Annotated in this window: 204 protein-coding genes, 2 tRNA genes and 3 pseudogenes (2 of these 209 cut by a window edge); 126 read left to right on the plus strand and 83 right to left on the minus strand. The window is 72.4% G+C overall.

All coding sequences use genetic code 11. The annotated features are described in order from the left end of the window. A protein-coding gene (locus ACZ5CZ_RS04385; protein ID WP_468939030.1) for an ATP-binding protein crosses the window boundary here: on the minus strand, positions 1-1,703 show its 5' portion. Its footprint begins 775 nt before the window's first position; the window shows 1,703 of its 2,478 coding nt (coding positions 1-1,703); it begins with the start codon at positions 1,701-1,703; its stop codon lies beyond the left edge, outside the window. Positions 1,704-1,854: 151 nt separating this feature from the next. Continuing rightward, the gene (locus ACZ5CZ_RS04390) at positions 1,855-2,592 is read right to left on the minus strand and encodes a Crp/Fnr family transcriptional regulator (RefSeq protein ID WP_450787294.1); all 738 of its coding nucleotides are present in this window, start codon (positions 2,590-2,592) and stop codon (positions 1,855-1,857) included. Between the two features lie 105 nt (positions 2,593-2,697). On the opposite strand from ACZ5CZ_RS04390, the gene ACZ5CZ_RS04395 reads away from it, so the two are divergent. Together ACZ5CZ_RS04395 and ACZ5CZ_RS04400 are read left to right on the plus strand one after the other, a co-directional pair. After that, positions 2,698-3,432, plus strand: coding sequence for a hypothetical protein (locus tag ACZ5CZ_RS04395; RefSeq protein ID WP_385848123.1), 735 nt, complete (start codon positions 2,698-2,700; stop codon positions 3,430-3,432). Between the two features lie 10 nt (positions 3,433-3,442). Beyond that, positions 3,443-3,865, plus strand: coding sequence for a hypothetical protein (locus ACZ5CZ_RS04400; RefSeq protein ID WP_468939035.1), 423 nt, complete (start codon positions 3,443-3,445; stop codon positions 3,863-3,865). Here ACZ5CZ_RS04400 and ACZ5CZ_RS04405 read toward each other — a convergent pair. From ACZ5CZ_RS04405 to ACZ5CZ_RS04425, 5 genes are all read right to left on the minus strand, one after another. After that, the gene (locus tag ACZ5CZ_RS04405) at positions 3,862-5,010 is read right to left on the minus strand and encodes a serine hydrolase domain-containing protein (RefSeq protein ID WP_468939038.1); all 1,149 of its coding nucleotides are present in this window, start codon (positions 5,008-5,010) and stop codon (positions 3,862-3,864) included. The genes ACZ5CZ_RS04400 and ACZ5CZ_RS04405 overlap by 4 nt on opposite strands. A gap of 93 nt (positions 5,011-5,103) precedes the next feature. After that, entirely contained in the window at positions 5,104-6,867 is a 1,764-nt protein-coding gene (locus tag ACZ5CZ_RS04410; RefSeq protein ID WP_468939041.1) for a TIGR03767 family metallophosphoesterase, read from the minus strand. Between the two features lie 226 nt (positions 6,868-7,093). Beyond that, positions 7,094-7,558, minus strand: coding sequence for an NUDIX hydrolase (locus ACZ5CZ_RS04415; protein ID WP_385848127.1), 465 nt, complete (start codon positions 7,556-7,558; stop codon positions 7,094-7,096). Positions 7,559-7,567: 9 nt separating this feature from the next. Further along, positions 7,568-8,497, minus strand: a complete 930-nt coding sequence (locus tag ACZ5CZ_RS04420) for a pyridoxamine 5'-phosphate oxidase family protein (protein ID WP_468939044.1) — start codon at positions 8,495-8,497, stop codon at positions 7,568-7,570. Positions 8,498-8,499: 2 nt separating this feature from the next. Then, complete coding sequence (locus ACZ5CZ_RS04425; protein WP_468939046.1) at positions 8,500-8,946, minus strand: VOC family protein; 447 nt, start codon at positions 8,944-8,946, stop codon at positions 8,500-8,502. A gap of 135 nt (positions 8,947-9,081) precedes the next feature. On the opposite strand from ACZ5CZ_RS04425, the gene ACZ5CZ_RS04430 reads away from it, so the two are divergent. Next, on the plus strand, positions 9,082-9,627 hold the full coding sequence (locus tag ACZ5CZ_RS04430; protein WP_468939048.1) for a CGNR zinc finger domain-containing protein: 546 nt from the start codon (positions 9,082-9,084) through the stop codon (positions 9,625-9,627). A gap of 325 nt (positions 9,628-9,952) precedes the next feature. Continuing rightward, positions 9,953-10,972, plus strand: a complete 1,020-nt coding sequence (locus ACZ5CZ_RS04435) for an aspartate-semialdehyde dehydrogenase (protein ID WP_385848131.1) — start codon at positions 9,953-9,955, stop codon at positions 10,970-10,972. Positions 10,973-11,050: 78 nt separating this feature from the next. Here ACZ5CZ_RS04435 and argG read toward each other — a convergent pair whose 3' ends face one another. Beyond that, positions 11,051-12,505 (minus strand): argininosuccinate synthase, encoded by a 1,455-nt coding sequence (argG, locus tag ACZ5CZ_RS04440; RefSeq protein ID WP_468939052.1) that lies wholly within the window; start codon positions 12,503-12,505, stop codon positions 11,051-11,053. A gap of 69 nt (positions 12,506-12,574) precedes the next feature. Next, a complete protein-coding gene (locus ACZ5CZ_RS04445) occupies positions 12,575-13,057 on the minus strand; it encodes a DUF1203 domain-containing protein (RefSeq protein WP_385848133.1) in 483 nt (160 codons plus the stop codon). A gap of 112 nt (positions 13,058-13,169) precedes the next feature. Here ACZ5CZ_RS04445 and pepN point away from each other — a divergent pair, with 112 nt between their 5' ends. After that, on the plus strand, positions 13,170-15,734 hold the full coding sequence (gene pepN / locus ACZ5CZ_RS04450) for an aminopeptidase N (RefSeq protein ID WP_385848134.1): 2,565 nt from the start codon (positions 13,170-13,172) through the stop codon (positions 15,732-15,734). 56 nt (positions 15,735-15,790) lie between these two features. On the opposite strand, the gene ACZ5CZ_RS04455 is transcribed toward pepN, so the two are convergent. Further along, positions 15,791-16,297 carry a DinB family protein gene (locus tag ACZ5CZ_RS04455; protein WP_468939056.1) on the minus strand — a complete coding sequence of 169 codons (507 nt, stop codon included), beginning with the start codon at positions 16,295-16,297 and terminating at the stop codon, positions 15,791-15,793. Between the two features lie 148 nt (positions 16,298-16,445). Beyond that, positions 16,446-16,865 carry an ATP-binding protein gene (locus ACZ5CZ_RS04460; RefSeq protein WP_385848136.1) on the minus strand — a complete coding sequence of 140 codons (420 nt, stop codon included), beginning with the start codon at positions 16,863-16,865 and terminating at the stop codon, positions 16,446-16,448. Positions 16,866-17,013: 148 nt separating this feature from the next. Between ACZ5CZ_RS04460 and ACZ5CZ_RS04465 the strand changes: the two genes are divergently transcribed. Next, entirely contained in the window at positions 17,014-17,556 is a 543-nt protein-coding gene (locus ACZ5CZ_RS04465; protein ID WP_385848137.1) for a GntR family transcriptional regulator, read from the plus strand. Next, entirely contained in the window at positions 17,553-18,332 is a 780-nt protein-coding gene (locus ACZ5CZ_RS04470; protein ID WP_468939059.1) for a GntR family transcriptional regulator, read from the plus strand. Before ACZ5CZ_RS04465 ends, ACZ5CZ_RS04470 begins: the two co-directional genes overlap by 4 nt. Here the strand turns inward: ACZ5CZ_RS04470 and ACZ5CZ_RS04475 are convergent. The 3 genes from ACZ5CZ_RS04475 to ACZ5CZ_RS04485 form a co-directional block, all read right to left on the minus strand. Beyond that, the gene (locus ACZ5CZ_RS04475; RefSeq protein ID WP_468939061.1) at positions 18,319-19,230 is read right to left on the minus strand and encodes a LysR family transcriptional regulator; all 912 of its coding nucleotides are present in this window, start codon (positions 19,228-19,230) and stop codon (positions 18,319-18,321) included. The two genes, ACZ5CZ_RS04470 and ACZ5CZ_RS04475, sit on opposite strands and share 14 nt — an antisense overlap. 17 nt (positions 19,231-19,247) lie before the next feature. Beyond that, positions 19,248-20,168 (minus strand): DMT family transporter, encoded by a 921-nt coding sequence (locus ACZ5CZ_RS04480; protein WP_468939064.1) that lies wholly within the window; start codon positions 20,166-20,168, stop codon positions 19,248-19,250. An 89-nt stretch (positions 20,169-20,257) separates the two neighbouring features. Beyond that, a complete protein-coding gene (locus ACZ5CZ_RS04485; protein WP_468939067.1) occupies positions 20,258-21,724 on the minus strand; it encodes an FAD-dependent monooxygenase in 1,467 nt (488 codons plus the stop codon). A gap of 130 nt (positions 21,725-21,854) precedes the next feature. Here ACZ5CZ_RS04485 and ACZ5CZ_RS04490 point away from each other — a divergent pair, with 130 nt between their 5' ends. Next, positions 21,855-22,457, plus strand: a complete 603-nt coding sequence (locus tag ACZ5CZ_RS04490; RefSeq protein WP_468939069.1) for a TetR/AcrR family transcriptional regulator — start codon at positions 21,855-21,857, stop codon at positions 22,455-22,457. A 178-nt stretch (positions 22,458-22,635) separates the two neighbouring features. On the opposite strand, the gene ACZ5CZ_RS04495 is transcribed toward ACZ5CZ_RS04490, so the two are convergent. Genes ACZ5CZ_RS04495 through ACZ5CZ_RS04505 form a run of 3 tightly spaced genes read right to left on the minus strand, consistent with a single transcriptional unit; the run spans position 22,636 to position 25,418 of the window. Then, complete coding sequence (locus ACZ5CZ_RS04495; RefSeq protein WP_385848143.1) at positions 22,636-22,917, minus strand: hypothetical protein; 282 nt, start codon at positions 22,915-22,917, stop codon at positions 22,636-22,638. Between the two features lie 47 nt (positions 22,918-22,964). Beyond that, positions 22,965-25,160 (minus strand): 4-alpha-glucanotransferase, encoded by a 2,196-nt coding sequence (gene malQ, locus ACZ5CZ_RS04500; RefSeq protein ID WP_468939073.1) that lies wholly within the window; start codon positions 25,158-25,160, stop codon positions 22,965-22,967. Then, the gene (locus tag ACZ5CZ_RS04505; RefSeq protein ID WP_468939076.1) at positions 25,161-25,418 is read right to left on the minus strand and encodes a hypothetical protein; all 258 of its coding nucleotides are present in this window, start codon (positions 25,416-25,418) and stop codon (positions 25,161-25,163) included. Between the two features lie 190 nt (positions 25,419-25,608). Here ACZ5CZ_RS04505 and ACZ5CZ_RS04510 point away from each other — a divergent pair, with 190 nt between their 5' ends. The 3 genes from ACZ5CZ_RS04510 to ACZ5CZ_RS04520 are packed head-to-tail and all read left to right on the plus strand — an operon-like array spanning position 25,609 to position 28,204. Continuing rightward, positions 25,609-26,142: a PadR family transcriptional regulator gene (locus ACZ5CZ_RS04510; protein ID WP_468939079.1), complete on the plus strand. Its 534-nt coding sequence runs from the start codon at positions 25,609-25,611 to the stop codon at positions 26,140-26,142. Continuing rightward, on the plus strand, positions 26,139-26,834 hold the full coding sequence (locus ACZ5CZ_RS04515; protein WP_468939081.1) for an ABC transporter ATP-binding protein: 696 nt from the start codon (positions 26,139-26,141) through the stop codon (positions 26,832-26,834). Before ACZ5CZ_RS04510 ends, ACZ5CZ_RS04515 begins: the two co-directional genes overlap by 4 nt. Then, on the plus strand, positions 26,831-28,204 hold the full coding sequence (locus tag ACZ5CZ_RS04520; protein ID WP_468939084.1) for an FtsX-like permease family protein: 1,374 nt from the start codon (positions 26,831-26,833) through the stop codon (positions 28,202-28,204). Before ACZ5CZ_RS04515 ends, ACZ5CZ_RS04520 begins: the two co-directional genes overlap by 4 nt. A 119-nt stretch (positions 28,205-28,323) precedes the next feature. On the opposite strand, the gene ACZ5CZ_RS04525 is transcribed toward ACZ5CZ_RS04520, so the two are convergent. After that, positions 28,324-28,860: an HNH endonuclease gene (locus ACZ5CZ_RS04525; protein WP_385848149.1), complete on the minus strand. Its 537-nt coding sequence runs from the start codon at positions 28,858-28,860 to the stop codon at positions 28,324-28,326. Positions 28,861-29,176: 316 nt separating this feature from the next. Between ACZ5CZ_RS04525 and ACZ5CZ_RS04530 the strand changes: the two genes are divergently transcribed. Further along, entirely contained in the window at positions 29,177-30,280 is a 1,104-nt protein-coding gene (locus tag ACZ5CZ_RS04530) for a mechanosensitive ion channel family protein (protein ID WP_385848150.1), read from the plus strand. Here the strand turns inward: ACZ5CZ_RS04530 and ACZ5CZ_RS04535 are convergent. Continuing rightward, positions 30,246-30,860, minus strand: coding sequence for a hypothetical protein (locus tag ACZ5CZ_RS04535; protein WP_468939088.1), 615 nt, complete (start codon positions 30,858-30,860; stop codon positions 30,246-30,248). The genes ACZ5CZ_RS04530 and ACZ5CZ_RS04535 overlap by 35 nt on opposite strands. Positions 30,861-31,009: 149 nt before the next feature. On the opposite strand from ACZ5CZ_RS04535, the gene ACZ5CZ_RS04540 reads away from it, so the two are divergent. The 12 genes from ACZ5CZ_RS04540 to ACZ5CZ_RS04595 all read left to right on the plus strand — a co-directional run bounded on the left by ACZ5CZ_RS04540 (position 31,010) and on the right by ACZ5CZ_RS04595 (position 46,950). Further along, the gene (locus tag ACZ5CZ_RS04540; protein ID WP_385848152.1) at positions 31,010-32,230 is read left to right on the plus strand and encodes an ROK family transcriptional regulator; all 1,221 of its coding nucleotides are present in this window, start codon (positions 31,010-31,012) and stop codon (positions 32,228-32,230) included. 48 nt (positions 32,231-32,278) lie between these two features. Beyond that, entirely contained in the window at positions 32,279-33,625 is a 1,347-nt protein-coding gene (locus ACZ5CZ_RS04545) for an ABC transporter substrate-binding protein (RefSeq protein ID WP_468939092.1), read from the plus strand. 3 nt (positions 33,626-33,628) lie between these two features. After that, a complete protein-coding gene (locus tag ACZ5CZ_RS04550; RefSeq protein WP_468939095.1) occupies positions 33,629-34,570 on the plus strand; it encodes a carbohydrate ABC transporter permease in 942 nt (313 codons plus the stop codon). A gap of 3 nt (positions 34,571-34,573) precedes the next feature. Next, a complete protein-coding gene (locus ACZ5CZ_RS04555; RefSeq protein WP_385848157.1) occupies positions 34,574-35,413 on the plus strand; it encodes a carbohydrate ABC transporter permease in 840 nt (279 codons plus the stop codon). Between the two features lie 7 nt (positions 35,414-35,420). Beyond that, on the plus strand, positions 35,421-36,686 hold the full coding sequence (locus ACZ5CZ_RS04560) for a 6-phospho-beta-glucosidase (protein WP_468939099.1): 1,266 nt from the start codon (positions 35,421-35,423) through the stop codon (positions 36,684-36,686). After that, the gene (locus tag ACZ5CZ_RS04565; protein WP_468939102.1) at positions 36,677-37,654 is read left to right on the plus strand and encodes an N-acetylglucosamine kinase; all 978 of its coding nucleotides are present in this window, start codon (positions 36,677-36,679) and stop codon (positions 37,652-37,654) included. Before ACZ5CZ_RS04560 ends, ACZ5CZ_RS04565 begins: the two co-directional genes overlap by 10 nt. A gap of 318 nt (positions 37,655-37,972) precedes the next feature. Further along, positions 37,973-39,403: a hypothetical protein gene (locus ACZ5CZ_RS04570; RefSeq protein ID WP_468939105.1), complete on the plus strand. Its 1,431-nt coding sequence runs from the start codon at positions 37,973-37,975 to the stop codon at positions 39,401-39,403. A 14-nt stretch (positions 39,404-39,417) separates the two neighbouring features. Beyond that, a complete protein-coding gene (locus ACZ5CZ_RS04575) occupies positions 39,418-40,449 on the plus strand; it encodes a glutamate ABC transporter substrate-binding protein (protein WP_468939108.1) in 1,032 nt (343 codons plus the stop codon). A 52-nt stretch (positions 40,450-40,501) separates the two neighbouring features. Then, positions 40,502-41,779 (plus strand): hypothetical protein, encoded by a 1,278-nt coding sequence (locus tag ACZ5CZ_RS04580; RefSeq protein WP_385847457.1) that lies wholly within the window; start codon positions 40,502-40,504, stop codon positions 41,777-41,779. Further along, entirely contained in the window at positions 41,776-44,238 is a 2,463-nt protein-coding gene (locus ACZ5CZ_RS04585; protein WP_468939113.1) for a serine/threonine-protein kinase, read from the plus strand. The genes ACZ5CZ_RS04580 and ACZ5CZ_RS04585 overlap by 4 nt, the downstream gene beginning before the upstream one ends. A 3-nt stretch (positions 44,239-44,241) precedes the next feature. Beyond that, the gene (locus ACZ5CZ_RS04590) at positions 44,242-45,516 is read left to right on the plus strand and encodes a PP2C family serine/threonine-protein phosphatase (RefSeq protein WP_468939116.1); all 1,275 of its coding nucleotides are present in this window, start codon (positions 44,242-44,244) and stop codon (positions 45,514-45,516) included. Between the two features lie 90 nt (positions 45,517-45,606). After that, a complete protein-coding gene (locus ACZ5CZ_RS04595) occupies positions 45,607-46,950 on the plus strand; it encodes a vWA domain-containing protein (protein ID WP_385847461.1) in 1,344 nt (447 codons plus the stop codon). A 113-nt stretch (positions 46,951-47,063) separates the two neighbouring features. Here the strand turns inward: ACZ5CZ_RS04595 and ACZ5CZ_RS04600 are convergent, their stop codons facing one another. Then, on the minus strand, positions 47,064-47,294 hold the full coding sequence (locus ACZ5CZ_RS04600) for a hypothetical protein (protein WP_468939627.1): 231 nt from the start codon (positions 47,292-47,294) through the stop codon (positions 47,064-47,066). Between ACZ5CZ_RS04600 and ACZ5CZ_RS04605 the strand changes: the two genes are divergently transcribed. After that, the gene (locus tag ACZ5CZ_RS04605; protein ID WP_468939600.1) at positions 47,209-48,717 is read left to right on the plus strand and encodes an FHA domain-containing protein; all 1,509 of its coding nucleotides are present in this window, start codon (positions 47,209-47,211) and stop codon (positions 48,715-48,717) included. The genes ACZ5CZ_RS04600 and ACZ5CZ_RS04605 overlap by 86 nt on opposite strands. A gap of 19 nt (positions 48,718-48,736) precedes the next feature. Here the strand turns inward: ACZ5CZ_RS04605 and ACZ5CZ_RS04610 are convergent, their stop codons facing one another. Continuing rightward, positions 48,737-49,714 carry a methyltransferase domain-containing protein gene (locus tag ACZ5CZ_RS04610; RefSeq protein ID WP_468939120.1) on the minus strand — a complete coding sequence of 326 codons (978 nt, stop codon included), beginning with the start codon at positions 49,712-49,714 and terminating at the stop codon, positions 48,737-48,739. 79 nt (positions 49,715-49,793) lie between these two features. On the opposite strand from ACZ5CZ_RS04610, the gene ACZ5CZ_RS04615 reads away from it, so the two are divergent. Beyond that, positions 49,794-50,198: a globin gene (locus ACZ5CZ_RS04615; protein ID WP_385847465.1), complete on the plus strand. Its 405-nt coding sequence runs from the start codon at positions 49,794-49,796 to the stop codon at positions 50,196-50,198. A gap of 246 nt (positions 50,199-50,444) precedes the next feature. Here ACZ5CZ_RS04615 and ACZ5CZ_RS04620 read toward each other — a convergent pair whose 3' ends face one another. Genes ACZ5CZ_RS04620 through ettA form a run of 3 tightly spaced genes read right to left on the minus strand, consistent with a single transcriptional unit; the run spans position 50,445 to position 53,206 of the window. After that, the gene (locus ACZ5CZ_RS04620; RefSeq protein ID WP_385847466.1) at positions 50,445-51,122 is read right to left on the minus strand and encodes a DUF8185 domain-containing protein; all 678 of its coding nucleotides are present in this window, start codon (positions 51,120-51,122) and stop codon (positions 50,445-50,447) included. Then, positions 51,119-51,535: an acyl-CoA thioesterase gene (locus ACZ5CZ_RS04625; RefSeq protein WP_385847467.1), complete on the minus strand. Its 417-nt coding sequence runs from the start codon at positions 51,533-51,535 to the stop codon at positions 51,119-51,121. The genes ACZ5CZ_RS04620 and ACZ5CZ_RS04625 overlap by 4 nt, the downstream gene beginning before the upstream one ends. Before the next feature lie 6 nt (positions 51,536-51,541). Continuing rightward, on the minus strand, positions 51,542-53,206 hold the full coding sequence (ettA, locus tag ACZ5CZ_RS04630) for an energy-dependent translational throttle protein EttA (RefSeq protein ID WP_385847468.1): 1,665 nt from the start codon (positions 53,204-53,206) through the stop codon (positions 51,542-51,544). Between the two features lie 243 nt (positions 53,207-53,449). On the opposite strand from ettA, the gene ACZ5CZ_RS04635 reads away from it, so the two are divergent. Both ACZ5CZ_RS04635 and ACZ5CZ_RS04640 read left to right on the plus strand, forming a co-directional pair. After that, positions 53,450-53,983 carry an HAD domain-containing protein gene (locus ACZ5CZ_RS04635; RefSeq protein WP_468939125.1) on the plus strand — a complete coding sequence of 178 codons (534 nt, stop codon included), beginning with the start codon at positions 53,450-53,452 and terminating at the stop codon, positions 53,981-53,983. A 15-nt stretch (positions 53,984-53,998) separates the two neighbouring features. Continuing rightward, positions 53,999-54,871 (plus strand): hypothetical protein, encoded by an 873-nt coding sequence (locus tag ACZ5CZ_RS04640; protein ID WP_468939128.1) that lies wholly within the window; start codon positions 53,999-54,001, stop codon positions 54,869-54,871. 17 nt (positions 54,872-54,888) lie between these two features. Here the strand turns inward: ACZ5CZ_RS04640 and ACZ5CZ_RS04645 are convergent, their stop codons facing one another. The 4 genes from ACZ5CZ_RS04645 to ACZ5CZ_RS04660 form a co-directional block, all read right to left on the minus strand. Then, positions 54,889-56,244, minus strand: a complete 1,356-nt coding sequence (locus ACZ5CZ_RS04645) for a Cys-Gln thioester bond-forming surface protein (RefSeq protein ID WP_385847541.1) — start codon at positions 56,242-56,244, stop codon at positions 54,889-54,891. A 344-nt stretch (positions 56,245-56,588) separates the two neighbouring features. Then, complete coding sequence (locus tag ACZ5CZ_RS04650; RefSeq protein ID WP_468939131.1) at positions 56,589-57,059, minus strand: single-stranded DNA-binding protein; 471 nt, start codon at positions 57,057-57,059, stop codon at positions 56,589-56,591. Positions 57,060-57,416: 357 nt separating this feature from the next. Then, on the minus strand, positions 57,417-59,897 hold the full coding sequence (locus tag ACZ5CZ_RS04655; protein WP_468939134.1) for a YfjP family GTPase: 2,481 nt from the start codon (positions 59,895-59,897) through the stop codon (positions 57,417-57,419). Positions 59,898-59,900: 3 nt separating this feature from the next. Further along, positions 59,901-61,508, minus strand: a complete 1,608-nt coding sequence (locus tag ACZ5CZ_RS04660) for a dynamin family protein (protein ID WP_468939137.1) — start codon at positions 61,506-61,508, stop codon at positions 59,901-59,903. A 275-nt stretch (positions 61,509-61,783) separates the two neighbouring features. Here ACZ5CZ_RS04660 and ACZ5CZ_RS04665 point away from each other — a divergent pair. Beyond that, positions 61,784-61,856: transfer RNA gene (locus ACZ5CZ_RS04665), tRNA-Arg, on the plus strand. A gap of 179 nt (positions 61,857-62,035) precedes the next feature. Here the strand turns inward: ACZ5CZ_RS04665 and ACZ5CZ_RS04670 are convergent. Both ACZ5CZ_RS04670 and ACZ5CZ_RS04675 read right to left on the minus strand, forming a co-directional pair. Next, positions 62,036-62,176: an integrase gene (locus ACZ5CZ_RS04670; RefSeq protein ID WP_385847477.1), complete on the minus strand. Its 141-nt coding sequence runs from the start codon at positions 62,174-62,176 to the stop codon at positions 62,036-62,038. Positions 62,177-62,287: 111 nt separating this feature from the next. Continuing rightward, a complete protein-coding gene (locus tag ACZ5CZ_RS04675; protein WP_468939142.1) occupies positions 62,288-62,494 on the minus strand; it encodes a hypothetical protein in 207 nt (68 codons plus the stop codon). 342 nt (positions 62,495-62,836) lie between these two features. Between ACZ5CZ_RS04675 and ACZ5CZ_RS04680 the strand changes: the two genes are divergently transcribed. Both ACZ5CZ_RS04680 and ACZ5CZ_RS04685 read left to right on the plus strand, forming a co-directional pair. Further along, on the plus strand, positions 62,837-64,720 hold the full coding sequence (locus ACZ5CZ_RS04680) for a serine/threonine-protein kinase (protein ID WP_468939145.1): 1,884 nt from the start codon (positions 62,837-62,839) through the stop codon (positions 64,718-64,720). A 62-nt stretch (positions 64,721-64,782) separates the two neighbouring features. Further along, a pseudogene (locus ACZ5CZ_RS04685) lies at positions 64,783-64,881 on the plus strand (GntR family transcriptional regulator); the annotation flags it as partial. 344 nt (positions 64,882-65,225) lie between these two features. Here ACZ5CZ_RS04685 and ACZ5CZ_RS04690 read toward each other — a convergent pair. Then, entirely contained in the window at positions 65,226-65,351 is a 126-nt protein-coding gene (locus ACZ5CZ_RS04690; RefSeq protein ID WP_468939148.1) for a hypothetical protein, read from the minus strand. A gap of 594 nt (positions 65,352-65,945) precedes the next feature. Between ACZ5CZ_RS04690 and ACZ5CZ_RS04695 the strand changes: the two genes are divergently transcribed. The 8 genes from ACZ5CZ_RS04695 (at position 65,946) to ACZ5CZ_RS04730 (ending at position 73,177) form a co-directional block, all read left to right on the plus strand. After that, on the plus strand, positions 65,946-67,190 hold the full coding sequence (locus tag ACZ5CZ_RS04695; protein WP_385847482.1) for a cytochrome P450: 1,245 nt from the start codon (positions 65,946-65,948) through the stop codon (positions 67,188-67,190). 33 nt (positions 67,191-67,223) lie between these two features. Continuing rightward, positions 67,224-68,909: an AMP-binding protein gene (locus ACZ5CZ_RS04700; RefSeq protein ID WP_385847484.1), complete on the plus strand. Its 1,686-nt coding sequence runs from the start codon at positions 67,224-67,226 to the stop codon at positions 68,907-68,909. Positions 68,910-68,991: 82 nt separating this feature from the next. After that, a complete protein-coding gene (locus tag ACZ5CZ_RS04705; protein ID WP_385847486.1) occupies positions 68,992-69,849 on the plus strand; it encodes a ferritin-like domain-containing protein in 858 nt (285 codons plus the stop codon). Further along, positions 69,849-70,397 (plus strand): PaaI family thioesterase, encoded by a 549-nt coding sequence (locus ACZ5CZ_RS04710; RefSeq protein ID WP_385847487.1) that lies wholly within the window; start codon positions 69,849-69,851, stop codon positions 70,395-70,397. The genes ACZ5CZ_RS04705 and ACZ5CZ_RS04710 overlap by 1 nt, the downstream gene beginning before the upstream one ends. A 2-nt stretch (positions 70,398-70,399) precedes the next feature. After that, positions 70,400-70,687 (plus strand): acyl carrier protein, encoded by a 288-nt coding sequence (locus ACZ5CZ_RS04715; protein ID WP_385847489.1) that lies wholly within the window; start codon positions 70,400-70,402, stop codon positions 70,685-70,687. Continuing rightward, entirely contained in the window at positions 70,684-71,604 is a 921-nt protein-coding gene (locus ACZ5CZ_RS04720) for an SAM-dependent methyltransferase (protein ID WP_385847491.1), read from the plus strand. The genes ACZ5CZ_RS04715 and ACZ5CZ_RS04720 overlap by 4 nt, the downstream gene beginning before the upstream one ends. Beyond that, a complete protein-coding gene (locus ACZ5CZ_RS04725; RefSeq protein ID WP_385847493.1) occupies positions 71,601-72,452 on the plus strand; it encodes an acyl-ACP desaturase in 852 nt (283 codons plus the stop codon). Before ACZ5CZ_RS04720 ends, ACZ5CZ_RS04725 begins: the two co-directional genes overlap by 4 nt. Continuing rightward, a complete protein-coding gene (locus ACZ5CZ_RS04730) occupies positions 72,449-73,177 on the plus strand; it encodes a 4'-phosphopantetheinyl transferase family protein (protein WP_468939157.1) in 729 nt (242 codons plus the stop codon). Before ACZ5CZ_RS04725 ends, ACZ5CZ_RS04730 begins: the two co-directional genes overlap by 4 nt. 223 nt (positions 73,178-73,400) lie before the next feature. Here ACZ5CZ_RS04730 and ACZ5CZ_RS04735 read toward each other — a convergent pair whose 3' ends face one another. Together ACZ5CZ_RS04735 and ACZ5CZ_RS04740 are read right to left on the minus strand one after the other, a co-directional pair. Beyond that, positions 73,401-73,787 (minus strand): MaoC family dehydratase, encoded by a 387-nt coding sequence (locus tag ACZ5CZ_RS04735; RefSeq protein WP_385847495.1) that lies wholly within the window; start codon positions 73,785-73,787, stop codon positions 73,401-73,403. Then, positions 73,784-74,326: a PaaI family thioesterase gene (locus ACZ5CZ_RS04740; protein ID WP_450787201.1), complete on the minus strand. Its 543-nt coding sequence runs from the start codon at positions 74,324-74,326 to the stop codon at positions 73,784-73,786. Before ACZ5CZ_RS04740 ends, ACZ5CZ_RS04735 begins: the two co-directional genes overlap by 4 nt. A 211-nt stretch (positions 74,327-74,537) precedes the next feature. On the opposite strand from ACZ5CZ_RS04740, the gene ACZ5CZ_RS04745 reads away from it, so the two are divergent. After that, the gene (locus ACZ5CZ_RS04745; RefSeq protein WP_385847542.1) at positions 74,538-75,539 is read left to right on the plus strand and encodes a beta-ketoacyl-ACP synthase 3; all 1,002 of its coding nucleotides are present in this window, start codon (positions 74,538-74,540) and stop codon (positions 75,537-75,539) included. Positions 75,540-75,730: 191 nt separating this feature from the next. Here the strand turns inward: ACZ5CZ_RS04745 and ACZ5CZ_RS04750 are convergent, their stop codons facing one another. Beyond that, on the minus strand, positions 75,731-76,219 hold the full coding sequence (locus tag ACZ5CZ_RS04750) for a helix-turn-helix domain-containing protein (protein ID WP_468939161.1): 489 nt from the start codon (positions 76,217-76,219) through the stop codon (positions 75,731-75,733). Positions 76,220-76,569: 350 nt separating this feature from the next. Here ACZ5CZ_RS04750 and ACZ5CZ_RS04755 point away from each other — a divergent pair, with 350 nt between their 5' ends. The 13 genes from ACZ5CZ_RS04755 (at position 76,570) to ACZ5CZ_RS04815 (ending at position 90,107) form a co-directional block, all read left to right on the plus strand. Further along, a complete protein-coding gene (locus ACZ5CZ_RS04755; protein ID WP_385847501.1) occupies positions 76,570-77,001 on the plus strand; it encodes a LuxR C-terminal-related transcriptional regulator in 432 nt (143 codons plus the stop codon). Positions 77,002-77,092: 91 nt separating this feature from the next. Then, a complete protein-coding gene (locus ACZ5CZ_RS04760; RefSeq protein ID WP_468939165.1) occupies positions 77,093-77,635 on the plus strand; it encodes a ParH-like protein in 543 nt (180 codons plus the stop codon). Then, the gene (locus ACZ5CZ_RS04765) at positions 77,632-78,948 is read left to right on the plus strand and encodes an MAB_1171c family putative transporter (RefSeq protein ID WP_468939168.1); all 1,317 of its coding nucleotides are present in this window, start codon (positions 77,632-77,634) and stop codon (positions 78,946-78,948) included. The genes ACZ5CZ_RS04760 and ACZ5CZ_RS04765 overlap by 4 nt, the downstream gene beginning before the upstream one ends. A 110-nt stretch (positions 78,949-79,058) precedes the next feature. Next, the gene (locus ACZ5CZ_RS04770; RefSeq protein WP_468939171.1) at positions 79,059-80,333 is read left to right on the plus strand and encodes an MFS transporter; all 1,275 of its coding nucleotides are present in this window, start codon (positions 79,059-79,061) and stop codon (positions 80,331-80,333) included. A 216-nt stretch (positions 80,334-80,549) separates the two neighbouring features. Then, positions 80,550-81,791, plus strand: coding sequence for an ATP-grasp domain-containing protein (locus tag ACZ5CZ_RS04775; protein ID WP_468939174.1), 1,242 nt, complete (start codon positions 80,550-80,552; stop codon positions 81,789-81,791). A 103-nt stretch (positions 81,792-81,894) separates the two neighbouring features. Continuing rightward, positions 81,895-83,001, plus strand: a complete 1,107-nt coding sequence (locus tag ACZ5CZ_RS04780; protein ID WP_468939177.1) for a DUF1611 domain-containing protein — start codon at positions 81,895-81,897, stop codon at positions 82,999-83,001. A 61-nt stretch (positions 83,002-83,062) separates the two neighbouring features. Continuing rightward, positions 83,063-84,379 carry an ATP-grasp domain-containing protein gene (locus ACZ5CZ_RS04785; protein ID WP_468939180.1) on the plus strand — a complete coding sequence of 439 codons (1,317 nt, stop codon included), beginning with the start codon at positions 83,063-83,065 and terminating at the stop codon, positions 84,377-84,379. Continuing rightward, complete coding sequence (locus tag ACZ5CZ_RS04790; RefSeq protein WP_468939183.1) at positions 84,363-85,574, plus strand: NAD(P)-dependent malic enzyme; 1,212 nt, start codon at positions 84,363-84,365, stop codon at positions 85,572-85,574. The genes ACZ5CZ_RS04785 and ACZ5CZ_RS04790 overlap by 17 nt, the downstream gene beginning before the upstream one ends. Positions 85,575-85,642: 68 nt before the next feature. Beyond that, positions 85,643-86,398, plus strand: coding sequence for an iron-containing redox enzyme family protein (locus ACZ5CZ_RS04795; protein ID WP_385847509.1), 756 nt, complete (start codon positions 85,643-85,645; stop codon positions 86,396-86,398). 72 nt (positions 86,399-86,470) lie between these two features. After that, on the plus strand, positions 86,471-87,838 hold the full coding sequence (gene aroA, locus ACZ5CZ_RS04800; RefSeq protein WP_385847510.1) for a 3-phosphoshikimate 1-carboxyvinyltransferase: 1,368 nt from the start codon (positions 86,471-86,473) through the stop codon (positions 87,836-87,838). Positions 87,839-87,890: 52 nt separating this feature from the next. Further along, positions 87,891-88,772: a phytanoyl-CoA dioxygenase family protein gene (locus ACZ5CZ_RS04805; protein ID WP_385847511.1), complete on the plus strand. Its 882-nt coding sequence runs from the start codon at positions 87,891-87,893 to the stop codon at positions 88,770-88,772. A 25-nt stretch (positions 88,773-88,797) separates the two neighbouring features. After that, on the plus strand, positions 88,798-89,649 hold the full coding sequence (locus ACZ5CZ_RS04810; RefSeq protein ID WP_385847512.1) for a PhzF family phenazine biosynthesis protein: 852 nt from the start codon (positions 88,798-88,800) through the stop codon (positions 89,647-89,649). Between the two features lie 152 nt (positions 89,650-89,801). Beyond that, positions 89,802-90,107 (plus strand): chaplin, encoded by a 306-nt coding sequence (locus tag ACZ5CZ_RS04815; protein WP_385847513.1) that lies wholly within the window; start codon positions 89,802-89,804, stop codon positions 90,105-90,107. A gap of 67 nt (positions 90,108-90,174) precedes the next feature. Here ACZ5CZ_RS04815 and ACZ5CZ_RS04820 read toward each other — a convergent pair whose 3' ends face one another. The 8 genes from ACZ5CZ_RS04820 to ACZ5CZ_RS04855 all read right to left on the minus strand — a co-directional run bounded on the left by ACZ5CZ_RS04820 (position 90,175) and on the right by ACZ5CZ_RS04855 (position 95,434). After that, positions 90,175-91,041: a tyrosinase family protein gene (locus tag ACZ5CZ_RS04820; RefSeq protein ID WP_468939190.1), complete on the minus strand. Its 867-nt coding sequence runs from the start codon at positions 91,039-91,041 to the stop codon at positions 90,175-90,177. Further along, the gene (locus ACZ5CZ_RS04825; protein WP_468939192.1) at positions 91,025-91,501 is read right to left on the minus strand and encodes a tyrosinase family oxidase copper chaperone; all 477 of its coding nucleotides are present in this window, start codon (positions 91,499-91,501) and stop codon (positions 91,025-91,027) included. Before ACZ5CZ_RS04825 ends, ACZ5CZ_RS04820 begins: the two co-directional genes overlap by 17 nt. 122 nt (positions 91,502-91,623) lie before the next feature. After that, positions 91,624-92,139 (minus strand): hypothetical protein, encoded by a 516-nt coding sequence (locus tag ACZ5CZ_RS04830; RefSeq protein WP_385847516.1) that lies wholly within the window; start codon positions 92,137-92,139, stop codon positions 91,624-91,626. Between the two features lie 112 nt (positions 92,140-92,251). Then, positions 92,252-92,836 (minus strand): vitamin K epoxide reductase family protein, encoded by a 585-nt coding sequence (locus ACZ5CZ_RS04835; RefSeq protein WP_385847517.1) that lies wholly within the window; start codon positions 92,834-92,836, stop codon positions 92,252-92,254. Beyond that, the gene (locus tag ACZ5CZ_RS04840; protein ID WP_468939197.1) at positions 92,836-93,327 is read right to left on the minus strand and encodes a DUF5949 family protein; all 492 of its coding nucleotides are present in this window, start codon (positions 93,325-93,327) and stop codon (positions 92,836-92,838) included. Before ACZ5CZ_RS04840 ends, ACZ5CZ_RS04835 begins: the two co-directional genes overlap by 1 nt. 156 nt (positions 93,328-93,483) lie before the next feature. Continuing rightward, positions 93,484-93,774 (minus strand): hypothetical protein, encoded by a 291-nt coding sequence (locus ACZ5CZ_RS04845; RefSeq protein WP_385847519.1) that lies wholly within the window; start codon positions 93,772-93,774, stop codon positions 93,484-93,486. A gap of 241 nt (positions 93,775-94,015) precedes the next feature. Beyond that, positions 94,016-95,011 (minus strand): hypothetical protein, encoded by a 996-nt coding sequence (locus ACZ5CZ_RS04850; RefSeq protein WP_468939201.1) that lies wholly within the window; start codon positions 95,009-95,011, stop codon positions 94,016-94,018. A gap of 183 nt (positions 95,012-95,194) precedes the next feature. Beyond that, positions 95,195-95,434 (minus strand): chaplin, encoded by a 240-nt coding sequence (locus ACZ5CZ_RS04855; RefSeq protein ID WP_385847521.1) that lies wholly within the window; start codon positions 95,432-95,434, stop codon positions 95,195-95,197. A 217-nt stretch (positions 95,435-95,651) separates the two neighbouring features. Between ACZ5CZ_RS04855 and ACZ5CZ_RS04860 the strand changes: the two genes are divergently transcribed. The 9 genes from ACZ5CZ_RS04860 (at position 95,652) to ACZ5CZ_RS04900 (ending at position 106,207) form a co-directional block, all read left to right on the plus strand. Then, entirely contained in the window at positions 95,652-96,740 is a 1,089-nt protein-coding gene (locus ACZ5CZ_RS04860) for a DUF3344 domain-containing protein (protein WP_468939205.1), read from the plus strand. Positions 96,741-96,794: 54 nt separating this feature from the next. Next, positions 96,795-98,003: a glycosyltransferase gene (locus tag ACZ5CZ_RS04865; RefSeq protein ID WP_468939208.1), complete on the plus strand. Its 1,209-nt coding sequence runs from the start codon at positions 96,795-96,797 to the stop codon at positions 98,001-98,003. Continuing rightward, positions 98,000-99,421, plus strand: coding sequence for an exopolysaccharide biosynthesis polyprenyl glycosylphosphotransferase (locus tag ACZ5CZ_RS04870; protein WP_468939210.1), 1,422 nt, complete (start codon positions 98,000-98,002; stop codon positions 99,419-99,421). The genes ACZ5CZ_RS04865 and ACZ5CZ_RS04870 overlap by 4 nt, the downstream gene beginning before the upstream one ends. A 3-nt stretch (positions 99,422-99,424) precedes the next feature. Then, entirely contained in the window at positions 99,425-100,759 is a 1,335-nt protein-coding gene (locus tag ACZ5CZ_RS04875; protein ID WP_468939215.1) for an O-antigen ligase family protein, read from the plus strand. Continuing rightward, entirely contained in the window at positions 100,756-102,513 is a 1,758-nt protein-coding gene (gene murJ / locus ACZ5CZ_RS04880) for a murein biosynthesis integral membrane protein MurJ (protein ID WP_468939218.1), read from the plus strand. Before ACZ5CZ_RS04875 ends, murJ begins: the two co-directional genes overlap by 4 nt. Positions 102,514-102,574: 61 nt before the next feature. Further along, positions 102,575-103,267 (plus strand): polysaccharide deacetylase family protein, encoded by a 693-nt coding sequence (locus ACZ5CZ_RS04885; RefSeq protein ID WP_385847543.1) that lies wholly within the window; start codon positions 102,575-102,577, stop codon positions 103,265-103,267. After that, positions 103,264-104,439, plus strand: coding sequence for a glycosyltransferase (locus ACZ5CZ_RS04890; protein ID WP_468939220.1), 1,176 nt, complete (start codon positions 103,264-103,266; stop codon positions 104,437-104,439). Before ACZ5CZ_RS04885 ends, ACZ5CZ_RS04890 begins: the two co-directional genes overlap by 4 nt. Further along, positions 104,436-105,098 (plus strand): YveK family protein, encoded by a 663-nt coding sequence (locus tag ACZ5CZ_RS04895; protein ID WP_468939222.1) that lies wholly within the window; start codon positions 104,436-104,438, stop codon positions 105,096-105,098. The genes ACZ5CZ_RS04890 and ACZ5CZ_RS04895 overlap by 4 nt, the downstream gene beginning before the upstream one ends. After that, on the plus strand, positions 105,095-106,207 hold the full coding sequence (locus ACZ5CZ_RS04900; RefSeq protein WP_385847530.1) for a GNAT family N-acetyltransferase: 1,113 nt from the start codon (positions 105,095-105,097) through the stop codon (positions 106,205-106,207). Before ACZ5CZ_RS04895 ends, ACZ5CZ_RS04900 begins: the two co-directional genes overlap by 4 nt. Before the next feature lie 41 nt (positions 106,208-106,248). Here the strand turns inward: ACZ5CZ_RS04900 and ACZ5CZ_RS04905 are convergent, their stop codons facing one another. Further along, the gene (locus tag ACZ5CZ_RS04905) at positions 106,249-107,460 is read right to left on the minus strand and encodes a glycoside hydrolase family 26 protein (protein ID WP_468939226.1); all 1,212 of its coding nucleotides are present in this window, start codon (positions 107,458-107,460) and stop codon (positions 106,249-106,251) included. Between the two features lie 144 nt (positions 107,461-107,604). On the opposite strand from ACZ5CZ_RS04905, the gene ACZ5CZ_RS04910 reads away from it, so the two are divergent. Both ACZ5CZ_RS04910 and ACZ5CZ_RS04915 read left to right on the plus strand, forming a co-directional pair. After that, a complete protein-coding gene (locus ACZ5CZ_RS04910; RefSeq protein WP_468939229.1) occupies positions 107,605-108,951 on the plus strand; it encodes a carboxylate--amine ligase in 1,347 nt (448 codons plus the stop codon). Then, the gene (locus tag ACZ5CZ_RS04915; RefSeq protein ID WP_385847534.1) at positions 108,951-110,210 is read left to right on the plus strand and encodes an FAD-dependent oxidoreductase; all 1,260 of its coding nucleotides are present in this window, start codon (positions 108,951-108,953) and stop codon (positions 110,208-110,210) included. Before ACZ5CZ_RS04910 ends, ACZ5CZ_RS04915 begins: the two co-directional genes overlap by 1 nt. A gap of 42 nt (positions 110,211-110,252) precedes the next feature. On the opposite strand, the gene ACZ5CZ_RS04920 is transcribed toward ACZ5CZ_RS04915, so the two are convergent. The 3 genes from ACZ5CZ_RS04920 to ACZ5CZ_RS04930 form a co-directional block, all read right to left on the minus strand. Beyond that, on the minus strand, positions 110,253-111,191 hold the full coding sequence (locus tag ACZ5CZ_RS04920; protein ID WP_468939232.1) for a chaplin family protein: 939 nt from the start codon (positions 111,189-111,191) through the stop codon (positions 110,253-110,255). Between the two features lie 123 nt (positions 111,192-111,314). Continuing rightward, positions 111,315-111,542, minus strand: coding sequence for a chaplin ChpD (gene chpD / locus ACZ5CZ_RS04925; RefSeq protein ID WP_385847544.1), 228 nt, complete (start codon positions 111,540-111,542; stop codon positions 111,315-111,317). Between the two features lie 288 nt (positions 111,543-111,830). Further along, complete coding sequence (locus ACZ5CZ_RS04930; RefSeq protein WP_385847537.1) at positions 111,831-112,241, minus strand: rodlin; 411 nt, start codon at positions 112,239-112,241, stop codon at positions 111,831-111,833. Positions 112,242-112,442: 201 nt separating this feature from the next. Here ACZ5CZ_RS04930 and ACZ5CZ_RS04935 point away from each other — a divergent pair, with 201 nt between their 5' ends. Continuing rightward, a complete protein-coding gene (locus ACZ5CZ_RS04935) occupies positions 112,443-112,853 on the plus strand; it encodes a rodlin (protein WP_387053864.1) in 411 nt (136 codons plus the stop codon). A 209-nt stretch (positions 112,854-113,062) separates the two neighbouring features. Further along, on the plus strand, positions 113,063-113,470 hold the full coding sequence (locus tag ACZ5CZ_RS04940) for a rodlin (protein WP_385843847.1): 408 nt from the start codon (positions 113,063-113,065) through the stop codon (positions 113,468-113,470). 77 nt (positions 113,471-113,547) lie between these two features. On the opposite strand, the gene ACZ5CZ_RS04945 is transcribed toward ACZ5CZ_RS04940, so the two are convergent. The 8 genes from ACZ5CZ_RS04945 to iolC all read right to left on the minus strand — a co-directional run bounded on the left by ACZ5CZ_RS04945 (position 113,548) and on the right by iolC (position 125,122). Then, the gene (locus tag ACZ5CZ_RS04945) at positions 113,548-114,402 is read right to left on the minus strand and encodes an ABC transporter permease (RefSeq protein ID WP_385843846.1); all 855 of its coding nucleotides are present in this window, start codon (positions 114,400-114,402) and stop codon (positions 113,548-113,550) included. Further along, complete coding sequence (locus tag ACZ5CZ_RS04950) at positions 114,399-117,044, minus strand: alpha/beta fold hydrolase (RefSeq protein WP_468939238.1); 2,646 nt, start codon at positions 117,042-117,044, stop codon at positions 114,399-114,401. Before ACZ5CZ_RS04950 ends, ACZ5CZ_RS04945 begins: the two co-directional genes overlap by 4 nt. 111 nt (positions 117,045-117,155) lie before the next feature. Further along, positions 117,156-118,568 carry an APC family permease gene (locus tag ACZ5CZ_RS04955; protein WP_385843843.1) on the minus strand — a complete coding sequence of 471 codons (1,413 nt, stop codon included), beginning with the start codon at positions 118,566-118,568 and terminating at the stop codon, positions 117,156-117,158. 386 nt (positions 118,569-118,954) lie between these two features. Continuing rightward, positions 118,955-120,457: a CoA-acylating methylmalonate-semialdehyde dehydrogenase gene (gene mmsA, locus ACZ5CZ_RS04960; RefSeq protein ID WP_468939241.1), complete on the minus strand. Its 1,503-nt coding sequence runs from the start codon at positions 120,455-120,457 to the stop codon at positions 118,955-118,957. Positions 120,458-120,473: 16 nt separating this feature from the next. Further along, positions 120,474-122,351, minus strand: coding sequence for a 3D-(3,5/4)-trihydroxycyclohexane-1,2-dione acylhydrolase (decyclizing) (gene iolD / locus ACZ5CZ_RS04965; protein ID WP_385843841.1), 1,878 nt, complete (start codon positions 122,349-122,351; stop codon positions 120,474-120,476). Further along, the gene (gene iolB / locus ACZ5CZ_RS04970; RefSeq protein ID WP_385843839.1) at positions 122,348-123,184 is read right to left on the minus strand and encodes a 5-deoxy-glucuronate isomerase; all 837 of its coding nucleotides are present in this window, start codon (positions 123,182-123,184) and stop codon (positions 122,348-122,350) included. Before iolB ends, iolD begins: the two co-directional genes overlap by 4 nt. A 7-nt stretch (positions 123,185-123,191) precedes the next feature. Further along, positions 123,192-124,070, minus strand: a complete 879-nt coding sequence (locus ACZ5CZ_RS04975; protein WP_468939604.1) for a Cgl0159 family (beta/alpha)8-fold protein — start codon at positions 124,068-124,070, stop codon at positions 123,192-123,194. Between the two features lie 101 nt (positions 124,071-124,171). Further along, complete coding sequence (iolC, locus tag ACZ5CZ_RS04980) at positions 124,172-125,122, minus strand: 5-dehydro-2-deoxygluconokinase (RefSeq protein ID WP_385843837.1); 951 nt, start codon at positions 125,120-125,122, stop codon at positions 124,172-124,174. Between the two features lie 283 nt (positions 125,123-125,405). Here iolC and ACZ5CZ_RS04985 point away from each other — a divergent pair, with 283 nt between their 5' ends. Further along, complete coding sequence (locus tag ACZ5CZ_RS04985) at positions 125,406-125,600, plus strand: helix-turn-helix transcriptional regulator (RefSeq protein WP_385843835.1); 195 nt, start codon at positions 125,406-125,408, stop codon at positions 125,598-125,600. Between the two features lie 68 nt (positions 125,601-125,668). Continuing rightward, on the plus strand, positions 125,669-126,244 hold the full coding sequence (locus tag ACZ5CZ_RS04990; protein ID WP_385843834.1) for a GNAT family N-acetyltransferase: 576 nt from the start codon (positions 125,669-125,671) through the stop codon (positions 126,242-126,244). On the opposite strand, the gene ACZ5CZ_RS04995 is transcribed toward ACZ5CZ_RS04990, so the two are convergent. Together ACZ5CZ_RS04995 and ACZ5CZ_RS05000 are read right to left on the minus strand one after the other, a co-directional pair. After that, positions 126,241-127,290, minus strand: coding sequence for a zinc-dependent alcohol dehydrogenase family protein (locus tag ACZ5CZ_RS04995; RefSeq protein ID WP_468939247.1), 1,050 nt, complete (start codon positions 127,288-127,290; stop codon positions 126,241-126,243). The genes ACZ5CZ_RS04990 and ACZ5CZ_RS04995 overlap by 4 nt on opposite strands. A gap of 36 nt (positions 127,291-127,326) precedes the next feature. Further along, complete coding sequence (locus ACZ5CZ_RS05000; RefSeq protein WP_468939250.1) at positions 127,327-129,600, minus strand: MMPL family transporter; 2,274 nt, start codon at positions 129,598-129,600, stop codon at positions 127,327-127,329. A 166-nt stretch (positions 129,601-129,766) separates the two neighbouring features. Here ACZ5CZ_RS05000 and ACZ5CZ_RS05005 point away from each other — a divergent pair, with 166 nt between their 5' ends. The 3 genes from ACZ5CZ_RS05005 to ACZ5CZ_RS05015 all read left to right on the plus strand — a co-directional run bounded on the left by ACZ5CZ_RS05005 (position 129,767) and on the right by ACZ5CZ_RS05015 (position 133,137). Beyond that, on the plus strand, positions 129,767-130,465 hold the full coding sequence (locus ACZ5CZ_RS05005) for a TetR/AcrR family transcriptional regulator (RefSeq protein ID WP_385843831.1): 699 nt from the start codon (positions 129,767-129,769) through the stop codon (positions 130,463-130,465). Between the two features lie 73 nt (positions 130,466-130,538). Beyond that, the gene (locus tag ACZ5CZ_RS05010) at positions 130,539-130,778 is read left to right on the plus strand and encodes a heavy-metal-associated domain-containing protein (RefSeq protein WP_468939253.1); all 240 of its coding nucleotides are present in this window, start codon (positions 130,539-130,541) and stop codon (positions 130,776-130,778) included. A gap of 97 nt (positions 130,779-130,875) precedes the next feature. Further along, entirely contained in the window at positions 130,876-133,137 is a 2,262-nt protein-coding gene (locus tag ACZ5CZ_RS05015) for a heavy metal translocating P-type ATPase (RefSeq protein ID WP_468939256.1), read from the plus strand. 673 nt (positions 133,138-133,810) lie between these two features. On the opposite strand, the gene ACZ5CZ_RS05020 is transcribed toward ACZ5CZ_RS05015, so the two are convergent. Together ACZ5CZ_RS05020 and recD2 are read right to left on the minus strand one after the other, a co-directional pair. Beyond that, a complete protein-coding gene (locus ACZ5CZ_RS05020) occupies positions 133,811-135,100 on the minus strand; it encodes a citrate synthase (RefSeq protein WP_385843828.1) in 1,290 nt (429 codons plus the stop codon). A 197-nt stretch (positions 135,101-135,297) separates the two neighbouring features. Continuing rightward, positions 135,298-137,568, minus strand: a complete 2,271-nt coding sequence (gene recD2, locus ACZ5CZ_RS05025; RefSeq protein WP_468939260.1) for an SF1B family DNA helicase RecD2 — start codon at positions 137,566-137,568, stop codon at positions 135,298-135,300. Positions 137,569-137,621: 53 nt separating this feature from the next. On the opposite strand from recD2, the gene ACZ5CZ_RS05030 reads away from it, so the two are divergent. Next, on the plus strand, positions 137,622-138,116 hold the full coding sequence (locus tag ACZ5CZ_RS05030) for a hypothetical protein (RefSeq protein WP_385843826.1): 495 nt from the start codon (positions 137,622-137,624) through the stop codon (positions 138,114-138,116). 38 nt (positions 138,117-138,154) lie between these two features. Here the strand turns inward: ACZ5CZ_RS05030 and ACZ5CZ_RS05035 are convergent, their stop codons facing one another. After that, positions 138,155-138,340 carry a DUF397 domain-containing protein gene (locus tag ACZ5CZ_RS05035; protein ID WP_468939263.1) on the minus strand — a complete coding sequence of 62 codons (186 nt, stop codon included), beginning with the start codon at positions 138,338-138,340 and terminating at the stop codon, positions 138,155-138,157. An 8-nt stretch (positions 138,341-138,348) separates the two neighbouring features. Beyond that, complete coding sequence (locus ACZ5CZ_RS05040; protein ID WP_468939266.1) at positions 138,349-138,723, minus strand: Scr1 family TA system antitoxin-like transcriptional regulator; 375 nt, start codon at positions 138,721-138,723, stop codon at positions 138,349-138,351. 41 nt (positions 138,724-138,764) lie between these two features. Between ACZ5CZ_RS05040 and ACZ5CZ_RS05045 the strand changes: the two are divergent. The 9 genes and pseudogenes from ACZ5CZ_RS05045 to rbsD form a co-directional block, all read left to right on the plus strand. Next, positions 138,765-138,860, plus strand: a pseudogene (locus ACZ5CZ_RS05045) (ATP-binding protein); the annotation flags it as partial. Between the two features lie 33 nt (positions 138,861-138,893). After that, positions 138,894-139,766, plus strand: a complete 873-nt coding sequence (locus ACZ5CZ_RS05050) for an RpnC/YadD family protein (RefSeq protein WP_385843822.1) — start codon at positions 138,894-138,896, stop codon at positions 139,764-139,766. Positions 139,767-139,853: 87 nt separating this feature from the next. After that, complete coding sequence (locus ACZ5CZ_RS05055; RefSeq protein ID WP_385843821.1) at positions 139,854-140,132, plus strand: RpnC/YadD family protein; 279 nt, start codon at positions 139,854-139,856, stop codon at positions 140,130-140,132. Positions 140,133-140,259: 127 nt separating this feature from the next. Beyond that, positions 140,260-140,805: a hypothetical protein gene (locus ACZ5CZ_RS05060; RefSeq protein ID WP_468939269.1), complete on the plus strand. Its 546-nt coding sequence runs from the start codon at positions 140,260-140,262 to the stop codon at positions 140,803-140,805. A 140-nt stretch (positions 140,806-140,945) separates the two neighbouring features. Continuing rightward, positions 140,946-141,986, plus strand: a complete 1,041-nt coding sequence (locus ACZ5CZ_RS05065; protein WP_467550435.1) for a LacI family DNA-binding transcriptional regulator — start codon at positions 140,946-140,948, stop codon at positions 141,984-141,986. Then, the gene (locus ACZ5CZ_RS05070; protein ID WP_468939273.1) at positions 141,983-143,515 is read left to right on the plus strand and encodes a sugar ABC transporter ATP-binding protein; all 1,533 of its coding nucleotides are present in this window, start codon (positions 141,983-141,985) and stop codon (positions 143,513-143,515) included. The genes ACZ5CZ_RS05065 and ACZ5CZ_RS05070 overlap by 4 nt, the downstream gene beginning before the upstream one ends. Further along, the gene (locus ACZ5CZ_RS05075) at positions 143,505-145,454 is read left to right on the plus strand and encodes an ABC transporter permease/substrate-binding protein (protein ID WP_468939276.1); all 1,950 of its coding nucleotides are present in this window, start codon (positions 143,505-143,507) and stop codon (positions 145,452-145,454) included. The genes ACZ5CZ_RS05070 and ACZ5CZ_RS05075 overlap by 11 nt, the downstream gene beginning before the upstream one ends. Positions 145,455-145,548: 94 nt before the next feature. Continuing rightward, a complete protein-coding gene (locus tag ACZ5CZ_RS05080; RefSeq protein WP_468939279.1) occupies positions 145,549-146,472 on the plus strand; it encodes a ribokinase in 924 nt (307 codons plus the stop codon). Then, on the plus strand, positions 146,469-146,858 hold the full coding sequence (rbsD, locus tag ACZ5CZ_RS05085; protein WP_385843815.1) for a D-ribose pyranase: 390 nt from the start codon (positions 146,469-146,471) through the stop codon (positions 146,856-146,858). The genes ACZ5CZ_RS05080 and rbsD overlap by 4 nt, the downstream gene beginning before the upstream one ends. 135 nt (positions 146,859-146,993) lie before the next feature. Here rbsD and ACZ5CZ_RS05090 read toward each other — a convergent pair whose 3' ends face one another. Further along, a complete protein-coding gene (locus ACZ5CZ_RS05090) occupies positions 146,994-148,049 on the minus strand; it encodes a LacI family DNA-binding transcriptional regulator (protein WP_385843814.1) in 1,056 nt (351 codons plus the stop codon). A gap of 237 nt (positions 148,050-148,286) precedes the next feature. Between ACZ5CZ_RS05090 and ACZ5CZ_RS05095 the strand changes: the two genes are divergently transcribed. The 4 genes from ACZ5CZ_RS05095 to ACZ5CZ_RS05110 all read left to right on the plus strand — a co-directional run bounded on the left by ACZ5CZ_RS05095 (position 148,287) and on the right by ACZ5CZ_RS05110 (position 152,284). Continuing rightward, a complete protein-coding gene (locus ACZ5CZ_RS05095) occupies positions 148,287-149,438 on the plus strand; it encodes a Gfo/Idh/MocA family protein (protein ID WP_468939283.1) in 1,152 nt (383 codons plus the stop codon). Then, the gene (locus tag ACZ5CZ_RS05100) at positions 149,435-150,586 is read left to right on the plus strand and encodes a dihydrodipicolinate synthase family protein (protein ID WP_468939286.1); all 1,152 of its coding nucleotides are present in this window, start codon (positions 149,435-149,437) and stop codon (positions 150,584-150,586) included. The genes ACZ5CZ_RS05095 and ACZ5CZ_RS05100 overlap by 4 nt, the downstream gene beginning before the upstream one ends. Then, on the plus strand, positions 150,583-151,416 hold the full coding sequence (locus ACZ5CZ_RS05105) for a sugar phosphate isomerase/epimerase family protein (protein ID WP_385843811.1): 834 nt from the start codon (positions 150,583-150,585) through the stop codon (positions 151,414-151,416). Before ACZ5CZ_RS05100 ends, ACZ5CZ_RS05105 begins: the two co-directional genes overlap by 4 nt. 67 nt (positions 151,417-151,483) lie before the next feature. Further along, the gene (locus tag ACZ5CZ_RS05110) at positions 151,484-152,284 is read left to right on the plus strand and encodes a sugar phosphate isomerase/epimerase family protein (protein ID WP_468939607.1); all 801 of its coding nucleotides are present in this window, start codon (positions 151,484-151,486) and stop codon (positions 152,282-152,284) included. A gap of 41 nt (positions 152,285-152,325) precedes the next feature. Here the strand turns inward: ACZ5CZ_RS05110 and aroA (ACZ5CZ_RS05115) are convergent, their stop codons facing one another. Next, positions 152,326-153,552: a 3-phosphoshikimate 1-carboxyvinyltransferase gene (aroA, locus tag ACZ5CZ_RS05115; protein ID WP_468939290.1), complete on the minus strand. Its 1,227-nt coding sequence runs from the start codon at positions 153,550-153,552 to the stop codon at positions 152,326-152,328. Positions 153,553-153,710: 158 nt separating this feature from the next. Between aroA (ACZ5CZ_RS05115) and ACZ5CZ_RS05120 the strand changes: the two genes are divergently transcribed. The 4 genes from ACZ5CZ_RS05120 to ACZ5CZ_RS05135 all read left to right on the plus strand — a co-directional run bounded on the left by ACZ5CZ_RS05120 (position 153,711) and on the right by ACZ5CZ_RS05135 (position 160,918). Continuing rightward, positions 153,711-155,630 (plus strand): glycoside hydrolase family 3 protein, encoded by a 1,920-nt coding sequence (locus ACZ5CZ_RS05120; protein WP_468939293.1) that lies wholly within the window; start codon positions 153,711-153,713, stop codon positions 155,628-155,630. An 81-nt stretch (positions 155,631-155,711) separates the two neighbouring features. Next, positions 155,712-156,335: a hypothetical protein gene (locus ACZ5CZ_RS05125; RefSeq protein ID WP_468939296.1), complete on the plus strand. Its 624-nt coding sequence runs from the start codon at positions 155,712-155,714 to the stop codon at positions 156,333-156,335. Between the two features lie 118 nt (positions 156,336-156,453). Then, positions 156,454-156,771 carry a CU044_2847 family protein gene (locus ACZ5CZ_RS05130; RefSeq protein WP_385843807.1) on the plus strand — a complete coding sequence of 106 codons (318 nt, stop codon included), beginning with the start codon at positions 156,454-156,456 and terminating at the stop codon, positions 156,769-156,771. Between the two features lie 4 nt (positions 156,772-156,775). Further along, the gene (locus ACZ5CZ_RS05135) at positions 156,776-160,918 is read left to right on the plus strand and encodes an nSTAND1 domain-containing NTPase (protein ID WP_468939298.1); all 4,143 of its coding nucleotides are present in this window, start codon (positions 156,776-156,778) and stop codon (positions 160,916-160,918) included. A gap of 9 nt (positions 160,919-160,927) precedes the next feature. Here ACZ5CZ_RS05135 and ACZ5CZ_RS05140 read toward each other — a convergent pair whose 3' ends face one another. The 4 genes from ACZ5CZ_RS05140 to ACZ5CZ_RS05155 all read right to left on the minus strand — a co-directional run bounded on the left by ACZ5CZ_RS05140 (position 160,928) and on the right by ACZ5CZ_RS05155 (position 167,283). After that, entirely contained in the window at positions 160,928-161,320 is a 393-nt protein-coding gene (locus ACZ5CZ_RS05140) for a hypothetical protein (RefSeq protein WP_468939301.1), read from the minus strand. A gap of 119 nt (positions 161,321-161,439) precedes the next feature. Then, positions 161,440-165,159 (minus strand): ABC transporter ATP-binding protein, encoded by a 3,720-nt coding sequence (locus ACZ5CZ_RS05145; RefSeq protein ID WP_468939303.1) that lies wholly within the window; start codon positions 165,157-165,159, stop codon positions 161,440-161,442. 92 nt (positions 165,160-165,251) lie between these two features. Continuing rightward, on the minus strand, positions 165,252-166,280 hold the full coding sequence (locus tag ACZ5CZ_RS05150) for an esterase-like activity of phytase family protein (protein ID WP_468939306.1): 1,029 nt from the start codon (positions 166,278-166,280) through the stop codon (positions 165,252-165,254). 85 nt (positions 166,281-166,365) lie between these two features. Continuing rightward, on the minus strand, positions 166,366-167,283 hold the full coding sequence (locus ACZ5CZ_RS05155; RefSeq protein WP_467548707.1) for a serine hydrolase: 918 nt from the start codon (positions 167,281-167,283) through the stop codon (positions 166,366-166,368). A gap of 159 nt (positions 167,284-167,442) precedes the next feature. Between ACZ5CZ_RS05155 and ACZ5CZ_RS05160 the strand changes: the two genes are divergently transcribed. After that, entirely contained in the window at positions 167,443-167,814 is a 372-nt protein-coding gene (locus ACZ5CZ_RS05160; RefSeq protein ID WP_468939309.1) for a hypothetical protein, read from the plus strand. 34 nt (positions 167,815-167,848) lie between these two features. On the opposite strand, the gene ACZ5CZ_RS05165 is transcribed toward ACZ5CZ_RS05160, so the two are convergent. Both ACZ5CZ_RS05165 and ACZ5CZ_RS05170 read right to left on the minus strand, forming a co-directional pair. Beyond that, positions 167,849-168,715: a helix-turn-helix domain-containing protein gene (locus ACZ5CZ_RS05165; RefSeq protein ID WP_468939312.1), complete on the minus strand. Its 867-nt coding sequence runs from the start codon at positions 168,713-168,715 to the stop codon at positions 167,849-167,851. Next, positions 168,712-169,521, minus strand: coding sequence for a helix-turn-helix domain-containing protein (locus ACZ5CZ_RS05170; protein WP_468939314.1), 810 nt, complete (start codon positions 169,519-169,521; stop codon positions 168,712-168,714). The genes ACZ5CZ_RS05165 and ACZ5CZ_RS05170 overlap by 4 nt, the downstream gene beginning before the upstream one ends. 327 nt (positions 169,522-169,848) lie before the next feature. Here ACZ5CZ_RS05170 and ACZ5CZ_RS05175 point away from each other — a divergent pair, with 327 nt between their 5' ends. After that, positions 169,849-170,265: a peptidoglycan-binding domain-containing protein gene (locus ACZ5CZ_RS05175; RefSeq protein ID WP_468939317.1), complete on the plus strand. Its 417-nt coding sequence runs from the start codon at positions 169,849-169,851 to the stop codon at positions 170,263-170,265. Between the two features lie 81 nt (positions 170,266-170,346). On the opposite strand, the gene ACZ5CZ_RS05180 is transcribed toward ACZ5CZ_RS05175, so the two are convergent. After that, the gene (locus tag ACZ5CZ_RS05180; RefSeq protein ID WP_468939320.1) at positions 170,347-172,032 is read right to left on the minus strand and encodes a thiamine pyrophosphate-binding protein; all 1,686 of its coding nucleotides are present in this window, start codon (positions 172,030-172,032) and stop codon (positions 170,347-170,349) included. Beyond that, entirely contained in the window at positions 172,029-173,009 is a 981-nt protein-coding gene (speB, locus tag ACZ5CZ_RS05185) for an agmatinase (RefSeq protein WP_385843796.1), read from the minus strand. The genes ACZ5CZ_RS05180 and speB overlap by 4 nt, the downstream gene beginning before the upstream one ends. 133 nt (positions 173,010-173,142) lie before the next feature. Here speB and ACZ5CZ_RS05190 point away from each other — a divergent pair, with 133 nt between their 5' ends. Both ACZ5CZ_RS05190 and ACZ5CZ_RS05195 read left to right on the plus strand, forming a co-directional pair. Continuing rightward, positions 173,143-174,609, plus strand: coding sequence for a PucR family transcriptional regulator (locus tag ACZ5CZ_RS05190; RefSeq protein ID WP_468939322.1), 1,467 nt, complete (start codon positions 173,143-173,145; stop codon positions 174,607-174,609). Between the two features lie 88 nt (positions 174,610-174,697). Further along, complete coding sequence (locus ACZ5CZ_RS05195) at positions 174,698-175,489, plus strand: phosphatase (RefSeq protein ID WP_385843794.1); 792 nt, start codon at positions 174,698-174,700, stop codon at positions 175,487-175,489. Positions 175,490-175,563: 74 nt separating this feature from the next. Here ACZ5CZ_RS05195 and ACZ5CZ_RS05200 read toward each other — a convergent pair whose 3' ends face one another. The 4 genes from ACZ5CZ_RS05200 to ACZ5CZ_RS05215 all read right to left on the minus strand — a co-directional run bounded on the left by ACZ5CZ_RS05200 (position 175,564) and on the right by ACZ5CZ_RS05215 (position 179,039). Beyond that, complete coding sequence (locus tag ACZ5CZ_RS05200; protein ID WP_468939325.1) at positions 175,564-175,932, minus strand: hypothetical protein; 369 nt, start codon at positions 175,930-175,932, stop codon at positions 175,564-175,566. A 332-nt stretch (positions 175,933-176,264) separates the two neighbouring features. Continuing rightward, positions 176,265-177,131 (minus strand): acyl-CoA thioesterase II, encoded by an 867-nt coding sequence (gene tesB / locus ACZ5CZ_RS05205; protein WP_468939328.1) that lies wholly within the window; start codon positions 177,129-177,131, stop codon positions 176,265-176,267. Between the two features lie 47 nt (positions 177,132-177,178). After that, on the minus strand, positions 177,179-178,336 hold the full coding sequence (locus ACZ5CZ_RS05210; RefSeq protein ID WP_385843791.1) for an acyl-CoA dehydrogenase family protein: 1,158 nt from the start codon (positions 178,334-178,336) through the stop codon (positions 177,179-177,181). Between the two features lie 103 nt (positions 178,337-178,439). Then, the gene (locus ACZ5CZ_RS05215; RefSeq protein WP_385843790.1) at positions 178,440-179,039 is read right to left on the minus strand and encodes an SACE_7040 family transcriptional regulator; all 600 of its coding nucleotides are present in this window, start codon (positions 179,037-179,039) and stop codon (positions 178,440-178,442) included. A gap of 84 nt (positions 179,040-179,123) precedes the next feature. Between ACZ5CZ_RS05215 and ACZ5CZ_RS05220 the strand changes: the two genes are divergently transcribed. From ACZ5CZ_RS05220 to ACZ5CZ_RS05235, 4 genes are read left to right on the plus strand one after another with little or no spacing between them, the layout of a single operon-like run. Further along, positions 179,124-180,740, plus strand: a complete 1,617-nt coding sequence (locus tag ACZ5CZ_RS05220; protein ID WP_468939333.1) for a carboxyl transferase domain-containing protein — start codon at positions 179,124-179,126, stop codon at positions 180,738-180,740. 11 nt (positions 180,741-180,751) lie between these two features. After that, positions 180,752-182,668: an acetyl/propionyl/methylcrotonyl-CoA carboxylase subunit alpha gene (locus tag ACZ5CZ_RS05225; RefSeq protein WP_385843788.1), complete on the plus strand. Its 1,917-nt coding sequence runs from the start codon at positions 180,752-180,754 to the stop codon at positions 182,666-182,668. Continuing rightward, the gene (locus ACZ5CZ_RS05230) at positions 182,665-183,609 is read left to right on the plus strand and encodes a hydroxymethylglutaryl-CoA lyase (protein ID WP_385843787.1); all 945 of its coding nucleotides are present in this window, start codon (positions 182,665-182,667) and stop codon (positions 183,607-183,609) included. The genes ACZ5CZ_RS05225 and ACZ5CZ_RS05230 overlap by 4 nt, the downstream gene beginning before the upstream one ends. Positions 183,610-183,614: 5 nt before the next feature. Next, positions 183,615-184,775, plus strand: coding sequence for an acyl-CoA dehydrogenase family protein (locus ACZ5CZ_RS05235; protein WP_468939337.1), 1,161 nt, complete (start codon positions 183,615-183,617; stop codon positions 184,773-184,775). Positions 184,776-184,828: 53 nt separating this feature from the next. Here ACZ5CZ_RS05235 and ACZ5CZ_RS05240 read toward each other — a convergent pair whose 3' ends face one another. Beyond that, positions 184,829-185,566 carry a phosphotransferase gene (locus tag ACZ5CZ_RS05240; RefSeq protein ID WP_468939338.1) on the minus strand — a complete coding sequence of 246 codons (738 nt, stop codon included), beginning with the start codon at positions 185,564-185,566 and terminating at the stop codon, positions 184,829-184,831. 91 nt (positions 185,567-185,657) lie between these two features. On the opposite strand from ACZ5CZ_RS05240, the gene ACZ5CZ_RS05245 reads away from it, so the two are divergent. From ACZ5CZ_RS05245 to ACZ5CZ_RS05280, 8 genes are all read left to right on the plus strand, one after another. Beyond that, positions 185,658-186,107 carry an NUDIX hydrolase gene (locus ACZ5CZ_RS05245; RefSeq protein WP_468939341.1) on the plus strand — a complete coding sequence of 150 codons (450 nt, stop codon included), beginning with the start codon at positions 185,658-185,660 and terminating at the stop codon, positions 186,105-186,107. A gap of 65 nt (positions 186,108-186,172) precedes the next feature. Beyond that, entirely contained in the window at positions 186,173-186,874 is a 702-nt protein-coding gene (locus ACZ5CZ_RS05250; RefSeq protein ID WP_468939344.1) for a VOC family protein, read from the plus strand. A 67-nt stretch (positions 186,875-186,941) separates the two neighbouring features. Further along, positions 186,942-187,979 carry an ABC transporter substrate-binding protein gene (locus ACZ5CZ_RS05255; RefSeq protein WP_468939346.1) on the plus strand — a complete coding sequence of 346 codons (1,038 nt, stop codon included), beginning with the start codon at positions 186,942-186,944 and terminating at the stop codon, positions 187,977-187,979. A gap of 20 nt (positions 187,980-187,999) precedes the next feature. Then, positions 188,000-188,821, plus strand: a complete 822-nt coding sequence (locus ACZ5CZ_RS05260; RefSeq protein ID WP_385843781.1) for a siderophore-interacting protein — start codon at positions 188,000-188,002, stop codon at positions 188,819-188,821. A 114-nt stretch (positions 188,822-188,935) separates the two neighbouring features. Next, on the plus strand, positions 188,936-190,378 hold the full coding sequence (gene desA, locus ACZ5CZ_RS05265; protein ID WP_385843780.1) for a lysine decarboxylase DesA: 1,443 nt from the start codon (positions 188,936-188,938) through the stop codon (positions 190,376-190,378). Next, complete coding sequence (locus ACZ5CZ_RS05270; protein WP_468939350.1) at positions 190,362-191,654, plus strand: lysine N(6)-hydroxylase/L-ornithine N(5)-oxygenase family protein; 1,293 nt, start codon at positions 190,362-190,364, stop codon at positions 191,652-191,654. The genes desA and ACZ5CZ_RS05270 overlap by 17 nt, the downstream gene beginning before the upstream one ends. Further along, the gene (locus ACZ5CZ_RS05275) at positions 191,651-192,175 is read left to right on the plus strand and encodes a GNAT family N-acetyltransferase (protein ID WP_468939353.1); all 525 of its coding nucleotides are present in this window, start codon (positions 191,651-191,653) and stop codon (positions 192,173-192,175) included. Before ACZ5CZ_RS05270 ends, ACZ5CZ_RS05275 begins: the two co-directional genes overlap by 4 nt. After that, positions 192,172-193,956, plus strand: a complete 1,785-nt coding sequence (locus tag ACZ5CZ_RS05280) for an IucA/IucC family protein (RefSeq protein ID WP_468939355.1) — start codon at positions 192,172-192,174, stop codon at positions 193,954-193,956. The genes ACZ5CZ_RS05275 and ACZ5CZ_RS05280 overlap by 4 nt, the downstream gene beginning before the upstream one ends. Here the strand turns inward: ACZ5CZ_RS05280 and ACZ5CZ_RS05285 are convergent. Further along, a complete protein-coding gene (locus tag ACZ5CZ_RS05285) occupies positions 193,932-195,527 on the minus strand; it encodes a beta-N-acetylhexosaminidase (protein ID WP_468939358.1) in 1,596 nt (531 codons plus the stop codon). The genes ACZ5CZ_RS05280 and ACZ5CZ_RS05285 overlap by 25 nt on opposite strands. Before the next feature lie 62 nt (positions 195,528-195,589). On the opposite strand from ACZ5CZ_RS05285, the gene ACZ5CZ_RS05290 reads away from it, so the two are divergent. From ACZ5CZ_RS05290 to glmS, 3 genes are all read left to right on the plus strand, one after another. Next, a complete protein-coding gene (locus ACZ5CZ_RS05290; RefSeq protein WP_468939361.1) occupies positions 195,590-196,450 on the plus strand; it encodes a DUF4429 domain-containing protein in 861 nt (286 codons plus the stop codon). Between the two features lie 85 nt (positions 196,451-196,535). Then, positions 196,536-196,793, plus strand: a complete 258-nt coding sequence (locus tag ACZ5CZ_RS05295; RefSeq protein WP_385843774.1) for a hypothetical protein — start codon at positions 196,536-196,538, stop codon at positions 196,791-196,793. A gap of 13 nt (positions 196,794-196,806) precedes the next feature. Beyond that, entirely contained in the window at positions 196,807-198,624 is a 1,818-nt protein-coding gene (glmS, locus tag ACZ5CZ_RS05300) for a glutamine--fructose-6-phosphate transaminase (isomerizing) (RefSeq protein WP_385843773.1), read from the plus strand. A 119-nt stretch (positions 198,625-198,743) separates the two neighbouring features. Here glmS and ACZ5CZ_RS05305 read toward each other — a convergent pair whose 3' ends face one another. Then, positions 198,744-199,286 (minus strand): acetate uptake transporter family protein, encoded by a 543-nt coding sequence (locus ACZ5CZ_RS05305; RefSeq protein WP_468939364.1) that lies wholly within the window; start codon positions 199,284-199,286, stop codon positions 198,744-198,746. Between the two features lie 116 nt (positions 199,287-199,402). Next, the gene (locus ACZ5CZ_RS05310; protein WP_201830499.1) at positions 199,403-199,930 is read right to left on the minus strand and encodes a universal stress protein; all 528 of its coding nucleotides are present in this window, start codon (positions 199,928-199,930) and stop codon (positions 199,403-199,405) included. A gap of 354 nt (positions 199,931-200,284) precedes the next feature. Between ACZ5CZ_RS05310 and ACZ5CZ_RS05315 the strand changes: the two genes are divergently transcribed. The 7 genes and pseudogenes from ACZ5CZ_RS05315 (at position 200,285) to ACZ5CZ_RS05345 (ending at position 205,850) form a co-directional block, all read left to right on the plus strand. Further along, positions 200,285-200,566: a hypothetical protein gene (locus ACZ5CZ_RS05315; RefSeq protein ID WP_385843771.1), complete on the plus strand. Its 282-nt coding sequence runs from the start codon at positions 200,285-200,287 to the stop codon at positions 200,564-200,566. Between the two features lie 378 nt (positions 200,567-200,944). Beyond that, on the plus strand, positions 200,945-202,156 hold the full coding sequence (locus ACZ5CZ_RS05320; RefSeq protein ID WP_385843770.1) for a helix-turn-helix domain-containing protein: 1,212 nt from the start codon (positions 200,945-200,947) through the stop codon (positions 202,154-202,156). Between the two features lie 134 nt (positions 202,157-202,290). Continuing rightward, positions 202,291-202,893 (plus strand): oligoribonuclease, encoded by a 603-nt coding sequence (gene orn, locus ACZ5CZ_RS05325; RefSeq protein ID WP_385843769.1) that lies wholly within the window; start codon positions 202,291-202,293, stop codon positions 202,891-202,893. A gap of 129 nt (positions 202,894-203,022) precedes the next feature. After that, positions 203,023-203,095, plus strand: a tRNA-His gene (locus ACZ5CZ_RS05330). A gap of 262 nt (positions 203,096-203,357) precedes the next feature. Further along, a complete protein-coding gene (locus tag ACZ5CZ_RS05335; RefSeq protein WP_385843768.1) occupies positions 203,358-204,119 on the plus strand; it encodes a hypothetical protein in 762 nt (253 codons plus the stop codon). A gap of 22 nt (positions 204,120-204,141) precedes the next feature. Next, positions 204,142-205,059 (plus strand): hypothetical protein, encoded by a 918-nt coding sequence (locus ACZ5CZ_RS05340; protein WP_468939369.1) that lies wholly within the window; start codon positions 204,142-204,144, stop codon positions 205,057-205,059. Positions 205,060-205,120: 61 nt separating this feature from the next. Then, positions 205,121-205,850 (plus strand): annotated as a pseudogene (locus tag ACZ5CZ_RS05345) (ArsR/SmtB family transcription factor). A gap of 69 nt (positions 205,851-205,919) precedes the next feature. On the opposite strand, the gene ACZ5CZ_RS05350 reads toward ACZ5CZ_RS05345, so the two are convergent. The 3 genes from ACZ5CZ_RS05350 to ACZ5CZ_RS05360 are packed head-to-tail and all read right to left on the minus strand — an operon-like array spanning position 205,920 to position 207,936. Continuing rightward, positions 205,920-206,912, minus strand: a complete 993-nt coding sequence (locus ACZ5CZ_RS05350) for a hypothetical protein (RefSeq protein ID WP_468939372.1) — start codon at positions 206,910-206,912, stop codon at positions 205,920-205,922. A 24-nt stretch (positions 206,913-206,936) separates the two neighbouring features. Further along, positions 206,937-207,470 carry an LUD domain-containing protein gene (locus ACZ5CZ_RS05355; RefSeq protein ID WP_385843764.1) on the minus strand — a complete coding sequence of 178 codons (534 nt, stop codon included), beginning with the start codon at positions 207,468-207,470 and terminating at the stop codon, positions 206,937-206,939. Next, positions 207,454-207,936, minus strand: a complete 483-nt coding sequence (locus ACZ5CZ_RS05360) for a nuclear transport factor 2 family protein (RefSeq protein ID WP_385843763.1) — start codon at positions 207,934-207,936, stop codon at positions 207,454-207,456. The genes ACZ5CZ_RS05355 and ACZ5CZ_RS05360 overlap by 17 nt, the downstream gene beginning before the upstream one ends. Positions 207,937-208,196: 260 nt before the next feature. On the opposite strand from ACZ5CZ_RS05360, the gene ACZ5CZ_RS05365 reads away from it, so the two are divergent. Together ACZ5CZ_RS05365 and ACZ5CZ_RS05370 are read left to right on the plus strand one after the other, a co-directional pair. Beyond that, positions 208,197-208,814 carry a DUF998 domain-containing protein gene (locus tag ACZ5CZ_RS05365; RefSeq protein WP_468939377.1) on the plus strand — a complete coding sequence of 206 codons (618 nt, stop codon included), beginning with the start codon at positions 208,197-208,199 and terminating at the stop codon, positions 208,812-208,814. 10 nt (positions 208,815-208,824) lie between these two features. Continuing rightward, positions 208,825-209,346: a GNAT family N-acetyltransferase gene (locus ACZ5CZ_RS05370; protein WP_385843761.1), complete on the plus strand. Its 522-nt coding sequence runs from the start codon at positions 208,825-208,827 to the stop codon at positions 209,344-209,346. A gap of 64 nt (positions 209,347-209,410) precedes the next feature. Here ACZ5CZ_RS05370 and ACZ5CZ_RS05375 read toward each other — a convergent pair whose 3' ends face one another. Next, complete coding sequence (locus ACZ5CZ_RS05375) at positions 209,411-210,466, minus strand: LacI family DNA-binding transcriptional regulator (RefSeq protein ID WP_385843760.1); 1,056 nt, start codon at positions 210,464-210,466, stop codon at positions 209,411-209,413. A gap of 371 nt (positions 210,467-210,837) precedes the next feature. On the opposite strand from ACZ5CZ_RS05375, the gene ACZ5CZ_RS05380 reads away from it, so the two are divergent. The 4 genes from ACZ5CZ_RS05380 to ACZ5CZ_RS05395 all read left to right on the plus strand — a co-directional run bounded on the left by ACZ5CZ_RS05380 (position 210,838) and on the right by ACZ5CZ_RS05395 (position 215,654). Then, complete coding sequence (locus ACZ5CZ_RS05380; RefSeq protein WP_385843759.1) at positions 210,838-212,160, plus strand: ABC transporter substrate-binding protein; 1,323 nt, start codon at positions 210,838-210,840, stop codon at positions 212,158-212,160. Positions 212,161-212,206: 46 nt separating this feature from the next. Beyond that, positions 212,207-213,217 carry a carbohydrate ABC transporter permease gene (locus ACZ5CZ_RS05385; RefSeq protein WP_385843858.1) on the plus strand — a complete coding sequence of 337 codons (1,011 nt, stop codon included), beginning with the start codon at positions 212,207-212,209 and terminating at the stop codon, positions 213,215-213,217. 11 nt (positions 213,218-213,228) lie between these two features. After that, the gene (locus tag ACZ5CZ_RS05390) at positions 213,229-214,134 is read left to right on the plus strand and encodes a carbohydrate ABC transporter permease (protein WP_385843758.1); all 906 of its coding nucleotides are present in this window, start codon (positions 213,229-213,231) and stop codon (positions 214,132-214,134) included. Between the two features lie 101 nt (positions 214,135-214,235). After that, positions 214,236-215,654, plus strand: a complete 1,419-nt coding sequence (locus ACZ5CZ_RS05395; protein WP_468939384.1) for a GH1 family beta-glucosidase — start codon at positions 214,236-214,238, stop codon at positions 215,652-215,654. 180 nt (positions 215,655-215,834) lie between these two features. Here the strand turns inward: ACZ5CZ_RS05395 and ACZ5CZ_RS05400 are convergent, their stop codons facing one another. Further along, positions 215,835-217,364 carry a hypothetical protein gene (locus ACZ5CZ_RS05400; RefSeq protein WP_468939387.1) on the minus strand — a complete coding sequence of 510 codons (1,530 nt, stop codon included), beginning with the start codon at positions 217,362-217,364 and terminating at the stop codon, positions 215,835-215,837. An 805-nt stretch (positions 217,365-218,169) separates the two neighbouring features. On the opposite strand from ACZ5CZ_RS05400, the gene ACZ5CZ_RS05405 reads away from it, so the two are divergent. The 5 genes from ACZ5CZ_RS05405 to ACZ5CZ_RS05425 all read left to right on the plus strand — a co-directional run. Then, positions 218,170-219,432 carry a radical SAM protein gene (locus tag ACZ5CZ_RS05405; RefSeq protein WP_468939389.1) on the plus strand — a complete coding sequence of 421 codons (1,263 nt, stop codon included), beginning with the start codon at positions 218,170-218,172 and terminating at the stop codon, positions 219,430-219,432. A gap of 67 nt (positions 219,433-219,499) precedes the next feature. Continuing rightward, positions 219,500-221,062, plus strand: a complete 1,563-nt coding sequence (locus tag ACZ5CZ_RS05410; RefSeq protein ID WP_468939391.1) for an FAD-dependent oxidoreductase — start codon at positions 219,500-219,502, stop codon at positions 221,060-221,062. Further along, positions 221,059-222,381: an MFS transporter gene (locus ACZ5CZ_RS05415; protein ID WP_468939393.1), complete on the plus strand. Its 1,323-nt coding sequence runs from the start codon at positions 221,059-221,061 to the stop codon at positions 222,379-222,381. The genes ACZ5CZ_RS05410 and ACZ5CZ_RS05415 overlap by 4 nt, the downstream gene beginning before the upstream one ends. Then, positions 222,275-223,891, plus strand: coding sequence for a PIG-L family deacetylase (locus ACZ5CZ_RS05420; RefSeq protein WP_468939395.1), 1,617 nt, complete (start codon positions 222,275-222,277; stop codon positions 223,889-223,891). The genes ACZ5CZ_RS05415 and ACZ5CZ_RS05420 overlap by 107 nt, the downstream gene beginning before the upstream one ends. A 31-nt stretch (positions 223,892-223,922) precedes the next feature. Continuing rightward, on the plus strand, positions 223,923-224,806 hold the beginning of the coding sequence (locus ACZ5CZ_RS05425) for a glycoside hydrolase family 3 protein (protein ID WP_468939397.1). 1,675 nt of this gene lie beyond the right edge of the window; the window shows 884 of its 2,559 coding nt (coding positions 1-884); the start codon lies at positions 223,923-223,925; the stop codon falls past the right edge of the window.

Below are 224,806 nucleotides of genomic sequence, written 5' to 3' on the forward strand. Positions count from 1 at the left end.
CCGGAAGGTGCCGACGGAACCGAGGGAGCCGACGGCCCGGCCCCCGGCGCCGCCGCGCCATGGGCACCGGCCCCGTGTGCGCCCGCCGCGTGGGCGGAGGCGGGGTCGGGGCCCGGACCCGAGGAGCCCAGGGCCTGCGCGCCGCCGTCCGTGTGCGGCACCGGGCCCGGTGTCCCGCCGGCGTGTGCCGGCACGTACTGCTGGGCGCCCGCCGCGGCGTGGGCGCCGTGCAGGTCGCCGAGCTGGCGCCAGAGGACGGCGGCTTCCGCCAGCAGCACCGCCGCCATGACCCGCCGGCCGGTCAGCAGGGAACGGATGCCCTGCTCGTGCGTGAAGTACGCGACCGCCTGCTGGTCGCCGGCCTGCCGGGCGGCGGGCAGTCCGCGGTCGAGCAGGCGACCCCAGACGCCGAAGCGCAGCGAGCGGGCCAGTGCGGGGGAGGCGGCGCGTACGATCCGCACCGCGAGGTCCGCCCGGCCGGCCTCCTCGGCCAGCTCGGCCACCACCTCCAGGGCCCGGGCGTGCTGTTCGACCTGGGCGGCGGTGGTGGACGGGCGCGCGATCCAGGTGGCGAAGTGCTCGCAGAGCAGCTCGAAGGAGAACGGCTCGGGGTGGCGCTCGCGCAGCGCCGGTACGACGTCCGGTACGGCGCGGTAGCCGCGTTCCGTCTGCTCGGCGAGGCCCAGGGCGACCAGCCGGCCGCACAGCTCCGGGGTGTCGGTGATGTCGCCGAGGGCGCCGATGTGACCGGCGTCGAGCGTGGCGTCGTCGAGGGTCGCCAGCAGCCGCAGCACCCGCAGCGGCGGCGCGTCCAGCCGGCCGAGCAGCAGGGGCAGCAGGTCGCCCACCTCGCCGGGGCGGGGCAGGGCGGTCGTGCCGGACGGGTCGAGACGGGTCAGGGCCGCCGCGCGGAGCAGCAGCAGGGGCCGGCCGGACGCGGTCTCCCACAGGTCGGCGGCGGTGTGCTGTTCGGGTCCGGCCGTCACCGGCCGGCCCAGTTCGCGCGCGAGCAGGTCCAGCGCGGCGGGCCGGCCGAGGCCGTCCAGGCGCAGGGCGGTGCCGTCGCCGAGCAGCGTCCGGTCCCGGCCGGCGACGACGAAGGTCGCGTCCGGGGCCGCGTCCATCAGGGTGCGCAGGCCCTCCGCGGAGAACTCGGCGTTGTCGACGTAGACCGTGATGCGCAGGCCGGTCATGAGGCGGCGCAGCTCGGGGCTGGAGGGGGCGTAGCCGCGGGCCTCGTAACAGGCCTCGAACATGTCCTGGGCGAGGTCCTCGGGTTCCCGCCGGGCGGCGTCGAGGAACAGCACGCCGTCCCGTTCCGGGGTGAGGGTGCGCGCGGCGTGGCGCAGCAGGGTGCTCTTGCCGACGCCGGGCGCGCCCCACAGCTGGACCGGGCCGCCGTCGCGGACGGCGGCGGCGAGCCGGGTCAGTTCGCTGTCCCGGCCGAGCGGTGCCGCCTGCCGCCGGGGCAGCAGGGCCACCCGATCGCGGCGCACCGGCCGGGGCCGCTCGCCCTCCATGAGCAGGGTGACCGTGGAGCCGTGCTGGGCGTCGATGACGACGTTGTGGTCGCCCGCGACCACCGGGCCGCCGGCGTCGCCCGCGATGTCGATCCGGCGCTCGGACCGCGGTCCGCCCCGCGCCCCGTCCTCCGCGTCCGCTCCGGTCGCCCTCCGGGCATCGTCCGCATCCCTGTTCGCCATGGGAACCCCCGATACGCGCTGATCGCACCGGACCGCGCCGGTGCCGTGGCGCCACGCTAGCCACGCCGCCGTCCCCGACTCTCGTCAAAGTACGGTTTTCGGCAACCCAAGGGGCGACCAACACGACTTCTGCACAAGCGAGTTGCGGACTTCAGGGTTCCGGGTAGGCGATGGCGTGCAGCCGGGCGAGGTCGTCGACGCGGACGGTGCGGTAGCCGGTGGAGACGGCGCCGGCCCGGCGCAGCCGGCGCAGCGCCTTGTGCACGCTGGGCTCCGCCGCGCCGGCCAGGGTGGCGAGTTCGGGCTGGGTGATCGGCCAGTGGATCACCGCTCCGGCGCCGGCCCGCTCGCCGTAGGTCATCGCCAGGTGGTGCAGCACCCGGGCCAGCCGGGTGCCGACGTCGCAGCCGGTGAAGTTGATGCGGTGGGCGTTGGCGGAGCGCAGCTTGGCCACGACGGAGCGGTTGACGGCGTCCGCGATCCGCGGTTCGCGGCGCAGGCAGTCGAGGAAGGCGGCCCGGGTCGCCATGCGGGCGACGACGGGCCCGCAGGTGGTGACCGTGGCCGAGCGGGGATCGCCGTCCAGCGCGGCGAGTTCGCCGACCAGGTCGCCGCCCATCCGTACGGCGAGGAGCGCGTCCCGGCCGTCCTGGGTGCGTCCGGTGGCCTTGACCACCCCGTCGAGCAGGATCAGCACGAAGTCGGTGTGGTCCGCCTCCCGCATGAGGATGCGGTCCGGGTCGTACCGGGCCCGTACGCCGAGGGTCAGGAGCCGCGCGCGGGCGTCTTCGCCGAGGCTGCCGAGCAGGCTCGGCGCAGGCCAGTCCCACTCCTCGCGCGGGCGGCGCACGGCCGGCCCGCGCGGCACGGAACGCGTGCCGTCCACCATGCCCCCCAGTATCCCCGTGCAACCCCGTATTACGACGAGTTGTGCGCGGCCCGGGGCGGGCAGACTGGGTTGTACCCCAGCCGTCGCCGAGCCGAAGTAGGGTGCATGGAAACCGAGTTGGAGTACCGGGCCGTACTGGCCGTGGATGTCGAGCGGTCCGCGGGGCGCGGGGACCGGGCGCTGCTGGAGATCCGGGCGCTGCTGTCGGAGATGCTCCGGGAGGCGTTCACCGCGAGCGGCATCGACTGGGACGCGTGCCTGCGGCACGACCTCGGTGACGGCCTGCGGGTGACGACGCCGGCGGGCACCCGCAAGGCGTCCCTGGTACATCCGCTCGTCCCCGAACTGGTGGTCCGGCTGCGCACCCACAACCGCGGGGCGTCACCGCTGACCCGGATCCGGGTCCGGATCGCCCTGCACGCGGGTGACGTCCACGTCGGCCCGGCCGGGGAGGTCGCCGGGGGCGCGCTGGAGGTCCTGGCCCGGCTGCTGGACGCGCCGCCCGCGCGGGCGGCGCTGGCCGGGGCGCCGGACACGGTGCCCGCGTCGCTGCTGCTGTCCCGGCACTTCTACGACGAGACGGTGCGGCACGGCCATCTCGGCCTCTATCCCGAGGACTTCCGCAGGGTGACCTGCGCGGTGAAGGAGCACACCTCCGACGCCTGGCTGCACCTGCCGGGCGGGCCGCTGCCGCCGGAGCAGGCGGAGCAGGCGGAACGGGCGGAGCCGGTCCGGCAGGCCCCGGCCGGCGGGAAGATGGTCAACAAGGCGTCGGGGCACGGCGCCGTCTACGCCACCCAGTACGGCGACCAGCACATCCGGATCAGCAAGAGGCCGTGAGGAGGCCGTGGTGAGCGACGAACTGACCGTGCTGGCCGAGGCGGGGGCCGCCGCCGTGGTCACGGCGATGGCCACCGATCTGTGGCAGGAGACGAGGAGCGCGGTCGTCGCGCTGTTCCGTCCGGCGGACCGGCGCCGCCGGGCCGCGCTGGAGGCGCAGCTCGACGGCAACGCGGACCTCGTCCGGGCGGCCGCGGACCCCGAGGGGGTACGGCGGACGCTGCTCGCCTACTGGGCCCTGGAGCTGGCCGCGCGCCTGCGCGACGACCCGGCGGCCCGGGCCGCGCTGGCCCGGCTCACGGCGGCCGCCGCCGACGGCGGGCCCGGGGGCGGGACGCGCGGCGGGGCCCTGCGGCAGACGAACACGGCCCGGGATTCCGCGACGGTGTACGCCGTACAACAGGGCACCCAGCACACGCATCCCGCCACTTAGCCGCCGCAGTACTCGGCCTCCAGGACCGTGTCCGGGTCCCCGGTCCAGTCGCCGTTGAGGTTCAGCGCGAGGGAGTGGCGGCCGTCGGCCGTCGTCGCCGCCCGGGAGACGGAGCCGTGGATGCCGCCGCTGTGGCCCCAGACGTGGACGCCGCAGCTCAGCTCCTCGTCCATGAGGCCGAGGCCGTAGCCTGTGTTCCGGGCGCCGGTCGGGACGGTGGTCCTCATCTCCTTCAGCTGGGCGGCCGGGAGCAGCCTGCCGCCCAGCAGGGCGCCGTAGAAGCGGTCCAGGTCGGCGGAGCTGGAGATCATCTCGCCCGCGGAGGAGGCCAGGGAGGGGTTGAGGAGGGTGACGTCGTAGGCCGGTCCCGTCGGGTCGGTGAACCGGGAGTAGGCGCGGCTGCTCGGGTGCGGGACGGTCACCCGGGTGCCGGGCAGCGAGGTGGCCGTGAGGTGCAGGGGCCGGATGAGGCGCCGGGTGATCTCCTCGGCGTAGGAGTGCCCGGTCACCCTCTCGATGACCATGCCGGCGAGGACGTAGTTGGTGTTGGAGTAGCCCCAGGACGCTCCGGGGGCGAAGTCCGGCGCGTGCCGCAGGGCGACGGCCACCAGCCGGGCCGGGGTGTAGGTGTCGTAGCGGTGCCGGCGGAAGCCGTCCGCGGTGAACACGTCGCGGTCGAAGTCCTGGTCGGCCGTGTAGTCGTGGATGCCGCTGGTGTGGTCGAGGAGCCGGCGCAGGGTGATCCTGCCGCCGTCGTGGCCGTGGCCGCGCACGACTCCGGGCAGCCAGTGCTCCACGGTGTCGTTCAGGGAGAGCCGGCCCTCCGCCTCCAGCTGGAGCAGGACGGTGGCGACGAAGGTCTTGGTGATGCTGCCGACGCGGTACCGGTCGGCCGGGGAGCGCGGCGCGCCGGTGTCCAGGTCGCCCACGCCGGCGGTGGCGGACCAGGTGCCGTGGGTGTCCTGCGCGGTGGCGGTGACGCCGGGCACGCCGGCCGCCACCGCCGCCTCGACGGCCCGCCGGGTGCCGGTGTGGCGGCCGTCGGTGTCCGCCCCGCCGGTCCCGGCGGCCACCGCGGGGCCCGCCAGGGCGGCCGTGGTCATGAGGACGGCGGTGGCGGCCACCAGAGTCGTGCGTACGCGCATGTCTTCCCCCAGCCTGTGAACCGTGTGGTGTCAGGGGAGGAAAACGAGTCCGGTGCGCGAAGGTTGCCGGCCGTTGGTCCGGTCGGCCGGGATTCAGCCCTTCTTCAGCACCAGTTCGGTGTTCCGGTCGGCCGCGGTGCCCGCGAGGCTGGTGCTGCCCCCGCGGGCGTTGTAGGCGAGTTCCCGGTAGAGGGCGGCGAGGCCGGTCTGGGAGAGGTCGGCGAAGTCGGTGCGGTGCGGGGCGGCCGACTCGATGAGGGTGGTGAACACGGAGATCGTGCCGTCCTTGTTGTCGGTCAGCTCGATGACCCGCGCGAGGTGCGGGAAGTCGATGTGGGAGGCGGTGGAGATCTCCCAGAAGGCGTGCCCGGCGGAGCTGCGGTGCGGGGTGACGACGTTCTTGTGGACGTGGCCGTTGATCCAGGCCAGCACGTTGCGGTGGGCGGAGAGCAGGGACACCACCTCGGCGCCGCCGTGCCGCTTCTCGCGGGGGCGGGCCGGGTCGGGGCGGGTGTTCTCCATCGAGGTGCTGGTGTGGTGGCTGAAGACGACGGCGTACGCGTCCTTGTTCTCCTTCAGCGTCCGGTCGAGCCAGTTCAGCTGGGCGGTGCCCAGGGAGCCCTCGTAGTGGCCGCCGGGGTCGGTGGTGTCGAGGCTGATGCCGATGACGTCCTCGGAGATCCGGAAGGCGTAGTACTGGGTGCCCGCGGCGAGGTTGGCCGAGGAGTAGCCGTGGCCGACCGGGCCGTGGCCCCGGTAGGCGGGGTCGAGATGGGCCTTCAGATAGTCGGCGGGGGTGTACGGCGCCCGCCGCTCGTCCGGGGTGACCGAGCGCATGGAGCGGGCGTGGGCCTTGAGGAAGTCGCGGTAGAGGCCGCCCTTGGGGTCGGTGCCGTTGTTGATGGCGGCTTCCAGCTTCTTCGCGTCGGCGGCGGGCACCTCCATCAGCTTCCTGCCGCCGACGGCCGCCTCGGCGAGATAGGGGTCGCCGTGGGAGCCGTAGGCGCCGAGCGGCAGGGCGTCGTGGTTGCCGACGGTGGAGTACCAGGGCAGGTTGAGGCCGGGGCTGCGCACCTCCCGGATCGCGGCGTCCAGGAAGCCGCGCAGTTGCGGGAAGCCGAGCGCCTTGTCGTGGTCGCGGACGGCGGAGCCGGGCTGCCAGAACAGCTTCAGGCCGCTGTTCTGGACCCCTTCGTAGTGCCGGGGGTCGCCGGTGTTCGGGGTGATGCGGCCGCCGCTCATCACCTTCATGAACCACTCCAGTTCGGAGTGGGCGTTGTTGTCGGTGTTGTCGCCGGTGGTCATGACGAAGTGCAGCGGGGCGCCGGTGACGGGGGCGCCGCGCAGCGCGTTGACCCGTTCGACGAGCGCGATGGCGCCGGGCACGGTCAGCGCCTCCTGCGGGCGCCAGGCGTGCCGGTCGTAGGAGCGCAGGAACTCCCAGCGCAGCGGGTGCTGGACGTCCATCAGGTGCAGGTCGGTGAACTGCACGAACGCGGCGAGGGCGGTACGGCGCTCGGCGCGTCCGGCTTTGGCGGCGGCCAGCTCGCCGCGCACCACCCGCCGCCAGCCGGGGCCGTCGCCGAGGCGCCGGTAGCCGGAGCCGCTGCCGGCCGCGGCGGTCGCGGTGAGGGTGGTGCCCTTGGAGTAGGGGGCGAGGGGGGTCGCCGGGGCGGCCTGCCGGGAGTGGGCGACGGGGGTCTCCGCGTCGGTGCCGGCGGTGGTGGCGGCCTGGCTGTCGGTGGGGCGGAGGGCGTAGCCGACGCCCGCGGAGAGCGAGACGGCTCCGGCGGCGGCGAGGACGGTACGGCGGTGGACCCCCACGGCGGAGGTGGTGTCGGTACGTGTGCGCGACATGGCGCGGTCTCCCCGAGTGCGAACGCGTCGGCAGTGGCCGCGGGACGTCGCGGACGCGAACGCCCCGCTCACTGTGGATCGTTGGCAGCGGGGATGACCTGTGCGTGAACGCGGCCGCAACGCGCAGCGCCGAACTCCGTACGTGGATCACGGGGTCGGCGGCCTGGTCACGGAGTGGACGGGGAGCGGATCGCGGCCGGCCGGGGGACGGTCATTCGTCGTTCATCTACCGGGGTAGGGGGTGGTTCTCCAGCCGTCCGTGCGGCGGGCGTTCGCGCCACAGCCGGAGTGCGGTGTCGACCACGGGGACACGGTTCAGCCCGGGTACGGCGGCCAGGTCCTGCCAGGCGGCGAAGTCCGTGGAGCCGCCGATCTCGTAGCGGAGTTCGCCGCCGGTCACCGCCACCTCGTAGACGAGCCGCAGGGCGTGGTGGTCGGTCCGGTCCAGGGCGGTCCTGCCCAGGGTGGTCCGGAAGGAGTCCACGCCGAGCAGCCCGGTCACCTCGACGCGGTAACCGGTCTCCTCGGCGACCTCGCGGCGGACGGTGTCGTAGGGGTCCTCGCCGTGCTCCATGCCGCCGCCCGGCAGCACCCACTCGGGGACGCCGCCGGGCCCCGGTGAGCGGGCGAGCAGGAGCTGTCCGTCGCGGACGCACACGGCGTAGGCCGCCACCCTCAAGTTCCGTCGCATAGCGGGACGTTAGCGCGTGATGTCCGGATTCGCCGGTGAGTATTCGGGGGGCGCCCAGCGCAGCGGCAGCGCGGCGGGGGTGAGCCGGGCCTCGGCGAGGGTGAAGCGGACCGTGCGCCCGCCGTCGGCGGAGAACTCGGTGCGGGCCCGGCCGGTGAGCTGGAGGGTGGTGCCGGTCTCCCAGTCGAGGAGGAGCAGCCCCGCCCGCGGGTCGGTGTGCAGATTGCCGAGGGTGAGGAACATGGCGTTGCCCGGGTAGTCCTGCCAGGTCAGCTCGGTGGGCGAGGTGACCTGGACGAAGCCGGGGTTGCCGCCGCGGTGGCTGGCGTCGGCGCCGGCGCTGTGCACGGTGGCGAGGAAGAAGGTGTCGGCGGCCCGGACGAGGTCCGCCTCCGCGGCGCCGAGCCGGGTCAGCCGGCGGGACGGCCCGGGGGTGCGGCCGGGGACCGTCTCGTATCCCTCGCGGCGCTGGATGTACTTCGGGCAGTTGGAGAAGACCTGGTCCGCCTCCACCGTGAAACCGCGCGGGGTCGGCAGCAGCCGGCCGTTGAGCCGCATACGGCGGCGGGTGCGGGGGTCGAGGGCGATGGTGCCGACCGGGGTGCCGGGCGTTCCGAGGGCCGTCGCGAGGGGGTCCTCGAGCCGGGCGGGTGGGTGCTCGGACGTGCCGGAGGCGTGTGCGGACGGGCCGGGGGTATGCACGGACATCCGGCGGGGGCCGGTCGCCCGGACGAAGCCGGGGGTGCCGGTGAGCGCCGACGCCCACACCCGGCCCGTCTCCGGGGCCGCGGCGGCCACGACCAGCAGCGGCTGGAGTTCCAGGAAGGCCGCCGCGACGGGCTTGATGTCCTGGCCGAGGGAGCGGCCCACGTGGTCGGCGCGGTCGCGGACGCCGAGCCGGTCCTGGAGGGTCCGCGAACCCGCGTGATAGCCGGCCATCTCTAGAAGAAGCCGCAGGTCGGTGCGGACGCGTGCGGGGCGGGGGCACCCTCGGCGCCGAGCGGGGCGGCGATCTCCAGCCGGATGCCGTCGGGGTCGTGGAAGAAGATGCCGCCCGAGGTGCCGCCCTCGCGGTGGGCCACCACGCCCTCGTGGGCGAACTCCACGCCGTGGGCGCGCAGCGCCGTCTCGTACTGCCGGACCCGTTCGACCGAGTCCGTCGAGAAGGCGAGGTGGTGCAGTCCGGCGCGGCCGCGGTCGTACGACCCCTCGGCCTGCTGCCAGAGGGTGACGAGGGGCTGTCCGCCGGGCTCGCCCAGCATCGCGTACCGCCGGTCCTCGTCCTTGCCCTCGGCGAGGAGGGTGAAGCCGAGGAGGTCCCGGTAGAAGGCGAGCGAGCGGTCGAGGTCGGTGACGTTCAGGCCGGTGTGCGCGGGGCGCAGGGTCATGGTTCTTCCCTTCGGAAGGGGCGGAGGGCGTCACGGACGACGGTATCTAACCGTCGTAAGCAACGTTAGACAGTTAGAGGCGCGCGCGTCAACCGGTCACGTACTCTTGAGTGGTTAGAGGAGAGGGAGTGACCGATGACCGCCGCCGCCCGTGACCCCCGCCCGCTCACCGGTGAGCCGCTCGCGCTGGACCTGCTCAACACCCGCTGGAACCGGGAGGGCGCCGTCCAGGACCTGCTCGCCGGCACCGACGGGCTCGCGGTCTGGCTGGCGAGCAACGGACTGGCCGGGGCGCACCCCGCGAGCCCGGAGGCGCTGGAGCATCTGCGGCAGGCGCGCGACGCGATCCGCGCCGCGGTGGACGGCTCACCGGCCGAGGCGGCGCCGCTGGTGGACGCGGTCCTGGCGCACGGGCGGATCCGCGCCCGGCTGACCGCCACCGGCCCCGCCGAGGAGCCCGAGTTCGCCGACCCCTCCTGGGCCCCCGCCTGGCTCGCCGCCCGGAACTACCTGGACCTCCTGGCCCGCGGCCCGGAGCGGATCCGCAGCTGCGCCGGCGGCAGCTGCATCCTGCACTTCTACGACACCTCCCGGAACGGCACCCGGCGCTGGTGCTCGATGGCCGCGTGCGGCAACCGGGCGAAGGCCTCCCGGCACTACGCGCGCTCGAAGGAGAGCTGACCCGGGACGGGCGGAAGCGCAGCGCACACAGGGAGGCCGTACGAGGAGGCGTACGCGGGAGGCGCGCGCGGGAGGCGTACGTCACACCGCCGTGTGCGGGTGGGCGGCACGGGCAGGGGCGGGACAGCACAGCTTGCGGCCCGGTCCCCCGGCGGAGGGAATTTCTCCAGCTCAGCGGGGTCGTCGGCGAAGGTGCGGAACCGTCCGCGGAGCCCACGTGTCCCACCCTTCGGGCACGCTGTGCAAAGAATTGGACAGGTGGACCGGGGTCGGCCGCATGATGGAAAAGCCCCGGTCATGCAAGAGATACACAGAGGGAGTCGCCGTGAGGGTCGGAATCGTCGGAGCCACCGGTCAGGTCGGCACGGTCATGCGCAGGATCCTCGTGGAGCGCGACTTCCCGGTGACGGAGCTGCGGCTGTTCGCCTCGGCCCGCTCGGCCGGCTCCGTGCTGGACGGCGTGACGGTGGAGGACGCGGCGACCGCCGACTACACCGGCCTCGACATCGTGATCTTCTCGGCGGGCGGCGCGACCTCGAAGGCGCTGGCGGAGAAGGTGGCCTCGCAGGGCGCGGTCGTCATCGACAACTCCTCGGCCTGGCGGCGCGACCCCGAGGTGCCGCTGGTGGTCTCCGAGGTGAACCCGCACGCGATCGCCGACCGCCCCAAGGGCATCATCGCCAACCCGAACTGCACCACGATGGCCGCGATGCCGGCGCTCAGGCCGCTGCACGAGGAGGCGGGCCTCGAGGCGCTGGTCGTCGCCACCTACCAGGCGGTGTCCGGCTCGGGCCTCGCGGGCGTGGCCGAGCTGCACGGCCAGGTGCAGAAGGTGGTCGCGGACGCCGACAAGCTGACCCACGACGGCGCGGCGGTCGACTTCCCCGAGCCGCAGGTCTACAAGCGCACCATCGCCTTCAACGTGCTGCCGTTCGCGGGCAACCTCGTCGACGACGGTCTGAACGAGACCGACGAGGAGCAGAAGCTGCGCCACGAGTCCCGCAAGATCCTGGAGATCCCCGAGCTGAAGGTCTCCGGCACCTGTGTGCGTGTCCCGGTGTTCTCCGGCCACTCCCTCCAGGTCAACGCCCGGTTCGCCCGCCCGATCTCGCCGGAGCGCGCCACCGAGCTGCTGGCGAAGGCGCCGGGTGTGGCCCTCTCCGACATCCCGACCCCGCTCCAGGCGGCCGGCCAGGACCCGTCGTACGTCGGCCGGATCCGCCGCGACGAGACGGTCGAGAACGGCCTCGCGCTGTTCATCTCCAACGACAACCTCCGCAAGGGTGCCGCGCTGAACGCGGTGCAGATCGCGGAGCTGGTGGCGGCGGAGCTGTCCGAGAAGTAACCCTGCCTGTACGGAGACGCGCTACGGCCCCGGCGGTTGTTCACCGCCGGGGCCGTGCCGTTGTCGCTCGCGGGCGGGTCAGTCCGTGCCGGACTCCATCGCCGCGCGGTCCAGCAGCGCGTCCTCCTCCGAGACCGCGCCGCGGGAGGCGATGGCCTCGGCGCCGCCCTCCGGCAGCTCCGGCATGGTGCCGATCAGCCCGGTCGCGGCCGCCTGGGAGGCGCCGATGGTGGGGCTGCCGGTGCCGATCAGGCCGAGGCCGACGTACTGCTCCAGCTTGGCGCGCGAGTCGGCGATGTCCAGGTTGCGCATGGTCAGCTGGCCGATCCGGTCCACCGGGCCGAACGCGGAGTCCTCGGTGCGCTCCATGGACAGCTTGTCGGGGTGGTAGCTGAACGCCGGGCCCGTGGTGTCGAGGACCGAGTAGTCCTCGCCGCGCCGCAGCCGCAGGGTGACCTCGCCGGTGACCGCCGAGCCGACCCAGCGCTGGAGCGACTCGCGGATCATCAGCGCCTGCGGGTCCAGCCAGCGGCCCTCGTACATCAGGCGGCCCAGGCGCCGGCCCTCGTTGTGGTACTGGGCGAGGGTGTCCTCGTTGTGGATGGCGTTGACGAGGCGCTCGTAGGCGGCGTGCAGCAGGGCCATGCCGGGCGCCTCGTAGATGCCGCGGCTCTTGGCCTCGATGATGCGGTTCTCGATCTGGTCGGACATGCCCAGGCCGTGCCGGCCGCCGATGGCGTTGGCCTCCATCACCAGGTCGACGGCGGAGGCGAACTCCTTGCCGTTGACGGTCACCGGCCGGCCCTGGTCGAAGCCGATGGTCACGTCCTCGGTGACGATCTCGACCGACGGGTCCCAGAACCGGACGCCCATGATCGGCTCGACGGTCTCCACGCCGGTGTCCAGGTGCTCCAGGGTCTTGGCCTCGTGGGTGGCGCCCCAGATGTTGGCGTCGGTGGAGTACGCCTTCTCGGTGCTGGCCCGGTAGGGCAGGTTGTGTGCCAGCAGCCACTCCGACATCTCCTTGCGGCCGCCCAGCTCGGTCACGAAGTCCGCGTCCAGCCAGGGCTTGTAGATCCGCAGGTTGGGGTTGGCGAGCAGGCCGTAGCGGTAGAACCGCTCGATGTCGTTGCCCTTGTAGGTGGAGCCGTCGCCCCAGATCTGGACGTCGTCCTCCAGCATCGCCCGGACCAGCAGGGTGCCGGTGACGGCGCGGCCGAGCGGGGTGGTGTTGAAGTAGGCGCGCCCGCCGGAGCGGATGTGGAACGCGCCGCAGGTCAGCGCGGCCAGGCCCTCCTCCACCAGCGCCGCCCGGCAGTCGACCAGGCGCGCGATCTCGGCACCGTAGGTGTGCGCACGGCCGGGCACCGAGGCGATGTCGGGTTCGTCGTACTGGCCGATGTCGGCGGTGTAGGTGCACGGGACGGCGCCCTTGTCGCGCATCCAGGCGACGGCGACCGAGGTGTCGAGGCCGCCGGAGAAAGCGATGCCGACGCGCTCGCCGACCGGAAGGGAAGTGAGGACCTTGGACATGGAAAGAGTATGCAGCACAACGCATGGTCATGCATAGTCGCCCCGGTCACAGCCCTCCGGTCGGCCGGTCTACGCCCGCCGCACCTCATAGAGGAAGCACCCGTACTCCACCGCCCGTACGTGCACCAGCGCCACCTCCGGATCGGCGAACGCCTCGGTGAGGGCCTGGTGGAAGTCGGCCGGGGGCTCGACCAGACGGCCGCCGAGGATGCGGCCGGCGAAGGAGTAGCGGCGCAGGGTGCGGTGGGCGTCGGTGAAGGGGAGGGACAGCGGGCCCCCGGCCGGGCCCGGGCAGCCCTCCGCGTGGACGAAGACCGGACCCTGCTCGTCGTAGGCGCCGGGGTCGGCCCCCGTCCCGGCCGCCCAGCGGCGCAGCGGGGCATAGCTGACCAGGGCGATCCGGTCGCCCGGTGCGCTGCGGCGCAGACAGCAGCGGAGCGGGTCGCCGCCCTCCGTCTCGGTGAAGGGGGCGGCGGGACGCCCGGCGTCGTCGGCGGCGAGCAGCTCACCGACGACCGGGGCGGGGATGGGGCGGGGCGCGTAGCTCGTCATGGGACCACCGTGCCGCGCGGGCGCCGCGCCCACCGGCGGGAAGCGGACATCGCGTTCCCAATGGGTCCATGGAAGGATGGCGCAACCCACATATTCACGAGGAGATGACCGCGTGCCTGGCACAAACCTGACTCGCGAAGAGGCGCAAGCGCGGGCCGAGCTGCTCACCGTTGACTCGTACGAGATCGATCTCGACCTCTCCGGCGCGCAGGAGGGCGGCACCTACCGGTCCGTTACCACGGTGCGCTTCGACGTCGCCCGGGGCGGCGCCGAGTCCTTCATCGACCTGGTGGCGCCGACCGTCCACGAGGTCGTCCTCAACGGCGACCAGCTGGATGCCGCCGAGGTCTTCAAGGACTCCCGCATCGCCCTGCCCGGGCTGCTGGAGGGCCGTAACGTCCTGCGGGTCGTCGCCGACTGCGCCTACACCAACACCGGCGAGGGCCTCCACCGGTTCGTCGACCCCGTCGACGAGCAGGCCTACCTCTACACGCAGTTCGAGGTCCCCGACGCCCGTCGGGTCTTCGCGTCCTTCGAGCAGCCGGACCTGAAGGCCACCTTCGCCTTCACCGTCAAGGCGCCCGAGGGCTGGACCGTCATCTCGAACTCCCCGACGCCGGAGCCCAAGGACAACGTCTGGGCGTTCGAGCCGACCCCGCGCATCTCGTCGTACATCACGGCGCTGATCGTCGGGCCGTACCACTCCGTGCACAGCGTGTACGAGAAGGACGGGCAGTCCGTGCCGCTCGGCATCTACTGCCGGCCGTCCCTCGCCGAGTTCCTCGACTCGGACGCGATCTTCGAGGTGACCCGGCAGGGCTTCGACTGGTTCCAGGAGAAGTTCGACTACCGGTACCCGTTCAAGAAGTACGACCAGCTCTTCGTGCCCGAGTTCAACGCGGGCGCGATGGAGAACGCGGGCGCCGTCACCATCCGCGACCAGTACGTCTTCCGGTCCAAGGTGACCGACGCCGCGTACGAGGTGCGGGCCGAGACCATCCTGCACGAGCTGGCCCACATGTGGTTCGGCGACCTGGTCACCATGGAGTGGTGGAACGACCTGTGGCTGAACGAGTCGTTCGCCACCTTCACCTCCATCGCCTGCCAGGCCGCCGCGCCCGGCTCGCGCTGGCCGCACTCCTGGACCACGTTCGCCAACTCGATGAAGACGTGGGCCTACCGGCAGGACCAGCTGCCGTCCACGCACCCGATCATGGCGGACATCCGCGACCTGGACGACGTGCTCGTCAACTTCGACGGCATCACGTACGCCAAGGGAGCCTCCGTCCTCAAGCAGCTCGTCGCGTACGTCGGCGAGGACGAGTTCTTCAAGGGCGTCCAGGCGTACTTCAAGGCGCACGCGTTCGGCAACACGCGCCTGTCCGATCTGCTGGGCGCGCTGGAGGAGACCTCCGGGCGCGACCTGAAGACCTGGTCGAAGAAGTGGCTGGAGACGGCCGGCATCAACATCCTCCGCCCGGAGATCGCCACGGACGCCGACGGGGTCGTCACCTCCTTCGCCGTCCGCCAGGAGGCCCCGGCGCTGCCCGCCGGCGCCAAGGGCGAGCCGGTGCTGCGCCCGCACCGCATCGCGATCGGCCTGTACGACCTCGACGCCGACGGCAAGCTGGTGCGCACCGAGCGGATCGAGCTGGACGTCGACGGCGAGCTGACGGCCGTACCGCAGCTGACCGGCAAGCGCCGCCCGGCGGTCGTCCTGCTCAACGACGACGACCTCTCCTACGCCAAGGTCCGCCTGGACGAGCAGTCCCTCGCGGTGGTCACCGAGCACCTCGGCGACTTCACCGAGTCCCTGCCCCGCGCCCTGTGCTGGGCCTCGGCCTGGGACATGACCCGGGACGCGGAGCTGCCCACCCGCGACTACCTCTCCCTCGTCCTGTCCGGCATCGGCAAGGAGTCGGACATCGGCGTGGTGCAGTCGCTGCACCGCCAGGTGAAGCTCGCCATCGACCTGTACGCCGACCCGGCCGCCCGCGAGTCCCTGCTGACCCGCTGGACCGATGCCACGCTGGCCCATCTGCGCGCGGCCGAGCCGGGCGGGGACCACCAGCTGGCCTGGGCCCGCGCCTTCGCGGCGACGGCCCGCACGCCGGAGCAGCTGGACCTGCTGGAGGCCCTCCTTGAGGGCACCCAGACGATCGACGGCCTGGCCGTGGACACCGAGCTGCGCTGGGCGTTCGTGGAGCGCCTCGCGGCGGTCGGCCGCTTCGACGAGGCGGAGATCGCCGCCGAGTACGAGCGGGACAAGACGGCCGCCGGCGAGCGCCACGCGGCGACGGCGCGGGCCGCCCGCCCGACGCCGGAGGCCAAGGCGGAGGCCTGGGCGTCGGTGGTCGAGTCCGACAAGCTGCCGAACGCGGTGCAGGAGGCCGTGATCGGCGGCTTCGTCCAGACCGACCAGCGGGAGCTGCTGGCGCCGTACACGGACCGGTACTTCGCGGTGGTCAAGGACATCTGGGACGCCCGGTCGCACGAGATCGCCCAGCAGATCGCGATCGGCCTCTACCCGACGATCCAGGTCTCCGAGGAGATCCTCGCCAAGACGGACGCCTGGCTCGCCTCGGCCGAGCCCAACGCGGCCCTGCGCCGCCTGGTCTCGGAGTCCCGCTCGGGCGTCGAACGCGCCCTGAAGGCCCAGGCGGCGGACGCGCAGTAGTCCTTCCACGCCGCTGAGGGGCGCCCGGTGCGGACACCGGGCGCCCCTTGCCGTATCTAGTCACCGGTCGTGCCGTCGAGCATCTCGCGCAGGATGTCCAGGTGACCGTTGTGGCGGGCCGTCTCCTCGATGAGGTGGAGGAGGATCCAGCGCAGGTCGACGTGGAGGCCGTCGCGGACGGCTCGCTGGGCCTGCTTGTCCAGGCTGTGCCCGGCGACCAGTTCGCGGTAGCGGGCGCTCTGTTCGGCGTATTCGTCGAGCAACTGCGCGAGCGGGTAGTCGACGGCGATACGCATCTCGCGGTCGGGGTCCTCCTCGGTCCACGGACCCCGGTCCTCCTCGCCGAGGAAGACCACGTGGAACCAGTAGTACTCGACCCAGCGGAGGTGGTTGATCACTCCGCTCATGGTCATCAGCGGTGAGCCCGGCAGGAGCGCCTTGCGTGCGTGGTCCGCGGAGACGCCGGCGCACTTGGCGCGGGCGGTGTCACGTGCGTAGTCGAGAAACGTGGCGAGCTGAGTGCGCTCGTCCCACGCGGGCGGCGTGTCGTCGATTCTGGTCATCGCGCGAAGCGTCCCCGATCACCGCGACCGATGTCGAGGAATTTATCGACGCCCCCGCCCTGCTCCACTCAGCTCCTTCAACGCCGGTGGCCCGCCCGTCATGATCCGCCGGCCAGGCCCTGGACGACCGGTCACTGCTTCTACCTGCTCAGGACGTTTCCCCGCCGGCCTCCGCTGTGGCGGTGTGGACGGTCTTGAAAACCGCCCACACGGTTTTCCCGGGGATGTGCCCGGTGACGCCGAAGTCGTCGGCGAGCGCCGTCACGAGGCGAAGTCCCCTGCCCCCGCAGTCCTCGGCGCGCCCCTGCCCCACGACCGGCCATCCGTCTCCGCTGTCGCGCACTTCGATACGGATCAGCGGGCCGTCACCGACGACGGTCAGACAGAACTCACGCCCCGCCGGCGCTCCATGCAACACGGCGTTCGTGGCTAATTCCGAGACACACAGCCGGACATCGTCCTGTCGGTCGAGGTAGCCCCACTCGGTGAGTGTGTCGAGGGCGAACCCTCTTGCCGCTTTCGCAGATCTGCGCGCACGAGGGAATCGCCGTTGCCGTGACAGAGGCATGGTGCATCACCACCTTGGTGCGGGTTGCACGATCGGCGCCCACCGTAGCACCTTTCGCGAAAAGCAGAGAGGTAGTCTCTGAACGGTGACTGAACAGCGTCACCTACCGTGTGGAGCAGCAAGGTTGGCGACCGAGCAGGAGGACACCATGGGTGACAGCGGGTGGGTCAGTACCTCGATGCCGTATGTGAGACCACGGCAGCAGGGTCAGTCCGACGCCTGGTCGGCCGAGGCCGCGGCGCGCGGTGGCAAGGGCGGGCAGCGCATCGTGCAGGCGGGTGAGGTGCCCGCTCCCGAGGAGGTCGCCGAGGCATTCGGCCTGGCCGCGGGAGAGACCGTCGTCGTTCGCCGCCGGGTCATCCACCTCGATGACGAACCGTGCGAGTTGACGGACACGTATTACCCCGCCGACATCGCCCGCGGCACGCCTCTCGCCGAGAAGGCGAAGATCCCCGGCGGAGCGGTGACGCTGCTCGCCGGACTCGGTCATGCGGGCAGGCGGGTACGGGAGGACGTGACCGCTCGTATGCCCGGCGCGGAGGAGCGGGATGTGCTGCGGCTCGCACCCGACCAGCCGGTTCTCGCGCTGAAGCGCGTGACGTTCGACGGCGACGAGCGGCCTGTGCAGGTGGACATGATGGTCATGCCCGCCCATCGACAGCAGCTGCGCTACGAGATGCGGATCGGATGACCGTGGCCATCATCGACAGCGGCGCCGAGGACCGGCGGTCCCTGCACGAGCGGATCGCCGCCGACCTCCGGGACGAGATCATGAGCGGGGATCTGCCACCGGGCGCCGCGCTGCCCTCCACCGCTCAGCTCAAGGAGAGGTTCAGCGCCTCCAACGCCACCATCCAGAAGGCGCTTCAGCTCCTCAAGGACGAGCGGCTCGTGGTGGGCAGGGCGGGAGCCTCCGTCACCGTGCGCGAGCATCGGCAAAGGACGATGCGCCCTGCCGCCTACATGGCCCCGGCCGGCCCCGGCGAGCAGTACCGCTGGCTGACCGAGGCAGCCAAGCTGGGGACTCAAGCGCACAGCACCCTGCTGGACGTGGGTGAGGTCAGGCCGCCCGCGGACGTCTCGGCGGCCTTGGGCCTCGCGGACGGGGACACGGCGCTGCTACGGCACCAGGTCCTCTCGATCGATGGTGAGCCGGTCGAGCTGGTCGCGTCGTACTACCCCGTCGACATCGCCCGAGGTACCGCCCTCACGGAGAAGCGGAAGATCAAGGGAGGCACCCCGGCCCTGCTCGCCGACCTCGGCTTCCCGCCCCGGCTGAGCGTGGACCGGGTGTCCGCCAGGGTTCCCACGCATGAGCAGTACCGGGCGTTGCGCCTGCCGAGTGATCTGCCCGTGCTTCGTACGCTGCGCGTGGTCCTCAGCGATGGTGGTCGGCCGGTCGAGGTCACCGTCATGGTCAAGGCCGGTCATCTGTACGAGTTGGAGTACACGTTCACGCCCGGGTGACCCGGTCCGACGCCGCCGTTCGGAGGGCGTTCAGGGTGTGGGTCAGGGTGGGGGTGGTTTCCGTGCCTTTGCGGAGGGCTGCCAGGACGTGGCGGAGCGGGCGGTCCGTGGTGAGTTCGCGCATTCGCACGCCGTCGCGGCTCACCGCCGCCATGCGGGGGATCAGGGCCACGCCCATGTCCGCCTCCACCATGGCGAGGATCGTCGTCCAGCCGGAGGCCGAGTGGGCCCGGTGCGGGGTGAAGCCGGCCGCCTCGCAGGCGCGGCGGGTGATGTCGGACCAGGGGCCGCTGCCGCCGAAGATCCAGGGGTCGCCGGCCAGGTCGGTCAGGCGCAGGTCCGTGGCGTCCGCGAGGGGGTGGTCCGGGGGCAGGGCGACGTCCAGGGGGTCGGTGAGGAGCGGGACGCGGGTGAAGCGGGGGTCGGCAGTGGGCGGGGCTTCGGCCGCGAGGGAGAGGGCGAGGTCGACCTCGCCGGCGGCCAGCAGGTCGTAGGCCTCGGCGGCCTCCGCCTCGCGGACCCGGACGGTCACCCGGGGGTGGGCCGCGCGCAGGGCCCGTACCGCCGGGACCACCAGGGCGGGTACGGCGGTGGAGAAGGCCCCGACCCGCACCTCGCCCGCCTCGCCCCGGGTGTACGCCGCCAACTCCGCGTCTGCGCGCTCCAGTTGCTCGAAGACCGCCTCCGTGTGCCGCAGCACCAGCCGGGCCGCGTCGGTGAGCCGGACCCGGCGGCCGTGGGCCTCCAGCAGGGTCACGCCGAGCTGGCCGGCCAGGTTGGTCAGCTGCTGGGAGACCGCGGACGGTGTCATGTGCAGCGCCTCGGCGGTCGCGGTGACGGTGCCGCGCTCGCGCAGGGTGCGCAGGATGTGCAGTTTCCGGATGTCCCACTCGGCCATGCCGGGAAAGCTACCGGTCAGCGGCGGGCGCCGGCGCCCAGGACGACCCCGCCCAGGATGAGGGCCATGGACAGCAGCTGCGCTCCCCCGGCCGGCTCGCCGAGAACCGCCCAGGACAGCAGGGCCACGCACACCGGCTGGAGGTAGTAGACGACGCCCGCGCGGACCGCGCCGATCAGGGCGATCGCCTTGCCCCAGGCGAAGAAGGCCACCGCCGAGGAGGCCACACCGACGTAGAGGAGCGGCACGACCGTGGCCGGGGTCGGGGTGAAGCCGCCCTGGACGGCGACGCTGGCGGCCTGCGCGGGCAGCAGCAGGACCGTGCCGACGGCGAAGGTGGTGAACAGGAAGCCGGGGCCGTCGAGTTCGGCGGGCCTGCGGCGCAGCAGCGCGCTGTACCCGGCGAAGCAGCAGGCCGCGGCGATCATCCACAGGTCGCCGGGTGCGAAGTGCGCCCCGCCGCCGACCAGCAGCGCCACGCCCGCGCAGGCGAGGAGCAGCCCGGTGATCCGGCGCGCTCCGAGCCGTACGCCGGCCAGCCGCTCGAACACCGCCATCAGCACCGGTGAGGCGGCCATGATCAGGCCCATGGTGGTGGCCGGGGTGGTGAGGCCGGCCTGGTTCACGAGGGTGTTGTAGACGGCCACCCCGAGGAGGGAGGCGAGCAGGACGTACCGGACATGGCGCCGGAGGAGGTGCCGCTGCCGCCAGGCCCGCCGGGCGCCGAAGGGGGCGACGGCGAGCAGGGCGATCACCCAGCGCCAGAAGGCGTGCTGGACCGGTGGGACGCTGTCGTGCAGTCCCCGGGCGGTGACGAAGCTGCCGGACCAGACGACCGTGGCGAGTGCGGCGCAGGCGAGGCCGAGGAGGGGGCGGACGGTGGGGGCGGGGAGGGTGGCGGGGGTAGTGGCTGGAGTGGTGGTGGCTGTGGCGGCCACTGAGGTCCTTTCCGGTGGGTGGCGGGGTGTGCCTCTACCGTCCCAGCGCCGGATCCGTCAGGTCCATCGAAAGTTTTTGAGCGTTCTTTTCAGGATTGCTTAAAGCTTGCCTTCCCCAGGTGGTGGGTGAGGGCCGCCGTGAGCGCCTCGGGCGTGGGGGCGTCGGCGGCCCAGGCCGCGTAGCCGTCGGGGCGTACCAGTACGGCCGTACGGCGGTCGCTCGCCCAGCGGGTCACCGTCAGGCGCTTCCCGTAGCCGGGGTCCGCCGCGTACGGCTCCGGGGCGATCAGCACGAACCGGCCGCCGCGCAGCGCCTCGTACAGGCGGCCGCCGCCCGCGAGGCGGACGTCCGGGATACGGGCGCCGGTGAGGCGGTGGGCGCCCCGGGGTGCGGGGTAGCGGTAGCCGATGCCGGTGATCTGGCCGGTGGCCTTGCGGCGCAAGGGGGCGGCCGTGCCCAGGAGCGTGGTGAGCGCGGCGCGCGCCGCCAGGGTCCACGGGCGCTTGGCCATGGCGAGCCGGATGATCCCGCCGCTGCTGCGCAGTACCGCCCTGCCGACCGGGTGCCGCTCGTCCTGGTAGCTGTCCAGCAGCTCCGCGTCCGCGTGTCCGCCGAGCACCGCGGCCAGCTTCCAGCTCAGGTTGGCCGCGTCCTGGAGCCCGGTGTTCATGCCCTGGCCGCCGGCCGGGGTGTGCACATGGGCGGCGTCCCCGGCGAGGAAGACCCGGCCGACCCGGTACGCCGGCGCCTGCCGCTCGTCGCTGTGGAAGCGGGACATCCAGCGGGCGTCGTGCATGCCGTAGTCCCTGCCGAGGGCCAGCCGGGTGATCTCCTTGATCTCGGCCAGGTCGAGCGGCTCGGTGTCGGGGACGTTCCGGCCCCGGTGCCAGCCGATCATCCGGTGGTACCCGTCGCCGAACGGCGCGAGGAAGGCGAAGGCGTCGCCCACGGCGTTGACGGTGAGCACGGTCGGCGGCGGCTCGGCGAGCCGGACGTCGGCGAGGACGACGGACCGGATCACCGACTTACCGGGGAAGGGCAGTCCGACGGCCTCGCGTACGGCGCTGCGCATGCCGTCGGTGCCGACCACGTACGCCGCCCGCAGGGTCTGCCTCTCCCCCTCGGGGCCGCGCGCCTCGACGGTCACGCAGTCCGCGTCCTGGGTCAGACCGGTCAGTTCGGTCTCGTACCGGAAGTCGGCACCGGCCTCGACCGCGCGCCGCTCCAGCACCTTCTCGACCTCGTACTGCGGCAGGACGAGGAGGTGGTTGAAGCGGGAGGGGAGGTGGGAGAGGTCGATGGAGAGCCGGCCGAACAGACCGAGGCTGTCCAGGGGCTGTCCGGCCGATTCGACCGCGTCGGCGAGACCGCGGGCGTCGAGCTGCTCGAGCGTACGGGCATGCAGCACGAAGGCGCGGGAGAGGTTGCTGATCTTGTGGGGGCGCTTCTCGAGGACGGTGACGGGGATGCCGGCGGCGGCGAGGTCACCGGCGAGCAGCAGGCCGGTGGGGCCGGAGCCCACGACGATGACGTGCTCCGTGTCCGTGCCGGTCATGAGCAGCCTCCTGAGGGAGTACATCTGCGGGTCAACACCTGTTGGTCAACGCTTGTTGGCCACCGTAGAGCGGAAGCAGGGCAGCGGTCAACACTTGTTGGCCAACACCAGTTGGCCTACGCTCGTTGATATGACCACCACCCCTTCCGCCCCCTCCAGCCCCGCCAGCTCCTCCAGCCCCGCCCGCCGCTCCGACGCCACCCGCGCCGCCATCCTCACCGCCGCCCGCGAGCGCTTCGCCGCCGACGGCTACGAGCGGGCCACCATCCGGGCCATCGCCAAGGACGCGCACATCGACCCGTCGATGGTGATGCGCTACTTCGGCACCAAGGAGGGACTGTTCGCGGCGGCCGTCGCGCTCGATCTGCGGCTGCCGGATCTGCGGCAGGTGCCGCGGGAGGAGGTCGGGCGGGCGCTCGTCGGCCACTTCCTGGACCTCTGGGAGGAGAACGAGGAGCTGCGGGCCGTCCTGCGGGTCGGTGTCACCAACCAGGCCGGGGCCGAGCGGATGCAGGGCATCTTCCGGGAGCAGCTGCTGCCGGTGGCCCGCCAGGTGTGCCCCGACTCGGAGCAGGCGCCGGCGCGGGCGGCGCTGTGCGCGTCGCAGGTGCTCGGGGTGGCGCTGACCCGCTATGTGCTGCGGCTGCCGCCGGCGACGGCGCTGTCCCGCGAGGAGCTGGTGGCGTGGCTGGGCCCGACCGTGCAGCGGTATCTCATCGCGCCGCACCCCTGAACCCGGCCCGTAAAAGCCCGTAAAGCCCGCAAGCCCGCAAGCCCGCAAGCCCCTAAAGCTCGCAGCCCGTAAAAGGAGGGGCAGCAAAAACGCCGGGGGCGCCGGTCTCACCCCGGGTACGGCATACGCGCGTACCGCGGGAGGACGGGCGCCCCCGGCGGGAGAACCGTGGCTCCGGTCAGGCCTTCGCGCCGGCGCCGGGCTTCACGTTGATGTTGGACGACGTGGTGTCGCTCTTCTTCCGGGACTTGTCGAGCACCATGACCAGGCCGGCGATGACCGCGAACAGCGCGATCGGCAGGAGCACGTACAGGCCCAGCGTCTGGGCGACGCTGAGGCCCGGGCCGGGGTCGTCGCCGTCGTCGCGGGTCAGCGCGAGGGCGGGGGACGACATGAGCAGCATCATCAGCGTCGTACCGGCGGCCAGGGCGCCGGCGCGCAGGGCGTTCTTCTTGTCCACGGAATCAAATTAGCGAACCGGTCTCGGGCCCGCGCGTCCGGGGTGCCTTAGGAAGATCCCCCCGCGCCCCCGCCGCCGGGCGGCCCGGACCGGTGGAGTACCCGCAGCAGCGCCCGCAGCCGGGGTGCGGCCACCAGCTCTTCCAGGGGCACCGGGCGGCCCTCGCCGTCGGCGATCGGGAGCCGCCAGTTGGGGTACTGGTCCCAGGTTCCCGGCAGGTTCTGCGGGCGGCGGTCGCCCACGCCGTCGGGGAGCCAGACGCCGATCAGCCGGGCCGGGGTGCGCAGCAGGAAGCGGTGCAGGGCGCGGATCTCCTCCTCCTCGTCAGAGCCGGGCGGCCCGGCGGCCGGGCTGTCGAGGAGCCCGAGGCTGCCCAGCAGGGCGAGCCACTCGGCGGTGTCGGCGACGGCCTCGGTGCGCTCCTCGGTCGCGGGGCGGGTGAGCAGGCCGAGCCGGTCGCGCAGCTCCACGTGTTCGCCGGTGAGCCGGGCCGCGGTGGGCGGCAGGTCGTGGGTGGTGGCGGTGGCGAGGCAGTCGGCGCGCCAGCGGTCCGGGGGCAGCGGGCGGCCGTCGCCCTCCCAGTCCCGTTCGAACCACAGCACGGAGGTGCCGAGCACCCCGCGCCGCTGGAGCGTCTCGCGCACCCCGGGCTCGACGGTGCCCAGGTCCTCGCCGATGACGACCGCGCCGGCCCGGGTGGCCTCCAGGGCGAGCAGGGCGAGCATGGCCTCGGCGTCGTAGCGGACGTACGTGCCCTCGGTGGGCGGGCTGCCCTGGGGGACCCACCACAGCCGGAACAGGCCCATGACGTGGTCGATGCGCAGCGCGCCGGCGTAGCGGAAGAGGGCGCGCAGCAGCTCGCGGTAGGGGGCGTGGCCGGTGGCGGCGAGCCGGTCGGGGCGCCAGGGCGGCAGGCCCCAGTCCTGGCCGCGGGCGTTGAAGGCGTCCGGCGGGGCGCCGATCGACATGCCGGCGGCGAAGACGTCCTGCTGGGCCCAGGCGTCGGCGCCGCCGGGGTGCACGCCGACGGCGAGGTCGTGCACGATCCCGACGGGCATGCCGGCCTCGCGGGCGGCGCGCTGGGCGGCGCGCAGCTGGCCGTCGGTGAGCCAGGCGAGACGGCTGTGGAAGGCGACCCGGTCGGCGAGGTCGGCGCGGGCGCGGGCGGTCTCGGGCGAGCGGGGGTCGCGCAGGGCGGCGGGCCAGGCGTGCCAGTCGGAGCCGTGGATCTCGGCGAGGGCGTACCAGGTGGCGTGGTCGTCGAGGGCCTGGCCGTGGGCGGCGCGGAAGTCGTCGTAGGCGGCCTGGCGGCCGGGGGGCAGGGGGACGCGCAGGACCGTCTCCAGCGCCTCCCGCTTCAGTTCCCACACGGCGTCCCGGTCGATGAGGGCGCCCTTGTCGAGGACGGCGGCGCGGAGCCGGGCGGCCCGGTCCAGCAGGGTGCGCAGGGTCTCGGGGTCCTCGGCGTAGGCGTACTCGGGGATGTCCTCGACGCGCAGATGGACGGGGTCGGGGAAGCGGCGCGAGGAGGGCCGGTACGGGGAGGGGTCGGTGGGGGCGCCCGGTACGGCCGAGTGCAGCGGGTTGACCTGGACGAACCCGGCGCCCGCGGTGCGTCCGGCCCAGCCCGCCAGTTCGGCGAGGTCGCCGAGGTCGCCCATGCCCCAGGAGCGGTGGGACAGCAGGGAGTACAGCTGGACGAGGAGGCCGTAGGAGCGGCCGGGCGGGGCGGGCAGCCGGTCCGGGGCGACGATGAGATGCGCCTGGCCGGTGCGTCCGTCGGGGGCGTGGGCGGTGACCCGGTGCACGCCCGGCGGGAGGTCCGCGGTCCCGGTGTGCTGCTGGCCGGTCTCCGTCTCGACGGTCAGCCGGGTGCCGGCGGGCAGCGCGGTGAGGGCGGCGGGCTCGTCGGCGCCGGCCCATCGGACCAGGGTCGGGGGCAGCAGGCGTGCGCTCAGCTCGTGTTCCCGTGCGGCGAGCGCGGTGCGTACGGCATCCGGGCCGGCGGCGTCGACGCCGAGGGCGGCCAGCGCGGCGACCACGGCGGAGGCGGGGACCTGGACGGTACGGCCCGGGGCGGGGCTGTAGGCGGTGGCGACCCCGTGCAGTTCGGCGAGCCGGGCGAGGTCCCCGTCCGCGAAGTCCCCGAAGCCGCCGAAGCCGCCGGAGTCCCCGATGTCGCCGGAGTCCCCGATGTCGCCGGAGTCGCCGGAGTCCGTGAAGTCCTCGGACGCCGCGGCCATCTACGCCCCCATGCCGAAGGCGTCGGACTCGCTGCTCAGGGGGGTGGTGTCGACGAGCGGGGGCTCGCTGGTCAGCGGGGTGGCGTCGGCGAGCGGGGGCTCACTGGTCAGGGGTTCGGCGGCGGGCAGGGGCGGTTCGCTGGTGAGCGGGACCTGTGCGCAGGCGCGCTCCGCGCTGAACGCGCACGTCTGCGCTCCCCCGGGTTTCTGCTCCTGTTTCCACTGGGCCGGGATCGAGAGTCGGGCCGATGCGGGCACGGGGTCTCCTTCGTCGGTGGGCCGGGATCGCCGGCGGGATGGGGCGGCTTCGAACGGGTTACGGCAGGCCTACCCCGTGTCGGCGAGGGCACTCCCGCGGACGCCCGAACGGGAAGGGCGGCGGGCCGCGGACGGACCACACGCTGATCACTATTCACTCAGTACATGTAGCGAGTGCATAATGATCGGCATGAGCACCCGTCACATCCTTCTGGGGCTGCTCGCGGCGGGGCCGAGCCATGGCTACGACCTCAAGCGACGCCACGACGAACGCTTTCCGCAAGCGCGCCCGCTGGCCTACGGGCAGGTCTACACGACCCTGCAACGGCTGGTCCGGGACGGGCTCGCGGAGGTGGCGGGCACCGACGCGGACGGCGGTCCGGAGCGGACGCTGTACCGCTCGACCGAGGCGGGGTCCCGGGAACTGGGCCGGTGGGCGGCCGAGATCACCCCGCCGGCGCCGTTCGTGGCGAACGAGATCTTCGCCAAGGTCGTCGTGGCGATCCTCTCCGGCGGCGACCCGGCCGCCTATCTCGGCGCGCAGCGTGCCGCGCACATGGAGCGGATGCGGCAGCTCACGGCGGTGAAGACCAGTCCGGGCGCCGGCCTGGCGACCGTTCTGTCGGCCGACTACGCCCTCACCCATCTCGACGCCGACCTCCGCTGGATGACGACCACGGCGGCCCGGCTGACCACTCTGACCGCGGAGGTCGACTCAGCATGAGCAACGGGGACAGCGGCGCGCCACTTCTGGCGGCCCGCGAGCTGACCAAGGCGCACGGCAGGACGGCAGCCCTGCGGGGTGCCTCGGTCGAGCTGGGCGCCGGCGAGATCCTCGCCGTGACCGGCGCCAGCGGCAGCGGGAAGTCCACCCTGCTGCACTGCCTCGCCGGGATCGTGCGGCCGGACTCGGGTGCGGTGACGTACGCGGGTCGGCGGCTGGACCGGCTGCCGGAGAAGCGGCTGGCCGAGCTGCGGCGGACCGAGTTCGGGGTGGTGTTCCAGTTCGGGCAGCTGATCCCGGAGCTGACCGCGCTGGACAACGTGGCGCTGCCGCTGCTGCTCGCCGGTGCGTCGCGGGCGGACGCCCGGGCGCGGGCCGCCGAGTGGCTGGAGCGGTTCGGGCTGCGCGGGCAGGGCGAGCTGCGGCCGGGCGAGCTGAGCGGCGGGCAGGCGCAGCGGGCCGCGCTGGCGCGCGCCCTGGTCACCGGCCCGAGGGTGGTCTTCGCGGACGAGCCGACGGGGGCGCTGGACTCGCTGGCGAGCGAGCAGGTGATGACGGCCCTGGTGCACACCGCCCGCGAGGCGGGGACGGCCGTCCTGCTGATCACCCACGACGCGCAGACGGCGGCGTACGCCGACCGCGAGGTCCGGCTGAGCGACGGCGCGGTGCTGCCGGCGGGGGTGGCGGCATGAGCGACGCACAGGGGGGTCTGGGGGCCGATCTGCGGCTGGCCTGGCTGCTGACCCGGGGGTCGGACCGGCGCGAGTGGTGGCGGGTGGGGCTCACCGCCGCAGGAGCCGCGCTGGTCACCGGCATCGGGTTGGTGAGCGTCACGCTGGCGACGCTGGACGGGTACTACTCCGTCCCCGTCGGCGCCGGTCTGCTGAACTCGTCCAGCGACCGCGCGGGCGTGGTGTTCGCGCTGCTTCTGCTGCTGGTCCCGGTGCTCGGCTTCCTCGGCCAGTGCGCCCGCGTCGGTGCGGTGCACCGCGACCGGCGGCTGGCCGCGCTGCGGCTCGCGGGTGCCGGTGCCGGGCAGGTGCGGCGGATCGCGGCGCTGGAGACGGGGCTGGCCTGCCTGGCCGGTGCGGTCCCGGCGACGGTCGCCGCGGGCGTCGTACTGCTGCGCCTGTGGTCCGCTCCGCAGCCGGTGACCTGGGCGGGGCTTGCCCTGGTGGCCGTCGCCGTGCCGGTGCTGGGCGCGGCGGTGAGCGCGCTGGCGCTGCGCCGGGTGGTGGCCTCGCCGCTGGGACGGGTCCGGCGGGTGCGGTCCACGCCGGGTCCGGGGCGGGCCTTCCGGGTGGCGACCGTGCTGCTCGTGCTGCTGGTGGCGGGCACGCTGGCGGCGCCGTTCGCCGTCCGCCCGGCCGGGTTCCCACTCGCCCAGCTCACGGTGCTCTTCCTGACGCTGCTGGTGGGGGCCGGGGCGGTGTGGCTGACCGGCGGCACCTCCCGGCTGCTGGGGCGGGTGTGCGCCGCGCGCGCCGAGCGCCCGGCGCTGCTGATCGCGGCGGAGCGGCTGCACGACGACCCGTGGGCGGCCGCCCGCAGCCACGCGGCGGTGCTGCTGGTGACGGTCGTCGGCACCGGGTTCGTGGGGGTACGGCAGGCGCTGCTCGCCGCGCTGCACCGGGCCGGGCCCGACAGCCTCGCCGCCGACCCGTCGTACTACACGACGGGGCTGGACCTGAGCGGCGCGGCGATCCTGGTCGCCCTCGGGCTGGTGCTGTCCGGGCTCGCCGTCGGCACGGCCGAGTCCGTCGCCACCCGGCGCCGGGGCCTGGCCGCGCAGACCGCCGCCGGGGTGCCGCAGTCGGTGCTGCGCCGGGCGCTGCTGCTGGAGACGGCGCTGCCGTTGGCGCCCGCGGTGCTCCTGGCGGGCACGGGCGGCATGGCGGTCGGCCTCTGGTACGGCGTGCTCACCGGTCACGGCGTCCTGTCGGTGCCGTACGCGGCGCTGCTGGTGCCGGTCGCGGTGTACGCCGGCTGTCTGCTGGCCGCCGCCACCGCGCTACCGCTGCTGCGCCGCTCACTGCACCCGGCCGAGCTGCGCTGCACGTGACCGCGCGTCACCGCATGACGGTCCGGCCCCGGGGGCGCGGGGGGCTCCCGGGGCTGGACGCCCGATGACCGCGACGACGCCGGCCGCCCGTCGGCCGGGGTGCGCGAAGGCCCGGACCGTCAGGCGGAGATGCCGTCGATCCGGGCCATGGCGTCGTCCGCGCCGTACGGCTGCAAGTAGGGCAGCCAGCGCGGGTCCCTATGGCCGGTGCCGATGATGCGCCAGGCCAGTCCGGTGGGCGGGGCGGGCTTGTGGCGCAGCCGCCAGCCCAGCTCCACGAGGTGGCGGTCCGCCTTGACGTGGTTGCAGCGGCGGCAGGAGGCCACCACGTTGTCCCAGACGTGCTTGCCCCCGCGACTGCGCGGGATGACGTGGTCGACGCTGGTTGCGACGCCACCGCAGTACATGCACCGGCCCCCGTCGCGCGCGAAGAGCGCTCGGCGGGTGAGCGGGACGGGCCCCCGGTAGGGAACCCGGACGAATCGCTTGAGCCGGACCACGCTGGGTGCGGGGAGGGTGACGGTTGCGCTGTGCATATAGGCGCCGGATTCCTCGAGGGCTACTGCCTTGTTCTCCAGGACGAGGACGAGCGCGCGGCGGAGCGGTACGACGCCGAGTGGCTCGTACGACGCGTTGAGGACCAGGACATGCGGCACGGGTGCCTCCTTGGGCGTCGGCGGCGCGTGGCTCGCGCCGGGACGATCTGAGGTCAGTCTCCCCTCATGGCTGGTGAACGCGCCACCATGTCCCGGTAACGGGCTGGGAGTGTTTTCGACCACAGGGGATTCATCCCCCGGATCATGGCCTGTTCAAGCCGGGGTGAGCCGCGTCTCTCCTGGGCCTCCCCTTTGCGGATCCGCGCGGTGCACACACAATGCCCCGTTAGTGTGGTGGTCCTGTCCGGCCGGTGACCTTTTCGTGACCTTGACCGCCCCAGCGGCCGGACCGCGCAGCACCTTGGAGGTACCTGCCGTGTCGTCCTTGCCCGCCGTCCTGCTGGCCGCCGGAGCGTCGCCGACCCCCTCTCCGTCCGAGACCGCACCGGCCGTGCCCTCGTTCCGGGACGCGCAGGACAGCGCGACGAACGCGGCCAGCTGGGTCGAGCAGAACTGGTCGACCTGGCTCGCGATGGGCTTGCAGATACTGCTGATCGTGGTCGTCGCGGTGGCGCTGCGCTCGGCGGTGCGGCGGGCGATCACCAAACTGATAGACCGGATGGGCCGCACCGCGCAGGCCGTGGACGGCACCGCGCTGGGCGGGCTGCTGGTCAACGCGGAGCGGCGCCGGCAGCGGTCGGCGGCGATCGGCTCGGTCCTGCGGTCGGTGGCGAGCTTCCTGATCCTCGGCACGGCCGCGCTGATGGTGCTGTCCACCTTCAAGATCAATCTGGCGCCGCTGCTGGCGTCGGCGGGTGTCGCGGGTGTGGCGATCGGTTTCGGCGCCCGGAACCTGGTCACCGACTTCCTCTCCGGTGTGTTCATGATCCTGGAGGACCAGTACGGCGTCGGTGACGTGATCGACGCGGGCGTGGCCACCGGCGAGGTGATCGAGGTCGGGCTGCGGGTGACCAAGCTGCGCGGCTCGGACGGCGAGATCTGGTACGTCCGCAACGGCGAGGTCAAGCGGATCGGCAACCTCTCCCAGGGCTGGGCGACGGCGGGCGTGGACGTCACCGTGAAGTCGTCCGAGGACCTGGACCGGGTCAAGGCCACGCTGGACGACGTCGCGGAGCGGATGAGCAAGGAAGAGCCCTGGAACGAGCTGCTGTGGGGCCCGGTGGAGGTCCTGGGCCTGGACTCGGTGCTGATCGACTCGATGGTGGTGCGGGTCTCGGCCAAGACGATGCCGGGCAAGGCGGTGACGGTCGAGCGCGAGCTGCGCTGGCGGATCAAGCGGGCGTTCGACGCGGCGCACATCCGCATCGTGGGCGGCGCGACGTCGGTGGAGGACCCGGTGGACGCCCCCGACCCGGCGGCCGCGGTGGCGGCCCCCTCGGTCTTCGCCAACACGGACTCCCCGCAGGTGGCGGCGACGACCCCGATCACGACCCAGCGGCAGGCTCCGCCGGCGAAGTAGCGAACCCCTGGAGCGGCACCGGCGCGGAACCCGCCGCCGGTGCCTCCTCCCCCTGGTCGGGGACCAGCCGCGCCAGCTGACACAGCGCGACGAACGCGCTCGCCCGGCTCCGCCCCGGGCCCCGCATCACCGCGTCGGCCGCCCGGACCCGCAGCAGCGCCTTTCCGGACTCGGGGTCGAAGGCCAGCGAGCCGGCGACCGAGCGGCGACCCCGGAACGGCCGCCAGCCGAACTCGACCCGCTCCCCGTCCCGCACCTCGACCGCCCGTCCGTCCTTCGCCAGCGCCGCCCGCAGCCGCTCGGCCCGCTCCGCGGAGAAGGTGTGCTGCTGTACGGCGTCGAGCGCGGCCGCGGTGACCGGGATGCCGGTGCCCCGCGCGCCGCGCGCCAGCGCGCCGCACACGTACAGCGCGCACAGCAGACCCAGCACCGCCCAGACGAGCGATACCAGGGTCACCTCCTCGGCCAGCGCCCAGCCGAACCCGTCCTGCACGGCGCCCTTCAGGACCAGCCCCACCAGGAGCGGCAGGAAGCTCCCGAATGCCGACAGCCACAGCCTGACCAGCAGCACCCTGTCCATGACCCGTCCACCGTTCGCCGTAGGCCGTCGCGGTGACTATAGGGACCGGCATCCGGGTCGTATCCCTTGACGCCCCTTTCCCGCTGCGCTTACGTTCCTCCCGTCGGGACAGGAAACTTTCCTAACAGTGGAAGGGCAGGATGGATCCCATGGCAGGAACCGCCGGTACGCCGGGCACCCCGCGCGTCCTGCGCGCCATGAACGACCGCGCCGCCCTGGACCTGCTGCTGGCGCAGGGGCCGCTGTCCCGCACCCGGATCGGCAAGCTCACCGGCCTGTCCAAGCCCACCGCCTCCCAGCTGCTGGCCCGCCTGGAGGCGGCCGGCCTGGTCCGGGTCACCGGCACCAGCGAGGGCCGGCCGGGCCCGGGTGCGCAGTTGTACGCGGTGAACCCGGCGGCCGCGTACGCCGCCGGGCTGGACGTCACCCCGCACCGCATCCGCGCCGCCGTCGCCGACATCACCGGCCGCACCGTCGGGTCGTACGAGCTGCGCACCCCCGGCCGGCGCCCGGCGCACCCCGTCGTCCGGCAGGTCACCGACGCCCTCGACGGCGCGGTGAAGGCGGCGGGGCTCGCGCGCGGCGACGTGCACCGGCTGGTGATCGGCACGCCCGGCGCCTTCGACCCCACCACCGGCCGGCTGCGTTACGCCTCCCATCTGCCCGGCTGGCACTCCCCCGCGCTGCTCGACGACCTCGCCGCCGCGCTGCCCATGCCGGTGGAGTACGAGAACGACGTCAACCTCGTCGCCCTCGCCGAACAGCGGCTCGGCGCCGCCCGCGGTCACACGGACTTCGTGCTGCTGTGGAACGAGGAGGGCCTCGGCGCCGCCCTGGTCCTCGGCGGCCGGCTGCACCGGGGCTGGACCGGCGGCGCCGGCGAGGTCGGCTTCCTGCCGGTGCCGGGCGCCCCCCTGGTCCGCCGGGTGACCCGGGCCAACAGCGGCGGCTACCAGGAGCTGGCCGGCTCCCAGGCGGTACCGGAACTGGCCCGCGAACTCGGCGTCGGGGACATCCCGTCGGGGCCGCACCCCGAGGCGGCCGCCACGCTCCTCGCCCGCGCCGCCGACCGCGCCGACGGCCCGCACCGGGAGCTGCTCCAGGCCTACGCGACCCGGCTGGCCACCGGTCTGGCCTCGCTCGTCTCCGTGCTCGACCCCGAACTCGTCGTGCTCAGCGGCGCCTGTCTGACCGCCGGCGGCGAGGTGCTGCGCGGTCTCGTCCAGGGCGAGCTGGCGGAGCTGGCGGCGACCCGCCCCCGGCTCGTCCTCGGTGACGTCCGCGAACACCCCGTCCTGCGCGGCGCCCTGGAGTCCGCGCTCGCGGCCACCCGCGACGAGGTCTTCGACACCTCGCGCCGCACCGGCTGAGGCATCCCCTGCCCCGTCCCCCGCCCGCCACCCGTGGGAGAGATTGTCATGCGCACAGCCATACCGAGACCCGTCCGGAAAGCGGCCCTCGCCCTCACCGCGGCCGCCGCGCTGCTCACCGCCACCGCCTGCACGGGACAGTCCGCCTCCGGCGCCACGGACGACCCCACGAAGGACACCACGATCACCTTCTGGCACGCCTGGAGCGCCCCCGGCGAGGTCGCCGCGGTCCGCTCGCTGGTCGCCGGCTTCGAGAAGGCGCACCCCAACATCCACGTCCACGTCGTCGGCGACATGACCGACGACAAGATCAACCAGGCGCTGCGCTCCGGCGGCGACCGGGCGCCCGACGTCATCTCCTCCTTCACCACCAACAACGTGGGCAAGTTCTGCTCCTCGGGCGCGCTGGTCGACCTGAACCCCTTCTTCCGCAAGTCCCGCATCGACCCGGCCGCCACCTTCCCCAAGGCGATGAACGAGTACACCCAGTACGACGGCGTCCGCTGCACGGCGCCGCTGCTGGGCGACGCGTACGGGCTGTACTACAACAGGACGGCGTTCCGGAAGGCCGGGATCGCCCGCCCACCGCGGACCTGGTCGGAGTTCGCGGCCGACGCGAAGAAGCTGACCGTCCCCGACGGGGACTCCTACCGGCAGCTCGGCTTCATGCCGGACTACCACGGCTGGGAGTCCACCACCGAGCACTACCTCGCCCAGTTCTCCCCGGTGTACTTCGACCGGGACGGCAGGTCCAACCTCGCCCGGGACCCGGCGTTCGCGCGGGGCTTCACGCTCCAGAAGCAGCTGGTGGACGAACTCGGCGGATTCCGCCGGCTGGAGCGGTACCGCGCCACGCTCGGCGACGAGTGGGGCCCCCGGCACCCCTTCCACACCGGCCAGGTCGCCATGCAGATGGACGGCGAGTGGCGGCTCGGCATGGCCCTCGCCGCCAGGCCCCGGTTCGAGATCGGCGTCGCCCCGCTGCCCGTGCCCGACGACCAGGCGAGCCGGTACGGCAAGGGCTATCTCACCGGCACCGTCACGGGCATCGCCGCCACCAGCCACAAGCAGAACGCGGCCTGGGAGTTCGTCCGGTACATCACCACGGACACCGACGCCGTGGTCGGCTTCGCCAACGCCATCCACAACGTGCCCTCCACCCTCGCCGCGCTGAAGTCCCCCAAGCTCAGGTACGACCCCCGCTTCAGGACCTTCCTGGACATCGCCGCGAACCCGGACTCGACCACCACCCCCGCCTCCGTCAACGGCGGCCAGTACCTGGTGACGATCCAGCAGTTCGGCTACGCCTACGAAAGCGGCAAGGCCACCGACCTCCAGGCCGGTCTGCGCTCCACGGCCGCGCAGATCGACACCGACATCGCCCAGGCGAAGTAGCCGATGGGCCCCGCCACCCTCGCCGCCAAGCGCCGCCGCGCCGCGTTGCGCACCCTCGCCTTCCTGTCGCCCTGGCTGACCGGCTTCGCGGTCTTCTTCGCCTACCCGCTCGCCTCCACCGTCTACTTCTCCTTCATGCACTACGACGGCTTCCGGCCACCGGTGTGGAGCGGCACCCGGAACTGGACGTACGTCTTCGCGCACTACCCGCTCTTCTGGCCCGCGCTGCGCAACACGCTGTGGCTGGTGGGGGTGATGGTGACGCTCCGGGTCCTCTTCGGGCTCGGCGTCGGTCTGCTCATCACCCGGATCAAGACCGGCACAGGCGTCTTCCGCACCCTGTTCTACCTGCCGTACCTGGCCCCGCCGGTCGCGGCGACCATGGCGTTCGCATTCCTGCTCAACCCCGGTACCGGCCCGGTGAACTCCGTCCTGGAAAAGGCCGGGGTGCCGGCGCCGGGCTGGTTCGACGACCCCGCCTGGTCCAAGCCGGCCCTGACCCTGCTGGCCCTGTGGGGCATCGGCGACCTGATGGTCGTCTTCATGGCCGCGCTGCTCGACGTGCCGGCCGAGCAGTACGAGGCCGCCCAGCTGGACGGCGCCTCGGCCTGGCAGCGGTTCCGGTACGTCACCCTGCCGAACATCTCCCCGATCGTGCTGTTCGCCGTCGTCACCGGGGTGATCCAGACCATGCAGTACTACACCCAGCCGCTGGTCGCCGGGAAGGTCGCCTCCGGGGTGATCCAGGGCGCCGGCACCCAGTTCGAGCCCGGCTACCCGGACCGGTCGACGCTCACCCTCCCCCAGCTCGTCTACAACCTCGGCTTCCAGCGCTTCGACTACGGCTCCGCCTGCGTCGTCGCCCTGGTCCTCTTCGCCCTGTCCATGGCGTTCACCGCGCTGCTGATGCGGCGCCGGGGCGGTCTGATCCAGGCAGGTGACTGACGTATGCCCGCACCTCGCCGCAAGGCCGCCCTCCAATGGGTCGCGGTCCACGCCCTCGGCGTCGCCGCCGCGCTCTTCTTCACGCTGCCCTTCGTGTTCGTCCTGCTCACCTCGCTGATGAGCGACAGCCAGGCACTGAGCCGGGACCTGGTCCCGCACACCTGGGAGTGGGGCAACTACACGCGCGTGCTGCACACCCCCGGCTTCGCGACCTGGTGGCGCAACACGCTCCTGTACGCCGGACTCGGCACCGCCCTGACCGTGGTGTCGTCCGTCCCCGTGGCGTACGCCCTCGCGAAGTTCCGCTTCCGGGGGCGCGGTCCGGTGCTGATGCTGGTGATCTCGATGATGATGCTGCCGCCGCAGGTGGTGGTCATCCCGATGTACCTGTTCTGGGCGAAGCAGCTGGACCTGTCCGGCACGCTGTGGCCGCTGATCATCCCCATGGCGTGCGGTGACGCGTTCTCCGTCTTCCTGCTGCGCCAGTTCCTGACGACGATCCCGGACGAGTACGTCGACGCGGCGAAGGTCGACGGCTGCGGCGAGCTGCGCACCCTGCTGCGGATCGTCCTGCCGATGGCGAAGCCGGGCATCTCCGCCGTCGCCCTCTTCCAGTTCTTCTACGCCTGGAACGACTACTTCGGCCCGCAGATCTACGCGTCCGAGAACCCCGGCGCCTGGACCCTCTCCTACGGCCTGGAGTCCTTCAAGGGCGCCCACCACACCGACTGGAACCTCACCATGGCCGCCACCGTGCTGGTCATGGCGCCCGTGATCCTCGTGTTCTTCTTCGCGCAGAAGGCGTTCGTGGAGGGCGTCACGCTGACCGGAGTGAAGGGTTAACGCGTATATGAAACTCACCGTGGTCGGCGGCGGCTCGACCTACACCCCCGAACTCGTCGACGGCTTCGCCCGGCTCAGGGACACCCTGCCGGTCGAGGAACTCGTCCTCGTGGACCCGGCGGCCGACCGGCTGGAGCTGGTCGGCGGCCTGGCCCGCCGCATCCTCGCCCGACAGGGACACCCCGGGCGGGTCGTCACCACCGCCGACCTGGACGCGGCCGTCGACGGCGCCGACGCGGTCCTGCTCCAGCTGCGGGTCGGCGGGCAGGCGGCCCGCGAGCGGGACGAGACCTGGCCGCTGGAGTGCGGCTGCGTCGGCCAGGAGACGACGGGCGCGGGCGGCCTGGCCAAGGCCCTGCGCACGGTCCCGGTCGTCCTCGACATCGCCGAACGCGTCCGCCGCGCCAACCCCGACGCCTGGATCATCGACTTCACCAACCCGGTCGGCATCGTCACCCGCGCCCTGCTGCGGGCCGGGCACCGGGCGGTCGGGCTGTGCAACGTGGCGATCGGCCTCCAGCGGAAGTTCGCGGCCCTGCTCGGCGTCGCCCCGGCGGACGTCCACCTCGACCACGTCGGCCTCAACCACCTCACCTGGGAGACCGCCGTACGCCTGGGCGGCCCCGAGGGCGAGAACCTCCTGCCCGCCCTGCTCGCCGGCCACGGCGACACCATCGCCGACGACCTCCGCCTCCCCCGCCCCCTCCTCGACCGCCTCGGCACCGTGCCCTCCTACTACCTGCGCTACTACTACGCCCACGACGAGGTCGTGCAGGACCTGCGCACCAAGCCCTCGCGGGCCGCGGAGGTCGCCGCCATGGAACGGGAGTTGCTCGCCCTGTACGGCGACCCCGCCCTGGACGAGAAGCCGGAACTGCTCGCCCGGCGGGGCGGCGCCTACTACTCGGAGGCCGCGGTGGACCTGGCGGCGGCCCTGCTGGGCGGCGCGGGCAGCCCGTACCAGGTGGTCAACACCCTCAACCGGGGCACACTGCCCTTCCTCCCCGACGACGCGGTGATCGAGGTGCAGGCGGCCGTCTCCCCGGCCGGCCCCGCGCCGCTCCCGGTACCGCCCCTGGACCCGCTCTACTCGGGCCTCATCGCCAACGTGACGGCCTACGAGGATCTGGCCCTGGAGGCGGCCCTGCGCGGCGGCCGGGACCGGGTCTTCCGCGCCCTGCTCGCCCACCCGCTGATCGGCCAGTACGACCACGCCGACACCCTCACCGACCGGCTGATCGCGCACAACCGGGAGTACCTGGCGTGGGCCTGACCGAGACCGTCCTCGCCATCGACGCGGGCAACAGCAAGACGGACGTGGCCGTGCTCGACACCGCCGGGGAGGTGCTGGCCACGGCCCGCGGCGGCGGCTTCCGGCCGCCCGCGGTGGGTCTGGCGCAGGCGCTGGACGCGCTCGCCGGACCGGTCGCGCGGGCCTGCGCCGAGGCGGGCACGGGCCCGGTCTCCCATGTCTCGGCCTGTCTCGCCAACGCCGATCTCCCGGTGGAGGAGGAGCGGTTGGCGAACGCGCTGCGGGAGCGGGGCTGGGGCGGGTCGGTGCAGGTGCGCAACGACACCTTCGCGATCCTGCGGGCCGGGGTCGCCGAGCCGAGGGGCGTGGCGGTGGTGTGCGGTGCCGGGATCAACTGCGTGGGCATGCGCCCGGACGGCCGGACCGCCCGGTTCCCGGCGCTCGGCCGGATCTCCGGCGACTGGGGCGGGGGCTGGGGCCTGGCCGAGGAGGCGCTGTGGCACGCGGCCCGCGCGGAGGACGGCAGGGGCGGGCCGACGGCGCTGGCCCGCACCCTGCCCGCGCACTTCGGGCTGCCGTCCATGTACGCCCTCATCGAGGCCCTGCACCTGGAGCGCATCGAGCACCGCCGCCGGCACGAGCTGACCCCGGTCCTCTTCGCGACGGCCACGGACGGCGACCCGGTGGCGTGCGCGCTGGTGGACCGGCTCGCGGAGGAGGTGACCGTGCTGGCGACGGTGGCCCTGACCCGGCTGGACCTGCTCGGCGAGGAGACCCCGGTCCTGCTCGGCGGCAGCGTCCTGACGGCCGGCCACCCCCGCCTCGACGACGGCATCCGCGACCGCCTCGCGACCCGCGCCCCCAAAGCCGCCGTCCAGATCGTCACGGCACCCCCGGTCCTGGGCGCGGCCCTGCTCGGCCTCGACCACCTCGACGCCGACGCGACGGCACGCCGCCGGGCTCGGGCCTGGTGGGAGGGCAGCTCCTGACCGTACCGGTCGGGCGGGCAGGAGGCCATGGTGATCGCCGAGGGCACCGTGAGCCGGTTGGAGCCGCGATGTGCGTGACGGTCAGTCCGGACCAACCCCACCTGGCCGTGAGCGTGGGCACCGCTGGCGGCGCGGACCGTGAGCCCAGGCCCTGGTCCCGGGGAACCGAACATGCGCACGCGGCGTATTCATGAGCAGCGTGCGCTGTCACCAGGGCCGTGCGCGCTGCGTTCCGATCAAGATCGGGGGAAGGCCGGTGCGGATGTCGGTGCCGGCGGCGATACTTGGCGGCGAACGGATGACCATGGGGGAGGTCGAGTGACACACCCGCCGCAGAGCAGCACGGCGCCGGTGCAGGCCGGGCCGGTCGGTGTTCCCCCGCAGCCGGCGCCTCCCGGCTCCCTGCCCGTGCCGCCCGCGGCCGTGCCGCCGGGCCGGCGGACCGCGTTCGCCGAGGGGGTGGAGCGGCTGCGGGCCGCGGCGACCACCGAACCGGGGCGGCTGCGGATCATCGGGGCGCTGCTCGCCCTGCTCGTCGTCGCGTTCGGCGCCGTCACCGCCTGGCAGACCAGTGAGCGGGCGGCCGCCGCCGACGACGTGCTGCACCGCAGCCAGCCGCTCTCCTCGGGCGCGGCCGACATCTACCGGTCGCTGGCGGACGCCAACACGGCCGCCTCCAGCGGGTTCCTCTCGGGCGGCCAGGAGACCGCGGCCTCCCGGGAGCGGTACGAGAAGGACATCAGGTCGGCCGCCTCCGGGCTGGTGACCGCCGCGGCGAACGCGGAGCCGGGCTCCGCCTCCGAGGCGACCATCGCCCGGCTGAACCGGCTGCTGCCCGAGTACAAGGGCCTGATCGAGCGGGCCCGGACCTACAACCGGCAGGGCTATCCGGTCGGCGGCGCCTATCTGCGGTACGCCAACGGCAAGATGCAGAGGGAGATGCTGCCGGCCGCGGAGGATCTCTACACCAAGGAGAACCAGCGGCTGGCCGCCGACTACGCGGACGCCACCCCCTTCCCGTGGCCGGCGATCGCGCTGGGCGTGCTCGCGCTCGCCACGCTCGGCTGGGCCCAGCGCCGTATGTACCGCCGTACCAACCGGGTGCTGAACGAAGGCCTGGTGGCCGCCGCCACCGCCACCACCGTGGCCTTGCTGTGGCTGGTGGTGGGGCACGCGGTGGCCCGCTCGGAGCTGGACGGCTCCTACGACCACGGCGTCCGCTCGCTGACCGTCCTGCACGACGCCCGGATCGCCTCCCTGAAGGCGCGCGGGAACGAGAACCTGAGCCTGGTGGCGCGCGGCGCCGAGACGGTCACGGTCGACGGCGAGACGTACGACGCCTACTACTACGCCTTCGACAAGGACCTGGCCGTGCTCGGCAAGGGCCTGAGCCAGGCGGACCGGCTCGCCGACGACCAGGGCGGCCGTACGCCGGTCAAGACGGCCCGGGGCGACATGGCGGTGTGGAAGCAGCGGCACACCGCGGCCCGCACCGAGGACGAGAACGGCAACTACGAACAGGCGCTGGACAAGGTGATCGGCGCCAAGGGCGCGACCGGCGAGTGCTTCGACGGCGTCGACAGCAGCATCGCCCGGGCCATCGCCTACGAGCAGGGCGAGTTCCAGCGGGCCGCCGGTGACGGGCGGGACGCCATGACCGGGCTGCCGGTCGGGGTGGCCGTCCTCGCGGTGCTGGCCGCGGCCGGGGCCGTGGCCGGTATCGGGCGCAGGCTTTCGGAGTACCGGTGACAGGGGGCAGGACGATGGACGCGACCCGTGCGCGGGCCTCCCTGAGAGGGTGGGGCGGGGTCGGCGCGATGGCGGTGCTGTGCGCGCTGGCGCTGGCGTTCGTGCTGCTGCTGCCGCGCACCCAGCGGGCGCCGGAGCAGCCGCAGCGGGCCGGCCAGGGTGTGGCGCACGGCGTCCAGGCCCGCGCCGGCGACTGCACGCCCGGCCAGGAGCAGAACCGGACCCTGGCGCCGTCGGGCGCCGACGGCCCGACCATCGAGGCGATCAAGGCGCGGACGGGCGCCAAGCGCAAGCTGGTCGTCGGTGTCGACCAGAACAGCTACCGCTGGGGCTACCGCAACCCGAACACCGAGGGCGCCGCGCTGGAGGGCTTCGACATCGACCTGGTGCACCGGATCGCACAGGACATCCTCGGCGATCCGGACGCCGTGCAGTTCAAGGCGATCCCGACCAGCCAGCGGATCCCGGCGATCCAGGACGGGCGCGTGGACATGGTCGTACGGACCATGACCATCACCTGCCTGCGGCTGGGCCAGGTCGCCTTCTCCGCCCCCTACTTCAAGACCGGGCAGCAGGTGCTGGCGCCCAAGTCCTCGTCGATCACCGGCTACAACGGCACCCTGGCGCACAAGAAGGTGTGCACGGCCGCCGGTTCGACGGCGTACACCAAGCTGTCCGAGGACCGGAAGACCGGTGTGCTGCCCGCCTCCACCGACATCTCCACCACCGTGCCGAACCAGCTGGACTGCCTGGTCCGGCTGCAACTCGGCGAGGTGGACGCGGTGGTGACCGACGGCGCGCTCGCGGCGAGCCAGGCGGCCCAGGACCCGACCGTCGAGCTGAAGGGCTCGGCGTTCACCACCGAGTACTACGGCGTGGCGATGAAGAAGGACGCCGACGATCTGGTACGCCGGGTCAATCGCATCCTGGTGGACTACCGCGCCGGTGGCTGGCAGGCGTCGTACGACAAATGGCTGTCGGCGACCCTGGGTAAGGACTCCTCGGCGTCCAGACCGCCCGCGCCGCGGTATCTGCGCGGCGGCTGACCCGCACCGACCGGAACACAAGCCAGAGCACATGAGCAGCGAGAGGTGATCGATGGGCGTCACGGACCCCGCCGGGCCGGTGATGGACCGGGACGAGGTGGACCGTGCGCTGGCGCGGCTCGGCCAGGAGCACGAGGCGATCGAGACCTCGCTGCTGGCGCTCCAGGACCACGCGGGCCGCAGACTGCTCGAAGGCGCCGCGCTGACCGGCGTCACCAAGGAACGCTGGCAGGCCACGGAGGAGCGGATCACCCGGCTGTGGGCGTACTTCGACGCCTACGCGGACGCGCTGCGCGCCGCCCGGGAGATCCGGGCCCGGCGCCGCTGGTCCAGCCGCGAGGACCTGGCGGAGCTGACCGAGCTGCTGCGCGGCACGGCCGTCACGGTGCCCGGCGGCGGTGCGGGCCGGCTGGCCGAGAGCTTCTCGCTGGCCGCGCTGGTCGACCGGATGAACGAGCTGTACGCGACCAGCCTGGACCTGGTGGTCGCCGCCGACGCGGTCTGGTCGGCGCTGCCCGCGCGGATCGATTTACTCGCCGCGGAACTCCAGCGCACCCGCGGGCTCGCGCACTCGGTCGGGGTGCGCCCCGGCGAGCACCCGGCCGGCGACGACCTGGAGCGGATCACCCGCACGCTGACCCGGCTGCGCGAGGAGGTCGTCTCCGACCCGCTCGCCTACTGGGTGCCGGCCGAGGGCAGTTCGGCGCCCGGCGGCGGCCGCCCGGACACCACGGTGTACGACCGTGAGGCGCGCGCCCTGGAGGAGGTGCGCCGGGAGATCGACGCCGTGCTGACCGTGCGCCAGGACGCGGAGCAGCGGCTGATCCGGCTGCGGGACGTCCTCTCGCGCGCGGACCGCACCCTCGCCGAGGCGCGGACCGCGCGCGGCGAGGTGCTGGCGAAGATCGCCGCGACCGAGGTGCCGGTGGTCAGCGGCCCGCCGACGGTGCTCCAGGAGCAGCTGGCGGCGGCGGCCGAGTACCGGCGGCAGGGCCAGTGGCACCGCCTGTCCCCGCTGCTGGAGTCGCTGGAGCGCAAGGCGGAGGAGGAACTGCTGCGGGCCCGCGAGCAGTTGACGGCGGTCACCGCGCCGCTCGCGGTCCGGGCCGAGCTGCGCGGCCGGCTCGACGCCTACCGGGCGAAGACCGCCCGGCACGGCCTCGCCGAGGACCCGCTGCTGGTGGAGCGGTACGACACCGCCCGCCGCATGCTGTGGAGCGCGCCCTGCGATCTGCGCGTGGCGGAACAGGCCGTGCTGCGCTACCAGCGGACCGCGGCCGAACTGATCGGCGCGGGCGCACCGGAGGACCGCGGGGAGGACCAGTCATGAGCCAGGCGGGGCAGTCCTGTCAGCGGCCGGGGTGCGAGGGGTCGTACGAGGACGTCGGCGGTGGCGAGCTGTACTGCGACACCTGTGGCCTCGCCCCGGTCGTCTCCGCGTCCGGGATGGTCGGCTCGGCGCCCACGGGGCTCACCCGGGGCTCGGCGCAGAGCGCCGGTTCCCGGGGTTCGGCGCGGACCTCGTCGCAGTCGTCTCGGTCGCGCCGCTCGGTGTCCGGGCGGCTGTCGCGCTCGCTGTCCGGCCGGTCCACCAGCCGTTCGGTGTCGGTGCGCAGTTCGGGTTCGTCGTCGGGGACGTCGACCCGCGGGCGGCTGGGCGCCGGACTGGTGCATGTGCCGCAGGTGCCGCGGCCCGACCCGCGCGCGATGGTGCTGGACAACCCGGAGGTGCCGGAGCGCAAGCGGTTCTGCTCGCGCTCGGACTGCGGGGCGCCGGTGGGCCGCTCCCGGGGCGACCGGCCGGGGCGCACGGAGGGCTTCTGCACCAAGTGCGGGCATCCGTACTCCTTCGTGCCCAAGCTGCGGGCCGGGGACGTCGTGCACGGCCAGTACGAGGTGGCCGGCTGCCTCGCGCACGGCGGGCTCGGCTGGATATACCTGGCGGTGGACCGGGCCGTCTCCGACCGGTGGGTGGTGCTCAAGGGCCTGCTGGACACCGGCGACCAGGACGCGATGGCCGCCGCGATCTCCGAGCGGCGCTTCCTCGCGGAGATCGAGCACGCCAACATCGTGCGGATCTACAACTTCGTGGAGCACCTGGACCAGCGCACCGGCTCCCTGGACGGCTACATCGTCATGGAGTACGTCGGCGGCAAGTCCCTGAAGGAGATCGCCAACGCCCGCCGCGGCCCCGACGGCCGCCGGGACCCGCTGCCGGTGGAGCAGGCCTGCGCCTACGGCATCGAGGCCCTGGAGGCGCTCGGCCATCTGCACAGCCGCAACCTGCTGTACTGCGACTTCAAGGTCGACAACGCCATCCAGACCGAGGACCAGCTCAAGCTGATCGACATGGGCGCGGTGCGCCGCGTGGACGACGACGAGTCCGCGATCTACGGCACGGTCGGCTACCAGGCCCCGGAGGTCGCCGAGACCGGCCCGTCGGTGGCGTCCGACCTGTACACGGTGGGCCGTACCCTCGCCGTGCTCAGCTTCGACTTCCAGGGCTACACCCACGTGTACGCCGACTCGCTGCCCGACCCCGACACCATCGAGGTGTTCCGCCGGTACGAGTCCTTCTACCGGCTGCTGGTGCGGGCCACGGACCCGGACCCGGGCCGCCGGTTCGGCTCCGCGCAGGAGATGGCCGAGCAGCTGACGGGTGTGCTGCGCGAGGTGGTCGCGGTGCAGACCGGGCAGCCGCGGCCCGCGCTGTCCACGCTGTTCGGGCCCGAGGTGCGGGTCGTCGACACCGAGCTGTTCCCGCGGTTCGACGGCGAGGTGTCCCGGCTGGGCGCCCGGCCGGTGCGGAAGGCCGGTCCGGCCGCCGCGCCGTCCCCGCCGGCCGCCCTGGTCCGGCCGGTGGACACCGCGGCCGCGGCGCTGGCACTGCCGGTGCCGCTGGTGGACCCCACGGACCCCAACGCGGGTTTCCTGGCCGGTCTGATGACCTCCGCCCCGGCCGAGCTGGCCGCCGCGCTGGAGGCGGCGCCCGCCCGGACCGTGGAGACCCGGCTGCGGCAGTTCCGCGCCCGGCTGGAGAGCGGCGACCGGCACACCGCGCTGACCGGCCTGGCCGAGCTGGAGGAGGAGCGGCCCGAGGACTGGCGGGTCGTCTGGTACCGGGGGGTGGCCGCGCTGGTCACCGGCGACTTCGAGGGTGCCGCGCTGTCCTTCGACGCGGTCTACGACGCCTTCCCGGGCGAGACCGCGCCCAAGCTGGCGCTCGGCCTGTGCGCGGAGGTGCTGGGCCAGCTGGACAACGCGGCGGAGTACTACCGCCTGGTGTGGGCGACCGACCCGAGCCAGGTGAGCGCCGCGTTCGGCCTGGCCCGGGTGCAGCTCGCCGCCGGTGACCGGCCGGGCGCCGTACGGACGCTGGAGTCGGTGCCGGAGTCCTCCATCCACTACACGGCCGCCCGGGTGGCCGCCGTCCGGGCCCGGCTCAGAGGCCGTACGGCGAGCGCGGACGACCTGTCGTCCCTGGACGACCTGACGGCCGCGGCCGGGCAGGTGGAGGCGCTCCAGGCGTACGGCCTGGACCCGGCCCGGCGCGAGCAGTTGGCGGCGGAAGTCCTCGGCTGTGCGCTGGACTGGATACTCTCCGGTGGTCAGGCCGGCCGGCCCGCCGCCGGCGGCCGGGTGCTGCTGGGCAGCGGCCTGGACGAGCGGGGTCTGCGCTTCGGCCTGGAGCGCGCCTACCGCACGCTGGCCCGGCTGGCGCCCGGCGGCGAGGAGAGGATCGAACTGGTGGAACGGGCCAACCGTTACCGCCCCCGGACGTGGGTGTAGTTGATGTCGCAGATTCCCCCGCAGGCCGCACTGCCGAAGTGCCCGAGCTGCGCCGAGCCCGTGGAGTCGGGTGATCTCTTCTGCGGAGTGTGCGGGTACGACCTTTCGGTGGTGCCCGCCTCGCAGCAGGACCATCCGACCCTGGCCATCGGCAGCCCCCCGGCGCCCGAACCGGCCCCACCGGCGGGACCGGCGGGACCGGCCGGGCAGACCGGGCCGGCCGAGGCCGTCGGCGGTTCCGGGGTGCGGTTCGACCGGCCCGAGGAGCCCGAGGAGTACCCGCTCCAGGCCCCCGATCCACGTGCGGCGGAGGCCGCGGAGATCACGGGGACCGCGGAGGCCGCCGTACCGGCCGCGGAGCCCGCGCAGGTGTGCGTGGCCTGCCGGGCGGGCCGGGTGGACGACGACGGCTACTGCGAGAACTGCGGGCACGCCCAGCCCCGCGAACGCGACCACATGGAGCGGGAGTCCGGTCCGGTCGCCGCGGTCAGCGACCGGGGTCTGCGCCACCACCGCAACGAGGACGCCTTCACCGTCGGCCACACCGCGCTGCCCGACGCCACCCCGGCCTCCTTCGCGATCGTCTGCGACGGCGTCTCCTCCGCGACCCGCCCCGACGAGGCGTCGGCGGCGGCCGCCCAGGCGGCGGGCGACACCCTGCTGGCCGCGCTGCCGCACGGCAGCCATCCCCAGCAGGCGATGCACGAGGCGATCGTGGCCGCCGCGCAGGCCGTCAACGCCCTGGCCGACGAGCCCGCCGGCGAGCACGAGCACGCCCCGCACCAGAACGCCCCGGCCTGCACGATCGTCGGCGCGGTCGTCGCCGCCGGGCTGCTGGTCGTCGGCTGGGTCGGCGACAGCCGCGCCTACTGGGTGCCCGCCGACCGCTCGGCGCCGGCCGCCCGGCTCACCGAGGACGACTCCTGGGCCGCGCAGATGGTCGCCGCCGGACTGATGAGCGAGGCCGAGGCGTACGCCGACGAGCGCGCCCACGCGATCACCGGCTGGCTCGGCGCGGACGCCTACGAACTCGACCCGCACACCGCCGCCTTCAAGCCGGACCGGCCCGGAGTCGTGGTGGTGTGCACCGACGGCCTGTGGAACTACGCCGAGACGGCCGAGGAGATGTGCGAGGCCGTCCCGGCGGACGCGGCCGTGCGCCCGCTGCACAGCGCCCGGGTGCTGGTCGGGCACGCCCTGGACGGCGGGGGCCACGACAACGTAACAGTGGCGGTCCTGCCGTTCCCCGCGCCGCCGCAGGGGGCAGGATCGGCCTGAGGCCGCCTTCGGGCGACGGGGAGGCCGCACCGGACCGGAGGGGACCGGTCCACTCGACAGCCATGGGTTCAGAGGGGGAGCAGGACAGGCATGGCCAATCTCGTGAAGTCACATGTGCCGCAGTTCTCGATGGACGTCTACCAGAACGAGTACCTGCCGGAGGGCGGGCGCGAGGTCAACGCGATCGTCACGGTGACCGCGACCGGCGGCGGGACCATCGGCAGCGCCGTCGGCGCGCCCGTGCACCCGGCCGGGCAGCGGCCCTCCGCCGCCGTGGCGATCATGGTGGACTGCTCGGGCTCGATGGACTACCCGCCGGACAAGATGCGCAACGCCCGGGACGCCACGGCCGCCGCCGTCGACACCCTGCGCGACGGCACCCACTTCGCGGTGATCGGCGGCACCCATGTGGCCAAGGAGGTGTATCCGGGCGGCGGCCGGCTCGCGGTCGCCGACGCCGTCACCCGCGCCCAGGCCAAGGACGCGCTGCGCCGGCTCGGTGCGGGCGGCGGTACGGCCATCGGCACCTGGCTGCGGCTCGCCGACCGGCTGCTGTCGTCGGTGGACGTCACCATCCGGCACGGCATCCTGCTCACCGACGGCCGCAACGAGCACGAGTCGCCGGAGGACCTGCGGGCCGCGCTCGACGCCTGTGCCGGGCGGTTCACCTGTGACGCGCGGGGCGTGGGCACCGACTGGGAAGTGAAAGAAGTCACAGGGATCGCCTCCGCGCTGCTCGGCACCGCCGACATCGTCGCCGATCCCGCGGGCCTGGCCGCCGACTTCACGGGGATGATGGAGACGGCGATGGGCAAGGAGGTCGCCGACGTCGTCCTGCGGGTGTGGACACCGGTCGGCACGACCATCAGATTCGTCAAGCAAGTCGCGCCCGCGGTCGAGGACTTGACCGGCCGGCGCACCGAGGCGGGTCCGCGCGCCGGGGACTACCCCACCGGGTCCTGGGGCGACGAGTCCCGCGACTACCACCTGTGCGTACAGGTGCCCCCGGCCGGCCTCGGCCAGGAGATGCTGGCCGCGCGGGTCTCGCTGGTCGTCCCACAAGCGGACGGAACGGTACAGAACCTCGGCGCGCAGGGCCTGGTACGGGCCGTGTGGACCGACGACATGACGGCCTCCACCGCCATCAACCCCCAAGTCGCCCACTACACCGGTCAGGCCGAACTGGCACAGGTCATCCAGCAAGGGCTCGATCTCCGCAAAGCGGGCGATTTCGATGGAGCAACGGCCAAACTGGGGCGGGCGGTTCAGCTGGCCAACGTCTCGGGGAACGCGGATACTGCGAAACTGCTTGCGAAGGTGGTGGACGTGGTCGACGCCGCGACAGGTACTGTGCGGTTGAAGACGAGGGTCGCCGAGGCCGACGAGATGACGCTGGAGACCCGGTCCACCAAGACTGTTCGTGTGAAGAAGTGACCCTGTACCGACCTGTACCGACCCTGGAAGCGTAGGAGAAGGGGAAGCGCCGACATGCCGACCTGCCCGAACGGACACCAGTCGGGTTCCGACGACTGGTGCGAGGTCTGCGGTCACCGCATGGCCGGTGCCGTACCTCCGCCCCCGCCGCCGCCCCCGCCCGCCGGCGGGTACGGCTTCCCGCCGCCCGCGGGCGGCGCCGGTGCGCCGGGTGGCGGACGGCCGCCGGTGTCCGCCGTACCCGACCCGGAGCCGGAGCTGTGCCCGCAGTGCCGTACGCCCCGCGAGGGCGGCGCGCCCTTCTGCGAGGAGTGCCGGTGGAACTTCCTGACCAACACGGCCACGTCCTACACCCCGGCCGCCCCGCGCCCGCCGCAGCCCCGCTTCCAGCCGCCGAGCGCGACGTACGGCGGCGGTGACGGGTACGAGTACCAGGGCTCGCGGCCCTCGCAGGTGAACCGGCCGGCCGAGCCGATCCCGTCCTTCGGCAGCGAGCCCTCGGGCCCGACGCCGTTCCGCGGCCCGCAGACCTCACCGGGCCCGGGCAGCGCCCCGCCCTTCGGCGGCCCGCCTGCCTCCGGCTTCGGAGCTGGCGGCGGTCAAGGTGGCCAGGGTGGTCCGGGTGGCCAGGGTGGTCCGGGTGGCTTCGGGGGCGGCCCGCAGGGTGGTCCGGGTGCGCCCGGTGCGCCCGCTGCTCCGGGGGGTCCGTCCGGCACCGGCGGCTTCGGCGGCGGACCCGGGCAGCCGAACCAGCGGCCCGGTCAGGGACCCGCCGGCCCCGGTGGGCCTGGCGGTCCGGGTGGGCCTGGTGGTCCTGGTGGCTTCGGCGGCCCCGGTCGTCCGGGTGGCCCCGGTGGTCCCGGTGGCTTCGGCGGTCCTTCCGCACCTCCGTCCGGCGGCCCGCAGCCCTCGGGCCCACAGCCTTCCGGCCCCGCGCCTTCCGGGCCGGCGCCTTCCGGCCCGCCGCCCTTCGGCCGTGAGCCCGGCCCGTCCGGCTTCGGCGCCGACCCCTCGCGTCCGGTTCCGCCGCCGCCCGCTCCGGCCCCGCCCGCCGGGGGCCCCGGCACCGGTCCCGGCGGTGGCCCGCAGGCGTTCCGGCCGGCCGGCCCGCCGGCCCCGCCCGCGTTCCCGGAGACCGGCCGTCCGCCGGCCGGGGGTCCGTCGGGTCCCGGCGGTCCGTCCGGTGGCCCCTCCTTCGGGGGCGGTGACGACGACTGGGTGATCCCCCCGCCGTCCTCCACCGGCCCGGCCGGCGGTCCGCAGCGCGGTCCCGGCGGCGGTTACGGCTACCCGCCGCCCGGCGGCAACCAGGCACCGGCCGCCCCCGGCTTCCCGCAGGCACCGCAGGCTCCGCAGCAGCGGGGCCCGTGGACCGCGACCATCGGCCCGGACCGCGAGTACTTCATGGCGATGATGCAGCGCTCCGGCCCCGAGGCCGCGGGCCTGAACCTGCCCGCGTACTCGCCCGAGCAGCAGCGCACGCTCACCGGCGACCAGATCACCATCGGCCGCCGCCGGCACTCCACCGGCGACACCCCCGACATCGACCTGTCGGTGCCGCCGGAGGACCCGGGCGTCTCGCACCAGCACGCGGTGCTCGTGCAGCAGCCGGACGGCAGCTGGGCGGTCGTCGACCAGAACTCGACGAACGGCACCACGGTCAACATGTCCGAAGAACCGATCCAGCCGTTCGTGCCGGTGCCGTTGCAGGACGGCGACCGGGTGCACGTGGGCGCCTGGACGACGATCACCGTCCGCCGCGGCTGACGGCGGCGCCGGACACGTCTCACGGGAGGGGCCAGCGATACGGCCCCTCCGGGTCGTCCAGCCACGCCCAGGCGTGCGCGCCGGCGACCGTGACGCCGTACCTCTCCCGGTCCGGGCGGCCCTCGCGCTCCCACAGCGCGTAGGCCTCCCGCGGATCGAGGGTGCCCCGGGTCAGCGCGAGCAGGAAGCGGAACGGCTCCTGCTCGCGGGCCGGGGCCGGCAGGCCGCGCAGCGGCACCGGGTCCGGCTCGGGCCGGCCCCCGCCGCGCAGCGGTACGAAATAGGCGGCCGTGGGCAGGAACCTGCCCTCGGCGTGCTCCCGGTCCCGCACCGTCAGCGCCATCAGCCCGGTCGCCAGCGGCGTCAGCACCCGCGCGCCGGGACGGCACTGGGCGAGCCAGGGGCGCGGCACCGTGGGCAGTTCGCAGGTGGCGATGATCCGGTCGAAGGGGGCGCGCTCGGGTACCCCGCGCGCTCCGTCGCCGGTGACCACGACCGGGCGGCAGCCCGCGGCGGCCAGGTGCTGCCGGGCCGACTCGGTGATCTCCGGTTCGAGTTCGACGGAGGTGACCAGGTCGTCGTCGCCGAGCCGGTGCGCGAGCAGGGCCGCGTTGTAGCCGGTGCCGGCGCCCACCTCCAGGACCCGGTCGCCGTCCTCGACGCGCAGCTCGACCAGCATCCGCGCCATCAGGGAGGGCTGGCTGCTGGAGGAGAGCAGCTCGCCGTCGCGCAGCCGGGTGGCCAGCGGTACGTCCTCGTAGGCGCCCTTCAGCCAGCGCTCGCGGGCCTCGGGCTCGGGACTCTCGCCCCAGCGGCGCTCGTAGCCGCGCGCCCCGGCCACGTAGTAGTACGGCACGAACAGGTGCCGGGGGACGGCCGCGAACGCCTCCCGCCACACCGGGTCCCCGGCCCATGCCCCGTCGGCGTCGATCTCCCGCACCAGCGCGGCCCGCGCCGCGGCGGCCGGACCCTCGGTCTCGGCGTCGTAGGCACCCATGGCTCCACAGTAGGGGTGTCCGGTGGGCAGGGGTCCTAAGGCCGGAGTCCTCCGCCACCGCGTCTGAGACCATGGACGGGTGAATGAGATTCGGCGCGGCACGCTTCAGGAGCAGACCTTCTACGAGCAGGTCGGCGGGGAGGAGACCTTCCGTCGGCTGGTCCACCGTTTCTACGAGGGAGTCGCCGGGGATCCCCTCCTGCGGCCGATGTACCCGGAGGAGGACCTGGGCCCGGCCGAGGAGCGGCTGGCCCTGTTCCTGATGCAGTACTGGGGCGGTCCCACCACCTACAGCGACAACCGCGGCCATCCCCGGCTGCGGATGCGGCACGCCCCGTTCACGGTGGACCGCGCGGCGCACGACGCCTGGCTGCGGCACATGCGGGTGGCCGTGGAGGAGCTGGGGCTGTCCGAGGAGCACGAGCGGACGCTGTGGAACTACCTGACGTACGCTGCCGCGTCGATGGTCAACACCCCGGACTGAGGACGAAGCCGTTGCGCCGGGCTCAGCGGACGGTGACGGCCGGAGCCGGGCAAGGGGTGATGCCCGGGCTCAGCGGACGGTGACGGCCGGGGCCGGGCAAAGGGTGATGCCCGGGCTCAGCGGACGGTGACGGCCGGGGCCGGGCAAAGGGTGATGCCCGGGCTCAGCGGACGGTGACGGCCGGGGCCGGGCAAGGGGTGATGCCCGGGCTCAGCGGACGGTGAGGGCCGGGGGTGATGCCCGGGCTCAGCGGACGGTGACGCCCAGCGTGCCGAGCCCGGCCCGGCGTACGGCGACGGACCCGTAGGGGGTGCGCAGCCGCAGCCACGCGCCCGAGGTGAACAGCCCGGTGCCGGCCTCGGTCGTACCGGGCCGCAGGAAGCCCAGGGACTGGGCCGCGTGCACGGCCCGTACCGGAAGTCCGGTGGCCGCGATCTCCCGGGACCAGATGTCCCGCCCGATGGCGTCCAGCTCGGCCCGGGTCCGTGCCTCGGGCGCCAGCCCGGCGGTGCGCGAGCGGAACTCGCTCACCGCGGCGGAGACGGTCGCCCTCAGCACGTCCGGCGCGGGCAGGCCCGGCACCGGCCGCCAGCCGCCGCGCGGCGGCAGCACACCGGCCCACGGCGGCCCGGTGACCGCGCCCGGCACGGCCGCGGTGGCCGCCCGTTCGGACACGGACTCCAGGAACTCGCCGGCGGAGACGGTCATGTCGAGGGTGACGTCGAGACCGTCCTCGTACGGCTTCGCCAGCCGGACCGCGCGGACCGCCAGCACCTCGAAGGACGGGGGGCGGCCGAAGACGGCCAGTGCGGTGCCGGCCGCCTGGAGGCGCACCGCTGCTCCACGGTCGTAGTGGAGCAGCCGGGAGAGGAAGGCGGCGAGGTCCGCCGCCTCCGTCTCGTCGGCGAGGTGGAGCACCGTCATGCGGCGACGGCCTCCGACTCGTCGGCCTCGTCCATGTACCGCTCCAGGAACTCCCGCTCCTCGCCGGTGATCCGGCGCGGCCGCTGGGTCTCGAAGTCGAAGGGGACGACGACGGTGGAGGCCCGCACGTACACGACGTCCCCGTCCTTCACCTCGTACGAGACGGTGAAGGACGCGGCCCGGATCTGGGTGATCCACAGCTCCACGTCCACCGGCCGGGGCCGGTGGACGAGCTGCTGCTTGTAGTCGATCTCATGGCGGGCCACCACCGACCCCTGCCGGAAGTCCTTGTCCGGACCGGACAGGAAGTCGATCCGGGCCTCTTCCAGGTAGCGCAGGAAGACCGCGTTGTTGACATGGCCGTACGCGTCCATGTCCGACCAGCGCAGCGGGCAGGGATAGATATGGCGCAAGACCGATCAGCCCCGGGTCAGCTTCTTGTAGGTGGCGCGGTGCGGACGCGCGGCGTCCGGGCCCAGGCGCTCGATCTTGTTCTTCTCGTACGACTCGAAGTTGCCCTCGAACCAGAACCACTTCGACTCACCCTCGTAGGCGAGGATGTGCGTCGCGACCCGGTCCAGGAACCAGCGGTCGTGGGAGACGACCACGGCGCAGCCGGGGAAGTCCAGCAGCGCGTTCTCCAGGCTGGACAGCGTCTCGACGTCGAGGTCGTTGGTCGGCTCGTCGAGGAGCAGCAGGTTGCCGCCCTGCTTCAGGGTCAGCGCCAGGTTGAGCCGGTTGCGCTCACCGCCGGACAGGACGCCGGCCGGCTTCTGCTGGTCCGGGCCCTTGAAGCCGAACGCGGACACGTACGCCCGGCTCGGCATCTCGACCTGGCCGACGTTGATGTAGTCGAGCCCGTCGGACACGACCTCCCACAGCGTCTTCTTCGGGTCGATGTTCTCGCGGCTCTGGTCGACGTACGAGATCTTGACGGTCTCGCCGACCTTGATGTCGCCGGAGTCCGGGGTCTCCAGACCCTGGATCATCTTGAACAGGGTGGTCTTGCCGGCGCCGTTCGGGCCGATGACGCCCACGATGCCGTTGCGCGGCAGCGTGAAGCTGAGGCCGTCGACGAGGACCTTCTCACCGAAGGCCTTGCTCAGCTTCTCGACCTCGACGACGACGTTGCCCAGGCGCGGGCCCGGCGGGATCTGGATCTCCTCGAAGTCCAGCTTCCGCATCTTCTCCGCCTCGGCGGCCATCTCCTCGTACCGCGCGAGACGGGCCTTGGACTTGGCCTGCCGCCCCTTGGCGTTGGAGCGCACCCACTCCAGCTCTTCCTTGAGCCGCTTCTGCCGCTTGGCGTCCTTCTGGCCCTCGACCTTGAGACGGGTGGCCTTGGTCTCCAGGTAGGTGGAGTAGTTGCCCTCGTAGGGGTACGCGCGGCCGCGGTCCAGCTCGAGGATCCACTGGGCGACGTTGTCCAGGAAGTACCGGTCGTGGGTGATGGCCACGACCGTGCCCGGGTACTTGGCCAGGTGCTGCTCCAGCCAGTTCACCGACTCGGCGTCGAGGTGGTTGGTGGGCTCGTCGAGCAGCAGCAGGTCGGGGGCCTCGAGCAGCAGCTTGCAGAGCGCGACGCGGCGCTTCTCACCACCGGAGAGGTTGGTGACCGGCCAGTCGCCGGGCGGGCAGCCCAGCGCGTCCATGGCCTGCTCCAGCTGGGCGTCGAGGTCCCAGGCGTTGGCGTGGTCCAGCTCCTCCTGGAGCTTGCCCATCTCGTCGAGCAGCGCGTCCGAGTAGTCGGTCGCCATCAGCTCGGCGATCTCGTTGAACCGGTCGAGCTTGCCCTTGATCCCGGCGACGCCGTCCTGGACGTTCTCCAGGACGGTCTTCTCCTCGTTCAGCGGAGGTTCCTGGAGCAGGATGCCCACGCTGTAGCCCGGCGACAGGAACGCGTCACCGTTCGACGGCTGCTGGAGTCCCGCCATGATCTGGAGGACGGTCGACTTACCGGCGCCGTTCGGCCCGACGACACCGATCTTCGCGCCCGGCAGGAAGCTCAGGGTGACGTCGTCGAGGATCACCTTGTCGCCGTGCGCTTTGCGCGCCTTGCGCATGGTGTAGATGTACTCAGCCAAGAGAAACCGTCCGGCAACTTGAAATCTGGCAGTGGGCAGATACACCCCATCTTGCCTGAACGCCAGGCTTGGGTGTTAACCCGTTCGGTGCGGGGGCTGTGACCTGGGGCTTCGGTCGGAGCGACGGTGGCTCGTCTGTCACTGTCGGTCGCCGTTGGGTGGCCTCGGGCACCCTCGCACCGCCCAGGGACGGCCCGGGAAGCGGGGGTCCCCGCCGGCACCGCGCCGGGCTATCGTGCCGCTGTGACCAGCGCAGCGGAGCGCCCCATCCTCTTCCTCGACGTCGACGGTCCGCTCATCCCGTTCGGGGGGTCCTACGGCTCCCCGGCGTCTGCCGGTCAGGGCAACCCGCTGCTCGACCGGCTCGATCCCGGGATCGGACCGCGCCTCCTCGCCCTGGGCTGCCCTCTCGTATGGGCCACAACGTGGTTGGAGGACGCGAACGAGGCCGTTGCTCCGCGCCTCGGGCTGCCGGCGCTTCCCGTGGTGCGGTGGCCGGAGGACTGCGCCGACGGCGGCCCCCGCGGCCTGCACTGGAAGACCCGCCCTCTCCTCGAGTGGGCCGGCCGCCGGCCGTTCATCTGGGTCGACGACGAGATCGGCGCCCTGGACCGCCTCTGGGTCACCGCCCAGCACCCCGCGCCCTCCCTGCTCCATCGCGTCGACCCGACCGCGGGCCTCGGGGACGCCGACTTCTCGGCGCTGGCCGACTGGCTCGCCGCCGAGGGGTTCGGTCATGGGTCGCAGTGGGCGGCGGACCGGATGTCAGTGGGCTGATGTTCACTGAGCGGCATGGAGGACTGGGGAGCGGGCCGCGCCGTCTCGGAGATCATCCGTTCGTCCGCTGCGGGCGGGCTGCCGGCGGTTTTCGAGGCGCCGGAGGGTATGGGGTTCCAGGAGCTGGTCGCCGAGGTGGCGCGGTGGGCGGGGCAGCCCCGCAATCTCGCCATGGGCGGCTACGTCGACCCGACGCTGACGGAGCGCACCGGGCTGCCGCTCGTCGAGCCGTTCGGGGATGAGCTGCTCGACTTGCGGGGCTGGGGGCGCCAGGCCCACTGGATCGGCTGCGGCCGGGTCGGCGGCGCGGGTGGGGAGCGGGTGGTCGTGGTGGTCGCGCGGCGAGCCGATCCCGCGTTCACCGGGTTGCCCGAGGGGGGCTCCTGGGGCGAGAGGCTGTGCGCCCTCACCGGCTGGGAGCCGGTGCCGCGTCCGGCGGTCGACTGGGCCGCCGTGGAGGCCGATCTGGGCACCGCGCTGCCGGCCGACTACAAGGAGATCGTCGGCCTCTTCGGCCCGGGCGGCTTCGACGACTATGTCGATCTCCTGATCCCCGGGGTCCTGGGTATGGACCTCGTGGTCTGGGCCAGGACCGCCGTCCGGTACAGCGGCCTCTTCGAACCGTACGACTGCTTCCCGGCGCCGCAGGGGCTGCTGCGGTGGGGCTCGTCGGAGCAGGAGCTGGACTTCGTCTGGCAGACCGGGGTGGGCGACGGGCCCGACGACTGGCCTGTGCTGGTGGGCGAGTTCGGCGCATGGGAGCGGTACGACTGCGGGATGGGCGAGTTCCTCGTCCGGATGCTCGCGGACGTGCAGTACGGGTTTCCCACCTGCCGCCTGTCCGGTCACTACTTCCGGAGCCTCGACTCGGAGCCCTTCGAGGACTGACACGGACGGCCCGTGCGTCAGGCGTCGTGCTGTTCCCGCTTGCGGAGGATCACCAGGACCGCGCCGCCGATCACCACGAAGCCGATGGCCACGCCCGCGATCACCGGGGTGAGGGCGGAGCCGCCGGTCGAGGCGAGGTTGGTGTCGGGGGCCATGGTGCCGCCCACGGAGGCGGGGCTGGGGTTGTTCTGGATCTCGGTGGTCTGCGTGGTGATCGCGCCCTGGGTCTTGCAGTCGAGGACGCCGGTGAAGCGGCGGCTGAAGCCGTTCGGACCGGTGACCGTGAAGTCGTAGGCCTGGTCCTCCTGGAGCGGCACCGTCACCGTGCGGGTCGCGCCCGCAGGGATCGTGTGCTCGACCCCCATCAGCTGGAAGGTGAAGGGCTGGTCGCCCTTGTCGCTGACGAGGATGTCCAGGGCGCCCTTGGCGCAGTTCTTGTGGGCGGAGACGGCCGGTATGGCGCCCTTGGCGGCCCAGGCGGCGGTCACGGTGGCGGAGACCGTGGACTCGCTGGAGCCGGCCAGGATCTGGGTCTGGCTGCGGCTGTCGGAGGTGAAGGCGCGGCCCACCGGCACGGTGGTGGAGGCCTGCACGGTCAGCTGTGCCGTGCCGCCCGCCGCGTCCTGGGGGATGTCGAAGTAGAGGCGGCTGCCGTCCTGTGCGGAGGTGAGCACCTTGCCGGTCTTGTCGATGATCCGCACCCCGCTGGTGGCGGCGTCGGCCGGCGGGACCACCGTGACCCCGCTCGCGTTGGTGTGCACGGTCACCGGTCCGAGCACATCGCCCGGCCGGCCGGAGACCGCGGGCGGGTCCAGGCTGAGCGAGGGCTGCGGCTCACCGGTGTTCCGGGCGCCCTTCTCCAGGTAGTCGGCGAGCTTCTCGGCCTGCGGATCGACGGCGTCCACCTTCGCGCCGTCCGTGTAGCGCCAGATGGCCACCTGGGTGCCGGCCGCCGCGTCCTGCTCGGTGAGGGTGCCCGCACCGGCCTTCCGGGCGAGCGCGGCCAGGTCGTTGACCTGCGGGTAGGAGTTCTGGAGGATCCAGCGGACCCGGCCCGCGTTCCGGTTCGTCCCCAGCGAGGTGCCGCTCCAGGAGGTCTCCTGGTAGTGGGCACCGCGCTGGGTGGGGTTGTGCAGGTCGACGCAGTACGTCTGAAGGGTGCCGCCGCCGTCCACGGACATCTCGAACAGCCCCGCGGCCACCCGCTGGTCGCCGCCGTCCGCGTGGATCACCGCCTCGCCGAAGGTCTTCAGGCCGTCGATCGTGGCCGTCGCTCCGCCCTCGGTCTGCGGTGTGGTGTCGGCCGCGGCCGTACCGGCACCGGACAGCAGTCCGGCCGCCACCAGCCCGGTCACCGCGGTGGTCCCGGCCAGGCGGGACAGCACGGCGGACCGGCAGAACCCAGACAGCGCAGCAAGCACAGAATTCCCCTTCGAGCAGGACCAGTTGGCTGTGGGGGGACGGTCCCACCTGCAGAATCGGCAACCCCTAGGGGCATGCCCGGCATCCTATGGACCGGGCGGGACCTCTCCCGCCGGTCCGATCGTCCGATGGCGGATCCGATCCGTAATCGTTATCGCCGGGACGGCCGGTGATCTGGGCTTATCGACAAATCCACCGGTTCGTACCAGCAGTTGAGGGTGGAACCGTCCGCGAGCCGGGAGCGGTGGCGGTCAGCGGCAGGACCCTGCCGGGAGTACGCGCCCGTCGGCTGACGTCACGTCACCGGTGCTGGTTCCGCGGCTGGTTGGGACTTCTCGGCCTCCTCCGGACGCGGTGTCTCCCAGTTCGGTTCCGGGCGGGGCGGGCCCGTCGGGGGTGCCTCCGGCTTGGCCGCGCGGCGGAAGAGGGCGGTGCCACGCGACAGGTCGTGGCCGATCGCGACGGCGTCGATGTCGGCGGACGCCCACTGCTGCTGCCCCTCGCGCACTTCCGTACGCACCTTCAGCCGGCCCTGGACGACGACGGGCTGGCCCACCTCCACCGACGCGGCCACATTGGCCGCGAGCTGGCGGTTGGCCCACACCGTGAAGAAGTTGGTGTGGCCGTCCGTCCAGGCGCTCCTCTCCCGGTCCCAGTAGCGCTGGGTCACCGCCAGCCGGAACCGGGCCGACGGTCCCGCCGCCAGCTCGCGATAGGCGGGCTGCGTCGCCACATTGCCCACCACGCAGACGATCGTCTCGTTCATGATTCGCTCCCCTCCCCCGTCCGGCATCCTCCGGCCGGGCGGACACGCGTACGGGCCCGTCCCGTACGGCTGCGTCTGCCGTGCCGGCGCCTACGGTCGCCGCGGCTCTGCGCCCTGCGCTTCCGCACCTGATCCGTACACGCCCGCACGTCCCGCCGACCGCGCCGCGCCCGCCGTATCCCGTATCTGCCGGCCGGGTCCGCCGTGCGATCGCCGTGACCTCAGACTGCCTCCGCCGGGCCGGCCCCGCTGAGCGCTGTGGACACCCCCGCGCCTGTGGACAACTCCGCCACCCGGACGGGTGAAAGCCCTCCCCCTCGTCGGTGATTCACCCTCCGTCACGCCCGGCCGCGGCCCTCACCTCACCCCAGCCCCGGTCCCGGCCGCGGTCCCGGCTGCTCCGCTCCGTACGACGCGGCCGTACTGCTCCCGCACCTCCCGGTATCGCAGCAGCTCGGCCGCCAGCGGATCCAGCACCCTGGCCCGGCCGCAGCTCGCCGCGGCCTCCCGCAGCCGCCGTTCCGCATCCTGGCCGTAGCGCCGTGCCGGGCCTCTGGCCGCGATCCGGCAGCCCCACTCGACCAGCGGACCGCCGGCGATCCCGCACACCATCAGCAGCACCGGAACCCCCAGGTTCGGCGCCATGACACCCACGATCTGGCCGGTCAGCCACAGCCCGCCCACGATCTGCAACAGCGTCATCGCCGCCTGGACCAGTACCGCGACCGGCCACCAGCCCGGCCGCGGCGGCCGCCCCGGCGGCAGTCCGGCGCGTGCGGCGAGCTGGTCCAGCGCCTCCGGCAGGCCGTGTGCGCCGCGCACCGCCGCCTCGCGCACCGCCTGCGCCCAGGGCGCCGGCAGTCCGGCCGAGGCCCGGTCGGCCACCGTACGGACCGCCTGTTCCACGCGCTGCCGGGCGGTGGCCTCCTCGTCCGGCTGCTGGCGTACGAGGTGCCGGCCGGTCGCCGAGCCGCCCCGCCGCTGGTACCAGCGCCACAGCCGCAGCCAGGGCGTGCCGCACGCCCGGTTGGCGTTGCGCAGCCAGGCGCGCTCGGCCGCCTCGCCCGCCGCCGTCGCGCCGACCGCGTCCGCGAGCCGAGCGGCGAACTCCTCCCGGGCCTCCTCGCTGAGCCCGACCCGGCGCCCGGTGGTGTAGACGGGGCGCAGCTCGGCCGCCGCGGCGTCCACGTCGGCCCCGACACGCCGGGCGGCGGCGCCGCGCTCGGCCACGAACTGGCCGAGTGCCTCGCGGAGATCGCCGACGCCCTCGCCGGTGAGCGCGGACAGCGCGAGCACGGTGGCGCCCGGTTCGTCGTACTCGCCGAGCGCGATGCCGTCCTCGTCCAGCAGTCGCCGCAGATCGTCCAGCACCTGGTCGGCGGCGTCGCCGGGCAGCCGGTCGACCTGGTTGAGGACGATGAACATGATCTCCGCGTGGCCCGCCATGGGCCGCAGGTAGCGCTCGTGGAGGACCGCGTCGGCGTACTTCTCCGGGTCCACCACCCAGATCACCGCGTCGACCAGCTTCAGCACCCGGTCGACCTGCTCGCGATGCTCCACGGCGGCGGAGTCGTGGTCGGGCAGGTCGACCAGGACGAGACCGCGCAGCTGAGCCTCGGACTCCGGGCTGTGCAGGGGGCGGCGGCGCAGCCGGCCCGGGATGCCCAGCCGGTCGATGAGACCCGCCGCGCCGTCGCTCCAGCTGCACGCGATGGGTGCGGCCGTGGTGGGACGCCGGACGCCGGTCTCCGAGATGGCCACCCCGGCCAGGGAGTTGAACAGCTGCGACTTGCCGCTGCCGGTGGCGCCCGCGATGGCGACGACCGTGTGCCGGCCGGACAGCTTGCGCCGCGCGGCCGCCTCGTCCAGCACGCGACCCGCCTCGGCGAGGGTACGGCTGTCCAGGCGGGCCCGGGAGAGTCCGACCAGCTCGCGCAGGGCGTCCAGGCGGGAGCGGAGGGGTCCGTCGTAGGCGAGCGGGACCGGGTTCTGGCCGCCCGGGCCGCGGCTCGTGACCTCCAGGGCGACCCGTTCGGCGGCGAGGGCGGCGGCGGTGGCCTCGGTGACCCGCCGGGCGATCAGACCGTCGTCCCAGGCCTCGGCGGAGTCGCGGTCGGTGGAGTCACGGTCGGCGGAGTCGCGGTCGGTGGAGTGGCGGTCGGTGGAGTCGCGGTCGGTGGAGTGGCGGGCGAGGGAGTGGCGGGCGAGGGAGTGGCGGTCGGGTCCGGTGTCCGTGTCGGTGTCGGCCGGCGCGTCTGCTGAATCCGCCGAACTCGCCGAACTCGCCGAATTCGCCGAACTCGCTGGTCTCGCTGAATCCGCTGCGTCCGAGGTGGGGCGGGGGGCCGGCCCTGGGGGGTGCGGGGGCTGGGGGATGGCCGGATGGATGCCGGGGGGCTGGGGAGCCGGATCGGTCTGGTCGCCGGTGAGGTCGTCGCTGTGCTTGTCGGTGTACTTGTCGCTGGGCTTGTCGTGCGCTCTCTCGGGGGACTTTTCCAGCACGGGGTTCTTCTCGGCCGCGGACTTCTCATCGGCCGCGGACAGGTCGGACGCCGCAGGCCGGTCAGCGGGTACGAGGCCGTCGGGCTGGGGGGTTCCCTCCCGGCCCCCTGCATCCTCCACGCGCGCGTGCTCCGCGCCGCCCTCCCCGCCGGTGGCCGGAGCCTCACCGGACTTCGGGAGGGCGTCGGGCTCCCCGGCCGGATGACCGATGGTGTCACTGCCGTACGCACTGCCCTGAGGGCCATGCTTGCCCTGATTGCAAGAGTTGCTGCGGTGCTCGGTGGGCCCCATGTGATCGGTGTGCTCCGTGTGGTCGTGGTCAGTGAGGGCGGTCACCGGTCACCTCTCCTTTTGCAGTACCGACAGCGCGGCGATCAGTTCGGCCTGGGGCTCGGGATGGACGTCCAGGGCGTCGAGCGGGGCGAGCCGCCGTTCGCGTTCGGCGTGCAGGACGCGGTCCACGTGCTCGTTGAGCAGCCGTCCGGCCCGGTCCCGCAGCCGCAGCGCGCCGTGCGCACCGAGCCGCTCGGCGAGCCCCTCGCCCGCGCTGCGCGCCCGCCGGCCGCCCAGCAGCGCGGTGGCGACCAGCGCGGCGACGGCCTCGGCGTCGGGCGCGACGGTCCGTTCCAGTTCGCGTACCTCGTCCTCGGCGTACTCCTCCAGTTCGCGCCGCCAGCGCCGTACCGCGAGCCCGATGCGGTGCTCGGCGTTCTCCGGGGAGGCGTCGCGCTCGGCGAGCGAGGGGGCGTCCGCGGCGGGCTCGCGGCGCCAGGCCTCGTCCACGCGCTCGTCGGCGGCCGTGACGGCGCACAGCAGCAGCGCGGCGAGGCTCTCCACGAGGGCGTCGAGCAGCTCGCCGGCGGCGCAGTCCAGCGGGAAGGCGCGCCAGCGCTTGAGGGCGTCCCCGGCGAGTACGGCGCCGGACTGGAGCCGGCCGCGTACCCGCGCGTGCTCGCTGTCGTAGGCGGCCTCCACGACCGAGGTGAGCCGGAGGGCGGCCGCGTACTGGGCGGCGGCGGCACTGGCCAGCTCGGGCATGCGCGTGTTGAGGGAGTCGAGGATGCCCTGGGCGGTACGGGCCATGACCTGGTGCCGGGCGGCGGGGTCCTGGGCATGGTGGACGAGCCAGTTCCGCAGAGGCGCGACGGCACTGGCGGGCAGCAGCCCGGCACCCCACGCGGACTCGGGCAGCTCCGGCACGGTGAAGCGGGGTACGTCGCCGAGTCCGGCCTTGGTGAGCAGGGCGCCGTACTGCCGGGAGACCTCGGAGACGACCTGGTGGGGCACCCGGTCCAGGACGGTGACGAGGGCGGCGTCGTACTCCTTGGCGGTGCGCAGCAGATGCCAGGGCACGGCGTCGGCGTAGCGGGCGGCCGTGGTGACCATGATCCAGATGTCGGCGGCGCAGATCAGCTCGGCGGCGAGGACACGGTTGTCGGCGACGAGGGAGTCGATGTCGGGGGCGTCGAGGAGGGCCAGGCCGCGCGGGAGGGTGTCGGCGGTCTCGACGCGCAGCACGCGCGTGGGTTCGTCGCCGGAGAGCAGGAAGTCGTCACCGGCGTCCTCCTGGGGCACCCACACGCGCGCGAGATCGGGCAGCACGCGCATGCCGCTGAACCAGTGATGATCCTCCGGATGGCAGACGAGGACGGGCGTCCGCGTGGTGGGCCGCAGCACGCCCGCCTCGCTCACCCGGCGTCCGACGAGGGAGTTGACGAGGGTGGACTTGCCCGCGCCCGTGGAGCCGCCGACGACGGCCAGCAACGGCGCCTCGGGCTCCCGTAGGCGGGGTACGAGGTAATCGTCGAGCTGCGCGAGGAGTTCGTCGCGGTTGGCACGCGCGCGTGGGGCCCCGGCCAGGGGCAGCGGAAAGCGTGCGGCGGCGACACGGTCGCGCAGAGCGGAGAGTGTGTCGAGCAGCTGAGGCCGAACGTCCAAGGTCACCACATGCGAAGAATGCCCAATTTTAGGGGAATTCTGAAGCATATGGCGTTGTCTGCGCGCCGACGGCGCAGAAGGGGCAGAAGGGACTAGTGGGACACGGGCGCGGCCCAGGCATAACGAGTGCACAACACCCGGTGGCGCCGGACGCCAAAAGCACTGCACGATTCGTACCTGCCTGCGATTATCAGGACCGCTTCACCGAACCTCCACATCGAGCCACGGAGGCGAAGCGACAGGGTCGAGGAACAGGGAGCTTTATCCTTGGTCCCGTCCACCAGGCCCCCGTAGCTCAGCGGATAGAGCAGGCGCCTTCTAAGCGCTTGGCCGCAGGTTCGAGTCCTGCCGGGGGCGCCGCGACAGCCCTCCCACCTGGGAGGGCTTTGTGCTGGTCAGGGTGGGTGCGGGGTGGCGCGCCGCGGCCTTGGACGGCCCCTTGGTGATCAAGGAGAGACCCCGAGCAGCTCCGGCTGCCCCAAGCCTTCACGGGCGCTCGTGTCGCCTGCGCGCCGGAGTCCTCGACCGGTGCAAGATCAGCCAGCACCCGGCAGCTCCGTGTCCGGGAGATCGCCCGCGGCTTCCAGCCGCCGCTTCAGGTCCGGCAGCTGCCCGTCGATGCACCGGGCGTACGTCGCCAGCAACACGGCGACGCTGTTCCCGGCCCACTCGGCCACCTGGGCACCGTGAGCGTCTCGCCCTCCGCACGGCCCTTCAGGTCGCGTTGCACGCGGATCCGCCCCGCGCGTCGGTCCACTGCTTCCCGACCTCCGGAGTCGCCGTGTGGATCAGCAGCTCGCACCACTGGTCGCCGACGCCAGGCTCGGGCAGGTCACGTCCTCCACCCACATGGCGACGGCTACCTCGGGCCGGGGGCCGCAGTGGTACAGCGTGACGAAGAAGGCGTGGAGCCGCTTGCCGCCGCACGGCCGGCGCCGTATCCAGTCGAGGATGGCCGCCGTCTGCTCGGGGTTCAGCAGCGACCGCTTGTCCATGTGGGCATCGCGAGTCCACTGCCGTCTCCTTGCTCACTCCTCAGGATCAGCGAGCGCATGATCGAGGCCTCGTGATGAGACTGCCGGACGCCTTGAACCGCATGGCCTGCACATCCACAGCCACGACGACGAGCACCTCATCCCAGGGAAATAAAGGCCTTCTCTCCTCCCAACAAGGCAACTCGCTCCGCTCACCGCGCGCAAGGCAGCCGACCGGCCCGCCCGCACAGCAATCAGTCGCCTTCCCGTCGGAGAAGGGGTACGTCGTGGCAACATGCGCTCAGCTAGAGGTAGGGGCAAAATAATAGTAGATCTGATTTGCACGACCAGGCGGAAGCTGGTATGGCGACGATAGGCGACGCCGCAGGCCGCGTCATTGCCAGGCGCTACCGATTGCTGGGCAACCTAGGCGCCGGTGGTATGGGTCGTGTCTGGCTCGCCCATGACCAGGAGCTGGACTGTGAAGTCGCCCTCAAGGAACTAGCCCTCCCACCAGACCTCTCTGAACACGAGCTGAATGCACGCATCGCCAGAGCCCGCAGCGAGGCACGGCACGCAGCACGACTCCGCGGTAATCCTCACGTGATTACCGTGTATGACTGCGCCGTCGACGAGGATTTGCCGTGGATCGTCATGGAGTACGTGCCTGGTGCGCGAGATCTTGAGGCAGTGGTCCGCGATGACGGTCCGGTGTCGCGAGCTGTTACGGCTCGTATTGGCCTGGCGCTACTTGATGCTTTGACTACGGGCCATCAGTTGCACATTCTGCACCGGGATGTCAAGCCATCGAACGTCTTGGTCACCAGTCTCGACCCTCACGACGTCAGCAGTGCAGGGAATGGACGGATACTTCTGACCGACTACGGCATTTCGCTTCGGGAGGACGCCGGTGAGCCTCGCTTGACCACGGCCACGGGAATCATCGGGACCCCCGGTTACCTGGCTCCGGAACGTGCCCGCGGTGAGGACCCGACGCCCGCATCGGACATATTCTCACTCGGAGCGACTCTCTACTTTGCGGTCGAGGGGCGAGGCCCCTTTGACCGTGGCACTCCCGTCGGCACGCTCACCGCACTGCTCACCGAAGACCCCACGCCACCACGCCGAGCGGGCAACCTGGCGCCCATCCTTCTGGAGCTGCTAGCGAAAGACCCGGCCCAGAGACTTCGCCCCGACGCAGCAACAGACCTGCTCACGCGACTCACAACCGAAGGCCCACGAACGCTACAGACAACCGTCACACAGACCAGCCACCCCGCGGCAAAGCACTCGAACTCAAAGCAGCATCCAGTCAACTCCCATATGCCAACATTGCGTTGGCCGCAGCAGCGTAAATCAGCCGAAGACAGACCCGGTCGAGCGAAGAAGCGAATTTCCCGCCGCGCAATTTTCCTCACAGCGGCAACACTTGCCGTCGGCCTGGTTTCATGGTTGACAGTAACGCTTGGTTCCACAACACAGCCACCCAATTCCAGGCCGCCACAAAGCCCCTCGGTGGCTGGCCCTCTTAAACCATACGGAGACGCCGTCGGACTGCTACAGGAGTTGCGCCCCGGCGACTGTGTTACAGCTCACTGGAGAAGTGGAAAATTCACAGAACTACCACAACTGACTCTGGTGGACTGTACGAACGATATCCCTGACGGGCAAGTGCTAGCGTCCGATGTCGCCACATCGGTCTCGGACGCCCAAGCTAATGGCTATAACCGATGCATGTCAGACGTGAAGGACACGGTCAACGCAATGGCCGATGCCCAGCCCTACTCATTGCCACCAACAGACCAGGGTTGGCGAAACGGGGTACACAAAACCGCCTGCCTAGTCTTCGACAAAACGGTACCCACAACCGGAGATGTGGGTAAATTCCGTAAACTAGGAGAACAGATCTACCTACAGAACTCGCAGATCGGTGACTGCTATGTCGACCAAACAGATAAATCGGGCAACATTACCGCCTCTTATCTGGCTAAATGCAGCTCGCCTCATGATGAGCAAACGGTAGGCTTCGTAAAGGTTCCCGCAACGACCCCGTATAAGACGGCCAACGATAACAGTACAGCACTCTGTCAGCGACGCTACCGCACCTACAGGACGGGAAATTATGATCTACTCGCCGGAATGAATGACCAGAGTGATTGGAATTCAGGCTTTCGGTATATTCAATGTGATGTTTATCGAATCGACAATCAGAAACTTACCTCCAGCCTCATACCAGCTTCACCATAGGCAAGCTGTGGCCGGCTGGGCAGCACGGAAGCCCGCAGGGACCCTCGGCGACGCGGGTCCGGGCGAGCGTCATGAACCGCATGGCCGTCGTCGAGATCACCGTCAGCCACGCCGTGGAGCAGCCCGAGCCGAGGCAGGCTACCGCCGAGAAGGCGTCGCTGCCGGCCGGGAGTTGCCGTCCGGCGGTGACTGTGCGTTCTTCGCCCGGGCTCTGCAAGCGGCGACCGTGTACGAGTAGACCGCGCCGCATCCGAACGACGCCGGCACCGGGCGCATGCCGGCCGTCACACATGCCCCAGCCCCATACGGGCCGTTCCTGTATGCGTGTAGCTTTGTGTTGTCCAACAAGTTGAGCAACAAGTAGGCCGACTTGTTGCTCAACTTCGGCCTGGGGCACCACAGTCCCGCAAGGTCGGCTCCCGAGCACGGTCCGGCCCGGTTGCCGCCAGACCGGACCATGCCCGTGGAGCGGCGGTGGTTCCGGCCGTTTAACGGGCGGCCGGAATCACCGCGTCACCTGCTCCACGAGAGCGGCGACCGCCACGAGAAGGCTGAGCACCGACAGGGTCACCTGACAGCGGTCCTGCCCCGGCCAGCGCTTTCCGGCCTTCCTGAACGATCGAACCCTCATGGCTGCTCCCCTCTTCCAGGGCACTCCTTCTCGGAGTGCTCCAACCACCCCGGCCGTCAGCCGGGACATCAGGGGGAACAGGAGCAGCGGGCACAGCCTAGCGCGCCAAGTAGTCGCAGGTGGACGGGACTTGGGAGTAGCGGGCGGCGTGCTGAATTATCGGCAGTACTTATGCGCGTACTTATTCAGAAAGCTCTCCGGGTTCGGGGGGCGTTTTTGGCCTCCGGTCACCGAAGAGGCCGTCAGGCGGCCGTACAGCGATTGAGCGCGAGCAGACAAGGGGGGTGAGGGTGGGTGGGCGGCGGCACCACCGGGGGTGAGGGTGTGGCGCTCATCACATCAGGGTCGCGCGCAGACAGGGCCCGTAGGGTGCCCGCGGCCGCCGGCCGGCCCGCCGCCGTACGCCGTGCGCAGTAAGGTCGTACACCGGCGCCCCCTTCGTCGCGACCTCCCCGCGGGACCCCGGGTCGCCCACCACAGCTCCCCCAGCCCCCTCCCCCACGCACAGGCCACGACCCTCGCGCCTACGCATTAGACCGCACCTCGCGCCGGTTATCAGCGGGTCGGCGGTGGGACCTTGGTCCTATTGATGGGGTGCGAGCAGCCCTGCCACGCTGTCCCGTCATGGACGCAGCGAAAGCGGAGATTCTCTATAACCCGCGTGATCCCAGGATGCGCAGCGACCCCTATCCCTTCTATGCGCGACTGCGTGAGGCGGAACCGGTCCATCAGACGCCCTTCGGTTTCTGGGTCGTTTCCGGATATGACGAGGCCGCGCAGCTCCTCCGCGATCCGCGACTCACCAGTGAATTCCACCGGGACAAGAAGTGGGCGGAGCATCGGGGCGGCTGGGAGAGTCCCGTGGTGACGGACACCCGGATGTGGATGCTCATGCTGGACGGCGGATCACACCGGCGTATCCGCGGTCTGGTGAATCCGGTGTTCAATGCGCGTTCCATCCTGGACATGCGTCCCCGTATTTCACAGATCCTGGAGAAGGTGCTGGCCGATATGGGCGCCGGGGAGGGTATCGATCTCATCGACGCCCTCGCGCTGCCCCTGCCGGTGACCGTGATCTGCGGGCTCGTCGGGCTGCCGGTGGAGGACCGGGACCAGTGCCGGCGGTGGACCGAGGCCATCGGGCATGTCGTCGACCCCGCCCTGGACGACGCGACGCAGCAGGCCATGAACACCTCGGTGGTCGAGTTCCGCGCCTATATCGCCGAGCATCTCGCCAAGCGGCGCAGCGAACCGCAGGACGACATCCTGTCCCGGCTGATGCTGGCGGAGGTGGACGGCGAGCGGCTCTCCGACGACGAGATCATCGCCAACGTCCTGCTGCTGTTCAACGCCGGTCACGAGACGACGGTCAATCTCATCGGCAACGGCACGCTGGCCCTGCTGCGGCACCCGGAGCAGATGCAGAAGCTGCGGGAGAATCCCGATCTCATCGAGGAAGGCGTCGACGAATTCGTCCGGTACGACGCCCCGGTGCAGCTCGTCGCCCGGATCACCACCGCGGATGTCGAGGTCGGCGGCAAGACCATTCCGGCCGGGTCGAAATTGATGATCCTGCTCGGTGCCGCCAATCGCGATCCGCGCCGGTACGAGCGCCCGGACGCCCTCGACATGACCCGTACCGACATCAAGCCGCTGGCTTTCGGCGGCGGTCCGCACTACTGCATCGGCGCGCTGCTCGGGAAGCTGGAGGGACGGCTCGTCTTCAACGAGCTGCTGCGGCGCTACAGCCGGATCTCCCTCAGCACCGAGGACGTCGTCTGGCGCCCGCACGTCAATTTCCGCGGACTGACCGAGTTGCGTGTCGATCTGGTGCCCTGATTTCACACGGCTCAGGGAAGAAAGGAACCCCCCTTGCGCAGCCCCCTGTTGTCCGGCGACACCCTCACCGAATGCTTTCTGAACCACACCAAGGCCTCGCCCGACGCCGTGGCCGTCTTCCCCGGCAGCGAGGAGCGCATCTCGGCCGCCGAGCTCGCCGAGTCCTCGCTGCGGTGCGCGCTCGGTCTGATGGAGCACGGGGTCGGTCCCGGCACCATCGTCGGCCTCCTCGTCCCCACGGACGCCCGCTTCCTCAGCCTCTTCTTCGGGGCGCAGCGGGCCGGGGCCGCGTGCAGCGTCCTGCCGCTGCCCGCCGGCTTCGGCGACGAGCAGGGCACCGCCCGCCGGCTGGCCCGCATCCTGGGCGTCGCCGGCATCCGCCACCTCGTCCTCGGTACCGCCTTCCAGAGCCTCGGCGCCCTCCTCGCGGAGCAGATACCGGGCCTGGTCCTCATCGACCCCGAGGTGTCCGTCCCCGGTGACGCGCACCGGCTGCCCGCCGTCGACCCGGCCGCCCTGTCGGTCGTACAGTTCACCTCGGGCAGCACCAGCGCCCCCAAGGGCGTGATGCTCACCCAGAGCGCCATGGCGGCCGGTGTGCTGGCCTGCGCGGTCTCCGGGGAGTTCAGCCCGGACGACGTCTTCATGCAGTGGGTGCCCACCTTCCACGACATGGGTCTGGTCGGCCTCTTCTCGCATCTGCTCAACGGCGCCGACGTGCACGTGTTCACCCCGACCGCGTTCCTGCGCCGCCCCGCGCAGCTGCTGAGCTACTTCGCCGAGCACCGCGGCACGGTGATGACCGGCCCCAACTTCTCGTACGAGCAGTTCGTGGACTCCACGCCACCGGAACTGGTCAAGGAGCTGGACCTGTCCGCCTGGCGGCTCGCCTTCAACGGGGCGGAGCCGGTGAGCGCCGCCACCGTCGAGCGCTTCACCACCCATCTCGCGCCGGCGGGCCTGCGGGACACCGTCATGTACCCGGTGTACGGCATGGCCGAGGCGACCCTCGGCATCACCTTCCCCCGGCCCGGCACCACGCCCCGCATCCTCTCCCTGGACCGGGCCGAACTGGCCGCCACCGGACGGGTGGTGCCCGTGGAGCGCGGTGCGGAGGGCGCGAAGGACGCGGTGGCGCTCGGCAGCCCGGTGCACCAGCTCGAGGTGCGGCTGGTCACCGAGGACGGCCGGGTGTGCGGGCCCGGCGAGCTGGGCGAGGTGCAGATCGCGGGACCGGCCGTGACCTCCGGCTACTACAACGCGCCCGAGGCCACCGCGGCCGCCTTCGACGGGCGCTGGTTCCGCACCGGGGACGTCGGCTTCCAGCACGACGGCGACCTGTTCGTCACCGGGCGCACCAAGGACATGGTCATCGTCCGGGGCCAGAACTACTTCCCCGACGACATCGAGGCCGTCGCCCGCGAGGTGCCCGGCGTCTACCGCAAGCGCTGCGTGGCCTTCTCCGATGTGGCGGAGGACGGCCGCGAGGTGGTCCGTGTGGTCGTCGAGGCCGACCCCAAGCAGGACGGCCCCGGCCTGGAGGCCGAGATCGCCGCCCGGGTCGTACGGGAGATGGACTTCACCGACGTCCGGGTGCATCTGGTCAAACCGCGCTGGATCACCCGTACCACCAGCGGCAAGTGGCAGCGCTCCCGCACCCGGGAACGGCTGGCCGAGCTGGCCGCCGAGACCGCCGGCACCGCCGCCGAGAACGCCTAGCGACTGTCGTCCGGGCCGCCGCCGGCCCCGGACCGAGGACCGATCGAACCGGCACGACCCGGAACCGAACCGGAGGACACCCGTGACCACCCCGTACAGGATCGAGGCCGCCCGCGACCCCGACGCGGAGCCGCTGCACAGCTACGACGTCTTCCCCGTGTACCAGTCCGCCTCCTGGGAGATGAGCGACATCCCCTGGGACGAGTTCCGGCCCGACCTGGTGAAGCCCGAGTACGTCGCCTTCGCCATGGGTGCCGTCATGGGCGAGTCCAACTCGATCGCCGCGCAGCACGGCTTCTTCAACGAGTTCGTGGACGACTACGACTTCTCGGCCTTCGTCTGCCTGTGGGGCTACCAGGAGCTCCAGCACCACCTGGCGTTCAAGAAGTGGCTGCGGCTGGCCGGCACCGATGTCGGCTACGAGCAGATCAACGCCATGCGTGCGCCGTACCCGCCGGGCATCACCCCGTCGGCGACGCTCGCCACCAACATCATCTCCGAGATCGCCACCAACCACATGTACAAGTGCGTGAGCCGGTTCGCCGAGGAGCCGGTCATCGCCAAGATCATGAAGCGGGCGAGCGGTGACGAGGCGCGGCACGCGCGGGAGTTCATCCACTACACCGCCCGCCGGCTGGCCCAGCGCCCGGAGGAGCTGCCGTCGGTCCTGGAGACCTTCTACGTCTACATGGCCGACCCCGAGGGGCGTTACAACCACCCGGTCAGCAAGTTCAAGGGCAACCTCCCCGAACTCGACGGCCATGTCACCATCGACGAGGTCTTCCGCTACTTCGGCGAGGTCGACGACGGCACCGAGTGGGACCGGATCCACCGGCAGCTGTTCAACACGCTGACCGAGCTGACCGGCCGCCCGGTGGAGAAGCTCCGCGACATCCGGCGTCTGCTCGCCGAGCTGGCCACCGCCGGGAACGAGGCGTGATGGCCGAGCAGGGCACCCCCACGGCCACGGCCACCGCCCTCCCCGAGGGCACCCCGGTCGAGCTGCCCTGGCTGGAGGAGCCCCGCTTCGCCTGCTTCGGCTGCTCGCCGCGGAACCGGATCGGCCTGGCGCTGAAGATGTTCCGCCTGGACGACGGCCGGCTCGCCACCGACATCACCTTCTCCGACGAGTACGCCTCCTACCCCTCGGTGGTGCACGGCGGCATCGTCAGCGTGCTGGTGGACGAGCTGATGGGCGATCTGATCGCCCTCGACCTGGGCATGCTGGCCTTCTCGGTCACCCTGCGCACCAAGTTCCTGCGCCCGCTCCAGGTCGGCGTCCCCTACCGGGCCGTCGCCCGCATCACCCGGGAGGCCAACGGCGTGGTGCACGCGGAGGCGGATGTCCTCGACGCGGACGGCACCCCGCACGTCATGGCCAGTTCTGCCTACCAGCCCATCAGTTCGGAGCAGGCCGAGGGCCACATGGGCCTGGCCGGCGCCGACCGCGACCGGCTCGCACACTACTTCGACCACGCGATTGGATGACCATGTCCCAGCAGACCGACCCGCGGTCCGTGTCCCTCCAGGAGTCCGCCGTACTGGACGAGGTGCGCTCCCAGACCGCCAAGGAACTCGGCATCGACATCGGCGAGATCGCCGCGGACACCGTTCTGAAGGAGCTGCCCGGCGCCGACTCGGTGCGCCTGCTCCGGGTGGTCGCGCAGATCGAGCGGGTCTACGACGTCGAGTTCGAGGACGAGGACATCTTCGACGTCCGTACCCCGCGCCAGCTCACCGGCCTGGTGCTCGCCCAGGCCGGCACGGAGGGCCGATGACCACCCACGCGGACGCCGGCCCCACCCTCCACGCGGGCCGCGACGGCGACCTCGCGCTGCCCCCGGAGGAGGCGAAGCGGGCCACCAACGAGCACTACGAGCTGCCCCCCGAGGTCTTCCGGGCCTTCCTGGACGAGCGGGTCAAGTACAGCTCGGGCCTGTACCGCACGCCGGACGCGACCCTGGAGGAGGCGCAGACCGCCAAGCTGCACTTCGTGGCCGAGCGCCTCCAGCTGCGCGGCGGCGAGTGCCTCCTCGACATCGGCTGCGGCTGGGGCAGCCTCACCCTGTTCATGGCCCAGGAGTACGGCTGCGAGGTCACCGGTGTGACCCCCAGCGGGCCGCAGGCCGAGTACATCCGGGAGCAGGCCGCCAAGCTCAAGCTGGCCGGCCGGGTCGACATCCGGGTCGGCTCCTACACCGACCTGGAGATCGACGGGCGCTACGACGCGGCGACCATGCTCGGGTCGATCATCCACATGCCGGACCGGGTGGCCGTGCTGCGCAAGGTGTACGGCTCGCTGCGCCGCCAGGGCCGGCTCTACCTCTCCGAGAGCTGCTTCCGCAGCGCGGAGGTGTACCGGGAGTTCGCCGACCGGCCGGGCACCAAGCACGTCACCGAGACCATCTTCGGTTTCGCCGACATGGTGCCCTTCTCCCACCTGGTGGGGGCGGCCGAGTCGGCGGGCTTCAGCCTGGAGGCGCTGGACGACCTCACCGCCCACTACCACCGCACCATCGAGGACTGGCACCGCCGCGCGGAGGCCAACAGCGACCGGATCGAGGCGGTCGCCCCCGGGATGACCGAGCCGCTGCTGCGGTATCTGCGCACGGCCAACGCCGGCTGGGGCTACACCTCCAAGCACTACGCCCTCACCGCCTCGAAGACCCGGCTCGGCCCCAGGACGGCGACATGACCGAGACGGCCGTACTGGACGATCTGCTGCCCGCGCTGGAGATGCACGAGCTCGTCGACCAGGCGGTGACCCGGGCCGGGGAGCGGACCTGGACCCTCGCCGAGCTGGACTGGGACGGGCTGCGGCCGGAGCGGCTCACCGAGGCCGACCGGTCCGCGGTGCGGTTCATCACCTTCGTCGAGGACCACATCCCGGGCTATCTGTCCCACTTCCTGGAGGCGTTCCCGGTCGGCGGTGCCGAGCAGGAGCTGGAGCGGTTCGGGTTCAACCGGGAGTACTTCCGCTTCCTGGTCGCCTGGGCCAACGACGAGGAGCGGCACGCCTCGGCGCTCAGCCGCTACCAGGTCGAGACCGGCATGGCGACCCGGGAACAGGTGCTCGCGGACCTCGCGGAGGAGGGGCGCAAGAAGTTCACGCTGCCCTATGAGCATCCGGTGCAGTCCTTCACGTACACGCTGGTGCAGGAGAAGGCGACGCAGCTGTTCTACCAGCGGTTCCGGGAGACGGTCAGCGAGCCCTTCCTGAAGGACCTGCTCGGCCGGCTCGCCCGGGACGAGGCGCGGCACTTCGCCTTCTACAGCAACCTGGTCGGCGCGTACGTGGCCAGGGACGGCGCCGCGGCCGTCCCCGGGCTCAAGGACGTCATCGCCACCTTCCGGATGCCGCTCGCCGACACCATGAAGGGGTACTGGCGCTGGTCCCTGAAGGTCGCCGACGCCACCTCCTACGACCACACCGAGTCGTACGACGCGGTGGTGCGGCTGGTGCGCGGCTTCGTGGACACGCCCGGCGAGCCGAGCGTGGCGGATCTGGCCTCCTTCGTGCAGGCGATCCGGCGCGTGCGGTGAACCCGGACGGCGCCCGGACCCTGGTGGTCGGCTGCGACTGGGCCGGCCGGTCCGCGCCCGAGGAGCTGCTCGGGGAGCGGGAGCGGGCCCATGCCGCGGGGCTGAGCGGCGGCCGGCGCGCCGAGTGGGTCCGTACCCGGCTCACGGCGAAGGCGGCGGTGCGCTGGACCACCGGGGTGCCCGGCGCCCAGATCCTGCCCGGCCCGGGTGGTGCTCCCCTGCTGTGGGGGGCGCCGCCCGGGCTGGTCGTCTCGCTGGCCCACTCCGGGCAGCTGGCCGCCTGCGCGGTCGGGTACGGGGAGCCGGGCCGGCCGGTCGTCGGGGTGGACGTGGAGCCGGTGGACGCCCGCAACGGCATCCTGCTGAAGAGGCTGCTCGGTCCGGACGAGACGCCGTGCGTGGTGCCGGGGAGGCCGCGCCGGCCGCTGCCGCCCGGGCTGCTCGCCACGGTCCTCGCGGCCTGCAAGGAGGCCGCGCTCAAGGCGTACCGCGGGCCTTCCCCGTCGTTGCGCGACTATCCGCTGAGCCGGGGCGCCGACGGCCGGCTCCGGGTGCGGGTGGCCGGCGCGCGGCACGGTGAACTCCGTGTGTGGTGGTCCTGCCGGGCGGGCCGGGTGACCGCGGTCTGCGCCCCCGGCCGGCTGCCGCCGGTCCGCCGCACCGTCCCCGCCGACCGCGTCCTCGCGGCCCTGCGGGACGCCCGCCCCCGGCCGCCGGAGCACTGAGGTGCCCCGCCGGCCGAACGGCGTACGACGCACCGGGCGCCCTGTTCCCGTGACGGCCCGGAGATGGACCCTGCGGGGGCAGCGGAACCGTGGGGCGAAGAGGCGGGGGTGGCGTGACATCGCCCCGGCGAAGCCTGAGTCCGGCGTGCCGGTGGGGCATCGGGGGCTCGCGGGCGGCCAGGGGTGCCCGGCACGAGGTGGCCGGGCGGAGCGGCGGGGGGCGTCAGTGGCGGATCACGCCCGTGCTGTCGCCGCGCAGCACCGTCTCCCCGTCCTGGTTGAGGATCTCGATGTCGAACTCCACCGCCGTCCCCGAACGGACCTCCTTCAGCGCGCGCACGGTCACCTCCGCGGTGATCGTGTCGCCCGACCAGACCGGCTTCAGGAACTCCCAGCCCATGCGGCGCGCGATGAAGTGCAGGCTGCCGCCGATCTTCGTGGCGAGCGAGGCGGTGAGCAGTCCATGGGCCATGGCCCGGCCCTCGTCGGGCAGATGGTGCCGGCCGCGGTCGCCCGCGAGGTCGGCGAAGGCGGTGATGTCCTCGACGGTGATGAGCCGCTGTTCGCGCAGCACCTGGCCGACCACGAGGTCGGGCGCCGCGCCGCTCATCGGTCTCCCTCCGGGCCGGCCGGGGCCGCGGGGCGCTTGCTCCGCACCAGGCAGCTGCTCTTGCCCACGGCGCACAGCTTGCCGTCGGAGTCCACCACGCGGCAGCTCGCCAGGCCGCGGTTGCGCCCCAGGTGCACGACCTCGGCGTCGACGGTGACCAGACCGGACGCCTCGTGCACCGGGCGCAGGAAGTCCACGTTCAGATCGAGGGTGACGATGTCCTTGTCCTCGGGGATCGCGGAGAGGATCGCGCAGCCGAGGGCGGAGTCGATGAGGGTCGACAGGATGCCACCGGAGAGCAGTCCCAGATGGTTGGTGAAGAAGTTCTTGACCGGCATGGTGAACTGCACGGTGCCGGGGTCGGCTTTGACGACGGCGATGCCGAGGACTTGTGCGACGGGCGGCGCGACGATCTCACCGGAGACCAGCCCACGCAGATATGACAGTCCCGTCGCGTCGGCCTGGGTGGCGAAAAGCGGCCCCTGGTCCCGCCATTCGAGCGTGGCGGTGTGTGTGGTGGGGGCATGTACCTCTGACACTTCGCTCCTCCATGTGAGCGCCGGACATGAGGCCGCCAGTCTGGCAGCACCTCCGATGAGCCGCAACACGCCTCTCCATGCTGCGAGTTGGAAACCTGAGAAGCAATGAGACAAACGTCCCGGCCTTTTCTTCCTTGACAGCCGCCAATGGGCCGACGTTTGATGAAAAAATGTCCGGGGGCACCGATCCACGATTGGATTGATGACGTCGATGATCACTGAAATCGAATCCTCACCCAGCCGATATGCCCGCCTTCTGGGGGTGGGCTCGTATCGCCCGGGCCGGGTGGTCGGAAATGAAGAGATATGCAGGTTCATCGATTCCGACAGTGCATGGATCGAGGCCCGGTCCGGGATTATGACCCGGCATTTCGCCGAGCCCGGCGAAACGGTGCCCGTCATGGCGGCACGGGCCGCCGAGAAGGCGCTGAGCGCGGCCGGTCTCACCCCGGCGGACGTCTCCTGCGTCACCCTGTGCACGATGTCGTACCTGCACCAGGCGCCGCCCGCGGCGGCGGCCTGCGCCGCGGAGCTGGGAGCGCGCGGGGCGGCCGCCTTCGACCTCGGCGCGGCCTGCGCCGGGTTCTCCCACGGCCTGGCCGTGGCGGGCAGCCTGGTGGCGAGCCGGCAGGCGGAGTACGTGCTGGTGGTGGGCGCGGAGCGGATGAGCGACATCGTCGACCCGTACGACCGCTCGACGGCGTTCATCTTCGGTGACGGGGCGGGGGCCGCCGTGGTCGGCCCCGCGGACGAGCCGGGGATCGGGCGCGCGGTGTGGGGCACCGACACCGACCATCTGCGGGCCATCGAGCAGAGCCGGTCCTTCGCGGAGCTGCGCGAGGACCGCCTGGTGCGCTGGCCGTTCCTGGAGATGGCGGGTCAGGAGGTCTTCCGCTGGGCGATCGGCGCCGTCGGCGAGGTGTGCGAGCGGGCGCTGCGCGCGGCCGGGGTGACGGTGCACGACATCGAGGCCTTCATCCCGCACCAGGCCAATGTGCGGATCATCGACGCGGCGGTGAAGGCGATGGGGCTGCCGGCCTCGGTCGAGGTGGCGCGGACGGTACGGGACGACGGGAACGTCTCCGGCGCCTCGATCCCGCTCGCGCTGGACACCCTGATCGCCGCCGGCCGGATCAGGCCCGGGGCGCTGGTGCTCACGGCCGGCTTCGGGTCGGGCCTCAGCTACTCGGCGCAGGTGCTCGTGGCCCCCTGACGCGGGCTGCCCACGGGTGGGCGCATGGGCCGGCTCCTCCCCGGTGCGGGGCGGGGAGCGGGCCCCTTCGCGTGTCCGGCGCCTGTCGTGCGGTTCGCGCAGGCCTGGCGACGGACAGCGGCACAGCCCCGGCGACGGTGGTGGCCGCGGCTGTGTACGGGCGCCTTCGGTCCTCGGGCACCCTTCACTCCTCAGGCGTCTTCGGCGCTCGGGCGTCCCGGGCCGTCCTGCCCCGGCTCCAGCCCCTCCATCTCGCGCAGCTGGTCCAGAACCGCCTTGGCGAATTCCAGGCCTTTCGGCGACAGCCCCACCGCGCGCATGGCCACACCGGTGACCCCGGCACGGTCCAGCGACTGCACGTCCTGCTGGGTCAGGCCGGCGTCCCGCCAGGCCGCGAGTTCCTCCAGTCTCTTCTCCGTGCGCGCGGCCGACTCGTCGTCGAAAAAGTACGAGACGGGAACCCCGAAGAACGTGGCCAGGGCGTCGAGGTGATGGAGGCGAGGATTTCCTCGTTCACCCTTGCGCAGATAGGCGATGTACTGCTTGGAGATATCGCTGCCCTGTTCCCGGATGGCGCGGGCGACCTCCTCGTTACTGAAGGGGCCGCGGCCACGCGGGTGGACGGTTTCGAAGAGGCGGTTCAGCCGCTGAGCCAGCGATCCGATCGCTTCTGTCCCCATTTGTCCCTGCTCCTCTGGTCTCTGCGCTGACAACTGGAGGCGTGCGTGGGGGGTCTTGGCGGCCACACCAGTTGACGAGGTGATGACGGCGACGTAGGCTCCACGAGAGTTCGATGAGCCTTTCATGGTACATCGCTCGAAGACTACCGCAAGTAATGAGCACGTCGAATCTGCTTGCGTGCACTGGTCGTTGAGTGCATCTGCGTCCTACGGCAGGGACGGCCGGAGACGAATCCCGAAGAACAGCGCGGCTTTCGAGTGGCGCCCGGCGCCGTGTGCGGTCATATTCCGCGTGCATTCGCTGGGTCGCTGTTTCTCATGCCCTTACACCGACAAGGGGGAAGCACGACGTGGAAGAAGCACTGACCACGGAACTCACCTGCCGGGAATCAGGTGTTCTGCGCTTACTGGCCGAAGGGCTGAGCAACCGGCTCATCGCCCGCAGACTCGGCATCTCCGAAAAGACCGTCAAGAACCACCTCAGCGGCATCTATCCGAAGATCGGGGCCGACGACCGGACCCAGGCCGCGCTCTACGCCCTGCGGCTGGGGCTGACCGGAGCCGACGCGGACGAAGCCCCCGCCGACTGCGAACTGACCGCGCGCGAGCGGGGCGTATTGCGGCTGCTGGCCCGGGGGTTGAGCAACCGGCTGATCGCCCGCAGGCTCGGGATCTCCGAAAAGACCGTCAAGAACCACCTCAGCGGCATCTATCCGAAGATCGGGGCGGGCGACCGGACCCAGGCCGCGCTCTACGCCCAACGGGTCGGTCTCGCCGCCTGACCGAAAACCGGCGGCCGGGCCGGATCTTTCTCTGTGGGCATCCCCTGTCACATGATGGAACCCTGAGCAGTGTCGTGTGGATGGGGGATCGATGATGAATCGCCGAGGTCTGCGCCGGAAATGCACCCGCCTGATCGAGGGTCTGAATCTGAGCGTCCCCTTTTCCCTGGAGGACCTCTGCCGTCAGACGTCCGAGCGGCGGCAACGCAGGATCCGCCTGGCGCCACTGGCCTTCCCGGCCAGTGGCCCGGCCGGACTCCTGGTCTCGACGGCCTCCGTCGACTACGTGTTCTACGAGGCGCACACCACGCCCACCCACCAGAACCACGTCGCCGTCCACGAGCTGGGCCACCTGCTGCTGGGCCACTCCGGCACCGACCCGGCCGGGGACGGCGGCCAGGTCCCCGGCGGCACCCTCCTCCCCGACGACATCGACCCCGCGCTCATCCGGCACATGCTGGGCCGCACCCACTACAGCCGCCCGGACGAGTACGCCGCCGAGTACTTCGCCACCCAGGTGCTGCGGCTGGTCAGCGGTCCCCCGCTGGACGCCGCCGCCGTACCGCCCGACATGCGCGACCTGGTGGGCCGGCTGGAACGCTCGCTCCGCCACACCACCGGTCCGCTGAGGTGACCAGCACGCTGGAACACGTCTTCAGCTGGACCCACACCCTCAGCGGGGTCATCAGCCTGAGCGCCTTCGGCTACAAGTGGCGTGACCTCAGGCGCGATCCGGGCAACCTGGCGCTGCGCGCGCTGTGCGGCACCCGCCTCTTCAACGGCATCGCCTATCTCTTCCTCGCCCCGGTGTCGTACCGCATGCTCGGCCGGCTGACGGGGGTGCCCAACCTCGGCACCCTCCTCGGTCACAGCTCCATCGTGCTGGCCGCCCTGTCCGCGCACGTGATGGTGACCGGCTGGTTCCACTCGCCCGAGGAGGCCAGACGCCGGCTGCCCCGGGTGGCCGCGCTCTACCTGTCGGCCATCGCCGCGATGACCGCCCTCTTCCTCGCCGCCCCGCTGCCCGGCGCCCACCCGGTCGACTTCGAGGTGCACTTCGCCACCCGCCCGGCGGCCGGCGCCTATGTGCTGCTGTTCCTGCTCACGTACGGGCTCAACCTCGCGAACACGGCACGGCACGTCTGGCCCTCCTCCCGTGCCGTGGCCCGGCCCCGGATCGCGCAGTCGCTGCGGCTGTCCGCGGTCGGGGCCTTCTTCGTCCTCGGCTTCATCCTAGGAAAGCTGGTCGGACTCGTGGGCCGCTGGTGCGGGCAGACCGCCTGGGACCAGGCGGCCGTCCTGTGGAGCCCGGTCATGGCGAGCACCGGCTCGCTGGTGATCGTGCTCGGCTACACCCTGCCCGGCTGGGGGACGGGCCTCGCCACCCGGCTGGAGCACTACAGGTCCTACCGCACCCTGCACCCCCTCTGGTCGGCCCTGTGCGAGGCCGCCCCGGGCATCGCCCTGCTGGAGCCCCGCTCCCCGCGGTTCGCCCTGTGCGCGAAGGACCTGCACACCCGGCTCTACCGGATGGTCATCGAGATCAGGGACGGCCAGCGGATGCTGCGCCCCTATGTGTGCGACGTCTGCGAGGACCGGCTGCGGGCCGGGCTGCGCGCCTGGCGCCCGGGGCAGGGGGACGACACGGACGTCCTCCTGGAGGCCGCGGTCCTCGCGCTGACCGTACGCCGGAAGCGGACCGGCCACCAGCCCTCCGGCACCTGGTCCGGTCCCGGCTCGCGCCAGTCCGGCAGCGAGTTCGCCGACGAGCTGGCCTGGCTGCGGCAGGTGGCCGAGGCCTACGCACGCGTGTCGGCCGACCGCGGCCCGCTGTCCGCGCTCCCGCCCTGCGACTGCACGGTGGCACCCGGCCCGGACGGCACCGACGGGCCCCCGGCCGAGGAGCGGCCGGACCCGCGCACCACCGACCCCAGCCGGAAGGCATGAGCCGCGCGGCGGACGTCGACCCCGGCCGCTACCGTGCCGTCACATCAGTCAGAGGGGCCCCGGTGCGCGGAACCCACGGCCGGGGCAGCAGTAGTGCCCGAGGGGAGCCGATGGACACCACAGAGCAGACCGGCGGTACGGCGCGAAGCGGCACCCGGGACTTACCGTCCCGGCTGGTGGCCCGCGGGCTGCTGCCCGAGCCGGGCCCCAAACGCGCCCTGGCCGCCGCCACCTTCGTCAACATGATCGGCAACGGCCTCTTCATGACCGGCGCCGCGCTCTTCTTCACCCGCTCGGTCGGCATACCGGTCGCCCAGGTCGGCGCGGGCCTGGGCATCGCGGCCCTGGTCGGCCTGGTGGCCGGCGTCCCCGTGGGCCACCTGGCGGACCGGCGCGGTCCGCGCGAGGTCTACCAGGGCGCGCTGGCCGTCCAGGCCGTCGCGATGGCGGCCCTGGTCCTGGTCCACTCCTTCGTCTGGTTCGTCGTCTGCATGTGCCTGGTCGAACTGGCCAACTCGGCCGGTACGGCCGCCCGGGGACCGCTGACCCGCGCGGTGGGCGCCCCCCACCCCACCCGGTACCGGTCCTATCTGCGGGCCCTGAACAACATCGCCGCCGGGTGCGGCGCGCTCGCCGCCGGTGTCGTCGTCCAGCTGGACACCCGTGGCGCGTATCTCGCGCTGGTCCTCGGCAACGCCGCCACCTTCCTGGTCTGCGCGGCCATCGCCACCCGCATCCCGTCCCTGCCGCCGGTCGGCGCACCGGCCGAGGGCGACCGCTGGACCGCCCTGAAGGACCGGCCGTACCTGGTGCTCACCGCCCTGGACGGGATCATGTCCATCCAGAACCAGGTGCTGGTCTTCGCCCTGCCCCTGTGGATCATCGGGCACACCCAGGCGCCGCGGTGGTTCGTCGGGGCGAGCGTGGCCGTCAACACGGTGCTGGTGGTGTGCCTCCAGGTGCGGGCGAGCCGGGGCATCGACGGCAACGCGGCGGCCGGCCGCACGGTGCGCCGCGCGGGGCTGGCGTTCCTGGTGGGCATGGCCCTGATGGCGGTGGCCGGCGGGGCGCCCGGCTGGCTGGCCGCGGCCGTCGTCGCGGTGGGCGTGGTGGTGCACACCTTCGGCGAACTGTGGCACACGGCGGCCTCGTTCGAGCTGTCCTTCGGTCTCGCCCCGGCGCACGCCCAGGGCCAGTACTCCGGCCTGTACGGCATCGGGCAGGGCCTGTCGAACGCGGTGGGGCCGCCGCTGCTGAGCATGGTCTGCATCGCCGGGGGGCGTCCCGGCTGGCTCGCCATGGGCGGTGTCTTCCTGGTCGTCGGGCTGCTCATGCCGTACGTCGTGAGCTGGTCGGACCGCACCCGGCCGCGGACCGCCCCCTGACCGCGCTCAGCATGGGCGCGTGTGCGGACGCAACCCTTCCGCAGCAAAGGACAGTTGGGACTTAGGTCCTATTCTGGGGGCGCTGCTCAGCTGACAGGATGAGGGACGCCGCGAGCACGACGGCGGCGTTGTGCCGGAGTCGAGCCGACCTGCCGGCGTCGCCGACCGGCCGCACCTGTCACTGGACACCGCGAGCAGTGAGGGCTGGCATTCTCCATGTCGGGCAAGATCCTGTTCCTGAACCGGTGGTCCCGGCACCCTGACGTCCGCCGCTGGGAGAACCGACTCGCCTCTCCCGAGGACCTCTTCGACCCGGACCGGGACCATGTCACCTATGTCTGCGACGACAAGGGGCGAAGCGGTATCCCGGCCGACGCGGACCGCGTGCACGTCGTACCGGACTTCACCGACCTGGACGACGTGCTGGCACACGTCGACGGCATCGTCCGCGCCGAGGGCCCGTTCGACCATGTCATCGGGTTCTCGGAGTTCCTCCTGGAGCTGGCGGCGACGATCCGCGAACGGCATGGGATCCCCGGTGCCACGGTCGAACAGACCGCCCGGTTCCGCGACAAGACCGTCATGAAGTCCGTCCTGGCCGAGGCCGGGCTGCGGGTGCCGCGCTGGACGGAGTGCCGCTCGGCGGACCAGGTCCTCGCGGACGCCGAGGAGCTGGGCTTCCCGCTGATCGTCAAGCCGAAGCGGGGAGCGTCCAGCCTCGGGGTGCGCGAGATCGCCTCGGCCGGTCAGCTGCGTGCCCTGTGCGCGCAGCAGAGCCTGGACGGGTACGAGATGGAGGAGTTCGTCCAGGGCGACATCCTGCACGTGGACGGCGTACTGGACCAGACGGGCAAGCCGCTGTTCCTGTGCACCTCGCGCTACCTCTCCACCTGTCTGCGGTTCGAGCTGCTCGGGGAGCCGCTGGGTTCCGTGCTCCAGACGGACCCGGAGGTCCGGGCGCGCTGCGAGGACTTCGCCCTGCGCTGTCTGAGCGCGCTCGGCCTGCGCGGCTCCGCGTTCCATCTGGAGCTGTTCGACACCGGGCGGGAGCTGGTGTTCCTGGAGGTCGGCGCGCGGGTGCCGGGAGCGGACGTCCCTTACGTCATCCACGACGTGCACGGGGTCAACCTGTTCCGGCTGTGGGTTGACGTCCTGCTGGGCCGGCCCGTCCAGCCGCCCGCGCCCGACCTGTCCCGGAGCGGGGGCTGGCTGACGATCCCGGGGCCGCGGCCGCTGCCGCAGCGTGTGCTCTCCGCGACCCCGCTCCTCGGCCGGGTCCCCTTCCTCTACCGGGAGCTGGTGCCCGAGCCGGGGGATGTCCTGGTCGAGCAGGCGGGCTCGTACGCGACGCTCCAGGGCGGGCGCTTCCTCTTCCGGGGCGGGCCGCAGGAGCAGATCGAGGCCGCCGTACAACGGGTGCTCGACGACTACCGGCTGACGGCCGAACCTGCCGCCTAACCCTGGGGGAACCGTCCGTCCCTCGACCGCAGTATCGATTCACCACAGCGCCGTTCCGCAGTACCGGTCCGCAGTCCAAGCATCGATCCGTGGAGGAAGACGCGTGAGTCAGCCGAACCATGCCGAGCTGGTCGACAAGAAGCTGGTCGTGTTCGCCGAGGAGTGCTTCGGCCTGTTCACGAGCAAGGTCGCGGCCTCCCTCCTCCGCTACCGCGCGGACCGTGTCGCCGCCGTGATCGACAGCGCCCAGGCGGGCAAGACCGTGCAGGACGTGCTCGGTTACGGCGGTTCGATCCCCGTCGTCGCCCGGCTGGAGGACGTGCAGCACCTGCACCCCGAGGTGCTGGTCATCGGCAAGGGGCTGCACTCCGCCGACCTGCCGGAGAACTGGCGGCCGCATCTGCTGTCCGCGCTGCGGGGCGGCCTGCACATCATCAACTCCATCCACTTCCGGCTGCGCACCGACCCGGAGCTGGCGCGGGCCGCGGACGAGAGCGGCAGCATCATCTGGGAGACCAAGGACGCCCCCGAGGTCCCGCTGAACAAGGCCCGGGTGCTGGATCTGGACACCTGGATCATCCACACCTGCGGCAGCGACTCCAACATCGGCAAGAAGACCACGGGCCTCCAGATCTGGCAGGAGGCCAACCGCCGGGGCATCGCCACCGGGTTCGCGGCGACCGGGCAGAGCGGCATGATGATCTCCGGCCACGGTGTCGCCGTCGACGGGGTGCCGGGCGACTTCATGGGCGGCGCCGTGGAGCAGGTGGTGCTGGGTGCCGCGGCCGGGAACGACTGGGTGGTCGTGGAGGGGCAGGGCTCGCTCAACCACATCGGCGCGAGCGGTGTGGCCCTGGCCATCCTGCACGGCTCCCTGCCGAACGTCCTGGTCTTCTGCCACCGGCTGGGCGCGGAGCGTACGAAGGTCTGGGACACGCCCATCATCCCGCTGCCGGAGCTGATCCGGATGAACGAGGAGCTGACCGTCTTCGAGCGGCCCGCGAAGGTCGCCGCGGTCAGCGTCAACAGCGCCGGGTTCTCCGACGAGGACTTCCGGCGGGAGGCGGAGAAGCTGGAGGCGGAGACCGGGCTGCCGGTCGTCGACCCGTGCCGCGACGGCGGCGCCGGCCGGCTGGTGGAGATCCTCCAGGAGCACCAGCGCACCACCGCGGAACTCCAGCGCGCCCGGATCACCCGGGTCCTTCGCTGACCGCCCGCCCTTCGCTCGCTGCGCCCCCGCGGTGCAGTGCGTATGCAAAGGAAGTGCACACGTGGAGAAAGCAGTTCTGCTGCTGATGCACCAAGGCAAGTCCTTCACCGAGGAGGCCGCGGCGGCGGCCGCGCGGCTCGGTCTGCCGCTGGTCGCCGTCAGCTCCCGCCCGGAACACCCCGAGGCGCTGGCCGAGTCCCGCCGGCACCTCGCGGACTGCGTGGTCACCGAGGACCCGGTGCTCGGCTTCGGCGACGTCGAGAAGGCGGTGCGCGAACTCGCCACGCGGGGCTACACGGTCCAGGCGGCCCTCGCCACCTTCGAGGGCTACCGGCTGCTGATGGCCGAGCTGAACCAGCTGCTCGGCGCGCACGACTCGGCCGTGGCCGCGCTGCGGCTGTGCCTGGACAAGTTCGAGCTGCGCCGGTTCCTCTTCGAGCGCGGACTGAGCCAGGTGCGCGGCACCCGGCTGACCCCCGGCACGGTCCCCGACCTCGACCCCGCGACCCGGTGGTTCGTCAAGCCGGTGCGCGGCGCGTCGTCCTTCGCGGCGTTCACCCTGGAGGATCCGAAGGACCTGGCGGACCTGCCGGCGATCCAGCAGCAGATGCGCAGTGACCGCCGTATGCAGGCGATCTTCATGGAGCAGTACGACTTCCTGGTCGAGGAGTACGTCGAGGGACCGGAGTTCAGCTTCGAGACGGTCGTCCTCGGCGGCGAGGCCCGGCATCTGTGCGTGCACGAGAAGGCGCGGGTGGAGCGGCACGCGCGGACCACACTGGAGGCGATGTCCATCAGCCCGCCGGTCTGCCTGGACCGCGAACTCGTGCTGGAGGGCGCCGAGTTCGTCTCCAGCTGCCTCGGCGCGCTACGGGAGCTGGGGCTCAGTGCGGGCGCCTTCCACATCGAGGCCAAGTACTGGGCGGACCGGCGACGCTGGGAGATCATCGAGATCAACCCGCGGATGGGCGGCAGCCTGATCGACGCCAGCGTGCAGGCGGTGACCGGGTGTTCGCTGCTGTCGCTGTGGACCGAGTCGCTGCTGCTGCCCGCCGACGGCACGGACGCCTTCCTGGCCCGCCTCACCGAGGTCTCGCAGCTGGAGGCGCTCCGGGCCGGCACCGCCACCAGGGGCACCCTGTTCCTCAGCAAGTACGGGGAGAAGGGCCGGACCGTCGACGCCATCGGCTTCGACCCGCCCACGCGCCCGCCCCGGATCCTGAAGCTGCACGTCGAGCCGGGCACCCGGCTGGACGAGTCGGACCGGGCGATCTGTCTCATGGACGCGCTGTGGGACGTGGCGGCCGCCGACCTCGCCGCCGAAGTTGACTTCCTCGACCGCCACGCGACGGAGCATTTCCATGTCCGCTACCGCTGAGCCGACCGGCACCGACGACCCCAACGACCCGGTCTTCGACCTCCACACCGGCGGCAAGCTGGAGATCCGTGCCACCGTCCCGCTGCGCGACCGGACGGACCTGGCCCGCGTCTACACCCCGGGCTTCACCCGGGTCGCCCAGCGGATCGCCCGCGACCCCGAGGAGGCCCGCCGCTTCTCGGTCAAGCGGAACACCGTCGCCATCGTCACCGACGGCACCGCCGTGTCCGGCCTGGGCGACCTCGGTCCGCTGGCCGCGCTGCCCGTCATGGAGGGCAAGGCGCTGCTCTTCAAGGAGTTCGCGGGCATCGACGCCTTCCCGCTCTGCCTCGACACCCATGACGTGGACGAGATCGTCCGTACGGTCGCCTGCGTGGCACCGACCTTCGGCGGCATCATGCTGGAGGACATCGCCGCGCCGCGCTGCTTCGCCATCGAGGACCGGCTCCGCGCCGAGCTGGACATCCCCGTCCTCCACGACGACCAGCACGCCACGGCGGTGGCCGCCACCGCCGCGCTGATCAACGCCGCCAAGGTCGTGGACAAGGACCTCGCCGGCCTCAAGGTCGTCATCGCCGGCACCGGCGCCGCGGGCACCTCGACGGCCCGGCTCTTCATGGACGCCGGGGTGCGCCGCATCGTCGCCTGCGACCGCCAGGGCGCCCTGCACCGCGGCCGCCCCGACCTCGCCGGACTCGGCGACGCCAAGCGGTGGTTCGCCGAGCACACCAACCCCGGGCAGGAGACCGGTTCGCTGCGCTCGGTGCTGGCCGGCGCCGATGTGTTCGTCGGCTACGCCGGGCGGGGTGTGCTCGCCCCGGAGGACCTGCGCACCATGGCCGCGCGGCCGGTCGTCTTCGCCCTGTCCAACCCCTCCCCCGAGTTCCTGCCGGACGAGGTCGACGGCATCGCCGCGATCCTCGCCACGGGCCGCAGCGACCTGCCCAACCAGATCGACTGCGGGCTGTGCTACCCCGGCATCTTCCGGGGCGCCTTCGACGCCGGGGCGCCCCGCATCACCGAGGCGATGAAGACCGCCGCCGCACGGGCCATCGCCGAGCTGGTCGACGAGGCCGCGCTCGACCGCGGCCGGATCGTCCCCGACATCTTCGACGGGGTGGCCCCGCACGTGGCGAAGGCGGTCGCCGAGGCCGCCGCCGCGCCGGACGCCACCCACCCGTCCTTCCCGCTGTGATCCGTCCCTCCGCCCGTCCGCCCGCCGACCCGAGCGGGGCGGACCGGCGACACCACAAGGAGACCGCGATGAACCGCGTGCAGAACACCGGGATCACCCATCCGAAGCCGTACTTCGCCGACGAGGAGCAGAGCCGCAAGGCGAAGGCGGAGCTGGACGCCTACATGGACAAGAAGATGGAGGAGTGGAAGAACACGGTTCCGTTCGCCTCCCACATGACGGACCCGGAGCTCCACGAGGCCTACTACAAGCGCACCCTCATCGAGCACGTGTGGCGGATCCGGCTCTCCCGCGTCAGCCAGTCCAAGGCCATCTACAAGATCGCCCAGATCTCGCCCAAGGCCGCCCACGACTACGCGCACTACCAGGCCGACGAGATGCTCCACGACAAGCTGTACATCAGCGACTGCGAGTCGGCCGGCATCACCCTGGACGAGATCTACAACACCGAGCCGTACCTGTCCACGCGCCTGTTCGAGGGCTTCTTCTACTACGCGCTGGAGCACGAGGGCCCGCTCGCCCCGGTCGTCTCCAACTACCTGGTGGAGTACACCCAGGCCAAGCTCCAGCCGGCGATCGTGAAGAACCTCCAGGAGCGGCTCGGCAAGGAGAAGGTCAAGGGCCAGGCCGCCCACCTCCACGTGGACACCACCGAGGACCACTCCATGGAGATGTGGAAGGTCCTGGAGCAGCTGATCTTCAGCGAGGAGGACTACCGCAAGGTGTTCAAGTACCTGGACGACGTCCAGGAGATCCTCGCCATGTTCTTCCGGGAGATCTACGAGGACACCGTGGCCAAGCACAAGGAGTCGGCCGCCGTCTGACCCGGCCCGACGGGACGGGCGGCCCTCGCCCGTCCCGGTCCTCGTCCACGACCGAGAGCACCCGGAGACGGAATGCTGCTGAGGGTTGAACCCATCGCGAAATTCTCGGGGACGTTCCGTGTCCCCTCCTCGAAGCCGGAGACGCAGCGGGCGATCCTGGCGAGCACCCTCGCCGAGGGCCGCTCGCGCATCGCCAACGACCTGCGCTGCGACGAGACCGAGACGATGAAGAACGCCTGCCGTGCGCTGGGCGCCGAGATCGTCGAACACGACGGCCACCTGGAGATCACCGGGTCCGGCGGGCTGAAGCACCCCGGACGGACGATGATCCAGGCCAAGGGCTCCGGACTGGTGTTCCGGACCCTGACGGCCCTGACCTCCATGCTGTCCGAACCGGTCGTGGTGACCGGTGACGAGACCCTGTGCAAGCGCGTCATGTCACCGCTGCTGGACGCCTTGCGCGAACTCGGCGCGGACATCGAGTCCGTGTGCCGCGACGGCAACGCGCCGGTGGTCAACTGGGGCGGCCGGCTCAAGGGCGGCAGCTGCCGGCTGCCCGGCAACGTGAGTTCGCAGTTCATCACCGCCATCCTGTTCGCCGCGCCGTTCGCCGAGCGGCCGGTGGAGATCGAGGTGGCCGGCCAGGTCCACTCGAAGTCGTACATCGAGCAGACCCTGCACACCCTGCGGCAGGCGGGCGTCAAGGTCACCGCCTCCGACGACTACCGCAACTACCGGGTGGAGCCCTCCCGGTACCGGGCGCAGGACGTCCATGTGCACGAGGACTACACCTCGGCCTCCTATCTGCTGGCCGCGGCCGCCCTGTACCCGGGGCGGACGGTCTTCACCCATGTGCACGGCACCACCACCCAGGGCGAGTCGGCGATCATCGGCATCCTGGAGCGGCTCGGGCTGCGGATGACGCTCGACCGCGCCGCCGCCACCCTGACCGTGGACAGCCCCGCCGAGGGTCTGCGCGGCGACTTCCACGTCGACGCCACCGACTGCCCGAACATCGTGCCCACCCTGGCCGCCATCGGCGCCTATGTCGAGGGCACCCTGCGGGTCACCGGCGCCCGCGTCACGGCCTTCCACAAGGCCTCCCGGATCGAGGCGATGGTCACCGAGCTGACCCGGGCGGGCGTCGACATCGAGCCCCTGTACGTCGACGGCGTCTGCGACGGCTTCGAGGTGCGCGGCGCGCCGACCTACCCCGGCGGCGTCACCTTCTCGCACTGGGGCGACCACCGCATCTTCATGTCGCTGTTCGTGGCCGGCCTGCGCATGCAGTCGCCCAACCGGTACACCGGCTCCGAGGAGGTCCGACTCTCCTTCCCGGAGTTCTTCGCGGAGTTCGCCAAGGCGGGCGTCACCACGTCGGTCGTCGAGGAAGCCGGGGAAGCCGCGCAGGCCGGGGAACCGGCGGTAGCCGTCGGCTGAGCCCGGCCGAGCACACCCACCAACCGAGCCCCTCTGGAAGGAACCGCCACCGATGTCCGGATACGACCCGGCCGCGCTCGCGAAGGACTATCGCGAGCAGGGCTTCGCCGTGGCCGAGCGCCTCTTCGACCCCGACGAGGTCGCCGAGCTGAACAACGCCATCACCGAGATCCTGAGTGTCCCCGACATCGGGTCGGTCGCCGAAGTGGAGCCCGGGGACCGCGGCATGGCCCGGCGGATCTGGTCGCCCACCAAGCAGCACGCCGCGTTCGAACGGGCGGCGGCCGCCCCGAAGCTGCTCGACGCCGTCGAGCAGCTCATCGGCCCCGACATCCTGTTCCACTACAGCAAGCTGCACCTCAAGGCGCCGCAGGTCGGCAGCGAGGTGGACTGGCACCAGGACTTCGCCTACTACCCGCACACCAACACCGACCTGGTGACGGCGCTGATCTACCTGGACGACACCACCGTCGAGAACTCCTGCCTGCGCGCCATCCCCGGCTCGCACCGGCAGGGCATGGCCGACCACTACGTCGACGGCTGGTTCCGCGGCAAGGTGAGCGGCGACGCCGCCCCCGACCCGGCGCTGGCCGTGCCGATCGAGGCGCCGGCGGGCAGCGTGGTCTTCATCCACTGCCTGCTGCTGCACTACTCCGCGCAGAACCTCTCGGACCGCTACCGCCGGGCCTTCCTGCCGGCCTACCGCGCCGCCGACGCCTACCCCATCTACTTCGGCCCGCACGCGGCGCACAACGAGCCCGGGGTGACCCTGCTGCGCGGTAGCCTGTCCCACACCGCGCGGGTGGAGGCCGGGGCCTGGCGGCTGCCGCTGGCCGAGCGCCCCTTCGGCTCCCTCTTCCAGCTCCAGGAGGGCGCCCACACGTCCGACAAGGCCGCTGTCACGGGGTACGCCACGTTGGAGGACAGCAAGTGACCGACGCCCGTCCGGGGCACCGCCGATGAGCACGCCGCCCGTGACCCTCGTCCACGCCTGCCTGCGCGACGGCACGGGCGGCAGCCCCACCGCGGTGGTGCTGGAGGAGCGGCCGCTGAGCGACACCGAGCGCCGTCGCGTCGCCGCCGAGTACGGCACCTCGCACGCCGTGTACGTGCGTGTCCGGCCCGGAGCCCCGGAGGCGGACCTGCGCTTCTTCACCGCGGAGGAGGAACTTCCCGCCTGCGGGCACGGCACGGTCGCCGCGCTGGCGTTCCTCGCCGCGCGGGCCGGCACCGGGGACGGGGAGCCGTACCGGGTCACCCTGCACACCGCCCGGCGCGTCTTCGACGGCCGCGCCGAACGGCACGGGGACCGGCTCACGGCCGCCTTCCCGGCCGGTCCGGTCGAGCTGCGCGAGGCGACCGGCGCCGAGCGCTCCTCGGTGCTGCCCGCGCTGGGTCTGGGACCGGACGCGGCCGGGCCGGACCTGCGGGTGGCCGGGGTGGGCCGGGAGCGGATCCTGGTGCCCGTCGCCGACCGCGCCGCGCTCGCCGCGCTGGCCCCGGACCAGGACCGGCTGCGCGCCGCCTGCGACCGGTTCGGCCTGCTCGGCGCCTACGTCTACTCACCGCCCTCCGACCGGGGCTCCCTCGCCGCCCGCATGTTCGCGCCGTCCATCGGCGTGCCGGAGGACATCGCCAACGCCAACAGCACGGCGTGCCTCGCCGCGCACCTGGCCACCCGGGGCGTCACCGAGATCGCCGTCGACATGGGCGACGCGCTCGGCAGCCCCGCCACCGTCACCGCCTCCTGCCCGGACCCCGGGCGCCCCGGCGTCCATGTCGGAGGCGCCGCCCGGCTCGCCGCTGGCTGACGCCCGGGCGGCGCGGCGATGAAAGGGTGATCCCCGGCCGCTCACCGTGACCGCCTTCGCGCAGCGACGTTGAACGGGAAGTGCAGCGGCTGGCTTTGCCGCCGCACTTTTCCGAGCAACGAGCTCTTCAGAGCGGACAGAAGGAGAACGTGATGTCTCGCATCGCGAAGGCGGCCGCCGTCGCCCTCGGTACCGGCGCCGTGGTGATCAGCGGGGCCGGCCTGGCCCTGGCCGACGCAGGCGCCCAGGGTGCTGCCGTCGGCTCGCCCGGCGTGGTGTCCGGCAATGTGCTCCAGGTGCCGGTCGACATCCCCGTCAACCTGTGCGGGAACACCGTCGACATCATCGGCCTGCTGAACCCGGCGTTCGGCAACACCTGCGTCAACGGCGTCCACAAGAGCGGCACCCCCGGCCAGCCCGGCCCGGGCCACTACGGCGACAACGGCTACGGCAACTGATCCGTTCCCGCGCACACAGCAGAGCCCCGGCACTCCGAGCGCCGGGGCTCCGGTGTGTGCGGGCCCGTCACGCGTAGCGGTAGATCCCGCTCATGTCCTCCAGCTGGTCGGGCGTCTCGTCCCACGGCGGCAGCTTCTGGTGCCGGGCGACGACCCGGGCGTGCTGGTCGTCCGCGAGGCCGGGCGGCTCGGCCGGCAGGTAGCGGTGGTTGCGGTGGGCGTGCTGCCAGCGCTGCCACTGGAGGTCGATGAAGGCGTGGTGCAGCCAGAACACCGGGTCGTTGACGGAGGCGGCGCCCACCATCGCACCGCCGACCCAGCGGTGCACCCGGTTGTGGTTGTGCCAGGAGGCGTTGCCGGTGCCCGTCCCCCAGCCCTCCAGCCGGTTGCGAAAGCCCCGGCCGGCGGTCGAGTCCCAGGGCCAGGCGTCGTACACGGTCTCGTCCAGCGCCCACTGGAGATCGCTCCGGGTGGGCAGCTCCAGCGGTGCGGCGGCGCGGCCCAGGTCCCGGGTGAGGAACCTGCCGTCGGTGACGCCCACCTTGAGGGTCCAGTGGCCCGCCGAGTAGGCGAACGGGCCGGTCGTCACCTGCCGGTCGGAGCGCCGCCCGGTGCCGCCGAGCAGGTCCTTCGTCCACGGCACGGAGGTCTTCGTACGGTCCCGGGTCCAGTCCCAGTACGGCACCGTCACCGACGAGTCGACGCGGCGCAGGGCCCGTTCCAGCTCCAGCACGAACCGGCGGTGCCAGGGCAGGAAGGAGGGGGCCATGTGCGCGGTGCGCAGACCGGTCTCGCCGTCGGGGTTGAAGTGGTCGATGTGCATGCGCACGAACTCGTCGTACTCGCCGCGCCGTTTGAGTTCCAGCAGCGCGTTCACGAACCGCCGTCGCTCGCTCGGGGTGAGCGTGCTGACGTCCTTACGCACGTACGCCATCGGAGCCCCCCATGTGCGCATGGTCCATCGGCCCCGGTGCGAGGTCGCGCAGGTGCCGGCCGGGGCCGATCTCGTCGACGGCGGCGCGGGTCGCCTCCAGCGGGGTGGCGTACGACGTGTAGTGGTCGAGCATGCTCAGCCAGGTGCCGTCGGCCCGCCGCATCAGGTGCAGCGGGTGGCCGTCGATGGTGATCCGCCAGTCGCCGTCGGCGGTCTTCCGCCCGGCGACCGGCACCGCCACGCCCTGGATGCGACGGCCCCGGTAGGTCTCGTCGAAGGAGGTGCTGCCGGGGCCGGGGGCCGGCGGCAGCGGGCGGGAGGCGGCCACCAGCGGGGCCAGGGCGAGCGCGGCGGCCGAGGCCAGCAGGCCCCGGGCCGCCTCCCGCCGGGACGGTCTGGCCGCCCCCGTTCTGGTCTGCTGCTCCGTCCCCACCGCCATTGCACCGACACCGACGACCATCGCTCGCTCCTCGTCCGGGTTCTGCTGTCCGTACCGGCTAACCGGTCGAGGGCGGGCGGGGTCACCGCCGGGGGGCCATCCGGCGCATCACCGCCTGGCCGGGGTCCTATTCCGGAGCGGCTCTACAGGCCCGGGCCGGTGCCCAGGTCGCCGCCGGCGACGGTCCGGACGACCGGGGCGAGGACGCCGAGCTGGGGCAGCTTGAGGTCCGGAAGGCCGAAGTTGTCGGGGTTGGGCGCGGTGAGGGGGAGGTCCGCGCTCAGACCGGGGGCGAGGGTGTGCAGGTCGTTGGCGGGGGCGTTCAGGGCGACGTGGTCGAACCGGTCGCCGAGCAGCCGGGGCAGCGGGGCCCGCAGGTCGACGCCGGGCAGCGCGCCGCTGACCGGCACCTGGGGCAGGGTCCGGTCGGGCACCAGGCGGCCGGTGACATAGCGCGGCCCGTCGGGTGCCTCCGGCATGATCAGCGGCAGCTCCAGGGAGGCCTTGGGCACTTCCATGCCCAGCGACTGCGACACGCCCTCCAGCGGCACCGGAACGGGGACCGTGCCGACCGCTGCGGCGGGCGTGGCTGCGGCACCCACCGCGGCCGCGACTCCCGTGACGACTGCGGCAAGGGTTCCTCGGGTGGTCGGCTTCATGTCAGCTACGGTCCCTTCCGGGGTGTGGGGGTTCGACGTCCGTACCGCGTAACTGGCGCCGTCCGAGCGGGAAAACGGCATCCGTCCGCAATTCCCCCGAGTGCCGTAATAGTCAGCTCGTCCAGAAGTCCCACCAGCGGGTCAGGATCAGCATGCCGACCACGCCGATGTGCAGCAGCGGCGGCACCCAGGTGAATTCGGCGAAGAAGGTCCTGAGCCAGGCGGGGGCGGGCAGATAGCCGTGGCGGACGACCAGCGCGGTGGCGTACCAGAAGATCAGGATGGTGGCGACCCAGGCCAGGCAGCACCACAGGCACAGCGCGTCGATCCGGTACAGCGACTGGAACTGGAGCCAGGAGACGAAGCCGATGCCGAACGCGCTGCCGGCCTCGAACAGCAGCCAGTACCAGCCGGGGAAGCGGGCGTCGGCCAGCAGGCTCACCCCGACGCAGACGACGATGCCGTAGGCCACCAGGCCCAGCATCGGGTTGGGGAACCCGAAGACCTGGGCCTGGTGGCTCTTCATCACGCTGCCGCAGGACACCACCGGGTTCAGGCTGCACCCGGGCACGAACCCCGGGTTCTCCAGCAGCTTGAACTTGTCGAGGGTGATGACCCAGGAGGCGAGCAGTCCGGCGGCGCCGGTGAGCACCAGCAGCACACCGAACCCCCGGCCGCCGGCCAGGGCCTTGGGCATCAGCCGCGCAGGCTGGTGGCGGGCAGGACGATGTGCGCGGCGGCGTTCAGGGTCTCCTCGGCGCCGGCGAACGCGGCCAGGTCGGCCGCCTCGACGGGCTGTCCGGGCCGTCCCTCGGGCCAGGCCCGGGTGGTGAAGACGAGGTAGGCGTAGCCGCGTTCGGCGACGGCGGCGAGCCACTCCGGCGGCGCGTCGGCCTGGGCGACCAGCTGCGGCATGCGGACCACGGCCTGGCCCGCCTCGACCAGCAGGCTGACGGGGAGGCTGGGCCGGCTGGCGCCGTCGACGAGTTCGCCGCCGACCGGCAGTCCGTTGCCGGTCAGCAGCTGCTCGACCGCTGCCGCCGTCGCCTCCGGGCCACCCTCGGCGTCCCCGAGGGAGTAGGCCAGCAGATAGGGCATGTCGGAGCCGTCGGGGGCCTCGCCGCTCCAGGCCAGGACGACCAGCGTGCCGAGGTCGGCGGGACGGGTTTCGGTTGAGGATGAGGTCACCGCGCGACCCTATCGACGCCTCCGGGCGCCCCCGGGCGGCTTCTCACCCTTCCGGACCAGTGCCGGCGGCCGCTCCACACGAACGAGGGAAAGACCCCCAAAACACCGGGGGCCGGTGCCGCGGGTGCGGTACCGGCCCGGCGCGCGGGAACGGCGTCAGCTCTGCAGGGGCAGGCCGCCGAGCAGGGGGTTGTGCTGGTTCAGCGCGCCGGTGGCGCCCTTGACCGTGTGGAGCACGGAGTCCTTGTTCTCGCTGTCGAGCGCGTCCGACTGGTGCTGGATCGGCATCGCGTCGTGCAGCGTGAGGGGACCCTTGGTGAGCTGGTTGACGGCGCCGTTGAGGCTGGTGGGCGTCACGTCGGCGGCGTTGTAGGCGAACGCGGGCGCGGCGGCACCGGCGAGGGCCAGGGAACCGGCAACGACGGCGGCAGCCTTCAGGGACTTCATCGTGTTCCTTTCTTCGGCAACTCACGTCACCCCTGGGGATTCTGACGCCGTGCCTAACGAGTCCCGGCCGGGCCGGAAACCCCGCGTGCAGAAGACATATGAGATCCGCGAAAAGCGGTTTTCCGGGAAAATACCGGGCAACACGCACGCGCCGCGCCGGAAAACCCCTCGGCCGTCGCACCGCGGCCGGGGCGGCCACGGCACGACGGCCGAGGGGGCGGGGGGGGGAGGCCGGCCCGGATCAGCCGGTGGCCGGCAGGCTCGGCAGCGCGGGCGCCGAGGGCAGGGAGGGCAGCGAGGCCAGGCTGGGGGTGGGCAGGCCGCTGCCGAGGAGCGTGGTCGTCAACAGGTTGACCAGGCCGTCGACGACGCCGGTGGCGGAGGAGACCAGCTTGTCGAGGTCGGAGGTGACCGCGTCCACCAGGCTGTCGACCGCCTTCTCCAGCGCGCTCAGCGCGTCGTCGGTGAGGTCACGGGCCGAGGGCAGCTTGTTCCCGTCACGGCTGGTCTTCGCGCTCAGCGGGAGAGCGGCGGCTGCGGGCAGGGAGTGGGCGGCCGGGGCCGCGGGGGTCGCGGGCGCGGTCGGGGTGGCGGGGGCCGTCGGCGTGGCCGGCGCGGTGGGAGTGGCCGGGGCCGTGGGGGTGGCGGGCGCGGGCGCGGTCGGGGTCGCCGGGGCCGTGGGCGTGGCGGGGGCCGTCGGAGTCGCGGGTGCCGTCGGGGTGGCCGGGGCGGTGGGGGTGGCCGGCTTGGCCGGCGCGGCGGGGGTGGCCGCGGCCGGCACGGTCGTGGTCGTCGGAGTGGCGGGCACCGTGGGGGTGGCGGGCGCGGTCGGGGTCGCGGGCGCCGTGGGGGTGGCGGGGGCCGTCGGGGTGGCGGGCGTCGTCGGCGCGGCCGGTGTCGTGGGGTTGGGGGCGGTCTGGGCCACCGGGCGGGTCGCGGCCTCGGCGATGGCCTCCTTGGCCGCGGCGCCGAGTCTTCTGGCCTGGTCGGCGGGGAGCTTGCCCTTTTGCAGCGACTGCTCCAGCAGGACGACAACCGGGTTGAGGACGGAGCCGGTCTGGTGCAGGGCTCTGACCTGGGCGAGCAGCTTCTCGGCTCCCGGGACGGGCGCCCGCGAAGCAGCATGGGCGCGCTCGTGTGCCGAGTCGGCTGCGACGGCGGCCGGGCCGGTGATACCGACCAGGACCGCGGCGCAGAGGGTGGTGGACGCGAGACGCCGCGCGGGCAGACCACGCATGGGAGTTCCTTTCGGCGGGCTTCGGTGAAATACCAGGACCTGAGCCCACCGTCGGTTCATCGATCACACCTCGCAACCGCGCGAACACCCGCTGTGATCCGTCCGGGGGAGCGCAAAACCGGCCGCCCGCCCCGCGACGCTGGATCGAGGGCGGACGGCCGGCCGAAGGGTTGCGTCCCGACGTCAGTCGTTGACGCAGGTGTTGCCGAACGCCGGGTTCAGCAGACCGATGATGTCGACGGTGTTGCCGCAGACGTTGATCGGCACGTGGATCGGGATCTGGACGACATTGCCCGACAGCACGCCCGGCGAGTGGGCGGCGACGCCGTTCGCACCGGCGTCGGCGGAGGCCGCACCGGCGCCGCCGGCGACGGCCGCGACGGCGGCGGAGGTCAGGACCAGGCCCTTCGCGATACGCGACATGGAGAGGTGCTCCTTGAGATCGAAACAAACATCCGGGCGGGGATGCCCAGCGCTGTGTCAACGCGTGGCGCGCCGGGGGGTTGCGCCGCCAATGGAGTGAAGCGCCCGGTGGAACGCCTTCACGATTCCGACACACTTGCCCGGTTTCTCCGTATTGGTACGGATGGCCACTAGAGTTGCGGACCTCTCCAGTACGTGGGAAAGGGCACCGCCGGTCATGCGCAAGTTCCTGGGTCCGCTGCTGCGTACGACGGCGAGCGCGCTCGCCCTGACCGCCCTCTGCTCCCCCGCCCACGCCCGCCCCGCCGTGCCGGCCGCCCCGCCCGCGCCCGAGGCGACCCGCCTGGGCTTCGCCGAGCGCTACCACGCCGTCCAGCACGGCGGGTTCGTCCGCGCGGCCGACACCACCATCACCTGCCGCTCCCCCGAGGCCCCCGACTGCGCGGCGGCCCGCGCCGGACAGGGCGGGGTGAACGCCGACTTCGACATGTTCTACGTCGACGTCGACGACAACCCCGACACCTACAACTCCTCCCGCGCCGAGGTCCGCGTCCCCGAGGGCGGCCGGGTGACCTACGCCCGGCTGTACTGGGGCGGCAATCTGCGGGTCGGCGAGCAGAAGCCGCCCGCCGACGACGGCCGGGTGCTGATCGCCGAGCCGGGCGGCGCGTACAAGGAGCTGCTCGCCGACACGGTCGTGGGCCACCAGGTGGCGCACGGCGCGGACGCCTACCAGGCCTCCGCGGACGTCACCGAGCTGGTCCGCGGCAGCGGTTCGGGGCTGTACACCGTGGCGCAGGTCAACACCGCCATGGGCAGATCGGCGGCCGGTGCCTGGGGCGGCTGGACGCTGGTGGTGGCGTACGAGAACCCGGCGGAGCCGCTGCGCACGCTGTCCCTGTGGGACGGCTTCGACGCGCTCGACCAGCCGCTCGACGTCCGGCTGCGCGGGGTGCGGGTGCCCGCCGGGGCGAGCGGGCGCGCCGGGCTGGTGGCGTACGACGGCGACCGGGGCAGCTCCGGCGACTCGCTCACCCTCTCCCCCGGCCCCCGGCGTACGCCGGGGGCACTGGGCGATGCCGCCGATCCCCCGGACGACGTACTGAACTCCACGATCAGCGAACCGGACGGACTACCGGCGCAGCGGGTTCCGGCCTACGTCAACACGCTCGGCTACGACTCCGACATGTTCGATCTCGCCCCGGCCCTGCAACGCGGTGGTGACCAGCCGGGCTTCCGGCTCGTTTCCCACGCGGACACGGCATGGGCCGGCGTGCTCTTCGCCGCCGTCGACGCGCAGGTGTGAGGCGCGTTCCCGACCGCAGCCCCCGAGCGCACCCCGGAGCGAGGTATCCCGCGAATGCACCAGTCAGCACCCGACCCTCGGCCGCGGGTCCTGCACCTCGCGCAACCCGTCGACGGCGGTGTCGCCCGGGTCGTACTGGACCTGGTCGGGGCCCAGCTCGCGGCGGGCCTGCCGGTCACCGTGGCCTGCCCCGGCGGCGAACTCGCCCGGGGCGCCCGGGACCTGGGCGCCGAGGTGCGCGCGTGGCGGGCCGGCCGCTCCCCCGGTCCGGGCCTGCCGGGAGAGGTACGGCGGCTCGGACGTCTGCTCGACGAGGTACGGCCCGAACTGCTGCACGCCCACAGCGCCAAGGCCGGTCTGGCCGCCCGGCTCGCCGTGCGCGGCCGGATCCCGACGGTGTTCCAGCCGCACGCCTGGTCGTTCGAGGCGGTCGGCGGCCTCACCGCGGCGCTCGCGCTGCGCTGGGAGCGGTGGGGGGCGCGCTGGGCCGACCGGGTGCTCTGCGTCAGCGAGGCGGAGCTGGCCACCGGCCGCAGGGCCGGCATCCGGGCGACGTACACGGTCGTCCCCAACGGCATCGACACCGACCGCTTCGCACCCGGACCGGGCGACGCGGACGGTGCCGCCGACGATGACGACGACGCGGAGGGTGCCGCCCCGCTCGTCGTCTGTGTGGGCCGGCTGTGCCGCCAGAAGGGCCAGGACGTCCTGCTGCGCGCCTGGGAGGACGTACGGCGCGTGGTGCCGCAGGCGCGGCTCGTGCTGGTCGGCGACGGTCCCGACCGCGACGCGTTACGGCAACTCGCCCACCCCCGCGTGCACTTCACCGGTGCCGTCGCCGATCCGCTGCCCTGGTACCGGGCCGCCGATCTGGTGGTGCTCCCCTCCCGCTGGGAGGGCATGGCACTCGCCCCGCTGGAGGCACTGGGCTGCGGCCGGCCCGTCGTACTCACCGACGTCGACGGCGCCCGGGAGAGCCTGCCGCCCGCCCTCGTCCCCCACTGCCTGGTCCCCCCGGAGGACCCCGCGGCCCTGGCCACGGCGATCACCGCGCTGCTGACCGACCCGCCGCTCGGCGCGGCACTCGGCGCCGCGGGCCGCCGGCACGTCCTGGCCGCGCACGACGTACGGCACACCGCCGCCCGGGTCGCGGACCTGTACCGCGAACTCCTCGGCGCCGCCGACGGCCGCGGCGCCCCGCAGGCGCACCGCCCACCAGCCCACCCCGTGCCCACCGAGTGCAGGGAGTCCATCCACTCGTGACTGCGGAAAGTACCGTCCCCTCCCCCGGCGCGCAGCCATGGGACCGCGGATTCTCGCCCGTCTCGGTGCTGCCGGCCCGTGCCGCCGGCGGCTTCCGGTTCCCGCTGCGCCGCCCGCCGGCGCGGCCCGTCCCACCGCTGCCGCTGCTCGCCGCCGACCTGGCCGCCGCGCTGGCGGGCGCGGCCGCGCTGGACGCGGCGGCCCACCGGCCGCTGCTGGTGGCCGCCCTGGTGTCCGGCGCACTGCTGCTGCGCCCGCACACGGCGCGCCCGGTGCCCGGTGTCCTCGACGAACTGCCCGCGGTGTGCGGCCGGATCGCGGTGGCCTGGCTGGGCCTGGCCACCCTGCTCGCCGCGCACGCCCCCGCGCACGCCCTCACCGCCCGGACCCTGCTGCTCGGCTGGGCGGTGCACGCGGCGGCGGCCTGTACGGGCCGGGGCCTGGTGCACTGGCGGCGCCGGGTGGCGCTGCTGCGGCACCCGCGCACCGCCCTGGTGATCGGGCCCGCCGCGACCGCGCAGCGGGTGTCCGCCGCGCTGCTGCGGCACCCGCGCTGCGGGGTGCGGCCCGTGGGGGTGGTCGCCGAACACCCGGACGGCGGCGGCGGGTTGCCGGTGCTGGAGACCGGCGAGGAGGTGGAGCGGGCGCTCATCCAGAACGGGGTGCGGGTGGTGCTCACCGTGGACCCGGCCGTACGCACCGCCCAGGGCCCGCTGCTGCGGGCGCTGGCCGAGTCCGGCTGCGCGGTGTGGGAACTGGACGCGGACTGCCCGGCGTACGAGGTGCACGAGCAGCTCGCCGGGTTCGCCGTACGGCGGCTGGACCTGGGCACCGGGCGGCGCACCAGCCCCGGCAAGCGGCTGCTGGACGTGGTGCTCTCCGGGACGCTGCTGGTCCTGGTCAGCCCGGTGCTGCTGGTGTGCGCGGTGGTGCTGCGGCTCACCGACGGGCCGGGCGTGGTGTTCCGGCAGGAACGCATCGGCAAGGACGGCCGCCCCTTCACCCTGCTGAAGTTCCGCACCCACCGCCCGGCCGACGAGCACGAGGCCGCCACCCGGTGGAGCGTGGCCGGCGAGCGCCAGATGAGCGGCTTCTGCCGGTTCCTGCGGAAGACCTCGATGGACGAGCTGCTCCAGCTGTGGAACGTCTTCCGCGGTGACATGAGCCTGGTCGGCCCGCGCCCCGAACGCCCTTACTTCGCCGCCCAGTTCGGCCAGACCTACCCCGGCTACGCGGCCCGCCACCGCATGCAGACCGGCATCACCGGGCTCGCCCAGGTCAACGGCCTGCGCGGGGACACCTCCATCGAGGACCGGGCCCGCTTCGACAACGCCTACATCGACAACTGGTCGCTGTGGCAGGACATCTGCATCCTGCTGCGCACCGCGGCCGCGCTCGTGCGCCCGACGGGGAGCTGACCCATGGCCCTCGCCCTGCCGTCGCGCCGCCCGGCCCGGCTCTCCCCGGTGCTGGCCGTGGTCGCCGTGGTCGCCCTGCTCGCGCTGCCGGCCGCCCCCGGCGGCGAGGGCGGCGCGGGCCCCGCCGACGCGCTGTCCGCGCTGGTCGTCGCCGGCTGCGCGGTACGGCTGCTGCGCGCGCGCCGGCGCCCTCTCGGCCGTACCGCCGCGGTGGCCCTGGGTCTGCCGGTGCTCGGTGTCTCGCTCGCCGCGATGAACGCGCTGACCCCGGGCGACGGGATCACCGGCCTCGGCCGCTACCTCCAGATCTTCGTCCTGGTGCCGGCCGCGGTGCTGCTGCTCATCCGGGACCGGGCCGACTTCCGGCTGCTGGCCTGGGCGTTCGTGGCGCTCGCGGGCTGGCAGGGCGCGGTCGGCGTGCACCAGTACGTCACCGGGACCGGCGCCTCCTACCAGGGCGAGGACATCCGCGCGGTCGGCACCTTCGGGCCGACCGATGTGATGGGCATGGCGACGGTGGTCTCCTTCGGGCTGGTCTGCGCGGTGGGCCTGGCCCTGGGCCGGAGTACGGCACGCGCCCGCGCCGGCGCCACCCTGTGCGCCCTCGCTCTGCTCCTCCCGCTCGCGCTGTCCTTCAGCCGGGGCGCCTGGATCGCCACCGCCGTGACGCTCACCGTCCAGCTGGTGCTGGCCGGGCTGCGCCGCGCGCTGCGGATCGGGGCGGCGGTGGTGGCCGCGGGCGTGGTCCTGGTCGGCGGGCTCGGTGTGGGTACGGCGATGCTCCAGCAGCGGATCAACAGCATCACGCAGGTCACCGCCGCGCCCGACCAGTCGGTCACCGACCGGTACACGATGTGGGCGGCGGCCACGGACATGTGGCGCGAGCACCCGCTGACCGGGGTCGGTCTGAAGGCGTTCCCCGCGTACCGCGACGGACACGCCTCGCTCGCGCTCTCCTCCGGCAGCGACACGGAGGGCGCCGGCGCGGCCTTCCGCCGCCAGCCGCTGCTGTCCCCGCACAACATGTACCTCCTCGTCCTCGGTGAACAGGGCCTGATCGGGCTGGTGTGCCTGGCGGGCGGCTGGCTGGCCCTGCTGGTGTGCGCCGTGCGCGGCCTGCTCCGGGCCCGCGCGGCCGGCGGCCGGGGCCTGGACTGCGCGCTGGTCGCGACCGGCCTGCTGGTCTGGCAGCTGGTGGACTTCGCGTACGCCGACATCGGCGGCCCCTCGACCGTCCTGACGGCGGTCTGCTTCGGCCTGGTCGCCTGGTGGTCCCTGACCGGCGCGGACCACCTCCCCCTACCCACCCCGCCCCGGGGAGAGGCGGCAGCGCGATGACGAGCCCGCTCCCCGGCACCACACCGGAGCCGGTCGCCGGTACCGACACGGTCGCCGGTCCCGAGGTGTTTCCCGGTGCCGGTGCCGAAGGGGTCGTCGGGGCGCGTGCCCGGGCGGAGGCCGGTGCGGGCGTGGTGCCGGGGGCGCGGGGGGCCGGGGAGGGCGGCGGGGAGCGGGTGCCGAGTCGGCGGTTCCTCGCCAGGGCGGCCCTCGTCACCGCGTGTCTCTCGGTCGCGGGGGCGTTGCTCGGGCTGCTGCGGGACCAGTCGCTGGCCCGGCTGTTCGGGGCCGGCGAGGACACCGACGCGTTTCTCGTCGCCTGGACCGTGCCGGAGTTCGCGGCCACCCTGCTCATCGAGGACGGGCTGGCGTTCGCGCTGATCCCCGCGTTCAGCGCGGCCCTGGCCCGGCGTGCGCAGGGCGCCCCCGGGGACCCGGTCCGCTCGCTGGTCGCGGGCACGCTGCCCCGGCTGGCGCTGGCCTTCGCGGCCGTCGGCGCGCTGCTCGCGCTGGGCGCCCCGCAGCTGGTCGCGGCGCTCGCGCCGGGCCTGCACGACCCAGGCCTCGCGGTGGACTGCACCCGGCTCACCGCGACCTGCGTGCTGAGCTTCGGCCTCGCCGGGTATTGCAGCGCGGCCCTGCGCGCCCACCGCCGCTTCCTCGCCCCGGCCGCGATCTACGTCGCCTACAACACCGGCATCGTCACGGCGATGTACGGCCTCGGCGGCCAGTGGGGGGTGCGGTCGGCCGCGTTCGGGGTGGCGGCGGGCGGCTGCCTCATGGTCGCGGTCCAGCTGCCGCCGCTCTGGCGGGAGCTGGGCAGACGCCGTACGGCTCCCCAGGTGCCCGCGGCGGCCGCGGCGGGCCGGCCGATCGATGTGCTGGTGCTGGCGACCGTGCTGCTGTTCGCGCTGTGCCGGCAGTCCCAGGTGCTGATCGAGCGGTTCCTCGCCTCCACGCTGCCCGCCGGGGCCATCTCGCATCTGAACTACGCGCAGAAGGTCGCCCAGATCCCGATGACGCTGTCGATGATGCTGTGCACGGTCACCTTCCCGGTGGTCGCCCGGGCACTGGCCGACGGCGACACCGAGGGGGCCCGCGAGCGGGTGGAGCGGGATCTGGTGCTCGCCGCGGGCCTGGTGCTGCTCGGCGCCGCCGCGGTCGTGGCCTGTGCGCCGCAGCTGATCGGACTGCTGTTCCAGCGGGGCGCGTTCACGGCCGCGGACACGGCGGCGACCGCCGGTGTGATGCGGGTGTACGCGCTCGGACTGCTCGGCCAGACGCTGACCGGTGTGCTGGTCCGCTCCTGGTTCTCCGCGGGCCGCGCCACCTGGTACCCGGTGGGCGCCATGGCCGCGGGCATCGTGGCGACCTCCTGGATCGGCGCCTGGACGGTGGACAGCTGGGGCGTCACCGGCATCGCCGCGGGCAACGCCACCGGCATCACCCTCACCGCCGCCCTGCTGCTGGCGGGCTCGGGGCAACGGAAGGCGCCGCGGGCGCACGGCGTGCCCGTCCGTGTCCGGCTCGTGCTGCGGGAGCTGAGCCGGCCGCTGCGCGCGGCGGTGGTCGCCGCCCTGGCGGGTTCCTGGACCGCCGGCCTGCCGCGCTCCCCGCTCGCCGGCCTGATGGTCGGCGGCACCACCGTCACCGTCGTCTTCGTGCTGCTCGGCTGGGTGCTGGGGGCGCCCGGCGTCGCCCCCGTCCGGTCCGTACGCACCCTCACCCGAAGGCTCGCCCATGCCCTGCGTTGACACGGCCCAGCGCCACCGGCCCGCCCCGCTCCCGCCGCCCGGGCCGGTCCCGTGGATCGCCATGTACCACTCGGTCGGCGACTGCTCCGACGACCCGTACCGCATCACGGTCACCCCGGACCGGCTGGACGGGCAGCTGCGCTGGCTGCGCGAGCGCGGACTGCGCGGGGTGTCGGTGGCGGAGCTGCTCGCCGCGCGGGCCCGGGGCGCGGGCCGCGATCTGGTGGGCCTCACCTTCGACGACGGGTACGCCGACTTCCTCGACAACGCGCTGCCCGTGCTGACCCGTCGGCAGTGCACGGCCACCCTGTTCGTGCTGCCCGGCCGGCTCGGCGGCGACAACGCCTGGGACCCGCTCGGGCCGCGCAAGCCGCTGCTGACCGCCGACGGCATCCGGCGCGCCGCCGACGCGGGCGTGGAGATCGGCTCGCACGGCCTCACCCATGTGGATCTGACCCGCGCCGACGACACCCTGCTGCGGTCCGAGGCCGCCGAGAGCCGCGCCCTGCTGGAGAAGCTGACCGGCGCCCCGGTCACCGGTTTCTGCTACCCGTACGGCACGGTCGACGAGCGGGCGGTGCACGCCGTCCGGGAAGCCGGCTACGGCTACGCCTGCGCCATCGACCCCGGGGCGCTGAACGGCCCGCACGTGCTGCCCCGGGTGCACGTCGGCCAGCGCGACACCGCCGTACGGATGTTCCTGAAGTACCGGCTGCACCGGCTGCGCAGGCGTCCCGTCGCGGGGCTGCGATGAGGGCGCTGCACATCATCACGGGCCTCGGCGTCGGCGGCGCGGAACAGCAACTGCGGCTGCTGCTGCGGCATCTGCCGGTCGAGTGCGAGGTGGTCGCGCTGACCAACCCCGGCCCGGTGGCCGACGGTCTGAGGGCCGACGGGGTGCGGGTGGTGCACCTGGGCATGGCCGGCAACCGGGACCTGGCCGCGCTGCCCCGGCTGGCCCGGATCATCCGGCGCGGCCGCTACGACCTGGTCCACACCCATCTCTACCGGGCCTGCCTGTACGGCCGGATCGCCGCCCGGCTGGCCGGCGTCCGGGCGGTCGTCGCCACCGAACACTCGCTGGGCGACTCGCAGATGGAGGGACGCCCGCTCACCGCGGGGGTGCGCGCGCTGTATCTGCTGGGCGAGCGGCTCGGCCGGTCCACCGTCGCCGTCTCCCCCACGGTCGCCGGGCGGCTCGCCCGCTGGGGGGTGCCCGGGCCGCGGATCGCGGTGGTGCCCAACGGCATCGACCTGGCGCGGTTCGCCTTCGACCCGGCGGCCCGGCTGCGCACCCGGGAGCTGCTCGGGGTGCCCGCCGACGCGTTCGTGATCGGCGGCATCGGCCGGCTCGCCCCCGGCAAGCGGTTCGACGTGCTGGTCCAGGCCCTCGCCCGGCTCCCCGCCGACTGCCGGCTGCTGCTGGTCGGGGGCGGACCGGAGGAGGGCGCCCTGCGCCGGGCCGCGCGGGCGGCGGGGGTGGCGGACCGGGTGCTGTTCACCGGCGAACGGCCGTACCTGCCGGACGGCTCGCCCGGCCCGGACCTGCCCGCGCTGACCGCCGCCATGGACGTGCTCGCCTCCCCGTCCCCGGAGGAGGCGTTCGGCCTCGCGGTCGTGGAGGCGCTCGCCGCCGGACTGCCGGTGCGCTACACCTCCTGCCCGGCCCTTCAGGACCTGCCGCCCGCCGCCGCCCCGGACGCGCTGCGCGTGCCGTGCGACCCCGGCGCCTACGCCGACGCGCTCGCCGGGGTCCGCGCCCGGGGCCCCGGGCCGCGCACCGCCCCCGAGGCCGCCCGCCACTACTGCATCACCCGCAGCGCCGCCCGCCTCCTGGACGTCTACGCGGCGGCGCTCAGCCGTACGGCACCCGAAGTCCGTACCGCACACGAAGTCCCGACCCAGCAGAAAGCCGGCCCGTCATGACCGTCACCGAGAACCCCACCCAGCAGTCCCGCCCCGCCCGCCCCGCCCGCACCCGCGCGCTGCCGCCCTGGTCGCTGGTGGCGGCCGGGGTCCTCGCGGGCGGTCTGCTCGGCGGCGGGTACGGGGCGCTGAAACCCCCGGCGTACACGGCGACCAGCTATCTCATCGCCGTACCCACCCAGCGCTCGGACACCGCCGCCGCGCAGGGCTTCGCGCAGGCCTACGGCCGGGTCGCCACCCAGCTCGCGGTGCTCGGCGACGCCCAGGCGCGGGCCGGGGTGCCGGTGCGCACCCTGCGCGACAGCGTGCGCAGCGAGACCTCGCCGGACGCGCCGATGGTCGCCGTCTCCGCCACCTCCCCCCGCCCGGGCCGGGCCGCCACGATGGCCAACGCGGTGGCCGGGGCGCTGGCCCGGCAGGCGAACGCCACCAAGGCCGACACGCACGTCACGCTGCTGGAGTTCTCCCGGGCGGTGCCGCCGGCCGCGCCGTCCTCGGCGTCCCCCGCGGTGACCGGGCTGGTCGGGGCGAGCGCGGGCGGACTGCTCGGCGGGCTCGCGCTGCTGGTGAGGCCGCGGCGCCGTCCGGAGGAGGAGCCGGCCCGTCCGGCCGCGGTGCCCGGCCCGGCCGCGGCCGCCGACGCCCACGGCCGGCTGTGACGGCCGTCGGGACGGCGCACACCACCTGGGCCGCCGAACTCGTCACCTCGGAGGCCGGGTTCGCCGCGCTGGCCGCGGACTGGGCCCGGCTGCACGGGCGGTGCGCCGCCGCCACCCCGTTCCAGAGCCACGCGTGGCTGCACTCGTGGTGGCTGTCGTACGGCAGGCACGGGCGGCTGCGGCTGGTGCTGGTGCGCGCGGGCGGTGAGCTGGTCGCCGCCGCGCCGCTGATGCTGGTCCGCCGCCCGCTGCCGGCGCTGGTGCCGCTCGGCGGGGCGATCTCCGACTACGCGGACGTGCTGCTGGACGACTCCGACGACGGGCGCGCGGCCGACGCGCTCACCGGGGCGCTGGCGGACGCGGCCCGCACCGCGCTGGTCGACTTCCGCGAGGTCCGGCCGGGCGGCGCGGTGGAGCGGGTCTACGACCGCTGGTGCGGGCCGCGCCGTACGGTGCCCGACTCGCTGTGCCTGGAGCTGCCCGCCCTGCCGATGGACGGGCTGGTGGCCCGGCTGCCGTCGAACAAGGCGCAGCAGCGGGTGCGGGCCAAGCTGCGCAAGCTGGCCGCGCTCGGGGTCGAGCGGCGGGAGGTGGCGCCCGAGGAGGTGGAGGCGGCGCTCGGCCGGCTGCTGGAGCTGCACCGGTTGCAGTGGCAGGGCCGGAAGGTGACGGCCGAGCATCTCCAGCCCCGGTTCCGCGCGCACCTGGTGCGTGCGGTCGGTCCGATGGTGCGGTCCGGCGACGCGGTGGTCACCGAGTTCCGGCTGGACGGCGAGGTGGTGGCCGTCGACCTGACCCTGCTGTCCCGCGGTCTGGCCGGCGGCTATCTGTACGGCGCCCATCCGGGCCTGCGCGAGCGCAAGGCGGACGTGGCGGTGATGCTGCTGGACGCGTGCGCCGAGCGGGCGGGCGGGCGCGGGACGCTGAGCCTGCTGCGCGGCGACGAGCCGTACAAGCACCACTGGCGCCCCGAACCGGTCGTCAACCGCCGGCTGTTGCTGGCCCGGCGACGCACCTCCCCGCTGCTGACGGCCGCGCTGTGCGACGCGGCCGCCCGGCAGCGGGGCAAGGAGGTGCTGCGCCGGTGGAGACGACGCCAGCAGGACTAGCGGGACCGACGGGACTGACGGGACTGACGGGACCGACGGGCCTAGCGGGTGCGGGACCACCAGTCGAAGCGGATGCAGAGCTTGCCGCCGAGCCAGTACTCGACCCAGTCGCCGAGGTCCAGCGGCGAGCAGTTGGCCGGGTGCGTGGGCGTCGGGACCGGGGTCGGTGTGACCGGCGGGGTCGGCGTGACCGGAGTCGGCGTGACCGGGGCCGTCGGGGTGACGGGAGCCGTCGGCGTGACCGGGGCCGGCTGGTCGGTACGGCCGGACAGGGCCGTCCGGTAGATCTGCGACGCCCTGGGGTTGGCGGAGCACTGCCACACGCCGTGCGGGCAGTAGTCCGTCAGCGTGTTGTACAGCGGCCGGTGTTCGGCCATCCAGGCGAGCATGCGGCGCATGTACTCGGCGTCGTCACCGTTGCGGAAGAGCCCCCATTCCGGATAGGAAATGGGCTTGCCGTGGGATTTCGCGAAATCCACGTGCTGCTGGAGCCCGTACGGCTCTTTCACCTGCCGGTCGAACGACTCCCCGGTCGGCTGGTCGTAGGAATCCATTCCGATGATGTCGACCGTGTCGTCGCCGGGGTAGCACTCCGTCCACGGTACGGCGTCCCGGCCCCGGCTCGGCGTGAAATCGAACCGGAATTTCTGGCCCGGCACCGAACGCATGGTGGTGACGATCCTGTTCCAGTACCTCTTCCAGTTCTCCGGGTCCGGACCGCAGCGATGGGTGTACGTCGTGCCGTTCATCTCCCAGCCCAGCACGATCACCGTGTCCGGCACGTCCAGCCGCACCAGCCGCTCGGCGAGCGCCCGGAAGTGCCGGTCGAAGGCGCCGGCCGCGCCCTGGCGCAGCAGCCACCGCACCTCGAAGTCCGGCACGTTCTCCTCGTTGCGCTCCTGCATGGGCACGTTGAGGACGAGCGTCCGGTCGGCCTTCTCCCGCCGCCAGTGCGCCCAGACGTCCAGGAAGCCGGGCGGTCCCTCGATGTCCTGCCAGCGGCCGCCGGGCAGGTAGGTGTGAGCGACCTTCAGCTCGGCCCCGCCGAGCCAGCGGCTCAGCTCGGCCATGCGGGCCACCCCGAGCGGCCCGGAGTCGAGAAAGGCACCGAAGGGCGGCGCGCCGGGTTCCGGCGCCGTGGGCGTGGGCGTCGCCGCGAACCCGGGACCGGCCGCCAGGGCGACCGACGCGACGACCGACGCCGCCGCCACGGCCAACCGCCGGGAGCGGTCCCGTCGCGCTTGTGGAGCCATGCCTGCTCCTCTCTCCACTCGACTGTTCAAGCACCTTGCTCTCCCAGTTATTGACACACAGTCATATCAATATGAATTCCGCGCGCCTGGTTACGGCTTTCAGGTGACCCGAACACCTCGAACGAGAAGAAAGAAGGAATGCCCGTGTCGCTGCTGGACATCCGCGTCCCCGCAGTTCTGCTGCGGATCGACCGGAATCCCTTTCACCACGGCACCCTGGGCGCCGTGCGCTCGCTGGGCAGAGCCGGGGTGGAGGTGCATGTCGTCGCCGACGCCGACCGGAGTCCCGTGGCGAAATCCCGTTTCGTACGCCGGCTGCACCCCCCGCCGCCGCCCGGCGCCTCCCCCGACGACATCGCCGCCGCGCTGCTCCGGGTGGCGTCCCGGGTCGCGCGGCCGGCCGTGCTGATCGCGCTGGACGACGCGAGCGCCGTCGCGGCCGGCCGGCTGCGCGAGGAGCTGGCGCCCGCCTATCTGCTGCCGCAGCAGCCCGGCGCGCTCCCCGAGCACGTGGCCGACAAGGCCCAGCTGGCCGAGGTCTGCGCCGCCGCCGGCATCCCGCACCCGGTGACGCTGCTCCCGGACAACGCCGAGGACGCGGCGGCGGCCGCCTGGCGGCTCGGTCTGCCGGTGGTGGCCAAGTGGAGCCGCCCCTGGCTGGTCCCGGCCGGCGGCGGACTGCGCTCCACGGTGCTGGTGCACTCGGCGCGCGAGGCCCGGGAGCTGTTCCTGCGCTCCGCGGAGGCCGGCTGCCCGCTGCTGCTCCAGCAGTTCCTTCCCCCGGGCCGGGACCGCGACTGGTTCTTCCACGGATACGCCGACCGCACCGGCGCCGTCCGGGCCGGCGGCCCCGGCCGCAAGCATCTGGCCTGGCCGCGCGGTGCCGGGCTCACCGCGGTCGGCCAGTGGACCCCCAACCCGCAGGTCACCGCGCTGGCCGAGCGGCTCACCGCCGAGCTGGGCTACCGGGGCATCTTCGACCTGGACTTCCGCCGCTGCGGCAGCACCGGCCGCTACCACCTGCTCGACTTCAACCCGCGCCCCGGTGCCCAGTTCCGGCTGTTCACCGACAGCGCCGGGCTGGACGTCGTACGCGCGCAGCACCTGGACCTGACCCACCGCCCGCTGCCGGACGGACTGCCGCTGCCCGGGCGGGAGTTCGTGGTGGAGAACTACGCCCCGCTCGCCGCGCTGCGGCCCGCGCCGCAGGGCCGGGAACTGGCCTGGCACGCGGCCGACGACCGGGCGCCGGGCCGGGCGCTGTGGACGCTGTGGGGCCGGCATGCGGCGGGCCGGCTCGCCGAGCGCCTGCGGATCCCCACCCGCTCGGCACGGCGGGAGCAGCTGCCCCCGTCCCCGCTGCCGGTCCACCGGCCGGGCGGCGCCTTCCCCGACGGCCTCCACCTCGGTGACGGCCTGCACCTCGGTGACGGCCTGCACGACGGCCTGCACGACGACTTCCGCGAGGACGAGAGAGCGAGCAGCTGCTGATGTACGACCTGCTGGTGGTGGGCGCGGGCCCGTACGGTCTGTCGATCGCGTCGCACGCCGCCGCGGCCGGGCTGGACGTCCGCGTCCTCGGGCGGCCCATGGCCTCCTGGCGCGAGCACATGCCCCGCGGGATGTTCCTGAAGTCGGAGCCGTGGGCCTCCAACCTGTCCGATCCCGAGGGCCGCTGGCGGCTGGACGTCTTCTGCGCCTTCCGCGGTATGACCGCCCGGCACGCCGAGCCGATCCCGCTGGAGGTGTTCGCCGAGTACGGCCTGTGGTTCGCCCGCAACGCCGTGCCCGCCGTCGACGAACGCATCGTGACCCGGCTGGCGCCCCGCCCCGACGGCTTCGCGGCCGTCACCGAGGACGGGCAGACCCTGACCGCGCGGACGGTGGCCCTGGCCGTGGGCGTGCTGCCGTTCACCGAGATCCCGGCCGCGCTGCGCGGGCTGCCCCCCGAACTGGTCTCGCACAGCAGCGACCACGCCACCCTGGACCGCTTCCGCGACCAGGACGTCACCGTGATCGGCGCCGGACAGGCGGCCCTGGAGACGGCCGCCCTGCTCGCCGAACAGGGCTCCCGGGTCAGAGTGCTGGCCCGCGCGGACCGGCTGTGCTGGAACACGGTGCCGCCGCCCTTGCAGCGCCCCTGGTGGCGCAGGGCCCGCGCCCCGCACAGCGGCCTCGGCCCGGGCTGGCGGAACTGGTTCTACGCCGAGCGGCCCGGCCTGTACCGGCGGCTGCCGGAGTCCACCCGGACGAACATCACGGCCGGCGCGCTCGGCCCGGCGGGCGCCTGGTGGGTGCGCGAGCGGGTGGAGCGCCGGGTCGAGGTGCTGCTCGGGCGGGAGGTGGTGGCGGCGCGTGCGGTGCCGGGCGGGCTGCGGCTCGACACCGCGGGCCGGACCGGCACCACGGTGCTGGAGACCGGGCATGTCATCGCGGCGACCGGCTTCCGGGCCACCCGGGAGCGGCTGGGCCTGCTCCAGCCGGAGCTGCGCGCCCTGCTGGCGACGGGTGCCGACGGCGCGCCGGACGTGGGGCTGGAGTTCGAGTCGTCGTACCCGGGGCTGTTCCTGGCCGGACTGATCACGGCCGCGGGCTTCGGCCCGGCGATGCGGTTCGTGCACGGCGCGACCTTCACGGCGGGCACGCTGGTGCGCGGGGTACGGCGCCGGCTGCGCACGGGGCCGGCCGACTGGCGGATCCCGGCGGGCCGCCTCCCCGAGACGGCGATGGCGGAGCCGGTACGGCGCTGAGGGGGGCGGGGTGCCGGGCGCTCGGGTCCGGCACCCGGCACGCTACCGGTGCTGCGCCGCCGACCGGCCTCGGCGGTACAGGACCGCACCGGCCCCGATCAGCAGGGCACTGGCGGCCGAGACCCCCATCATGGCCCGGACGTCACTGCCGGTGTGCGGGAGGGTGGGCGGCTTCCCGGGAGTGGTCTCGCCCCCGCCGTAGGGGGGAGTGGTCTCGCCGCCACCGTAGGGAGGCGTGGTTTCCCCACCGCCGTACGGAGGCGTGGTCTCGCCCCCGCCGTAGGGGGGAGTCGAGTGACCGCCGCCGGGAGGCGTGGTCTCACCGCCGCCGTAGGGAGGCGTGCTGTGGCCACCACCCGGGGGCGTGGAGTGGCTGCCGCCGGGGGGCGTGGAGTGACCGCCGCCGGGCGGGGTGGTCTCGCCGCCGCCGTAGGGAGGGGTGCTGTGGCCGCCGCCGGGGGGCGTGGTCTCACCGCCGCCGTAGGGAGGCTGGGTGGTGTGGTCACCGCCGCCATAGGGAGGCTGGGTGGTGTGGTCACCGCCGCCATAGGGAGGCGTGGTGGTGTGGTCACCGCCGCCGTACGGAGGCTGGGTGGTGTGGTCACCGCCGCCGTAGCCGGGCGGGGTGGACTCGTGGCCGCCGTACGGGGGCCCGTAGTCGTCGGAGTCGCCGTAGCCCGGGCCGTCGTCGCCCGGTACGTCACTGTGCGGACTGCCACCGTGCGCGGACGAACCGTGCCCGTTGACACAGGAGTTGCCGAACGCCGGGTTCAGCGCAGCGGCCGCGTCCACGGAGTTGCCGCAGACGTTGACCGGGACGTTCACCGGGACCTGGACGTTGTTGCCGGACAGCACGCCGGGCGAACCCTGGGCCACGCCGTGCGCGTGGGAGTCGGCGAGCGCGACGCTGCCGCCGTACAACGACAGCACGCCGGTCGCGGCGGCGGCCACGACCATGCCCTTGCTGAGGGTCTGTCGCAATCTCGTTGTCTTCCTGCTCGAAGATGTGGGAAGGCCGGCCCCGGAACGAAGAATCGACAGATCGACGGTCCAAGGCCGGCCAGAACGCAGCCGGTGGGCTGGTGGTGCGTGGGGCGACGAACCTCAGTCGTTCACGCAGGTGTTGCCGAAGGCCGGGTTCAGCAGGCCGATGACGTTGATGCTGTTGCCGCAGACGTTGATCGGCACGTGGATCGGAATCTGGACCACGTTGCCCGACAGGACACCCGGGGAACCGACGGCGGCGCCCTCGGCACCGGCGTCGGCGAAGGCGGGGGCGGCCCCGCCCAGGGCCAGGATTGCGCCGGCGACGACAGCAACGCTCTTCTTCATGAGATTTCCCTTCTCCGCGGCCATGCCTAATTGACGGCCGAAACCGAGCGAGCACAGCTTCAACGGCTCGCACCATGACCGGCAGGCTGTAAAACGAGGGATAGACAGCGGAGGAAACTCTGGAACGCGCGTCGCCCCGTAATTCACTCGAATGCCCTCAAGGAATTGACGGTTCGGCAGAGAAACGCTTCTTCTACAGGAACGACGAACGAACGACGGCGGCCGCCCGGGCGGCGGTGCGGTGCGAACACCGGCACGCCGTCCGGGCGGCCGCCCGGGGGACACGGCTCAGTGGTTGCCCGCGCCGTTGCCCGCCAGGACCGAGATGTCGTCCAGGATGTGCGACAGCGCCTCGTCGTCCTTGGCCTGGGTCGAGTTCTCGGTGCACTCCTGGTACTGCGGCGAGGACAGGATCGGGATGTCCTGCACGCCGATGTTGAGCAGAGCGAGAACCGACTGGACGTTGACCTTCGCCGGCAGGCCGACACAGAGCTTGTTGAGCGAGCTCTGGACCAGCGTGGCCTGCGGGCTCAGGTTGCCCTTGGTCACGTTGTTGCCGAACGCCTCGTGGGCACCGTTGCCGCTGAACGACGTGGTGCCGTGGTCGTTGCCGATGGCAAGCGCCTGGGGGGCTGCCGCCGCCGACACACCGACGAAGGACGCGGCGACCGCCGCCGCGGCCATTGCCTTCTTCAGCATTTCGCAAATCCTTTCCTGGCTCCACGCCAAGACGCATCTTCCTGCCCCCGCATCAACCGAACCCACGGGAATTGGTTGCGGGGCATCACCCATTCAGACCCGCATTGGGCCATCGGAGTGAACACCAGCAACCCTTTGATGCGATCTGCGGTTGACCCAGGTTGCTCCGGTGGACGGGGTTACTTCAGAAGGGAATGACAAGTGATCAAGAAGGTTCTGGCCTCCGCCGCGGTCGCCGCCGCCGCTGTAGGCGCCTCTGCCGCCGTCGCGTCGCCGGCCCTGGCCATCGGCAACGACCACGGCACCACCTCTTTCAGCGGCAACGGCGCTTCCCAGGCGTTCGGCAACTCCGCGACCTACGGCAACATGAGCCCGCAGATGGCGCTCATCCAGGGCTCCTTCAACAAGCCGTGCATCGGCCTGCCGGCGAAGCTGAACGCCCAGTCGATCCTCGCCCTGGTCAACGTCGGCGTGCAGGACATCCCGATCCTGTCCTCGCCGCAGAACCAGCAGTGCACCGAGAACTCGACCCAGGCCAAGGGCGACGAGCCGCTGTCGCACATCCTGGACGACATCTCGGTCCTGGCCGGCAACGGCACGGCCAACCACTGAGCCACCCAGGGCCCCGCACGGGCCGTCGACGGGCCGCCGATCTCCTCGGCGGCCCGTCCGCGTTTTCCGGGCTTTCCGGCGCGGGGCGCTCGTGCACTCATCGGACTGCGCTGGGCCGATCGGGGCATATAGCGCAACCCCGGCGTGGCCCGGGCAGTTGACGATCACGCAGCTCCTCCCCGGAGTCCGCCTTTCGAAAGGGAACGAACATGAAGAAGCTGTGGGCAACCGCGGCTGTAGCCGCCTCCATCGCCGGCCTCGCCGGGGCGGCGGCCCCTCAGGCCCTTGCCATCGGTGACGACCACGGCACCACGTCGTTCAGCGGCAACGGCGCCAAGTCGTCGTTCGGCAACTCGGCCACCTTCGGCGACATGAGCCCGCAGCTCTCGCTGGTCCAGGGTTCGCTGAACAAGCCGTGCATCGGCCTCCCGGCGAAGGTCAACGTCCAGTCGCTGATCGCCCTGATCAACGTCGGCGTCCAGGACATCCCGATCCTGTCCTCGCCGCAGAACCAGCAGTGCACCGAGAACTCGACCCAGGCCAAGGGCGACGAGCCGCTGTCGCACATCCTGGACGACATCTCGGCCCTGTCCGGCAACGGCGCCGGCAACGGCTGAGCAAGCGCACCGCGACGGCGGGTCACCGGTTTCCGGTGGCCCGCCGTTTCGTCGTGTACGGCCCCCCGCGCGAGGCCCTAGGAGACGATGTCCTTGCGGGCGAATCCTCTGAAGGCCAGGGCGAACAGGACCACCGCGTAGGTCACGGAGACCGCCGCGCCCTGGGCCATGCCGGACCACTCGGGGTGCGGCTGGACGATGTCGGCCCAGGCGAACTGCCAGTGCGCGGGCAGGAAGTCGCGCCAGTGGCCGAGGGCGGTGACGGCGTCCAGGACATTGCCGACGATGGTCAGGCCGACGGCGCCGCCGACCGCGCCGAGCGGGGCGTCCGTCCTGGTCGACAGCCAGAACGCCAGCCCGGCGGTGACCAGTTGGGACACGAAGACGTACGCCACCACGACCGCCAGGCGCTGTGCCGCCGTACCGGTGTCGAGCGCGCCGCCGGTGGGGATCTGCAACGGCCCCCAGCCGTAGGCGGCCGTGCCGGCCGCGAGCGCCACGACCGGGAGCAGCACCATCGCGGCGAGGCTCAGCCCGAGGGCGACGGCCAGCTTGGACCACAGCAGCCGGGCCCGGGGCACGGGTGCGGCGAGCAGATAGCGCAGCGAGGACCAGCTCGCCTCGGAGGCGACCGTGTCCCCGCAGAACAGGGCGACGGGGATGACGAGGAGGAAGCCGGCCGAGACGAACAGGTTGACCGCGGCGAAGTTGGCGCCGGACGCGGTGGCCGTGTCCATCAGGGTGATCTGGTTGTTCCTGCTCGACGGGTTCCCGCCGATGGCAAAGGCGATGAGCAGCACGAACGGCAGGGCGGTGAGGATCGCCCCCATGACCAGGGTGCGGCGCCGCTTCAGCTGCCGGGCCAGCTCCACCCGCAGGGGCAGGGTGCGGCCCGCCCGGTAGCCGGAGGCGGCCTCGGTGAGCGTGCTCATGCGGAACCTCCGATCAGGGTGAGGAAGGCGTCTTCGAGGCGGCGGTGCGGGCCGACCGAGGCGACGGGCACCTCCAGCCGGACCAGCTCCACGACGAGCTGCTCGGCGGTGCCGCCGGGTTCGAGCCGGACCAGCAGTCCGTCGTCGGTGCGCACGGCCGAGGCGACGCCGGGCAGCGCGGCCACCTTCTCCGCGACCGGTTCCGGGACCGGGGTACCGGTGCCGACGAGGAGGGTGTCGCCGGAGCCGATGATCTCCCGGACGGGGCCTGCCTGGACGAGCCGGCCGCGGTCCATCACCACCAGGTGGGTGCAGGACTGCTCGACCTCGGCGAGGAGATGGCTGGAGACGATGACCGTACGGCCGCCGGCCGCGTAGCGGATCATCACCTCGCGCATCTCGCGGATCTGGGGCGGGTCGAGACCGTTGGTGGGTTCGTCGAGGATGAGCAGGTCGGGCAGGCCGAGCATGGCCTGGGCGATGGCGAGGCGCTGGCGCATGCCCTGCGAGTAGGTGCGCACCGCACGGGCGAGGGCGTCGCCGAGGCCGGCGATCTCCAGCGCCTCGTCCAGGTGGGCGTCCTCGGGCGGGCGGCCGGTGGCCCGCCAGTACAGCTCCAGGTTCTCCCGGCCGGACAGGTGCGGCAGGAAGCCCGCGCCCTCCACGAAGGCGCCGACGCGGGAGAGGACCTGTGCGCCGGGCCGGACGGCGTGCCCGAAGACGCGGATCTCGCCGTCGTCCGGGGTGATCAGGCCCATCAGCATGCGCAGGGTGGTGGTCTTGCCCGCCCCGTTGGGCCCGAGCAGGCCGAGGACCTGGCCCTTCTCCACGCGGAAGGACAGCTCGCGGACGGCGTATCTGTCGGTGGAGCGGGCGTAGCGCTTGGTGAGGCCGCTGATGACGAGGGGCACCTCGGCGAGGTCCGGGTCGGGGGCGGGGGCGTTCGTACGGCGGCGGGCGGTGAGCAGCAGGGCGAGGGCGGCGAGGGCCCCGGCCAGGGGCAGCCACCAGACCCAGGCGGGCAGGGGTGCGGCGGCGGTGGTCACGGCCGGGGCCGTCGGCACGCTCAGGTCTCCCTTGAGGGAGACGGTGTAGGTGGCCGGGGCGGCCGGGGAGGCGTAGCCGAGGTCGGTGGAGGCGAGGACCAGGCGGAGCCGGTGGCCCTTCTGCACCTGGTGGTCGATGGCCGGGAGGGTGACGGTGACGTCCTGGCCCGCCTTGGCGCCGGTCACCCGGAGCGGGGCGACGAGCTGGGCGGGGAGCACCTGCTGGGTGCCGCCGGGGCCGACGTCGTAGACCTTGCCGAACAGGACGGCGTCGCCGGTGCTGGAGGTGACGTGGATGCGGGCGGTGGGGGTGCCGGTGATCTGGAGGTCGCGGGTGAGGGGGGCCGAGTCGAACCGCGCGTACTGGCCGGGGAAGTCGAGGGAGACGCCGACGCCGAGCGCGGACAGCTGGGCGAGGCCGCCGGAGCCGCCGAGGCCGGGCAGCGCGGAGACGCCGGGCGGGGTGGCGCCGGCCGGGTTGGTGATGCGCTGGGCGGAGCCGGTCAGGGCGATGGCGCGCGGGTGGTCGCGCAGGCCGGGGTAGCTCCCGGCGGTGGCGCCGCGCAGCTGCGCGGTGCCGTCGGTGGAGTTGACGCCTCCGGTGCGGCTGATCCGGAACGCCGGGCCGGTGTCCGGCTGCTCGCCGCGCAGGTACCGGTCGAACCAGGTGCGCACCCGGGTCTGGATCCGGCCGGTCTCCAGGTCGCCGCCGTCGTGGCCGCCGGCGATCCAGTCGACGGCCACGGGGGCGCCGTTGGCCCGGATCGCCCGGGCGGCGGCGTCGGCCTGGCCGAGCGGGAACAGCGAGTCCGTCTGGCCCTGCACCAGCAGGGTGGGCACCTTGATGCGGTCGGCGACGGCCGAGGGCGAGCGCTCCTGGAGGAGTGCGCGGGCGGCCGGGTCGGGGGTGCCGGACTCGGCGACCCGGTCGTACATCCGGCACAGGGCGGGTTCGAAGCGGGCGCAGCCGCCGCCGGTGTTGACGAAGATGCCGGCCCACAGCTTCTTGAACACGCCGTTCGGGAACAGGGCGTCGGCGAGGTTCCAGTAGGTGACGGCCGGGGCGATGGCGTCCACCCGGTGGTCGTAGGCCGCGGCGAGCAGGGAGACCGCGCCGCCGTAGGAGCCGCCGGCCAGGCCGACGCGGGGGTCGCCGGGCTGGTCGAGCTGGACCTCGGGCCGCTTCGCCAGCCAGTCGAGGAGCCGGGAGACGTCGGCGACCTCGCCCTTCGGGTCGTTGAGGCCGATTCGGCCGGTGGATCCGCCGAAGCCGCGCGCGGACCAGGTCAGCACCGCGTATCCGTGCCGGGTGAGGTCCTCGGCCTGCTGCCGCAGGTCGTCCTTGCTGCCGCCGAAGCCGTGGGCGAGGAGGACGGCCGGGTGCCGGCCGGCGTCGGCCGGGGTGAAGTACGAGGTGTCCAGGCGGACCCCGTCGACCGCCATGACCTGGTCGGTCCGGTGGACCGGGGGCGTGTCGCCGGACGCGGCGGCCGTCCAGGTGCCGGCGCCGGCCAGCACCACGACGGCGGCCGCGCCGGCGAGGAACCGGCGCGGCCTCTTGAGCAGCCCTCGCGGGGAGAGCCTGCGAAGATCCATGGCTCAACGGTACGGGGCGCCACTGACAACCGGTGAGCCTCAGGGCTGAACGCCGGGCCCTCCCGCAGGAGGACGGGTGGGTCCGGCGTACACCAGGCGTGGTACGGCGGCTCAGGCCGCGGCCAGCTCCTCCTCGGCCCGGACGTCCTCGGGCAGGGAGACCAGCCAGCGGGTCGCGCGGCGCGGGCGGAGGTAGAAGGCCCAGTACAGGGTGGCGACGGCGGTGATGCCGCCGGTCCAGGCCAGGTAGGAGGGGTCCTGCTCGACCAGGATGTAGAGGAGGACCGCGATCAGCAGGACCGGCATGGCCGGCCACAGCGGCATCCGCCAGGCCTGCTTGGCGCCGTGCGCGCCGCGCCGGGCGAGCAGCGCGGCGACGGCCACCAGCAGGTAGAGGCCGGTGACGGCGACGCCGGTGACGCCGTAGAGGGTGTCGAGGTTGACGAAGCAGAGGAACGCGCCGGGGACGCCGACGAGGAGGGTGGCGACCCACGGGGAGCCGGACCGGCCGAGCTTGCCGAGGGCGGTGTTCACGGGCTTCGGCCAGGCGCGGTCGCGGGCCGAGGCGAACAGCACGCGGGAGTTCTGGATGACCATGACGATGCCCGCGTTGATGATCGCGAGGGCGACGCACAGGCTGACGAAGGTGCCGACGGCCGAGTTGCTCCAGGCGATGACCATGCTGCTGATGTCGCCGCCGGTCAGGGTCTTCAGGTCCCCGGCGCCGAGGGTGATGGCGGCGACCGGCACCAGGATGACCACGCTGGAGATGACGAGGGTGGCGAGGACGGTACGGGCGACGTTGCGGCGCGGGTTCTCCAGCTCCTCGGAGAGGTAGACGGCGGTGGAGAAGCCCTGGGTGACGAAGAGGGCGATGGCGAGGCCGGAGACGACCATCATCGCGGTGACGGGGTCGACGTGCGCGTGGTCGCCGGCGACCTGGAGCGTGCCCAGGCTGCTCACCCCGCGGTGCGGGTGGGCGAAGCCGAGCACCGCCACGAGACCGGCGGCGACGACCTCCAGGACCAGGAAGATGCCGGTGATCCAGGCGTTGGCGCGCAGGTCCAGCAGGCCGGCGAGGGTGGCGGCGATCATCACGCCGGCGCCCGTCCAGGACGGGTCGAGGTGGATGACCGGGGCGAGGTAGTCGGCGGTGCCCATCGCGATGACCGGAGGGACGATCATCACGACGAGCAGCGACATCACGAAGGCCAGCCAGCCGGCGAGCCGCCCGGCCAGGGTGGAGACGATGGCGTACTCGCCGCCCGCGCTGGGGATGAGGGTGCCCAGCTCCGAGTAGCAGAAGGCCACGGGGATACAGAGCAGCGCGCCGATGGCGATGCACAGCGCCGTCGCCGTGCCCAGACTGGAGAACAGGTCGGGCACGATCACGAAGAGCGTGGAGGCGGGCGTGACGCAGGACAGCGTCAGCAGGGTGCCGCCGACGACACCGATGGACCGCTTCAGCCCGGGGGAGGAGGCTGTGGCGGTGTCTTCCACGGTCTTCTGGAGCGTGTCGGTCATGCGGCGGTTTCCGATCACTTGAGCGGTGAGGGTGGGGACGGGAGCGCTATCGCCTCCGGCGGATCGTCGTACGTGCTTTTCGTCCGCTCCCGGCGTGCATAGAGAACCCCGACGAAAACCGCCACGTCAATGGCCGTTTACCTTCGGAATCCGCAGTTGCGGAAGAGCCGAGGCCGTATCACTTTCGCAGGCTGCGGAAGCCTGTTGACCCATCCATCAAGCTCTATCGGATGGTGACCTTGCTTTCCATGATCATTTGCTCTTAACTCCTTCGTCACCCGATTCATCCCCACGACACGAGAACCGCAGCGAAGGTTTCAAAAAAATGTCAGGCCGTCCGGTATCCGGACGGCCTGACAAGGGTCCCGCAGAGGGCTCCGAGGGGGTCAGTGGTTGCGCGGGAAGCCCAGGTCCACGCCCGCCGGGGCGTCGGCCGGGTCGGGCCAGCGGGTGGTGACGACCTTGCCGCGGGTGTAGAAGTGCGTGCCGTCGTTGCCGTAGATGTGGTGGTCGCCGAAGAGGGAGTCCTTCCAGCCGCCGAAGGAGTGGTAGCCGACGGGGACCGGGATCGGCACGTTCACACCGACCATGCCGGCCTCGATCTCCAGCTGGAAGCGGCGGGCCGCGCCGCCGTCCCGGGTGAAGATCGCGGTGCCGTTGCCGAACGGCGAGGCGTTGATGAGGGCGACGCCCTCCTCGTAGGTGTCCGCGCGCAGCACGCACAGCACCGGGCCGAAGATCTCGTCCTGGTAGGCCCGGGCGGTGGTCGGCACCCGGTCCAGGAGGGAGATGCCGATCCAGTGGCCGTCCTCGAAGCCCTCGACGGTGTAGCCGGTGCCGTCGAGCACGACCTCGGCGCCCTCCGCGGCGGCACCGGAGACGTACGACGCCACCTTGTCGCGGTGCGCCTTGGTGATCAGCGGGCCCATCTCGGACGCCGGGTCGTTGCCCGGACCGATCTTGATCTTCTCGGCGCGCTCGCGGATCTTCTCCACCAGCGTGTCGCCGATCGCGCCGACCGCGACCACGGCCGAGATCGCCATGCAGCGCTCGCCCGCGGAGCCGTAGGCGGCCGAGACGGCGGCGTCCGCGGCCGCGTCCAGGTCGGCGTCCGGCAGCACCAGCATGTGGTTCTTGGCGCCGCCGAGCGCCTGCACGCGCTTGCCGTTGGCCGAGGCGGTGGTGTGGATGTAGCGGGCGATCGGGGTCGAGCCGACGAAGGAGACCGCCTTGACGTCCGGGTGCTCCAGCAGCCGGTCGACGGCCACCTTGTCGCCGTGCACGACGTTGAAGACGCCGTCCGGCAGACCGGCCTCGCTCAGCAGCTCGGCGATCCGGACCGAGGCCGAGGGGTCCTTCTCGCTCGGCTTGAGCACGAAGGTGTTGCCGCACGCGATGGCGATCGGGAACATCCACATCGGGACCATCGCCGGGAAGTTGAACGGCGTGATGCCCGCGACGACACCGAGCGGCTGGCGGATCGCGGCCACGTCGACCCCGCCGGCCACCTGCGTGGACAGCTCGCCCTTCAGCTGGACGTTGATGCCGCAGGCCAGGTCCACGATCTCCAGGCCGCGCGCGACCTCGCCGAGCGCGTCCGAGTGCACCTTGCCGTGCTCGGCGGTGATCAGCTCGGCGATCTCGTCGCGGTGGGCGTCCAGCAGCGCGCGGAACCGGAACAGGATGGTGGTGCGCTGGGCCAGCGAGGACCGGCCCCAGGTGGTGAAGGCGTCCTTGGCCGCCGCGACGGCCGTGTCCACCTCCTCCACCGACGCGAACGCGACCTTCGTGGTGACCGCGCCGGTGGCCGGGTCGGTGACCGGCCCGTACGTGCCCGACGCGCCTTCGACGGTCTTGCCGCCGATCCAGTGGTTGACGATCTTCGTCATGCCCAGAGACTCCTTCTTACAGATGGCGGCGTCGGGTCGAGACGTGCCGTTCGTACAGCTCACGTGCCTTGACCGCCGACGGTCGGGTCGCGGTCTCGGCCACGGGAACATCCCACCAGGCCTGGGCCGGAGGCGCGCCCGACACTGTGTCGGACGTTTCGGTCTCCACGTAGACACATGTGGGAGTGTCGGCGGCCCGCGCCTCGGCGAGCGCCTCGCGCAGCTCCCGCACGGTCCTGGCGCGCAGCACCCGCATGCCCAGGCTGGCCGCGTTGGCGGCGAGGTCGACGGGGAGCGGGGCGCCCGTGTAGGTGCCCTCCTCGGTCGGGAAGCGGTAGGCGGTGCCGAACCGCTCGCCGCCCACCGACTCCGACAGTCCGCCGATCGAGGCGTAGCCGTGGTTCTGCACCAGCAGCATCTTGATCGCGATGCCCTCCTGCACGGCGGTCACGATCTCGGTCGGCATCATCAGATAGGTACCGTCGCCGACCAGCGCCCACACCTGCCGCTCCGGCGCGGCGAGCTTCACCCCGATGGCGGCCGGGATCTCGTAGCCCATGCAGGAGTAGCCGTACTCCAGGTGGTACTGGTCCGAGGACCGCGCCCGCCACAGCTTGTGCAGGTCGCCGGGGAGCGAACCGGCCGCGTTGATGATGATGTCCGACTCGTCCACCAGGGCGTCCAGCGCCCCGAGGACCTGCGGCTGGGTCGGCCGTACGTCGATCTCGTCGGCCTCGAAGCAGGCGTCGACGCGCTGCTCCCAGCGCTCCTTGTCCTCCGTGTACTCGGCGGCGTAGGCGTCGGCGACCCGGTGGCCGTGCAGCTCCAGCGCCTCGGTCAGCTCGCCCAGGCCGCTGCGGGCGTCGGCGATCAGCGGGTGCGCGGCCAGCTTGTGGCCGTCGAAGGGCGCGATGTTGAGGTTGAGGAAGCGGACGTCCGGGTTCTCGAACAGGGTGCCGGAGGCGGTGGTGAAGTCGGTGTAGCGGGTGCCGACGCCGATCACCAGGTCCGCGGTGCGGGCCAGCTCGTCGGCGGTGGCGGTGCCGGTGTGGCCGATGCCGCCGACGTCCTGCGGATGGTCGTGGCGCAGCGAGCCCTTGCCGGCCTGGGTGGAGGCGACGGGGATGCCGGTGGCGGCGGCGAACTCGGCGAGGGCGTCCTCGGCGCGGCTGTGGTGGACCCCGCCGCCCGCGATCAGCAGGGGCCGGCGCGCCGCGCGGATCGCGGCCACGGCCTCCGCCAGCTCGGTGGGGTCCGCGCCCGGGCGCCGTACGGTCCACACCCGCTCGGCGAAGAACTCTTCCGGCCAGTCGTACGCCTCCGCCTGGACGTCCTGCGGCAGGGCGAGGGTGACGGCGCCGGTCTCCACGGGGTCGCTGAGCACTCGCATGGCCTGGAGGGCGGCCGGGATCAGGGCCTCCGGGCGGGTGACGCGGTCGAAGTACCGCGACACCGGGCGCAGTGTGTCGTTGACGGACACGTCACCCGCGTAGGACACCTCCAGCTGCTGGAGGACGGGGTCGGCGGGGCGGGTGGCGAAGACGTCGCCGGGCAGCAGCAGGACCGGGAGGTGGTTGACGGTGGCCAGGGCGGCGCCGGTGACCAGGTTGGTGGCGCCGGGGCCGATCGAGGTCGTCACCGCGTGGGCGGACAGCCGGTTCGACTGGCGGGCGTAGCCGACCGCCGCGTGCACCATGGACTGCTCGTTGCGGCCCTGGTGGTACGGCATGACGTCGGCGTACTCGACCAGGGCCTGGCCGAGCCCGGCGACATTGCCGTGGCCGAAGATGCCCCAGGTGGCGCCGATCAGCCGCTGCCGGGCGCCGTCGCGTTCGGTGTACTGGGCGGCGAGGAATCGGACCAGCGCTTGTGCGACGGTCAGCCGGATCGTCATCGGTACCCCTCCGTGTGGTCCGGGTGGAAGCAGATCCGCCACTCCCGGGTCTCCCCCGGACCCGCCATGACGTTCAGGTAGTACATGTCGTGCCCGGGCTGGGCGATGGACGGGCCGTGCCAGCCGTCGGGGACGAGTACGGCGTCGCCGGAGCGGACCTCGGCGAGGAGGTCGGCGCCGCCCTGCCGCGAGGGGGACACGCGCTGGTACCCCAGACCGTTCGGGCCGGCGATCTCGAAGTAGTAGATCTCCTCCAGCTCGGACTCCTCGCCCGGCCGGTGCTCGTCGTGCTTGTGCGGCGGGTACGAGGACCAGTTGCCGCCCGGGGTGATCACCTCGACGGCGATGAGCCGGTCGCAGTCGAAGGCGTCGGCCGCGGCGAAGCCGCGCACCTGGCGGGCGCAGCCGCCGCTGCCGCGCTGTTCGACGGGGACCTCCGGCGCGGGGCCGTAGCGGGCGGGGAGTCGTCGCTCGCACTTCGCTCCTGCCAGGGCGAAGCGGCCTCCCGCGCCGGAGGCGATCAGGACCTGGGCGTCCCGGGGTGCGTACGCGAAGTCGGAGACCGACGCGAACACGCTGTCCCGGCCCAGGAGTTGGAACTCGGCCTGCTCAGTTGACGCAGTCTCAATTTGTACGGTACATGCGCCTTCCAGCGGAAGCACGATCCATTCGCTGTCCCCGGTGGTGAACGTATGCGTACCGCCCGGTGTCAACTCCACGACGCGCAGGCTGCTGTACGTCCAGCCGGCCCGCTCGGGACGGATGTCGACGGCGTACCGCCCGGTCGCGGTGGTGCCCGTGGCCAGGTGCAGGTCGGTGGTCGTGCTGGTCATGCGGCCCTCACAGCAGTCCTACGGCGGTGTCCACGGCGGCGGCCACGTCGCCGTCCGCCGGGTACAGCAGCGAGCGGCCGACGACCAGGCCGCGCACGGTGGGCAGGCGCAGCGCGTCGCGCCATTTCGCGTACGCGGCAACCTGGTCCTCGGGGGAGTCGCCGATGTCGCCGCCGAGGAGGACGGCGGGCAGCGTGGAGGTCTCCATCACCCGGGCCATCTCGTCGGGGTCCTCGGTGACCGGCACCTTCAGCCAGGTGTAGGCGGAGGAGCCGCCGAGACCGGAGGCGATGGCGATGGAGCGGGTGACGGCCTCGGCGGACAGGTCGTTGCGCAGCCGTCCCTCGGGGGTGCGGCGGCTGATGAACGGCTCCACGAAGACCGGCAGCCGGCGCGCGGCCATCTCGTCGATGACGCGGGCGGTGGACTCCAGCGTGGTCAGGGAGCCGGGGTCGTCGTAGTCGATGCGCAGCAGCAGCTTGCCGGCGTCGAAGCCGAGGCGCCGGATGTCCTCGGGCCGGTGGCCGGTGAACCGGTCGTCCAGCTCGAAGCTGGCGCCCTGGAGTCCGCCGCGGTTCATGGATCCCATGACCACCTTGTGGTCGAGGGCGCCGAGCAGGAGCAGGTCGTCCAGGATGTCGGCGGTGGCGAGCACCCCGTCCACCCCGGGCCGGGACAGCGCCAGGCACAGCCGCTCCAGCAGGTCGGCGCGGTTGGCCATGGCGAGCCTGCGGTCGCCGACGCCGAGCGCGCCGCGGGCCGGGTGGTCGGCGGCGATGATCATCAGCCGTCCGTCGCCGTTCAGCAGCGGGCGGCGGGCCCGGCGGGCCGCGGCCTCGGCGATCGCCTCGGGGTGGTGGGTACGGACCCGGACCAGCTCGGCGATGTCGACGCGGGGGCGGCCGGAGCCGGGGCGGGGTCCGGCGAGGCCTTCGGGTGCGGTTCCGGAGCCGCCCTCGGTGTGCGTGCCCGCGACCCGGCCGGCCCTCATCGGACCGCTCCGGCGGCGAGCGCGGCGGCCACCTCGTCCGGGGTGGGCATCGCCGAGGAGCACTCCAGGCGGGAGGCGACGATGGCGCCGGCCGCGTTGGCGTGCCGCATGACCGTCTCCAGGTCCCAGCCGGCGAGCAGCCCGTGGCAGAGGGAGCCGCCGAAGGCGTCCCCGGCGCCGAGTCCGTTGAGGACGGTGACGGGCAGCGGCGGAACCTCGGCGGACTCGCCCGAACCGCTGACGGCGAGGACGCCCTTGGGCCCTTGTTTGACGACGGCGATCTCGACGCCCGCGTCCAGCAGCGCGCGGGCGGCCGCGTGCGGCTCGCGCTCCCCGGTGGCGACCTCCACCTCGTCCAGGTTCCCCACGGCGACGGTGGTGTGCTTCAGCGCCTCGGCGTAGAAGGGGCGGGCGGTGTCCGGGTCCTGCCAGAACATGGGCCGCCAGTCGAGGTCGAAGACCGTGGTCCCCGACTTGGCCCGGTGGGCGAGGGCCGCGAGGGTCGCCGTACGGCTGGGCTCCTCGCTCAGGCCGGTGCCGGTGACCCAGAAGATCCGGGCCTCCCGGACCGCGTCCAGGTCCAGCTCGTGGGCGTCGATCTCGAGGTCGGGCGCCTTGGGCTGCCGGTAGAAGTAGAGCGGGAAGTCGTCGGGCGGGAAGACCTCGCAGAAGGTGACCGGGGTCGGCAGCCCGGGGACCGGTGTGACCCAGCGGTCGTCGACGCCGAAGCCGCGCAGCGCCTCGTGCAGATACGCGCCGAACGGGTCGTCGCCGGTGCGGGTGATGACGGCGGTGCGCCGGCCGAGGCGGGCCGCGGCGACCGCGACATTGGTCGCCGACCCGCCGAGGAACTTGCCGAAGGACGACACCTGGGCGAGCGGCACACCGGTTTGCAGCGGATAGAGGTCCACTCCGATCCGCCCCATGGTGATCAGGTCGTACGCCATCGGCTTCCCTTCGTCACGACTCTCCCCGGTGTTGTAGTCCGCGGCGCCGAGCCCTGTCAATGTTTTGTCCGGACATTCGGACTACCTCGTGTCACAAATGCCGCGTTCGTGTCACAGGTGTCGCGTGAACGCCGGTCCTGTGTCACACCCGCCCTACAGCCCCTTCCTCCTGATCACTCTGCGTCGTTCACCCGGCGCAGGCTGGTGATCGCCAGCGCAGCGCCCGGCTCCCCCGACGACCGTCCCCGGCCGCCGCCGTGGCGCGCGCAGGGAGGTGCAACTCATGACCGACCGAAGGCTCTGGTCCTACAAGGAGATCGCGGCGCACATCCGGGTGCAGCCGGACACCGTGCGGTCCTACCGCAAGCATGGACTGCTCCCCCCGCCCGACCATGTGGAGGGCGGCAAGCCCTACTGGTACGACGACACCGTCCGCGCCTGGGTCGCCTCCCGCCCGGGCAACCGCCGCCGCGACTGAGACCGGCCGGAAAGCAGCCGCGGAAAACCCCTTCGTGCCCCACCTCCGTGTGGGGCACAGTGCTGATCATGGACTTCACCGTCAAACCCGTGCTCACCGGCGAGCGGGCCGTGCTGCGCCCCTTCACGGCGGACGACGCCGACGCGATGTGGGAGATCATCGGCGACCCCGAGGTGCTCCGCTTCACCTACGAGCCGTCCACCGAGCTGACCCTGGACATGGTGCGCTCCTGGTACGCCACGTCCAGTGCCCGGCCCGACCGGCTCGACCTCGCGGTCACCGATGCCGCGACGGGCGAGCTGCTCGGCGAGGTCGTGCTGTACGAGGTGGACCGGCACAGCCGCAGCTGCACCTTCCGCACCCTGCTCGGGCCGCGCGGCCGGGGCCGGGGCGTGGGTACCGAGGCCACCCGGCTCATCGTCGGCCACGCCTTCGAACAGCTCGGCCTGCACCGGGTCCAGCTGGAGGTCTACGCCCACAACACCCGGGCCCGCCGCGTCTACGAGAAGGTCGGCTTCGTGACCGAGGGCGTGCGCCGCGAGTTCGCGCTGCGCGACGGCGAGTGGGTGGACGAGGTGATGATGGCCGTCCTCGCCCCGGAATGGGCGGCCCACCGGGGCCACCCCGAGCATGCCATTGGCTAGTTGCGGCGCCAGGGTTCGATGACCGTCACGCCGGGGGCCGGGGTGGTGTCCATCGTCGCGAGGGCTGCCGGGGCCGCGTCGAGGGGGATCGCGGAGGTCACCAGGAGGTCCGGGCGCAGCACCCCGGTGCGGACCAGGTCGAGCATGCCGGGGTAGCCGTGGGCGGCCATGCCGTGGCTGCCGAGGAGTTCGAGTTCCAGGGCTATGGCGCGGGCCATCGGGACCGGGGTGGTGCCGTCGGCCGAGGGCAGCAGACCGACCTGGACATGCCGGCCGCGGCGGCGCAGGGAGGCGACCGAGGCGGCACAGGTGACCGGTGATCCCAGGGCGTCCAGGGAGAGATGGGCGCCGCCGCCGGTCAGCTCCCGGACGGCGGCGGCCGGATCGGCCACGCCGGTGGCGTCCACGCACTGGGCCGCCCCGAACGTCCGCGCCAGCTCCAGCGCGCCGGGCGCTATGTCGACGGCGATCACCCGCGCGCCCGCGGCCGCCGCGATCATCACGGCGGACAGTCCGACCCCGCCGCAGCCGTGCACCGCGACCCACTCCCCCGCCGCGACCCGGCCCTGCTGCACCACCGCGCGGAAGGCGGTGGCGAACCGGCAGCCGAGCGCGGCGGCCGTGCCGTAGGCCATGTCGTCGGGGAGGGCGACCAGGTTGACGTCGGCGTGGTCCAGTGCGACGTACTCGGCGAAGGAGCCCCAGTGGTGGAAGCCGGGCTGGGTCTGCCGCTCGCACACCTGCTGGTCACCGGCGGCGCAGGCCGGGCAGGTGCCGCAGGCGCAGACGAACGGCACGGTGACCCGGTCGCCGGGGCGCCATCCGGTCACCCGCCCGCCCACCGCCTCGACGACACCGGCCAGTTCGTGACCGGGTACGTGCGGGAGGGTGATGTCCGGGTCGTGGCCCATCCAGCCGTGCCAGTCGCTGCGGCAGAGGCCGGTGGCCTCCACGCGGACGACCACTCCGTGAGCGGCGGGTTCCGGGTCGGGTACCTGCCGTACCTCGGGCTGCTCGCCGTAGCGGTCGAAGACGACTGCGCGCATCGGGGTGTGCTCCTTTCGGGGGGCCTGCCGCGAAGGTTAGAGGGTCCGGGGGCCTCCGGCGCGGGGGGTCAGTTCGCGAGCGTCGCGGCTGGTCGTACCGCTCCCCGCGGCCTCTTGGGGTGCCTCGTCCGGCGGCGGCGCGGAGTCACCCTCGCTCACCCCGAAGCGGTCGTGGAGGCGGCGCAGCGCCGGGGGTGCCCACCAGGTGGCGCGGCCGGTGAGGCGCATGACGGCCGGGACCAGGAGGCTGCGGACGACCATGGCGTCCATGAGGACCGCCAGGGCGATGCCGAGGCCGAGCATCTTGGTGTTGGTGACCCGGGAGGTGCCGATGGCCACCATCACCACCGCGAGGATGACCGCCGCCGCGGTGATCAGCCCGCCCGTGCGCCTCAGTCCGTGGCGCACGGCCGACTCGTGGTCGCCCGTGCGGTCGTACTCCTCCTTGATGCGGGAGAGCAGGAAGACGCCGTAGTCCATGGAGAGGCCGAAGGCCACGCAGAACATCAGCACGGGCAGGGTGGTCTCGATGGAGCCGGAGCTGGTGAAGCCGAGCGGGCCGGAGAGATGGCCGTCCTGGAAGACCCAGACCACCGCGCCGAACATGGCCGTCAGGCTGAGCGCGTTGAGCACCACGGCCTGCACGGGTATGAGCACGCTTCCGGTGAGCAGGAAGACCAGCAGCAGGGTGACGACCGCGATGAACACGGCGGCCCAGGGCAGGCGTGCCGCTATCGCGTGCTTGGTGTCGACCAGGACGGCCGCGGTGCCGGTGACGTGGGTGGTGAAGGGGGCGGGCAGCGCACGCACCTCGCCGACCAGGCGCTGGGCCGCGTCGCCCACGGCCTCGCCCTTCGGCTGCACGGTGAAGTAGGCGGAATCGCCCTTGACCAGCGGCCCGTCGACGCGGGTGGCCTCGGGCAGCCGGGCCAGTCGCTCCTGGTAGGCGGCGTACTGGGCGCGGGTGGCGCCGCCCTCGGCGAGGACCTCCAGGCCGCCGCCGGGGCTGCCGGGGAAGCCTTCGCGCAGGTGCTGCTGGACCACATGGGACTCGGCGGTCGACGGCAGCTGGCGGTCGTCGGCGGTGCCGAACCGCACCCCGAGGAAGGGCAGTCCGAGCGTCACCAGCAGCACGGTGGTGCCGAGCGCGAAGAGCGGGGCGCGGCGCATCACGAGGGCCGCCGCGCGGGCCCAGCCGGCGCCCTCGCCGGAACCCGGCTGCCGGTTGCGCTTGAACAATCGGCGCAGGTCGAGCGAGTTGACCCGGTGGCCGAGCAGGACCAGCGCGGCCGGCAGCAGGATCAGGGCGGCGGCCGCGGCGAGCAGCACCACGGCGATGCCGGCGTAGGCGAAGGAGCGCAGGAAGTACTGCGGGAAGACCATCATGGCGGCCAGGGAGACGGCGACCGTGAGGGCGGAGAAGAGCACGGTGCGGCCGGCGGTGCGCAGTGTCGTGCCGACCGCGGTCGTCGGGTCGGCGCCGGTGGAGAGTTCCTCCCGGTAGCGCCGGACGATGAACAGGGCGTAGTCGATGGCGAGGCCGAGCCCGAGGGCCGTGGTGAGGTTGAGCGCGAAGACCGAGACGTCGGTGATGCTGGTCAGGCCGCGCAGCACGGCGTTGGTGCCGAGGATGGCGACGATGCCGATCCCCAGCGGCAGCAGGGCGGCGATGGCGCTGCCGAAGACCATCACGAGCAGGATCAGGGTGATCGGCAGGGCGATCAGCTCGGCGCGGGCGAGGTCCTCCTTGATGACCGTCTGCATCTCGTGCCGTACCGCGACGATGCCGCCGATCCGCACCCGGACCGGGCCGTGGGTGCCGCGGTAGCGGGGTGCGATGCGGTCCAGGGTCCGGGCCATCGCGTTCTCGTCGCCGGTGACGCGGGCGGCGATCAGTGCCTCGTGGCCGTCCTCGGCGCGCAGGGCGGGTGATCCGCTCTGCCAGTAGGAGCCGACGCCGGTCACGCCCCGCTCGGCCGCCAGCCGGCCGGTCAGGGTGCGGGCCTCGGCGGCCACCTTCGGGTCGTCGACCGAGGAGCGGCCCGCGTCGAGCAGGAGCAGCAGGTTGGGCTGGGAGGCGGGGAACTCCCGCTCCAGTGCCTTGGTGGCGTAGGTCGACTCGGCGGCCGGGTCCTCCCAGCCGCCGCTGCCGAGCCGGTCCGCGACCCCGCTGCCGGCCAGCACGGCGAGCACGGTGAGCACCAGGGCGGCCAGCAGGGACAGGCGTGGCCGGGCGGTGACGAACCGGGTGTAGCGGCCGGGTCCGGGTGGCGCCTGGCGGGCGCGCGGTGGCGTGTTGACTTCGGTCATCGTGCGGTGTCCCCTTCACCGTGACCTGCGTGGCCGTGTGCGAGCACGGCAGCATGGATCAGCCGTTGCCATAGACTGGCAAACACGAGAGATCGCTCGCGTTTCTCCAGAATGCGAGTGACCGCTCGCGTTTGTCAATGACCTTCTGGAGAGCTGGGGATCACGCGTGCCCGACACCTCGGTCGACACCCCGGAGAACCCGGACAAGGAGCAGCCGCGCCGCCGCCAGGCCCGGGGCGAGCGCCGTATCGCACAGCTGCTCGAAGCCGCCGCCCGGGTCTTCTGCACCACGGGCTACACCGCCGCCAGCACCAACGCCATCGCCCGCGAGGCCGGCGTCTCGCCGGGCACGCTCTACCAGTTCTTCCCGAACAAGGAAGCGATCGCGGTGGAGCTGGGCAGCCGGCTCATGCACGAGATGCGGGACACCTACGGGGAGGCCCTGGCCCCCGTCGACCCGGCGACCCCGCTGGAGGAGGCCATCGGCTCCGCGGTGGACCGGTTCATCGCCTTCAACACCGAGCACCCGGTGTTCTTCGCGCTGATGCACGGCCCCGACCTGCCCGGCGGGATCACCGAGGCGCACGACCAGCTGCACACCACCCTGATCGGCCGCATCGAGGGCCTGCTCGCCTCCCTCCTGCCCGAGGCGCCCGCGGCCGACGTCACCCGCACGGCGCACGTCTGCCTCGGCGTCTACAAGGCGGGCCTGGAACTCGCCCTGGTCCACGAGGGCGCCGAGCGGGCCGCCTATGTCCAGGAGATCAAGAAGGTGCTGATCCGCTATCTGGAGCCGCTGGTGGGCGACCGGCTCGCGGGTACTCCGGCTGAGCGGCCCGGCGAAGCGTCGAGGAATACCCCCTAGGGGTATACTCTTGGGACGAGGGGGACCTCTCCAGAGGTCCCAGCGGTCCCACACGCCTCGACGAGGAGAACGAATGAGCGCCCAGACCGACACCCCGGGCTCCGTCACCACCGTCTACAAGGTGACCGGCATGAGCTGCGGCCACTGCGAGGGGTCCATCTCCGGGGAGATCTCCCAGATCTCCGGCGTCACCTCGGTGAAGGCCGTCGCGGCGACCGGCGAGGTGACCGTCGTCTCCACCGCCCCGCTGGACGACGCAGCCGTGCGCGCCGCCGTGGACGAGGCCGGCTTCGAGCTGGCCGGCAAGGCCTGAGAACGGCCCGCGAACACCCCTTTCACTCCCCGACCGGGCCGCGCCGACCAGCTCATACTGGATCCGTACGGCCCGGTCCGATGTCTGGAGTCCGGACATGACCAGCACCACCGCGGAAACCGCCGCGCAGACCACCCCCACCTCCGAGGTGGAACTGCTCATCGGCGGCATGACCTGCGCTTCCTGCGCCGCCCGGGTGGAGAAGAAGCTCAACCGGATGGACGGCGTCAGCGCCACCGTCAACTTCGCCACCGAGAAGGCCAAGGTCTCCTACGGCGGTGACGTCCAGGTCGCCGACCTGATCGCCACCGTGGAGAAGACCGGGTACACCGCCGAGCAGCCCCCGCCACCGCGACCCGAACCCGAAGCCGGCACCGAGACCCCGGGCACCTCCGAGGAGGACCCCGAACTCGCCGACGCGCGCCGGCGGCTGCTCGTCTCCGCGCTGCTCGCCGCGCCGGTCGTGCTGCTCGCGATGATCCCCGCGCTCCAGTTCGACAACTGGCAGTGGCTCTCGCTGACGCTCGCCGCGCCGGTCGTCGTCTGGGGCGGCGCCCCCTTCCACCGGGCCGCCTGGACCAACCTGCGGCACGGCGCCGCGACGATGGACACCCTGGTCTCGGTCGGCACGCTGGCCGCGTTCGGCTGGTCGCTGTGGGCGCTGTTCTTCGGTGACGCGGGCATGCCCGGCATGCACGACGAGTTCCGGCTCACCGTCTCGCGCATGGACGGCGCCTCCACGATCTACCTGGAGGTCGCCTCCGGTGTCGTCGCGCTGATCCTGCTCGGCCGCTTTCTGGAGGCCCGCTCCAAGCGGCGCGCCGGAGCCGCCCTGAAGGCCCTGATGGAGCTGGGCGCCAAGGACGTGGCGGTGCTGCGGGACGGGCGCGAGGTCCGGGTGCCGGTGTCCGCGCTGGCCGTGGGCGACCGGTTCGTCGTACGGCCCGGAGAGAAGATCGCCACCGACGGCACCGTGGTCGAGGGCGTCTCCGCGGTGGACGCGTCCATGCTGACCGGCGAGTCGGTGCCGGTGGACGTCGGCCCCGGCGACCGTGTCACCGGCGCCACGGTCAACGCCGGCGGCCGGCTGGTGGTGGAGGCCGCCCGGGTCGGCGCCGACACCCAGCTCGCCCGGATGGCCCGGCTGGTCGAGGACGCGCAGAACGGCAAGGCCGAGGTGCAGCGCCTCGCCGACCGGGTCTCCGCCGTCTTCGTCCCGGTCGTCATCCTCATCGCGGTCGCCACCTTCGGCGGCTGGCTCGGCGTGACCGGGGACGCGGTCGCCGCGTTCACGGCCGCCGTCGCCGTACTGATCATCGCCTGCCCCTGCGCGCTCGGCCTCGCCACGCCGACCGCGCTCATGGTCGGCACCGGCCGCGGCGCCCAGCTGGGGATCCTCATCAAGGGCCCCGAGGTGCTGGAGTCCACGCGCCGCGTCGACACCGTGGTGCTGGACAAGACCGGCACCGTCACCACCGGCCGGATGACCCTCCAGGCGGTGTACGCCGCCGAGGGCGAGGACGAGAAGGAGCTGCTGCGGCTCGCCGGCGCCCTGGAGCACGCCTCCGAGCACCCGGTCGCCCGGGCCGTCGCCGCGGGCGCCGAGGAGCGCACCGGAAGGCTCCCCGAGGCCGAGAACTTCGAGAACGTCCCCGGGCGCGGCGTACGCGGGCGCGTGGAGGGCCGTGAGGTGGCCGTGGGGCGGCTCTACGACGAGGTGCCGGAGGAACTGGCCCGGGCGGCCCGGCAGGCCGAGGAAGAGGGCCGTACGGCGGTCCTGGCCGGCTGGGACGGGCGGGCGCGCGGTGTCCTCGCGGTCGCCGACGCGGTCAAGGAGACCAGCGCCGAGGCGGTGCGCGAGCTGCGCGCGCTGGGGCTCACGCCGGTGCTGCTCACCGGGGACAACCGGACGGTCGCGGAGGCGGTCGCGTCGAGCGTCGGCATCGACGCCGGGAACGTCTTCGCCGAGGTGCTGCCCGAGGACAAGGTGGACGTCGTACGGCGGCTCCAGCGCGAGGGGCGGACCGTGGCCATGGTCGGCGACGGCGTCAACGACGCGGCCGCCCTCGCCACCGCCGATCTGGGTCTCGCCATGGGCACCGGCACGGACGCGGCGATCGAGGCCGGCGACCTGACCCTGGTGCGCGGCGACCTGCGGGTGGCCGCGGACGCCATCCGGCTGTCCCGGCGGACGCTGGCCACCATCAAGGGCAACCTGGTGTGGGCCTTCGGCTACAACGTGGCCGCGCTGCCGCTGGCCGCGGCGGGGCTGCTCAACCCGATGATCGCGGGGGCGGCGATGGCCTTCTCCTCGGTGTTCGTGGTGACGAACAGCCTGCGGCTGCGCCGCTTCCGATGAAGCGGATGTGAGAGTCCCCCTGGAGTCCGCCGCGAGCCTCACATAAGCTCTTCACAAGGCTCGCGCATCATCCTTACGCTGGGGTCCCGATCCGCGTATCGGGGCTCTTGCGTAGCTAAAGGACATATGCAAGAGACGCAGATCACAGTGATGTGAATGTAACCATCGAAGGGGTTCGAAGGTCTAAGTTGGCGATGTCGGATCAGCGTCTTGGGGGGCGCCGACCGGCATCTGGGGATGTCTTGGGGGACTTCTCCAGATAGGGGGTACCTCCCGGCTCGAACGGAGTTGAGAGCTTGGGGGAGCGTTGCCGGGACACGTACATCGGGAAGCTTTGAGCGGCCCTCCCTCGTGCGCTGTCCCGGCAGATCGCAACACCGCATCACTGGAGTGGGACGAGTTCTGCTCGTTCTGCTCAGACAGCGATTTCAGGCGCTGTCCTCTCCGAGCGCCCGGCCGGATCCCGTGGGGGGAATCCGCACCGGGACATGGGAAGGCGCCCTGGACGTCGGCCCGTGGGGGGACCGGCGCCAGGGCGCCTTTCGCTTCGCGGATTCAACCGGGTTGTTCAGGTTGTCTCCCGGCTGACGGCCGGTGGGGGCTGGTCGCGCAGTTCCCCGCGCCCCTTCAGGTCAGCCCCACCACCGGAAGTCAGCCCCACCGCCGGCAGGTGTCAGCGCTCTTCGACCGGCACGAAGTCGCGCTCGACGACGCCCGTGTAGATCTGGCGCGGGCGGCCGATGCGGGAGCCGGGCTCCTTGATCATCTCGGTCCACTGGGCGATCCAGCCCGGCAGCCGGCCGAGGGCGAAGAGGACCGTGAACATCTCGGTCGGGAAGCCCATGGCCCGGTAGATCAGACCGGTGTAGAAGTCCACGTTCGGGTAGAGGCTGCGCGAGACGAAGTAGTCGTCGGAGAGCGCGTGCTCCTCCAGCTTGAGCGCGATGTCCAGCAGCTCGTCGGACTTGCCGAGGGCGGAGAGGACGTCGTGCGCGGCGGCCTTGATGATCTTGGCGCGCGGGTCGAAGTTCTTGTAGACCCGGTGGCCGAAGCCCATCAGGCGGACGCCGTCCTCCTTGTTCTTCACCTTGCGGATGAAGGAGTCGACATCGCCGCCGCTCTCCTGGATGCCCTCCAGCATCTCCAGGACGGACTGGTTGGCGCCGCCGTGCAGGGGGCCCCACAGGGCGGAGATGCCGGCCGAGATCGACGCGAACATGTTCGCCTGCGACGAGCCGACCAGACGGACCGTGGAGGTCGAGCAGTTCTGCTCGTGGTCCGCGTGCAGGATCAGCAGCTTGTCCAGCGCGGAGACGACGACCGGGTCCAGCTCGTACTCGTCGGCCGGGACCGAGAAGGTCATGCGCAGGAAGTTCTCGACGTAGCCGAGGTCGTTGCGCGGGTAGACGAACGGGTGACCGATCGACTTCTTGTACGCGTACGCCGCGATCGTCGGCAGCTTCGCGAGCAGCCGGATCGTGGAGAGGTCGCGCTGCTTCTCGTCGAACGGGTTGTGGCTGTCCTGGTAGAAGGTGGACAGCGCGGAGACGACCGAGGACAGCATGGCCATCGGGTGGGCGTCGCGCGGGAAGCCCTTGTAGAAGTTCTTGACGTCCTCGTGCAGCAGGGTGTGCCGCGTGATGTCGTTCTTGAACGTCGTCAGCTCGTCGACGGTCGGCAGCTCACCGTTGATCAGCAGGTACGCCACCTCGAGGAAGGTGGAGCGCTCGGCCAGCTGCTCGATGGGGTAGCCGCGGTAGCGGAGGATGCCCGCCTCGCCGTCGAGGTAGGTGACAGCGGATTTGTAGGCGGCCGTGTTGCCGTACCCGCTGTCCAGGGTCACCAGACCGGTCTGGGCGCGGAGCTTCCCGATGTCGAAGCCCTTGTCGCCGACGGTGCTGTCGACCACCGGGTAGGTGTACTCGCCGTCGCCGTACCGCAGTACTACAGAGTTGTCGCTCACGTCTTCCCTCACCGACGTAGTGCCTCATCTTCGAGGTGCCCTGACTGTCTCTACCATCCCCCATTTGGCTCAGGAGAGTGCACTCGGGGTCGACCATTGGGCCTATTGGCGGCACTCAGTGCCGCCAACTTGCCCATCCTGCCCCCTCGGAGGGGCATCTGGAAGGGCTCTGTGACCTTCGTGACTCATTTGATCGATCATTTTTCGCGATCGGCCCTTCCGAGCCGGAAATCCAGCGCTGTACAGCGCCGTCCGGCCGACACCGTGCGCACCGCCTGCCCGATCGCCTTGCGTGAACCGACGAGGACGACCAGCCGCTTGGCCCGGGTGACCGCCGTGTAGAGGAGGTTCCGCTGGAGCATCATCCATGCTCCGGTGGTGACGGGAATCACCACCGCGGGATATTCACTCCCCTGCGAGCGGTGAATGGTCACGGCGTACGCATGTGCCAGTTCGTCCAGTTCGTCGAATTCGTACGGAACCTCCTCGTCCTCGTCCGTCAGCACCGTCAGGCGCTGGTCGACCGGGTCGAGCGAGGTGACGACGCCCACGGTGCCGTTGAAGACACCGTTCTTCCCTTTCTCGTAATTGTTGCGAATCTGCGTCACCTTGTCGCCGGTCCGGAAGACCCGGCCGCCGAACCGCTTCTCGGGCAGGTCGGGCCGGCCCGGCGTGATGGCCTGCTGCAACAGTCCGTTGAGCGCGCCCGCCCCGGCCGGCCCCCGGTGCATCGGCGTGAGCACCTGCACGTCCCGGCGCGGATCGAGCCCGAATCTGGCCGGAATCCGCCGCGCGGCCACGTCCACCGCGAGCCGCCCGGCCTCCTCCGTGTCGTCCTCGACGAAGAGGAAGAAGTCCTTCAGGCCGTCGGTGAGCGGATGCTGCCCGGCGTTGATCCGGTGCGCGTTGGTGACGACGCCGGACTGCTGGGCCTGCCGGAACACCCGGGTGAGCCGGACGGCGGGCACCGGACCGCCCTCGGCGAGCAGATCGCGCAGCACCTCGCCGGCCCCCACGCTGGGCAGCTGGTCCACATCGCCGACGAAGAGCAGATGTGCCCCCGGCGGTACGGCCTTGACCAGCTTGTTGGCGAGCAGCAGATCCAGCATGGACGCCTCGTCCACCACCACCAGGTCGGCGTCCAGCGGCCGGTCCCGGTCGTAGGCCGCGTCTCCGCCGGGCTTCAGCTCCAGCAGCCGGTGCACGGTGGACGCCTCGGCCCCGGTCAGCTCGGCGAGCCGCTTGGCGGCCCGGCCGGTCGGCGCGGCCAGCAGCACCTTGGCCCGCTTGGCCCGGGCCAGCTCCACGATCGAGCGCACGGTGAAGGACTTGCCGCAGCCGGGTCCGCCGGTCAGCACGGCCACCTTCTCGGTCAGCGCGAGCTTGACCGCGGCCTCCTGCTCCGGGGCGAGCTCGGCCCCGGTACGGCCCTTCAGCCACCCGAGCGCCTTGTCCCAGTCCACGTCCCTGAACCCCGGCATCCGGTCCTCGCCGGTCCGCAGCAGCCGCAGCAACTGGGCCGAGAGGGAGATCTCGGCGCGGTGGAAGGGGATGAGATAGACGGCCGTGACCGGCTCCCCCGCATCCCCTTCCGGACCGGGGACCTTCTCCCGTACGACCCCCGGCTCGGCCCCTTCCTCCGGGGGCTCGGCCAGCTCGGCGAGACACTCGATGACCAGCCCGGTGTCGACCTGGAGGAGCTTCACCGCGTCGGCGATCAGCCGCTCCTCCGGCAGGAAGCAGTGGCCCTGGTCGGCGGACTGGGACAGCGCGTACTGAAGGCCGGCCTTGACCCGCTCCGGGCTGTCGTGCGGGATGCCGACCGACTGGGCGATCTTGTCGGCGGTCAGGAAGCCGATGCCCCAGACGTCGGCGGCCAGCCGGTACGGGTGCTCCCTGACGACGGAGATCGACGCGTCCCCGTACTTCTTGTAGATCCGTACGGCGATGGAGGTCGACACCTCGACGGTCTGGAGGAAGAGCATCACCTCCTTGATCGCCTTCTGTTCCTCCCAGGCCTCGGCGATCTTCTTCGTCCGCTTCGGGCCGAGCCCCGGGACCTCGATCAGCCGCTTCGGCTCCTCCTCGATGATCCGCAGCGTGTCCAGCCCGAAGTGCTGGGTGATCCGGTCGGCGAAGACCGGCCCGATGCCCTTGACCAGCCCCGACCCGAGATAGCGCCGGATGCCCTGGACGGTCGCGGGCAGCACGGTCGTGTAGTTCTCGACGTGGAACTGTCTGCCGTACTGCGGGTGCGACCCCCAGCGGCCCTCCATCCGCAGCGACTCCCCCACCTGGGCGCCGAGCAGCGCACCGACGACCGTGAGGAGGTCGCCCGCGCCTCTGCCGGTGTCGACCCGGGCGACCGTGTAGCCGTTCTCCTCGTTGGCGTACGTGATCCGCTCCAGCACGCCTTCGAGCACGGCGAGCCGCCGCTCGGCCGTGGGGTTCCCCGCCTGATTGGACATGATCCGACGGTACCGGCGGGGTCTGACAGCGGGCACTGTTACTGTGCGTACTCGTGTACGAACCCAACAGGCGAGACCGGACCGAGGAGTTCCACGCCCGCATCGCGTCGGCCGTGGCAGGCACGCCGTACCGGCTGCACCGGACCGGGACCGGCTTCGAGCTGACGGCGGACGTCCCCGGCCCGGACCGTCAGACCCACACCTACCGCGTGGAACTGCGCCCGCAGGAGCTGGCGTTCACGATGACGGATGTCGTCCGGACCTCCGCGCGCGAGTCGGGGCTGTTCGGCGCGGGCCGGGAGAGGTCCGTGTCCGTCGGCCGCAGCGTGTACATCGCCAAGAGCCGGGCCCTGGACGGCTCCGGCCGCTGGGAGACCTTCCGGTCCGCCGACGGCCACCGGCTGATCCGGGGCGTGGCCGGAGAGCTGGGCTGGCACGAGCAGAGGCCCGCGAGCGCGAAGGCCGCCAAGATCGCCGGCCTCCTCGGCGGCGCCGTCGCCCTGGCCGTCCTGATCGGCCTCGCCGCGGTGTTCCTGGCGCGGGGCTGAGGCGGCACGACGAGGGGCACGGCTCCGGCTCCCTCGGCCTACGGGTGCTTCTTCAGGGCTTCGAGGAAGGCGGTGAAGGCGGGCAGGGGGAAGGTGAGGGTGGCTCGGGCGGGGGCTTTTGAGTCACGGACGGATGTGTGGGTGGGGGTGGTGGCTATTTCGACGCAGTCGTCGCCGTCGCCGCCGGACGAGTAGGACGACTTTCGCCAGTTGTCGGGGGTCATGGGGTACCTCACAGCTCCTTCGCCAGCCTCCGGATGAGATCGCGCGACCGATCCGGCTCAAGTGCCATGTCGCTCACCTTGCGGAAGCGAGCGCGGTAGACAGCCAGTTGATCCTCTGCGTCGACATACTCCGCCCCGGTGGGGACATCACGGATCACCGTGTCCAGCTTCGTCACGCGGCCGCCCAGGTAGGCCATCGTGCTGGCGCCCCACGAGAAGCTCTCCAGGTCGAAGGGGATGACCCGCACGGTGATGTGGTCCATCTCGGACACGTCGAGGATATGAGCGAGCTGGGCGCGTGTTGCGGCCCGGGTGCTGACCATGATGCGCAGCGCCGCCACCGCACGCGAAATCCCCGCTGAACGCACGAGTTGATAACGCATGCGACGGAGCTGGTGTCGAACGCCGTACAGCACACGAAGGCCTGGTGAAGGCGTGCGCCCGGTACTGGGGCTGGCAGCCGACGGCCAGGTTCGGCGACCGGGGGAAGTACGTGTGGTGCGAACTTGCGGCGGCCTAGCTCGTTGATCACGTCGTACAGAGAGGAGAACCTATGGTCGGCCAGTCGCATGAGGCGCTGCACCGGATCTTCCAGAAGGATCCGACCCTGCTGACGAAGGCGTTACAGAAGGTCCTGCACGTGCCCTTCCCCGAACCGAGGGAGATCGCCGCGCTGAACGTGGACCTCACCGAGATCGAACCGGTCGAACGCCGCGTCGACACGCTGCTGCGGGCGGAGACGGACGAAGGCACCTACCTCCTGGTGGTCGAGTCCCAGGGCAAGGTGGACGAGCGCAAGCGCGGCAGCTGGCCGTACTACCTGTCGTACCTGTACGAGAAGTACCGCTGCGAGCCCGTCCTCATCGTCATCACCCAGAGCAGTACGACCGCCAAGTGGGCCTCCCGGCCCATCCGGTTCGGCTTCCGGGACTGGCACTCGCTGACGGTACGACCCCTCGTGCTCGGCCCGGACAACGTCCCCGTCATCGCGGACGAGCGGGAGGCCGAACGCGACGTCCCCCTAGCGGTGCTCTCGGCGATGACACACGGGCGTGGCGCGCAGGCCCCGGCCATACTGGAAGCCCTGGCATCCGCCCTGCGGACCATCGACCCCGACAGTGCCGCAGTCTTCGTGCAGTTCGTGGACTCATGCCTGGCCGACCCCCAGGCGAAGCAGATGTGGAGGGACCTGATGACGGCGATCCAGTACTTCTGGCGACACCCGCTCGCGGAACAGGTGCGGGAAGAAGGGCGCGTCCAGGACCGTCAGGAGATGACGCTCCGCATCCTGGAATGGCGCGGCATCCCCGTCCCCGACGCCGTCCGCGACCGGGTCACCGCCTGCACCGACCTCGACCAGCTCGAACTCTGGGCCCAGCGCGCCGTCCAGGCCACGGACGCCGCACAGCTCTTCGCCGACCAGTAGACCGCGCCACAGCCGGAGGCCGGGCCACTCATCTGACCGGCCTCCCGGCCTACCCCGAGGCGAAGCAGACGCAGAGGAACCTGATTGATGGCGATCCAGTACTTCTGGCGACACCCCCTCGCCGAACAGGTGCGGGAAGAGGGGCGACAGCAGGGACTCAAGGAAGCGCGGGAACGGGGCCGCGTCCAGGCTCGGGCCGAGATGGTCCTTCGCCTCCTGGAATGGCGCGGCATCCCCGTCCCCGACGCCGTCCGCGACCGCGTCACCACCTGCACCGACCTCGACCAACTCCAACTCTGGGCCCAGCGCGCCGTCCACGCCACGGACGCCGCACAGCTCTTCGCCGACCAGGCCGCCGACCAGTAGGCCGCCCCGGAACGATCATTGCCAACGTCTGGGAATTAATGACCCACCCCTTGTTTACCCGCGGCTTCAGGCGGGGTTGGCTCTCCTCGGCCCGCGCGCACGTCCGGGCGGGGAGAGGGAGGGCCTGATGGCCGGCATGGAGGGCAGCGGGCTGGTCAGAGTCACGGAGTTCCAGCGGGCTGTCGCGACGACCACGGCGGTGGCCGGTGTGGTGTCCGTGGGGCTGCTGTGCGCGCTCGTCGGCACCGCGCAGCAGGACGCGGCGCTGGCCGCGGGAGCCGTCGCCGTCACCCTCGTGACCCTCGTCCTCGTTCCGCTGTCGCTCCGTCTGCCCGCCCGCCTGCGCCGCCAGTACGCAGAAGCGGCACCGGTCGAGCACACCGGCCAGGCGCCGGGCGGGCAGCAGTCCGCGGCGCGGCCGGCGTTGCGGAGCGCGGTCTGGATCGCCGTGCTGATCGGCGGCTGGATGACTGCCATCGGGCTGACCTCGCACCAGGTGACCGTCCCGGTGGTGCTGCTGCCGGTGGCCGTCTCGGGGTGGCTGCGGGCCAGGGCCACGGCGCGCTGGGAACAGGAGAACGCCGCCGCGCTGTGGCAGCGCGCCCCGCGCTGGGGCGGGTTCCGCGTCTCCTTCTACCGGGGCACCCTCGGCTCCGCGCAGCCCGGCAGCTGAGCCGACGGGCGCAGGCCCCGAGGTCACGATCCGGTTTCGGGTGGTGGTTGAGGGCTTGATTACTTGCCGTGTAATCGATTCCAATCCTCCCTACAGCAGGGATGTAATCGATTCCACGAACTCACGAGGAGGTGAGCTCGATGGCGAGTATCAAGGACGTCGCCGCCGCGGCCGGTGTGTCCGTCGCGACGGTCTCGCGCGTCCTGAACGAGCACCCGTCGGTCAGCGCGGACGCACGCACGCGCGTGCTGGCCGCCGTACAGGCCCTGGGGTACCGGCCGAACGGCGTCGCCCGGTCTCTGCGCACCGACCAGACCCATACGCTCGGACTGGTGATCAGCGACGTGCTGAATCCCTACTTCACCGAGCTGGCCCGCTCCGTCGAGGAGGAGGCCCGCGCCCTCGGGTACAGCGTGATCATCGGAAACGCGGACGAGCGGCCGGACCTCCAGGACCACCACGTACGCAACCTCCTCGACCGGCGGATCGACGGACTGCTCGTGTCCCCCACCGACGGGGGCTCGCCCCTGATGCTGGACGCCGCGCGCGCGGGCACCCCGATGGTCTTCGTGGACCGGTGGATCCCGGGCGTCGAGGTCCCCGTCGTACGGGCCGACGGGCAGGCGGCCGTACGGGATCTCGTGGCGCATCTGCACCACCTCGGGCACCGGCGGCTGGCGATCATCGCCGGGCCGGCGGCCACCACCACCGGCAGCGAGCGCGTCGAGGCGTTCCGGGAGGCCATGGCCGAGTACGGGCTGGCCCTGCCCGACGCCTACATCGGGCAGGGGGACTTCCAGGCCGAGAGCGGGCGGCGGGTGACGGAGGGGTTCCTGGACCTGGCCGAACCGCCGGAGGTCGTCTTCGCCGCCGACAACCTCATGGCACTCGGCGCGCTCGACGCCGTACGCGCGCGCGGGCTGCGCGTACCGGACGACATCGCGCTGGCCGCCTTCGACGACATCCCCTGGTTCGTGCACACCGATCCGCCGGTCACCGCGATCGCCCAGCCCACCGGTGAGCTGGGGCGGGCCGCCGTACGGGCCCTGGTCGACCGGATCGAGGGGCGTACCCCCCGGTCCGTCACACTGCCCGCCCGGCTCGTCGTACGCCGCTCGTGCGGTGAGCCGTCCGGCCGTACCACCGGCAAGAACCCCGTGACAGACAGGAGCCAGTCGTGAGCGACCCGGACGAGTTGCTGCGCATCGAGGGCATCCGCAAGGCCTTCCCCGGCGTGGTCGCGCTCGACGGCGTCGACTTCTCCCTGCGCCGGGGCGAGGTCCATGTGCTGCTCGGTGAGAACGGCGCCGGCAAGAGCACCCTGATCAAGATGCTCTCCGGGGCCTACACGCCCGACGAGGGGCGGATCCTGGCGGGCGGCCGGGAGGTGCGCATCCATGGCGCACAGGACGCCGAGCGGCTCGGCATCGCCACCATCTACCAGGAGTTCAACCTCGTACCCGATCTGACCGTCGCCGAGAACATCTTCCTCGGGCGGCAGCCGCGCCGGTTCGGGATGATCGACCGGAAGCGGATGGAGGCCGACGCCGAGGCCCTCCTCGCCCGCGTCGGGGTGAACGTGTCGCCCCGCGCGCGCGTGCGGGAACTCGGCATCGCGCGGCTCCAGATGGTCGAGATCGCCAAGGCGCTCAGCCTGGACGCGCGGGTGCTCATCATGGACGAGCCGACGGCCGTCCTCACCACGGAGGAGGTGGAGAAGCTCTTCGCCATCGTGCGCTCGCTGCGCGCGGACGGCGTGGGGATCGTCTTCATCACCCATCACCTGGAGGAGATCGCCGCCCTCGGGGACCGGGTCACCGTCATCCGGGACGGCAGGAGCGTCGGGCAGGTGCCCGCCTCCACCCCCGAGGACGAACTCGTACGGCTGATGGTGGGACGGTCCATCGAGCAGCAGTACCCGCGGCAGCGGGCCGAGCGGGGTGCCCCGCTGCTGAGCGTGGAAGGGCTCGGCCGCGACGGCGTCTTCCACGACGTCGGCTTCGAGGTGCACGCCGGTGAAGTCGTCGGCATCGCGGGGCTCGTCGGGGCCGGACGGACCGAGGTCGTACGGGCGGTGTTCGGTGCCGATCCGTACGACAGGGGTGTCGTCCGGGTCGCCGGGGCGCAGCTCAAGCGGCATGACGTGAACGCCGCCATGGCGGCCGGGATCGGGCTCGTCCCGGAGGACCGCAAGGGTCAGGGGCTGGTCCTGGACGCCTCCGTGGAGGAGAACCTGGGGCTCGTCACCCTGCGGTCCGCGACCCGGGCGGGGCTGGTGGACCGGGCGGCGCAGCGCACGGCGGCCGAGCGGATCGCGGCGCAGCTCGGGGTGCGGATGGCCGGCCTCGGGCAGCAGGTGCGGACCCTGTCCGGCGGCAACCAGCAGAAGGTCGTCATCGGCAAGTGGCTGCTCGCCGACACCCGGGTGCTGATCCTCGACGAGCCGACGCGCGGCATCGACGTCGGCGCGAAGGTCGAGATCTACCAGCTGATCAACGAGCTGACGGCCGCCGGTGCCGCGGTACTGATGATCTCCAGCGATCTGCCGGAGGTGCTCGGCATGAGCGACCGGGTCCTGGTGATGGCGCAGGGCCGGATCGCCGGCGAGCTGTCGGCCGAGGAGGCCACGCAGGACGCGGTGATGTCCCTCGCCGTCAGCACACCCAGCACGGAAACCACTACCGAACGGGAGGCCACCCGTGGCCACTGACACGCTCAAGAGCACGACGGGCGCGGGTGGCGCCCCGGGGGCCCTGCGCCGGCTGCTCCTCGACAACGGCGCGCTCACCGCGCTGATCGTCCTCGTCATCGCGCTGTCGGCGCTGTCCGGGGACTTCCTGACCACCGACAACCTGCTCAACATCGGTGTCCAGGCCGCCGTCACGGCGATCCTCGCCTTCGGCGTCACCTTTGTCATCGTCTCGGCCGGCATCGATCTGTCGGTGGGCTCGGTGGCCGCGCTGTCGGCGACCGTGCTGGCGTGGAGCGCCACCCGGCACGGGGTGCCGGTCCCGGTGGCGGTCCTGCTCGGGATCGCGACGGGTGTGGTGGCCGGTCTGGTGAATGGTTTCCTCACCGCGTACGGCAAGCTGCCGCCGTTCATCGCGACGCTCGCGATGCTGTCGGTGGCCCGCGGTCTGTCCCTGGTGATCTCGCAGGGCTCTCCCATCACCCTGCCCGGCTCGGTCTCGCACCTCGGTGACACCCTGGGCGGCTGGCTGCCGGTGCCCGTGCTGGTCATGGTGGTGATGGGGCTGATCTCGGCGCTGGTGCTGGGGCGGACGTACATCGGACGTTCGATGTACGCGATCGGCGGCAACGAGGAGGCCGCGCGGCTGTCCGGGCTGCGGGTGCGCCGGCAGAAGCTCGCCATCTACGCGCTGTCCGGTCTGTTCGCCGCCGTCGCCGGTGTCGTCCTCGCCGCCCGGCTGTCCTCGGCGCAGCCGCAGGCCGCCGACGGCTACGAGCTGGACGCGATCGCCGCGGTCGTCATCGGCGGTGCCTCGCTGGCCGGCGGCACCGGCAAGGCCTCCGGCACGCTGATCGGCGCGCTGATCCTGGCGGTGCTGCGCAACGGCCTCAACCTGCTCGACGTCTCGGCGTTCTGGCAGCAGGTCGTGATCGGTGTCGTCATCGCGCTGGCGGTGCTGCTGGACACGGTCCGCCGCAAGGCGGGCGCGGCGCCGGTGACCACCGGCGGTGGCGGTAACAAGGGCCGGCAGGCGGCGACGTACGGGCTCGCGGCCGTGGTGACCGTGGCGGTGGTCGGGGCGACCTCGTTCCTGCACAGCGGTTCGCCGGCGTCGGCCACGCCGCGGCTGGGGCTGTCGCTGTCCACCCTCAACAACCCGTTCTTCGTGCAGATCCGGGCGGGCGCGCAGGCCGAGGCCGGGAAGCTGGGCGTCGACCTGACCGTGACCGACGCCCAGAACGACGCCTCGCAGCAGGCCAACCAGCTCCAGAACTTCACCAGTTCGGGCCTGGGCGCGATCATCGTCAACCCCGTCGACTCGGACGCGGCGAGCAACTCGGTCAAGGCCGCGGGCAGAGCGGACATCCCGGTCGTCGCCGTCGACCGGGGCGTCAACAAGGCGTCCGTGGACACGCTGGTGGCCTCCGACAACGTGGCCGGCGGTGAGCTGGCGGCCCGGACGATCGCCGAGAAGCTGGGCGGCAAGGGCAGGATCGTGATCCTCCAGGGCCAGGCGGGCACCTCGGCGGCCCGGGAGCGGGCGGCGGGATTCGCCGCCGGGCTGAAGGCCTACCCGGGCATCCGGGTGCTGGCCGAACAGCCCGCCGACTTCGACCGCACCAAGGGGCTCGACGTGATGTCGAACCTGCTCCAGGCCCACCCGGACGTGCAGGGCGTCATCGCCGCCAACGACGAGATGGCCCTCGGCGCGATCAAGGCGCTGGGCGCCAAGGCCGGCCGGTCGGTGCAGGTGGTCGGCTTCGACGGCACCCCGGACGGGCTGACGGCGGTCAAGGACGGCACGCTGTACGCGTCGGTCGCCCAGCAGCCGTCCCAGCTGGGCCGGATCGCCGTGGACAACGCGCTGAAGGCGGTCCAGGGCAAGAAGGTGCAGCCGATGGTGAAGGTGCCGGTGAAGGTGGTCACGAAGGACAACGTGGCCGGTTTCACCGGATGACCCGGCGGACATAGCCGGTCACGGGGACGGGCGGACGGCCGTACACGCTGGTGGCGGCCGTCCGCTCGCAGTCATCTCTCAGGGGAGTCAACTGATGTACGACTACGACCTGCTGGTCGTGGGCTCGGCCAACGCCGACCTGGTGATCGATGTCGAGCGGCGGCCCGGCCCCGGCGAGACCGTGCTCGGCGGTGACCTCGCCGTGCACCCGGGCGGCAAGGGCGCCAACCAGGCGGTCGCGGCCGCCCGGCTCGGCGCGGGTACGGCACTGCTGGCCCGGGTCGGCGACGACGGCCATGGCCGGCTGCTGCTGGACTCCCTGCGCTCGGCCGGGGTCGACACGGTGGGCGTGCTGGTGGGCGGGGCCCCGACGGGCGTCGCGCTGATCACCGTCGACCCGTCCGGGGACAACAGCATCGTGGTGTCCCCGGGCGCCAACTCCCGGCTGACGCCCGCGGACGTCCGGGCGGCCGGGAGCCTGTTCCACGCCTCGCGCGTGGTGTCGGCGCAGCTGGAGATCCCGCTGGAGACGGTGGTGGAGGTGGTGCGGAACCTGTCGCCGGACAGCCGCTTCGTGCTGAACCCCTCGCCGCCGCGCGCGGTGCCCGCCGAGGTGCTGGCGGCCTGCGACCCGCTGATCGTCAACGAGCACGAGGCGCGGGTGATCCTCGGTGACGCCCCGGCCGGGGAGGACCCCGCGGACTGGGCGCGGCTGCTGCTGGCGAAGGGCCCGCGCTCGGTGGTGGTGACGCTGGGCGCCGAGGGGGCGCTGGTGTGCGACGGCTCCGGGGTGACCCGGGTGCCGTCGGTGACGGTGGACGCGGTGGACACCACGGGGGCGGGTGACGCCTTCACGGCGGCGCTGGCCTGGAAGCTGGGCGCCGGTGCCACGCTCGCCGAGGCGGCGGCCTACGCGGCCCGGGTGGGTGCGGCGGCGGTGACCCGGCGGGGTGCGCAGGAGTCGTACCCGACGGCCGCGGAGGTCGAGGGTCTGGCGGCGGAGGTCGGGGCGCGGTGAGGAAGTCGGGCATCCTCAACCGCCATCTCGCGGGTGCGCTGGCCGAGTTGGGGCACGGACACGGGGTGCTGGTGTGCGACGCGGGCATGCCGGTCCCGGACGGGCCGCGCGTCGTCGACCTCGCCTTCCGCGCCGGGGTCCCGTCCTTCGCCGAGGTCCTGGACGGGCTGCTGGCCGAGCTGGTCGTGGAGGGAGCCACGGCGGCGCAGGAGATCCGGGCGGCCAATCCGGCGGCGGCCGCCCTGCTGACCGGCCACTTCCCCGACCTGACCCTGGTCCCGCACGAACGCCTGAAGGAACTGTCGGCGCAGGCCCGGCTGGTGGTCCGCACGGGCGAGGCGCGGCCGTACGCGAATGTGCTGCTGCGGTGCGGGGTGTTTTTCTGAGGGGCCGGAGGGCGGCCGGTCCGGGGCCGTGCGCCCTTCGGTGAACCGGCCGTGGGGCTCCGCCACGTCCGCGGCGTGGGCTGTACCGGCAGGCGGAGCCGGGCTTCCCGGCGCATCCGGCCTCGGGCGTACGGACTATCCCTTCGCCCGCGGCACTCCCGTCGACCCCCGCACCATCAGTTCCCCGCGCACCGAGGCGATTCCGCCGGGCGGGGGTTCCTCGCGGCCCATCGCGATGCGGCCCGCCCGGGCGCCCGCCTCCGCCAGGGGCAGCCGTACCGTCGTCAGCGAGGGCACCGCGTCGATGCTGAACGGCAGGTCGTCGAAGCCGGCGACCGAGACGTCGTCCGGGATCCGCAGCCCGGAGTCGCGCAGTGCCGCGCACGCGCCCAGCGCGACGGAGTCGTTCGCGGCGACGATCGCGGTCAGGGAGGGGTCGCGGCGCAGCAGCTCCAGCGTGGCCTCGTAGCCGGACCGGCGGTCGTAGCGGCCGTGCACCGTCCAGCGCGGGTCCTCCTCGACGCCGGCGGCGGTCAGGGCGTCGCGGTGGCCTTCCAGGCGGTGCCGGGTCGTGGTGCGCTCCTCCGGGCCGGCGATGTAGCCGAGGCGGCGGTGGCCGAGGCGGATGAGGTGGTCGGTGAGGGCGCGGGCGCCGCCGCGGTTGTCGAAGGTGAGGGCGACGGCCTCGGTGTCCGGTACCGGCGGGCGTCCGCACAGCACCACCCGGGTCCCGGCGTCCGCCAGCTTGCGCAGCTTCGCCGCGACCGCCGCCGCGTGCTGGGCGTCCTCGACGGCGCCGCCGGTCAGCACCACCGCGGCGGCCCGCTGGCGTTGCAGCAGGGTCAGATAGGTGAGCTCGCGCTCCGGGGAGCCGCCGGTGTTGCAGACGACCGCGAGCCGCTCGCCGCCCGCGCGGCCGCCCCCGACGCCGCCGATCTCGCCCTGGATGGCGCTCGCCATGATCCCGAAGAAGGGGTCGGCGATGTCGTTGACGAGGATGCCGACCAGGTCGGAGGTGGCGGCCGCGAGGGCGCTGGCGGGGCCGTTGAGGACGTAGTCCAGTTCGTCCACGGCCCGCAGCACGCGGTCGCGGGTGGCGGCGGCCACCGGGTAGTTGCCGTTCAGCACGCGCGACACCGTCGCGGGCGAGACCTGGGCGCGGGCCGCCACGTCCGCCAGGGTCACCGTCATCGTCGTCCTCCGGTCGCGCATATGTCGTACGCCCTCGTAGACAGCCAGGCGCTGCTCCTGGTTCCGAGCAGATCTTCCAGCAGACCTTAAGGCCATGACCCCGAGTTGTTCGCCCCCTCGAACAACTCGAAGGGGACACGGTCTTGTAGAGACCGTGTCCAGGGGCTAGCTTCGGGGAGTATAGAAAGCGCTTGCTGCATGCCGTACTGCGGTACCGGCTCGCCGAAGGGAACTGACGTGACACGCAAGACGGTGCGGATCGCCATGAACGGCGTGACCGGGCGCATGGGCTACCGCCAGCACCTCGTCCGGTCCATCCTGGCCCTGCGCGAGCAGGGCGGCCTCGATCTCGGCGACGGCACCGTGCTGTGGCCCGAGCCCATCCTGCTCGGCCGCCGCGAGCAGGCCCTGCGGGACATCGCCGACCGGCACGGCCTGGAGCACCTCTCGACCGACCTGGACGCGGTCCTCGCCGACGACACCGTCGACATCTACTTCGACGCACAGGTCACCGCCGCCCGCGAAGCGGCGATCAGGAAGGCCGTCGCGGCCGGCAAGCACATCTACACCGAGAAGCCGACGGCGACCGGATTGGAGGGCGCGCTGGACCTCGCCCGCCTGGCGCGGCAGCAGGGCGTCAAGCACGGGGTGGTGCAGGACAAGATCTTCCTGCCGGGCCTGCTGAAGCTGAAGCGGCTGATCGACGGCGGCTTCTTCGGCCGCATCCTCTCCGTGCGGGGCGAGTTCGGTTACTGGGTCTTCGAGGGCGACTGGCAGCCCGCCCAGCGCCCCTCCTGGAACTACCGCGCCGAGGACGGCGGTGGCATCGTCGTCGACATGTTCCCGCACTGGGAATACGTGCTGCACGAGCTGTTCGGCCGGGTGACGTCCGTACAGGCGCTGGCCACCACGCACATCCCGCAGCGCTGGGACGAGCGGGGCAAGCCGTACGACGCCACCGCCGACGACGCCGCCTACGGGATCTTCGAGCTGGAGGGCGGCGCCGTCGCCCAGATCAACTCCTCCTGGGCGGTCCGCGTCCACCGCGACGAACTGGTCGAGTTCCAGGTCGACGGCACCGAGGGCTCGGCGGTGGCCGGTCTGCGCACCTGCCGCGTCCAGCACCGCTCCGCGACCCCCAAGCCGGTCTGGAACCCGGACATCCCGGCCACCGAGGTCTTCCGCGACCAGTGGCAGGAGGTCCCCGACAACCAGGAGTTCGACAACGGGTTCAAGGCGCAGTGGGAGCTGTTCCTGAAGCATGTTTACGCCGACACCCCGTACCACTGGGACCTGCTGGCCGGCGCCCGCGGCGTGCAGCTCGCCGAGCTGGGGCTGAAGTCCTCCGCGGAGGGCCGTCGTATCGACGTACCGGAGATCTCGCTGTGACCATCCGACTGCCCGCCCCCGACGGCACCCTGCGCAGCTACGAACCCCGCGCCGAGCCCCTGCCGACGGTGCCCGGCGCCCCCTTCACCTCCCGTACGGTCTTCGCCGCGGCCCATGTCGTCGCCGACCCCCGGGCGGACGTCTCGCCCAACTCCCCGGCCGCCTTCGACTGGGACGCGACCCTCGCCTTCCGCCGCCATCTGTGGTCCCACGGACTCGGCGTCGCGGAGGCGATGGACACCGCCCAGCGTGGGATGGGCCTGGACTGGGCGGGCGCCGCCGAGCTGATCCGGCGCAGCGCCGCCGAGGCGAAGGCGGTCGGCGGCCGGATCGCCTGCGGCGTCGGCACCGACCAGCTCACCGCCGGCACCCTCCCGGAGATCCGCGCGGCCTACGAGGAGCAGCTGGCCGTCGTGGAGGAGGCGGGCGCCCAGCCGATCCTGATGGCCTCCCGCGCCCTGGCCGCAGCCGCTTCCCGCCCCCAGGACTACCTCGACCTCTACGGCCACCTCCTGCGCCAGTCCGCCCGGCCGGTGGTACTGCACTGGCTGGGCCCGATGTTCGACCCGGCCCTGGAGGGCTACTGGGGCTCGGCGGACCTGGACGCGGCCACCGGCACCTTCCTGGAGGTGATCGCCGCCCACCCCGACAAGGTCGACGGCGTCAAGATCTCCCTGCTGGACGCGGAGCGCGAGATCGACCTGCGCCGCCGTCTGCCGCCCGGCGTCCGCTGCTACACCGGCGACGACTTCCACTACCCCGAGCTGATCGCGGGCGACGACCACGGCTTCAGCCACGCCCTGCTGGGCGTCTTCGACCCGCTCGGCCCGCTCGCGGCCGAGGCGGTACGGGTGCTGGACACCGGCGACGTGGCGGGCTTCCGCGCCCTCCTGGACCCCACGGTCGCACTCTCCCGCCACCTCTTCCAGGCCCCGACCCGCTTCTACAAGACCGGCGTGGTGTTCCTCGCCTGGCTCGCGGGCCACCAGGAACACTTCACCATGGTGGGCGGCCTCCAGTCGGCCCGCTCCCTGCCGCACCTCACCCGCGCCTACCAACTCGCCGACACCCTGGGCCTGTTCCCGGACCCGAAGCTGGCCGAGGAGCGGATGAAGACCCTGCTCGCCCTGTACGGAGTGGCCCAGTGACCGGTCTCGAACGCTTCTCGATCAACCAGATGACGGTGAAGCAGCTGTCCCTGCCCGAACTGGCCGACGCCTGCACCGCGTCGGGCGTCACCCAGGTCGGCCTGTGGCGCGAGCCGGTCCGGTCGTACGGCGTGGAGGCGGCGGCCAAGCTGGTCCGTGAGGCGGGCCTGACGGTGACGACCCTGTGCCGCGGCGGCTTCTTCACCCAGATCGACCCGGAGGCGCGGGCCGCGGCCCTGGCCGACAACCGGCGGGCGATCGAGGAGGCGGCGACCCTCGGCACCGACACCCTGGTCCTGGTCTCGGGCGGCCTGCCCGCGGGCTCCCGGGACCTGCCCGGCGCGCGCGAGCGCGTCGCCGACGCCCTCGCCGAACTGGGCCCGTACGCCGAGCAGCACGGCGTACGCCTCGCCCTCGAGGTGCTGCACCCGATGTACGCCGCCGACCGCTGCGTGGTCTCCACCCTGGCCCAGGCCCTGGACCTCGCGGAACGCTTCCCGGCCCGGCAGGTGGGCGTGGCGGTGGACACGTACCACGTCTGGTGGGACGACACGGCGCCCGCCCAGATCGCCCGGGCCGGCGCCGGCGGCCGTATCCACGCCTTCCAGCTCGCCGACTGGACCACCCCGTTGCCCGAGGGCGTGCTCAACGGCCGGGGCCAGCTCGGCGACGGCTCGATCGACCTGCGGCAGTGGCGGGGCCACGTGGAGGCCGCCGGCTTCACCGGCCCGATCGAGGTCGAACTCTTCAACGAGGCGCTGTGGTCCCGGGACGGCCGCGAGGTACTGGCGGAGACGGCGGAGCGGTTCCTGCGGCACGCGGGCGAGTGACGCCGAGGTGTCGGCCGGCGCCCGGCGTTGCGCATCACCGGCCCCAGGCGGGGTACCTTCCGTGACCATGAAGCTGGCCTTCTCCACTCTCGGCGTGCCCGGGCTGCCCGTTCCGGAGGTCCTGGGGCTCGCCACCACGCACGGCTACCACGGCGTCGAACTGCGCGCCCATCCCGAGGAGCCGGTCCATCCGGGGCTCTCCCCCGCCGCCCGGGCCGAGACCGCGGCCCTGTTCCGCGGTGCCGGGGTGGAGGTGCTGGGCCTCGCCGGATACGCGCGGGTCGCCGCGCCCGGCGAGGACGGCCCGGTGCTGGACGAGATCTCGCAGCTGCTCCGGCTGGCCCATGACCTCGGCGCGCCCTTCGTCCGGGTCTTCCCCGGCGCCGACCCCGACCGCCCCCGGGAGGAGTCCGACGCGATCGCCGCGCGGCGACTCGGCACCGCCGCCGAGGACGCCGCCTCGCTCGGCGTCCGGATCCTGCTGGAGACGCACGACTCGCACCGCACCGGCGCCGAGGCGATCCGGGTGCTCGGTCCGGTCGGGCACCGGCAGGTGGGCGCGCTGTGGGACGTGATGCACAGCTGGCTGGGCGGCGAGCAGCCGGCCGAGACGTATGCGGCGCTCGCCCCGTACCTGGGCTATGTCCAGGTCAAGGACATCGCCTCGGCCGAGGACACGACTCCGCTGCCGCTCGGCGCGGGGGTGCTGCCGTTGACCGAGTGCGTGGACGTGCTGTCCCGGCAGGGGTGGGACGGGTGGTTGTGCTGGGAGTACGAGAAGCGGTGGTACGAGGGTGCCGCCCCGCTGGGCGGGCTGCTGCGGGCGGGGCGTGAGCACCTGGTAGGGCTGCTGGACGAGGCGGCCTGAACGGCTACCGCAGAGCACCGCACACCTCGTTCCGCACGTGGCTACCGCAGTGCGCCGAACGCCTCGTGGAACGCCGGGAAGGTCTTGCGGACGCAGCCGGGGTCGTCGTACCACAGGCCCGGGGTGCGCAGGCCGGTCACCGCGAAGGACATCACGATGCGGTGGTCGCCGAAGGTCTTGATGGCGGTGCCGGGCGCGGGCGTGCCGGGCCGGATCTCGATCCAGTCGGGGCCGGTGGACACGGGTACGCCGAGGCGCCGCAGGTTCTCCGCGCAGGCCTCCAGGCGGTCGCACTCCTTCACCCGGGTGTTGCCGACGTCCTCGATGCGGACGGGGCCGTCGGCGAACGGCGCGATCGCGGCCAGGGTCGGCATGGTGTCGGAGATGTCGCGCATGTTCACGGTCAGGCCGCGCAGTGTGCCCGTGCCGCGGACGGTCGTCCGGTCCTCGGCCACCGTGACCTGCGCGCCCATCCGGCGCAGGACGTCGACGAAGCGCAGGTCGCCCTGGAGGGCGCCGGCGCCGAGGCCGGGCACGGTCACCTCGCGGCCCGGGGTGACGGCCGCCGCGGCGAAGAAGTAGCCGGCGGTGGAGGCGTCCGGCTCGATGACGTAGGTGGTGGCCCGGTAGCCGCCGGGCGGGACGTCGTACACGTCCCCGTCGCGTACGACGTCCACGCCGAACGCCCGCATCATCGCCAGCGTGATCTCCACGTACGGCGCCGACACCAGGTCGGTGACCCGGATGCGCAGGCCGCGGCGGGTCAGCGGGCCGAGCAGCAGCAGCGCGGTCAGGTACTGGGAGGACAGCCCGGCGTCCAGCGTGACCTCGCCGCCCTCGACCCCGGCCGCCCGGACGGTGAGCGGATGGTGGCCCTCGGCCTCCTCGTGCCGCAGGTCGACGCCCAGGTCGCGCAGGGCACGGGTGAGCGGGCCGAGGGGGCGGCGGCGCATCTGCGGGGAGGCGTCGAAGCGGTAGGTGCCGTGTCCGGTGGCGGCCAGGGCGGGCAGGAAGCGGGCGGTGGTGGCGCCGTCCCGGCAGTAGACCTCGGCCTCGGCGCGGGCCGGCCCGGTGGGGCGGCCGTCCACCTGCCAGGCGTCCGGGGTACGGCCCACCCGGTAGCCGAGCCGGGTCAGGCCCTCGGCGAAGCCCTCGGTGTCGTCGGAGCGCAGCGGCCGGACCAGGGTGCTGACGCCGTCGGCGGCGGCCGCGAGGAAGAGGGCACGGGCGGTGATGGACTTGGAGCCGGGGATGTCGACTAGGGGCATGGCGGAATCATGGCCGGTCGGTCCGGCACCCGGTGCCGCGTTCCAGGGGCTGGACCGGTTCCGGGTTACTGTGCAGTCCCTTGACGGAAAGAAACTTCCCGGCTATTGCTGACCCCTCGGAAGTTTCCTTCAGCGGTTCTCCTCTGGAAGGAGCGCACGTGCCCGACACCAGCACGGGAAACACGGGAAACGCGGGAAACGCGGGAAACGCGGGAGACAGTGCGGGGCCGTCCAGACGGTCCGTGCTCGCCGCCACCGCGAGCCTGACCGCAGGCCTCACCGCCAGCCTCACCTCCGCCCTGACTCTGCCGGCCGCCGCCCAGGACGACCCCGGCCCCGGCCCCGCCGACGACCGCCGGCTGCGCGCCCTCATCTCCCGGATGACGCTGGAGGAGAAGGTCGGCCAGCTCTTCGTGATGCGGGTCTACGGCCACTCCGCCACCGCCCCCGACCAGGCCGACATCGACGCCAACCTCAAGGAGATCGGCGTCCGCACCGCCGCCGAGCTGATCGCGCGCTACCGGGTCGGCGGCATCATCTACTTCACCTGGGCCCACAACACCCGCGACCCGCACCAGATCGCCGACCTCTCCAACGGCATCCAGCGGGCGTCCCTGGAGCAGCCGCGCGGTCTGCCGGTGCTCATCGCCACCGACCAGGAACACGGCGCCGTCTGCCGGATCGGCGCGCCCGCCACGCTGTTCCCCGGCGCGATGGCCGTCGGCGCCGGGGGCTCCCGGGCCGACGCCCGCACCCTCGGCCGGATCTCCGGGGCCGAGCTGCGCGCGATGGGCGTCAACCAGGACTACTCCCCCGACGCCGACGTCAACGTCAACCCGGCCAACCCGATCATCGGGGTGCGCTCCTTCGGCGCCGACCCGGACGCGGTGGCGGAGCTGGTGGCGGCCGAGGTGCGGGGCTACCAGGCGTCCGGGGTGGCGGCGACCGCCAAGCACTTCCCGGGCCACGGCGACACCGCCGTGGACAGCCACACCGGCTTCCCCGTCATCACGCACAGCCGGGAGCTGTGGGAGAAGCTGGACGCCGTGCCGTTCCGGGCCGCGATCGCGGCGGGCATCGACTCGATCATGACGGCGCACATCCAGTTCCCGGCCCTGGACGACTCCGGCGACCCGGCCACCCTCTCCCCGGCGATCCTCAGCGGCATCCTGCGCGGTGAACTCGGCTACGACGGCGTGGTGATCACCGACTCGCTCGGCATGGAGGGGGTGCGCACCAAGTACGGCGACGACCGGGTGCCGGTGCTCGCCGTGAAGGCCGGCGTCGACCAGTTGCTCAACCCGCCCTCGCTCGACGTGGCCTGGCATGCCGTACTGGCGGCGGTCCGGGGCGGCGAGCTGACCGAGTCCCGCCTCGATGAATCGATCCTGCGCATTCTGCGGCTCAAGGCCCGCCTCGGGCTTCTGGACCGGCCCTACACCACCCGGGCCGAGGTCGACCGCACGGTGGGCATCGCGTCCCACCGGGCCGCCGCCGACCGGATCGCCGAACGGACCACGACCCTGCTGGTCAACGAGGACGGCATGCTGCCCTTCACGCCCCGCACCGCACGCCGGATCCTGGTCGTGGGCGCCGATCCCGCCTCCCCGTCCGGCACCACCGGGCCGCCCACCGCGGTCCTCGCCGCCGCCCTCACCGGGCTGGGCTTCACCGCCACGGCCCACCCCACCGGCACCGCCCCCACGGACGCGGTGATCGCCCAGGCGGTCGCCGCCGCGCGGGACGCGGACGCGGTGGTCGTCGCGACGTACAACGTGACGGCGGGCAGTGCGCAGCAGACCCTGGTGCGGCAACTCCTCGGCACCGGACGGCCGGTGGCGGCGCTCGCCGTCCGCAACCCCTACGACGTGGCCCAACTCCCCGAAGTGAAGGGTTACTTGGCCAGCTACTGCTGGACGGACACGGAACTGCGGGCCGCCGCGCGGGTGATCGCCGGACAGGTCGCGCCGCGCGGGAAGCTGCCGGTGCCGGTGGTCCGGGCGGACGATCCCGCGCAGGTGCTGTACCCGATCGGGCACGGGCTGACGTACCCGTCGTACGCAACGCACCAGGGCTGACCCCACCCGACAGGGGGAAAGCCGCCCGCAGTGCTGGCGTGGCCGCGCGGCCAGGGGTCACGCTGGGCGGGGGGTCTTTCGATGAGGGGTGCCGTGCGGACGACCGTACTCCCGGCCGTGCTCGCGGCCGTGCTGGCCGTCGTACTCGCCGCCTGGCTGCTGACCGGCTGCCGGGGGCCGGCGGACGCCCCGGTGGGCAGCGCCCGCCCGGCCCCGGGCGCGGCCGGCGGACCCGGCGGCGTGTTCCTGGGCGTCGGGGCGTGCAGCTCCTTCGGCACGGCCGACGTCACCGAGGTGCCCTGCACCAGCGAGCGGGCCGCGGCCCGGGTCCTCGCCCGCTACGAGGGCGCCGCCGCCGACGGCCCGCTGTGCCCGCAGGCCACCGACTTCGTGCTGCACATCGGCGCCCAGCGGGGCACCGGCGACGCCGCCGTCCCGCCGGGCTACGCCTGCATGCGCGCCCTGGAGCCCCCGCACCCCGGCGATCCGGGCGGCGGGGGCGGGCCGCGCACCGTCCCCGGCGACTGCGTCTACACCTCGGGCGCGGGCCAGGTCCGGGAGACCGCCTGCGACGGCACGGGCCGGCAGCGGCCCCAGTACCGGATCACCCGTGCGGTACCGGACCGCTCCGCGTGCCCCGCGACGACGGTCCTGTACGTCCAGCTGGGCGGCCGGAACCCGGTGGGCTGCGCGCGCCGCCTGTGAGGTACGGCCGTACGACGCTGAGGTACGGCCGTACGGCGCACTCCCGACTGCGGCATATGCCGGGGTCGGTGATGCTGGCCGGAGTCGGCACGCCCGTGGACATGGAGGAGGCGGCATCGTGGCATCCGTGACCCGGATCGCGCTGGACGGCGGGGGCTACGTGCTCTTCGAGGCACCGCCCGGGGTGGAGGGCCCGGTGAAGGCCGGGCGGTTCGGCGACGCCGTACAGGAGCTGCCGGGCACCCTCCAGTCCGCGCTGGAGCCGGTCACGGACGCCGCCCAGGGGGCGCTGGAACAACTGCGCAAGGCGCGGCCCGACGAGATCAGGCTCCAGTTCGGCGTGGACCTGTCGGTGGCGGCCGGCGCGATGATCACCAAGGGCGAGGCCGGCTGCCACCTGCGCGTCACGGTGATCTGGTTCAACGGAGACGCGTGACGCCATGGACGCGGGAGGCGAGATCGGCAGCTCCGCGGACCTGCCCGCCGCGGTGACGCAACTGCTGGCCGCCGACGGGCAGGTGGCGGGGGCGGGCTTCCTGGTGGCCGAGGACACGCTGGTCAGCTGCGCGCATGTCGTCGAGAACGCGGGGAGCGGACCCGGTGCGGCAGTGCGGATGGCGTTCCCGCACGTGCCCGGCGCGGGGGTGGTGACCGGGCTGGTCCTGGAGGAACTCTGGCGCGCCCCGTCGGCGGAGGACATCGCCGTCGTCCGGCTCGCCGGGCCGGTGCCGGGCACCCGCACGGTGGCGTTGGGCTCCGCGGCGGGCTGCCAGGGGCACGAGGTGGTCTCCTACGGCTTCCCCTTCCAGGCGTTCCGCGGCGGCCACTTCGGTTCCGGCATCGCGGGAAACCTGCTGCCGGTGTCCGAGGACGTCGGTACGGTGCTCCAGCTGACCGGCGCGAACGACCTGACCACCGGCTTCAGCGGCGGCCCGGTCCTGGACGAGCGGACCGGCCTCGTCATCGGCATGCTCACCGGGATCACCGCCCCGGACCCGTTCGACCGGGGCCAGGGCATCGCCTACGTCACCCCGGCGGAAACGCTCCGCCGGGTGATGCCGGAACTGGCGGAGCGCGCGGTGTGCCCGTACCGGGGGCTGGAGCCGTTCACCGCGGAGCACACGCGCTGGTTCCAGGGGCGCGGCGACGCGGTCCGGCAGGTGCTGGCGAACCTCGCCGCGCAACGCCGCCTCACCCTCCTCCTCGGCCCCTCCGGCTCGGGCAAGTCCTCACTGGTCCAGGCGGGGGTGCTGCCGGCGCTGGCGGAGGGCGCGGTGCCGGGCAGCGACCGGTGGCTGCCGGTGCTGGCCCGGCCCCGGCACGACCTGCCGGCCGAGATCGAGAGTGCGGGGCTGCCCGGGGCGGCGAGCGAGGGCATCGCGGCGGCCGCCAACCGCAGACTCGCCGCCGAGGGCGAGCACCACCGGGTGCTGCTGGTCATCGACCAGCTGGAGGAACTCCTGGTGCAGAGCGGCAACGGCCGGCTGCGGACGGTCATCGACGAGATCACCACGCTCGCCGACGCCTACACCAAGCTCACCGTCATCCTGATCATGCGGGACGACTTCTATCCGCACCTCGCGGCCCTCGCCCCGCAGTTGCTCGAGGCCGCCATGCCGGGGCTGCTCAATGTGCCGGGCACCCTCAGCCGGCAGGACCTGCACGACATCATCACGCTGCCCGCCCGGGACGTCGGGCTGCGCTTCCAGCCGGGCCTGCCGGAACAGATCATCGGCGACGTCCTGGCGATCAGCCCCGAGGCGACGGTGACGTCCCAGGCGCCGGTGACCGTGCTGCCCCTGCTGGAGATGGCGCTCAGCCAGCTGTGGCTGCGGCGGGAGAACGGCTTCCTCACCCATGAGGCGTACCAGCGCATCGGGGCGGTGAGCGGCTCCCTGACCACCTGGTGCGACGAAGCCCTCGCCGAGCTGTCCCCCGAGCAGCAGTCGATCGCCCGCCGCGCGCTCACCTCGCTGGTGCGCCCGACCGACCCCAGCCACCATGTCAGCGCGGTACGCACCCAGGTGCCGCTGGACGAGCTGCGGGCCCTGGCGGCCGACCCGGGCAGGGCGCCCGACGCGGAGCAGCGGGCCGTGAACGACGTCCTCTCCGTACTGACCCGCCATCGCATCATCACCACCCAGACACTGCCCACCGCGCAGGCCCCCGGCGCGCCGCCCGGGGAAGCGGTGGCCGAACTGACCCACGAGGCGCTCATCCGGGACTGGGGTGCGCTGCGCAGGTGGGTGGACCAGGACCGCCGCTTCCAGGAGTGGCTCGAACGCGCCCGGGAGCGACGCGCCGCCTGGGCCGAGCAGCGCAACCCCGGCGACCTGCTCGGCGGAACGGCCCTCGCGGAGGGCCTGGACTGGCAGCGGCGCCGGCATCTGCCGGCGGAGATCTCGGAGTACCTCGCGGCCAGCAGGCAGCATCAGCAGGCGGTGATCAGGAGGAGCAGGCGGCTGAACGCGATTCTGGCGGGGGTGCTGGTGGTTGCGTTGCTCGCGGGGGTGGTGGCGGTGTTTCAGTGGCGCGGGTCCGTCGGGGCGCGGGAGGAGGCGCTGTCGCAGCGGCTCGTCACGCAGGCCACCACACTCCTCGGATCCAAGCCGGAACTGGCCTCCCTGCTGGCCATCGAGGCGTACCGCACGCACCCGACGCCATTGGCCAAAGCGCTCCTGCAGACGGCTGCGACTCTCCCGCACAACAGGCACTTCACCGGCCACGCCGATGAAGTGACCGCAGTGGCGTTCAGCCCGAACGGCCGCAGCATCGCCACCGCCAGCGCCGACGAGACGGTGCGCCTCTGGGATGTGAGCACCGGAAAGACGCTCAGAAAGCTGACCGGACACACCGACACCGTGAACTCGGTGGCCTTCAGCCCCGACGGCCGCACCCTCGCCTCCGCCAGCGCTGACAAGACAGTGCGCCTCTGGGACCCCGTCACGGGAGCCTTCCGCCTCGCTCTTCATGGCCATACCAAGGGAGTGAAGTGGGTGGCCTTCAGCCCCGACAGCCAGTCCGTGGCCACCGCCAGTGACGACAAGACGGCACGCCTGTGGGACGTCACCACCGGGAAGCACAGCAGAACAATGACCGGACACACCGAAACCGTGGAGTCGGTCGCCTTCAGCCCCGACGGCCACACCCTCGCCACCGCCAGTGACGACAAGACGGCACGCCTGTGGGACGTCACCACCGGCAAGCACAGCAGAACACTGACCGGACACACCGGCGCCGTGACCTCCGTGGCCTTCAGCCCCGACGGCCGCACCCTCGCCACCGCCAGCACCGACGAGACAGCACGCCTGTGGGACGTCCGTACAGGTCAGGCCGGCAGAACACTGACCGGATTCAACGATGCCTTGTGGACTGTGGCGTTCAGCCCCGACGGCCGAACCCTCGCCACCGCCAGCGCCGACCACACCACACGCCTATGGGACCCGGCCACCGGCGCGCTACGCACCACACTCGTCGGACACACCGGCGTGGTGTACGCCGCGGTCTTCAGCCCCGACGGCCGAACCCTCGCCACCGCCAGCGCCGACCGCACGGCACGCTTGTGGGACTTGGGCCCGAGTGCGGTCCGTGCCATTTTGACCGGGCACACCGACTGGGTGAGGTCCGTGGCATTCAGTCCGGACGGCCACACCCTCGCGACCAGCAGCGACGACGAGACGGTGCGGCTGTGGAACATGGCCACCGGAAAGACCCGCGCGATACTGAACGGACACACCGACACCGTGACCTCGGCGGCCTTCAGCCCCGACGGCCACACCCTCGCCACCGCCAGCGCCGACAACACCGCCCGACTGTGGGACACCGCCACTGGAAAGTTCCTCAGAAAGCTGGCCGGACACACCGACACGCTGAACTCGGTGGCCTTCAGCCCCGACAGCGGCACCGTCGCCACCGCCAGCGCCGACAACACCGTACGGCTGTGGGACACCGCCACCGGAAAGACCCGCGCGACACTGAACGGACACACGGACACCGTGGAGTCGGTGGCCTTCAGCCCCGACGGCCGCACCCTCGCCAGCGGCAGCGACGACACCACCGTACGGCTGTGGGACACCGCCACCGGACAGAGCCGCGCGACACTGACCGGACACAGCGATGTGGTGGAGGCTGTGGCCTTCAGCCCCGACGGCCGCACCCTCGCCTCCGCCAGCAACGATTTCACCGTGCGGCTGTGGGACACATCGACGCGTCAGATGCGTACCGCCCTGGTGGGACACACCGGCAACGTCATGGCAGTGGCCTTCAGCCCCGACGGCCGTACCCTCGCCACCGGCAGCGCCGACTCCTTCGCACGCCTCTGGGACGTCAAGACCGGCGCACCACGAATCTTCCTGTTCGGGCACACCGACTGGGTGAGCGGGGTGGCCTTCAGCCCGGACGGCCGCACCCTCGCCACCGCCAGCGGTGACCATACGACACGACTGTGGAACACCGTGCTCCCTGAGCCGTCCACCGCAGTCCGCGACGTGTGCCGAGGCGTCAGCCGCGACCTCACCCAGGAAGAGCGTGCGACGTATCTGCGTGGCTACCACGTAGGCCACGTCTGCCCCACCCACCCCTGACGGGCATCCTCAGCACAGAATCCAGCCCGAGCTAGCCCCCTGCCCGGCCACCGCCCCCGTCACCCACACGCAGCGGTGGCCCGCGTGGACGGTGACCGGGCCGGCCTGGTAGCGGAAGGTGCCCTTGTCGATGACCGGGCGGCTGCCGCGGGCCTGGATGCTGACCGACATCGGGCGTCTGGCGCCGACGGACTTGGGGGTGGTGACGGCGCAGACGAAGGCGTTGTGACGGTAGATGTGCACCGCGCCGGTCCGGAAGCTCAGGGTCCGCACCTCGTGCCCGGCACAGCTGCCGCCGCCCGAGGCCTGCGCGGTCGCGGGTACCGCGAGCGCGAGCGCTCCGGACGCGGCCAGCACGGTCGCACCCAGCGCGAGGCGCCGGCGTATCGCACCACTGTCCACTGTCGTCCTCCCCGTACCTCGGCCCTGCGTCCCAGGACCGTACTGATGTACGGACGCACGACATGTGTCGACGGTTGCACGGCCGTCAGCGGAACGCGTCAGTCCGGGGAGCGGGCGGCTCACCCGTGCACGCCCACCGGCGCCTCCGGTTCGGCCTGGCCGACGAAGGTGCGCCACAGCTCGGCGTACCGGCCGCCGCGGGCGAGGAGTTCCTCGTGGGTGCCGTCCTCCGCGACCCGGCCGTGGTCCATGACGACGACCCGGTCGGCGCGGGCGGCGGTGGTGAGGCGGTGGGCCACCACCAGGGTGGTACGGCGGCCCGCCAGCCGGTCGGTGGCCTGGTTGACCTGGGCCTCGGTGGCGAGGTCCAGGGCGGCCGTGGCCTCGTCCAGCAGCAGGATGTCGGGGTCGACCAGTTCGGCGCGGGCGAGCGCGATCAGCTGGCGCTGGCCCGCCGAGAGGTTGCGGCCGCGCTCGGCGACCTCGTGCAGGTAGCCGCCCTCGAGGGTGGCGATCATCTCGTGCGCGCCGACCGCCCGCGCCGCCGCCTCCACCTCCGCGTCGGTGGCGTCGGGGCGGCCGTAGGCGATGGCGTCGCGGACCGTGCCGGGGAAGAGGTACGCCTCCTGGGGGACGACGCCGAGGCGGTGGCGGTACGAGGTGAGGTCCAGGGTGCGCAGGTCGGCGCCGTCGGCCGTGACCCGGCCGGAGGTGGGGTCGTAGTAGCGGGCCACCAGCTTGACGAGGGTCGACTTTCCGGCGCCCGTCTCGCCGACGAAGGCGACCGTCTGGCCGGCCGGGATCGTCAGGTCGATGCCGCTCAGCGCCTCCTCGTCGGCGCCGTAGGAGAAGTGCACGTCCTCGAAGGTGATGTCGCCGCGCAGGGACCGTACCTCCCGCGGCTCCTCGGCGGTCCCGGTGGAGGCCGGCTCGCGCAGCAGTTCCTGGATGCGGCCCAGCGAGACGGTGGCCTGCTGGTAGCCGTCGAAGACCTGGGAGAGCTGCTGGACGGGGGCGAAGAAGAGGTCGATGTACAGGAGGTAGGCGACCAGGGCGCCGGTGGTCAGGGTGGCCGCCTCGACCCGGCTCGCGCCGGCGATCAGCACGGACGCCGAGGCCACCGAGGACAGCAGCTGGACGAAGGGGAAGTAGATGGATATCAGCCACTGGCCGCGGATGCGGGCGGAGCGGTAGTCGGCGCTGCGCTCGGCGAAGCGCCGGGCGCCGTCCCGCTCCCGCCGGAAGGCCTGCACGATCCGCAGCCCGGACACGGACTCCTGGAGGTCGGCGTTGACCGCGGAGACCCGCTCGCGGGCCAGCTCGTACGCCTTCACGCTCGCCCGGCGGAAGAAGAAGGTGGCCACGACCAGCGGGGGCAGCGTCGCGAAGACGACCAGGGCCAGCTGTACGTCGAGCACCAGCAGGGCGACCATGATGCCGAAGAAGGTGACGACCGAGACGAACGCGGTGACCAGGCCGGTCTGGAGGAAGGTGGACAGCGCGTCGACGTCCGTGGTCATCCGGGTCATGATCCGGCCGGTCAGCTCGCGCTCGTAGTAGTCGAGGCCGAGCCGCTGGAGCTGGGCGAAGATCTTCAGCCGGAGCGCGTACAGGACGCGTTCGCCGGTGCGGCCGGTCATCCGGGTCTCACCGACCTGCGCCGCCCACTGCACCACGACCGTGCCCAGGCCCAGCAGGGCCGCCGTCCAGACCGCGCCCAGCGCCACCTTGCTGACGCCCTGGTCGATGCCGTGCCGGATCAGCACCGGCAGCAGCAGGCCGGCGCCCGCGTCCGCCGCGACCAGCAGCAGGCTGACCAGCAGGGGCAGGCCGAAGCCGTGCAGCAGACGGCGCAGGCCGTAGGAGTCCTCGGGGCGGACCGCGCGGGTCTCGTCTATGTCGGGGGTGTCGGTGGCCGGGGGCAGCGCCGCCACCTGGGCGAGCAGCTCGGGCGTGGCCGGGGTGCCGCCGAGCGCCTGGTCCTTGGGCTCCCGGGCGCCGGTCCACAGCCTCGGGGTGACGCCCCGCTCGGCGTCGAACTCGGCGTCCAGCTCGGCGCGGACGCTGGTGTCCTCCGCCGGCAGGGCGGGTTCGGGGTGGCCCGGGGAGACCCCGCCCAGCTCGTCCGGGTCGGTGAGCAGCCGCCGGTAGAGCGCCGAGCGCTGCTGGAGTTCCTCGTGCGTGCCCAGGTCGGCGAGGCGGCCGCCGTCGAGTACGGCGATCCGGTCGGCGAGGTTGAGGGTGGAGCGGCGATGGGCGATGAGGAGGGTGGTACGGCCCTCCATCACCCGTGCCAGGGCCTCGTGGATCTCGTGCTCCACGCGGGCGTCGACCGCCGAGGTGGCGTCGTCCAGGACGAGCAGCCGGGGGTCGGTGAGCAGGGCGCGGGCGAGCGCGAGGCGCTGGCGCTGGCCGCCGGAGAGGGTCAGGCCGTGTTCGCCGACCTTGGTGTCGTAGCCGTCCGGCAGCTCCCGGACGAACCCGTCGGCCTGGGCGGCGCGGGCGGCGGCCTCGATCTCCTCCTGGGTGGCGTCCGGGCGGCCGTAGGCGATGTTGTTGCGGACGGTGTCGGAGAAGAGGAAGGAGTCCTCGGGGACCAGGCCGATCGCGGCCCGCAGGGAGTCCAGGGTCAGCTCGCGGACGTCGTGGCCGCCGATCAGGACGGCGCCGCGGGTGACGTCGTAGAAGCGCGGCAGGAGCAGGGAGAGGGTGGACTTGCCGGAGCCGGAGGAGCCGACGACGGCGAGGGTCTCACCCGGGCGTATCTCGAAGCTGAGGCCCTTGAGGACGGGGCGCTCGTCGTCGTAGCCGAAGGAGACGTCGTCGAACTCGACCGTCGCGGGGGCGTCGGCGGGCAGCGTCTTGGTGCCCTCCTTCAGCGTCGGCTCGGTGTCGATCAGCTCCAGCACCCGCTCGGTGCCGGCCCGGGCCTGCTGGCCCACGGTGAGGACCATCGCCAGCATGCGGACCGGGCCGACCAGCTGGGCGAGGTAGGTGGAGAAGGCGACGAAGGTGCCGAGGGTGATGTGCCCGCGCACGGCCAGCCAGCCGCCGAGGGCCAGCATGGCGACCTGGCCGAGCGCCGGGACGGCCTGGAGGGCCGGGGTGTAGACACTGTTCAGCCGTATCGTGCGCAGGCGCCCGGCGAAGAGGCGGCGGCCGACCTCGCGCAGCTTCTGCGTCTCCTGCTCCTCCTGCCCGAAGCCCTTCACCACGCGGACGCCGCTCACCGCGCCGTCGACCACGCCCGCCACGGCGGCGGCCTGGGCCTGGGAGTACCAGGTGGCGGGGTGCAGCCGGGTGCGGCTGCGCCGGGCGATCCAGCCGAGCGCGGGCGCGACGGCGAGGGCGACCAGGGTCAGCGGCAGCGAGAGATACGCCATGATCGCCAGGGAGATCAGGAAGAGCAGGACGTTCCCGATGGTCATCGGGAGCATGAAGAGCAGGCCCTGGATCAGCTGGAGGTCGCTGGTGGCCCGGCCGACGACCTGGCCGGTGGAGAGTTCGTCCTGGCGGCGGCCGTCGAGGCGGGTGATCGTGCCGTACATCTCGGTCCGCAGGTCGTGCTGGACGTCGAGGGCGAGACGGCCGCCGTAGTAGCGGCGGATGTAGGTGGAGGCGTAGACGAGGACGGCGGCGCCGACGAGGGCGCCGGCCCAGGGGGCCATGGAGCGGGTGTGGGCGCCGATGACGTCGTCGATGATCACCTTGGTGATCAGCGGGACCACGGCCATGACGGCCATGCCCGCCAGCGAGGATCCGAGCGCCAGGACGACGTCCTTCGGATATCGCCAGGCGTAGGCCGCCAGTCGTCGTGCCCATCCCCGTTGCGCTGCCACGCGATGCCCTCCGGTGTTCCGACCTGCTCTACCGGAAGGCACCAACGTCCTCGGGCGGTGATTTCATCCCGCCGTAACAATTCGGGCCCGGGTCAGACCCGCACCCGCAGGTAGTAGAACCTCGTCGTCTGGACCGGGTTCTGGTTGTCGTCGCTGACCAGGACGACCTTCAGCCGGCCGGTGCGGTCGCGGCCCGTGACCGTCATGCCCTCGATGTTGTCCAGGAGGGGGTTCGGCTGGGGCTGCTTCGCGGTGGCGCCCAGGGACGGGCAGTCGGCGATGTCGGTCAGCAGGGTCTTCCCGGCCAGCCGGACATCGCTCTGGCCGGTGAGGGTGTCGATGCCGCTGGTGTCCGTGGCGTGGCGCAGGTCGGCCAGGTAGAGGCGGACGGTGTTGCCGACGCCGGGGGTGAAGCCGCGCTCCAGGACCAGCAGGCGGCCGCCGGGCAGGGCCTGCACCTCGGGGACGCCGAGGCCGGGGTCGGTGCGGTAGGCGTACTGGGCCGCGAGCCGGAAGTGGTCGTCCGGGGTGCGCCGCCAGGTCTGGAGGCGGACGATCCCGGCCGAGTCCCCGGAGATCGCGTACTCCATGGAGGCCAGCAGGGTGTGGCCGCCGGGCAGCAGGGTCAGGCCCTCGAAGGTCTGGTTGGCGGTGGCGCGGCCGGCCGGGGCGACCAGGAGGGGGGAGGGGACGGGGAGGCGGTCGAGGAGGGTGCCGTCGGCGGCGTAGCGGCGCACGGACGGTTCGTTCTCGGAGGTGATCAGCCGGGTGCCGTCCCGGTCGATGACCAGGCCCTCGGAGTCGAGGTCGGCGCCCTGCTCGTCGGCGAGGTGGACGACGCGCCTCGGCTGGAGGGTGTCCGGGTCCAGGTCGAAGAGGGAGGAACGGTCCTCCAGGGCCGCGAGCGAGCCGTCCCGGTCCGTCGCGAGGGCGGAGAAGTTGCCGGCGAACGTGCCGTCGTACGTCGTCTTGTCGAGCGCGTCGGAGAAGCGGTCGAGGGAGACGGACGGCGAACAGGCGTGGTTCTCCGGGGTGTTGGCACTGGCGGGCCCGGCGGCGGTCAGGCAGGTGGCCGCCGCCAGGCCGGCGGTGACGGTGGCGAGCAAGGTTCTCAGACGCATGGTCGCCACCGTAGATCCGGAAGGTGACCTTCGGGAGGCCGCGGCGGGAACGCCGCCCCGGCCGGCCTCCCGTCGGCCGTGTGTGTCAGCCCTGCGGCGGCACCGCGACGAAGGCCTCGCGCGGGGTGCTGGTCGGGGTGAAGACCGCCGTGCCGGGGGTGGTCGGCACCAGGTCCTTGTGGATGGCCCTGGCGACGTTCTGGATGGTGGCGACGCCGTAGTCCATGGTGCTGTTGTCCTGGGTCAGCACCGAGATCATGTAGTCGTGGCCGGCGCCGTTGAAGGTGCCGAGGCTGTGCACCCGCCAGCCGTGCGTGGAGCGCTGGAGCCAGCCGTTCTTGACGTGCACGTGGACAGAGGAGGGCGCTCCGGCCGGGGTGCCCCAGCGCTGGTCGGACTCGACCTGGCCCATCAGCTTCAGGATGTAGGCGCGGGCGTTGTCGCTCAGCACGCTGTTCTTGGCGGTGACGAGCTGGAGCAGCTTCTGCTCGTCGGTGATGTTCTCCTGGGTCAGGCCCCAGTAGCCGTCCGCGCCCGGCACCGTCTTGGTCATGCCGGCGGCGGCGAGGAAGCCCTTGATCTTGGTCAGGCCGAGCTGCTTCCAGAGCTTGCTGGTCGCGGCGTTGTCGGACTGGGTGATCATGGCCGTGGCGAGCGACTGCTCGGTGCTCGTCAGATAGCGGTTGTGCTTCTTGGCGTCCCACAGCAGCGTGGCGAGGACGGTCACCTTGACCGTGCTGGCCGAGTCGTAGGAGCTGGTGGCCCGCAGCGTGCAGGTGGTCTTGGTGGAGCGGTCGTACACGCCGAGGGCGACCGTGCTCTTGCGGTTCGCCAGGGCGGCGGTGATGTCCTTCTGGAGCTTGGCCGCCAGGCCCGCCTTGGCGGAGGTGCAGCTGACGGCGGGCGAGGTGGCCGCGGCCGGGGTGGCGGCGGCCACGGCCGGGACGAACAGCGCGGCGCCGAGGGCGGCGGCCAGCGCGCGGCCGGATATCCGGTGTCGCATGAAGAGGTTCCCCCTTGAAGCTCGTACGGGCGTTCCGCTGAACGCCGTCGGCGCGGTCGTGCGCGCCCACTGATGGGACTCGCAGGTACGGCCGCGAGTTGTACGCATGTTCGCAGGGGCCGGAGTTCGAACTGCGGCGGGGGTGGCAATGCTTCCGGCATGCCGGAGAAGAGTGAGAGTCAGGTAAGGCGTTCCGGGCGGCTGTTCGCGGCGGTGGCGGTGCTGCGGCTGCTCGCGAAACCGGGGGTACGGCTGCCCGGCCCGGACGCCTTCCAGGGCAAGGACAGCCCCGCGGAGCGGATCGACGCGCTGCGGTCGAACCCGTACGACGCCCTGCTCAGGGCCCGCGAACGGGGTGGACCGCAGTGGGAGGCGGCGACCGCCGTGCTGCTGTCGATACCCGAGCTGCTGAAGGACGGACCCCTGCCGTACTCGGACTGCATAAGCCGCGTGGAGCTCAAGGACTTCACCGACGGCTACGACGACCAACTCGCCGCCTACCGCGAGAAGTTCGCCGCGCTGCTGCCCTGAGAACCGGGCCTGCGCCCGGTGTCCCCCCTCCCCTCTACCGGTCCGGGCCGAAGCAGTGCCGCTCGCCCGCCCGGACCAGGCAGGCCCGGACCCCGGCCAGGTCGGAGCGGGACGCGGCGACCATCGGGGTGGACAGCGAGTCCTTCGCGTCCCACCGGTCCCTGACCTCGATCCGCGCCGGGGCGTGATGCGGTACGAGGATCTCCGCCCGGTCCCCCACCTGCCCGAGGTCGATCCGCACCCACACCGCGCCACAGGCGCTGCTGTGCCGGATCTTGACCACGGTCGGCCCGGAGAAGCTCTGCCGGGCGACGGTCAGGGGCACCGGGGCGGCTCCGCAGCCGTACGTCTCGGGGTCCTTGCCGGTGCAGCCGCCGCCGTGGCAGGACTTCACGGCCGGCCAGGGGGGCGCGGACGCCGAGGGCGTGGTGCGCGGGCCCGGTCCAGCGGCCCCGCCGAAGGCGCCGGTGAGCGCCAGCGGCACCACCACCCCGGCCACCGCGAGCCCGCCGACGACCCCGGCGAGCAGACGCCGGCGGGCGGGCCCGGCACCCTCGGCCGGCTGCGGCTCCGGCTCCCGTGGCGGCCGGGGCCGCGGCTCGGCCGGGGCGGGCGACGGCGGGCCGGGCCGGCGGCCGACCGCCGCGCGCCCGCTCGACACCGCGTCGGCCAGTTCCCACAGGGCGAGCGGCCGCCCCGGGTCCGCGCCCGCCAGTGCGCACAGTGCCGCGACGGCCTGCCGGGGCGGCAGGGTCGCGCCGCTCAGATAGCGGTCCCAGGAGGACTTGCTGTACGGGGTCTTCGCGGCCAGCGTGGCCAGGCTCAGCCCGGTTCCGGCGCGCAGCGCGCGCAGCGCCTCGGCCAGCCGCTCGCGCTCCACCGCCCGCTCGCCGGGGCTCATTTCCGCAGCACCCCCCAGGTGTCCTCGCCGATGATCCCGTCCACGCGCAGGTGCGCCCGGTCCTGCATCCGCTCCACCGCGCGTTCGGTGCGGGAGCCGAACATGCCGTCCGCGATCCCCGGTGAGATGCCGTGGTGGCGCAGCAGGCACTGGGCCTCGACGACGGACCAGGCGGTGGAACCGGTGCCGATCAGAGCGACCCTGGTGCTGCTGTACCCGGCGTGGAGGAGGCCGTCCGCGCCGCGCCGCACAGGGCAGGGGTGGTCCTTGCCCGGGTGGAACACGAACGCGCCGTGCGCCTCGGCCGGATCGGTGGGCGAGGCCGTGGCGGTCGCCGAGACCGGCCGCTCGTCGGTGCGCTCCCGCCGGCCCGCCCAGGGCGCGGCGACCAGCAGCGCGATCACGGCCGAGGCGAGCAGGACCGCCGCGAGGACGGTGACGAGCACCCGCCTCCGGCCGGGCCGGCCCCCGCGCGGCACCGCCCCGTACTCCCCCTCCCGAACCTCCTGTTCCGGTGTCTGCTCTTCCTCCGTGTCCGTCGCCCGGCCCGCCGCCACGGCCACCTCGTGCAGGGCCAGCAGCCGGGCGGGGTCCACGTCGCAGGCGCGGGCCAGTGCCGCGACGGCCTGCTGCGGCGGCAGCGAACGGCCGTTGAGATAGCGGTCCCAGGAGGCGCGGCTGTAGCCGGTGCGCACGGCCAGCGCCTGGAGTCCGAGACCGCTGTGGTCCTTGATCCGCCGCATATGGGCGACGAGTTGCCGCACACGCGGATCGAGCGAGTCCGGCAGCTGCTTCCAACGAGACATGAATTCCCCCAGATGCCCATGCCTGTTGCCACTCCCCGACGAGGATGCCCCGCCGGGCGCCGGTGGTTGCGGGCCGGTCCGGGCGAGCGCACGGTTTCGGCCGCCCGACGGGCGTCCGCCGGGCGGCCGGCCGTCCCGCCGGCGCCTCAGGGCGCGGGGCGTCCCCGCAGGTCGGGGGGTGGGACGTCCCGTGGGTGCGGCACCTTGCCGGAGGGGCTGGGCGCGTCCTGGACTCGGCCTGCACTCTCGGTGGGGCAACGACGGATCCGCACCGCACCGGTCCGCTCGTTGCGACCGATCCCATCGACCCGATACGGGGAGTACCTCATGGCCATCAGCGCAACGCGCACGTCCATCGGCATCGGTATCGCGACGCTCGCCCTGCTCGGCGGCACGGCCGGCGGTGTCGCCAGCGCCGCCACCGCCCGGCCCGCCATCGCCGCCCACACCGCCTCGGCGAGCATGGTCGCCTCGCACAAGTGCGTCTACAAGAACGGCTTCGGCTTCTCCTGCGGCTACTACAAGGGCCACGCGACCGTGAAGTACGGCTCGAAGGGCAACGCCGTCCGGGAGGTCCAGGCGATCATCAACCAGACCACCGCCTACAAGCCGAAGCTGACGGTCGACGGCGACTTCGGCACCAAGACCAAGAAGGCCGTCATCTGGTTCCAGCAGACCTTCCACGTCAAGCCGTACGACGGCATCGTCGGCACGAAGACCTGGAAGGAGCTGCGGCTCAAGTGAGCCGGTCCGGCCCGCGCGGCCGGTGAGGCGGCGGCCCGTCTCCCCCGGGGGAGGGACGGGCCGCCGTCGGCGTGCGTGCCGTCAGCCCAGGTGTGTCGGCGCGAACATGCGGAGCACCGCGGGGAGGACGACCACCGAGGGGCCCGGGGAGGCCAGTGCCGCGGCCAGGTCCTGCTCCAGCGCCTGGGGGGTCGTACGGACGGCCGGGACGCCGAAGGACTCGGCGAGGGCGACGAAGTCGGGGCGGGCGAGTTCGGTCGCCGTGGTCCGGCCGAAGGCGTCCGTCATGTACTCGCGGAGGATGCCGTAGCCGCCGTCGTCGACGATCAGCCAGGTGACGTCCAGCCCGTACTGCCGGGCCGTGGCCAGCTCCGCGATCGAGTACGCCGCCCCGCCGTCGCCGGAGACCGCGAGCACCGGCCGGGTGGGGTCGGCCACCGCCGCGCCGAGCGCGGCCGGGAAGGCGTAGCCGAGGCCGCCGGCGCCCTGGGCCGAGTGCATGGTGTTGGGGCCGTGCGGGTCGAACGCGGACCAGGCCCAGTAGGACAGGATCGTCATGTCCCAGAAGGACGGGGCGCCGGCCGGCAGGGCCCGCCGGACCGCCGTCAACACGTCCTGTTCCAGGGCGAGTTCCTGGGCCGCGAGGCGTCCGGCGACCTTTGCGAGGAGGGTCTTCACCCGCTCCGGTGCCGTCGGGTCCGTGCGCTCCTCGACCGTCTCCAGCAGGGCCTGGAGGGCTGGGCGGGCGTCCGCGTGGATGCCGAGGGCGGGGTGGTTGGACTCCAGCTTGCCGAGGTCCGCCTCGATCTGGATCACCCGGCCGCGCGGGGCGAACGTGTGGTAGTTGGAGGAGAGTTCGCCGAGGCCGGAGCCGACGACCAGCAGGACGTCCGCGTCCTCGAGGAAGTCGGTGGTGTGGCGGTCCTCCAGCCAGGACTGGAGCGAGAGCCGGTGCCGCCAGGGGAAGGCGCCCTTGCCGCCGAAGGTGGTGACCACCGGCGCGTCCAGCTTCTCGGCCAGCTGCCGCAGCTTGCCCGAGGCGTCCGCGCGCACCACCCCGCCGCCGGCGATGATCGCCGGACGCCGTGCGTGCGACAGCAGGTGGGCGGCGAGCGCGGTGAGTTCGGGGCGCGGGGGCAGGTCGTCCGGGGTCGCGTCGGGGGCGGTGACCACCGGCAGGGACGCGGGTGCCGCCAGCACGTCCTGCGGGATCTCCACCCACACCGGGCCGTGCGGGGCGGTCAGCGCGGACTTCCAGGCCGCCGCGATCGCGGACGGGATCTGGGACTGCGCGCGGACCGTGTGCACCGACTTCACCACGTCCCGGAAGGAGGCCGCCTGGTCGGGGAGTTCGTGGAGGTAGCCGCGGCGGCCGCCGCCGAGGCCCGCGGTCGGGACCTGGCTGCTGATCGCCAGGACCGGGGCGGAGGCGGCGGCGGCCTCCTGGAGCGCGGCCAGGGAGGTCAGCGCGCCGGGTCCGGTGGACAGCAGCAGCGGGGCGGCCTCGCCGGTGATCCGGCCGTACGCGTCCGCCGCGAACCCGGCGTTGTTCTCCACGCGCAGGCCCACATAGGTGAGTGACGAGCGGCGCAAGGCGTCGAACATGCCGAGCGCGTGCTGGCCGGGCAGGCCGAAGACGGTCGTCGCGCCGAGCCCGGCCAGGGTTTCCACGACCAGGTCTCCGCCGATGCGCCCGGCCGGCGGGTTCAGGGCGGCGGCCGTCTGCGCCGGGGTGGGGCGGAGTACCAGGTCGTGGTCGTGGGTCACTTGCTCTCGTTCTCCTCGCGGGCCGCCGCGATCTGCCGGGACATGATCGTGGTCAGTTCGTACGCCGTGTGGGAGGCCGCGACCGAGGTGATCTCCGCGTGGTCGTACGCGGGGGCGACCTCGACGACGTCCGCCGACACCAGGTTGCACGATGCCAGGCCGCGCAGGATCTCCAGCAGCTCGCGGGAGGTCATGCCGCCGGCCTCGGGGGTGCCGGTGCCGGGGGCGTGGGCCGGGTCGAGGCAGTCGATGTCGATGGAGATGTACAGCGGGCGGTCGCCGATGCGCTGGCGCAGCTGGTCGGCGACCTCGTCGGCGCCCCGGCGGTAGATGTCGGCCGAGGTGACGATGCCGAAGCCCATCTTCTCGTCGTCGGTGAGGTCCTGCTTGCCGTAGAGCGGGCCGCGGGTGCCGACGTGCGAGAGGGCGGAGGTGTCGAGGATGCCCTCTTCGACCGCCCGGCGGAACGGGGTGCCGTGCGTGTACTCGGCGCCGAAGTAGGTGTCCCAGGTGTCGAGGTGGGCGTCGAAGTGCAGCAGGGCGACGGGGCCGTGCTTCTTCGCGACGCTGCGCAGCAGGGGCAGGGCGATGGTGTGGTCGCCGCCCAGGGTCATCAGCCGGGCGCCGGTGCCGAGCAGCTCGTCGGCCGCCGCCTCGACGGTCTCCACGGCCTCGTTGATGTTGAACGGGTTCACGGCGATGTCGCCGCCGTCCGCCACCTGGGCCAGGGCGAAGGGGGAGGCGTCCTGCGCGGGGTTGTAGGGGCGCAGCAGCCGGGAGGCCTCCCGGATGGCGTTGCCGCCGAAGCGGGCGCCGGGCCGGTAGGAGACGCCGGAGTCGAAGGGGACGCCCACGACGGCGACGTCGGCGGTGCCGACCTCGTCCAGGCGGGGCAGCCGGGCGAAGGTCGCGGGGCCGGCGTACCGCGGGATGCGGGAGGAGTCGACGGGACCGCGGGGCGTGCCGTTGCCGTTCATGATGCGCATTCCTTCTTTCTCACGCGGGACCGCTCACGCGGGTGACCGGTATCGACACTAAGTGGCCGGAAAGCGACTGCGAAGTGTACGTTTCCTCCATCTGGAGCGGGTGGGAGTGGAGGAAGCGCACATCATGCCGGAACCGATCACCCCGCCCACCCCGCCCGTCCCGCTGTCGGCCCTGCTGGCCCGCGAGGATCTCGCGCTGCGGCAGATCGCGGGCCCGGCCGGGCCGGAGGTGGCGGTGCACTGGGCGCACACCTCGGAGATGGCCGACCCGTACCCGTATCTGCTGGGCGGCGAGCTGCTGCTGACGGCCGGCGTGCACATCCCGTCGGGGGCCGGCGCGGAGATCTTCGACGCCTATGTCTCCCGGATCGTGGCGGCGGGCGGCGCGGCCCTCGGCTTCGGCGTGGCGCCCGTGCACGACACCGTCCCGCCGGCCCTGGTCGCCGCCTGCGACCGGCACGGGCTGCCGCTGCTGGAGGTCCCGCCGCAGACCACCTTCTCCGGTGTGGCCCGGGCGGTGTGGCAGCTGATGGCGCAGGCCCGGCTGGCGGAGCTGCGCCGGGTCACGGAGGCCCAGCAGAGCCTCGCGGCCGCCGCCGCCCGGCCCGACCCCGTCCCCTCGGTGCTGCACCGGCTGGCCCGGCACCTGGGCGGCCGCGCGGTGCTGTACGGCCCCGACGGCGCGGTGATCGCGGCGGCGGGCCGGAAGCCCGCGCGGGAGGCGGCCGACGCCCTCGCCGCGCTGGCGGAGGTCGTACGGCCCTCGGGGGGTACGGCGCCCCGGGCCGCCTCCGCCGCCGACACGGCCGGTGCCACCCGTCTGGCCTGCTACGCCCTGGGCACCGAGGGCGGCTTCGTCCTCGGTGTCGCCACGCCCGGCCAAGGCCCCGGCGACCACACCATCGCCTCCGTCGCCGCCGTACTGCTGGCCCTGCTCACCGGGGAGCAGCTGAGCGGCAGCGGGGCGGCCCGGTCGGCGGCGCTGGTGCGGGTGCTGCTCGGCGCGGCGCCCGGCGCGGTGGCCCCGCTGCTGGGCCCGGCGCCGTGGCTCGTGGTGCACGCCCGCGCCGAGGCCCAGCCCCCGGACGCGGTGTCCGCCTCCGCCCTGGGGACGGCGCTGGGCTCGCCGCTGGTGGACCTGGCCGGTGACGTCGTACGCGTGCTGGTGCCCGCCGGGCGGGAACCGGAGCCGCAGACCGGCTGGACCCTGGGGGTGAGCGCGGCCGTCGGGCCGGAGGAGTGGCCGGCCGCCGACCGCCAGGCGGCCCGCGCCCTGGCCCGCGCCCGTGCGACCCGCAGCCCCCTGGCCCGGCACCACGCCCGCCCGACCGTCACCGACCTGGTCCCCCCGGCCGAGGCCGAGGCCCACGCCCGCACCCTGCTCGCCCCCCTCTCCGGCCGCCCGGAACTCGTCGAGACCCTGCGCACCTGGCTCTCCCTGCACGGCAGTTGGGACCGCACGGCGGTCGCCCTGGACGTGCACCGCAACACCGTCCGCCAACGCATCGCCCGCTGCGCGTCCCTGCTGGACACCGACCTGGACGACCCGGACCAGCGCATGGAACTGTGGTTCGCGCTGCGACAGGGCTGAGCACCCGTCACCCGTGCGCGCGCGGCGGCCGTCCCAGCGGGCGATATCCCGGGGACGGGGGGCGGCGGGCTGCCTCACAATAAGAGGCATGCCGATATCCGGGACACCCAGCCGCGCCCAGCTCGTCGACCATCTGGTGAGGACCCGTATCGCGGGGGACGTCGCCACGCCCCGCGAGAACAACCTCTCCCACTACCGCCAGCTGGCCAACGGCAACCGCAACTACTGGCTGGGCCTGGAACTCGGCGAGCGCTGGGCGGACGAGCAGGACGTGCTCGCGGTGATGGCGGAGCGGGTCGGCGTCAACGACGATCCCGAGTACCGGTACGGCCAGGACACCATCGACCCCGAGCTGACCGTGGACGCCCTGCACCGGATGGCGGCACGGCTGCGCAAGGCGGCCGAGGGGCGGCAGCGGGTGCTGTTCGCGACCGGGCACCCGGGCGGCCTGCTGGACGTGCACCGGGCCACGGCCGCCGCGCTGCGCGCCGCCGGCTGCGAGATCGTCGTCATCCCGGACGGGCTCCAGACGGAGGAGGGCTATGTCATGCAGTTCGCCGACGTGGCCGTGCTGGAGCACGGGGCCACGCTGTGGCACACCCACTCCGGGGCGCCCATGCGGGCCATCCTGACGGGGCTTGAGCGGGCCGGGCGTCCGCTGCCCGATCTGGTGGTCGCCGACCACGGCTGGGCCGGGTACGCCGCACAGCACGGGGTGGACTCGGTCGGGTACGCCGACTGCAACGACCCGGCGCTGTTCCTCGCCGAGTCCGAGGGCACCCTCCAGGTCGCCGTCCCGCTCGACGACCATGTGCCGAGCCCCCGCTACTACGACCCGATGACCGCCTATCTCCTCGCGGAGGCCGGGCTGTCGGCCTGAGCCGCGGGCACGCCCCGACACGAATGTGCGGTCCCGCGACGGGGCCGCACATCGTGTGTCAGGACGCTGTGGGATCAGTAGCCGCCACGGCCTCCGTGGTCGCCACCGCCGCCGTAGCCACCGTGGTCGCCACCGCCGCCGTGGTCTCCGAAGTCGCCACGGTCGCCGTAGCCGCCGTGGTCACCGCGGTCTCCGCGGTCGCCGCGGTCGCCGTAGCCGCCGTGGTCACCGTGGTCGCCACGGTCGCCGCGGTCGTCGTGACGGTTGTTGAAGCGGCCGTTGTCGCAGTCGTCGTCGTTCCACCAGCGGTTGTGGCGGTTGGAGTCGTCGTCGCAGGACCTGCTGTAGGAACCGTGGTCGTTGTGGTGTGCCGGGGCCGCTGAGGCGGTGCCCGCCGCGCCGAGCGCGGCTCCGCCGGCCAGCGCAAGGCCGGCTGCGGACATCGCGACAAGACGCCTCGTGCGCTGTGCTCGCATGGGAATTGCCCTTCCGTTCCATCGTCTCTCGCGGCTCCGGACGGGGACGCGAAATGGATGGCCGTCACCGCGTGCGGTGGAAAGCGATCGCGGCACGGTCTTCAGGTTCACCGCAGATCGTTCCTTGGAACGGCGGGCACCGCCGACGCCTGCGAGTCACCCGTGCGCCTCACGCGCCCCGGGTGTGCGGCTGAGGTCCGAGACGATCCGGTACCTCGTCGGCCGGGCATGCCGTCCACTGCGGCTTTCACTCATGAGCCTAGACCCCCACGGGGCACGCGCAACCCGGGCGGAACGGCTCAGCGCGGGACGCGGACCACGCCCTCCTGGATCACCGTGATGGCGAGCTGCCCGTCCTGGGTGTAGATCCGGGCCTGGCCGAGGCCGCGGCCGCCGTGCGCGGAGGGCGACTCCTGGTCGTACAGCAGCCATTCGTCGGCGCGGAAGGGGCGGTGGAACCACATCGCGTGGTCCAGCGAGGCGCCCACGACGTCGCCGACCGCCCAGCCGCCGCGGCCGTGCGCGAGCAGCACGGAGTCGAGCAGGGTCATGTCGGAGACATAGGTGGCGAGGACGACATGCTGGAGCGGGTCGTCGTCCAGCTTGCCGTTGGTGCGGAACCACACCTGGCTGTGCGGCTCGCGCGGCGCGCCGAACTCGCCGTACGGCGGCTCGTCCACATAGCGCAGGTCGATCGCCTCACGGGCCTCCAGGAAGCGCTCGACGACGTCGGGGGCGAGGTGGTCGTAGCCGCGCAGCCGCTCCTGCGAGGTGGGCAGGGTCGCCGGGTCCGGGGCGGACGGCATCGGGGCCTGGTGGTCCAGGCCCTCCTCGTACGTCTGGAAGGACGCCGAGAGATGGAAGATCGGCTTGCCGTGCTGGACCGCGACCACCCGGCGGGTGGTGAAGGAGCGGCCGTCGCGGATGCGGTCGACCGTGTAGACGATGGGCGCGCCGGGGTCGCCCGGGCGCAGGAAGTAGGCGTGCAGGGAGTGGGCGGGACGGTCCGCGGGGACCGTCCGGCCGGCCGCGACCAGCGCCTGCGCCGCCACCTGTCCGCCGAAGACCCGGGGGACCACGGCGGAGCGGGACCGGCCGCGGAAGATGTTCTCCTCGATCGGCTCGAGGTCGAGCAGATCGAGGAGATCCTGGAGTGCCTGGCTCATGGCAGACAGTTGTACCCGCCAGTCGTTTCCTCGGTCTCGCGGACCCTTTACAGGCCCATGTCCTTGGCGATGATCGACTTCATGATCTCGCTGGTGCCGCCGTAGATGCGGTTGACGCGGTTGTCCGCGTACAGGCGGGCGATCGGGTACTCGTTCATGTAGCCGTAGCCGCCGTGCAGCTGGAGGCAGCGGTCGATCACGCGGTGCGCGACCTCGGTGCAGAACAGCTTGGCGGAGGCGGCCTCGGCGGGGGTCAGCTCACCGGCGTCCAGGGCCTCCGTGGCGCGGTCGGCGACGGCCTCGGCGGCGTCCACCTCGGCCTGGCAGGCGGCCAGCTCGAACTTGGTGTTCTGGAAGTGGGCGACCGGCTTGCCGAAGACGGTGCGCTCCTGCACGTACTGCTTGGCGAACCGGACGGCGGCCTTGGCCTGGGCGTAGGCGCCGAAGGCGATGCCCCAGCGCTCCGAGGCCAGGTTGTGGCCGAGGTAGTAGAAGCCCTTGTTCTCCTCGCCGAGCAGGTCCTCGACCGGCACCTTGACGTCGACGAAGGCCAGCTCGGCGGTGTCGGAGGTGCGCAGGCCCAGCTTGTCCAGCTTGCGGCCGACCGAGTAGCCCTCGGACTTGGTGTCCACGGCGAACAGCGAGATGCCGTGCCGGCGGTCCTCGGCGGTCGGCGCGGCGGTGCGGGCGCACACGATCACGCGGTCGGCGTGCACGCCACCGGTGATGAAGGTCTTGGCGCCGTTGAGGACGTAGTGGGTGCCGTCCTCGGAGAGCTTGGCGGTGGACTTCATGCCCGCGAGGTCGGAACCGGTGCCCGGCTCCGTCATCGCGATGGCCCACATCTCCTCGCCGGTGACGAACTTCGGCAGGTAGCGCTTCTTCTGCTCGTCGGTGGCGAGCATCTTGATGTACGGCAGGGCGAGCAGCACGTGCACCCCGGAGCCGCCGAACTGAACGCCGGCGCGGGCGGTCTCCTCGTACAGGACGGCCTCGAACTTGTGGCTGTCCAGGCCCGCGCCGCCGAACTCCTCGGGCACGTTGATGCCGAAGATGCCCAGCTCGCCGAGCTTGTAGTAGAAGTCGCGGGGAGCCTGGCCGGCGGCGAACCACTCGTCGTAGACGGGGACGACCTCGGCCTCGATGAAGGCGCGCAGGGTCTCCCGGAACGCCTCGTGATCCTCGTTGAACACCGTACGGCGCACGCCGCCCACCTCCAGGTACCTGTCTAAGCGCTTGCTCAGATTCGAAGATACCGACGGGTAGGCCCAGCCGTCCAGGGTGAGCTTGACCACGCGGGCGGGCGCGTCAGTCGCCCTGCGCCGCCCCGAACGCCCCGCGCGCCATCCGGTGCAGCAGGGCCGCTGTCGCCGCGCGGCTCGGCAGGGTGCCGGCGCGGCCCAGGTGCGGGGTGGAGTTCAGCAGGCCGAACACGGAGTGGACGGCCGAGCGGGCCGAGGGCTCCGACAGACCGGGGTACACCTCCCGGACCACCTCGACCCACAGCTCGACGTACTGCCGCTGGAGCTGGCGGACCAGCTTGCGGTCGCTGTCGCGCAGCCGGTCCAGCTCGCGGTCGTGCAGGGTGATCAGCGGACGGTCGTCCAGCGCGAAGTCGATGTGGCCCTCGATGAGGGAGTCCAGGACCGCCGAGGGGCCGGTGTGGCCGTCGGACTCCGCCAGCCGCCGCTTGGCCCCGGTCAGCAGCCGGCCGCTGATGCCGACCAGCAGCTCGGCCAGCATCGCGTCCTTGCCCGGGAAGTGCCGGTAGAGGCCGGGGCCGCTGATGCCGACGGCGGCGCCTATCTCGTCGACCCCGACGCCGTGGAAGCCGCGCTCGGCGAAGAGCCGGGCGGCCTCCTTGAGGATCTGCTCGCGGCGGGTCGTGGCGTCGGTTCTGGTGACCATGCCATCAATTCTAGACAGCGAGGTTAGCGGTCGTTAACCTGGAGGAAATGGTTAACGCTCATTAACCGGTGAGGGGACCGCAGGATGCAGGAGGCACCGGAGCTTCACAGCGCGGCCGATCCCGCGTCGGAAGCCTGGCGGGCCAACGAAGAGGCACATCTCGCCCTGGTCGAGGAGCTGCGCGGCAAGCTGTCCGCGGCGGCACTCGGCGGCGGCGAGAAGGCCCGGGCCCGGCACACCGCGCGCGGCAAGCTGCTGCCGAGGGACAGGGTGGACACGCTGCTCGACCCGGGCTCGCCCTTTCTCGAACTGGCTCCGCTCGCGGCCGACGGGATGTACGACGGACAGGCCCCGGCCGCCGGGGTCATCGCCGGCATCGGCCGGGTCAGCGGACGCGAGTGCGTGATCGTCGCCAATGACGCCACGGTCAAGGGCGGGACGTACTACCCGATGACCGTGAAGAAGCACCTGCGCGCCCAGGAGGTGGCCCTGGACAACCGGCTGCCGTGCGTCTACCTGGTGGACTCCGGCGGCGCCTTCCTGCCGATGCAGGACGAGGTGTTCCCGGACCGGGACCACTTCGGGCGGATCTTCTACAACCAGGCCCGGATGTCGGGCGCCGGGATCCCGCAGATCGCGGCCGTCCTCGGCTCGTGCACGGCGGGCGGCGCGTACGTCCCCGCGATGAGCGACGAGGCGGTGATCGTCCGCAACCAGGGGACCATCTTCCTGGGCGGCCCGCCGCTGGTGAAGGCGGCGACCGGCGAGGTCGTCACCGCGGAGGAGCTGGGCGGCGGCGAGGTCCACTCGCGGGTGTCCGGCGTCACCGACCACCTCGCCGAGGACGACGCGCACGCGCTCCGGATCGTCCGGAACATCGTCGCCACCCTCCCGGCCCGGCAGTCCCTGCCGTGGGAGGTCCGGCCCGCGGTGGAGCCCAAGGTCGACCCGGCCGGGCTGTACGGCGCCGTCCCGGTCGGCAGCCGTACCCCCTACGACGTCCGCGAGATCATCGCGCGCGTGGTCGACGGCTCCCGGTTCGCCGAGTTCAAGGCCGAGTTCGGGCAGACCCTCGTCACCGGCTTCGCGCGCATCCACGGCCACCCGGTCGGGATCGTCGCCAACAACGGCATCCTGTTCTCCGAGTCCGCCCAGAAGGGCGCCCACTTCATCGAGCTGTGCGACCAGCGCGGGATCCCGCTGGTGTTCCTCCAGAACATCTCCGGCTTCATGGTCGGCAGGGACTACGAGGCCGGCGGCATCGCCAAGCACGGCGCCAAGATGGTCACCGCGGTGGCCTGCACGCGCGTGCCGAAGCTGACGGTGGTGGTCGGCGGCTCGTACGGCGCGGGCAACTACTCGATGTGCGGCCGGGCCTACTCGCCCCGCTTCCTGTGGATGTGGCCCAACGCCAAGATCTCCGTCATGGGCGGCGAACAGGCCGCGTCCGTCCTCGCCACGGTCAAGCGCGACCAGTTGGAGGCGCGCGGCGAGGAGTGGCCCGCCGAGGACGAGGAGAGCTTCAAGGCGCCCATCCGCGCGCAGTACGAGCGCCAGGGCAACGCCTACTACGCCACCGCCCGCCTCTGGGACGACGGCGTGATCGACCCGATGGACACCCGCCAGGTGCTGGGCCTCGCCCTGACCGCCTGTGCCAACGCGCCCCTGGGAGACCCCCAGTTCGGCGTCTTCCGGATGTGAGGAGGGGAACCGTGTTCGACACAGTGCTGGTGGCCAACCGGGGCGAGATCGCCGTACGCGTCATCCGTACGCTCCGCTCGCTGGGCGTGCGCTCGGTGGCGGTCTTCTCCGACGCCGACGCCGACGCGCGGCACGTCCGGGAGGCCGACACGGCGGTACGGATCGGTCCGGCGCCCGCGGCCGAGAGCTATCTGTCGGTGGAGCGGCTGCTCGAGGCCGCCGCCCGCACCGGCGCCCAGGCGGTCCACCCCGGGTACGGCTTCCTCGCCGAGAACGCCGCCTTCGCACGCGCCTGCGAGGAGGCGGGGCTGGTCTTCATCGGCCCGTCCGCGGACGCGATCGCGCTCATGGGCGACAAGATCCGGGCCAAGGAGACGGTGCAGGCGGCCGGGGTGCCGGTGGTGCCCGGCGGCCGGGACCCCGAGCTGGCCGAGGCGGCCCGTGCGCTGGGCGCGCCCGTGCTGCTCAAGCCCTCCGCCGGCGGTGGCGGCAAGGGCATGCGGCTGGTGCGGGACATGACCGTGCTGGAGGAGGAGATCGCCGCCGCCCGACGCGAGGCCCGCGCCTCCTTCGGCGACGACACGCTGCTGGTGGAGCGGTGGGTCGACCGGCCCCGGCACATCGAGATCCAGGTGCTTGCCGACGGCCACGGCAACGTGGTCCACCTCGGCGAGCGCGAGTGCTCGCTCCAGCGACGCCACCAGAAGATCATCGAGGAGGCGCCGAGCGTCCTCCTGGACGAGGAGACCCGGGCCGCGATGGGCGAGGCGGCCGTGCAGGCGGCCCGCTCGTGCGGGTACCGGGGCGCGGGCACGGTGGAGTTCATCGTGCCGGGCGGCGACCCCTCGTCGTACTACTTCATGGAGATGAACACCCGTCTCCAGGTGGAGCACCCGGTCACCGAGCTGGTCACCGGCCTGGACCTGGTCGAGTGGCAGCTGCGGGTGGCGGCCGGCGAGAAGCTGGGCTTCGCGCAGGAGGACGTGACCCTGACCGGGCACGCGGTCGAGGCCCGCATCTGCGCCGAGGACCCGGCCCGCGGCTTCCTGCCCTCCGGCGGCACCGTCCTCAGGCTCCACGAGCCCCAGGGCGAGGGCGTCCGCACCGACTCCGGGCTCAGCGAGGGCACCGAGGTCGGCAGCCTGTACGACCCGATGCTGTCCAAGGTCATCGCGTACGGCCCCGACCGCGCGACCGCGCTGCGCAGGCTCCGTGCGGCCCTCGCCGACACGGTCACCCTGGGCGTGCCGACCAATGCGGGCTTCCTGCGCCGCCTGCTCGCCCACCCGGCGGTCGTCCAGGGCGACCTGGACACCGGCCTGGTCGAGCGCGCGGTGGACGACCTGGTCTCCACCGACGTACCGGAGGAGGTGTACGAGGCGGCGGCGGCCGTGCGGCTGGAGCGGCTGAAGCCGCGCACCGACGGCTGGACGGACCCGTTCTCGGTGCCGAACGGCTGGCGCCTGGGCGGCACCCCCAAGCCGCCCGCCTTCCACCTGCGGGTGCAGGACCCGGTGCGGTACAGCCCGCGCGGCACGCACACCGTCACCGAGGACCGGGTCGGCGTCACCCTGGACGGGGTCCGGCACACCTTCCACCGCGCCGGTGACTGGCTCGGCCGGGACGGCGAGGCCTGGCTGGTCCGGGACCACGACCCGGTGGCCGCGTCGCTCAGCGGCTCGGCCCACGCGGGCGCGGACTCCCTCACCGCGCCCATGCCGGGCACCGTGACCGTGGTGAAGGTCGCCGTCGGCGACGAGGTGGCCGCCGGCCAGAGCCTGCTGGTGGTGGAGGCGATGAAGATGGAGCACGTCATCTCCGCCCCGCACGCGGGCACGGTCGCCGAACTGGATGTGACACCGGGGACGACGGTCGCCATGGACCAGGTGCTGGCCGTCGTCACCCCGCACGAGGAGGTGGCGGAGTGAGCGCGCAGGGTCTGCCCATGGCCGTAACCGCGTCCGGCCTGCCCGCGCGGGTGCGGATCCACGAGGTCGGCGCGCGCGACGGCCTCCAGAACGAGAAGACGGCCGTACCGACCGAGGTCAAGGCGGAGTTCATCCGCCGGCTGGCCGACGCGGGCCTGACGACCGTCGAGGCGACCAGCTTCGTGCACCCCAAGTGGGTGCCCCAACTGGCCGACGCCGAGCAGCTGTTCCCGATGGTGAGCGGCCTGCCCGGGGTGGCCCTGCCGGTGCTGGTGCCCAACCAACGCGGCCTGGACCGCGCGCTGGCCCTCGGCGCCGAGCGCATCGCCGTGTTCGCCAGCGCCACCGAGTCCTTCGCCAAGGCCAACCTCAACCGCACTCTGGACGAGTCGCTGGCCGTGTTCGAGCCGGTGGTGCGGCAGGCCAAGGACGCGGGCGCGCACGTCCGCGGCTATGTGTCGATGTGCTTCGGCGACCCCTGGGAAGGCCCGGTCCCGCTGCACCAGGTGGCCCGGGTCTGCACGGCGCTGCGGGACATGGGCTGCGACGAGCTGAGCCTCGGCGACACCATCGGCGTCGCCACCCCCGGCCACGTCCGCGCCCTGCTCGGTCTGCTCGATGAGGAAGGCGTGCCGACGGACGTGCTCGGCGTGCACTTCCACGACACCTACGGCCAGGCGCTCGCCAACACCTACGCGGCCTTGGAGCACGGCGTGACGACGGTCGACGCGTCCGCCGGCGGCCTCGGCGGCTGCCCGTACGCCAAGTCCGCCACCGGCAATCTCGCCACCGAGGACCTCGTCTGGATGCTGCACGGACTCGGCATCGAGACCGGGGTCGACCTCGGCCGTCTGACCGCCACCAGCGTGTGGATGGCCGAACAGCTGGGCCGCCCCAGCCCCTCCCGTACCGTCCGCGCTCTCTCCCACAAGGACCAGTGATCAGCATGGACCACCGTCTCAGCCCCGAGCTGGAGGAACTCCGCCGTACGGTGGAGGAGTTCGCGCACGACGTGGTGGCGCCGAAGATCGGCGACTTCTACGAGCGGCACGAGTTCCCGTACGAGATCGTCCGCGAGATGGGCCGGATGGGCCTGTTCGGGCTGCCGTTCCCGGAGGAGTACGGCGGGATGGGCGGCGACTATCTGGCCCTCGGCCTCGCCCTGGAGGAACTGGCCCGGGTGGACTCCTCGGTGGCCATCACCCTGGAGGCCGGGGTCTCGCTCGGCGCGATGCCCCTGCACCTCTTCGGCACCGAGGAGCAGAAGCGCGAGTGGCTGCCCCGGCTGTGCGCGGGCGAGATCCTGGGCGCGTTCGGGCTGACCGAGCCGGAGGGCGGCAGCGACGCCGGCGCCACCCGGACGACGGCCCGCCTGGACCCGGACACCGACGAATGGGTGATCAACGGCTCCAAGTGCTTCATCACCAACTCCGGCACGGACATCACCGGGCTGGTGACGGTCACCGCGGTCACCGGCCGCAAGCCGGACGGCAGGCCGCTGATCTCCTCGATCATCGTGCCCTCCGGCACCCCCGGCTTCACGGTCGCCGCGCCCTACTCCAAGGTCGGCTGGAACGCCTCCGACACCCGTGAGCTGTCCTTCCAGGACGTCCGCGTGCCCGCCGCCAACCTGCTCGGCGAGGAGGGCCGCGGCTACGCCCAGTTCCTGCGCATCCTGGACGAGGGCCGCATCGCCATCGCGGCGCTCGGCACGGGCCTGGCGCAGGGCTGCGTCGACGAGTCGGTCAAGTACGCCAAGGAACGCCACGCCTTCGGCCGCCCGATCGGCGCCAACCAGGCCATCCAGTTCAAGATCGCCGACATGGAGATGAAGGCCCACACGGCCCGCCTCGCCTGGCGCGACGCGGCGTCCCGCCTGGTCGCCGGCGAACCCTTCAAGAAGGAGGCGGCCCTGGCCAAGCTGTACTCCTCCACGGTCGCCGTGGACAACGCCCGCGACGCCACACAGATCCACGGCGGCTACGGCTTCATGAACGAGTACCCGGTGGCCCGCATGTGGCGCGACTCCAAGATCCTGGAAATCGGCGAGGGCACGAGCGAGGTCCAGCGGATGCTGATCGCGCGGGAGCTGGGGCTGGTGAGCTGAGGCACGGAAGTACTCGCTGGAGGGGACCACGGACCGCAGTCCCCCTCCAGCGGTCATCTCAGTGAGCGTTCCAGCACCTCCCGGTGTTCGGAGACCCACTGACGGGCCGCCTGAACCTCCCGCACGGCCCCCGCGTCACGGAGCCGGGCCATGGCGATGTCACCCGCGTCGGCCCCGGCTTCGATGCCCCGCCGGCACCGGTCCTGCCACCACAGGATCGTGGCCACGAGATCCTGCCGGTCGGACAGCCCGTAGCTGTCGGCGATCAGCCTCATGCGCCGGGCTGCCTCCCCGACGTCTGTGACCGAGGGGCCCAGGCCGAGGTACTGCCAGCAGACATGGGCGATGTCATGGATCCGCGCGCCCGGCGCGGCAAGGTCCCAGTCGATGAACGCCGTCGGCCGAAGCTCGCCCCCGCGCAGCCGGTAGACCGTGTTCTTCGGCGACAGGTCGTTGTGACACACGACCTCCCGGTCACCGGCCAGCGGGGTCCCGGCCGTCAGGTCGTGGAAGTCCCGCACGAGCCGGGCGACCGTCACCAGACTTGCGTCCGAGGACACGGCAGCGGGCTGTCGCGGCTCCCAAGCCACATGGCCCTCGAGGTAACCGAGCACCTCACGGCCCTCGTCGTCCACACCGAGATACCGCGGAGCACCACTCCAGCCCCTGGCCTCCAGCAACCTCAGCAACTCCCCCACGAACCCCGTACGCGCCGAGACCGGCCGGCGCACCGTGTCCCCGACCCGCACCACGGCACTGACGAAACCTCCGGGCAAGAGCGACTCAGCCATCCCCCCCCAGCCTGCCTGACCGCCCACCCCACCGTGCTGAACGTGCCGTTCGCCGTACTGCTCATGGGGCCCACAGTTACGCTGCCGAAGCATGGACCACGTCCCCGGCAGTGACACCAAGCCCGATGCCGCCGTGATCGTCGCACGCGACCGTCACGGACGGGTCGCCGTCCTGACCGCAGCCTTCCCCCGGCATGGAGGCGAGTACCTGTTCCTCCCCGGCGGCAAGGCGGAACCCGGCGAGACCCCTGAAGAGTGCGCCCGCCGCGAGCTCCGAGAAGAGGCCGGCATCGTCGCCGAGTCCTGGCGACCCCTGGGCTCGTACGTCATGGTCCCCGACTCGCCCGCCAGACTGCACCTGTTCGAGGCCACGCAGCTGACCCTCGGGCCACAGCAGCTCATGCCGTGGGAAGCGGACTTCACGCTCATGTGGTGGTCCCTGGATGACGCGCTCAAGGCTGTTGACGCAGGCCGCTTCCTCCTCCCGGGCGGCCCCTTGGCACTGCTGCTCGCCAGCAGGGAGGCCACCGTCGAGCCGTAGACGGGCCGCGCCCAAGTCACGCCTGACGCCCGGGACTTGTCAGACCCGCCCACTACCGTCCCCACATGACCAACACACCGAGCAGCACCCACCGCATCAGGCCTCAGCAGTTCCACCGGAGTGCCGGAGTCGAGGACTGGCGGGTCGTGGGTGAGGGGGCGTGTGCGTGTTTTCGGACCGGGTCGTTCGTGGCCGGGGCCCGGTTCGTGCAGGCGATCAGTGAGATACCGGCGGGTGACGGCGAGCACCCGGATGTGGATGTGCGGCAGGAGGGGGTGACCGTACGGCTGATCGCGGTCACGGACGACTACTACGGGCTGACCGAACGGCATGTGGAGCTGGCCCGGCGGATTTCCGACGTGGCTCGTGCGCTGGGCGTACCGGCCGATCCGTCCGCCGTGCAGACCGTCCAGGTCACCGTCGACGCCCTCGCCGGTCCCGGGGTGGTGGCGTTCTGGCGGGCCCTGCTCGGTCATCAGGACCAGGCGGGCAGTGGGGAGGATCTCATCGATCCGCGGCGGCGCGGGGCGCCGTTCTACTTCCAGCGGATGGACGCGCCGCGTCCGCAGCGCAACCGGGTGCACGTCGACGTGTGGGTGCCGTACGACCAGGCCGAGGCGCGGATCGCCGCGGCGCTCGCGGCCGGGGGCCGTCTGGTGAACGACGCCGACGCGCCGTCGAACCGGGTGCTGGCCGATCCCGAGGGGAACGAGGCGTGTGTCGGTGTGGCCGGCCCGCCTCAGGGCACCCTCTGGGAGATCGACTGAGGTTAGGCTAACCTGCCTTCGAACGTGTCCGGCGGGCGCCTCGCCCCGGTCGAAAGCAGTCATACCCATGCCCAACGCCCGTGCTTCCCACCCGACTCGTCGCGGCCTCCTCGCCGCGGGCGGCGCTCTCGGCCTCGGTGCCGCGCTCGCCGCCTGCGGGGACGGCAAGGCCAAAAGCGGCGGTACGGCGAAGAACGGCGCGTCCGGGCCCTGGTCCTTCAAGGACGACCGCGGCACCACGGTGAAGCTCGACAGGGTCCCGGCGAACATCGTCGCGTTCACCGGTGTCGGCGCCGCCCTCTACGACTACGGCATCCAGGTCAAGGGCGTGTTCGGCCCGACGAAGACCTCGGACGGCAAGGCCGATGTGCAGGCCGGCGACATGGATGTCAGCAAGGTGACGGTCCTCGGCAACACCTGGGGCCAGTTCAACATCGAGAAGTACGCCTCCCTCGCCCCGGACGTGCTCATCACGACCATGTTCGACGGCGCCGGCACCCTCTGGTACGTCCCCGAGGAGTCCAAGGACAAGATCGCCAAGCTGGCCCCCAGCGTCGCGCTCTCCGTCTACGACCGCCAGCTCACCCAGCCGCTCCAGCGCATGTGGGACCTCGCCGCGTCGCTGGGCGCGGACATGAGGGCGAAGAAGGTGACGGACGCGAAGAAGCGGTTCGAGGCGGCCGCCGCCCGGCTGCGCGCGGCGGCCAAGGCCAAGCCCGGCATCAAGGTGATGGCCGGCAGCGCGAGCGACCAGCTGTTCTACGTCTCCGGCACCAACCTCTCCATCGACCTGGAGTACTTCAAGGCCCTCGGCGTGAACTTCGTGGAGCCGCCGGAGAGCGCGAAGAAGCAGGGCGGCGGCTGGTACGAGTCGCTGAGCTGGGAGAACGTCGACAAGTACCCGGCCGACATCATCATGATGGACGACCGGTCGTCGGCCATGCAGCCCGCGGACATCACCAAGCCGACCTGGAAGAAGCTGCCCGCGGTGAAGGCGGGCCAGGTCATCGCGCGGTCCCCCGAGCCGATCCTGTCGTACGACAAGTGCGTGCCCCTGCTGACGAACCTCGCCGAGGCGCTGGAGAAGGCCAAGAAGGTCAGCTGAGCCACACACAGGAGCCCCCCATGACGACGGCCGTAGCCGCCCCTTTCCGGTTCTTCTCTCTCGAGGTCGTACGGACGAGGCGGCTGGGGCCGTCTCTCGTCCGGGTCACCTTCGGCGGACCCGATCTGCACGCCTTCCGGTCCGACGGATACGACCAGTCGCTGTCCCTGTTCCTGCCGCACCCGGGGCAGCAGGCTCCCGTCGTGCCGCTGGAGTTGGGGGACGAATGGTGGCAGGGGTGGCGGGAGCTGCCCGATGACGTGCGGGCGGTGATGCGGTCGTACACGCTGCGCGCGCTGCGCCGGGATCCCGACGAGATCGATGTCGACTTCGCCCTGCACCGGCCCGCCGGGCCCGCCTCCCGCTGGGCCGAGCGGGCCACGGCCGGGGACCGGGTGCTGCTGCTCGGTCCGGCCGTCGCCGACAACCGGGCCATCCGGTTCCGGCCGCCCGAGGACACGGATCTCGTGGTGCTGTGCGGTGACGAGACCGCCGTACCCGCCGCGACCGCGGTCCTGGAGGCCCTTCCGGCCGGTACCCGCGTCCGGGCCTGGCTGGAGGTGCCGCACGCCGGGGACATCCAGGACGTGCGCACGGCGGCGGACGCGGAGATCACGTGGCTCGTACGGCACGACGGGTCCCCCATGGCCGTCGATGCCGTACGAGCCGCCCCGCTCCCCCGCGCCGAGCGGCCGTATGTGTGGCTCGCCGGGGAGAGCGGTCAGGTGAAGGCGCTGCGGCGGCACTTCGTCGGGGAGTGCGGGGCCGACCGGCGCCGGGTGACCTTTGTGGGGTACTGGCGGCAGGGCATGACGGAGGACCAGCTGCGGGCCGCCGGGTAACTCCCTTGCGCGTGACGCCGGTCACGGATCACGCATGTCTTGATCCAAAGAACTTAGGTTAGGCTAACCTAAGTAGAACCCCCCGCACGGACTGTCCCCTCGGAGGACCCCCACATGCGCTCGCACCTGCTCAATGGCCTCACCGCGGAGCAGTACCGCCGCTCCGTGACCGAAGGAGTCGAGCGGGTGGCGGCCAAACTCGCCACCACCGACCGTCCGTTCACCGGCGTCACCGTCGACGCCCTCACTCCGCGCGTCGACGCGATCGACCTCGACCGCCCGCTGGGCGACACCGCCGCCGTCCTGGACGAGCTGGAGGAGGTCTATCTGAAGGACGCGGTCTACTTCCACCACCCCCGCTACCTCGCCCACCTCAACTGCCCCGTCGTCATCCCCGCGGTGCTCGGCGAGGCGGTGCTCTCCGCGGTCAACTCCTCGCTGGACACCTGGGACCAGTCGGCCGGCGGCACGCTCATCGAGCGCAGGATCGTCGACTGGACGGCCCGGCGGATCGGGCTCGGCCCCGCCGCCGACGGCGTGTTCACCTCGGGCGGCAGCCAGTCCAACCTCCAGGCGCTGCTGCTGGCCCGGGAGGAGGCGAAGAGCGAGGAGCCCGGGAAACTGCGGATCTTCGCCTCCGAGGCCGGCCACTTCAGCGTGCAGAAGTCCGCGAAACTGCTCGGGCTGGGACCGGACGCCGTGGTCACCGTGCCCGTCGACCACGACAAGCGCATGCAGACCGTCGCCCTCGCCCGCGAGCTGGAGCGCTGCACCCGGGACGGCCTGGTGCCGATGGCCGTCGTCGCCACCGCCGGCACCACCGACTTCGGCTCCATCGACCCGCTGCCGGAGATCGCCGCGCTGTGCGCCCAGTACGGGGTGTGGATGCACGTGGACGCCGCCTACGGCTGCGGACTGCTCGCCTCCCTCAAGTACCGGGACCGCATCGACGGCATCGAGCGCGCCGACTCCGTCACCGTCGACTACCACAAGTCCTTCTTCCAGCCGGTGAGTTCCTCCGCCCTGCTGGTCCGGGACGCGGCCACCCTGCGGCACGCCACCTACCACGCGGACTACCTCAACCCGCGCCGCATGGTGACCGAGCGCATCCCCAACCAGGTCGACAAGTCCCTCCAGACCACCCGGCGGTTCGACGCCCTGAAGATGTGGCTGACGCTGCGCGTGATGGGCGCGGATGGCATCGGCGCCCTCTTCGACGAGGTGTGCGACCTGGCGGCCGAGGGCTGGGAGCTGCTCGCGGCCGACCCGCGCTACGACGTCGTGGTCCGGCCCACCCTGTCCACCCTGGTCTTCCGCTACATCCCCGCGGCCGTCACCGACCCCGCCGAGATCGACCGCGCCAACCTCCACGCCCGCAAGGCCCTGTTCGCCTCCGGGGACGCCGTCGTCGCGGGCACCACGGTCGGCGGCCGCCACTACCTGAAGTTCACCCTGCTCAACCCCGAGACCACGACGGCCGACATCGCGGCCGTCCTCGACCTGATCGCCGGCCATGCCGAGCAGTACCTGGGAGAGTCCCTTGACCGCGCTTGCTGAAGCCCCGGAGAAGACCTACGACGTCGTGGGGATCGGGCTCGGCCCCTTCAACCTCGGCCTCGCCTGCCTCACCGAGCCGATCGCCGAACTGGACGGCGTCTTCCTGGAGTCCAAGCCCGACTTCGAGTGGCACTCCGGGATGTTCCTCGACGGCGCCCATCTCCAGACCCCGTTCATGTCGGACCTGGTCACCCTCGCCGACCCCACCTCCCCGTACTCCTTCCTCAACTACCTGAAGGAGAAGGGCAGACTGTACTCGTTCTACATCCGGGAGAACTTCTATCCGCTGCGGGTGGAGTACGACGACTACTGCCGCTGGGCGGCCGGCAAGCTGAGCTGCGTCCGCTTCGGCACCACGGTCACCGAGGTGTCGTACGACGAGACGGGCGAGGTGTACGTCGTCCGTGCCGAGGGCGGCCGGACGTACCGGGCGCGGCGGCTGGTCCTCGGGACCGGGACCGTGCCCTTCGTTCCCGAGCCGTGCCGGGGGCTGGCCGGCGATGTCATCCATACCTCCGAGTACATGCACCGCAAGGCCGAGCTCCAGCGGAAGAGGTCCATCACGATCGTCGGCAGCGGGCAGAGCGCCGCCGAGATCTACTACGAGCTGCTGGCCGGGATCGACGACCACGGCTACCAGCTCAACTGGGTCACCCGCTCCCCGCGGTTCTTCCCGCTGGAGTACACCAAGCTCACCCTGGAGATGACCTCCCCGGACTACATCGACTACTTCCGCGCCCTGCCGGAGGAGACCCGCTACCGGCTGGAGAAGCAGCAGAAGGGCCTGTTCAAGGGGATCAACTCGGACCTGATCGACTCGATCTTCGACCTGCTCTACCAGAAGAACGTGGAGAGCGGGGACCGGCCGGTGCCCACCCGGCTGCTCACCAACTCCTCGCTCACCAGCGCCTCTCACACCGACGGCGCCTTCACCCTCGGCTTCCGCCAGGACGAGCAGGGCAAGGACTTCGAGATCCGCTCCGAGGCGCTGGTGCTGGCCACCGGCTACCACTACACGCCCCCGGCCTTCCTCGACCCCGTCCGCGACCGGCTCCGCTTCGACGGCCACGGCCGCTTCGACGTGGCCCGCAACTACTCCGTCGACCACACCGGCCGGGGCGTCTTCCTCCAGAACGCCGGCGTCCACACGCACAGCATCACCTCTCCGGACCTGGGCATGGGCCCGTACCGGAACGCGTACATCATCCGCGAGCTGCTCGGCACCGAGTACTACCCGGTCGAGAAGACCATCGCCTTCCAGGAGTTCGGAGCATGACCTTCACCATCCGTCCCCTCGACCCGCTGACGGACGCCGAGCTGCTGCACGGCTGGGTCACGCACCCCAAGGCCGCGTTCTGGATGATGCAGGACGCCCGGCTGGAGGACGTGGAGCGGGCCTACCTGGAGATCGCGGCCGACGAGCACCACGAGGCGTTCCTCGGGTTGCACGACGGCCGGCCGGTCTTCCTGATGGAGCGGTACGACCCCGCGCACCGCGAGCTGGTTGGGCTCTACGAGCCGGAGCCGGGCGACACCGGCATGCACTTCCTGGTGGCGCCCACGGACACCCCCGTGCACGGGTTCACGCGGGCCGTCATCACCGCCGTCATGGAGCACCTCTTCGCGGACCCGGCCGTGACCCGGGTCGTGGTCGAACCCGATGTGCGCAACACGGCGGTGCACGCCCTGAACAAGGCCGTCGGGTTCGTGCCCGACCGGGAGATCCAGAAGCCGGAGAAGAAGGCCCTGCTGAGCTTCTGCACCCGCGAGGACTTCCTGCGGGCGGTGGCCGCATGAACCTCGCCGACGCCGTGGCCCACCTCTCCCCCGAGCGCTGGGCGACGGCCAACCGCCTGCTGATACGCAAGGCGCTCGCCGAGTTCGCCCACGAACGCCTGATCACCCCCGAGCCGGACGGCGAGGGGTACGCCGTCCGCAGCGACGACGGGCTCACCGTCTACCGGTTCCGGGCCGTCCGCCGCGCCCTCGACCACTGGCAGGTCGACGCCGAGTCCGTCACCCGGCACCGCGACGGCACCGAACTCCCCCTCGCCGCCCTGGACTTCTTCATCGAGCTGAAGGAGTCGCTGGGGCTGAGCGACGAGATCCTGCCGGTCTATCTGGAGGAGATCTCCTCCACCCTCTCCGGCACCTGCTACAAGCTCACCAAGCCCCCGATCACCTCCGCCGAGCTGGCGGACAGCGGCTTCCAGGCCATCGAGACCGGGATGACCGAGGGCCACCCCTGCTTCGTCGCGAACAACGGGCGGCTCGGGTTCGGCGTCCACGAGTACCTGTCGTACGCGCCGGAGACCGCGCGCCCGGTACGGCTGGTGTGGCTGGCCGCGCACCGGTCACGGGCCGCGTTCACGGCGGGGGCGGGGATCGAGTACGGCACATTCCTGCGGGAGGAGCTGGGCGAGACCACGCTGAACCGTTTCCGCGCCGTGCTCACCGGCCAGGGGCTCGACCCGGAGGACTACCTCCTCATCCCCGTCCACCCGTGGCAGTGGTGGAACAAGCTCTCCGTCACCTTCGCCGCCGAGGTGGCCCGGCGCCATCTGGTCTGTCTCGGCGAGGGCGACGACGCGTACCTGGCCCAGCAGTCGATCCGGACCTTCTTCAACACCTCACACCCCGAGAAGCACTATGTGAAGACGGCCCTGTCCGTCCTCAACATGGGCTTCATGCGCGGCCTGTCCGCCGCCTACATGGAGGCCACCCCGGCCATCAACGACTGGCTGGCCCAGCTGGTCGAGAACGACCCGGTGCTGAAGTCGACGGGTCTGACGATCATCCGGGAGCGGGCGGCCGTCGGCTACCGGCACCTGGAGTACGAGCGGGCCACCGACCGCTCCTCGCCGTACCGCAAGATGCTGGCCGCCCTGTGGCGGGAGAGCCCGGTGGCCTCGCTCGGGGACGGCGAGTCGCTCGCCACCATGGCCTCACTGCTGCACACCGACCACGAGGGCGCCTCCTTCGCGGGCGCGCTGATCACCCGCTCCGGGCTCGCCCCCGCCGAGTGGCTGCGGCGCTATCTGCGGGCCTACTACACCCCCCTCCTGCACAGCTTCTACGCCTACGACCTGGCGTTCATGCCGCACGGCGAGAACGTCATCCTGGTGCTCAAGGACGGCGTGGTGCAGCGGGCGGTCTACAAGGACATCGCCGAGGAGATCGTGGTGATGGACCCCGACGCGGTACTGCCGCCCGAGGTGCGGCGGATCCGCGTCGAGGTCCCGGAGGACCAGAAGCTGCTGTCGGTCTTCACCGATGTCTTCGACTGCTTCTTCCGGTTCCTCGCCGCAAACCTCGCCGAAGAAGGGTTCCTGACCGAGGACGAGTTCTGGGGCACGGTCGCCGAGGTCACCCGCGCGTACCAGGAGTCGGCGCCGGAACTGGCCGAGAAGTTCCGGCAGTACGACATCTTCGCCCCCGAGTTCGCGCTGTCCTGCCTCAACCGGCTCCAGCTGCGGAACAACCGGCAGATGGTGGACCTCGCCGACCCGTCCGGCGCGCTCCAGCTCGTCGGCACGCTCGGGAACCCGCTCGCTCAGCGCGCCGGCCAGGGCACCTGAGGCGACCTGTAGTAGCTGATGCCCAGGGCGTCCCAGCGCGGGCCCTGGGCCGCCAGCCGCACCTTGTAGGCGTCCCAGTCGTGGCTGGCCGCCGGGGACCAGCCCAGCTCGGCGGCGCCCGCGAGGCGCGGGAACGCCAGGTACTCGAGGTCGGCGGAGGTCTTCAGCGTCTCGGACCACAGCGGCGCCTCCACGCCCCTGATCGCCGAGGCGGGCGCCCCCGGCAGATAGGCGCCCGGGTTCCAGTCGTAGGACCGCCGCACCTCCACCAGGCCCGCCCAGGTGAGGCCCAGCCGGGTGGCCTTGGTGTACTTCATGTCGAGGTAGATCCGGTCGGCCGGGGACAGGATCAGTCCGGTGCCGTTGCGAGCGGCCCGCGCCACCTGTTCCTTCTCCGTGGCGCTGGTGCCGTCCAGGCCCCAGTACTGGGCGAGGGCGCCCGGGACCGGGCGGGCGCCGGTGAGCTGGTGCCAGCCGATGACCGTCTTGCCGTACCGGGCGACGACCGGCTGCACCCGGTCCATGAAGGTGACGTAGTCGGCGTGGCTGGTGGAGTGGGCCTCGTCGCCGCCGATGTGGAGGTAGCGGCCGGGGGTGAGCGCCGCCAGCTCACGGACGACGTCGTCCACGAAGTCGTACGTCACCTGCTTGCCCACGCACAGCGAGCTGAAGCCGACGTGGGTGCCGGTGTAGCGCGGGGGTGCCACGCCGTCGCAGTTCAGCGGGGCGTAGGAGGCGAGGGCCGCGTTGGTGTGGCCCGGCATGTCGATCTCCGGGACGACCTCCAGATAGCGGGCGGCCGCGTAGCGCACGATCCGCCGGTAGTCGGCCTTGGTGTAGTAGCCGCCGGGGCCGCCGCCCACCTCGGTGCCACCGCCGTAGGCCGCCAGGCGGGGCCAGGAGTCGACGGCGATGCGCCAGCCCTGGTCGTCGCTGAGGTGCAGATGCAGCTCGTTGATCTTGTAGAGGGCGAGCTGGTCGATATAGCGCTCGACCTGGGCGACGGTGAAGAAGTGCCGGGCGACGTCGAGCATGGCGCCCCGGTAGGCGTAGCGGGGCCGGTCCTCGATGGTGCCGCCCGGGACCACCCACGGGCCGGGCTGCACGCTTCTGCGCTCGACGGCCGCCGGGAGCAGCTGACGCAGGGTCTGCACGCCGTGGAAGAGACCGGCGGGCGCGCTCGCGGTGAGGGTCACGCCCAGCGGGCCGCTGCTCAGCCGGTACCCCTCCGCCCCGAAGTCGCCTTTCCGCAGGCGCAGTTGGATCCCGCCGGTGCCCGGGCCGGTGACCGGCAGGCGGTAGCCGGTGGACGGTCGCAGCAGGCCGGCGAGGTAGCCGCCGATCCGGCGGACCTCGGCCGAGTCGTCGGCGTGTACCTGGGTGGCGGGGGTGATGCGGTACGGCACTGTGCCCGGCGTGACCGAGGCGGGCGCCGGGATCACCCGGCCGGGCAGGGCCGGTGCGGCGGCGGCCGGGGGTGCGGCGCCGACGGTGGACACGCCTGCCGCGGCGAGCAGCAGGGCGCCGAGGATGCGGGTGATGCGGGGAGTCGTGCCGTGGTCGCGTCTCACTTGCGCTCCCTTCGGATGCGGTCGAGACCACTGTCCCGCAGATCCGGTGAAACAATCCCCCCATGGCGGAAATCATCCAGAAGGACGGCACCTGGGCCTTCGAGGCGGACACCCTGCGGCTGACTCCGGGCCGGGACAAGGGCGTCGACCCGTTCCGCCGGGAGCTGGGCGAACTGGTGGTGCCGTTGCGAGCGTTGGCCGGGATCGCCTTCGAGCAGGGCCGGCGGTCGGGGCGGCTGCGACTGCGGCTGCGCGACGGCGCCGATCCGCTGCTCCAGGCGACCGGCGGCCGGCTCGCCGAGCCGCTCGACCCCTATCAGCTGACCGTGGAGCCCGACCGGTACGGCGTCGCCGAGTACTTCGCGGAGGAGGTCCGCAACGCCCTGCTGCTGGAGGAGGTTTCCGCGGACCCGGTGGACGCATACCTGCTGCCGGGTCCGGCCCTGCCGGTGTCCGCCTCGGCCGGTGACGGCACGGCGAGCTTCGACGGGCAGCGGGTGCGACTGGAGTGGAACTGGAAGACCGAGGGCGCCAAGGCCGCCACCGGCCCGCGGACGATCCCGCTCGCGGACCTCACCGGCGTGGCCTGGCAGCCGGCCGTCGGACTGGAGAACGGCCACCTCCGCTTCCTGGTGCGCGGCGCCCCGGCGACCGCTCCGGCCAAGTTCGACCCGAACGCGATCGAGCTGTGGGGGTTCAAGAAGGACCCGCTGATGGCCCTGGTGGCCGCCGCCGTACAGGCCCGGCTGCCGCACCCGGCGAAGAACATACCCGTACAGAAGGAACTGTCCACGGACATACACGACGACAGCCATGACGCGTTGCTGCGGCGGCTGCGGGAGCTGGGCGAGCTGCACCGCGAGGGCATCCTGACGGATGAGGAGTTCGCGCTGGCCAAGCAGGCGATTCTGCGGCGCATGTGAGACGCAGACCACATCAGCCGGCGCCTCTGCCCGAAATCGGGCACGATTCTTGCGAAACCGCGTCCGGTACCCCAGGATCTACCGGGTGCACGACGAACTTGTTGATCATCTGACGCGCTCGACGCCCCTGAACCGGGGCGAGGCGCTGCGGGTGATCCAGGACGTGCTCGCCTACTTCGACGAGACGATCCAGGAGTTCGTCCGTCGCCGCCACCGCGAGCTCCAGGCCCAGGGCCTGGTGAACACGGAGATCTTCGAACGGATCGAGGCGGACCTGAGATACCGGGCGGTGGCACCGCCGGAGCTGACCCTCCGGCAGCTGCGCCGCATGGTCTACGGCTGAGAGATACGTATATATGTGCGGCATTGTCGGATACATCGGGAAGCGTGACGTGGCCCCCCTCCTGCTGGAGGGCCTCCAGCGGCTGGAGTACCGCGGCTACGACTCGGCGGGCATCGTCGTCACCTCCCCGAAGGCGCCCGGCCTGAAGATGGTCAAGGCCAAGGGCCGGGTGCGCGACCTGGAGGCCAAGGTCCCGGCGCGCTTCAAGGGCACCACCGGCATCGCCCACACCCGCTGGGCCACCCACGGCGCCCCCTCCGACGTCAACGCCCACCCGCACATGTCGGCCGACAACAAGGTCGCCGTCGTGCACAACGGCATCATCGACAACGCCTCCGACCTGCGCCGCAAGCTGGAGGCGGACGGTGTCGAGTTCCTCTCCGAGACCGACACCGAGGTCCTCACCCACCTGATCGCCCGCTCCACCGCCGAGAAGCTGGAGGACAAGGTCCGCCAGGCGGTCCGGGTGATCGAGGGCACCTACGGCATCGCCGTGCTGCACGCCGACTTCCCGGACCGGATCGTGGTGGCCCGCAACGGCTCCCCGGTCGTCCTCGGCATCGGCGAGAAGGAGATGTTCGTCGCCTCGGACATCGCCGCCCTGGTCACCCACACCCGCCAGATAGTGACCCTGGACGACGGCGAGATGGCCACCCTCAAGGCCGACGACTTCCGCACCTACACCACCGAGGGCACGCGCACCACCGCCGAGCCCACCACCGTGGAGTGGGAGGCCGAGTCGTACGACATGGGCGGCCACGACACCTACATGCACAAGGAGATCTTCGAGCAGGCCGACGCCGTGGACCGCGTGCTGCGCGGCCGCATCGACGACCGCTTCTCCACCGTGCACCTCGGCGGCCTCAACCTGGACGCCCGCGAGGCCCGGCGGATCCGCCGGGTGAAGATCCTCGGCTGCGGCACCTCCTACCACGCGGGCATGATCGGCGCCCAGATGATCGAGGAGCTGGCCCGGATCCCCGCCGACGCCGAGCCGGCCTCCGAGTTCCGCTACCGCAACCCGGTCGTGGACCCCGACACCCTGTACATCGCGGTCTCCCAGTCCGGTGAGACGTACGACGTCCTCGCCGCCGTGCAGGAGCTGAAGCGCAAGGGCGCGCGGGTCCTCGGCGTCGTCAACGTGGTCGGCTCCGCGATCGCCCGCGAGGCCGACGGCGGCGTGTACGTGCACGCGGGCCCCGAGGTCTGCGTGGTCTCCACCAAGTGCTTCACCAACACCACCGTCGCCTTCGCGCTGCTCGCCCTGCACCTGGGCCGCACCCGCGACCTCTCGGTCCGCGACGGCAAGCGGATCATCGAGGGTCTGCGCCGGCTGCCCGGCCAGATCGCCGAGATCCTGGAGCAGGAGGAGGAGATCAGGAAGCTGGCGGAGCAGTTCGCCGACGCCCGCTCGATGCTCTTCATCGGCCGCGTCCGGGGCTACCCGGTGGCGCGCGAGGCCTCCCTGAAGCTGAAGGAGGTCTCCTACATCCACGCCGAGGCCTACCCCGCCTCCGAGCTGAAGCACGGCCCGCTGGCCCTGATCGAGCCGGCCCTGCCCACGGTCGCGATCGTCCCCGACGACGACCTGCTGGAGAAGAACCGCGCGGCCCTGGAGGAGATCAAGGCCCGCAGCGGCAAGATCCTCGCGGTGGCCCACCAGCACCAGGAGAAGGCCGACCAGACGATCGTCGTCCCCAAGAACGAGGACGAGCTCGACCCGATCCTGATGGGCATCCCGCTCCAGCTCCTCGCCTACCACACGGCGAAGGCCCTGGGCCGCGACATAGACAAGCCGAGGAACCTCGCCAAGTCGGTGACGGTGGAGTAATTCCCTAGGGGCGCGGGGAACTGCGCGACCAGCCCCCACGCACCTGCACAGGCGCGACAACAGAACGGACCCCTACGTGGCCACCTTCACGTGGGGGTCCATTCACGTGCCGCTGCGGATCAGCCGGTGGCCGTCACCCCCCGGCCGGCGGCACGCCGGGGAAGCGCTGTCGGCCAGTGCGCGACAGCGGCCGTGGCCGCGTACCAGGCCACCGCACCCGAGACAGCCGCCACCCAGCCCCCGACCTTTGCCAGGGAAGAGCTGTCGGCGAAGGCCGAGACGGCCAGCACCAGCATCGCCAGGAACAGCAGCCCGTACACGACCTGGCCGAGGCCGTCCCCGCCCGCGAGGGTCAGGGTGAGCGCCACCAGGGCGAAGAGGAGCAGGAAGAGTCCGGCCGCGTTGGCGGAGGAGTGACCGCCGACCGCCCAGGTGAACCACAGCGCGCCGAGGGCCGCGAAGCCCGTGCCGGACACGCCGTCGCCGCCGCGGAAGGCCAGCAGGCCGACCAGGAACAGGGCAACTCCGCCCACGTAGTGGGCCACTGACACGGCGTCGGACGCGGCCACCCCGTGGATCACGCCTGTCGTACCGAGACCGAACGCCAACAGGGTGATGCCCAGGGCGAGTCGGCCGACCACCGTAGTACTTCCGTTGTCCACGGCGGGCTCCCTTCATGCTGTGCTGTTGCGCGGGTGACCGATATATGCCCTTCACAAGGGCACAAACCACCTCTACGCGCGAGTAGTTTCGCGTTGCACAAAGGGAGTTGGGCGACTCAGGGGATGACGATGACGGGCCGCTTCGCCCGCTTGGCGAGCCGGCCGGCCACCGAGCCGAAGATCCGGCCCACGATGCCGTGCGTGGAGCCGACGACGATCGCGTCCGCCTCGTACTCCCGCCCCACCTCTTCGAGTTCGTGGCAGATGTCCCCGCCCCGCTCGACCAGGATCCAGGGCACCTCGGCCAGATAGTCCGCGCAGGCCAGTTCCAGCCCCAGGACCTCGGTGCGGTGGTCCGGGACGTCGACGAAGACGGGCGGCTCGCAGCCGGCCCACACCGTGGTGGGCAGCCGGTTGGCCACATGGACGATGATCAGACCGGAGCCGGAGCGATGGGCCATGCCGATGGCGTAGGCGAGGGCGCGCTCACTGGAGGTGGACCCGTCGAAGCCGACGACGACTCCGTGCCGGAAGGCGGGATCGCAGGAAGGGCGTGACTCTGCCGCCGCCAGGGGATCGGCCGCCGTGGGATCGGCGACCGGCCGCTTGCGGTCCGCGGGTTCGAAGAATTCGTGACCGGCCATGGCTGTCTCGGCGTTGTGATCCTTTTATGGGTGGGACGACAGTCGTACGACGGAACTGCGCGGTGGAGCCGTGCCCGGAGCTGTGTCCGGGAAACATCTTCCCAACCCCATACCCCCAAGGGTACGGCGGCACGCCTCCGGAGCCCAGTTCCCGCACACGCTCCGTAAGCGGAGCGCTCCCCCGACGTCCGCAGGGGTTCACCGGAGCATGCACGAGCCGCGCCCGTAACGCAATGGTTGCTGCCCCGTACAGGCGGTTTGCACACGCTTCCCGGGGATCCCCGGCGTACGGCCGGTGACCGACCGGTCGCCCGGGCGTTGAAGGGGTGAGCCACCGCCCCAGGGAGTGACGAGATGCCCGGACACCGCTCCAGCAGCGAGCCGCCCGCCGCGCCGGACAGCGCGAGCGCGGTGATCCGCTGGGCCGCGTTCAGCTGCGTCGTGGTCCCCGTCGTCCTGGTCGGCTACGGCACCTCGCTGGCCGGCGCGACGGGCGCGGCGCTGGGCCTGGCCGCCGTCACCGCCGTCTGCCGGGTGCTGCTGCGGCGCTCGGAGCGGTGCGCGGAGCGCTACGGCGACCGTTGCGTCGCGCAAAGAGGCGGACGTCACACCCGGGGACAGACACCGACCGACTGACCTGTTTCTGCGCTTCGGAACGCTTCTTTTCAGCCAACTTCTGGATATCGCCCCAGGGGGGTCCCGACCACCCCCAAACCCCCGTTCCACCTGCACGGAAAGGGTCTACGGGCGACTGCGCACCCTACGCGGTTTGGCCACCGCGACAAGGCGCACTTCCCTGCGCGCTCCGCGAGTGCAACGCTTCGTGATCGAATGCTTCACGCCAAGTTGTCATGTCGACAATCTGGGGCGTGTGGAACTGGTCACCGTGAGACCGCGGGACCCAGTAGATTCGATCTTGACTTGCTTACGGCGGGGGACTCGTGCAGGACCGAGGGGAAACGTGCAGGAGCGACACAACCGAGGAGCCGCGACCACCGAGGGGGGCTTAGCAGTATGAGCCACGACTCCACCGCCGCGCCGGATGCCGCAGCCCGGAAACTCTCCGGGCGACGCCGCAAGGAGATCGTCGCGGTGCTGCTGTTCAGCGGCGGTCCCATCTTCGAGAGTTCCATTCCGCTGTCGGTGTTCGGAATCGACCGCCAGGACGCCGGGGTACCGCGCTACCGGCTGCTGGTGTGCGCCGGCGAGGAAGGCCCGCTGCGCACCACCGGGGGCCTGGAACTCTCCGCGCCGCATGGACTGGAGGCGATCTCACGCGCCGGGACGGTCGTCGTACCGGCCTGGCGGTCGATCACCTCACCACCGCCCGAAGAAGCGCTCGACGCGCTGCGCCGGGCCCATGAGGAGGGCGCCCGCATCGTCGGGCTGTGCACGGGCGCGTTCGTGCTCGCCGCGGCCGGACTGCTGGACGGACGCCCGGCGACCACCCACTGGATGTACGCGCCGACGCTGGCCAAGCGCTACCCGTCGGTGCACGTCGATCCACGGGAGCTGTTCGTCGACGACGGCGATGTGCTGACGTCGGCCGGTACGGCCGCCGGGATCGACCTCTGTCTCCACATCGTGCGCACGGACCACGGCAACGAGGCGGCCGGCGCGCTCGCCCGGCGCCTGGTGGTCCCGCCGCGCCGGTCGGGCGGGCAGGAACGCTACCTCGACCGGTCTTTACCCGAGGAGATCGGCGCCGACCCGCTCGCCGAGGTCGTCGCCTGGGCGCTGGAACACCTCCACGAGCAGTTCGACGTGGAGACCCTGGCGGCACGCGCCTATATGAGCCGCCGCACGTTCGACCGCCGGTTCCGCTCACTGACCGGCAGCGCACCGCTCCAGTGGCTGATCACCCAGCGGGTGCTCCAGGCGCAGCGGCTGCTGGAGACGTCGGACTACTCGGTGGACGAGGTCGCGGGACGCTGCGGCTTCCGCTCCCCGGTGGCCCTGCGTGGCCACTTCCGCCGCCAGCTCGGCTCCTCCCCCGCCGCCTACCGGGCCGCCTACCGGGCCCGCAGGCCCCAGGGCGACCGGCCGGAGGAGGCGGAGGCGCCGGCCGTCCAGCCGGGGCACCCGTCCCCGATGGGTCTGTCGGGTCACGGTCCCGTCGGCCACGGGCCCGCGGTGCTGCACCCGGACAGCGGGGTGCCGATGCAGAGCCGCCGTACGCCGGCCGGCGCGGTGAGCCTGCTGCCGGGGCCGCGCAGCGCCAGCTGAGCGAGGAGTGAGGAAGGGAGGGGGCGGAGTCTCGTACTCCGCCCCCTCCCCCTTGTCTTCTGGCCGTCTTTTCTCGCTCCTGTGCGGGTGCACGCTCGGTTCCGCTCGCGGCGGCGCGCCGTAAGGTGAGACACATGAACGATCGCATGGTGTGGATCGACTGCGAGATGACCGGCCTCTCGCTGTCCGACGACGCTCTCATCGAGGTGGCCGCCCTCGTCACCGACTCCGAGCTGAACGTACTCGGCGAGGGGGTCGACATCGTCATCCGCCCGCCGGAGCGGGCGCTGGAGACGATGCCGGAGGTGGTGCGTCAGATGCACACCGCGTCCGGCCTGCTCGCGGAGCTGCCGAACGGCACGACGCTGGAGGACGCCGAGCAGCAGGTGCTGGCGTATGTGAAGGAGCATGTGAAGGAGCCCGGCAAGGCCCCGCTGTGCGGGAACTCCGTGGGCACCGACCGCGGCTTCCTGCTGCGGGACATGCCGACCCTGGAGGACTACCTCCACTACCGGATCGTCGACGTCTCCTCCATCAAGGAGCTGGCCCGGCGCTGGTACCCGCGGGCCTACTTCAACAGCCCGGAGAAGAACGGCAACCACCGGGCGCTGGCCGACATCCGCGAGTCCATCGCCGAACTGCGCTACTACCGCGAGGCCGTCTTCGTGCCGCAGCCCGGGCCCGACTCCGAGACCGCGAAGGCGATCGCCGCCAAGCACGTCCTGCCCGCGCCCTGACCTGCCGGTCGCGGCCCCGAGAAGCCCGCCGGAAGGCCCGCGCGAAAACGTGTGCGCGAGCACCCCTTCGGACCCTGTAGACTTCTTCTCGGCCGGTCGGGGAAACGACAAGTTCCACCGCCGGTCGTGGTGGGTGTAGCTCAGCTGGTAGAGCACCTGGTTGTGGTCCAGGATGTCGCGGGTTCGAGTCCCGTCACTCACCCTCGGTGACCAGCCGGTGGCTCCGTCGAAAGACGGGTCACCGGCTGTTCCGTTTTCCCGGGCAGGACCGCGCCGCTTCCCGGACGAGCGGCGGAGGCCGCTCTTCCGAGTGTGCAGTCCCTGCGTTGCGCGGGGCCGGGCGGCCCGGTGTGCGCCAGGATGGCCCCTGCGTCAGAGCACTGCCTCGCCACGCGCGACCCACCTGACGGCGCGTCACGACCGGACGCGGCGCGTGGCGATTCGTCTCACACGAGGGGAACGCAATGTCACGCAGTCGTGCACGCACCACCGTCCTCGCCGCGACAGCGGTGGTGGCGGCCGTCGCCGGTGCCACGGGGGCCGCGCCGGCCCACGCCCCGGCCCAGACCTCCCAGACGATCCGCTTCTTCTCCGACCGGCCGCTGCCGGCGAACGGGGCGACGGCGGTGTCCGCCCTCCCGGCCTCCGCGCGCGCCCTGCTCACCGGGGAGCGCTCCGTGACCCCGGACACGGACACGCCCCGCGGGTACAAGCTGCGCAAGGGGACCACCCCCACGGACTACATCTACAAGTCGGCCGACGTGTACGCCATCGAGGCGCACTGCGACGCCCACGAGTGCCACGCGATCCAGCAGGTCGTGGTGGCCATCAAGGAGTACGTGCGCGGCAGGACCTCCAAGAACTGGGAGATCACCTTCTACGGGCGCCGCTACACGGGTTCCTCGGACTTCCACATGGAGTACACCTACGAGTGCGGGGTCAACATCCCGCACGCCAAGGACAAGACCTGCTCGACCTGGAAGCACGACGGGGCGCAGGGCCCGGCGGGTCCCGCCGTCGCCGTCAACAAGCAGTACATCGTGAAGAACTTCGGCAGCACCCCCGTGGTCACCAAGTTCCCCATGATCAAGCTGCTGGTGGAGTTCCACGACGGCTCCGAGGCGATCGGCGACGACGGCAAGCCCGGCGAGAAGTTCCGCGGCTGGGACGTCTGCGTCACCAAGACGACCACCAAGCTGTGCCACAGTACGGGCGACGGCAGTTGAGCCGACGGCGCTGGAGGCCCCCATGGCGAGCTGGACCGAGCTGCGTGAACTCCTCGACCGCACGCCCAAGCCCGCCGTGGTGGGCCGCCACCTCTCCGTCCAGCCGCGGCGCGACGACGGGCGGGGCTGGCCGCCCGCCAGCCCGGTGCGCCGTACCGTGTCCTTCGCCTACCGGCCCCCGGGGGACTGGTTCCTCGACCACGGGGACGGGGACATCACCATCGACACGGGGCAGGGCGGGCCGGCCGGGCTCGGCTTCGGGCCGCGGTTCCCCTGGGACCTGGCCCCCTCGCCGGACCGGCTGATCACCTGCGCGCACAGCCCGGCGCTGGCCGCGGCCGACGCCGTGGGCGAACCGGAGCGGGTACGGCACGAGGGGCGCCCGGCGTGGGCGGTCACGCTGCGCACCCCGGCGCTGCCGCAGCCGTTGCGGGTGGTCGTCGACCCCGCGGCGGGCATCCTGCTGTCGGCGGCGGTCGAGGAGAGCGGCTACCGCGAGGAGCTGTCCGGGCTGGGGTTCCCTGCCGGCCTGCCGGACGCCCGCTTCCGGTGGACCGAGGCCCTTACGGCGGCCGATGAGGCCCGGCAGAAGCGGCGCGCCGAGGTCGCCGCGCACCACGGTGCGGAGAGTCTGCCCGTCCCCGCCTTCTGGCCCGGCGGGCGCGCGCACTTCGAGCCCCGGGTGTTGGACGGCGACCTCACCACCGGTCTGCTCGCCCTGGACCTCTACAACGAGGGTGCCCCGGCGGGCACTCCGGCCATGGCCGTGCTGGTACGGCAGCGGCCGGACGCCCCGCTGTTCGAGCCCGGCTGGGTCGCGGACCCGGAGGCGTTCGTGCACCACTGGGCGGACGGGACCTGGCAGTGGACCCTCGCCCTGTGGGGCCGGCCGCTGACCCCCGAGGAGCTGGACCGGGTCGTCGCGTCCCTGCCCGGCTGACCACGCTGACGGTTCGGCAGGGTTCGGTGGGGGCCGAACCGTCGGCCGGGATACGTGACGCATGGGTGCGGACAGCACGAACAAGGACGTCGGTGTCGATCTCGCGGCGGTGGCCCGGCTGCTCGCGGACGGCACACGCGCCGGTATCTGCCTGGCCCTGCTGGACGGCCGGGCCTGGACGGCGCGCGAGCTGGCCCGGTACACCGGTGTGGCACCTTCGACGGCCAGCGATCATCTGAACCTGCTGGTGGGCGGGGGTCTGCTGGCCGAGGAACGGCAGGGCCGGCACCGCTATGTCCGGCTCGCCGGCCCCAAGGTGGCGGCCCTGATCGAGTCCCTCGCCGAGATCGCCCCGCGCCGCCCCGCCCGCCTCCCTCGGCGCGGCCGGCCGGTCCCGTGCGCTGGGCCGCGCCCGGCTCTGCTACGACCATCTCGCCGGCGCGCTCGGCCTGGCCGTGACGGACGCCCTGCTCGCGGACGGCCTGATCGCCTGGGAACCCCAGCCGTCCCTGACCCGGGCGGGATCCGCCGCTCTGGCCGAGCACGGCATCGCGCTGCCCACCGCGTCCCGGCGCCCGCTGGTGCGGTCCTGCCTGGACTGGACCGAGCGCCGCCCCCATCTGGGCGGCGCCGTGGGAGCGGCGGTCTGCTCCCACGCCCTGGCCGCGGGCTGGATCACCCGGATCGGCACCAGCCGGGCCCTGGCGCTGACACCGGCCGGCCGGCAGGCGTTCACCGACCGCTTCCATGTCCCCCCGGACCGGCTGACCTCCCCCGACAACGGCCACTGACCGCACCCGGGACCCGCCCTGGCCAGGGCTTTTCCTCCAGGTCGCACGACGGAGGAGCAAGAGCGGCCCTCAGCCGCCGTCGCCGCCCAGGAGCCGGCCGCGCCGGGCGCGCAGCGCCGTCAGCGACTCCCCGGCCGGCTGAGCCAGGGCGACCGGGCACAGCATCTCCTCGACCGCGGGGTCCTCCCCGCGGTCGCGGGCGTACAGGGCGCGCCCTCCGGGGCTGCTCAGGGTGATCCCCAGTGCCGCGGCGTCCGGGGCCCACCGGGGCGGGGCCGGATGCCGGCCGTGCGCGCAGGTAGCGTCGGCGAGGTGCGGCAGCACCTGCTCCAGCGCCCCGATCAGGTCGTCGAGCACGGCGGTGTCCCGTACGGCGTCGGAAGCCGCGTGCCGGCCGACCGCCACGACGGCCAGCAGCCGGCCGGGCCGGTCCGCCGGGGCGGCCCACCGCAGTGCGTCCGCCTGCCGGCGGATCGTCTCGCCGACGTCGGTCCCCGGCTCCGGGTAGCCGTGCAGCAGCGCGGACAGCGTGTCGATGGCGTCCTGTTCCCCCACCGGGAGCCTGGGCGGAACGTCCCCGGCCGAACCGGGTTCGATCACGTCCAGCGCGATCCGCGCGAACCCGGCGACGTTGCGCGGACAGAGCCACTGCTCGCGCGGGTGGTACTCCTCCCACACGGACGCCGGGTCGGCGAGGGCGCACACCTGCCGGGCGAGGTCCTCGTCGTACTCGGCGTCGTGCTCCTGCCAGGGGTGCGTCTCGTGCGCGCAGGGCCGGTCGCGCAGGGCCGCGTCGGTTGCCGTCAGGGCCGCCGTGACCGCCGGTACGACGCCCTCGCCCGGCCCCGTGGCGACATAGGGCGCCATCAGCAGGAGACCGAGCGTCCACACCGGGGACGACGGGCCGCCCGGGTCGGCGGCGAGCCGGGCGGCGCAGTCGAGGGCCGCCCGGTCATACGCGTCGTTGGGGAAGTCGTCGTACTCCTGCCGGATCTCGTCCCAGCGGCCGGCGAGTTCGGCGAGTTCGGCGAGTTCGGCGAGCGGGAAGCCGTCGGTGATCACCGGGTGAGTGTAGGCGGACTCCCCTCAGAACCCGATGGCCTCGCCGAGCAGCAGGACCGTGCCCGGGCGGAAGCGGGGCGGGGCGTTGAGGACCAGGAGTTGGCTGACGGTGCTGGGACGGCCGTACGCCGCCTGGGCGCGGGCCGATTCCGGCGGGAGGGCGTGCTCCTGGAGGCGGCGCAGCGCGGTGTCCAGGTCGGGCACCACCTTCTGCGCCCCGACGACCCGGATCGCCCGCCCGGCGCCGCCGGTGTACGCGGGCAGCCGGCTTCCGGTGCCGGAGGCGGCGACGAGGGAGCCGGTCTCGGTGACCGCGGCGACGCTGCCCACGACGACGTCCGGGCAGGCGACCAGCCGCCGCAGGTCGTCGGCCTCTGCGCTGCGATCCATGGCACGTACCCGGGGCTTGACGGCCCGGTACCGGTCGCCGGTGTGGATGCCGTCGTCGATGCCGGACAGCCGGAGCGTCTCGCCGGCCGCGGTGAACACCTCCGCCTTCTCCGGAACCAGATCCCTGACACGGGCCCGCGCGGCGGCGGCGTCATCGAGGATCCCCACGGCGGCCGCCGTGCTCCGTCGGCGCCGGGCTCGTCGGCGCGGAGCCCGGCAGCGGGGAGGTGTCGAGGTAGCGGACCTCGTAGACCCGCTCGGTGAACCGCCAGCCGTCCGGTGTGCGCCGGTAGCTGTCGTGGTAGACGGCGTGGTTGAGCCCCTGCACGCCGTTCTTCAGGCGCGCGACCTCGTGGATGTAGGCGCGGCCGGTCGCGGTGTCCCCGTCGATCCGGACCGTCCCCGGATGCGTGTTCTGCACGAAGAAGTCCCACTGCTCCTGGAGCCGCTCGCCCCCGGCGCGGATCTGCTCCGGGCCGACCAGTTCGACGGGGATGTTCGGCATCCGCAGTACGCCGTCCGGCGTGAACAGCCCGGCGAGGCGGGCGCGGTCGCGCATCATCACCGCGTCGGTGAACTCGGCGCGCAGCGCCTCGATCTCGACCCGGTCGGCGATCGCTCGAAAGTCGTCCATCGGTGTCCTTCCCTTCGTCTGCCCGGCACGACAACGCAGCCGTGCGGAATGCGAGGCACGGCGACCTCCCCTCTACGACCGTCCTGCGCGCCGGAGTGTGACATCGGGGGGCGTGGGGCTTTCCCCACCCCGCTCCGGCGGCTCGCCGTAGTGCCTGCGGCCGGGGCCGCGTGATCCGCTGGCCGGTACGGAAATCCGGCGGTGGAAAGGGGGACGGACGGATGAGGGTCCGGATCGGATGCTGGGCGTGGATCGCGGCTGTGGTGCAGTTCTTCGCCGTGCAGGCAGTCGTGGAGTCGGCCTGGTCACGGCCGTACAGCTGGGCGCGGAACAACATCAGCGACCTGGGAAACGCACACTGCGCCCTGCAACGGCAACCCGAGCCACGGTACGTCTGCTCCCCCGACCACGTCCTGATGAACGGTTCGTTCGCCGCCCTGGGCACGCTCCTCGTCCTCGGCGCCGTCCTGACCGGCCCCCTGTGGCGCCGGTCCGCGTCCGCCCTCTCGGCCCGGATCCTGCTGGCCGGGGCCGGTCTGGGCTTCCTGCTGGCCGGGCTGGCCCCCGCGGACGTCCACGAGAACCCGCACGTCCTGGGCGCCCTGCTCATCATGGGAGGCGGCAACATCGCCCTGCTGACGGCGGGCCCCGGCCTCTCGGCGACCGCCGTCCCGCGCGCCCTGCGCCGGACCACCCCCCTGCTGGGCCTCACGGGCCTCACGGGCCTGTGCCTCTTCCTCTCCCACCACTACCTCGGGCTGGGCATGGGAGGAATGGAGCGGGTGGCGCTGTTCCCGCTGCTGGTGTGGGTGCTGGTCGCGGGCGCTGTCGGGCTGACCGGCCGTGCCCCAGGGCGAGTTGAGAGGGCCGACGTGTAAGGATCGGAGCATGGATGATCTCTGTCTTCGCTCCGCCACCGAAACCGACCTCGGGCTTCTCGTGCGGCTTCGGGACGAGGCCGCCCGGTGGATGCTCCGGCGGGGGGTGAGCGGGCAGTGGCGGCCCGGGGAGTTGGACGAGGGGCACTTCCGGCGGGTCATGGCGGAGGGTGAGGTCTGGCTCGCGGAGGCCGGGGGGCGGGTGGTCGGGGCCTGGGAGTTGTGGTGGGAGGACGAGGCCGCCTGGGGGCCGCAGCCGCCCGTGGCCGGGTATGTGCACCGGCTCATGGTCGACCGGGAGGCCGCCGCGCCCGGCACCGGCAGGCTGCTGCTGCGGGCCGCCGAGCAGCGGGTGGCCGCGGCCGGGCGGAGCCGGGTGCGGCTGGACTGTGTCGCGGACAACGCGCTGCTCAACGCCTATTACCGGCAGGCCGGTTACCGGCTCGTGGGCCGCACGGAGGGCAAGCCGCAGCCGGGCGGGGTGGCCAGGGCGTTCAGCCTGCTGGAGAAGGTGCTGCCCGAGCAGTCGTAGGGCGGACGTACCGCCCCGCTGGGACCGCACGATGCAGCAGCGGCCGGCCCGCGGGGGCGGCCCGTTACGAGGACTCCCGCGGCACCAGCTTCGCCGGCAGGACCGCGTGCCTGCGTTCCAGGCCCCGGGACGCCATCGGGCGGCGGTCGGCGATGTCCGACAGCAGCAGGTCGATCATCGCCCGGCCCATCTCCTCGATCGGCTGGCGGACGCTGGTCAGCGGCGGGTCCATGTGGCGGGCGATGACCGAGTCGTCGTAGCCGACCAGGGCCACGTCGTCGGGGATGCGGCGGCCCGCCTCGCGCAGCACCTGGCGGGCGCCCGCCGCCATCACGTCCGAGCCGGCGAAGACCGCGTCCAGGTCGGGGGCCTGGTCGAGCAGCGCGGTCATCGCCCGGCGGCCGCCCTCCTCCGTGAAGTCCCCGGGTTCCATGAGGAGTTGCTCGGGTTTGCGGCCCGCCGAGAGCAGGGCGTCCCGGTAGCCCGCGGCCCGGCACTGGGCGCCGTACACGTCCAGGCGGCCGGTGATGTGGGCGATGCGCCGGCGGCCGCGGGAGAGGAGGTGTTCGACCGCCGCGCGGGCGCCGCCGTAGTTGTCGGAGTCCACCGAGGTGAGCGTCTCGCCCGCCGAGCGGGGGCCGCTGATCACGGCCGGGATCTCCAGCTGGGACAGCAGGTCGGGGAGCGGGTCGTCGGCGTGCACCGAGACCAGCAGGACGCCGTCGACCCGGTGGGCGGCCAGGTACTGGGCGAGGCGCTGCCGCTCCCGGTCGCTGCCCGCGAAGATCAGCAGCAGCTGCATCTCGGTGTCGGAGAGTTCCGCTCCCACGCCGCGCAGCATGTCCGAGAAGTACGGCTCGGTGAAGAAGCGGGTCTCCGGCTCGGGGACGACGAGCGCGATGGCGTCGGTGCGGTTGGCGGCGAGGGCGCGGGCCGCCGTGTTGGGGACATAGCCGAGTTCGGCGACCGCCGCCTCGACCGCGGCGCGGGTGGCGTCGCTGACCCGGGGCGAGCCGTTGATCACGCGGGACACCGTGCCCCGTCCGACCCCGGCCCGGGCGGCGACCTCTTCGAGCGTGGGCCGCCCTCCGCTCCGGCCCCGCCCCGCATGGCTTGCCATGGGCTCCGCCTCTCTCGACCGAGTTCCTGCTCCTGGCTGGAATGTAACAGTCCTGGGGATCGCTCCCCGGGGCCCCGTCCCGCACCGGGCGCCGCACGGACGGCCGGTTTGCGTCTGGCCCTGTCGGCGCGCAACGGATGGAATCGGTCCACTTAACGGCCCGATAACCGAACGCCGCTCGCGCTGTCCGGTCCCTTGACAGGCCGCCGGGAACCGACGACCCTTCAACACATCATCGATGGGAGCGCTCCCACCCTACCTGACACATACATATCCCGCACGTTCCCCGCCCGAGCCGCAGCGAGCAACTGAGGGGCCCAACCATGCCGTTGGCCGGGGGGTCGCACGTCAGGGCAACAGGAGGACGCAACATGCGCACACGTACCCGAACCGCCCGCAGGGCGGTGGTCCTGGCGGCAGTCGCGACGCTCGGCGCCGGGCTGCTGTCCGGCTGCGCCAACGACAAGGGCGGCTCCGGTGGCGCCGACGGCGGCGGCAGCGGAAGCGGCAAGACCACGATCACCCTGGGGCTTTTCGGTACGCAGGGCTTCAAGGAGGCCGGCCTGTACGCCGAGTACGAGAGGCTCCACCCCGACATCAAGATCGAGGAGAACGTCACCGAGCGGAACGAGAACTACTACCCGGCGCTGGTCAACCACCTCACCACCAACAGCGGCCTCCAGGACATCCAGGCCGTCGAGGTCGGCAACATCGCCGAGATCGTGCAGACCCAGTCGGCCAAGCTGGAGGACTTCTCCAAGCTTTCGGGCGTGAACAAGAGCAACTGGCTGGACTGGAAGTGGGACCAGGCCACGAAGGACGGCCGCACCATCGGGCTCGGCACCGACATCGGGCCACTGGCGATCTGCTACCGCAAGGACATGTTCCAGAAGGCCGGGCTGCCCACCGACCGGGACGCGGTGGGCAAGCTGTGGGCGGGCGACTGGAACAAGCTGGTCGACGTCGGCGAGCAGTACAAGAAGAAGGCGCCCGAGGGCACCTACTTCATGGACTCCCCCGGCGGCCTGCTGAACGCGATCGTCTCCAGCCTGAAGGAGAAGTTCTACGACGCCTCGGGCAACGTCGTCTACAAGACGAACCCGGCCGTCAGGACCAGCTTCAACATCGCCGCCCGTGCCGCCAAGGACGGACTGGTCGGCTCGCAGACCCAGTTCCAGCCGGCCTGGAACCAGACGATCGCCAACAGCAAGTTCGCGACCGTGGCCTGCCCGCCGTGGATGCTCGGCTACCTCAAGGGCCAGTCGAAGCCGGACGCCGCCGGCAAGTGGGACGTGGCCCCCGCTCCGCAGGCGGGCGCCTGGGGCGGCACCTTCCTGACCGTGCCGAAGAGCGGCAAGCACGTGAAGGAGGCGGATGCGCTGGTCGAATGGCTCACCGCCCCCGCCCAGCAGGCCAAGCTCTTCAGCGTGCAGGGCAGCTTCCCGAGCGCGCCGGCCGCCTACGACCTGCCCTCGGTCAAGAACGCCAAGAACGCCATGACCGGTGACGCGCCGATCGGCCAGATCTTCGCCGAGGCCGCCAAGTCCATCCCGCACCAGCCCATCGGCCCGAAGGACCAGATCATCGGGGCCGGCCTCGGCGACAACGGGGTGATCCTCGTGACGAAGGGCACCTCCCCCGAGGACGCCTGGAAGACGGCCACCAAGACGATCGACAACAACCTGGAGAAGTGACCGGCATGTCCAGGACGATCGACGACACCCAGGAGAAGTGACCGGTATGTCCCGGCACGACACCGCCGCGTCCCCGGTGCACGACCGGGGCGCGGCCCCCGCCCGCGCTGTTGCGGACCCCGTGTCCCCGGCGGAGACCAGGCGCCGGGCCCGGCTGTCCCGCCGGTGGCAGCGGGACCTGCGCTGGAGCCCGTACGCCTTCGTCTCCCCGTTCTTCCTGCTCTTCCTCGCCTTCGGCCTGTTCCCGCTGGTGTACACCGGCTGGGCCTCGCTGCACACGGTGGAGCTGACGGCGCCCACCGACATGCAGTGGGCGGGGATGCACAACTACATCCGGATCTTCGACGACGACTTCTTCTGGAACGCGGCGAAGAACACCCTGACCATCGGCATCATCTCGACGGTCCCGCAGCTGCTGATGGCGATGGGGCTCGCCCACATCCTCAACTACAAGCTGCGCGCGTCGACCTTCTTCCGGGTCGCGATGCTCGCGCCGTACGCGACCTCGATCGCCGCCGCCTCGCTGGTCTTCGTGCTGCTCTTCGGCCGTGACTACGGGATGATCAACTGGGCGCTGCACTTCGTCGGCGTCGACAAGATCGACTGGCAGAACGACAAGTGGTACTCGCAGATCGCGGTGTCCTCCGTCGTCATCTGGCGCTGGACCGGCTACAACGCGCTGATCTACCTGGCCGCGATGCAGGCCGTACCGCACGACCTGTACGAGTCGGCGGCGCTGGACGGCGCCAACCGCTTCCAGCAGTTCTTCCATGTGACGCTGCCCCAGCTGCGGCCGACCATCCTGTTCACCACCGTGGTGTCGACCATCGGCGCGAGCCAGCTGTTCGGCGAGCCACTGATGTTCGACTCCATCAAGGGCGCCTCCGGTGGTACCGATCACCAGTTCCAGACGCTGGGCCTGTACCTGTACGAGCAGGGCTGGGTGAACCAGCACCTGGGCCGGGCCTCCGCCATCGCCTGGACGATGTTCCTGATCCTCATCCTGATCGGGGTCGTCAACTACGTCATCTCGCGCCGGCTGCGCGCCAGCAGTTAGGAGAACCAGCCGTGACGACGACCCTGACCAACCCCGCCGGCGAGGCGCCGCCCGAGACGGCGCGGGCCCGGCGGGCCAAGGCCGGGCGGGCCGGCGGGCAGCTGCACGCCGGGCCGGTGACCTACGTGGTCCTGGTGCTGTTCACCATCGGCTCGCTGTTCCCCCTGGTGTGGACGGCGATCGCCGCCTCCCGGGACAACAACCGGCTGGCCGAGACCCCGCCGCCGTTCTGGTTCGGCTCGAACCTGATGAACAACCTCCGGGTGGCATGGACGGACGCCAACCTGGGCAAGGCGTTCGTGAACACCACGATCGTGGCGGGCACCTCGGCGCTGACCATCGTGTTCCTGTCGACGATCGCCGGCTTCGCCTTCGCCAAGCTGCGCTTCAAGGGCCGTAACGCGCTGATGCTGGTGGTGATCGGCACCATGATGGTGCCGCCGCAGCTCAGCATCATCCCGCTGTTCATGATGGTGGCCAAGCTGGACTGGTCCGACCAGTTGCAGGCGGTGATCCTGCCGTCGCTGGTCAGCGCGTTCGGTGTGTTCTTCATGCGGCAGTACCTGGTGCAGGCGCTGCCGGACGAGCTGATCGAGGCCGCCCGGGTGGACGGCGCGAGCAGCTGGCGCGTGGTGTGGCACGTGGTGTTCCCGGCGGCCCGGCCGGCGATGGCCGTGCTCGGCATGCTGATGTTCGTGCAGTCCTGGAACGACTTCCTTTGGCCGTTCCTGGTGCTGTCCCAGAACGGCAACCCGACCGTGCAGGTCGCCATCGCGGGGCTGGGCCGCGGCTACACCCCGGACCAGTCCCTGATCATGGCGGGCGCGCTGCTCGGCACGCTGCCGCTGCTGCTGGTCTTCGCGATCTTCGGCAAGCAGATCGTCGGCGGCATCATGCAGGGCGCGGTCAAGGGCTGAGGCCCGCCGCGCCCGGGCCGGGGCAGCACCGCCCCGGCCCTCTCCTCTCGTCCCCTCCCCTTCTCACCGTCGTCTCCTCGACCCTCTTTGGGAGCGCTTCCATGTCTGAGTCCGCTACTTTTCCCCCCGCCTTCCTCTGGGGCGCCGCGACCTCCGCGTACCAGATCGAGGGGGCGGTGCGGGAGGACGGCCGTACGCCCTCGATCTGGGACACCTTCAGCCATACGCCGGGCAGGACGGCCGGCGGCGACCACGGTGACATCGCTGTCGACCACTACCACCGCTGGCGCGAGGACGTGGCGCTGATGGCGGAGCTGGGCCTGACCGCGTACCGCTTCTCCGTCTCCTGGCCGCGGGTGCAGCCGACCGGCCGGGGCCCCGCGGTCCAGGTGGGCCTGGACTTCTACCGCCGGCTGGTGGACGAGCTGCTCGCGCACGGCATCAAGCCCGCCGTCACCCTCTACCACTGGGACCTGCCGCAGGAGCTGGAGGACGCGGGCGGCTGGCCGGCCCGGGACACGGCCCTGCGCTACGCCGAGTACGCGCAGCTCGTCGGCGAGGCGCTGGGCGACCGGGTCGAGCAGTGGATCACGCTCAACGAGCCCTGGTGCAGCGCCTTCCTCGGGTACGGCTCCGGGGTGCACGCGCCCGGCCGTACCGACCCGGTGGCGGCGCTGCGCGCGGCCCACCATCTCAACCTCGGGCACGGGCTGGGCATCTCGGCGCTGCGGGCGGTGATGCCGACCCGCAACTCGGTCGCGGTCAGCCTCAACTCCTCGGTGGTCCGGCCGGTTTCGCAGGACCCGGCGGACCTGGCGGCGGTCCAGAAGATCGACGACCTGGCCAACGGGGTCTTCCACGGGCCGATGCTGCGCGGGGCGTATCCGGCGACGCTGCTGGAGGCGACCTCCTCGGTCACCGACTGGTCGTTCGTGCTCGACGGCGATCTGCGCGCCATCCACCAGCCGCTGGACGCGCTCGGCCTCAACTACTACTCGCCGACGCTGGTGTCGGCGGCGGAAAAGGCACCCGCGGGTCCCCGCGCCGACGGTCACGGGGCCAGCTCCTTCTCGCCGTGGCCGGGCGCGGACGACGTGGCCTTCCACCAGACGCCGGGCGAGCGCACCGAGATGGGCTGGACGGTCGACCCGGCCGGTCTGCACGAGCTGATCATGCGCTACAGCCGTATGGCTCCCGGGCTGCCGCTGTACATCACGGAGAACGGCGCGGCCTACGAGGACAAGGTGGACGCCGACGGCCGGGTGCACGACCCGGAGCGCATCGCCTATCTGCACGGCCACCTGTCGGGGCTGCGCCGGGCGATCGCGGACGGGGCGGACGTCCGCGGGTACTACCTGTGGTCGCTGCTGGACAACTTCGAGTGGTCGTACGGCTACGCCAAGCGGTTCGGCCTGGTGCACGTGGACTACGCGACGCTGGAGCGGACGCCGAAGTCGAGCGCCCGGTGGTACGCGGAGGTGGCCCGCACCGGGTCGCTGCCCGAGGTGCCGACGGCCTGACCCGGCCCGCTCCGCCGGAGCCGGCGGTACGGCGTTCCGGGTGGGGGGACGCCGTACCGCCCTGCCTTCTGTGCCGGCCGGGCGTGGGTCGCGTCCCGGTTTCCCGGCACCATGCCGAAGCCCCGGCACGCTCCCTGAACCAGGGGCGTGCCGGGGCTTCGGCGTTGAGGTGTGCCCTGCTCAGCCGATGGCGTACGCGTTGTACACGGTGGTGGTCGACGTGTCGTGGTGCGTGTCGGTGACCGTCGAGCGCAGGCCGACGCGGCCGGAGCCGGGGTTGTGGACGGCCATGGTCCACTTGCCGCCGGACAGCTTGGTGGTGGCGGCGTGCCAGGTCGTGCCGCCGTCGGTGGTGTACCACGCCCGCACGGACTGCACGCCGTCCGACAGCTGCGTGATGGTGCCGTCGTTCGTGCCGTTGCGCTGCATGCCGAGGACGACGGACGTGGTCGACCCGGGGGCCGCCAGGTTCCTGCTGTTGAGCGCGTTGGGCCAGAAGCGGGTGATGTAGTCCCGGATCTGCTGGTTCTTGCCGGGGTCGGCGTAGAAGTGCAGGGACAGGCTGGCCGTGGTGGACAGCGAGCCGGACGGCAGGCTGCCGCGCCGGGCCGAGGTGTCGAGCGTGTACCAGCCCGCGCCGGGCAGCTTCGGCTGCCCGTCGATCTCCTGGCCGGGGCCGTACTTCTGCGAGTAGAGCGTCTTGCCCGCGTGGGTCAGCTTCACGCTGCCGGCGGCCAGCGTCCCGCCGGCCGTCAGGGTCGGGTCGGCGAACATGTTGAAGGACCCCAGGTACAGCTGCTTGTACCAGGTGTAGGGCAGCTGACCGCTCGGTCCCCAGACCGCGTGCCCGAGCGTCAGGGACGTGGTGTGGCCCGCGGCGTAGGAGTGCCAGCCGCCGTAGACGAAGTCGTTCGCCTGCTGCGAGACCTGCCACTGCCCGGCCGGGAGGTGGGCGGTGAAGGAGTTGGGCAGGTTCCGCTCGAAGATCAGAGAGTTCGGTCCCCAGGAGCAGGAGCCGCCGCTCTCGGAGGAGTAGTCGAAGGAGAAGCGGGCCTGGCCACTGTCCGGGCCCGAGCGCGCGGACACCTTCAGGGCGGTCAGCGCGGACTGCCGGAGCGTCGCGGACACCCCGGACGGCACCCCGCCGGTGTGCATGCCGGACGCCACCCAGAAGTCCCCGCCGGTCTCCGACCGCGGCTGGTAGGTGGTGCCGTACGCCAGCTGGTACGCCTTGCTCCCGGTCGGGATGACGTACAGCTCGCCCGCCGGTGCCGAGGTACCCATGGAGGCCGGGCCGTTGTCGGTGGCGCAGACGTAGGCGCTGACCGTGTGGTCGTAGCCGCTGCCCGGGCTGGGGCTGAGCGAGACCTTGACCGCCCGGCCCTGCCGGGCGTCGAACGTGGTCTTCGTCGTCCCGGAGACGGTCACGTTGTGCCCGCCGACGGTCGAGGCCTCCCCGGTGGCGTCGGTGATGGTGGTGACCAGCTCGTAGCTGCCGGCGGGCAGCGAGGTCGCCTTGTTGCTGTCGATGAAGCGGAAGTCGTTCGTCTTCGTGTTGTAGACCGCCACCTGCGCGAAGACCGGCTTGCCGGCCCGGTCCAGCGTCGTGACGGTGAGCGATCCGCCCGCGGCCGACGCCGTCGAGGCACCGGCCAGCAGAAGCGGCGCGAGGACGGTGACGACGCTCGCGGCAGCTGTGGTTCGCCGCATGAGACCCCCCAATAGGTACGCGACAAAAGCGAGTCACCGTAGCGCGCCCGCTTCCGCCGCCGCGCTCCGGGGGGTGTCCTGCGGGGTGCCGTGTGCCCGGGCCGCTCCTGCGCCGCCTCCAGGCGGGCCAGCTGCTCCGGCTCCAGCCTCGGTTCGAGCGCGCCCAGGCACTCCTCCAGCCTTCTCCTGCGACCGTCACCCCAGTCCGGGTGGCCGAAAATCGCCGGTCGCGACTCGGCCATTCGACGGCTACCAGCCCGCGGGAGCGCTCCCACAGTAGAATGGGAGCGCTCCCGCAGGCACTCGATCGAACGCATCGTTCGACTTGATCATCTACTCCCGGCCACACCCCCTGAACCCGGAATTCCGCATCGCCGACCCCCCGGAATACCCCTCCATTTCCGCCGCGGGACAGCCTGAAAAAGAAGCCGATCCGGCCAGTGACCGGCAATTCAAGAATTGCGAGAAATTCTCGACCACGGCGATAGGGAGGTGATAGCTTCACACCATTGATCCAACGGGGAGAGTTCGTCATGAGATATCCGCGAACATTCTGCACGGTCAGCTGACGATCGCCCTCTTCCGGGCCGGCCGGCGCAACGAGGCGCTGGATCTCCAGGTCGGCACCTGACACCGGTCACGCACCGGTCCCGCACCCGTCCTTCCACGCTTCACGGCAATCGCTCGGCGATGGCTCGGGGAAGCCGCCGAGCACGTTTCTCGCGCGGCCGCTGAAGGCTGCCGGAAATTCACCCTGTCGGCCCGGAGAAACCACCGGCCGGCTGATCCAGAGGGGGATACTTCCATGCCCACGGACATACCCACGGAACGCAATCCGGAGCCCGCACCGGGCGCATTCACCCATGGCGCCTCCGTGCGCGCCGCCTGGCTGGCGGGGAAGCGGCCCCCCGCGGCCCCGCAGCGGCCGGAGACCGCGCTGCGGCCCGACGTGCCGCTCGCCACCGCCCATGTCGCCGATAACCTGGACCTGGTCGGCAAGATCTACCAGGAGTCCGTGTTCCCGAGCGTCCTGCGCGTCGCCCAGGGCGAGCGCCTGGACGCACCGCTCGTGGTCGACCTGGACCCCACCACGGTGTGCGACCTGGCCTGCCCCGAGTGCATCAGCTCCAACGTGCTGCACCACGGGCAGCTGTCGAAGGACCGGATCGTCGAACTGGCCGAGGAGCTGACGCAGACCGGCGTACGGGCCGTCATCCTCATCGGCGGCGGGGAGCCGCTGCTGCACCGGGCCATCGACACCGTGATCGAGACACTGCACGGGGCCGGCATCCGGATGGGACTGGTCACCAACGGCACCCAGATCCACCGGCACCTCGACCAGCTGGCCGGGATGCTCTCCTGGGTGCGGGTGTCGGTGGACGCCGGCACCGAGGAGACGTACCCGCTGTTCCGGCCCAGCCGCGGCGGACGCAGCATGTTCCCGCTGGTGACGGAGAACATGCGGCTGCTCGCCGGCCGCAAGAAGGGCCGCCTCGGCTACTCGTTCCTGCTGATGCAGCGCTTCGCGGCCGACGGCACCCTGGAGGCCTCCAACTACGACGAGGTGTGCACGGCGGGCCGGCTGGCCAAGGAACTGGGCTGCGACTACTTCGAACTGAAGGCGATGCTCGACCAGGACCACTTCACCGTGAACCAGGACGACCGGTACATCGACCAGGTCGACGAGCAGTGGCAGCGCCTGAAGGAGCTGGAGGACGACTCCTTCCACCTGCTGCGGTCCTCCAACTGGGAGGCCGTACGGCACGGCGCGGACCCGCACCAGCCCAAGGAGTACGCCACCTGCTCCGTGGCGGAGCTGCGTACCACCGTGACCCCGACCGGGGTCTATGTCTGCCCCTACCACCGCGGCAACGACAAGGGGCGGATCGGGGACATCCGGGACACGTCCTTCACGGAGCTGTGGCGGAAGGCCGACACCACCGTCATCGACCCGCGCCAGGACTGCCGGTTCCAGTGCGCCCGGCACGGCACCAACGCCGCGATCGGCGGCCTCGCCGAGCCGGGCCGGCCGGTCACCCTCGTGCCGGACTTCGACCCCTTCATCTGACCGTGCCCTGAACCGTGCCCCGAACCGTTCTCTGAACCGTTCGCCGACCGGAAGGAAAGACACCACTGTGCGAATCGCCGTGATCGGGGCGGGCCCCGCCGGGCTGACCAGCGCCAGGCAGGCGCTGGCGGCCGGGCACCGGGTCGTCGTGTACGAGCGGACGGACGCGGTCGGGGGCATCTGGAACCCCGCCTCGGGCGGCGCCTACGACAGCGTGCGCATGCAGAGTTCGCGGATGAGTTTCCCGTACTCGGACTTCGCGCCGGGCTTCGGCACGGACTTCGCCACCCGCGGCGAGGTCCACGCCTATCTGCACGCCTACGCCGAGGACTCCGGGGCGCTGGAGGTCATCCGGTTCGGCCACACCGTCACGGAGGTGGTCAAGCGGGACGGCGCCTGGCGGGTGACCGCACGCTCCGCCGGCGCCGACTCCGCCGAGGACTTCGACGCCGTGATGGTGGCCAGCGGCGAGCTGTGGGAGTCCCGGCGGCCCGCCTTCGTGCCGGACCCGTCGACCGGCGTACAGGTCCGCACGGCGAAGGACTACCGCCGCCCCGAGGACTTCGCCGGCCGCCGGGTGCTGGTGGTCGGCGGCGGGGTGAGCGGCGCCGACATCGCCGCCGAACTGGCAGCCCACGGCATCGCCGTGGACTGGTCGGTGCGCCGCCGCGCGCTGTTCCTGCCCCGCTTCTGCGCCGGCCACTACAACGACGCGCTGTTCTCCTACATCGGCCGGGTCGCGGTGGAGGAGCTGCCGTACCAGGACTATCTGAAGTGGCTGGAGAGCCTGCTGCCGGACTACTTCGCGCAGTACCGGGCGACCGGGCTGCTGCCCGAGGACGGGTTCCACGGCGCGGTCCACGTCAACGACCGCATCGTGCCCGCCGTGCACAGCGGCGCGGTGACGGTCGTACCGGCCTTCGAGCGGTTCGAGCCGGACGGGCGGGCCGTGTTCGCCGACGGTTCGGCCGGGCGGTACGACACCGTGCTGCTCTGCATGGGATACGGGCCGCCGGACTACGGCTTCATACCCGGCCTGCGGCGGGAGGAGCTGTACGAGCACTTCTTCCATCTGCCCGACCCGACGCTCGCGGTGATCAACACCCCCGTGGACACCGAGGCGTTCGGCACGGCCTGCCCGTACTTCGAGGCCATCGCGGGCTGGGCGCTGCGGGTGTTCACCGGCGAGGCCGTGCTGCCACCCGTCGAGGAACGGGCCGAGTGGTGCGCGCGGCACATGAACCGGCTGACCGACCGGCGCTACTACGACTGCTGGCTGGAGACCGTCCGGATCGGTCTGGCCGCGGGCACGCTGCCCGACCCCGCACAGGACTTCGCGGGGTACTGGCGGATCGTCGCCCACCAGGTCGATCCGGCCGCCCTGCGGCCCGGCGGCCCCACGCCCCCGCCCGCCGCGCACGACCGCGCCCTGTTCGACCTGGCGGACCTCAAACACCGCGTGCTGGCCGCGCTGCCCGGCACCGCGCGAGCCACGCTGCTCGCGTCGGGCCAGATCACCGCCTCCGAGTCCGCCGCGGCCGAGCGGGTGCCCGCACGGCGGGTGATCCGCCCGGAGCTGCCCTACCGCCAGCGCGCGGAGCGGGAGTCCACCCAGCGGGGCCACGGGTGACGGCGACGGCGGAGCCCGGCGCGCCCGGCCGGGGACGGCTGGCGGCGGTGCGCGCGGGCGCCGCGGAGCTGCTCGGCGACCGGGCGCTCGGCGCGCTGGTCGGCGGCACCGGGCTGATCGGGGTCGGCGGGGCCATGGTGACCTCGTCGGTCAGCCTGTTCCTGGCCGACGAGGTCGCGGTGGCCCCGCTGCTGATCGGGCTCTTCTTCGCGGGCCGGGCCGTGCTGGAGATCAGCTCCGACCTCGTCCTCGGAGTGCTGTCGGACCGGATCGGCAACCGGCGCACCCTGCTCGCGATCTGCTCGGTGCTGTCGGCCGCCGGCGCCTTCGGCTACATGCTGCTGCGCAACTACTACCTGCTGTTCGCGGTCGGCGCCGTCTGCTTCGGCCTCGGCAGCGCCTGCTTCTCCCAGCTGTTCGCGTACACCCGGGAGTTCGCCGACCACCGCGCGCTCAATCCGGCCTTCTTCAACGCGGCGCTGCGCTCGGTCACCTCCGTCGCCTGGATCGTCGGCCCGCCGCTGGCGTTCTTCCTGATCGCCGCCCGCGGTTTCGCCGTGCTGTTCTGCACCGCCGGCGCGCTCTACCTCGCGGCGGGCGCGGTGTGCCTGTGGGGGCTGCCGAACCTGGCGTTGAGCGGCGAGGGCGAACGGGTGCGGCGGCCGTACGCCGGTCTCGGGCGCCGGATCTGGCTGCTGCTGACCGCGATCGTGCTGCTGCTCGCCGTCAACAGCGCCTACCAGATCGACATCTCCCTCTTCGTCACCCGGGATCTCGGCCTGGACACCGGCTTCACCGGGGTGCTGCTGGGGCTGGCCGCGGCGCTGGAAGTACCGGTGATGATCTTCTTCGGGGCGCGGGCCGAGCGGATGGGGCTGTGGCGGCTGACGACGACGGCCGCCGCCTGCGCCGCGCTGTTCTTCTGTCTGCTGCCGCTGGCCCGGTCGGCGCCCGAACTGATCGCACTGCAACTGCTCAACGCCGTCTGGACCTCGGTCGTGCTCAGCGTCCCGGTGACCATCCTCCAGGACGCCATGACCGAACGCGTGGGGGTCGCCTCCTCGCTGTACTCCGGGGCGTTCAAGGCCGGGATCCTGCTCGGCGGGGCCACCACCGGGGTGGTCACCGAGTGGGCCGGATTCACCAATGTGTTCTGGGTGTGCGCCGCGCTCGCGGCGGCGGCCACCCTGCTACTCGCTCTCGGGAGGGGCCATGGAACCGACCGCACCGCTGTGCAGCGTGGTCGTACCGACGTACAACCGGGCACCGCTGCTGCGGCTCACCCTGGAGTCGCTGACCCGGCAGACGCTGCCGAGTGACGCCTTCGAGGTCCTCGTCGCCGACGACGGCTCCACGGACGACAGCGCCGAGGTGGCGGCCGGGTTCGGGGACCGGCTGCGGCTGCGGTACCTGCGCCAGGACGACCTCGGCTACCGGGTCGCCGCCGCCCGCAACCTGGGGCTCGCCCACGCCACGGCGCCGGTCACCGTGTTCGTGGACTCCGGGGTGATCCTGCACTCGGGCGCCCTCGCCGCCCATGTGGACAGCCACCGCGACCCGGCCGGTCCGGTCGCCGTGTGCGGGTACGTCTACTGCTTCAACGAGGACAACGAGGACGGCGCGCTGATCGAGCGGGCCATCGACTACGCCGACCCGGACGCGACCATGGCCGAGCTGGCCGGGCAGGGCCGGTGGCTGGACATCAGGGAGGAGTTCTACGCCAAGTACGGCGACGACTTCGCCGCGCTGCCGGCGCCCTGGCTGGTGTGGTGGACCTGCAATGTGTCGGCGCGCACCGAGCAGCTGCGGGCGGTCGGCGGCTTCGACGAGGCCTACCGGTCCTGGGGCGCGGAGGACGTCGACCTGAGCTACCGGCTGCACCGGGCCGGCGCCCGTTTCGTGCTGAACCGGGCCGCCGCCGCCATCCATGTGCCGCACCCCAAGAGCTACCACGCGAACATGCGGGCGGTCGCCGGGAACTACCGCTACTTCGCGGAGAAGTACGACACCCCGATCACCCGGCTGGTCCCGGACCACCACTTCTTCGAGATCAACGACCTCGTCGCCGAGCGGGGGCTGCCGTCCTGCCCCGACTACCTGGCCGGTGCCGAGCCGGAGACGGGTTCCGTGCTGGTGTTCGCGCCCCATCCCGACGACGACGTGATCGCCTGCGGCGGCACCATCGCCCGCAAGACGGCGCGCGGGGCGCGGGTCGGCATCGTCTTCTCCACCGACGGCTCGCGCTCGCACTCCGCCGTCCTCGGCATGGACACCCCGACCCCACAGGAACTGACCGTCATCCGCGAGGGCGAGGCCCGCGCGGCCGCGGCCCGGCTCGGCGTGGACGACGACGCCCTGCGCTTCCTCGGCTTCACCGACACCGCGCTGGCCGGCGCACTGCCCGACTTCCGTGCCGCGGTCCTCAAGCTGCTCGCCGAGAACCGCGAGGTGACGGAGGTCTATCTGCCGCACGACGTCAGGGAGCTGAACGCCGACCACCGGCTCACCGGCGAGGTCGTCCTGGACTGTCTCGCCACCCTCGGCATGACCCCGCGGATCCACAAGTACGTGGTGTGGGACGAGCAGACCGAGGCCGAGTTCGCCTTCGTCAACCGCAGCGAGCCGGCCGCCGCCCGGACCACCGACGAGCGGCGCCTGGTCCGGGACATCGCGCCCCAGCTCGCCGCCAAGCGGGCCGCGCTCCGGGAGCACCGCACCCAGGTGGACCTCTACGCCCCCGGCCAGCGGCGGACCGTCGTACCACCGGAGTTCGTCGAGCGGATCTGTGAGCGCGACATCGAGGAGTTCTGGGTTGCCGCCGACAGCTGAAGCCCGTGAGCACGCACGCGAGGAGAACCGGATGAGCGAACTGCCCTACCACGCCGACTGGCCCGCGGTCCGCTCCGCGATCGCGCCGCTGCCCGAGCAGGAGCGGCGCGTCGAGGAGATCCTCTCCCAGCTCACGCTGGAGGAGAAGGTCGGCCAGATGATCCAGCCCGAACTCGCCGAGCTGACCGCCGAGGACGTGCGGGACTTCCACATCGGCTCCGCGCTCAACGGCGCGGGCATCTGGCCCGGCGGCAACCGGAAGGCGAGCCAGGCCGACTGGATCAAGACCGTGGACGCGTTCTGGGAGGCCGCCGAGAGCGGCTGGGAGGGCCGGCCCTTCCGCATCCCGTTCATGTGGGCGACCGACGCGGTGCACGGCCACAACAACGTCCGCGGCGCCACCGTCTTCCCGCACAACATCGGCCTCGGCGCGGCCCGCGACCCGGACCTGCTGCGCCGGATCGGGGCGGCGACCGCGCGCGAGATCGCCGCCACCGGCATGGACTGGACGTTCGCGCCGACCGTCACCACCCCGCGGGACCGCCGCTGGGGCCGCTACTACGAGGGCTACGCCGAGGACCCGGAGGTCGTCCACGGCTACGCGTCCGCCATGGTGCGCGGCCTCCAGGGCGAGCCGGGCGAACTGACCGCGGACAGCAGGGTGGTGGCCTGTGTGAAGCACTGGGTCGCGGACGGCGGCACCGTGTACGGCGCCGACCGCGGCACCGCCGTGTGCGCCGAGGACCTGGTCCGCAACATCCACGCGGTGGGCTTCTTCTCCGGCCTGGCCGCCGGCGCGCAGTCCGTGATGGTCTCCTTCAGCAGCTGGGACAACCCCGCCAACTACGACCACAGCCCGGACACCGGCCCCGCCTACAACCACAAGATCCACGGCAGCCGCTATCTGATCACCGA

Source organism: Streptomyces sp. NPDC031418 (assembly GCF_055581605.1).

What these genes read in the sequence shown, in the direction of transcription:
- ACZ5CZ_RS04390 (WP_450787294.1), bottom strand. Translation starts at nt 2,592, where the DNA reads ATGGTGGACGGCACGCGTTCCGTGCCGCGCGGGCCGGCCGTGCGCCGC.
- ACZ5CZ_RS04395 (WP_385848123.1), top strand. Translation starts at nt 2,698, where the DNA reads ATGGAAACCGAGTTGGAGTACCGGGCCGTACTGGCCGTGGATGTCGAG.
- ACZ5CZ_RS04405 (WP_468939038.1), bottom strand. Translation starts at nt 5,010, where the DNA reads ATGCGCGTACGCACGACTCTGGTGGCCGCCACCGCCGTCCTCATGACC.
- ACZ5CZ_RS04410 (WP_468939041.1), bottom strand. Translation starts at nt 6,867, where the DNA reads ATGTCGCGCACACGTACCGACACCACCTCCGCCGTGGGGGTCCACCGC.
- ACZ5CZ_RS04415 (WP_385848127.1), bottom strand. Translation starts at nt 7,558, where the DNA reads ATGCGACGGAACTTGAGGGTGGCGGCCTACGCCGTGTGCGTCCGCGAC.
- ACZ5CZ_RS04420 (WP_468939044.1), bottom strand. Translation starts at nt 8,497, where the DNA reads ATGGCCGGCTATCACGCGGGTTCGCGGACCCTCCAGGACCGGCTCGGC.
- ACZ5CZ_RS04425 (WP_468939046.1), bottom strand. Translation starts at nt 8,946, where the DNA reads ATGACCCTGCGCCCCGCGCACACCGGCCTGAACGTCACCGACCTCGAC.
- ACZ5CZ_RS04430 (WP_468939048.1), top strand. Translation starts at nt 9,082, where the DNA reads ATGACCGCCGCCGCCCGTGACCCCCGCCCGCTCACCGGTGAGCCGCTC.
- argG (WP_468939052.1), bottom strand. Translation starts at nt 12,505, where the DNA reads ATGTCCAAGGTCCTCACTTCCCTTCCGGTCGGCGAGCGCGTCGGCATC.
- ACZ5CZ_RS04445 (WP_385848133.1), bottom strand. Translation starts at nt 13,057, where the DNA reads ATGACGAGCTACGCGCCCCGCCCCATCCCCGCCCCGGTCGTCGGTGAG.
- ACZ5CZ_RS04455 (WP_468939056.1), bottom strand. Translation starts at nt 16,297, where the DNA reads ATGACCAGAATCGACGACACGCCGCCCGCGTGGGACGAGCGCACTCAG.
- ACZ5CZ_RS04460 (WP_385848136.1), bottom strand. Translation starts at nt 16,865, where the DNA reads ATGCCTCTGTCACGGCAACGGCGATTCCCTCGTGCGCGCAGATCTGCG.
- ACZ5CZ_RS04465 (WP_385848137.1), top strand. Translation starts at nt 17,014, where the DNA reads ATGGGTGACAGCGGGTGGGTCAGTACCTCGATGCCGTATGTGAGACCA.
- ACZ5CZ_RS04470 (WP_468939059.1), top strand. Translation starts at nt 17,553, where the DNA reads ATGACCGTGGCCATCATCGACAGCGGCGCCGAGGACCGGCGGTCCCTG.
- ACZ5CZ_RS04475 (WP_468939061.1), bottom strand. Translation starts at nt 19,230, where the DNA reads ATGGCCGAGTGGGACATCCGGAAACTGCACATCCTGCGCACCCTGCGC.
- ACZ5CZ_RS04485 (WP_468939067.1), bottom strand. Translation starts at nt 21,724, where the DNA reads ATGACCGGCACGGACACGGAGCACGTCATCGTCGTGGGCTCCGGCCCC.
- ACZ5CZ_RS04490 (WP_468939069.1), top strand. Translation starts at nt 21,855, where the DNA reads ATGACCACCACCCCTTCCGCCCCCTCCAGCCCCGCCAGCTCCTCCAGC.
- malQ (WP_468939073.1), bottom strand. Translation starts at nt 25,160, where the DNA reads ATGGCCGCGGCGTCCGAGGACTTCACGGACTCCGGCGACTCCGGCGAC.
- ACZ5CZ_RS04510 (WP_468939079.1), top strand. Translation starts at nt 25,609, where the DNA reads ATGAGCACCCGTCACATCCTTCTGGGGCTGCTCGCGGCGGGGCCGAGC.
- ACZ5CZ_RS04515 (WP_468939081.1), top strand. Translation starts at nt 26,139, where the DNA reads ATGAGCAACGGGGACAGCGGCGCGCCACTTCTGGCGGCCCGCGAGCTG.
- ACZ5CZ_RS04520 (WP_468939084.1), top strand. Translation starts at nt 26,831, where the DNA reads ATGAGCGACGCACAGGGGGGTCTGGGGGCCGATCTGCGGCTGGCCTGG.
- ACZ5CZ_RS04535 (WP_468939088.1), bottom strand. Translation starts at nt 30,860, where the DNA reads ATGGACAGGGTGCTGCTGGTCAGGCTGTGGCTGTCGGCATTCGGGAGC.
- ACZ5CZ_RS04540 (WP_385848152.1), top strand. Translation starts at nt 31,010, where the DNA reads ATGGCAGGAACCGCCGGTACGCCGGGCACCCCGCGCGTCCTGCGCGCC.
- ACZ5CZ_RS04545 (WP_468939092.1), top strand. Translation starts at nt 32,279, where the DNA reads ATGCGCACAGCCATACCGAGACCCGTCCGGAAAGCGGCCCTCGCCCTC.
- ACZ5CZ_RS04550 (WP_468939095.1), top strand. Translation starts at nt 33,629, where the DNA reads ATGGGCCCCGCCACCCTCGCCGCCAAGCGCCGCCGCGCCGCGTTGCGC.
- ACZ5CZ_RS04555 (WP_385848157.1), top strand. Translation starts at nt 34,574, where the DNA reads ATGCCCGCACCTCGCCGCAAGGCCGCCCTCCAATGGGTCGCGGTCCAC.
- ACZ5CZ_RS04560 (WP_468939099.1), top strand. Translation starts at nt 35,421, where the DNA reads ATGAAACTCACCGTGGTCGGCGGCGGCTCGACCTACACCCCCGAACTC.
- ACZ5CZ_RS04575 (WP_468939108.1), top strand. Translation starts at nt 39,418, where the DNA reads ATGGACGCGACCCGTGCGCGGGCCTCCCTGAGAGGGTGGGGCGGGGTC.
- ACZ5CZ_RS04580 (WP_385847457.1), top strand. Translation starts at nt 40,502, where the DNA reads ATGGGCGTCACGGACCCCGCCGGGCCGGTGATGGACCGGGACGAGGTG.
- ACZ5CZ_RS04585 (WP_468939113.1), top strand. Translation starts at nt 41,776, where the DNA reads ATGAGCCAGGCGGGGCAGTCCTGTCAGCGGCCGGGGTGCGAGGGGTCG.
- ACZ5CZ_RS04590 (WP_468939116.1), top strand. Translation starts at nt 44,242, where the DNA reads ATGTCGCAGATTCCCCCGCAGGCCGCACTGCCGAAGTGCCCGAGCTGC.
- ACZ5CZ_RS04595 (WP_385847461.1), top strand. Translation starts at nt 45,607, where the DNA reads ATGGCCAATCTCGTGAAGTCACATGTGCCGCAGTTCTCGATGGACGTC.
- ACZ5CZ_RS04610 (WP_468939120.1), bottom strand. Translation starts at nt 49,714, where the DNA reads ATGGGTGCCTACGACGCCGAGACCGAGGGTCCGGCCGCCGCGGCGCGG.
- ACZ5CZ_RS04620 (WP_385847466.1), bottom strand. Translation starts at nt 51,122, where the DNA reads ATGACGGTGCTCCACCTCGCCGACGAGACGGAGGCGGCGGACCTCGCC.
- ACZ5CZ_RS04640 (WP_468939128.1), top strand. Translation starts at nt 53,999, where the DNA reads ATGGAGGACTGGGGAGCGGGCCGCGCCGTCTCGGAGATCATCCGTTCG.
- ACZ5CZ_RS04650 (WP_468939131.1), bottom strand. Translation starts at nt 57,059, where the DNA reads ATGAACGAGACGATCGTCTGCGTGGTGGGCAATGTGGCGACGCAGCCC.
- ACZ5CZ_RS04675 (WP_468939142.1), bottom strand. Translation starts at nt 62,494, where the DNA reads ATGGACAAGCGGTCGCTGCTGAACCCCGAGCAGACGGCGGCCATCCTC.
- ACZ5CZ_RS04680 (WP_468939145.1), top strand. Translation starts at nt 62,837, where the DNA reads ATGGCGACGATAGGCGACGCCGCAGGCCGCGTCATTGCCAGGCGCTAC.
- ACZ5CZ_RS04690 (WP_468939148.1), bottom strand. Translation starts at nt 65,351, where the DNA reads ATGAGGGTTCGATCGTTCAGGAAGGCCGGAAAGCGCTGGCCGGGGCAG.
- ACZ5CZ_RS04710 (WP_385847487.1), top strand. Translation starts at nt 69,849, where the DNA reads ATGGCCGAGCAGGGCACCCCCACGGCCACGGCCACCGCCCTCCCCGAG.
- ACZ5CZ_RS04715 (WP_385847489.1), top strand. Translation starts at nt 70,400, where the DNA reads ATGTCCCAGCAGACCGACCCGCGGTCCGTGTCCCTCCAGGAGTCCGCC.
- ACZ5CZ_RS04720 (WP_385847491.1), top strand. Translation starts at nt 70,684, where the DNA reads ATGACCACCCACGCGGACGCCGGCCCCACCCTCCACGCGGGCCGCGAC.
- ACZ5CZ_RS04725 (WP_385847493.1), top strand. Translation starts at nt 71,601, where the DNA reads ATGACCGAGACGGCCGTACTGGACGATCTGCTGCCCGCGCTGGAGATG.
- ACZ5CZ_RS04735 (WP_385847495.1), bottom strand. Translation starts at nt 73,787, where the DNA reads ATGAGCGGCGCGGCGCCCGACCTCGTGGTCGGCCAGGTGCTGCGCGAA.
- ACZ5CZ_RS04745 (WP_385847542.1), top strand. Translation starts at nt 74,538, where the DNA reads ATGATCACTGAAATCGAATCCTCACCCAGCCGATATGCCCGCCTTCTG.
- ACZ5CZ_RS04750 (WP_468939161.1), bottom strand. Translation starts at nt 76,219, where the DNA reads ATGGGGACAGAAGCGATCGGATCGCTGGCTCAGCGGCTGAACCGCCTC.
- ACZ5CZ_RS04760 (WP_468939165.1), top strand. Translation starts at nt 77,093, where the DNA reads ATGATGAATCGCCGAGGTCTGCGCCGGAAATGCACCCGCCTGATCGAG.
- ACZ5CZ_RS04770 (WP_468939171.1), top strand. Translation starts at nt 79,059, where the DNA reads ATGGACACCACAGAGCAGACCGGCGGTACGGCGCGAAGCGGCACCCGG.
- ACZ5CZ_RS04775 (WP_468939174.1), top strand. Translation starts at nt 80,550, where the DNA reads ATGTCGGGCAAGATCCTGTTCCTGAACCGGTGGTCCCGGCACCCTGAC.
- ACZ5CZ_RS04790 (WP_468939183.1), top strand. Translation starts at nt 84,363, where the DNA reads ATGTCCGCTACCGCTGAGCCGACCGGCACCGACGACCCCAACGACCCG.
- ACZ5CZ_RS04795 (WP_385847509.1), top strand. Translation starts at nt 85,643, where the DNA reads ATGAACCGCGTGCAGAACACCGGGATCACCCATCCGAAGCCGTACTTC.
- aroA (WP_385847510.1), top strand. Translation starts at nt 86,471, where the DNA reads ATGCTGCTGAGGGTTGAACCCATCGCGAAATTCTCGGGGACGTTCCGT.
- ACZ5CZ_RS04805 (WP_385847511.1), top strand. Translation starts at nt 87,891, where the DNA reads ATGTCCGGATACGACCCGGCCGCGCTCGCGAAGGACTATCGCGAGCAG.
- ACZ5CZ_RS04810 (WP_385847512.1), top strand. Translation starts at nt 88,798, where the DNA reads ATGAGCACGCCGCCCGTGACCCTCGTCCACGCCTGCCTGCGCGACGGC.
- ACZ5CZ_RS04815 (WP_385847513.1), top strand. Translation starts at nt 89,802, where the DNA reads ATGTCTCGCATCGCGAAGGCGGCCGCCGTCGCCCTCGGTACCGGCGCC.
- ACZ5CZ_RS04820 (WP_468939190.1), bottom strand. Translation starts at nt 91,041, where the DNA reads ATGGCGTACGTGCGTAAGGACGTCAGCACGCTCACCCCGAGCGAGCGA.
- ACZ5CZ_RS04825 (WP_468939192.1), bottom strand. Translation starts at nt 91,501, where the DNA reads ATGGTCGTCGGTGTCGGTGCAATGGCGGTGGGGACGGAGCAGCAGACC.
- ACZ5CZ_RS04830 (WP_385847516.1), bottom strand. Translation starts at nt 92,139, where the DNA reads ATGAAGCCGACCACCCGAGGAACCCTTGCCGCAGTCGTCACGGGAGTC.
- ACZ5CZ_RS04835 (WP_385847517.1), bottom strand. Translation starts at nt 92,836, where the DNA reads ATGCCCAAGGCCCTGGCCGGCGGCCGGGGGTTCGGTGTGCTGCTGGTG.
- ACZ5CZ_RS04845 (WP_385847519.1), bottom strand. Translation starts at nt 93,774, where the DNA reads ATGAAGTCCCTGAAGGCTGCCGCCGTCGTTGCCGGTTCCCTGGCCCTC.
- ACZ5CZ_RS04850 (WP_468939201.1), bottom strand. Translation starts at nt 95,011, where the DNA reads ATGCGTGGTCTGCCCGCGCGGCGTCTCGCGTCCACCACCCTCTGCGCC.
- ACZ5CZ_RS04855 (WP_385847521.1), bottom strand. Translation starts at nt 95,434, where the DNA reads ATGTCGCGTATCGCGAAGGGCCTGGTCCTGACCTCCGCCGCCGTCGCG.
- ACZ5CZ_RS04860 (WP_468939205.1), top strand. Translation starts at nt 95,652, where the DNA reads ATGCGCAAGTTCCTGGGTCCGCTGCTGCGTACGACGGCGAGCGCGCTC.
- ACZ5CZ_RS04865 (WP_468939208.1), top strand. Translation starts at nt 96,795, where the DNA reads ATGCACCAGTCAGCACCCGACCCTCGGCCGCGGGTCCTGCACCTCGCG.
- ACZ5CZ_RS04875 (WP_468939215.1), top strand. Translation starts at nt 99,425, where the DNA reads ATGGCCCTCGCCCTGCCGTCGCGCCGCCCGGCCCGGCTCTCCCCGGTG.
- murJ (WP_468939218.1), top strand. Translation starts at nt 100,756, where the DNA reads ATGACGAGCCCGCTCCCCGGCACCACACCGGAGCCGGTCGCCGGTACC.
- ACZ5CZ_RS04885 (WP_385847543.1), top strand. Translation starts at nt 102,575, where the DNA reads ATGTACCACTCGGTCGGCGACTGCTCCGACGACCCGTACCGCATCACG.
- ACZ5CZ_RS04890 (WP_468939220.1), top strand. Translation starts at nt 103,264, where the DNA reads ATGAGGGCGCTGCACATCATCACGGGCCTCGGCGTCGGCGGCGCGGAA.
- ACZ5CZ_RS04895 (WP_468939222.1), top strand. Translation starts at nt 104,436, where the DNA reads ATGACCGTCACCGAGAACCCCACCCAGCAGTCCCGCCCCGCCCGCCCC.
- ACZ5CZ_RS04905 (WP_468939226.1), bottom strand. Translation starts at nt 107,460, where the DNA reads ATGGCTCCACAAGCGCGACGGGACCGCTCCCGGCGGTTGGCCGTGGCG.
- ACZ5CZ_RS04915 (WP_385847534.1), top strand. Translation starts at nt 108,951, where the DNA reads ATGTACGACCTGCTGGTGGTGGGCGCGGGCCCGTACGGTCTGTCGATC.
- chpD (WP_385847544.1), bottom strand. Translation starts at nt 111,542, where the DNA reads ATGAAGAAGAGCGTTGCTGTCGTCGCCGGCGCAATCCTGGCCCTGGGC.
- ACZ5CZ_RS04930 (WP_385847537.1), bottom strand. Translation starts at nt 112,241, where the DNA reads ATGCTGAAGAAGGCAATGGCCGCGGCGGCGGTCGCCGCGTCCTTCGTC.
- ACZ5CZ_RS04940 (WP_385843847.1), top strand. Translation starts at nt 113,063, where the DNA reads ATGAAGAAGCTGTGGGCAACCGCGGCTGTAGCCGCCTCCATCGCCGGC.
- ACZ5CZ_RS04945 (WP_385843846.1), bottom strand. Translation starts at nt 114,402, where the DNA reads ATGAGCACGCTCACCGAGGCCGCCTCCGGCTACCGGGCGGGCCGCACC.
- ACZ5CZ_RS04950 (WP_468939238.1), bottom strand. Translation starts at nt 117,044, where the DNA reads ATGGATCTTCGCAGGCTCTCCCCGCGAGGGCTGCTCAAGAGGCCGCGC.
- ACZ5CZ_RS04955 (WP_385843843.1), bottom strand. Translation starts at nt 118,568, where the DNA reads ATGACCGACACGCTCCAGAAGACCGTGGAAGACACCGCCACAGCCTCC.
- mmsA (WP_468939241.1), bottom strand. Translation starts at nt 120,457, where the DNA reads ATGACGAAGATCGTCAACCACTGGATCGGCGGCAAGACCGTCGAAGGC.
- iolD (WP_385843841.1), bottom strand. Translation starts at nt 122,351, where the DNA reads ATGACGATCCGGCTGACCGTCGCACAAGCGCTGGTCCGATTCCTCGCC.
- iolB (WP_385843839.1), bottom strand. Translation starts at nt 123,184, where the DNA reads ATGACCAGCACGACCACCGACCTGCACCTGGCCACGGGCACCACCGCG.
- iolC (WP_385843837.1), bottom strand. Translation starts at nt 125,122, where the DNA reads ATGGCGTACGACCTGATCACCATGGGGCGGATCGGAGTGGACCTCTAT.
- ACZ5CZ_RS04985 (WP_385843835.1), top strand. Translation starts at nt 125,406, where the DNA reads ATGACCGACCGAAGGCTCTGGTCCTACAAGGAGATCGCGGCGCACATC.
- ACZ5CZ_RS04990 (WP_385843834.1), top strand. Translation starts at nt 125,669, where the DNA reads ATGGACTTCACCGTCAAACCCGTGCTCACCGGCGAGCGGGCCGTGCTG.
- ACZ5CZ_RS04995 (WP_468939247.1), bottom strand. Translation starts at nt 127,290, where the DNA reads ATGCGCGCAGTCGTCTTCGACCGCTACGGCGAGCAGCCCGAGGTACGG.
- ACZ5CZ_RS05000 (WP_468939250.1), bottom strand. Translation starts at nt 129,600, where the DNA reads ATGACCGAAGTCAACACGCCACCGCGCGCCCGCCAGGCGCCACCCGGA.
- ACZ5CZ_RS05010 (WP_468939253.1), top strand. Translation starts at nt 130,539, where the DNA reads ATGAGCGCCCAGACCGACACCCCGGGCTCCGTCACCACCGTCTACAAG.
- ACZ5CZ_RS05015 (WP_468939256.1), top strand. Translation starts at nt 130,876, where the DNA reads ATGACCAGCACCACCGCGGAAACCGCCGCGCAGACCACCCCCACCTCC.
- recD2 (WP_468939260.1), bottom strand. Translation starts at nt 137,568, where the DNA reads ATGTCCAATCAGGCGGGGAACCCCACGGCCGAGCGGCGGCTCGCCGTG.
- ACZ5CZ_RS05035 (WP_468939263.1), bottom strand. Translation starts at nt 138,340, where the DNA reads ATGACCCCCGACAACTGGCGAAAGTCGTCCTACTCGTCCGGCGGCGAC.
- ACZ5CZ_RS05040 (WP_468939266.1), bottom strand. Translation starts at nt 138,723, where the DNA reads ATGCGTTATCAACTCGTGCGTTCAGCGGGGATTTCGCGTGCGGTGGCG.
- ACZ5CZ_RS05050 (WP_385843822.1), top strand. Translation starts at nt 138,894, where the DNA reads ATGGTCGGCCAGTCGCATGAGGCGCTGCACCGGATCTTCCAGAAGGAT.
- ACZ5CZ_RS05055 (WP_385843821.1), top strand. Translation starts at nt 139,854, where the DNA reads ATGGCGATCCAGTACTTCTGGCGACACCCCCTCGCCGAACAGGTGCGG.
- ACZ5CZ_RS05060 (WP_468939269.1), top strand. Translation starts at nt 140,260, where the DNA reads ATGGCCGGCATGGAGGGCAGCGGGCTGGTCAGAGTCACGGAGTTCCAG.
- ACZ5CZ_RS05065 (WP_467550435.1), top strand. Translation starts at nt 140,946, where the DNA reads ATGGCGAGTATCAAGGACGTCGCCGCCGCGGCCGGTGTGTCCGTCGCG.
- ACZ5CZ_RS05080 (WP_468939279.1), top strand. Translation starts at nt 145,549, where the DNA reads ATGTACGACTACGACCTGCTGGTCGTGGGCTCGGCCAACGCCGACCTG.
- ACZ5CZ_RS05090 (WP_385843814.1), bottom strand. Translation starts at nt 148,049, where the DNA reads ATGACGGTGACCCTGGCGGACGTGGCGGCCCGCGCCCAGGTCTCGCCC.
- ACZ5CZ_RS05110 (WP_468939607.1), top strand. Translation starts at nt 151,484, where the DNA reads ATGAAGCTGGCCTTCTCCACTCTCGGCGTGCCCGGGCTGCCCGTTCCG.
- aroA (WP_468939290.1), bottom strand. Translation starts at nt 153,552, where the DNA reads ATGCCCCTAGTCGACATCCCCGGCTCCAAGTCCATCACCGCCCGTGCC.
- ACZ5CZ_RS05125 (WP_468939296.1), top strand. Translation starts at nt 155,712, where the DNA reads ATGAGGGGTGCCGTGCGGACGACCGTACTCCCGGCCGTGCTCGCGGCC.
- ACZ5CZ_RS05135 (WP_468939298.1), top strand. Translation starts at nt 156,776, where the DNA reads ATGGACGCGGGAGGCGAGATCGGCAGCTCCGCGGACCTGCCCGCCGCG.
- ACZ5CZ_RS05150 (WP_468939306.1), bottom strand. Translation starts at nt 166,280, where the DNA reads ATGCGTCTGAGAACCTTGCTCGCCACCGTCACCGCCGGCCTGGCGGCG.
- ACZ5CZ_RS05155 (WP_467548707.1), bottom strand. Translation starts at nt 167,283, where the DNA reads ATGCGACACCGGATATCCGGCCGCGCGCTGGCCGCCGCCCTCGGCGCC.
- ACZ5CZ_RS05160 (WP_468939309.1), top strand. Translation starts at nt 167,443, where the DNA reads ATGCCGGAGAAGAGTGAGAGTCAGGTAAGGCGTTCCGGGCGGCTGTTC.
- ACZ5CZ_RS05165 (WP_468939312.1), bottom strand. Translation starts at nt 168,715, where the DNA reads ATGAGCCCCGGCGAGCGGGCGGTGGAGCGCGAGCGGCTGGCCGAGGCG.
- ACZ5CZ_RS05170 (WP_468939314.1), bottom strand. Translation starts at nt 169,521, where the DNA reads ATGTCTCGTTGGAAGCAGCTGCCGGACTCGCTCGATCCGCGTGTGCGG.
- ACZ5CZ_RS05175 (WP_468939317.1), top strand. Translation starts at nt 169,849, where the DNA reads ATGGCCATCAGCGCAACGCGCACGTCCATCGGCATCGGTATCGCGACG.
- speB (WP_385843796.1), bottom strand. Translation starts at nt 173,009, where the DNA reads ATGAACGGCAACGGCACGCCCCGCGGTCCCGTCGACTCCTCCCGCATC.
- ACZ5CZ_RS05190 (WP_468939322.1), top strand. Translation starts at nt 173,143, where the DNA reads ATGCCGGAACCGATCACCCCGCCCACCCCGCCCGTCCCGCTGTCGGCC.
- ACZ5CZ_RS05195 (WP_385843794.1), top strand. Translation starts at nt 174,698, where the DNA reads ATGCCGATATCCGGGACACCCAGCCGCGCCCAGCTCGTCGACCATCTG.
- ACZ5CZ_RS05200 (WP_468939325.1), bottom strand. Translation starts at nt 175,932, where the DNA reads ATGTCCGCAGCCGGCCTTGCGCTGGCCGGCGGAGCCGCGCTCGGCGCG.
- tesB (WP_468939328.1), bottom strand. Translation starts at nt 177,131, where the DNA reads ATGAGCCAGGCACTCCAGGATCTCCTCGATCTGCTCGACCTCGAGCCG.
- ACZ5CZ_RS05215 (WP_385843790.1), bottom strand. Translation starts at nt 179,039, where the DNA reads ATGGTCACCAGAACCGACGCCACGACCCGCCGCGAGCAGATCCTCAAG.
- ACZ5CZ_RS05220 (WP_468939333.1), top strand. Translation starts at nt 179,124, where the DNA reads ATGCAGGAGGCACCGGAGCTTCACAGCGCGGCCGATCCCGCGTCGGAA.
- ACZ5CZ_RS05235 (WP_468939337.1), top strand. Translation starts at nt 183,615, where the DNA reads ATGGACCACCGTCTCAGCCCCGAGCTGGAGGAACTCCGCCGTACGGTG.
- ACZ5CZ_RS05240 (WP_468939338.1), bottom strand. Translation starts at nt 185,566, where the DNA reads ATGGCTGAGTCGCTCTTGCCCGGAGGTTTCGTCAGTGCCGTGGTGCGG.
- ACZ5CZ_RS05245 (WP_468939341.1), top strand. Translation starts at nt 185,658, where the DNA reads ATGGACCACGTCCCCGGCAGTGACACCAAGCCCGATGCCGCCGTGATC.
- ACZ5CZ_RS05250 (WP_468939344.1), top strand. Translation starts at nt 186,173, where the DNA reads ATGACCAACACACCGAGCAGCACCCACCGCATCAGGCCTCAGCAGTTC.
- ACZ5CZ_RS05255 (WP_468939346.1), top strand. Translation starts at nt 186,942, where the DNA reads ATGCCCAACGCCCGTGCTTCCCACCCGACTCGTCGCGGCCTCCTCGCC.
- ACZ5CZ_RS05260 (WP_385843781.1), top strand. Translation starts at nt 188,000, where the DNA reads ATGACGACGGCCGTAGCCGCCCCTTTCCGGTTCTTCTCTCTCGAGGTC.
- desA (WP_385843780.1), top strand. Translation starts at nt 188,936, where the DNA reads ATGCGCTCGCACCTGCTCAATGGCCTCACCGCGGAGCAGTACCGCCGC.
- ACZ5CZ_RS05275 (WP_468939353.1), top strand. Translation starts at nt 191,651, where the DNA reads ATGACCTTCACCATCCGTCCCCTCGACCCGCTGACGGACGCCGAGCTG.
- ACZ5CZ_RS05280 (WP_468939355.1), top strand. Translation starts at nt 192,172, where the DNA reads ATGAACCTCGCCGACGCCGTGGCCCACCTCTCCCCCGAGCGCTGGGCG.
- ACZ5CZ_RS05290 (WP_468939361.1), top strand. Translation starts at nt 195,590, where the DNA reads ATGGCGGAAATCATCCAGAAGGACGGCACCTGGGCCTTCGAGGCGGAC.
- glmS (WP_385843773.1), top strand. Translation starts at nt 196,807, where the DNA reads ATGTGCGGCATTGTCGGATACATCGGGAAGCGTGACGTGGCCCCCCTC.
- ACZ5CZ_RS05310 (WP_201830499.1), bottom strand. Translation starts at nt 199,930, where the DNA reads ATGGCCGGTCACGAATTCTTCGAACCCGCGGACCGCAAGCGGCCGGTC.
- ACZ5CZ_RS05315 (WP_385843771.1), top strand. Translation starts at nt 200,285, where the DNA reads ATGCCCGGACACCGCTCCAGCAGCGAGCCGCCCGCCGCGCCGGACAGC.
- ACZ5CZ_RS05320 (WP_385843770.1), top strand. Translation starts at nt 200,945, where the DNA reads ATGAGCCACGACTCCACCGCCGCGCCGGATGCCGCAGCCCGGAAACTC.
- orn (WP_385843769.1), top strand. Translation starts at nt 202,291, where the DNA reads ATGAACGATCGCATGGTGTGGATCGACTGCGAGATGACCGGCCTCTCG.
- ACZ5CZ_RS05335 (WP_385843768.1), top strand. Translation starts at nt 203,358, where the DNA reads ATGTCACGCAGTCGTGCACGCACCACCGTCCTCGCCGCGACAGCGGTG.
- ACZ5CZ_RS05340 (WP_468939369.1), top strand. Translation starts at nt 204,142, where the DNA reads ATGGCGAGCTGGACCGAGCTGCGTGAACTCCTCGACCGCACGCCCAAG.
- ACZ5CZ_RS05360 (WP_385843763.1), bottom strand. Translation starts at nt 207,936, where the DNA reads ATGGACGACTTTCGAGCGATCGCCGACCGGGTCGAGATCGAGGCGCTG.
- ACZ5CZ_RS05370 (WP_385843761.1), top strand. Translation starts at nt 208,825, where the DNA reads ATGGATGATCTCTGTCTTCGCTCCGCCACCGAAACCGACCTCGGGCTT.
- ACZ5CZ_RS05375 (WP_385843760.1), bottom strand. Translation starts at nt 210,466, where the DNA reads ATGGCAAGCCATGCGGGGCGGGGCCGGAGCGGAGGGCGGCCCACGCTC.
- ACZ5CZ_RS05380 (WP_385843759.1), top strand. Translation starts at nt 210,838, where the DNA reads ATGCGCACACGTACCCGAACCGCCCGCAGGGCGGTGGTCCTGGCGGCA.
- ACZ5CZ_RS05385 (WP_385843858.1), top strand. Translation starts at nt 212,207, where the DNA reads ATGTCCCGGCACGACACCGCCGCGTCCCCGGTGCACGACCGGGGCGCG.
- ACZ5CZ_RS05395 (WP_468939384.1), top strand. Translation starts at nt 214,236, where the DNA reads ATGTCTGAGTCCGCTACTTTTCCCCCCGCCTTCCTCTGGGGCGCCGCG.
- ACZ5CZ_RS05400 (WP_468939387.1), bottom strand. Translation starts at nt 217,364, where the DNA reads ATGCGGCGAACCACAGCTGCCGCGAGCGTCGTCACCGTCCTCGCGCCG.
- ACZ5CZ_RS05405 (WP_468939389.1), top strand. Translation starts at nt 218,170, where the DNA reads ATGCCCACGGACATACCCACGGAACGCAATCCGGAGCCCGCACCGGGC.
- ACZ5CZ_RS05420 (WP_468939395.1), top strand. Translation starts at nt 222,275, where the DNA reads ATGGAACCGACCGCACCGCTGTGCAGCGTGGTCGTACCGACGTACAAC.